218 protein-coding genes, 14 pseudogenes, 3 riboswitches and 1 other annotated feature (2 of these 236 cut by a window edge) are annotated in these 230,686 nt (G+C 52.6%); of the genes and pseudogenes, 189 read left to right on the top strand and 43 right to left on the bottom strand.

What is annotated here, in order from left to right:
* The 4 genes in view from JI735_RS30595 to JI735_RS30585 are tightly spaced (at most 35 nt apart) and all read left to right on the top strand, a layout consistent with a single transcriptional unit that may run on beyond the window.
* Positions 1-565, top strand: the end of a protein-coding gene (locus JI735_RS30595) for a spore germination protein (protein WP_039836146.1). Its footprint begins 995 nt before the window's first position; 565 of the gene's 1,560 nt are visible here — the last part of the coding sequence; its start codon lies off the left edge, out of view; its stop codon occupies positions 563-565.
* Positions 562-1,125 (top strand): Ger(x)C family spore germination protein, encoded by a 564-nt coding sequence (locus tag JI735_RS36520; protein WP_233476129.1) that lies wholly within the window; start codon positions 562-564, stop codon positions 1,123-1,125. The genes JI735_RS30595 and JI735_RS36520 overlap by 4 nt, the downstream gene beginning before the upstream one ends.
* Positions 1,101-1,763: a Ger(x)C family spore germination C-terminal domain-containing protein gene (locus JI735_RS36515; protein WP_233476128.1), complete on the top strand. Its 663-nt coding sequence runs from the start codon at positions 1,101-1,103 to the stop codon at positions 1,761-1,763. The genes JI735_RS36520 and JI735_RS36515 overlap by 25 nt, the downstream gene beginning before the upstream one ends.
* Before the next feature lie 35 nt (positions 1,764-1,798).
* Entirely contained in the window at positions 1,799-2,902 is a 1,104-nt protein-coding gene (locus JI735_RS30585) for a GerAB/ArcD/ProY family transporter (protein ID WP_039836143.1), read from the top strand.
* Here the strand turns inward: JI735_RS30585 and JI735_RS30580 are convergent.
* Positions 2,899-3,126 (bottom strand): YczF family membrane protein, encoded by a 228-nt coding sequence (locus tag JI735_RS30580; RefSeq protein ID WP_039836142.1) that lies wholly within the window; start codon positions 3,124-3,126, stop codon positions 2,899-2,901. The two genes, JI735_RS30585 and JI735_RS30580, sit on opposite strands and share 4 nt — an antisense overlap.
* Positions 3,127-3,349: 223 nt before the next feature.
* On the opposite strand from JI735_RS30580, the gene JI735_RS30575 reads away from it, so the two are divergent.
* From JI735_RS30575 to JI735_RS30560, 4 genes and pseudogenes are all read left to right on the top strand, one after another.
* Positions 3,350-3,709, top strand: coding sequence for a (2Fe-2S) ferredoxin domain-containing protein (locus JI735_RS30575; RefSeq protein WP_020426015.1), 360 nt, complete (start codon positions 3,350-3,352; stop codon positions 3,707-3,709).
* Positions 3,710-3,868: 159 nt separating this feature from the next.
* Positions 3,869-4,678 (top strand): GNAT family N-acetyltransferase, encoded by an 810-nt coding sequence (locus tag JI735_RS30570; protein ID WP_051051900.1) that lies wholly within the window; start codon positions 3,869-3,871, stop codon positions 4,676-4,678.
* A 156-nt stretch (positions 4,679-4,834) separates the two neighbouring features.
* Positions 4,835-5,989: an AI-2E family transporter gene (locus tag JI735_RS30565; protein ID WP_039836141.1), complete on the top strand. Its 1,155-nt coding sequence runs from the start codon at positions 4,835-4,837 to the stop codon at positions 5,987-5,989.
* A 19-nt stretch (positions 5,990-6,008) separates the two neighbouring features.
* Positions 6,009-7,525, top strand: a pseudogene (locus JI735_RS30560) (carboxylesterase/lipase family protein).
* A gap of 204 nt (positions 7,526-7,729) precedes the next feature.
* Here JI735_RS30560 and JI735_RS30555 read toward each other — a convergent pair.
* Both JI735_RS30555 and JI735_RS36510 read right to left on the bottom strand, forming a co-directional pair.
* Positions 7,730-8,614, bottom strand: coding sequence for a PstS family phosphate ABC transporter substrate-binding protein (locus JI735_RS30555; protein ID WP_233476127.1), 885 nt, complete (start codon positions 8,612-8,614; stop codon positions 7,730-7,732).
* A gap of 29 nt (positions 8,615-8,643) precedes the next feature.
* Entirely contained in the window at positions 8,644-8,904 is a 261-nt protein-coding gene (locus JI735_RS36510; RefSeq protein WP_233476126.1) for a hypothetical protein, read from the bottom strand.
* Positions 8,905-9,108: 204 nt separating this feature from the next.
* A riboswitch (FMN riboswitch) is annotated at positions 9,109-9,254 on the top strand.
* Positions 9,255-9,381: 127 nt separating this feature from the next.
* Here JI735_RS36510 and JI735_RS30550 point away from each other — a divergent pair.
* The gene (locus JI735_RS30550) at positions 9,382-10,371 is read left to right on the top strand and encodes a DMT family transporter (protein ID WP_039836138.1); all 990 of its coding nucleotides are present in this window, start codon (positions 9,382-9,384) and stop codon (positions 10,369-10,371) included.
* A 366-nt stretch (positions 10,372-10,737) separates the two neighbouring features.
* Here the strand turns inward: JI735_RS30550 and JI735_RS30545 are convergent, their stop codons facing one another.
* Positions 10,738-10,875: a hypothetical protein gene (locus JI735_RS30545; RefSeq protein ID WP_202676744.1), complete on the bottom strand. Its 138-nt coding sequence runs from the start codon at positions 10,873-10,875 to the stop codon at positions 10,738-10,740.
* Between the two features lie 206 nt (positions 10,876-11,081).
* Between JI735_RS30545 and JI735_RS30540 the strand changes: the two genes are divergently transcribed.
* The 6 genes from JI735_RS30540 (at position 11,082) to JI735_RS30515 (ending at position 18,916) form a co-directional block, all read left to right on the top strand.
* Positions 11,082-13,031, top strand: coding sequence for an ABC1 kinase family protein (locus JI735_RS30540; RefSeq protein ID WP_039836135.1), 1,950 nt, complete (start codon positions 11,082-11,084; stop codon positions 13,029-13,031).
* 296 nt (positions 13,032-13,327) lie between these two features.
* Complete coding sequence (locus JI735_RS30535) at positions 13,328-13,996, top strand: stage V sporulation protein AA (protein ID WP_039836134.1); 669 nt, start codon at positions 13,328-13,330, stop codon at positions 13,994-13,996.
* Positions 13,993-14,418 carry a stage V sporulation protein AB gene (locus tag JI735_RS30530; RefSeq protein WP_039836132.1) on the top strand — a complete coding sequence of 142 codons (426 nt, stop codon included), beginning with the start codon at positions 13,993-13,995 and terminating at the stop codon, positions 14,416-14,418. The genes JI735_RS30535 and JI735_RS30530 overlap by 4 nt, the downstream gene beginning before the upstream one ends.
* 842 nt (positions 14,419-15,260) lie before the next feature.
* Positions 15,261-16,886, top strand: a complete 1,626-nt coding sequence (locus JI735_RS30525) for a spore germination protein (protein ID WP_039836136.1) — start codon at positions 15,261-15,263, stop codon at positions 16,884-16,886.
* A gap of 120 nt (positions 16,887-17,006) precedes the next feature.
* Positions 17,007-18,341: a diaminopimelate decarboxylase gene (lysA, locus tag JI735_RS30520; protein WP_202676743.1), complete on the top strand. Its 1,335-nt coding sequence runs from the start codon at positions 17,007-17,009 to the stop codon at positions 18,339-18,341.
* 143 nt (positions 18,342-18,484) lie between these two features.
* Positions 18,485-18,916, top strand: a complete 432-nt coding sequence (locus tag JI735_RS30515; RefSeq protein WP_020427255.1) for a peptidylprolyl isomerase — start codon at positions 18,485-18,487, stop codon at positions 18,914-18,916.
* Positions 18,917-19,021: 105 nt separating this feature from the next.
* Here JI735_RS30515 and JI735_RS30510 read toward each other — a convergent pair.
* Positions 19,022-19,716 (bottom strand): annotated as a pseudogene (locus tag JI735_RS30510) (YwaF family protein).
* Between the two features lie 340 nt (positions 19,717-20,056).
* On the opposite strand from JI735_RS30510, the gene JI735_RS30505 reads away from it, so the two are divergent.
* From JI735_RS30505 to JI735_RS30495, 3 genes are all read left to right on the top strand, one after another.
* Positions 20,057-21,640, top strand: a complete 1,584-nt coding sequence (locus JI735_RS30505; protein ID WP_202676742.1) for a collagen binding domain-containing protein — start codon at positions 20,057-20,059, stop codon at positions 21,638-21,640.
* Positions 21,579-22,106: a collagen binding domain-containing protein gene (locus JI735_RS30500; RefSeq protein ID WP_202676741.1), complete on the top strand. Its 528-nt coding sequence runs from the start codon at positions 21,579-21,581 to the stop codon at positions 22,104-22,106. Before JI735_RS30505 ends, JI735_RS30500 begins: the two co-directional genes overlap by 62 nt.
* Before the next feature lie 124 nt (positions 22,107-22,230).
* On the top strand, positions 22,231-23,583 hold the full coding sequence (locus JI735_RS30495; protein ID WP_325175644.1) for a SpaA isopeptide-forming pilin-related protein: 1,353 nt from the start codon (positions 22,231-22,233) through the stop codon (positions 23,581-23,583).
* 489 nt (positions 23,584-24,072) lie between these two features.
* Here JI735_RS30495 and JI735_RS30490 read toward each other — a convergent pair whose 3' ends face one another.
* A complete protein-coding gene (locus JI735_RS30490; RefSeq protein ID WP_039836123.1) occupies positions 24,073-25,413 on the bottom strand; it encodes an MFS transporter in 1,341 nt (446 codons plus the stop codon).
* 159 nt (positions 25,414-25,572) lie between these two features.
* Between JI735_RS30490 and JI735_RS30485 the strand changes: the two genes are divergently transcribed.
* From JI735_RS30485 to JI735_RS30445, 9 genes and pseudogenes are all read left to right on the top strand, one after another.
* Positions 25,573-26,778: a helix-turn-helix domain-containing protein gene (locus JI735_RS30485; RefSeq protein ID WP_039836122.1), complete on the top strand. Its 1,206-nt coding sequence runs from the start codon at positions 25,573-25,575 to the stop codon at positions 26,776-26,778.
* A gap of 100 nt (positions 26,779-26,878) precedes the next feature.
* Positions 26,879-27,280, top strand: a complete 402-nt coding sequence (gene mscL / locus JI735_RS30480) for a large conductance mechanosensitive channel protein MscL (protein WP_039836121.1) — start codon at positions 26,879-26,881, stop codon at positions 27,278-27,280.
* A gap of 97 nt (positions 27,281-27,377) precedes the next feature.
* Positions 27,378-27,548: riboswitch (FMN riboswitch) on the top strand.
* A 219-nt stretch (positions 27,549-27,767) separates the two neighbouring features.
* A pseudogene (gene ribD / locus JI735_RS30475) lies at positions 27,768-28,867 on the top strand (bifunctional diaminohydroxyphosphoribosylaminopyrimidine deaminase/5-amino-6-(5-phosphoribosylamino)uracil reductase RibD).
* 24 nt (positions 28,868-28,891) lie between these two features.
* Positions 28,892-29,560 (top strand): riboflavin synthase, encoded by a 669-nt coding sequence (locus tag JI735_RS30470; protein ID WP_020427532.1) that lies wholly within the window; start codon positions 28,892-28,894, stop codon positions 29,558-29,560.
* Between the two features lie 64 nt (positions 29,561-29,624).
* Positions 29,625-30,878, top strand: coding sequence for a bifunctional 3,4-dihydroxy-2-butanone-4-phosphate synthase/GTP cyclohydrolase II (locus JI735_RS30465; RefSeq protein ID WP_051051894.1), 1,254 nt, complete (start codon positions 29,625-29,627; stop codon positions 30,876-30,878).
* Between the two features lie 39 nt (positions 30,879-30,917).
* On the top strand, positions 30,918-31,388 hold the full coding sequence (ribH, locus tag JI735_RS30460; protein WP_020427530.1) for a 6,7-dimethyl-8-ribityllumazine synthase: 471 nt from the start codon (positions 30,918-30,920) through the stop codon (positions 31,386-31,388).
* A gap of 152 nt (positions 31,389-31,540) precedes the next feature.
* The gene (locus JI735_RS30455; protein WP_039836118.1) at positions 31,541-32,332 is read left to right on the top strand and encodes a segregation and condensation protein A; all 792 of its coding nucleotides are present in this window, start codon (positions 31,541-31,543) and stop codon (positions 32,330-32,332) included.
* Positions 32,301-32,906 carry an SMC-Scp complex subunit ScpB gene (gene scpB, locus JI735_RS30450; RefSeq protein ID WP_060861730.1) on the top strand — a complete coding sequence of 202 codons (606 nt, stop codon included), beginning with the start codon at positions 32,301-32,303 and terminating at the stop codon, positions 32,904-32,906. The genes JI735_RS30455 and scpB overlap by 32 nt, the downstream gene beginning before the upstream one ends.
* A 215-nt stretch (positions 32,907-33,121) precedes the next feature.
* Positions 33,122-33,844 (top strand): DUF2953 domain-containing protein, encoded by a 723-nt coding sequence (locus JI735_RS30445; protein WP_039836113.1) that lies wholly within the window; start codon positions 33,122-33,124, stop codon positions 33,842-33,844.
* An 82-nt stretch (positions 33,845-33,926) separates the two neighbouring features.
* Here the strand turns inward: JI735_RS30445 and JI735_RS30440 are convergent, their stop codons facing one another.
* Entirely contained in the window at positions 33,927-34,823 is an 897-nt protein-coding gene (locus JI735_RS30440) for a hypothetical protein (protein WP_039836112.1), read from the bottom strand.
* Positions 34,824-35,052: 229 nt separating this feature from the next.
* Between JI735_RS30440 and ytfJ the strand changes: the two genes are divergently transcribed.
* The 4 genes and pseudogenes from ytfJ (at position 35,053) to JI735_RS30420 (ending at position 38,173) form a co-directional block, all read left to right on the top strand.
* Complete coding sequence (ytfJ, locus tag JI735_RS30435; protein WP_039836111.1) at positions 35,053-35,571, top strand: GerW family sporulation protein; 519 nt, start codon at positions 35,053-35,055, stop codon at positions 35,569-35,571.
* 169 nt (positions 35,572-35,740) lie between these two features.
* A pseudogene (locus tag JI735_RS30430) lies at positions 35,741-36,936 on the top strand (D-alanyl-D-alanine carboxypeptidase family protein).
* Between the two features lie 30 nt (positions 36,937-36,966).
* On the top strand, positions 36,967-37,632 hold the full coding sequence (locus JI735_RS30425) for a nucleoside recognition domain-containing protein (RefSeq protein ID WP_202676739.1): 666 nt from the start codon (positions 36,967-36,969) through the stop codon (positions 37,630-37,632).
* Between the two features lie 52 nt (positions 37,633-37,684).
* The gene (locus tag JI735_RS30420; RefSeq protein ID WP_202677712.1) at positions 37,685-38,173 is read left to right on the top strand and encodes a spore maturation protein; all 489 of its coding nucleotides are present in this window, start codon (positions 37,685-37,687) and stop codon (positions 38,171-38,173) included.
* Positions 38,174-38,192: 19 nt separating this feature from the next.
* On the opposite strand, the gene JI735_RS30415 is transcribed toward JI735_RS30420, so the two are convergent.
* Together JI735_RS30415 and JI735_RS30410 are read right to left on the bottom strand one after the other, a co-directional pair.
* A complete protein-coding gene (locus JI735_RS30415; protein ID WP_202676738.1) occupies positions 38,193-39,386 on the bottom strand; it encodes an erythromycin esterase family protein in 1,194 nt (397 codons plus the stop codon).
* On the bottom strand, positions 39,383-39,556 hold the full coding sequence (locus JI735_RS30410) for a hypothetical protein (RefSeq protein WP_202676737.1): 174 nt from the start codon (positions 39,554-39,556) through the stop codon (positions 39,383-39,385). Before JI735_RS30410 ends, JI735_RS30415 begins: the two co-directional genes overlap by 4 nt.
* A 245-nt stretch (positions 39,557-39,801) precedes the next feature.
* Here JI735_RS30410 and JI735_RS30405 point away from each other — a divergent pair, with 245 nt between their 5' ends.
* The 8 genes and pseudogenes from JI735_RS30405 to glpK all read left to right on the top strand — a co-directional run bounded on the left by JI735_RS30405 (position 39,802) and on the right by glpK (position 48,357).
* Positions 39,802-40,146, top strand: a complete 345-nt coding sequence (locus JI735_RS30405; protein ID WP_039836097.1) for a peptidoglycan recognition protein family protein — start codon at positions 39,802-39,804, stop codon at positions 40,144-40,146.
* Positions 40,147-40,166: 20 nt separating this feature from the next.
* Entirely contained in the window at positions 40,167-40,925 is a 759-nt protein-coding gene (locus tag JI735_RS30400) for a pseudouridine synthase (RefSeq protein WP_020427519.1), read from the top strand.
* A 111-nt stretch (positions 40,926-41,036) separates the two neighbouring features.
* A complete protein-coding gene (resA, locus tag JI735_RS30395) occupies positions 41,037-41,561 on the top strand; it encodes a thiol-disulfide oxidoreductase ResA (RefSeq protein WP_020427518.1) in 525 nt (174 codons plus the stop codon).
* A gap of 14 nt (positions 41,562-41,575) precedes the next feature.
* Positions 41,576-43,246 carry a cytochrome c biogenesis protein ResB gene (resB, locus tag JI735_RS30390; protein ID WP_039836103.1) on the top strand — a complete coding sequence of 557 codons (1,671 nt, stop codon included), beginning with the start codon at positions 41,576-41,578 and terminating at the stop codon, positions 43,244-43,246.
* The gene (gene ccsA / locus JI735_RS30385; protein WP_039836096.1) at positions 43,243-44,505 is read left to right on the top strand and encodes a cytochrome c biogenesis protein CcsA; all 1,263 of its coding nucleotides are present in this window, start codon (positions 43,243-43,245) and stop codon (positions 44,503-44,505) included. Before resB ends, ccsA begins: the two co-directional genes overlap by 4 nt.
* Positions 44,506-44,581: 76 nt before the next feature.
* The gene (locus JI735_RS30380) at positions 44,582-45,298 is read left to right on the top strand and encodes a response regulator transcription factor (protein ID WP_020427515.1); all 717 of its coding nucleotides are present in this window, start codon (positions 44,582-44,584) and stop codon (positions 45,296-45,298) included.
* Positions 45,299-46,736: pseudogene (locus tag JI735_RS30375) on the top strand (HAMP domain-containing sensor histidine kinase).
* 127 nt (positions 46,737-46,863) lie between these two features.
* Positions 46,864-48,357 carry a glycerol kinase GlpK gene (gene glpK, locus JI735_RS30370; RefSeq protein ID WP_039836095.1) on the top strand — a complete coding sequence of 498 codons (1,494 nt, stop codon included), beginning with the start codon at positions 46,864-46,866 and terminating at the stop codon, positions 48,355-48,357.
* Between the two features lie 101 nt (positions 48,358-48,458).
* Here glpK and JI735_RS30365 read toward each other — a convergent pair whose 3' ends face one another.
* From JI735_RS30365 to JI735_RS30340, 8 genes and pseudogenes are all read right to left on the bottom strand, one after another.
* Entirely contained in the window at positions 48,459-49,451 is a 993-nt protein-coding gene (locus tag JI735_RS30365; RefSeq protein ID WP_039836094.1) for a 3-oxoacyl-[acyl-carrier-protein] synthase III C-terminal domain-containing protein, read from the bottom strand.
* Between the two features lie 98 nt (positions 49,452-49,549).
* Entirely contained in the window at positions 49,550-49,900 is a 351-nt protein-coding gene (locus JI735_RS30360; RefSeq protein ID WP_039836093.1) for a hypothetical protein, read from the bottom strand.
* A 181-nt stretch (positions 49,901-50,081) separates the two neighbouring features.
* Positions 50,082-50,450, bottom strand: coding sequence for a carboxymuconolactone decarboxylase family protein (locus tag JI735_RS30355; protein WP_039836092.1), 369 nt, complete (start codon positions 50,448-50,450; stop codon positions 50,082-50,084).
* Positions 50,451-50,523: 73 nt separating this feature from the next.
* On the bottom strand, positions 50,524-51,792 hold the full coding sequence (locus tag JI735_RS37570; RefSeq protein WP_325175554.1) for a thiamine pyrophosphate-binding protein: 1,269 nt from the start codon (positions 51,790-51,792) through the stop codon (positions 50,524-50,526).
* Positions 51,793-51,869: 77 nt separating this feature from the next.
* The gene (locus JI735_RS37565) at positions 51,870-52,136 is read right to left on the bottom strand and encodes a thiamine pyrophosphate-binding protein (protein WP_325175643.1); all 267 of its coding nucleotides are present in this window, start codon (positions 52,134-52,136) and stop codon (positions 51,870-51,872) included.
* 147 nt (positions 52,137-52,283) lie between these two features.
* Positions 52,284-52,377: riboswitch (cyclic di-GMP riboswitch) on the bottom strand.
* Between the two features lie 499 nt (positions 52,378-52,876).
* Positions 52,877-53,410, bottom strand: a pseudogene (locus JI735_RS38020) (methyl-accepting chemotaxis protein); the annotation flags it as partial.
* 14 nt (positions 53,411-53,424) lie between these two features.
* Positions 53,425-54,126 carry a HAMP domain-containing protein gene (locus JI735_RS38015; RefSeq protein ID WP_411830010.1) on the bottom strand — a complete coding sequence of 234 codons (702 nt, stop codon included), beginning with the start codon at positions 54,124-54,126 and terminating at the stop codon, positions 53,425-53,427.
* A gap of 132 nt (positions 54,127-54,258) precedes the next feature.
* Positions 54,259-55,254, bottom strand: coding sequence for a helix-turn-helix transcriptional regulator (locus JI735_RS30340; protein ID WP_063822095.1), 996 nt, complete (start codon positions 55,252-55,254; stop codon positions 54,259-54,261).
* Between the two features lie 151 nt (positions 55,255-55,405).
* Between JI735_RS30340 and JI735_RS30335 the strand changes: the two genes are divergently transcribed.
* Complete coding sequence (locus JI735_RS30335; RefSeq protein ID WP_233476123.1) at positions 55,406-56,254, top strand: SDR family NAD(P)-dependent oxidoreductase; 849 nt, start codon at positions 55,406-55,408, stop codon at positions 56,252-56,254.
* Positions 56,255-56,353: 99 nt separating this feature from the next.
* Here the strand turns inward: JI735_RS30335 and serA are convergent, their stop codons facing one another.
* The gene (serA, locus tag JI735_RS30330; RefSeq protein ID WP_202676736.1) at positions 56,354-57,946 is read right to left on the bottom strand and encodes a phosphoglycerate dehydrogenase; all 1,593 of its coding nucleotides are present in this window, start codon (positions 57,944-57,946) and stop codon (positions 56,354-56,356) included.
* 239 nt (positions 57,947-58,185) lie between these two features.
* Positions 58,186-58,414: a binding site (T-box leader), on the bottom strand.
* Positions 58,415-58,597: 183 nt separating this feature from the next.
* Positions 58,598-59,413 carry a hypothetical protein gene (locus tag JI735_RS30325; protein ID WP_202676735.1) on the bottom strand — a complete coding sequence of 272 codons (816 nt, stop codon included), beginning with the start codon at positions 59,411-59,413 and terminating at the stop codon, positions 58,598-58,600.
* Positions 59,414-59,567: 154 nt separating this feature from the next.
* On the opposite strand from JI735_RS30325, the gene JI735_RS30320 reads away from it, so the two are divergent.
* The 6 genes from JI735_RS30320 (at position 59,568) to JI735_RS30300 (ending at position 63,113) form a co-directional block, all read left to right on the top strand.
* Positions 59,568-60,161 carry a CPBP family intramembrane glutamic endopeptidase gene (locus JI735_RS30320; RefSeq protein WP_039836086.1) on the top strand — a complete coding sequence of 198 codons (594 nt, stop codon included), beginning with the start codon at positions 59,568-59,570 and terminating at the stop codon, positions 60,159-60,161.
* Positions 60,158-60,535 (top strand): hypothetical protein, encoded by a 378-nt coding sequence (locus tag JI735_RS30315; RefSeq protein ID WP_039836085.1) that lies wholly within the window; start codon positions 60,158-60,160, stop codon positions 60,533-60,535. Before JI735_RS30320 ends, JI735_RS30315 begins: the two co-directional genes overlap by 4 nt.
* A complete protein-coding gene (locus tag JI735_RS30310) occupies positions 60,529-60,753 on the top strand; it encodes a hypothetical protein (RefSeq protein ID WP_202676734.1) in 225 nt (74 codons plus the stop codon). The genes JI735_RS30315 and JI735_RS30310 overlap by 7 nt, the downstream gene beginning before the upstream one ends.
* 44 nt (positions 60,754-60,797) lie before the next feature.
* Positions 60,798-61,097, top strand: a complete 300-nt coding sequence (locus JI735_RS38010) for a hypothetical protein (RefSeq protein WP_411830009.1) — start codon at positions 60,798-60,800, stop codon at positions 61,095-61,097.
* A complete protein-coding gene (locus JI735_RS30305) occupies positions 60,986-61,369 on the top strand; it encodes a metallophosphoesterase family protein (protein ID WP_202676733.1) in 384 nt (127 codons plus the stop codon). The genes JI735_RS38010 and JI735_RS30305 overlap by 112 nt, the downstream gene beginning before the upstream one ends.
* A gap of 469 nt (positions 61,370-61,838) precedes the next feature.
* The gene (locus JI735_RS30300) at positions 61,839-63,113 is read left to right on the top strand and encodes an IS4 family transposase (RefSeq protein WP_202676497.1); all 1,275 of its coding nucleotides are present in this window, start codon (positions 61,839-61,841) and stop codon (positions 63,111-63,113) included.
* A gap of 323 nt (positions 63,114-63,436) precedes the next feature.
* Here the strand turns inward: JI735_RS30300 and JI735_RS37100 are convergent, their stop codons facing one another.
* Positions 63,437-63,568: a hypothetical protein gene (locus JI735_RS37100; RefSeq protein ID WP_267919050.1), complete on the bottom strand. Its 132-nt coding sequence runs from the start codon at positions 63,566-63,568 to the stop codon at positions 63,437-63,439.
* Positions 63,569-63,615: 47 nt separating this feature from the next.
* Positions 63,616-64,584: a polysaccharide deacetylase family protein gene (locus JI735_RS30295; protein ID WP_411830008.1), complete on the bottom strand. Its 969-nt coding sequence runs from the start codon at positions 64,582-64,584 to the stop codon at positions 63,616-63,618.
* A gap of 85 nt (positions 64,585-64,669) precedes the next feature.
* Between JI735_RS30295 and JI735_RS30290 the strand changes: the two genes are divergently transcribed.
* From JI735_RS30290 to JI735_RS30090, 41 genes and pseudogenes are all read left to right on the top strand, one after another.
* The gene (locus JI735_RS30290) at positions 64,670-65,041 is read left to right on the top strand and encodes a hypothetical protein (protein WP_039835110.1); all 372 of its coding nucleotides are present in this window, start codon (positions 64,670-64,672) and stop codon (positions 65,039-65,041) included.
* A gap of 220 nt (positions 65,042-65,261) precedes the next feature.
* On the top strand, positions 65,262-65,876 hold the full coding sequence (locus tag JI735_RS30285) for a genetic competence negative regulator (RefSeq protein WP_039835109.1): 615 nt from the start codon (positions 65,262-65,264) through the stop codon (positions 65,874-65,876).
* Between the two features lie 106 nt (positions 65,877-65,982).
* Positions 65,983-66,678, top strand: coding sequence for a glutamic-type intramembrane protease PrsW (gene prsW, locus JI735_RS30280; RefSeq protein ID WP_020427718.1), 696 nt, complete (start codon positions 65,983-65,985; stop codon positions 66,676-66,678).
* 75 nt (positions 66,679-66,753) lie between these two features.
* Positions 66,754-66,900, top strand: a complete 147-nt coding sequence (locus JI735_RS30275) for a hypothetical protein (protein ID WP_020427717.1) — start codon at positions 66,754-66,756, stop codon at positions 66,898-66,900.
* 112 nt (positions 66,901-67,012) lie between these two features.
* Positions 67,013-68,371 (top strand): germination protein YpeB, encoded by a 1,359-nt coding sequence (ypeB, locus tag JI735_RS30270; protein ID WP_039835108.1) that lies wholly within the window; start codon positions 67,013-67,015, stop codon positions 68,369-68,371.
* Positions 68,372-68,536: 165 nt separating this feature from the next.
* Positions 68,537-69,190, top strand: coding sequence for a flagellar brake protein (locus JI735_RS30265; protein ID WP_083886627.1), 654 nt, complete (start codon positions 68,537-68,539; stop codon positions 69,188-69,190).
* 179 nt (positions 69,191-69,369) lie between these two features.
* Complete coding sequence (gene cmk / locus JI735_RS30260; protein ID WP_020427714.1) at positions 69,370-70,080, top strand: (d)CMP kinase; 711 nt, start codon at positions 69,370-69,372, stop codon at positions 70,078-70,080.
* A complete protein-coding gene (locus JI735_RS30255; RefSeq protein WP_202676732.1) occupies positions 70,077-70,664 on the top strand; it encodes a lysophospholipid acyltransferase family protein in 588 nt (195 codons plus the stop codon). Before cmk ends, JI735_RS30255 begins: the two co-directional genes overlap by 4 nt.
* Positions 70,665-70,829: 165 nt before the next feature.
* On the top strand, positions 70,830-72,167 hold the full coding sequence (gene rpsA, locus JI735_RS30250) for a 30S ribosomal protein S1 (protein ID WP_233183889.1): 1,338 nt from the start codon (positions 70,830-70,832) through the stop codon (positions 72,165-72,167).
* Between the two features lie 186 nt (positions 72,168-72,353).
* Complete coding sequence (gene der, locus JI735_RS30245) at positions 72,354-73,679, top strand: ribosome biogenesis GTPase Der (RefSeq protein WP_039835102.1); 1,326 nt, start codon at positions 72,354-72,356, stop codon at positions 73,677-73,679.
* Between the two features lie 11 nt (positions 73,680-73,690).
* Complete coding sequence (gene plsY, locus JI735_RS30240) at positions 73,691-74,308, top strand: glycerol-3-phosphate 1-O-acyltransferase PlsY (RefSeq protein ID WP_039835101.1); 618 nt, start codon at positions 73,691-73,693, stop codon at positions 74,306-74,308.
* Positions 74,301-75,341, top strand: coding sequence for an NAD(P)H-dependent glycerol-3-phosphate dehydrogenase (locus tag JI735_RS30235; RefSeq protein ID WP_039835100.1), 1,041 nt, complete (start codon positions 74,301-74,303; stop codon positions 75,339-75,341). The genes plsY and JI735_RS30235 overlap by 8 nt, the downstream gene beginning before the upstream one ends.
* A 66-nt stretch (positions 75,342-75,407) precedes the next feature.
* Positions 75,408-75,683, top strand: a complete 276-nt coding sequence (locus tag JI735_RS30230) for a stage VI sporulation protein F (RefSeq protein ID WP_020427708.1) — start codon at positions 75,408-75,410, stop codon at positions 75,681-75,683.
* A gap of 220 nt (positions 75,684-75,903) precedes the next feature.
* On the top strand, positions 75,904-76,083 hold the full coding sequence (locus JI735_RS30225) for a DUF2768 family protein (protein ID WP_039835099.1): 180 nt from the start codon (positions 75,904-75,906) through the stop codon (positions 76,081-76,083).
* A gap of 105 nt (positions 76,084-76,188) precedes the next feature.
* Positions 76,189-76,806 (top strand): hypothetical protein, encoded by a 618-nt coding sequence (locus JI735_RS30220; protein ID WP_039835098.1) that lies wholly within the window; start codon positions 76,189-76,191, stop codon positions 76,804-76,806.
* A gap of 27 nt (positions 76,807-76,833) precedes the next feature.
* On the top strand, positions 76,834-77,202 hold the full coding sequence (locus JI735_RS30215; RefSeq protein ID WP_039835097.1) for a 2Fe-2S iron-sulfur cluster-binding protein: 369 nt from the start codon (positions 76,834-76,836) through the stop codon (positions 77,200-77,202).
* Between the two features lie 39 nt (positions 77,203-77,241).
* Positions 77,242-78,000, top strand: a complete 759-nt coding sequence (locus JI735_RS30210; RefSeq protein WP_233476122.1) for a DUF3939 domain-containing protein — start codon at positions 77,242-77,244, stop codon at positions 77,998-78,000.
* Positions 78,001-78,382: 382 nt separating this feature from the next.
* Positions 78,383-79,861, top strand: a complete 1,479-nt coding sequence (gene spoIVA / locus JI735_RS30205; protein WP_020427703.1) for a stage IV sporulation protein A — start codon at positions 78,383-78,385, stop codon at positions 79,859-79,861.
* A 281-nt stretch (positions 79,862-80,142) separates the two neighbouring features.
* Complete coding sequence (locus tag JI735_RS30200; protein ID WP_020427702.1) at positions 80,143-80,415, top strand: HU family DNA-binding protein; 273 nt, start codon at positions 80,143-80,145, stop codon at positions 80,413-80,415.
* A gap of 118 nt (positions 80,416-80,533) precedes the next feature.
* Positions 80,534-80,782 (top strand): trp RNA-binding attenuation protein MtrB, encoded by a 249-nt coding sequence (mtrB, locus tag JI735_RS30195; RefSeq protein WP_020427701.1) that lies wholly within the window; start codon positions 80,534-80,536, stop codon positions 80,780-80,782.
* 109 nt (positions 80,783-80,891) lie between these two features.
* Entirely contained in the window at positions 80,892-81,431 is a 540-nt protein-coding gene (locus JI735_RS30190) for a hypothetical protein (RefSeq protein ID WP_039835096.1), read from the top strand.
* 358 nt (positions 81,432-81,789) lie between these two features.
* The gene (locus tag JI735_RS30185) at positions 81,790-82,413 is read left to right on the top strand and encodes a heptaprenyl diphosphate synthase component 1 (protein ID WP_202676731.1); all 624 of its coding nucleotides are present in this window, start codon (positions 81,790-81,792) and stop codon (positions 82,411-82,413) included.
* A 3-nt stretch (positions 82,414-82,416) separates the two neighbouring features.
* Positions 82,417-83,169 carry a demethylmenaquinone methyltransferase gene (locus tag JI735_RS30180; RefSeq protein ID WP_020427698.1) on the top strand — a complete coding sequence of 251 codons (753 nt, stop codon included), beginning with the start codon at positions 82,417-82,419 and terminating at the stop codon, positions 83,167-83,169.
* Positions 83,162-84,037, top strand: coding sequence for a UbiA-like polyprenyltransferase (locus tag JI735_RS30175; RefSeq protein ID WP_202676730.1), 876 nt, complete (start codon positions 83,162-83,164; stop codon positions 84,035-84,037). The genes JI735_RS30180 and JI735_RS30175 overlap by 8 nt, the downstream gene beginning before the upstream one ends.
* Positions 84,034-84,642 (top strand): UbiX family flavin prenyltransferase, encoded by a 609-nt coding sequence (locus tag JI735_RS30170; RefSeq protein ID WP_202676729.1) that lies wholly within the window; start codon positions 84,034-84,036, stop codon positions 84,640-84,642. The genes JI735_RS30175 and JI735_RS30170 overlap by 4 nt, the downstream gene beginning before the upstream one ends.
* Positions 84,639-85,499, top strand: coding sequence for a menaquinone biosynthesis protein (locus JI735_RS30165; RefSeq protein WP_039835093.1), 861 nt, complete (start codon positions 84,639-84,641; stop codon positions 85,497-85,499). Before JI735_RS30170 ends, JI735_RS30165 begins: the two co-directional genes overlap by 4 nt.
* A complete protein-coding gene (locus JI735_RS30160; RefSeq protein ID WP_202676728.1) occupies positions 85,496-86,464 on the top strand; it encodes a polyprenyl synthetase family protein in 969 nt (322 codons plus the stop codon). Before JI735_RS30165 ends, JI735_RS30160 begins: the two co-directional genes overlap by 4 nt.
* A 107-nt stretch (positions 86,465-86,571) precedes the next feature.
* Entirely contained in the window at positions 86,572-87,015 is a 444-nt protein-coding gene (gene ndk, locus JI735_RS30155) for a nucleoside-diphosphate kinase (protein WP_039835090.1), read from the top strand.
* 25 nt (positions 87,016-87,040) lie between these two features.
* Entirely contained in the window at positions 87,041-87,844 is an 804-nt protein-coding gene (locus tag JI735_RS30150) for a CheR family methyltransferase (protein WP_039835089.1), read from the top strand.
* A gap of 116 nt (positions 87,845-87,960) precedes the next feature.
* Positions 87,961-88,122, top strand: coding sequence for a hypothetical protein (locus JI735_RS30145; RefSeq protein ID WP_167330801.1), 162 nt, complete (start codon positions 87,961-87,963; stop codon positions 88,120-88,122).
* A 197-nt stretch (positions 88,123-88,319) separates the two neighbouring features.
* Positions 88,320-89,489 (top strand): chorismate synthase, encoded by a 1,170-nt coding sequence (gene aroC, locus JI735_RS30140; RefSeq protein WP_020427689.1) that lies wholly within the window; start codon positions 88,320-88,322, stop codon positions 89,487-89,489.
* Positions 89,490-89,491: 2 nt separating this feature from the next.
* The gene (aroB, locus tag JI735_RS30135; RefSeq protein ID WP_039835092.1) at positions 89,492-90,595 is read left to right on the top strand and encodes a 3-dehydroquinate synthase; all 1,104 of its coding nucleotides are present in this window, start codon (positions 89,492-89,494) and stop codon (positions 90,593-90,595) included.
* Positions 90,589-90,960 carry a chorismate mutase gene (aroH, locus tag JI735_RS30130; RefSeq protein ID WP_020427687.1) on the top strand — a complete coding sequence of 124 codons (372 nt, stop codon included), beginning with the start codon at positions 90,589-90,591 and terminating at the stop codon, positions 90,958-90,960. The genes aroB and aroH overlap by 7 nt, the downstream gene beginning before the upstream one ends.
* A gap of 346 nt (positions 90,961-91,306) precedes the next feature.
* Positions 91,307-92,860 (top strand): anthranilate synthase component I, encoded by a 1,554-nt coding sequence (trpE, locus tag JI735_RS30125; RefSeq protein WP_039835088.1) that lies wholly within the window; start codon positions 91,307-91,309, stop codon positions 92,858-92,860.
* Positions 92,861-92,935: 75 nt separating this feature from the next.
* A complete protein-coding gene (gene trpD / locus JI735_RS30120) occupies positions 92,936-93,976 on the top strand; it encodes an anthranilate phosphoribosyltransferase (RefSeq protein ID WP_202676727.1) in 1,041 nt (346 codons plus the stop codon).
* On the top strand, positions 93,966-94,796 hold the full coding sequence (gene trpC, locus JI735_RS30115) for an indole-3-glycerol phosphate synthase TrpC (protein ID WP_039835085.1): 831 nt from the start codon (positions 93,966-93,968) through the stop codon (positions 94,794-94,796). Before trpD ends, trpC begins: the two co-directional genes overlap by 11 nt.
* Positions 94,789-95,469: a phosphoribosylanthranilate isomerase gene (locus tag JI735_RS30110; protein WP_202676726.1), complete on the top strand. Its 681-nt coding sequence runs from the start codon at positions 94,789-94,791 to the stop codon at positions 95,467-95,469. The genes trpC and JI735_RS30110 overlap by 8 nt, the downstream gene beginning before the upstream one ends.
* A complete protein-coding gene (gene trpB / locus JI735_RS30105) occupies positions 95,466-96,662 on the top strand; it encodes a tryptophan synthase subunit beta (protein ID WP_039835083.1) in 1,197 nt (398 codons plus the stop codon). The genes JI735_RS30110 and trpB overlap by 4 nt, the downstream gene beginning before the upstream one ends.
* Positions 96,662-97,483, top strand: a complete 822-nt coding sequence (gene trpA / locus JI735_RS30100) for a tryptophan synthase subunit alpha (protein ID WP_039835082.1) — start codon at positions 96,662-96,664, stop codon at positions 97,481-97,483. The genes trpB and trpA overlap by 1 nt, the downstream gene beginning before the upstream one ends.
* A gap of 58 nt (positions 97,484-97,541) precedes the next feature.
* Positions 97,542-98,639 carry a histidinol-phosphate transaminase gene (gene hisC / locus JI735_RS30095; protein WP_202676725.1) on the top strand — a complete coding sequence of 366 codons (1,098 nt, stop codon included), beginning with the start codon at positions 97,542-97,544 and terminating at the stop codon, positions 98,637-98,639.
* Between the two features lie 48 nt (positions 98,640-98,687).
* Positions 98,688-99,781 (top strand): annotated as a pseudogene (locus JI735_RS30090) (prephenate dehydrogenase).
* A gap of 103 nt (positions 99,782-99,884) precedes the next feature.
* Here JI735_RS30090 and JI735_RS30085 read toward each other — a convergent pair.
* Positions 99,885-100,826, bottom strand: a complete 942-nt coding sequence (locus tag JI735_RS30085; RefSeq protein ID WP_039835076.1) for a ketopantoate reductase family protein — start codon at positions 100,824-100,826, stop codon at positions 99,885-99,887.
* Positions 100,827-101,033: 207 nt separating this feature from the next.
* Between JI735_RS30085 and JI735_RS30080 the strand changes: the two genes are divergently transcribed.
* The 13 genes from JI735_RS30080 (at position 101,034) to JI735_RS30020 (ending at position 110,589) form a co-directional block, all read left to right on the top strand.
* The gene (locus JI735_RS30080) at positions 101,034-101,606 is read left to right on the top strand and encodes a TetR/AcrR family transcriptional regulator (protein ID WP_039835075.1); all 573 of its coding nucleotides are present in this window, start codon (positions 101,034-101,036) and stop codon (positions 101,604-101,606) included.
* Between the two features lie 584 nt (positions 101,607-102,190).
* Complete coding sequence (locus JI735_RS30075; protein ID WP_039835074.1) at positions 102,191-102,784, top strand: RNA polymerase sigma factor; 594 nt, start codon at positions 102,191-102,193, stop codon at positions 102,782-102,784.
* Positions 102,785-103,139: 355 nt separating this feature from the next.
* Positions 103,140-103,382 (top strand): hypothetical protein, encoded by a 243-nt coding sequence (locus JI735_RS30070; protein ID WP_202676724.1) that lies wholly within the window; start codon positions 103,140-103,142, stop codon positions 103,380-103,382.
* Between the two features lie 143 nt (positions 103,383-103,525).
* Positions 103,526-104,113, top strand: a complete 588-nt coding sequence (locus JI735_RS30065; protein WP_039835079.1) for a histidine phosphatase family protein — start codon at positions 103,526-103,528, stop codon at positions 104,111-104,113.
* Between the two features lie 90 nt (positions 104,114-104,203).
* Positions 104,204-105,289, top strand: a complete 1,086-nt coding sequence (locus tag JI735_RS30060; protein WP_039835072.1) for a hypothetical protein — start codon at positions 104,204-104,206, stop codon at positions 105,287-105,289.
* A 14-nt stretch (positions 105,290-105,303) separates the two neighbouring features.
* Positions 105,304-105,810: a gamma carbonic anhydrase family protein gene (locus JI735_RS30055; protein ID WP_039835071.1), complete on the top strand. Its 507-nt coding sequence runs from the start codon at positions 105,304-105,306 to the stop codon at positions 105,808-105,810.
* 18 nt (positions 105,811-105,828) lie between these two features.
* Positions 105,829-106,008 (top strand): IDEAL domain-containing protein, encoded by a 180-nt coding sequence (locus JI735_RS30050; RefSeq protein ID WP_020427670.1) that lies wholly within the window; start codon positions 105,829-105,831, stop codon positions 106,006-106,008.
* An 89-nt stretch (positions 106,009-106,097) separates the two neighbouring features.
* The gene (locus JI735_RS30045) at positions 106,098-106,517 is read left to right on the top strand and encodes a DUF2487 family protein (RefSeq protein ID WP_039835070.1); all 420 of its coding nucleotides are present in this window, start codon (positions 106,098-106,100) and stop codon (positions 106,515-106,517) included.
* Between the two features lie 224 nt (positions 106,518-106,741).
* Complete coding sequence (locus JI735_RS30040; RefSeq protein WP_039835069.1) at positions 106,742-107,296, top strand: Rieske (2Fe-2S) protein; 555 nt, start codon at positions 106,742-106,744, stop codon at positions 107,294-107,296.
* Positions 107,297-107,301: 5 nt separating this feature from the next.
* Complete coding sequence (qcrB, locus tag JI735_RS30035) at positions 107,302-107,973, top strand: menaquinol-cytochrome c reductase cytochrome b subunit (RefSeq protein ID WP_020427667.1); 672 nt, start codon at positions 107,302-107,304, stop codon at positions 107,971-107,973.
* A gap of 30 nt (positions 107,974-108,003) precedes the next feature.
* Positions 108,004-108,876, top strand: coding sequence for a menaquinol-cytochrome c reductase cytochrome b/c subunit (locus tag JI735_RS30030; protein ID WP_020427666.1), 873 nt, complete (start codon positions 108,004-108,006; stop codon positions 108,874-108,876).
* 94 nt (positions 108,877-108,970) lie between these two features.
* Positions 108,971-109,621, top strand: a complete 651-nt coding sequence (locus JI735_RS30025) for a DUF1405 domain-containing protein (protein ID WP_051051731.1) — start codon at positions 108,971-108,973, stop codon at positions 109,619-109,621.
* Positions 109,622-109,677: 56 nt separating this feature from the next.
* Complete coding sequence (locus tag JI735_RS30020; protein ID WP_202676723.1) at positions 109,678-110,589, top strand: sporulation protein YpjB; 912 nt, start codon at positions 109,678-109,680, stop codon at positions 110,587-110,589.
* A gap of 317 nt (positions 110,590-110,906) precedes the next feature.
* Here JI735_RS30020 and JI735_RS30015 read toward each other — a convergent pair whose 3' ends face one another.
* Positions 110,907-111,782 (bottom strand): YitT family protein, encoded by an 876-nt coding sequence (locus JI735_RS30015; RefSeq protein ID WP_039835066.1) that lies wholly within the window; start codon positions 111,780-111,782, stop codon positions 110,907-110,909.
* A 206-nt stretch (positions 111,783-111,988) separates the two neighbouring features.
* Between JI735_RS30015 and JI735_RS30010 the strand changes: the two genes are divergently transcribed.
* From JI735_RS30010 to dinG, 13 genes and pseudogenes are all read left to right on the top strand, one after another.
* On the top strand, positions 111,989-112,318 hold the full coding sequence (locus JI735_RS30010) for a nucleotide pyrophosphohydrolase (protein ID WP_020427662.1): 330 nt from the start codon (positions 111,989-111,991) through the stop codon (positions 112,316-112,318).
* Between the two features lie 59 nt (positions 112,319-112,377).
* On the top strand, positions 112,378-112,899 hold the full coding sequence (locus tag JI735_RS30005; RefSeq protein WP_020427661.1) for a tetratricopeptide repeat protein: 522 nt from the start codon (positions 112,378-112,380) through the stop codon (positions 112,897-112,899).
* Between the two features lie 32 nt (positions 112,900-112,931).
* Positions 112,932-113,735, top strand: a complete 804-nt coding sequence (dapB, locus tag JI735_RS30000; RefSeq protein ID WP_020427660.1) for a 4-hydroxy-tetrahydrodipicolinate reductase — start codon at positions 112,932-112,934, stop codon at positions 113,733-113,735.
* A gap of 15 nt (positions 113,736-113,750) precedes the next feature.
* Positions 113,751-114,173 (top strand): methylglyoxal synthase, encoded by a 423-nt coding sequence (gene mgsA / locus JI735_RS29995; RefSeq protein WP_039835065.1) that lies wholly within the window; start codon positions 113,751-113,753, stop codon positions 114,171-114,173.
* A complete protein-coding gene (gene bshB1, locus JI735_RS29990) occupies positions 114,170-114,883 on the top strand; it encodes a bacillithiol biosynthesis deacetylase BshB1 (protein WP_039835064.1) in 714 nt (237 codons plus the stop codon). The genes mgsA and bshB1 overlap by 4 nt, the downstream gene beginning before the upstream one ends.
* Before the next feature lie 87 nt (positions 114,884-114,970).
* Positions 114,971-116,128 carry an N-acetyl-alpha-D-glucosaminyl L-malate synthase BshA gene (bshA, locus tag JI735_RS29985; protein WP_039835063.1) on the top strand — a complete coding sequence of 386 codons (1,158 nt, stop codon included), beginning with the start codon at positions 114,971-114,973 and terminating at the stop codon, positions 116,126-116,128.
* A 14-nt stretch (positions 116,129-116,142) separates the two neighbouring features.
* A complete protein-coding gene (locus JI735_RS29980; protein WP_202676722.1) occupies positions 116,143-117,540 on the top strand; it encodes a CCA tRNA nucleotidyltransferase in 1,398 nt (465 codons plus the stop codon).
* The gene (locus JI735_RS29975) at positions 117,530-118,327 is read left to right on the top strand and encodes a biotin--[acetyl-CoA-carboxylase] ligase (protein WP_202676721.1); all 798 of its coding nucleotides are present in this window, start codon (positions 117,530-117,532) and stop codon (positions 118,325-118,327) included. Before JI735_RS29980 ends, JI735_RS29975 begins: the two co-directional genes overlap by 11 nt.
* A gap of 319 nt (positions 118,328-118,646) precedes the next feature.
* Positions 118,647-119,513: a 3-methyl-2-oxobutanoate hydroxymethyltransferase gene (gene panB, locus JI735_RS29970; RefSeq protein WP_039837832.1), complete on the top strand. Its 867-nt coding sequence runs from the start codon at positions 118,647-118,649 to the stop codon at positions 119,511-119,513.
* 1 nt (position 119,514) lies between these two features.
* Complete coding sequence (panC, locus tag JI735_RS29965; RefSeq protein ID WP_039837833.1) at positions 119,515-120,405, top strand: pantoate--beta-alanine ligase; 891 nt, start codon at positions 119,515-119,517, stop codon at positions 120,403-120,405.
* On the top strand, positions 120,398-120,781 hold the full coding sequence (panD, locus tag JI735_RS29960) for an aspartate 1-decarboxylase (RefSeq protein ID WP_039837834.1): 384 nt from the start codon (positions 120,398-120,400) through the stop codon (positions 120,779-120,781). The genes panC and panD overlap by 8 nt, the downstream gene beginning before the upstream one ends.
* A 108-nt stretch (positions 120,782-120,889) precedes the next feature.
* Entirely contained in the window at positions 120,890-121,531 is a 642-nt protein-coding gene (locus JI735_RS29955; protein ID WP_039837835.1) for a tetratricopeptide repeat protein, read from the top strand.
* A 113-nt stretch (positions 121,532-121,644) separates the two neighbouring features.
* Positions 121,645-124,505: pseudogene (dinG, locus tag JI735_RS29950) on the top strand (ATP-dependent DNA helicase DinG).
* Positions 124,506-124,532: 27 nt separating this feature from the next.
* Here dinG and JI735_RS36490 read toward each other — a convergent pair.
* Positions 124,533-124,748: a hypothetical protein gene (locus JI735_RS36490; protein ID WP_233476120.1), complete on the bottom strand. Its 216-nt coding sequence runs from the start codon at positions 124,746-124,748 to the stop codon at positions 124,533-124,535.
* Positions 124,749-124,874: 126 nt separating this feature from the next.
* Here JI735_RS36490 and JI735_RS29945 point away from each other — a divergent pair.
* From JI735_RS29945 to JI735_RS29905, 9 genes and pseudogenes are all read left to right on the top strand, one after another.
* Positions 124,875-125,527 (top strand): annotated as a pseudogene (locus JI735_RS29945) (redox-sensing transcriptional repressor Rex).
* Positions 125,514-126,815, top strand: coding sequence for an amidohydrolase (locus JI735_RS29940; RefSeq protein ID WP_039837838.1), 1,302 nt, complete (start codon positions 125,514-125,516; stop codon positions 126,813-126,815). Before JI735_RS29945 ends, JI735_RS29940 begins: the two are co-directional and overlap by 14 nt.
* 45 nt (positions 126,816-126,860) lie before the next feature.
* Positions 126,861-127,379: a cell wall elongation regulator TseB-like domain-containing protein gene (locus JI735_RS29935; RefSeq protein WP_039837839.1), complete on the top strand. Its 519-nt coding sequence runs from the start codon at positions 126,861-126,863 to the stop codon at positions 127,377-127,379.
* A gap of 433 nt (positions 127,380-127,812) precedes the next feature.
* Positions 127,813-128,355, top strand: a complete 543-nt coding sequence (locus JI735_RS29930; protein ID WP_039837840.1) for a hypothetical protein — start codon at positions 127,813-127,815, stop codon at positions 128,353-128,355.
* Positions 128,348-129,850: an AAA family ATPase gene (locus JI735_RS29925; protein ID WP_039837841.1), complete on the top strand. Its 1,503-nt coding sequence runs from the start codon at positions 128,348-128,350 to the stop codon at positions 129,848-129,850. Before JI735_RS29930 ends, JI735_RS29925 begins: the two co-directional genes overlap by 8 nt.
* A 132-nt stretch (positions 129,851-129,982) precedes the next feature.
* Complete coding sequence (locus JI735_RS29920) at positions 129,983-130,855, top strand: 3-hydroxyacyl-CoA dehydrogenase family protein (RefSeq protein WP_039837842.1); 873 nt, start codon at positions 129,983-129,985, stop codon at positions 130,853-130,855.
* Positions 130,852-132,060 (top strand): acetate/propionate family kinase, encoded by a 1,209-nt coding sequence (locus JI735_RS29915; RefSeq protein ID WP_039837843.1) that lies wholly within the window; start codon positions 130,852-130,854, stop codon positions 132,058-132,060. The genes JI735_RS29920 and JI735_RS29915 overlap by 4 nt, the downstream gene beginning before the upstream one ends.
* Positions 132,061-132,082: 22 nt before the next feature.
* Entirely contained in the window at positions 132,083-133,378 is a 1,296-nt protein-coding gene (gene asnS, locus JI735_RS29910; protein ID WP_039837844.1) for an asparagine--tRNA ligase, read from the top strand.
* Positions 133,379-133,398: 20 nt separating this feature from the next.
* Positions 133,399-134,154, top strand: a complete 756-nt coding sequence (locus JI735_RS29905; RefSeq protein WP_039837845.1) for a DnaD domain protein — start codon at positions 133,399-133,401, stop codon at positions 134,152-134,154.
* A 153-nt stretch (positions 134,155-134,307) separates the two neighbouring features.
* Here the strand turns inward: JI735_RS29905 and proC are convergent, their stop codons facing one another.
* From proC to proB, 3 genes and pseudogenes are all read right to left on the bottom strand, one after another.
* Positions 134,308-135,174, bottom strand: a complete 867-nt coding sequence (proC, locus tag JI735_RS29900) for a pyrroline-5-carboxylate reductase (RefSeq protein ID WP_020432808.1) — start codon at positions 135,172-135,174, stop codon at positions 134,308-134,310.
* 114 nt (positions 135,175-135,288) lie between these two features.
* Entirely contained in the window at positions 135,289-136,536 is a 1,248-nt protein-coding gene (locus tag JI735_RS29895) for a glutamate-5-semialdehyde dehydrogenase (protein WP_039837846.1), read from the bottom strand.
* A gap of 22 nt (positions 136,537-136,558) precedes the next feature.
* Positions 136,559-137,661 (bottom strand): annotated as a pseudogene (gene proB / locus JI735_RS29890) (glutamate 5-kinase).
* A gap of 443 nt (positions 137,662-138,104) precedes the next feature.
* On the opposite strand from proB, the gene JI735_RS29885 reads away from it, so the two are divergent.
* Complete coding sequence (locus JI735_RS29885; protein WP_020432805.1) at positions 138,105-138,302, top strand: hypothetical protein; 198 nt, start codon at positions 138,105-138,107, stop codon at positions 138,300-138,302.
* A gap of 662 nt (positions 138,303-138,964) precedes the next feature.
* Here the strand turns inward: JI735_RS29885 and JI735_RS29880 are convergent.
* Together JI735_RS29880 and JI735_RS29875 are read right to left on the bottom strand one after the other, a co-directional pair.
* The gene (locus JI735_RS29880; RefSeq protein WP_039837847.1) at positions 138,965-139,876 is read right to left on the bottom strand and encodes a LysR family transcriptional regulator; all 912 of its coding nucleotides are present in this window, start codon (positions 139,874-139,876) and stop codon (positions 138,965-138,967) included.
* A 127-nt stretch (positions 139,877-140,003) separates the two neighbouring features.
* Positions 140,004-140,171, bottom strand: coding sequence for a hypothetical protein (locus JI735_RS29875; RefSeq protein WP_157771448.1), 168 nt, complete (start codon positions 140,169-140,171; stop codon positions 140,004-140,006).
* 237 nt (positions 140,172-140,408) lie between these two features.
* On the opposite strand from JI735_RS29875, the gene leuC reads away from it, so the two are divergent.
* The 9 genes from leuC (at position 140,409) to JI735_RS29830 (ending at position 150,538) form a co-directional block, all read left to right on the top strand.
* The gene (leuC, locus tag JI735_RS29870; protein ID WP_060866330.1) at positions 140,409-141,833 is read left to right on the top strand and encodes a 3-isopropylmalate dehydratase large subunit; all 1,425 of its coding nucleotides are present in this window, start codon (positions 140,409-140,411) and stop codon (positions 141,831-141,833) included.
* 27 nt (positions 141,834-141,860) lie between these two features.
* Positions 141,861-142,463, top strand: coding sequence for a 3-isopropylmalate dehydratase small subunit (gene leuD / locus JI735_RS29865; protein ID WP_202676720.1), 603 nt, complete (start codon positions 141,861-141,863; stop codon positions 142,461-142,463).
* 177 nt (positions 142,464-142,640) lie between these two features.
* A complete protein-coding gene (locus JI735_RS29860; RefSeq protein ID WP_202676719.1) occupies positions 142,641-144,212 on the top strand; it encodes an N-acetylmuramoyl-L-alanine amidase family protein in 1,572 nt (523 codons plus the stop codon).
* Between the two features lie 161 nt (positions 144,213-144,373).
* Positions 144,374-145,813 carry an N-acetylmuramoyl-L-alanine amidase family protein gene (locus JI735_RS29855; protein WP_039837854.1) on the top strand — a complete coding sequence of 480 codons (1,440 nt, stop codon included), beginning with the start codon at positions 144,374-144,376 and terminating at the stop codon, positions 145,811-145,813.
* A 108-nt stretch (positions 145,814-145,921) separates the two neighbouring features.
* Positions 145,922-146,587, top strand: coding sequence for a GerMN domain-containing protein (locus JI735_RS29850; RefSeq protein ID WP_202676718.1), 666 nt, complete (start codon positions 145,922-145,924; stop codon positions 146,585-146,587).
* An 80-nt stretch (positions 146,588-146,667) separates the two neighbouring features.
* A complete protein-coding gene (locus JI735_RS29845; RefSeq protein ID WP_202676717.1) occupies positions 146,668-148,866 on the top strand; it encodes an S-layer homology domain-containing protein in 2,199 nt (732 codons plus the stop codon).
* A 17-nt stretch (positions 148,867-148,883) separates the two neighbouring features.
* A complete protein-coding gene (locus JI735_RS29840; RefSeq protein ID WP_233476119.1) occupies positions 148,884-149,420 on the top strand; it encodes a hypothetical protein in 537 nt (178 codons plus the stop codon).
* Positions 149,421-149,555: 135 nt separating this feature from the next.
* A complete protein-coding gene (nth, locus tag JI735_RS29835) occupies positions 149,556-150,227 on the top strand; it encodes an endonuclease III (RefSeq protein ID WP_039837859.1) in 672 nt (223 codons plus the stop codon).
* A gap of 44 nt (positions 150,228-150,271) precedes the next feature.
* Positions 150,272-150,538, top strand: coding sequence for a hypothetical protein (locus tag JI735_RS29830; protein WP_020432793.1), 267 nt, complete (start codon positions 150,272-150,274; stop codon positions 150,536-150,538).
* Between the two features lie 471 nt (positions 150,539-151,009).
* Here the strand turns inward: JI735_RS29830 and JI735_RS29825 are convergent, their stop codons facing one another.
* Both JI735_RS29825 and JI735_RS29820 read right to left on the bottom strand, forming a co-directional pair.
* Positions 151,010-151,336, bottom strand: a complete 327-nt coding sequence (locus JI735_RS29825) for an ArsR/SmtB family transcription factor (protein ID WP_039837860.1) — start codon at positions 151,334-151,336, stop codon at positions 151,010-151,012.
* Positions 151,337-151,339: 3 nt separating this feature from the next.
* Positions 151,340-151,764 (bottom strand): annotated as a pseudogene (locus tag JI735_RS29820) (SRPBCC family protein).
* Between the two features lie 372 nt (positions 151,765-152,136).
* Between JI735_RS29820 and JI735_RS29815 the strand changes: the two are divergent.
* From JI735_RS29815 to JI735_RS29725, 19 genes are all read left to right on the top strand, one after another.
* Positions 152,137-153,150, top strand: a complete 1,014-nt coding sequence (locus tag JI735_RS29815; protein WP_202676715.1) for a dynamin family protein — start codon at positions 152,137-152,139, stop codon at positions 153,148-153,150.
* A gap of 14 nt (positions 153,151-153,164) precedes the next feature.
* The gene (locus tag JI735_RS29810) at positions 153,165-155,816 is read left to right on the top strand and encodes a dynamin family protein (RefSeq protein WP_202676714.1); all 2,652 of its coding nucleotides are present in this window, start codon (positions 153,165-153,167) and stop codon (positions 155,814-155,816) included.
* A 146-nt stretch (positions 155,817-155,962) separates the two neighbouring features.
* Positions 155,963-157,153: a formate-dependent phosphoribosylglycinamide formyltransferase gene (gene purT, locus JI735_RS29805; protein ID WP_202677709.1), complete on the top strand. Its 1,191-nt coding sequence runs from the start codon at positions 155,963-155,965 to the stop codon at positions 157,151-157,153.
* Positions 157,143-157,607, top strand: a complete 465-nt coding sequence (locus tag JI735_RS29800; protein ID WP_020431261.1) for a GNAT family N-acetyltransferase — start codon at positions 157,143-157,145, stop codon at positions 157,605-157,607. Before purT ends, JI735_RS29800 begins: the two co-directional genes overlap by 11 nt.
* A 121-nt stretch (positions 157,608-157,728) precedes the next feature.
* Positions 157,729-157,908, top strand: coding sequence for a hypothetical protein (locus tag JI735_RS29795; RefSeq protein ID WP_039836204.1), 180 nt, complete (start codon positions 157,729-157,731; stop codon positions 157,906-157,908).
* A gap of 329 nt (positions 157,909-158,237) precedes the next feature.
* Positions 158,238-159,887 carry a response regulator gene (locus tag JI735_RS29790; RefSeq protein WP_039836205.1) on the top strand — a complete coding sequence of 550 codons (1,650 nt, stop codon included), beginning with the start codon at positions 158,238-158,240 and terminating at the stop codon, positions 159,885-159,887.
* Between the two features lie 3 nt (positions 159,888-159,890).
* Positions 159,891-161,717 carry a sensor histidine kinase gene (locus JI735_RS29785; protein ID WP_083886773.1) on the top strand — a complete coding sequence of 609 codons (1,827 nt, stop codon included), beginning with the start codon at positions 159,891-159,893 and terminating at the stop codon, positions 161,715-161,717.
* A complete protein-coding gene (locus JI735_RS29780; protein WP_039836206.1) occupies positions 161,714-162,733 on the top strand; it encodes a substrate-binding domain-containing protein in 1,020 nt (339 codons plus the stop codon). Before JI735_RS29785 ends, JI735_RS29780 begins: the two co-directional genes overlap by 4 nt.
* A gap of 269 nt (positions 162,734-163,002) precedes the next feature.
* Complete coding sequence (locus tag JI735_RS29775) at positions 163,003-164,082, top strand: galactose ABC transporter substrate-binding protein (protein ID WP_085979294.1); 1,080 nt, start codon at positions 163,003-163,005, stop codon at positions 164,080-164,082.
* A 124-nt stretch (positions 164,083-164,206) separates the two neighbouring features.
* Complete coding sequence (locus JI735_RS29770; RefSeq protein WP_039836211.1) at positions 164,207-165,718, top strand: sugar ABC transporter ATP-binding protein; 1,512 nt, start codon at positions 164,207-164,209, stop codon at positions 165,716-165,718.
* Between the two features lie 14 nt (positions 165,719-165,732).
* Positions 165,733-166,740: a galactose/methyl galactoside ABC transporter permease MglC gene (mglC, locus tag JI735_RS29765; protein ID WP_025708391.1), complete on the top strand. Its 1,008-nt coding sequence runs from the start codon at positions 165,733-165,735 to the stop codon at positions 166,738-166,740.
* 527 nt (positions 166,741-167,267) lie between these two features.
* Entirely contained in the window at positions 167,268-169,229 is a 1,962-nt protein-coding gene (locus JI735_RS29760; RefSeq protein WP_039836212.1) for a WG repeat-containing protein, read from the top strand.
* Between the two features lie 163 nt (positions 169,230-169,392).
* Complete coding sequence (locus JI735_RS29755; RefSeq protein ID WP_202676713.1) at positions 169,393-170,193, top strand: CAP domain-containing protein; 801 nt, start codon at positions 169,393-169,395, stop codon at positions 170,191-170,193.
* A gap of 193 nt (positions 170,194-170,386) precedes the next feature.
* Positions 170,387-171,310: a GDSL-type esterase/lipase family protein gene (locus tag JI735_RS29750; protein WP_039836218.1), complete on the top strand. Its 924-nt coding sequence runs from the start codon at positions 170,387-170,389 to the stop codon at positions 171,308-171,310.
* 55 nt (positions 171,311-171,365) lie between these two features.
* Positions 171,366-172,346: an ABC transporter ATP-binding protein gene (locus tag JI735_RS29745; protein WP_039836221.1), complete on the top strand. Its 981-nt coding sequence runs from the start codon at positions 171,366-171,368 to the stop codon at positions 172,344-172,346.
* Positions 172,339-173,328 carry an ABC transporter permease gene (locus tag JI735_RS29740; RefSeq protein WP_020429130.1) on the top strand — a complete coding sequence of 330 codons (990 nt, stop codon included), beginning with the start codon at positions 172,339-172,341 and terminating at the stop codon, positions 173,326-173,328. Before JI735_RS29745 ends, JI735_RS29740 begins: the two co-directional genes overlap by 8 nt.
* A gap of 65 nt (positions 173,329-173,393) precedes the next feature.
* A complete protein-coding gene (gene parE, locus JI735_RS29735) occupies positions 173,394-175,376 on the top strand; it encodes a DNA topoisomerase IV subunit B (protein ID WP_039836222.1) in 1,983 nt (660 codons plus the stop codon).
* A 347-nt stretch (positions 175,377-175,723) separates the two neighbouring features.
* On the top strand, positions 175,724-178,141 hold the full coding sequence (gene gyrA / locus JI735_RS29730) for a DNA gyrase subunit A (RefSeq protein ID WP_202676712.1): 2,418 nt from the start codon (positions 175,724-175,726) through the stop codon (positions 178,139-178,141).
* Positions 178,142-178,412: 271 nt separating this feature from the next.
* Positions 178,413-178,844 (top strand): MarR family winged helix-turn-helix transcriptional regulator, encoded by a 432-nt coding sequence (locus tag JI735_RS29725; protein WP_020429133.1) that lies wholly within the window; start codon positions 178,413-178,415, stop codon positions 178,842-178,844.
* A 70-nt stretch (positions 178,845-178,914) separates the two neighbouring features.
* Here JI735_RS29725 and JI735_RS29720 read toward each other — a convergent pair whose 3' ends face one another.
* Entirely contained in the window at positions 178,915-179,652 is a 738-nt protein-coding gene (locus tag JI735_RS29720; protein WP_063822096.1) for an RluA family pseudouridine synthase, read from the bottom strand.
* Between the two features lie 12 nt (positions 179,653-179,664).
* A complete protein-coding gene (locus JI735_RS29715; RefSeq protein WP_020429135.1) occupies positions 179,665-180,528 on the bottom strand; it encodes a class I SAM-dependent methyltransferase in 864 nt (287 codons plus the stop codon).
* A 269-nt stretch (positions 180,529-180,797) separates the two neighbouring features.
* On the opposite strand from JI735_RS29715, the gene JI735_RS29710 reads away from it, so the two are divergent.
* The 5 genes from JI735_RS29710 (at position 180,798) to JI735_RS29690 (ending at position 183,602) form a co-directional block, all read left to right on the top strand.
* Complete coding sequence (locus JI735_RS29710) at positions 180,798-181,394, top strand: DUF6597 domain-containing transcriptional factor (protein WP_202676711.1); 597 nt, start codon at positions 180,798-180,800, stop codon at positions 181,392-181,394.
* A complete protein-coding gene (locus tag JI735_RS29705) occupies positions 181,387-181,665 on the top strand; it encodes a helix-turn-helix domain-containing protein (protein WP_202676710.1) in 279 nt (92 codons plus the stop codon). The genes JI735_RS29710 and JI735_RS29705 overlap by 8 nt, the downstream gene beginning before the upstream one ends.
* Positions 181,666-181,764: 99 nt before the next feature.
* Entirely contained in the window at positions 181,765-182,133 is a 369-nt protein-coding gene (locus JI735_RS29700; protein ID WP_039836229.1) for a VOC family protein, read from the top strand.
* Positions 182,134-182,367: 234 nt separating this feature from the next.
* Positions 182,368-182,820 (top strand): flavodoxin, encoded by a 453-nt coding sequence (locus JI735_RS29695; protein ID WP_039836230.1) that lies wholly within the window; start codon positions 182,368-182,370, stop codon positions 182,818-182,820.
* 2 nt (positions 182,821-182,822) lie between these two features.
* Positions 182,823-183,602 (top strand): hypothetical protein, encoded by a 780-nt coding sequence (locus tag JI735_RS29690; RefSeq protein WP_051051913.1) that lies wholly within the window; start codon positions 182,823-182,825, stop codon positions 183,600-183,602.
* A 489-nt stretch (positions 183,603-184,091) separates the two neighbouring features.
* Here the strand turns inward: JI735_RS29690 and JI735_RS29685 are convergent, their stop codons facing one another.
* Complete coding sequence (locus JI735_RS29685) at positions 184,092-184,943, bottom strand: GNAT family N-acetyltransferase (protein ID WP_051051915.1); 852 nt, start codon at positions 184,941-184,943, stop codon at positions 184,092-184,094.
* 12 nt (positions 184,944-184,955) lie between these two features.
* Positions 184,956-185,267: a GNAT family N-acetyltransferase gene (locus JI735_RS29680; RefSeq protein WP_233476118.1), complete on the bottom strand. Its 312-nt coding sequence runs from the start codon at positions 185,265-185,267 to the stop codon at positions 184,956-184,958.
* Between the two features lie 212 nt (positions 185,268-185,479).
* On the opposite strand from JI735_RS29680, the gene JI735_RS29675 reads away from it, so the two are divergent.
* From JI735_RS29675 to JI735_RS29610, 15 genes and pseudogenes are all read left to right on the top strand, one after another.
* Positions 185,480-186,166, top strand: coding sequence for a transcriptional regulator (locus JI735_RS29675; protein WP_233476117.1), 687 nt, complete (start codon positions 185,480-185,482; stop codon positions 186,164-186,166).
* A complete protein-coding gene (locus JI735_RS36485; protein WP_325175642.1) occupies positions 186,163-186,381 on the top strand; it encodes a helix-turn-helix domain-containing protein in 219 nt (72 codons plus the stop codon). Before JI735_RS29675 ends, JI735_RS36485 begins: the two co-directional genes overlap by 4 nt.
* A 231-nt stretch (positions 186,382-186,612) precedes the next feature.
* Positions 186,613-188,367, top strand: a complete 1,755-nt coding sequence (locus JI735_RS29670) for an ABC transporter substrate-binding protein (protein ID WP_039836233.1) — start codon at positions 186,613-186,615, stop codon at positions 188,365-188,367.
* Between the two features lie 60 nt (positions 188,368-188,427).
* Positions 188,428-189,381: an ABC transporter permease gene (locus tag JI735_RS29665; protein WP_039836234.1), complete on the top strand. Its 954-nt coding sequence runs from the start codon at positions 188,428-188,430 to the stop codon at positions 189,379-189,381.
* Positions 189,382-189,396: 15 nt separating this feature from the next.
* Positions 189,397-190,320, top strand: a complete 924-nt coding sequence (gene opp4C, locus JI735_RS29660; RefSeq protein ID WP_039836235.1) for an oligopeptide ABC transporter permease — start codon at positions 189,397-189,399, stop codon at positions 190,318-190,320.
* 14 nt (positions 190,321-190,334) lie between these two features.
* Positions 190,335-191,317 (top strand): annotated as a pseudogene (locus JI735_RS29655) (ABC transporter ATP-binding protein).
* On the top strand, positions 191,310-192,275 hold the full coding sequence (locus JI735_RS29650; protein ID WP_039836237.1) for an ABC transporter ATP-binding protein: 966 nt from the start codon (positions 191,310-191,312) through the stop codon (positions 192,273-192,275). The pseudogene JI735_RS29655 and the gene JI735_RS29650 overlap by 8 nt, the downstream one beginning before the upstream one ends.
* Before the next feature lie 262 nt (positions 192,276-192,537).
* Positions 192,538-193,152 (top strand): 50S ribosomal protein L25, encoded by a 615-nt coding sequence (locus tag JI735_RS29645; protein WP_039836238.1) that lies wholly within the window; start codon positions 192,538-192,540, stop codon positions 193,150-193,152.
* Between the two features lie 394 nt (positions 193,153-193,546).
* A complete protein-coding gene (locus JI735_RS29640) occupies positions 193,547-194,896 on the top strand; it encodes a vWA domain-containing protein (RefSeq protein ID WP_202676708.1) in 1,350 nt (449 codons plus the stop codon).
* Positions 194,897-195,002: 106 nt separating this feature from the next.
* Entirely contained in the window at positions 195,003-196,007 is a 1,005-nt protein-coding gene (locus JI735_RS29635; protein ID WP_202676707.1) for a GNAT family N-acetyltransferase, read from the top strand.
* Entirely contained in the window at positions 196,001-196,165 is a 165-nt protein-coding gene (locus JI735_RS29630; RefSeq protein WP_202676706.1) for a hypothetical protein, read from the top strand. Before JI735_RS29635 ends, JI735_RS29630 begins: the two co-directional genes overlap by 7 nt.
* Before the next feature lie 188 nt (positions 196,166-196,353).
* The gene (locus JI735_RS29625; protein ID WP_039836247.1) at positions 196,354-196,983 is read left to right on the top strand and encodes a YhbD family protein; all 630 of its coding nucleotides are present in this window, start codon (positions 196,354-196,356) and stop codon (positions 196,981-196,983) included.
* Between the two features lie 79 nt (positions 196,984-197,062).
* Positions 197,063-197,749 (top strand): hypothetical protein, encoded by a 687-nt coding sequence (locus tag JI735_RS29620; RefSeq protein ID WP_039836248.1) that lies wholly within the window; start codon positions 197,063-197,065, stop codon positions 197,747-197,749.
* A complete protein-coding gene (locus JI735_RS29615) occupies positions 197,742-198,410 on the top strand; it encodes a polymer-forming cytoskeletal protein (RefSeq protein WP_202676705.1) in 669 nt (222 codons plus the stop codon). The genes JI735_RS29620 and JI735_RS29615 overlap by 8 nt, the downstream gene beginning before the upstream one ends.
* A 120-nt stretch (positions 198,411-198,530) precedes the next feature.
* Positions 198,531-200,066, top strand: a complete 1,536-nt coding sequence (locus JI735_RS29610; RefSeq protein ID WP_202676704.1) for an MDR family MFS transporter — start codon at positions 198,531-198,533, stop codon at positions 200,064-200,066.
* Positions 200,067-200,111: 45 nt separating this feature from the next.
* On the opposite strand, the gene JI735_RS29605 is transcribed toward JI735_RS29610, so the two are convergent.
* Positions 200,112-200,738, bottom strand: a complete 627-nt coding sequence (locus JI735_RS29605) for a GyrI-like domain-containing protein (protein WP_039836263.1) — start codon at positions 200,736-200,738, stop codon at positions 200,112-200,114.
* A 175-nt stretch (positions 200,739-200,913) separates the two neighbouring features.
* Between JI735_RS29605 and JI735_RS29600 the strand changes: the two genes are divergently transcribed.
* Positions 200,914-201,789: an SMP-30/gluconolactonase/LRE family protein gene (locus JI735_RS29600; protein ID WP_233476116.1), complete on the top strand. Its 876-nt coding sequence runs from the start codon at positions 200,914-200,916 to the stop codon at positions 201,787-201,789.
* A gap of 20 nt (positions 201,790-201,809) precedes the next feature.
* Positions 201,810-202,724, top strand: coding sequence for a fumarylacetoacetate hydrolase family protein (locus JI735_RS29595; protein WP_202676703.1), 915 nt, complete (start codon positions 201,810-201,812; stop codon positions 202,722-202,724).
* Between the two features lie 477 nt (positions 202,725-203,201).
* Here the strand turns inward: JI735_RS29595 and JI735_RS29590 are convergent, their stop codons facing one another.
* Positions 203,202-204,392 (bottom strand): IS256 family transposase, encoded by a 1,191-nt coding sequence (locus JI735_RS29590; RefSeq protein ID WP_051051481.1) that lies wholly within the window; start codon positions 204,390-204,392, stop codon positions 203,202-203,204.
* 274 nt (positions 204,393-204,666) lie between these two features.
* Here JI735_RS29590 and JI735_RS29585 point away from each other — a divergent pair, with 274 nt between their 5' ends.
* From JI735_RS29585 to JI735_RS29555, 7 genes are all read left to right on the top strand, one after another.
* A complete protein-coding gene (locus JI735_RS29585) occupies positions 204,667-205,008 on the top strand; it encodes a hypothetical protein (protein WP_202676702.1) in 342 nt (113 codons plus the stop codon).
* A 41-nt stretch (positions 205,009-205,049) separates the two neighbouring features.
* Positions 205,050-206,009 (top strand): ABC transporter permease, encoded by a 960-nt coding sequence (locus JI735_RS29580; protein WP_020427752.1) that lies wholly within the window; start codon positions 205,050-205,052, stop codon positions 206,007-206,009.
* A gap of 5 nt (positions 206,010-206,014) precedes the next feature.
* Positions 206,015-206,917: a carbohydrate ABC transporter permease gene (locus tag JI735_RS29575; protein WP_245236166.1), complete on the top strand. Its 903-nt coding sequence runs from the start codon at positions 206,015-206,017 to the stop codon at positions 206,915-206,917.
* A 101-nt stretch (positions 206,918-207,018) separates the two neighbouring features.
* Positions 207,019-208,878 (top strand): type 2 periplasmic-binding domain-containing protein, encoded by a 1,860-nt coding sequence (locus tag JI735_RS29570; protein WP_202676701.1) that lies wholly within the window; start codon positions 207,019-207,021, stop codon positions 208,876-208,878.
* Between the two features lie 130 nt (positions 208,879-209,008).
* Positions 209,009-210,760, top strand: a complete 1,752-nt coding sequence (locus JI735_RS29565) for a sensor histidine kinase (protein WP_051051828.1) — start codon at positions 209,009-209,011, stop codon at positions 210,758-210,760.
* On the top strand, positions 210,753-212,150 hold the full coding sequence (locus tag JI735_RS29560) for a response regulator transcription factor (protein ID WP_202676700.1): 1,398 nt from the start codon (positions 210,753-210,755) through the stop codon (positions 212,148-212,150). Before JI735_RS29565 ends, JI735_RS29560 begins: the two co-directional genes overlap by 8 nt.
* Entirely contained in the window at positions 212,147-213,844 is a 1,698-nt protein-coding gene (locus JI735_RS29555; protein WP_051051830.1) for an extracellular solute-binding protein, read from the top strand. Before JI735_RS29560 ends, JI735_RS29555 begins: the two co-directional genes overlap by 4 nt.
* Positions 213,845-214,054: 210 nt before the next feature.
* Here JI735_RS29555 and JI735_RS29550 read toward each other — a convergent pair whose 3' ends face one another.
* The 3 genes from JI735_RS29550 to JI735_RS29540 form a co-directional block, all read right to left on the bottom strand.
* Positions 214,055-215,281, bottom strand: coding sequence for an MFS transporter (locus JI735_RS29550; RefSeq protein WP_039835728.1), 1,227 nt, complete (start codon positions 215,279-215,281; stop codon positions 214,055-214,057).
* Between the two features lie 8 nt (positions 215,282-215,289).
* Positions 215,290-215,796 (bottom strand): YbaK/EbsC family protein, encoded by a 507-nt coding sequence (locus JI735_RS29545; protein ID WP_039835725.1) that lies wholly within the window; start codon positions 215,794-215,796, stop codon positions 215,290-215,292.
* A gap of 158 nt (positions 215,797-215,954) precedes the next feature.
* A complete protein-coding gene (locus JI735_RS29540; RefSeq protein WP_039835726.1) occupies positions 215,955-216,389 on the bottom strand; it encodes a MarR family winged helix-turn-helix transcriptional regulator in 435 nt (144 codons plus the stop codon).
* A gap of 164 nt (positions 216,390-216,553) precedes the next feature.
* Here JI735_RS29540 and JI735_RS29535 point away from each other — a divergent pair.
* The 3 genes and pseudogenes from JI735_RS29535 to JI735_RS29525 all read left to right on the top strand — a co-directional run bounded on the left by JI735_RS29535 (position 216,554) and on the right by JI735_RS29525 (position 219,933).
* A pseudogene (locus JI735_RS29535) lies at positions 216,554-218,016 on the top strand (MFS transporter).
* Positions 218,017-218,505: 489 nt separating this feature from the next.
* A complete protein-coding gene (locus JI735_RS29530) occupies positions 218,506-218,952 on the top strand; it encodes a carboxymuconolactone decarboxylase family protein (protein WP_020433158.1) in 447 nt (148 codons plus the stop codon).
* Positions 218,953-218,994: 42 nt separating this feature from the next.
* On the top strand, positions 218,995-219,933 hold the full coding sequence (locus JI735_RS29525) for a sigma-70 family RNA polymerase sigma factor (protein ID WP_202676699.1): 939 nt from the start codon (positions 218,995-218,997) through the stop codon (positions 219,931-219,933).
* 888 nt (positions 219,934-220,821) lie between these two features.
* Here the strand turns inward: JI735_RS29525 and JI735_RS29520 are convergent.
* Together JI735_RS29520 and JI735_RS29515 are read right to left on the bottom strand one after the other, a co-directional pair.
* Positions 220,822-222,177, bottom strand: coding sequence for a PFL family protein (locus JI735_RS29520; protein WP_245236178.1), 1,356 nt, complete (start codon positions 222,175-222,177; stop codon positions 220,822-220,824).
* 52 nt (positions 222,178-222,229) lie between these two features.
* Entirely contained in the window at positions 222,230-222,499 is a 270-nt protein-coding gene (locus tag JI735_RS29515) for an ACT domain-containing protein (protein ID WP_025703370.1), read from the bottom strand.
* 231 nt (positions 222,500-222,730) lie between these two features.
* On the opposite strand from JI735_RS29515, the gene JI735_RS29510 reads away from it, so the two are divergent.
* The 6 genes from JI735_RS29510 to JI735_RS29485 all read left to right on the top strand — a co-directional run bounded on the left by JI735_RS29510 (position 222,731) and on the right by JI735_RS29485 (position 229,718).
* Positions 222,731-223,084, top strand: a complete 354-nt coding sequence (locus tag JI735_RS29510; protein ID WP_202676698.1) for an Hpt domain-containing protein — start codon at positions 222,731-222,733, stop codon at positions 223,082-223,084.
* A complete protein-coding gene (locus JI735_RS29505) occupies positions 222,985-224,370 on the top strand; it encodes a GGDEF domain-containing response regulator (RefSeq protein ID WP_202676697.1) in 1,386 nt (461 codons plus the stop codon). Before JI735_RS29510 ends, JI735_RS29505 begins: the two co-directional genes overlap by 100 nt.
* 49 nt (positions 224,371-224,419) lie before the next feature.
* Entirely contained in the window at positions 224,420-224,800 is a 381-nt protein-coding gene (locus JI735_RS29500; protein WP_039837155.1) for a response regulator, read from the top strand.
* Positions 224,778-228,020, top strand: a complete 3,243-nt coding sequence (locus tag JI735_RS29495; RefSeq protein WP_202676696.1) for an ATP-binding protein — start codon at positions 224,778-224,780, stop codon at positions 228,018-228,020. The genes JI735_RS29500 and JI735_RS29495 overlap by 23 nt, the downstream gene beginning before the upstream one ends.
* A gap of 95 nt (positions 228,021-228,115) precedes the next feature.
* Positions 228,116-229,090, top strand: coding sequence for an aldo/keto reductase (locus JI735_RS29490; RefSeq protein ID WP_020426812.1), 975 nt, complete (start codon positions 228,116-228,118; stop codon positions 229,088-229,090).
* Positions 229,091-229,376: 286 nt separating this feature from the next.
* Positions 229,377-229,718: a hypothetical protein gene (locus tag JI735_RS29485; protein ID WP_233476115.1), complete on the top strand. Its 342-nt coding sequence runs from the start codon at positions 229,377-229,379 to the stop codon at positions 229,716-229,718.
* 394 nt (positions 229,719-230,112) lie between these two features.
* Here JI735_RS29485 and JI735_RS29480 read toward each other — a convergent pair.
* Positions 230,113-230,686, bottom strand: a pseudogene (locus tag JI735_RS29480) (DUF421 domain-containing protein) (it continues 73 nt past the right edge of the window).

Raw genomic sequence — 230,686 nt, 5'->3', positions numbered from 1 at the left:
TCATCAGGAGATGATTCCTACTCCGCTGCTCATCAATTTGGCTTCACAACGGGAAGGGGTGCCTTTTCCCGCCTTTGTCGAAGCGTTGATGATGGAGGTTACCTTTGAAATTATCCGCGAGGCGGGAATCCGCCTGCCTTCGCCAATCGGACAGACCGTCTCGATCATTGGAGGTCTGGTTTTGGGGCAGGCCGCAGTACAGGCGGGCATTGTTTCTCCTGCGATGGTTATTGTGGTTTCCATAACGGGGATCTCCAGCTTTACAACCCCTGCTTTTAATATGGCGCTTTCTGTACGTTTTCTGCGCTTTGTTATAGTGTTTGTTGCCGCGTTTATGGGCCTGTACGGCATAGCGATTCTGGCCTTGATGCTGGTCGCGCATTTATGCAGCCTGCGGTCGCTCGGCGTTCCGTATATGTCTCCTTTAGGTCCCTTTGACCCTCAGGCCCAGAAGGATACCCTGATCCGGTCGCCCATTCATTTTATGAAGATACGGCCGCGTCTGGAACACAAAAGCAATGTGCGCAAGAAAGCGGACAAGGACAGACAGGGGAACCAGGCATGAAGACGAAACGCCTGTCAGTTCTTGTTCTCTTTGTCCTTCTGTCTGTTAACCTGGCCGGATGCTGGAACAGCAGAGAGCTGAACGAGCTTGCGATCGTAAGCGGGATTGGCATTGACCGGGTGAAGGACACGGGGAAACTCCGGGTTACGTTCCAGGTTGTGAATCCTTCGTCCACTACCACTACCCAGGGGGCAAGCACCAACCAGTCGCCCATCTCCATTTATACGGTCAATGACCGGACTGTATTCGGGGCGCTCCGCAGAGCATCTAAGCAGGCGACCCGGCAGCTTTTTTTTGCCCATGCTCAGCTTCTGGTGATAGGAGAATCGCTCGCAGAAGGCGGTATGAATGAGGTATTTGATATTTTTGAAAGATCCCATGAGCTTCGGCTGAATACAACTGTACTGGTGTCAAGAGATACGGATGCCGAGTCCATCCTGAAGGTGCTGCTGCCCCAGGAGAGTGTGCCCTCTGTCGGGTTGGGCAAAAAGGCGGAAAATACCTCAAGGGTCTGGGGGAAACCCCAAAGGTCAGTGTGTTTGAAACGATCAAGGAAATAACGGGCGGCGGAGGGTTTACGATCAGCGGTGTCCGTATGCTTGGCAGCGTGGAGGAAGGACAAAAGAAGACGAGCCTGGAACAAACGAAGGCGGAAACCTCAATACTAATCAGCGGCCAGGCAGTATTCAACAAGGGGAAGCTTCAGAACTGGATTGATGGCCCTGAAGCGAGGGGCACCTTGTGGATACTCGATAAAATTGTCGAAACCAATTTGAATATAAATTCCGGGGACCAAGCTAAGGCGATTGCCGTAAACGTGGTGTTTTCCAAAACCAAGATTAAGGTCGAGATGCGTGACGGGTTGCCTGTATTCCATATCCACATCAACGAGGAAGGGAATCTCAATGAGACGCAGAGCGTTATAAACCTGAGCGAAAACCATGAAATCAGAAAGCTGGAAGCGGAGATGGAGAAATTAACGGAGGAGGAAGTCCGGGAAGCCTTTCAAGCCGCACAAAGGGCAGAGTGCGATTATTTCAACTTTGGCAACGAACTCAAACGCGTGAATCCGGCTGAATGGAAAAAGGTTGAGAAGGATTGGAATCAAATTTTTGCCAAAGGCACGCTGGAGCTTCAGGTTCATGCTTATATCCGGGCGACGGGGATGCGGGTGACACCGCTGAAGGCTCCAGAATAACCGATTCTGATTGAATAGGACAGGGAGACTGCGATATGAAAAAAGAGGTCATCGGCCCCAGTCAAATATTTGCTATGATTGTGCTGTTTGAAATGGGAACCGCTATAGTGATTCCCATTGGACTGGAGAGCGGCCATGCGGTATGGCTGTCGATTCTGATGGCCCTGCCCGGTGGGGTTCTGCTGTATCTGATCTACAATGATCTCTACCGCCAATTTCCGAATTTGATCATCAGCGGCTATACCCGGAAAATACTTGGCAAATATATCGGCTGGCCGCTAAGCCTGCTGTATATTCCGGTGCTGATGTTCAACGGCTCCAGAAATTTGCGGGAGGCGGGAGATCTCCTGATCTCGGCCTCCTACGATAGAACGCCGATCCTGATCATTAATTCGATTATGGTCATTGCTGTTATGTATATTCTGAACAAGGGAATTGAGGTGTTTGCCAGAACCGCAGAGATTTACTTTTGGATGATGATGATCATGGGCCTGGTGTGCAATGGAGTGGTGATTATGGCGGGCCTGGTTGATTTTAAGAATCTGTTCCCCTTGCACTACAAGGATTGGATGGATGCCTTGACTTCCGCGTATCCGAACATCTGGATATTCCCCTTTGGCGAACTGGTATGCTTCACAACGGTTCTACCTTATTTAAAGAAATCCGGAATATCGGGAAAAATGGGCATCACCGCGATTATTCTAAGCGGATTTCTGCTCTGCTTCACCCATGCGATTGAAATCTCCGTTCTCGGAATGGACATTTACAGCAGAGCAGCTTTTCCTATTTATACAACAATAACGCTGGTGAACGTTGCTGATTTTATCCAGCGTCTGGATGCGCTTGTGATTCTGACCCTGATTATCGGGGTGTTCTTTAAAATGTCCATTTATTGTTTTGCGGCGACAGTGATCACAGCGGATCTGTTCAAGGTTAAAGATTACCGAAGGCTGGTTGTGCCTGTAGGAGTCATTGTATTGTTCACCTCGTTTATCAGTGCGGAGAATTACACCAGCCATTTAAATGAGGGGAAAGTGTTTTTGAAGTACTTCCTCTCTGTCCTTTGTGCGGTTGTACCGATTCTGCTGTTTCTTGTCCACCTCATCCGAAAGCGGTTTGGCTGGTACAGGCAGCCTTAGTGGCTGTGCTTCTTCTTCTTTTTGCCAGCCTCCACGGCTACTTGGATCACCGGAAGAACAAGAAATATAATAATCACCACCAGTTCCTGGAAGGTTGTAGTAATAAAGATTTTGGTGAGGAAGTTGAATGACTGGGAGAATGGGGTTCCGGTTAACCAATCTACCGAAATCACCATGGATAAGCCCAGGATGATAAGCATAGCGTAAATCAAAAGGATTTTCATGGGTGTTGTTCTCCTTCTTCTTTCTGATAATCAAGGATAAGCCCTTGCAGATCTGGCGGGTTAACGGTATTATCCCCATCCCTGAGACGGATAACCAACATTCCGGGAGGAGGATTTAAGGCGGAACCCCAAACCACGCGACTTGACGGTCCCCCAAGGAATCACTAGAGTTTAGAATGATCCGTAAACGGGGTATAAGTGTTCAGAAGGGGGCGCGGCAGTCATGACGACCTGGAATTTGCAAGGCACGCTCAGCCATCTGCTGATCTGCGGCGGCAGCAGCTGCAGGAAGAATGCAGGCGAAGAAGTGGCGGAAGCCATTGAGGATGAGATTGAGAAGCAAGGGGCTGCAAGCAAAATACATACCACCGTGACCGAATGCAACGGGAGATGCTCGGATGCCTGTATTGTGATCGCTTATCCGGAAGGCGTCTGGTATAGGGAGATGACGCCCAAGGCAGGTAAAAAACTGGTGCGGAAGATGCTCAAAGGGAAGCAGCTTGAAGATCATATCCTCTATACCTACGATGGCGGGCTGCAGGCACAGACCGGAAAAGGCGCCAAGGGTAAAAAGAAAAAATGAAAAAGGGAGCGGGGGCGGGGAACGATGCATAAATCCCTCCCCCGTATGAACACAGACAGGAACAGCCTGCTGCCGGAAATCCATTGGCGGCGGGCTATTTATTTTTGCAGAAGGGGGGTCTATGATTGAGAGGAACAGGAAAATTAAGGGGGAACCGTGATGTTTGTGAGCTTTGAGACAGGGGATATGGTGCTGCAAAGTGAGGCGTTCAAGCAGGAGGAAGTACGGTATAATCTGATCCACCGGATTACCGAATATCCCGAAGCGATCCGGCTGACCACCGCAGACCGCAAGCTGATTTTTGCGCAATCCCAGGGACATAATCCCTGGCTGTGGGTATCTGGAGAACTTGACGAAGGACAGCAGATCAAACTGGTGCAGCAGCTGGCGGAATGGGTGCGGACTTATGAATTTCCGGGCATTTCTGCACAGCCTGAGACGGCGAAGATGTTTGCGGAGGTTTTTTGCGGAGGCCAGGGCAAGCTCTACCATACGCATATGATGCTGGAGGCCTATCAGTGCCAGATGGTGCGGAAGCCTGCTGAAGTCAGGGGGAGCCTGGAGCAGGCCAAGGCTGAGCATGTTCCGGTGATTGCCGGTTTTATGGCCGGGTTCATGAAGGATGCGTTTGGCGAAAGGCTCCGGGCGGAGGATTTTTGGAAGATTGCAGCGGAGGATGCCGCATCCGGCAATCTGTATTTGTGGACGGAAGATCATACTCCTGTATCGATGGCCAAAATCACTCATCGTTCCGCCAGACATGCACGGATTAATGATGTATATACCCCTTCCGGCCACCGCAAGCAGGGCTATGCCAGCGCATTGGTTGCGGCCCTGTGCGGCCGGCTGCTGGACGAAGGGTTAACACCGGTGCTCTATGCGGACGGCAAAAATCCGGACTCCAACAAGGTCTATCAGTCGATCGGCTTTCAGCACGCGGGCCAAATTGCAGATCTCAAGTTTGACTAAGCGTTTAAGTACTTAAGCAGAGTTTTCGGGCAGTAGGAATTCCTGGTTTCACTGACCTGCCGAAATTTGACTTGCTGCCCCCATGTTGACTATGCTAATACAAAGTGCAAATAATCACACATACAAAGAGGCATTTGTGTTAAGGGGGACGGCATCATGGAGAGGCTGCAGGTATGGCCGGAGAAGTTCAAAAAGTTTTTTCTCAATAACCGATTCGTGGTAACACTGCTGATTGTGCTGCTGATCGGAGTAAACATTCTGGTGTTTGCCAAAATTCCTTTTATCTTCAAGCCGATTTCAGTCCTGCTGCATACCGTGGCCGCACCGCTGCTGCTGTCGGGAATTGCCTACTATCTATTGAATCCGCTGGTTGACCGGATGGAGAAAAGGAGCAAAATCAGACGCCCTTACGGCATCGTCATTCTATTTCTGCTTATCGCTGGTATCATTACGCTGATCCTGCTTACAGTAATACCTATGATCCGCACCCAGCTGGTTGGCCTGATTGATAATTTTCCTAAATACAGTGACCAGATTCAGCAGGAATTTATCGACTTGACCGGCAGTAAGCTGTTCGAACAAATTCAGGAGAATGTTGGGACGGATTTCACTGACATCACAAGCAAAGTAACCGCATGGGGGACCTCTTTTCTGAACAATGCCGTGAGCGGCGTCGGGAATTTTGTGGGGGCGCTGACGGAAATTGTGCTGGCTTTGGTGACTACTCCCTTTATTCTGTTCTACCTGCTGCGCGACGGCAAAAGGCTGCCGGATTATCTGATGAGATTTATCCCGACCGCACTGCGGCCGCAGACCCGCATGGTTATGTCGGAGATGAACAGCCAGGTGGCTTCCTATATCCGCGGGCAGATTATTGTCAGCTGCTGTATCGGCGCCTTGCTCTACATCGGATATTTGATTATCGGACTCGAATATTCGCTGGTGCTGGCGATTGTCGCTGCCTGTACAGCGGTCGTCCCCTATCTGGGTCCGGCAATTGCGATTACTCCGGCCTTGATCGTTGCACTGGTGACTTCTCCGTTCATGCTGCTGAAAATGGTGTGCGTGTGGACCGCAGTCCAACTGATTGAAGGCAAGTTCATTTCCCCGCAAATCATGGGCAAAACGCTGAAAATTCATCCGATTACGATTATATTTGTCATTATATTTGCCGGTAAAATGTTCGGAGTGCTTGGAATCATTCTGGCTGTGCCGGGCTATGCTGTGCTGAAAGTGGTCGTTACCCATGTCTTCCAGTGGTTCCGCTTCCGCTCGGGACTCTATAAACAAATTGAAGAAACCAAGGAATAACGGGAAGAGGTAGATAGATATGACAGCAACACTGGTCACTACTTTATATGGAAAGCTGCAAGGGACGGAGGAGGGGGGCGTAAAGGTGTGGCGCGGGATTCCTTTTGCCGCTCCGCCAGTCGGGAAGCTGCGGTTTCGTGCACCACAGCCGCCGCAGCCGTGGGATTCCGTCAGAGAGGCGCTGGCGTTCAGTCCGGTCAGCCATCAGCCCGTGAGCACCAGCAGCACCCGGTTTGGCGGATTATCTCCGGAATATTCTGAAGACTGTCTATACCTGAATGTCTGGTCGCCTGCCGAAGCCGGGGAGAGCCTGCCGGTGATGGTCTGGATACACGGAGGGACCTTTGTGACCGGCGCTGGAAGCCAGCCGATGTTCGACGGTGCCTGCATGGCCCGTAATGGCAAGGTTGTTCTGGTTACGGTGAATTACCGGCTGGGGCCGTTCGGATTTCTGCACCTGTCCCCATTTGGCGGAGACCTCGCCTCCAATGCAGGCCTCCTGGACCAGATTGCCGCCCTGGAATGGGTACAGGGCAATATTGCCGCCTTTGGGGGGAATCCGCAGCGCGTTACCGTCTTTGGGGAATCCGCAGGCAGCATGAGCATCGCTGCACTGCTGGCGATGCCTGCTGCGGGCGGCCTGTTCGCAGGCGCGATCATGGAGAGCGGTGCCGCCCAGAGCCTGCCGCCGCAGCAGGCTCTGGAGATCGGTGCCGCACTGCTGGCTGAGCTGGGGCTTGCGCCAGGCAGCGGCCTTGCGCTCCTGGACCACCTTCCGGCGGAGCAGATTCTGGCAGCTGCGGCGCGGATGACCTATAAGCTGTCCGGTGAAGCGCTCAGCATGTTTTTTCAGCCGGTCGTGGAGCCTGCCACTTTGCCGGCCGATCCTGCTGAAGCTGTAGCGGGCGGAGCGGCACGCGGGATTCCGCTGCTGATCGGCACCAACCTTCATGAAGGGAACCTGTTCTTCCGGGAAGAACGCCCGGGCGAGAGCTTCGAGCAGTCACTGAAATCGCTGGAGCTGCTGATGGGCATTGACGATCTGGCAGAGCTTGCCGGCGGTTACCCGAAGTCCTGGGAGGGACAGGCAGCGTTTCTGACCGACCTTTTTTCTGGGGCAGCTCAATTGCCTTCGCAGAGAGCCAGTCTGCGGCAGCACCTGTGTGGATGTACCGCTTCGACTGGACGGTTGAAGGCCACCCGCTGCTGGAAAAGGCGGTTCACGGCGCTGAAATTCTGTACGTGTTCGGCAACCTGCATCTGCTGAAGCAATACGGCTTGACGGTTACGCCGGAAATGCAAAGGCTGTCCGAGGTGATGCAGAAGACCTGGACGGCGTTTGCGCATCACGGGAACCCTTCCCTTGCTAACCTGGAATGGCCGCAGTACAGAACGGACTCGCGTGCAACCCTAATCTTTGACGGAGAGACGCGGGTGGTGCAGGACCCGGATGCGGACAAACGCCGGCGTTTGTTTGCTGCGCAGGCCAATTGGCCTAAGGTTTTTTCCGCCGGGACCAGCGATTCACGGGGCTGATTGATTACCATGAGGTCGGAGAGCAGGCGGGTATTTTTGAAGGATTAATTTCCGGTTGATTGCACTTTGTACACCAGTTGATTGCACTTTGTACAATAGAAAGCTGAGAGGTTCTGCGGCGAATCACATTCTGCTGCATTTCGTGCAGCAGATTTCTTGATTTGGAGCCAAAAGCGCCTTTCCTTCTTCATTCCACAAATCAGTCTACTTCAATGAAGTATACCCCGTCTTCTCTACCAGCTCCTGCCCCTCGGCCGACTGCATCCAGTCCAGAAACGGCTGGACATTCGGATTCACGCTTCCTGCGGTTACGGCATAAAATTCGGTGGTCATCGGATATTTTCCGCTGCGTATGCTCTCTTTGTCAGGCTGTACACCATCGATGGCCAGCAGCTTGATGTGATGATTTGCATTCATCTCCGAGGCATAGAACAAAAAGCTGAAGCCCAGCGCATTTTTGAAGTTGCGGTAGTCGGAGGTCTGGCTGATGATGCCGCTCATCAAATCCATCACATCCTCCTGCGGGGGTGACATCAGCGTTCGCCCAGCCATGATTTTCTCCAGCATGGTCTGGCTGCCGCTGCCCTCGTCCCGCTGAAAGGCCCGGATGCGTTCATGTTTACCGCCAACCTCTTTCCAGTTCCTCACTTTGCCGGAATAAATGTCTTTCACCTGATCTGTGCTCAGGGAAGACACCGGGTTGCGTTTGTTGACAAAAAAGACAAACGCTTCGCGTCCGATCGGCGTGAGCTTCAGCTCTTTGCCCGCCCGCTTGGCCTCTTTTTGCTGGACGGGCGAGGGGGCTGCGGCGAAAATAATGTCACTGTCCCCGGCAATCAGCCGTTTGTAAGCGAAGGCGGTGGAGGAGCATATAACGATGTTCTGATCATTAATTTCATAGGGATCGTAATTGTCTTCCGGGTACACCGCCTGCACAAAAGCGGAATAGAGCGGGTAAAGCGCCGTTGCTCCATCCAGACGCGGAAGCTGGTCATGGATATGGTAGGATGCGGGATGCTCCAGAACCGCGGCCTTGGAGAGGGCGTCGAACGGCTTGTACTGCGTAAGGTCAACCTCCCGGTCATCCACTACAGCGAAGCTGTTGACATAGGCTTTGTTCAGCTCGTATCCGGCTGTAGCCAGCAGGCAAAGCCCGGCAAAAACAGCAATGCCCAGATTCCGGGTCCGGGGGAGAGCAGCTGGAAGACCGTCATGACAAAATAAGCAGCCAGCCCGCAGGCGACGACAACGATAAGCGGTGCGTAGAAGGCCAGTCCAAGGGTTAGTGCAGTAATGAAGTATCCGATAAATCCGGCGACAGCAAGGACAATTAGGATCAGGACAGTATACAGCAGATTCAGACCAAAGGATCTTTTCACAGCAGCCTCTCTTTCCTGAAGCAAAAATATAGTTATACATACATTTCTATTATATCTAAACGATTATACTTTCTTCCAATTTCTGAGCGGGGTCAGCCCCTGGAAATGCTATGGCTGATGAAAAAACTGTGAATATTTTCATAAGGGACTGGACGAAAAGCACAAACGGCGTTATTCTGAGGTTGTGAAAAATATAACGGAATACAAGATTCTCGGGGTAAGGTGAAATTCCTGACCGGCGGTGATGTTCAAAGCGAACTAAGCCCGCGACTTCTTTTCTCTTCAGAGAAAAGAACTGATCTGGTGCCATTCCAGAGCCGACGGTAAAGTCCGGATGGGAGAGGATCATAAGACGAAGAGGTCAGGCTTATTTCTGATGTCTTTGCCCTAAACAACCCCCGGTTTACGCCCTTTTCAGGCGATACCCGGGGGTTTTGGTCTCTTATCGAGGGTTTGTATCGACAAGGAGAATGAATTATGAGTCAAGCTACTGCTTCATCTTCAGGAGTCCGCACAGCGCCGCTGCGCAGCGGATTCTGGCTGGTTGTCCTGGGCGCGGCGCTGTGGGGCGTTGACCCGCTGTTCCGCATTATTCTGCTGAAATCACTGACCTCGTCACAGATTGTGCTGCTGGAGCATGTCGTGCTCTTTCTGGCAGCAGCCCCTGTGCTCTGGCGCCACCGCGCCGAACTGAAGGGAGTCCGGCTGCGTCAGGCTGCTGCGCTGCTGATTGTATCGTGGGGCGGCTCTGCCGTGGCTACGATTCTGTTCACCCAGGCCTTGGCGAGCGGAGACTTCAATGCGGTTCTTCTGCTGCAAAAGCTGCAGCCGCTGTTCGCTATCGGCCTGGCCGCTGTCATTCTGAAGGAACGCCTGCCCAAAAACTTCGGGCCGCTGATTATCGTCGCGCTGGCGGGAACCTACCTGCTGACCTTCGGCTGGACCATTCCCTTCGGGCATGTGAACAGCTTCATCAGCATCAGCAGCCTGATGGCGCTGGGAGCAGCCGCGTTATGGGGCGGTTCTACAGTTATGGGACGATACCTGCTGGGTTCCATGAAGTACGAGACGGTGACTTCACTGCGCTTTATCCTGGCGCTGCCGTTGCTGTTCGTGATTACGAGCATGGAGGGAGCTCCTTGGCAGATCCATGGCGGCCTGGGCACATCTGCTGCCATTGGGATCAATCTGCTGCTGCAGGCGCTGCTGCCCGGACTGCTCAGCATGCTGCTCTATTACAAAGGCCTTAACACTACCAAAGCTTCCTATGCAACTCTAGCCGAGCTCAGCTTTCCGATGACGGGCATCCTGATCAACTGGGTTGTCTACCACCAGCTTGTCACCTTGCCGCAAATTATTGGCTTTGCGCTGATCTGGACGGCACTGTTCTTCATTTCAGGCCAGCAGAGCCGGCAGGCTGTCCCGGCTAGCCTGGAATTATCCCAAACGAATCAGCGCAGCGCCTGAGGGGAGTGACCCCAGGGCACTGATGCACCAAGAAGATGCCTCCTTGGCCAAATGGCCGGGAGGCATTTTTTTTAAAGATCAGAATTTATATGTTTTGGGGGAAGCGACTTACCCCGTATAGGAAATTATACAGTGTAAAAAAGTGTGGATATCTTGGAAGCCTCAGAGGATATAAGTGATGCAGGAGGATTGGGCCCCATCCGCAGACTGATGCGGACAGAGGAGCCCTTATTTTGCCAAAAACCTTACTTTTTCAGCAGTTACGGACTCAGGAGCCGTTATATCGTTCGATGGAGCCTGGAATAAAGGGGAAAGGGGACAAATAGAGTCATCTCAGTCCGTTGCCCTGCGGAATAGACGAATCTTCTATCCATAACGGCTGTCCTGTCCGCAACGGCTGGGGATCGATCGTGAAGGAATGGGGCGGTCCGTCTTCAGCATGCCTCCGTTGATTTTGGAGCGGTGGGGAATCCCTGCGGCCGTAAGCTTCGTGTTGCTATTCACCCGCCAGGGTGATTTTGTTCAGCAAAGACCCAGAGATGGCAGCACAGTTGAGCGTAATGGGGGACGCAGGTTATCTATTTGATTTGAATCTAAACCATTGGCCGCTGCTTCTGATACAATGAGGTAAACCTCAGGAGCACTGCTTGTATAACTATAGAGGCAAAGTTAACCTGATATAACCCGACTTACGACAAAGGAGTGGAACAATGGGTTTCCAATTGATTCTCCTGGCCGTCATCATGTCAATGGCTATCAGCCGGTTGACCGGAACAAAAATCAGCCTGAAAAAACAGATTCTGGCCGCTCTCGCCAGCGTCATTGCCACCACGGCCATTTACTGGTTTGGCTACTTGCGCGGCCGTGATCCGGATTCCTTTGGGGCCGATGGCTGGATATGGCTCGTTTCTATGGTTGTGGTGTCCATGCTCTTTTATTTGCTGTTCGAGATGTTCGATCCACTGCCCATTGGCGAACGGAGCAGCGGGATCAGGAATCCGTTCCGCAGGTTCGCGGCCTGGTGGCAAAGGCAGCGCCGGTATATCCAGGTGCTGATCATTGCACTGAGGCATGGCGTAGGCCGCAATCTGTCGGCCAGACGAACGCCGGAGTCGTATGAGCGGCTCGCGGTTTCGCTGCGCAGGACGCTGGAAGACTGCGGCGGCTTCTTCATCAAATTCGGCCAGGTGCTCTCGACCCGCTCGGACCTGCTGCCTGCCGAATTTATCAATGAATTGTCAAAGCTGCAGGAGAATGTCTCCCGTCTGACCACAGCGGAAGTGGAGGCAATTCTGAACAAGGAGCTGCCGCAGCCGAAGGACGAGATGTTCCTCGAATTCGAAATGGAGCCGCTTGCCGCAGCCTCCATCGGGCAGGTTCACCGCGCGGTGCTGCGGGAGAACCGCAAGAAGGTTGTCGTCAAGCTGCTTCGTCCCCGCATTACAGCCGCGCTTCAGCGGGATCTTGATATCCTGGTGCGCTTTGCCGCCTGGACGGCGAACCAATCGGTATGGGCGCGCAAGATTGGCTTTACGGATCTGGCCCGCGGGTTCTCCGAGGCCATGAAGGAGGAGACTGACTTTCGGATCGAAGCGCGCAATTTTGCACAGGTGTCGGCTTCCCTGGCAGACAGCCGGACTAAGGTCAGGATTCCGCATGTCTACAAGGAGGCCAGCAACGCCAAAATCCTTGTAATGGAGTATATGGACGGCATGAGCGTCAAGAGCGGCACTGCCCTTCTGGAAGCACGCGGCATTGACCGCCGTGAAGTTCAACGGCAAATTTTTGATTGCGTGCTGGAGCAGATTTTTTTCAAAGGTATCTTTCATGCCGATCCCCATCCGGGCAATGTCTACATCCTCAATGACGGGACGCCCGCACTGCTCGATTTCGGATCGGTTGGACGGCTAGGCACACTGCAGCAGGATGCGCTGAAACGGCTCTTGATCGGATTCGAGCACCGCAACACCTATGTCGTCATGGAATCGCTGCTGCTGCTGGCTGAGTCGCGGCCCGATGTAGACAAGGAAGGACTGGAGCAAGCGGTCAGCCAACTGCTGGTGCAGACGGCATATGATCCGGCGGGGGGTTCGGAGGCGTTCATTCAAGGCCTGTTCCGGATGATCGCCGAATTTGAGTTTTCGTTCTATCCTAATGTGGCTGGCGCTTTCCGTTCACTGATTACGCTAGAGGGTACATTGCTGCAATTGAATCCCTCGTTCAGCCTGATGAATGAAGCCCGGAGGTTTGTGCAGGAGCATTCGCCGGAATTTATGCCGGCCGGAGGCTCCGCCGATTGGAAGCAGACGGCCGCGAACGAACTGCTGGAGCTGCTGCCTGTCATCCGCAAGCTGCCGCGGCGGCTGGACAATCTGGCTTCCATGCTGGAGAAGGGCGAAGTTTCGGTCAAGGTCGGTTTTTTTGCTGACAAAACCAATGCCTCGTTCATCACCCGCTGGATTTCTCAGCTATTGCTCGCCTTTACCGGAACTGCCTTCGGTGGGATTTCCATCGGTTTGCTGTACCTGGGGGACCGCGGCGGCGGGGAAGGCGCGCAATTTGTTACGCTGTTCGGTTACACCGGTCTGGTGGTTAGTGCAGTGCTGCTCATACGGGTTGCGATCTATGCGGTAAGGAATATAAAGCAGATGAAGGAGTAATTTTTAAGCGAAAATCTTGAATCCCCGGCCGTTGGGACGTGAACTCAGGAAGACTACGGTGAGTGGATCATGCGTGAAGAGAACGGATAGTAAGGCAGCGTAAAGCTGGATGTCTGCCGGGTGAGGGGGCAGGCTGAATCCATTAATAATGCAAAGAGAGGGCAGGCCGGGAATTTTCCTGGTCTGTCTTTTGTGTTGTTCAAGAGTAAAAATAAGCCTTTTCTCCCATACTACCGTTATTCTTGAAAGATAAGACTTTGAAGCTTTTCATTAGATCCTGTAGGAGGTGTCCGCACATGACTGCCCATTCGGCTCCCGCTATTTACATACAGCTCAAAAACCGGGTGACGGTGCCCAAAGGCAAAGGTGTTCTGCTGCGTGATGTGGCCTACCTGATTACTGATCCGGAGTGGAGGGAGCCGCTGTATTCACTGCTGCTGCTGGACCCTGTCCAAAGCGACGGCAACCTGATCCTGATTGATCTGCTGACGGTCATTCCCAAGATCCATGAGCTTGTGCCCGGGGCCGACATTCAGCCGATCGGCGAGGGCCGGACGCTGGTGCAGATAGAAGGGCCGGTGGAAGCACGCAAGCCGTCCATTGCCTTGTTTGTGCTGGTCTGGCTGCTGCTGTTCTTCGGCTCCGCTTTGACGATTATGAATTTCCATGCGGATGTCAGCATGCTGGAGGTGCAGGTCAGGATTGTGGAAATGCTGACGGGCCGCCGGGACGAGCATCCGTATGTCTTTCAAATTGCCTATTCCCTGGGCATCGGATTTGGCATGGTGATTTTTTTCAACCATCTTTTTAAGAAAAAATGGAATGAAGAGCCAACTCCGCTTGAAGTGGAAATGTTTCTTTACCAAAAAAATATTGACCACTATGTAGTCAACGAGGAGTACAGCAAAATGAAAAACAATGGCAATGAATCCTCCAGACGGCCGGAGAGGGGAAAAAGGTCATGACCGCACAGCTGTCGCTGGGGCTGCATCTGGTGCTGGGGATTGCCGGAGGCATTGCGGTGGGGGGCGGGGTAATCGCTCTTTTCATTGTACTGGACATGGTACCACGGCTGGCCCAGCTGACATCCTCCTACGATAAAGTGCATTGGTATGAAGGAGCAATGATCGGGGGCTCCCTGCTCGGCACCATGTCTGATTTCTGGAATTGGCGGATTTCTGCCGGGCCGCTGGTAGAGCTGGGAGTAGGCTTGTTTGACGGGGTATTTGTGGGGATGCTGGCTGCGGCGCTGACCGAGGTGCTGAATGTGCTGCCGATCCTGGCGAAGCGCCTGCGTATGACCCATCTGCTTTTCGGGCTGCTGATGGCGATGGTCTGCGGCAAGGTGGCCGGCTCTTTGTTTGATTGGTTTGTATACCAACAGTAGAAGGAGGTTATGGTGTGGTTAAGTATGTTCACAGCGGATATTCTGTCGAGGCTTCAGAAGATAAAACCCAAACAGCCGGTAAAGACAGTGTGGAGATGATGGAAGAAGGGCCGGAGGCGACAGCTGGTGTGGAAGACAATGCTGCACCCGGTCCAGGGACAGGTACGGAAACTGCCGTGGAGGATACGGGCCGTTCAGAGACAGAGACACAGGATATGGAAGCGGCTGCGGAGCTGGATGCAGTAAATGTGGAGAAGCAGGCGTCGGAGCCAGGCGAAGAGGAGGCCGGTTCAGCAGCCGGGGACACCGCATCTTCTGAGGAAAGCCAGGCATCGGGTGCGGAGGAAGAGAAGGCGTCCGGCACAGAACCGCCCAAGAAGGAGGGGTTCCTGGCTTCGTTGTTCAGAGACGACGAAGCTGAGGAACCGGAGGGGGACGGAGCGGAATCCGGAACCGGCGGTACCGGTCACGGAGCCGGCAATACCGTGGGCAGCGGGGAGGACAGCGGGGAGGCTTCGGGTGCAACCGGATATGGGGATGAAAGCCCATCCGGGACTGCCGCCTCTGAGAACCGGTCCGCAGCAGCAGATTCCGGCCAGGGAGGCCTCAGCTGGGACCGCGGGATGGACCCGGACGTGCAGGATGCAGAAGCTTCGGATGAACTGGGTACTCAGGATGCAGAAGGTTCGGAAGAGCCGGGTGCGCAGGAACCGGAGAGCGGCAAAAAAGGTTTTTTTGCCAGATTGTTCGGGGATGACGAAGAGACTGGCGACGAGTCAGATCAAGGTGAGGATGAAGAAGCTTCCGCTGTACAGCCAAAGGCAGCGGCAGCGGGCAAAACCCTGGAGCAGCCGGAGGAGAACGGAAAAAGTGCAAGGAAAAATGCTGCCGGCGGGGCTGAAGCGAAGAAAGACGAAGATCCGCGCCAAAAGAAACGCGACGCTGAAAGGTCTGATTCTCTGGAGGAATCGATCATTTACTGGCAGGGTAGTGACAACATCCTGACTAGTCTTGAGGATACCAAAAAGACACTCGTCGAGGTCATGGGCCTGAATTCATCCTTTGACGTAGTGTTCCGGGAAATGACCTTTGGCGGACAGAGGGCGGCGCTGCTGTGCATCAGCGGGTTCGCCAAGGATATTATCATCGATGAAATTCTGAAGCGCCTGACCTATCTCACTCCGGAGAATATTTCAGCGGACGTGCTGGCCAGCTTTATGGGCGAATACATTCCCCACATTCAGGTGGAGAAGGGAGACGTCCTCAGCGAGAGTATTACCAAAGTGCTGTCGGGAATGAGTGTTTTCTTCCTGGAAGGTGAAACTGAAGTTATCATCATGGACACCCGCTCCTATCCCTCACGCAATCCGGATGAGCCGAGCATTGAACGGGTAGTGCGGGGTGCGCGCGACGGGTTCACGGAAACGCTGCTGAGCAATATTGCGCTGGTCAGAAGGCGTGTCCGGGACCCTGGGTTGAAATTTGAGATGCATCAGGTGGGCCGCCGGACCCGTACGGATGTCTGTGTGGCCTACATTGACGATATCGTTGACAAGACCCAGGTGAAGGCTGTGACCGATAAAATTAAGGATGTGAACATTGATGGAATCCCGCTTGCGGACAAGCAGCTCGAGGAGGCGATCGTGGGCGGAGGCTGGAATCCTTATCCGCTGGTGCGGTATTCGGAGCGTCCGGATGTTGTGGCTTCCCATCTGCTTGAAGGCCGGGTAGTGATTTTCGTTGATACTTCTCCGAGCGTCATGGTTTTGCCGACCACCTTTTTTGATTTGTGCCAGCATGCGGAAGAGAACCGCCAGACACCATTTATGGGCACCTATCTGCGCTGGGTGCGGTTCATCGGGATTTTTGCTTCCATGTTCCTGCTTCCGCTGTGGATGCTGCTCGTGATCCATCCGGAGCTTAAACCGCCGATGCTTGAATTCATCGGGCCGCAGAAAATGGCTAAAATTCCGCTTCTCGCCCAGTTTCTCCTTGTAGAGCTTGGGGTCGATCTCCTGCGCATGGCCGCCGTGCATACACCGACTCCGTTAGGCTCGGCTATGGGTCTAATTGCCGCCATCCTGGTGGGGGACATTGCTGTTCAGACCGGCCTTTTCGTTAATGAGGTCGTGCTCTACATGGCGGTCGCTTCCATCGGGATGTTCGCCACGCCCAGCTACGAGCTGGGGCTGGCTAACCGGACTGTCAGGCTTGTGCTGCTGCTCGCCGTGGCCGCATTCCAGGTGCAGGGCTTTATGATCGGCACAACACTGCTCGTAATCCTGCTCACGACGAACCGCTCCTACAATTCATCATATATGTGGCCGTTTATACCATTTAATGCAAAGGCGATGGGGGAGATCATTATTCGCCAGCCCGTGCTTAACTCCAAAACTAGGCCTTCCTTCAACAAAACAAGGGACAATACACGGATGCCGCCGGTTCAGGAGAAGAAAAACAAATCGTAGGAAAATACAAATCAACTGCAAATTAGTCCATTCAATGGAGTTCCCACTGTCTGTTATACTGAATACACTAAATAGATAGGGTGGAACAAGAATTTCCACAGAAATTGGAGGACTGCGCAAATGTTTTTACACGGGACGAGCCGAATTAATGATGCCAATCATCTGGAGATCGGCGGATGTGATGTGACTGAATTGAAGGCGGAATATGGTACCCCGCTGTATATAGTGGACGAGCAATTAGTCCGCCGCCGCTGCCGCGAGTACATGGAGGCTTTTACCGCATCCGGTCTCGGGTTCCAGGTTGCCTACGCCAGCAAAGCCTTCTCAGTAATGGCAATGTGCCGTTTGGCTGACGAGGAAGGACTATCGCTGGACGTTGTGTCCGACGGTGAGCTGTACACCGCGCTGCAGGCGGGATTTCCGGCTGAACGCATCCATTTTCACGGCAACAACAAAACGCCGGATGAGATCGAAATGGCGATTGATGCCGGGATCGGCTGCTTCGTAGCCGATAATCTGGTGGAGCTGCACATGCTGCAGGCCATTGCCCTGCGCAAGGAAGTCACAGTGAACATCCTGCTGCGCGTCACTCCGGGTGTAGAGGCGCATGCCCACCATGCGTATGCCTCCACCGGCCAGACCGATTCGAAATTCGGCTTCGATATTGGAAACGGCGCTGCACAGGAAGCGGTAAAACTCGCCTCGGCACAAAGCAATCTGCAGCTGCTGGGCGTTCATTCGCATATCGGCTCACAGATTTTTGAAACCGAGGGTTTTGAGCTGGCGGTTGAGCGTATTGCCGGATTTACCCGCAAAGTGAAGGAAGAACTGGGTGTAGAATTCCCGGTGGTTAATCTCGGCGGAGGCTTTGGTATCCGGTATGTCGAAGGCGATACACCGCTGCAGGTATCCGAATATGTGGCCGCCATCACAGGTGCCGTGAAGACGCATTTTACCGGCATTAGCGAGAAGCTCCCGCAAATCTGGGTAGAGCCGGGCCGCAGCATTGTGGGCGATGCCGGAACTACGCTGTACACCGTGGGCACGAACAAGGAGATTCCCGGCGTGCGCAAATATGTTGCCGTTGACGGCGGGATGACGGATAATCCGCGTCCGGCGCTTTATGAATCCAAATATGAGGCTCTGCTGGCCAACCGTGCATCAGAACCGAATGAAGAAACGGTTTCGATTGCCGGCAAATGCTGCGAGAGCGGCGACATGCTGATCTGGGATGTGGAGCTTCCAAAGGTAGAGAGCGGGGATCTGCTCGCCGTGGCCTGCACAGGGGCATACAACTACTCCATGGCCAGCAACTATAACCGTATCCGCCGTCCGGCGGTGGTGTTCGTACAGAACGGGCAGAGCGACCTTGTGGTCCGCCGCGAAAGCCATCAGGACATTATCGCAAACGATATTGTTCCGGCGCGCATTGCGAAGCAGACGGTAGCGAAGTAAGTCATTTTCTGCGGCAGACGCGGGAGCCAATGTACAAGGATAGGGCAGGCGGAAGGACTTCCGCCTGCTTTGCTTTGTGCGTCATTTCATAGTAAACTAATAAACATGTTCCATATCTGTTATTTCGAAAGGGGTATTTACATATGGCAAAGCAAGCGAAAATTACTCTCGAAAATGGCGGCGTCGTGCTGCTGGATCTGTTCGAAAAGGATGCACCCAACACGGTGGCCAACTTTGAAAAGCTGGCAAAAGAAGGCTTCTACAACGGTCTGGTCTTTCACCGCGTAATCCCGGGTTTTGTAGCACAAGGCGGCTGTCCAAATGGTACAGGCTCCGGCGGCCCAGGCTACACCATCGACTGCGAAATCAACCCGAACAAGCATGAGCGCGGTACCCTGGCTATGGCGCATGCCGGCAAGAACACAGGCGGAAGCCAGTTCTATATCTGCTACGCTCCACAGCCGCATCTTGACGGTGTACACACTGTATTCGGCAAAGTGGTGGAAGGCATGGACAAGGTTGATGCTTTCCAGGGACGCGACAAAATGACTTCGGTGGAAATTATCGAAGCGTAATTGTTAATATATCGGGCTTTTCCCGTTTACTACCCGCAAGCAGACTTCCGGTATGGAGGTCTGCTTTTTGGCGTTTTGCGTTGTTCTGCCGGTCGCAGCGTGTGTTCACGGCTTATTTTTACGGGCATTCAGACGCTGCGGAAGCCAGAAGAACACAAGATACATCAGGAGAAATACCACAAAGGCAAACGCCTCTTCCACCAGCAGATAGTACGGGTAGGGACCGAAATAATCCAATACTGAAAACGTGCCCGGCTTGTGCGCCAGAAACATATAGTTGGCCCCGAGAATCCGGTCTGCCGCATAGACGGCGGCTGCCGCGATATTGAGGCAGAGCATGGTGAAGAACAGCGATTTCCAGGTTGGCTTATACCCCTCTATCCAGGTCATGTACAGCGATGCCAGAATAATCCCGCCGTGGGCGGCGAAAAACAGCAGGAAGCGGAAATGGGGAAAAGGATACACCAGATTGGGTGTAAGCAGCGCAATAAATGCACCGCCGATTCCCGCGAAATAAAGAAAGGAGTACAGCAGACGGCTCCGGGTAAGCAGCATCACAATGGATAAGAGCAGCGTGATCCCGCATAGTTCCAGCGGCAGGGAATTCCCTTTTTCCAGACCTCCTGAGTGATGTACCACAGTTGCAGACCGCCCTCGGAGAACAGCAGCACAGCAACAAGCAGCAGGCGGACAGACTGCTTAAGTCCCGGGTTGGAACGGATGGTCTGGCGCAGGCCAAAGAGTATCACACAGAAACATGCGACTAAAGATACAGCGATCCAATGCGAAACCGAGAACATAATGAAATCGGTATCATGCTGCCGGTCGAAAAAAGTGTTGTGGCTCACAGCTTTCCCCCTTGAAAGACGAGAAATATTTGACAAAAATAAAATTCTGAAATTTTAACAATTTCTGATTCTAATGATCTACACTAAGGTGATATAAGTATATATCGCAGTCTCTGGCCAGAAAAGAAAAAAACTCAGAACATTCACATAAGATGGTCGCAGGATTTTCCGGAATACATAACTGGCTTTCAAGCGGAGTATGTCTTAACCTGGGTGTTCGGCGGTAGTCTTCGGCAGCGGCAAGAGGATTTTGCGAATCCGATAATACAAGGGGAATGGGGGCTTTTTAAGTATGGTGAAAAAAAGAATTAGCGTGGCCTTGGTCGTACTCATGTTGGTTGTGCAGTGTGCGTACAGCATCGGGTTCAGCATGAAGGCTACGGCAGCGGGAATTGAAAATGACCGGGACATTATTACCAGTGTGTCGATGGCTGTGTATGGGCCGGATGGGCAGACGGTAACAGGCAGCGTGTATGACGTTGGTTCCAGTGTGAAGCTGGATTATACGTGGGCGCTTCCTAACGGTCATGGGTATGTTGACGGGGACACTTTTGCGTTCCAGCTGCCCGCGCAATTTGAGCTGTTCAATGACATTAACGGTTCACTGGTATCCGATGATGGGGAGGTAGGCAGTTTTACTGTCAGCCAATCCACACACCAGGTGCTGATGACCTTCAACAGCTACATCGAAACTCATGACAATGTTCAAGGTACGTTAAGTATTAATACCCAATTTGATAAAAAAGTGATCTCGGGCAGCACGGTGCAGGAAATTGTGTTCCCGGTCAACGGCGGCACTCAGACCATTGTTGTGAACTTCAAACCTTCGGTAGGTTCAACGATCGAGAAGAAAGGCGTCTCGGGCGGTTTCAATGCGGACCACATTGATTGGACCGTCGATGTCAACAAAAAGCTGGAGCGGGTAGCGGGTGCTGTCGTTACAGACCCGATTCCTGAAGGCCTGGCCCTGGACAGCACCGTTACGCTTGCAGTCTATGCTCTGGGAGTTCAGCTGGACGGGACGGTCACGGTAGGGGCTTTGCTGGACAGCAGCAAGTATACCGCCGAAGTGACGGACGGAACGCTGAAGGTGCATTTTACGGACCCTGCCATTACAGGCGCTTACCGGATTGCCTATACAACGGCGGTTGTCAGCGATACGCGGAGCAGCTTTACAAATACGGCGTCTTTTGCCGGGGATGGCCGTGAGCCCGTCAGCTCATCTGCCACCGTCACCATCGAACGCGGCGGAAGCCTGAACAAACTGGCTACGAAATATGAATGGGGCAAACAGGTGATTTCCTGGGCCATTGAATACAACTACAACAATAAGGCGATCCCGCAGGGCAGCGGGGTGCTGACCGATTTGTTCAACAACTCGCAGGAGCTGGTTCCGGGTTCGGTGAAGGTCTATCCGGTGACGCTGAACTCCTCGGGGACGGCTGTAAAAGGCACTGCCCTGTCAGAGAACGTGGACTACACGGTGACTGAAGCAACTGGGCAGGGTAAAAAAGGCTTCAAGCTGGAATTTTTGCACGATATCTCTTCTGCGTTCCGCATTGAATACAAAACCAAGTCGGCGGACCGCGTACTCACGGATACAACGATCACCAATACAGTTTCGGACAGCACCTACAGCGTAGAGGCTTCGCAGCTGATCCGGTCGGCAATCATTTATAAAAATCTCTCGGGTGTCGATTACAAGAACCATACAACGGACTGGAAAATTACCCTGAACGGCGACGGCTACCCGATGAATGATGTAGTTGTTACGGATACCTTCCCGCAGGGGGCAGAAGTTTATTCCGGAGAGTGTGGTCGTAAGGAACGCAAGCGGCACGGTGCTTGGTGCCTCTGCCTATACGCTGGAATATAATTCACCAGTGAAACCGAATGCCGGGTTCAAGGTGAAGTTCACCTCACCAGTCTCGGGAACCCATACCATCGCCTACCGTACAGAGTTCAGCAATGACTGGCTGTATGGCAATACGGATAATTTTGTGAACAATGCGCGGATTGACTGGGTGGGCAATGACGGCAAAGCGCAATGGACGGAAGCAAAGGGGCTGTTCATTCCCCGTGCCGAGGTGAAGAACAATGGCTTCAAAGCCGGGGCTTATAATGCCAGATATAAACTGTTTGCCTGGACCCTTGGAATCAATTACAACAGCAAGGTGATTGCCGACCCGGCTATAACGGATATTCTGACTTCCGGCCAGATCATGGCGGACGGCTCGCTCAGGGTTTATAACATGAATATCGATGCCAATGGTGAACCGTCCCGGGATCCGAGATTCCTAAGAATGCTTACACTTATACTGTCGGTACCGGCAATGAGCTGAAGGTTACATTCAAGGATGCCATAAGCTCACCATACTACGTAGTGTTCAATACAACTATGCAAGGACAACTGATTGGTCCTAAGGTCGACAATACGGCAAAGCTGCTGGACGGTACCCGGAAAGTATCCAAGGATTTATTCGCCTCGGTCAACATTCCTTACGGGGTGAATATGTCTACAAAAATGGTGTGCAGAATGGTGATAAACTGGATTGGAAAATTGCAATCAACCGTTCACAGTCCACAATAAAAAATGCGGTACTGACAGATATTCCGAGCCGGAATCAGATTCTGCTGCCGGATTCCTTCCGCCTTTATCCTGCCTATGCGGAAACAAACGGAGAATTGATCAAAGGCGGACCCGAATTGGTCAGGGATTCTGATTACACACTCCGTGTCATCACGGATGAGGGCGGCAAGCAGAGCTTCGTGCTCAGTTTCCTGCATGATATTAGTTACGCCCATATCCTTGAATACAAGTCTCTGATCGTTGCGAATACAGGGGAAAAGCTGGTGAATACCGTCAATCTCACCGGGACTAATGTAGAGCGGGTCACCCAGGAAACAACCAAAGAAATTATCGTCGGTGTTTCCAGCGGTTCGGGAACAGGCAGCGGTGTACGCGGGACTCTGGCGGTTCAGAAGTTAGATGCGGCAGACAGCGGGCTTCCGCTTGCCGGGGCGACCTTTGAGCTGTACCGCCTGAACGGCTCCGAACGGGTGCTTATCAATACCCGGACCACAGATGCCGCAGGCAGCGCGGTGTTCAACAATATATGGCTGGGAAGCTATGTACTGATTGAGACAGCGGCTCCTGCCGGTTACGCTCTGGATACACGTGAATACCCGGTTACCATTGGCTCGTCAGCCACAATCAACTTAACGGTGCTCAATACGAAGCTGGCCCCGGCTACAGCTACGCCGACACCGACACCTACGCCGACTGCAACGCCGTCAACGACCCCAACGGGGTCGCCGGGAGCGACTGCAACGCCGTCAACAACACCTTCGGAGTCTCCGGCAGCGACTGCAACGCCGTCAGAATCACCGGCGGTGACGCCATCACCAGCACCGACATCAGGTCCTACGGCGGCGCCAACGTCAACAGATGTTCCGTTTATTCCAGCACCCACACCTGCAGCGTCCAGTGTGCCGGGAGTAATCATTGATGAGCCGCAGATTCCAGCAGGGCCGGCAGTAACTCCAGCAGCTACTGCGGCGGCTTCTCCGTCCCCTTCTGCTTCACCGGCAGCCGGAGGGAATACGGATGAGGAAACACCTATTGACGATGAAGTTCCGCTGGGCGGAGTGACAGTCGACGAAGAGGAAGTTCCGAAAGGAACCGCTGTTAATCCTGCAACTGACGGCAAGCTCCCTCAGACCGGTGAAAGCAGCCCGATGCCTATATATATGGCAGGTTTGGCTCTGGTCCTTGCCGGGTTTATTCTCAGCAGGGTATTCAGAAACCGCAAGGAGTAGGAACAACCCGATACAGTAAAAGAAGGCACACGGCAGATTCATTGCCGTGTGCTTTTCGTCTTTGCTTTTGATTGTTCCACTCTACAAAAGTGGGTTCTACTGTATAAAAGGGACAGCGAAATCTTAGAAAGGAGGATCGCACGGGTTGCTGCAGGCGAGTGAAGTGGAATTAGGGAACCTAAATCGGCTCAAAAGCCTTCAACAGAAGGTATTAGGTGGAAAAAGTAGACTTATTTGAAACGGATTTACCCAAAACGGCAGGAACGGGCCGGATTAAGTTTACTTTTTCCCACTAACGCTTGCCGGGGGTCAGGAAAGGAAGAATGAAGTGGACTTTTTCCACTTAGCTGCCGTTTGGTGCAAAGAGGAGGGTTGGAGCTGCAGAAGGAGAGGGGAGACATAAGGTTACCCGGGAATGGAACTGAAGCCTCCCCGGACAACCCTAACCCCAACACGGCTACATACAGCATCGTCGTTCTCAGCAGGCTTCTAAGCATGAAGCTCCGGAAGGGGTTCCCGGTTCTGCATGACCTCCAGCGCCCGGCCGTTTTTAAGTCCTCTTCGTCCTAATAGGGCGACCAATACAATCGCAACGCCGGAAGCCAGCAGCAGGAAACCGGACGGGACCCGGTCCAGCAGCATCCCATACAGAATCATCCCTGCCGGCGCGATGGCCCCTGAGGCAGTCTCGACAACAGCAAACACTCTTCCGCGATATTCTTCTTCCACCGTTTGCTGCAGGTACACCTGGATGGGGATATTGATATTCATCACTGTGACACCCACAAGAAACATTAGTATAAGCAGAAAAAAATAAGCGGAAGTGGTACTGAACGTAAACAGCATGGGAAGCGCCATAGCTATGAACAGCAGGCCAAGTGTGGACAGGCCGAGGACCAGCGAGCCGGCGGGGCTGTTTTTTTGGCGGCGGATGGTCAGAAGCAGGGACATAGCCAGTATGCCTGCCGCCATCATGGCATTAATGGTGCCATATTGGCTGGAAGAGAGCGAAAGGGACTTTACAGCGACAAATGGCATTACAACATTGAGCGATACCACAAAAAAGTTGACCCAGAAAACGATGTTGATTACTGCGCGGATGACAGGTTTCTTAAAAACATAGGAAATGCCTCCGGCAAGGCTGCTCCGCAGCTCTGTCAATACTTTGGTTTGTACCCGCCGGGCATCACCTCCCGGGACGGAATCCGGCAGCCCAGTCTGTACTCCCGTGGCCGCGGAGGGTTTGAACCGCAAACCACAGCTCATGAGGGTCGAAACGGCAAAGCCCGCCGCGTTCAGCAGCATGAACAGCTTGAGGGGGACCATGGCGTACAGCATTCCGCCGAGCACTGGCGCGAGCAGGTTGCCGATGGAGCCGGCGATTTGATTGAGCGACCCGGCACGCTGGATTTGTTCTGTCTCCACAAGCTGCAGCAGCGAGGAGGAGACGGCAATTCCATAAAAGGTGGAGCAGACGGACAGCAGAACCAGGGACGCATAGACAGGGAGCAGAGACACACCTCCCAGGGAGACGGTCAGAAAGGCCAGCAGAAGCGTCAGGACGGCGGCAAGATCAGAGCAGATCAGCAGCTTGCGGCGGTTCATCCGGTCAGCGGTTACGCCGGCGAAGGGCGCAAGCAGAATCCGGGGCAGCAGCCCGCAGACCATCGTAACCGCAAAGCTTCCCCCGGAGCCTGTGAGCTTCAGAATATATAATCCTACAACGAAGGTATACATTCCGGAGCCCAGGACAGATGCCAGTTTGCCCGTAAAGAACAGCAGCATGTTCCGGTTGCTTGGAGTCCAAAAAATACGGTCATTAATCTTCATGCGAAACTTCCTTTCATAAAGTTAAATATTATTAAATATATTCTATGCCGGAATGAATTGATATGCAATAAAAAGTTAAATTATATTTAACATTACTTTCTCTGAGTTTTCGTTTACGCTATACTGGAGACAAAATCGACAGAAGGATGGCCCCTTTAAATGACAAGCAAACAAACGATTGGAGATAAAATCAAGTATTTGCGTACAAGCAAACGGCTCACGCAGAGTGATCTGGCGGGTGAGGATATGACCAAAAGTATGCTCAGCCAAATCGAGAACGGCAAAGCGCTGCCTTCCATGCGCAGTCTGCAAATTTTGGCGGCGCGTCTTGGGGTGGACGCAGGTTATTTTCTAGAAGAGGAGCAAAGCGCAGAGCTTACCCGCCTGGTGCACGATATTGAAGCTGAGTTCAAGCACAAAAACTATCAGGCCATTGTATCCGCCGTTAAACCCCTAATGGACGGCAGACTTCCCATGACGGTGGATGCCGCGCGGCTGATGGGGTTCTACGTGAACGCCTGCTACTACACAGGAACAGAGGGAGGAGAAGAGGCGATCCGGCGGGCCGTCGAGATCTATGAACGGTTCAATTTATATGTGGAAAGCGCAAAAGTGCAGTATTTGGCCTATGCTTTGCTTTTCACGCAGAGCCGGTACAGCGAGAGCCTCGAACTGATCCTGCGGGTCAGGGAAGACTATGTAAGCAAAAAAACCGGCAACGATTTTTTATTCGAAATAGACCTTCACTATGCGGAAAGTGTGACTTTATCGGCGCTGGGCCAATATGATGGAAGCCGGAGGGCGGCGCTGGCGGCAATCGCCCTGTCACGGGAGGAAGGTGTGTATTATTTGACAGATCATCTATACCGTGTATTGTCCAAGCTTGCCCTGATGTCCGGGAATCTGGATGAGGCGGGCATGTATCTGGACAAGGCTAAGCTGTTCGTGCAGCTTACAGAGGATGAGCAATCCGTACAGCTTGTTCATCTGGCCGAGATCAGACTGGCTAATGCAGAACGGCGGTATGAAGAGGCCATCAGGCTTGGGCAGAAGTATCAAAGCAAGGGAACCAGGTATGAATCGGGTTGCTACCTGCAAACCGGAATTGCCCTGTATCATTTGGGCCGGGATGAAGAAGCGCTGGCGGCTTTGTCAAAAGTTACCCTGCCGGATGATGCCTACCATCCGCTGGACCGTGCAGCTGTCTTTACTTCTTATGCCTACAAGGCCAAGATTTACGCCAGACAAGGGAAGATGGAGGAAGCACGCCAGCAGTCGGAAATTGCTTACGAAAGGGTAGGGCAGTACCCTCCGTCGGTCTACACCCGATTCATTCAAGCAACTTACCTGGAATTGCATGCATAGGCTCTGCCCCTGGAAAAGCGGCTTTGCCCTCCAGCTGCTTCTTAAACCGTCGACAGAAATGCTATAATAATTTCAAATTCAAGATATTGGGGGAAAACAAATGTGGGAAGAATTTAAAAAATTTGCGCTGAAGGGAAATGTGCTGGATCTGGCGGTTGCGGTTGTCATTGGTGCAGCGTTCGGGAAGATTGTCTCCTCGCTGGTCACGGACATTATCATGCCGCTGGTCGGGATACTTACCGGGGGTATCGATTTGAAGGGACTTTCTTTTGCCTATGGGGATGCTGTCGTGAAATACGGGGTGTTTCTGCAGTCCGTTGTCGATTTCTTTATCATTGCCTTCTCGATCTTCATGGTGGTCAAGCTGGTTAACCGTTTCAAGCGCAAGGAGCCCGTGAAAGTAGAGGTAGTGGAGACTCCCGCACCGGCACCTGAAGTAGCATTGTTGACAGAGATCCGTGATTTATTGCGTAGGGACAAGCAGGCTCAAAAGGATAATTAAGTTACATAAATAAAGTTAATTTCATAAACACACTTGCATTTCCGGTGGCAAAGTGATAATTTTGTTGTAGGCAAAACCTGAAAACTAATTAAATAGATCAATCCTTCAGGGCAGGGTGCAATTCCCTACCGGCGGTGATGCAACTGTGATTGGCTGAACAAGCTGACCGCACTGCTCAGTCCGCTACCCGCTTCGTATATATCATACGGACGGTGGACCCGGTGCAATTCCGGGACCGACAGTATAGTCTGGATGGAAGAAGGAGAGACTTTCGTTTGTGCTTACATGCACAGACGTGCTGCAGTGTATTCAAATATTATGTGCGAACTTTCACATTTGGTCCTTTTTGACTGTGGAAGCCGCAGTTTTATTAGACTGCCTGTAAACTCTCGTATAACCCGTCTTGAACTCCGCCTGGAGATTGAGGCGGGTTTTTATGTTTTGAACTGGACAAAAGATAGAGCAGCTATGTGATGGGAGGCAGGATATGGATACAATGAACGACGAGTTTTATATGTCGCTCGCACTGGATATGGCGGAAAGAGCGCAAGGCCAGACTGGCATTAATCCGGTAGTCGGCTGTGTTGTCGTGAAGGATGGAGCCATGATTGGCCTCGGCACCCATCTGCAGCGGGGGACAGGCCACGCCGAAGTGCACGCGCTGAATATGGCGGCGGGCAAGGCGCAGGGAAGCACGGCTTATGTAACTCTTGAGCCTTGCAGCCACTATGGCAAGACACCCCCTGCAGCCAGAGGCTGATCGATGAAGGGGTTGCCCGCGTGGTTGTGGCCTGTGAGGACCCCAATCCCCAGGTTGCCGGGCGCGGCATCACCATGCTGCGGGAGCAGGGAATTGAGGTTGAGGTGGGGCTGCTCCGAAGCCGGGCTCTGCGGCTGAACGAGAAATTCATCAAGTATATTCTGACCAAGCAGCCTTTTGTCACGCTGAAGAGCGCCAGCACGCTTGACGGGAAGCTGGCCACCCGGACCGGGGACAGCAAATGGATATCCAATGGGCAGGCGCGGGAGATTGTGCACACGCTGCGGCACCGCCACCAAGGAATTATGGTTGGCGTCAACACCGTGATTGCCGACAATCCCTCCTTGACTACAAGGATGGAAGTGCCGGGACTGAATCCGGTCCGGATCGTGATAGACTCTACGCTGCGGATTCCGCTTGATTCTGCTGTCGTCCGTGATGGCCAGGCACCTACCATTGTCGTCACTACCGAATCTGCTGATCCTGTGAAGCGGGCAGCACTGCTCGATGCAGGTGTGCAGATCGTTGTCAGCGGCGCCGGGCCGCGGGTGGATCTCAAGGCAGCAATGACCAGTCTTGGCGGGCTGGAGATCGGTTCGATCCTGCTGGAAGGCGGCGGAACCCTGAACGGTGCCATGCTGGAGAACGGTCTGGTGGACCGTGTGGTCCTGTTCTTCGCCCCAAAGATCGTAGGGGGCGGCTCAGCCGCACCCGGAACCTTCGACTTTCCTGGTGTAGAGCTGATGCAAAGCGCGATTACACTGGAAGGATTGGAAGTGGAAGTGCTCGGAGATAATGTGTGTATCAGCGGCACGCCTATCCGCTAAAGCAAATATCAGGAGGCGAAACACATGTTCACAGGTTTGATTGAAGAGGTCGGAGTGCTGCGCGGGGTGACCAGCGGAGGCGAGATGATGGTGCTGAACATCGGCGCATCCCTCATTATGGATGACTTGAAAATCGGCGACAGCGTATCGGTGAACGGCGTCTGTCTCACGGCGACTTCCATCGGCGATCACTCTTTTACCGTTGATGTCATGCCTCAGACGTACCGGAACAGCACACTGAAGGAGCTGCGCAGCGGAAGCAGAATGAACTTGGAGCGGGCCATGGCTGCCGGCGGCCGTTTCGGCGGACATATTGTGCAAGGCCATGTAGACGGAACCGGTGAAATCCGCAGCGTCAAGCGCGACCAGAACGCGGTCGTCTTCGAGATTGCTCCGGAGCGTACATCGCTGTTCAAATTCATTATTCCCAAAGGCTCCATTACCATTGACGGCATCAGCCTGACCGTCGTCGACACTTCAGCTTCTGCGTTTACCGTATCCATCATTCCCCATACGCTCGGTGAAACGGTCCTGGCCCACAAGCGGACCGGGGACCGGATCAATCTGGAATGCGATGTGCTGGGCAAGTATGTGGACCATCTCCTTAACTACGGTTCACGTGCAGGGAATGCGGAAGAAGCAAACAGCTCCCGGATCAGCCGTGATTTTCTGGCGGCGAACGGGTTTGTATAAATAAAGAGCAGGCTTGCGCCTAAGCCCTGATAAGGGTACGCCAAGCTGTCAGGAGGACTGAAAGATGAGCCAGCCAATCAAGAACGACAGCGTCCTGGACCCGATTGAGGACGCAATTTATGATCTGATGCGCGGCAAGGTCATTATCGTTGTGGATGACGAAGACCGCGAAAATGAAGGGGACTTCATTGCACTGGCCGAACGCTCCACACCGGAAGTGATCAACTTCATGATTACAGAGGGACGCGGGCTGGTCTGTGTGCCGATTACGGCAGAGCGGGCGGCAGAACTGGATCTGCAGCCTATGGTTGCACATAATACCGACAATCATGGCACTGCTTTTACCGTATCCGTCGATCACAAGGATACCACCACAGGTATTTCAGCCGCAGAAAGATCCAAAACCATTCAGGCGCTGATGGACCCGGACGCCAAACCTTCCGACTTCCGCAGACCGGGGCATATGTTCCCGCTGATTGCCAAAAAAGGCGGTGTGCTGCGCCGCTCCGGACATACGGAAGCTGCTGTGGACCTGGCCCGCATGTGCGGCGCTTATCCGGCCAGCGTAATCTGTGAAGTGGTTAAGGAAGACGGGACCATGGCCCGTCTGCCGGATCTGGTGGAGATTGCACTCAAGCATGAGCTCAAGCTGATCAGCATTAAGGATCTCATTCATTACCGCAATGAGAAGGAGCAGCTGGTCACCCGTGAGGTTTCGGTCAAGCTGCCGACGGATTTCGGCGACTTTCAGACGATTGCCTATACGAATGAAGTTGATGACAAAGAACATGTCGCATTGGTCAAAGGCGATATTTCCGGTGAAGAGCCGGTGCTGGTCCGTGTACATTCCGAATGCCTGACCGGCGATGTGTTCCACTCCCACCGCTGCGACTGCGGCCCGCAGTTTGAAGCGGCGCTGCGCCAGATCGAAGCGGCAGGCCGGGGGGTTCTGCTCTATATGCGCCAGGAGGGCAGAGGCATCGGCCTGATCAACAAGCTCCGCGCCTACAAGCTTCAAGAGGAAGGTCTGGATACGGTGGATGCCAACCTGAAGCTGGGCTTCCCGGCAGACCTGCGCGACTATGGCATCGGCGCCCAGATTCTTAAGGATCTGGGGATTCGCCAGATCAAGCTGATGACCAACAATCCGCGCAAGATCAAAGGACTGGAAGGCTACGGTCTTGAGGTTGTGGAACGTGTGCCGATCCAAATGCCGGAGAACAAGGACAATACCAATTATCTCCATACCAAGCAGGCCAAGCTGGGCCATCTGCTGACTTTTGACAACATTGAGCAAAATGAGGATTCCAAGCTGTAACCTCCATAATCACTTACTAATGAAAGGTTGATGAATACAATGCCGAATTATTTAGAAGGACATTTAGTATCCGAGGGACTGAGATACGGGGTAGTAGTAGGGCGTTTTAATGAGTTTATTACCAGCAAGCTGCTGTCCGGTGCGCTGGATGCGTTCAAGCGTCATGGTGTAGCTGATGATGAAGTGGATGTGGCCTGGGTTCCGGGCGTGTTCGAAATTCCGCTGATTGCCCAGAAAATGGCGGAAAGCGGCAGATACGATGCGGTAATCGCACTGGGAACCGTCATTCGCGGATCAACAACCCATTATGATTATGTGTGCAACGAGGTGGCCAAAGGGGTGGCGGCCATCAATCTGAAGACCGGTATTCCAACCATTTTTGGCGTAGTGACTACCGAAAATATCGAGCAGGCGATTGAGCGCTCCGGAACCAAGGCCGGCAATAAAGGCTGGGATGCTGCGGCCTCTGCCATTGAAATGGCGAACCTGAACAAGCTGTTTAAAAAATAAGATGTTTCTGCTTGAATAAGAGACTCTTGACGAATCAGCTAAAATCGTGCTTATTTATATGTATGAGAAGAAAGCATGAACCATAAGATCTTTCTACTTGTGTAGCGCCCGGGCGGCGCTGCACTTTACTTTTTTTGGCGGGAGGAAACCGCGTGACTGTATTGTACAAGCTGGAGACGTTCGAAGGTCCGCTCGATTTGCTCTTGCACTTAATAGACAAGGCGGAAATCGACATCCAGGACATTCCGGTCAGCGAGATCACCGAGCAGTACATGGAATATCTAAGGACGATGCAGGAGCTTGAGCTGGATATCACCAGTGAATTTTTAGTGATGGCTGCAACGCTGCTGTCGATCAAGAGCAAGCTGCTGCTGCCGAAGCCGCCGGTTATTGAAATCGAGGATTTCGAATATTACGAGGACGACGATTATGATCCGCGTGCAGAGCTGGTTCAGCGGCTGATCGAATACCGCAAGTTCAAGAGCATTGCCGTGCAGCTGCTGGATATGGAGAGTGAACGCAGCCTGATCTTCACCAAGGAGCCGGAGGACCTGGGTCCTTTTGTGCCGGCCCAAATCGATAATACGCTAAAGGGCTTGCACACTGCAGACCTGATCGCCGCATTCCGGAAGGCGCTGAGCAAAGCGGCCCGAAGATCCTCCTACCAGCGGATTACCCGGGATGAAATTTCCGTAAAAGACCGGATACGCGATGTCTCGGCAGCGCTCCAGCGCAAGGGCACAGGCGGCAGGATGCGCTTCTCCGCACTGCTGGATGATGAAATGGCCCGGCATGAGATTGTGGTTACCTTTCTTGCTATTTTAGAGCTGATGAAAATGAAGGCCATATTCTGTTACCAGGAGAAATTATTTGATGACATTGTAATGGAGTGGAGAGGAGGAGAAGATCTCAGTGGAATTCAAAACGCTGAAATCAATTATTGAAGGCCTGCTGTTCCTGTCCGGCGATGAAGGCCTGTCTGTCCGCCAGATCGCCGAGATTACGGAGCAGCGGCCGGATATTGCCGGCAAAGCGCTGCAGGAACTGAAAGAGGATTATGTGTCCCAGGAACGCGGCCTGCAGGTCGTGCAGATTGCCGGAAACTACCGTCTGGCTACGCTGCCAGACCATGCGCCTTATTTCGAGAGGCTCGCTTATTCACCTTCACGTGCATCCCTGTCACAGGCAGCGCTGGAGACACTGGCCATCGTCGCTTACCGTCAGCCGATTACCCGTGTAGAGATTGAGGAAATCCGCGGAGTGAAGTCTGAGCGGGCCATTCATACACTGAACAACAAGGATTTAATCCAGGAGGTCGGGCGTGCGGAAGCAGTGGGCCGCCCTATTCTGTATGGAACCACCAAATCGTTCCTTGAGAGTTTCGGGCTGGCCGATCTGAAGGAGCTGCCGGAGCCTTCAAACTTCGACGCCTCCACCGACGACCTGGAAGAGGAGACACAGCTCCTGTTCAGCAAGCTGGACAGCCAGATGACCTTTGAGGATACGGAGCAGACGTGAGCTGCCGGATTTTTAGAAGCTATATAAAGCGAACATGAAAAACAAACAAAAGGGAAGGAGGAGAAGTTATAAAAGCTCTATAGCCATTCATCTACATGCCGCAGGCATCAGGGATGGGCTATGGGGCTTTTTTGCATGAGCGCGGAATTTTTCCAGCCCTGAATGCCATACTAATTCAAAGGCTCCTTATTATTGGTTGCATGGAGGTTACTTTCGTGACGTTATGGCTGGCAATACCCTTGGCGCTGTTGCTGCTAGTGATTGTAGTGCTGCTGGTGATTCTGACTTCATACATACATTTTCATTTCCGGGTGTGCAGGCTGGGCAAAGATGACCGGATAGAGTTAGATCTGAAAGCTCTATTTGGCTTGGTCAAATTTCACTATGAGCTGCCTGCGCTCGTGTTCCAGGGAATGGAGAAGGGGATCAAAGTAAAGCTGGAAGAAAGCGGCATTGCGCCGGTCCGGAAGGATCAAGACCTTGAGGAGCAAATCGACAAGCAGTCGGTTGCGGAATGGCTGAAGAATATCCGCATAGCGATGCAGGCAACGCGCGGTCTGAACAAATGGCTGAAGGATACACTGGCCCATGTCCAGATCACCAAGCTTGACTGGTCTACCGATTTCTCACTGGGCGATGCGGCATATACGGCGACGGCAGCGGGAGCGTTCTGGGGGCTGAAATGGACTCTGGCAGGCTGGCTATCGAGGCAGGTCCGGCTGATCAAAGCTCCGCGGATGTTCGTTGCGCCCGTGTTCTCAGATGAGATGTCCTTCTCCACCGAGACGGTATGCGCGGGTAAGCTTTCAATGGGCTATGCCTTTTATTCAGCGTTTCAGCTTCTGCGGCGGGCCTCCAAGGTACAGGGAGGGCTGCGGCACTGGAAAGAGCTGTTCAGCCGCATCCTCTCGGTGTTCCCGCAGAAGAAGGCGGATTAAGCCGGCTGCGGCGGTTCCGCGCAAGAAGGCAGCGCCGCAGGGAGTCTGCGGGCTGCCGGGGAATTCAATACTGTTCCGGACACTAAGCGTGAACAGGTGTCTTCATTTGAGGGTAGAAGCTTTGCGGATTCTCTTCGCGGTCCCCCGTTTTGTGCATAATGAGATCAAAGGACGTACCGTTAAGCTCCACAGGGATCCGGGTGCGGCCGTCCAGATACGCTACTGTTCCCAGAGCCATCAGCCCTTCCGCACTGATCCCGACAAACAATCCGCTAATATCTGTGGTCAGGGTCTGTTTGTCCCCGTTCTTGTTGGTTTCTTCCAATGTATATTTTATGGTGATAACTTCGGCCAGGCTGCTTTTGCCAGTCTGCCCGGCCTCGGCAAGCTTGATAACAATGTTAGAATCCTCTTTCTGTAGAGTCTCATTAGGCCCCTCATTCAAATGGTAGCTGTACCAGAATTGATGTCCGCCCCATTTGCTGCCCTGTTCGCCAATAAAAACATGCTCAAAAAATGAGGTGCCGTCATTACTGGGCTGGAACCAGATCGATCTAAGCGTCTCCACCCATTCTTCTTTGGAACATCCGGCCTTAATCTGATGGTGATCCTCGGCATACTTGCGGGCCTGGCGTAAAGGTGCCGACACTGCGGCATAAGCCAGAAATTCATGAATTTGCTCATGTTCTGCAGCCGAAACCGCATCTTTTTTGCCGGCCACCGATTTGTAATTATTCTTCAGCTTTCTGAACAGATCATAACTATACCGTTTGCCGTCAGGGATAACGACCTCCTTGAATACGGTGATTTGATTCTTCCCGTTCCCGCCCCCAGCCTCGCTCTCCTCACCGGACAATGGATTCAGATCTACGATCACGTATCCCTTTTGGGGGTCTTTTTGCGTGTCGCTCCCGCCCTTAATCAAAGGCAGCAAGCCGTTGCCTTCCATATCCGCCTGCCAAATTTTCGCGAAATCCATAGCTCAGCCTCCTTAGGCACATTTTTCTGCTTGCCATCATTCTGGCCTCTTAAGCGGATTTTATGTGAGGCGAAATTGCGAAGGTTATATCTGGACAGAGCGCCAGGCGGCAGCTTCGTTTCGCCCGTATTTTTATTAGAGTGCGTACATATCATGCCCGATATATGAGCAGACTGTACAAGAGTAGGTAATTCCCTTATCTTTCAAACAGCAGAGGAGGAGTACTTAGATGTCAGATCACCCGATTCAAGGTCTCATGCAGACCGCTATGGAAAATATTAAAGGCATGGTGGATGTTAATACGATTGTCGGCGACCCGGTAGAAACTCCGGATGGCAGTGTGATTCTGCCGATCAGTAAAGTTGCCTTCGGCTTTGCCGCAGGCGGCAGTGATTACCGCGTCGAAGATGATGCCCCCGGCATCAATGGCGCTGGAAGCGGCGTCAAAATGCTTCCGTTCGGCGGCGGCAGCGGCGGCGGGGTATCCATCCGGCCAATCGCCTTTCTTGTGGTCGGCAGGGAAGGGGTTCACATTGTGCCGCTGGATAACCAGACCCATCTGTTCGAGAAAATTATTGATGCGACTCCGGGTCTCATCGACAAAATTCAGACCATGTTCCCAAGCGGCGGATCGTCCCAGAATGACGCTTCGTCGCAGAATGGCACACCTGTAGGTTCACAAGTAGTAGCTTCGGGTACCGAAAAAGCGGTTAAAACCCCTGTCCCTTCAGATTCCTCGACTCATTAGCGTTATGGGATGTACCTGAAGGATGCAGCGGCAGACAACAGGGATATCGCCTCAACTAGGCGGTGTCCCTTTTTGTGATGATAGAAGCTTGTGGGGAAGAGATGGACATACCATCCCGTTGCCCCGCATACACTTGTACAACACAAGTGAACAGATAAGAAGCCGGAGGATGAACATGAAGACATCTAACCTTAAGGTACTGCTGGTTCTAATATTGTGCGCACTTCTGCTGTGTCTGTCGCCCCAGCCCTTGGTCCGGGCCGAGAACAGCTCCATATCGACCCATGCCAGGGCCGCCGCGCTGATTGATGTAGCGTCCGGAAGGATTCTGTACAGCAGCCGCGGGGACGAGCCTATGCTGATTGCCAGCCTGACCAAGATTATGACTGCGTTAGTTGCCATAGAGAACGGAGATTTGCGGTCCAAGGTCAAGGTCGGTAAAAATGCCTTTGCCAAGGAAGGCTCTTCCCTGTTCCTGAAGCAGGGGAAGAAATGACGCTGGAGGATATGCTCTATGGATTGATGCTGCGTTCAGGCAACGATGCGGCTACAGCCATTGCCGAGCATGTCGGAGGATCGGAAGAAGGTTTTGTGTATCTGATGAATGCCAAGGCGGAGGAACTGGGGCTGCAGCACACCCATTTTGCCAATCCCCATGGACTGGATGCGGAAGGGCATTATTCCAGCGCCAATGACCTGGCTGTGCTTACAGCCTATGCTATGCATAATCCGGTATTCAAGCAGATTGTGAAGACCCAGGTGAAAACGGCAGATAACCCGTATGAGGCATGGGATTATAAGTGGCTGAACAAAAATAAAATGCTGCGCCTGTATGAAGGGGCGGATGGAGTAAAGACCGGTTATACCAAAAAAGCGCTGCGCTGCCTCGTCAGCTCCGCCACCCGGGGCGGCCAGCAGCTGGTCGCCGTTACGCTGAATGACGGGAATGACTGGAATGACCATGCCGCACTGCTGGATTACGGCTTCAATCACTATCCGCTGAAGACGCTTATCGAGCGCGGTGAAGGCATCAGCGGCTACAGCTTTGTCCCTGGCAGAACTTTTGCCTATCCGCTTGGACAGGGAGAGGAAGCGAGGCTTGTCACCAAGCTGGAACTCATACGGGAGACTAGAGGGGCCCGCAGGAGCAGCTTTGGCATCAAGGGAGTCCTGGTGCTGCAGCTCGGCGGGAAGGAGATCGGCCGGGTTCCGGTCTATATGCCGGACCGGCTGCCTCCGGAGCAGTCGTCCTATGAGAAGAGATTCCAACCGGCAGGAGCAGCCGCCTATCCGGCAGACAACTGGCTGCAGGCACTCGGCAGTGCGCTGCGGGCGCTTTTCCGGATAGGCGCCGCCGGGAAATAAACAGAAACGGGAGAATTGGGGGAGAAGCATATGATTAACGGAATCTGGCTGGGGATGATCCTTATCGGCTTTGTGTTTGCGGCCGTGAACGGCCGCATGGATGCATTTACGGCTGCGGTATTCGATGGAGCCAAAAGCGGGGTTACCGTCAGCTTTGGCCTGATCAGTGTACTGGTGTTCTGGATGGGAATGATGCGGGTCGCAGAGGATGCGGGCCTGCTGAAGAAGATTGCCAAAGTGCTGGGGCCGGTTGTATCCTTTCTGTTTCCGGATGTGCCGAAAGGCCATCCGGCTATTGGCTATATCCTTACTAATATGAGCGCCAATCTGCTCGGTCTGGGCAATGCGGCCACACCGATGGGCATCAAGGCGATGCAGGAGCTGCAGACACTCAATCCGGACAAGGAGACGGCAACTCCAGCCATGTGTACCCTGCTGGCGCTGAACACCGCAAGCATTACCCTGATTCCTGCAACGCTGATTGCCATCCGGCTGAACTATGGCTCGTCCGACCCGGCTGCCATCGTCGGCACCACACTGGCGGCCACGGCGGTAGCGACCCTGGCCGCCATCGCAGCCGACCGGCTGTGCCGCCGCCTGGCTATGCTGCGCAGGCCGCCCGGACCGCCGGCCGCCCGGTCCGGGAATGCTGCCAGAGGGAGCACTCCGCGCCCGTATTCTTCTCTGAAAGGGTGAGCCTGCCTTGTTCCAGCTAATCAGCCTTATCTCGGCCTGGGCGATTCCGGTCATGATTACCTTCATTCCCCTATACGCCTTTACACGCAAGGTCCCGGTCTACGAGTCCTTTGTCGAAGGCGCCAAGGACGGCTTTGGTACAGCCATCGCCATTATTCCCCATCTGGTAGGCATGCTTGTTGCCATCAGCGTCTTCCGCGCCTCCGGCGCGCTGGACTTCATGATGGGCTTCATCGCTCCCGCCTTGAAGGGGATAGGCGTGCCGCCGGAAGTGCTGCCGCTTGGCCTCCTGCGTCCGCTCACAGGCACCGGCTCGCTGGCGTATACCACCGATCTGATCAGTGTGCACGGGCCTGATTCCCTGATTGGCATGATTGCCTCTACCATCCAGGGCAGCACGGATACGACTTTGTACGTACTGACCGTTTATTTCGGCGCTGTAGGCATCCGCAACGGCCGTTACGCCCTCAAGGTCGGCCTCTTCTCAGACATCGTAGGCTTCGTGGCCTCGATTGCCGTGTGTCTCCTGGCGTTCAGCTAGCAAGCCATTGAATATCCCCTTAATAGGTACGGGTTGGCGGGGATACTTTATCAATGACAATCAGGCCGTCGAACTGCTCCTTCGGCACGAATTTCATCACCATTGGAACAATAACCTCTCTGGTCAGCCCGTCTTCAGCAGCATATTGCGGCTGAAACATCCAGCTGTTGCCCGGGCCTGCTTTGGTATGCCCTGTGAGGTCTACAAAGGTCCGGGAATACCCGCTTTGCATGATTCTCGCTTCCAGGGTCCCCTTTGGCATCGGGCCGATCGGGAATTCCTTCAAGGTTGAAATGGCTGCCGCTTTGCCCCGGTTCATATACAAGCCGACCACATACATTTTATCCTTCAATTTCTGATGCAGCAGCTCGCCCATGCTAATAAAGCTGTTTTGCCACTTCCCTTGCTCGAGGACACGGATGTCCGAGGTGTTTTTAGCCAAATGGTCATTGTGGGCCCACAGAATGATCTTTTTGCCGGGGTATCTAACCTTCATCAGCCATTCCACATGCTCAGCCATGATTCTGTCCCGGGCTTCGTAAATTTCCCGCACATTCTTTAGCTGAGCCTGCGTGAAAATTGCCACACGGTCCTCCAGCCCTTTCAGGATGGTATCTGCCGTGTGGGGCGCATTGGGGTAAGCTGCGTCTAACGGTTCCCGGTGTTCCTGAATGAACTTAATGTATTCCTTGTATTTTGGAACATACTTTTGGCTGAGCTGGCGTACCTTCTGCTGGTAAACAGGATTGCTTTTGGTCACCAGGCTGTATTGATTCATCAGCTCATTAAATTTCCCGGTGGCTTCGTTATCAAAATCCATAAATTCTTTGCCATAAGCGGCATTGACCTTGGAAATAAAGCTGCGGGCCGCCAGCGTAAGCATGGGGGATGTATATTGCATATCATATCCGGCCAGCTGCAAAGGCTTGTCCGTCCGGCGGGATTGTTTGATGTAGTTGAACAGCTCCAGGGTTTCTGAGGATTGCCAGATATCATAAATGGAATTATCCATCATATCTGCTGAAGTCAATTCATCAGCCACATCGTTGACGACAGAGGCCTCAGCCAGCCCCGACTCAAAAGCGATAACCTCAAACCCCAGCTCCTCATGCAGATATTTTATCAATCTCGTCTTCATGCTGTCGTATTCGCCAACCCGGTGGAAATTTTCGCCAAGGCTGACGACGGTTTTGTCCTTCAGCAGCGGCTTCAAAAAGAAAGATCGCTGTAATCTTCACTTGTCAGCGATTTAATCTCGTGCGCATAAGGCAGCGGATTTGGAGCCGGCTGTGCGGCTGACACGGAACCTGAACCTCCGAGCAGCAGCCCGACGGCAGATACAGCGGTGATGATCCGTTTTTCCCATGTTCTTGCAAGCAGCATTAATTATTCCTCCGTATCAAAAATATAGTGTGATCAGCTGTCGTCTTAAGTGTAAGAACCTCCCGGCTTCCGAACAATCGATTTAGATGACTGCTTCCTTACATCCCGGTAATGTTATGTTCGCGTTTACCGGTGCCGCTATTTATGAACAATGTCTATAGGGTACAAAAACAGCATCCGCATTTCACCCCGTTCCCCCTCCGTACATATGCTATTGCAGCAACACGGAGGGAGGCCGACATACGATGGCGTATAAAGGCTTTATTCTGCATCATTCCCGCTGTCCGTCCATTAATGGCAAGGGCTTTGACTTTTGGGTTGCAACAGATGGTTCAATTTATGCTGCGCCGCTGCTGACGGACCCGGAGTATATTCATGTGTGTCTGGAAGGCAACTTCGGGGAGGAGAACACGCTTCCGCCTCTGTCCAAGCGGAAAAATCAGCTGTTTGCGGCCGGCAAGCTTATCTTGGAATTGGCTGCGCGTTATCAAATTGACCCTCTTGTTGTGGAAACCCATACCAAAACCTGTCCGGGAGCATTTTTTCCATGGAATGAACTTGTGATTTATCCCGCTGATGGTTATCATTAACCTGAGGTGAATAGTCAAAAATGGAAAGATTACAAAAAATATTGGCGCAGGCAGGTGTGGCGTCAAGACGCAAGTGTGAAGAAATGATTTTGGCCGGTAAAGTGGAAGTCAACGGGGAACTCGTAACTACGCTTGGCACGAAGGTGGACCCCGCAACAGATATAATCAAGGTCGCCGGTAGACTGATCCGGGGCGAGAACAAGATCTACATTATGTTCAATAAGCCCAAGGGTGTGATTACAAGCGCTTCCGACGACAAGGGACGCAAGGTAGTAACGGATTACCTCAAAGGCATCAAAGAGCGCGTATACCCTGTGGGCCGTCTGGATTACGATACGGAAGGGCTGCTGCTGCTGACGAATGACGGGGAGTTTGCCAACCTGCTCACGCATCCGAAGCATCATGTGCCCAAGACCTATCTGGCCACGGTCAAGGGTGTACCGCATGGCACCGCGCTGGACAAGCTCAAAGCCGGCATTAAGCTGGAGGATGGGATGACCGCTCCGGCAGAAGTGGAATATAAAGACGTTGATGAAGAGAATAAAGAATCGGTCATCAGCATTACAATCCATGAAGGCCGCAACCGTCAGGTCCGGCGGATGTTCGAAGCCATTTCCCATCCCGTCATCCGCCTGAAACGGATTTCCTTCGGCGATATTCTGCTGCAAAATCTCAAACGCGGCTCCTACCGCCATTTGACCAAGGATGAAATCAATCATCTCCAGCAAATTGCCAAAGCTGGAATGCTGAAAGCGAACCCAACGCGCAAGGACACATAATGTTCACATTTTCCTCTCCTAATTCGGTGACAATATTCGTTATAATGTTCATAGGATGTTCACACCTATCGACTAAAGTAATGAGTTGCGTCACAGAAGGGGGCCTGGCATGTGGGCAAAGCGAGAAAGCCGGTTCAAATCATCATTCTGTTCGTGATTATTTTGCTCGGGGGTTATGCAATCAGTTCCTCGGTGTTCGGAGGGGACGGAAAACCCAGGGAAGGCGGAAAGGCCCCTTCCTTTGAGCTGCTTGGATTAGACGGTCTGACCCATACGCTTGACGAATACAAGGGGAAGTCTGTTGTGCTTAATTTTTGGGGTTCCTGGTGCGCCCCTTGCGTCAAAGAGATGCCTGCCCTGCAGGCCCAGTGGGAGAAGTGGAAGGAGCAGGGCGTAGTGGTCGTCGGCATAAATGTCGGCGAGGACCAGATGACCGTGGAGAATTTTGTCAAGCAAGTCGATATTAATTTTCCGGTTGTCATGGATACCGGCCGCGATGCTGTCCGCAGCTACGGCGTGTCACCGCTTCCAACCACTTTCTTCATTAATACCAAAGGCAGGGTGGACAGCATCCATATCGGACAGCTGGATCTCAGCACGCTTGATGATCAGATCAGGAAGCTGGTGGAGCCGTGAAGGAGCGTACACCGCTGATCAGCAATACCAAATGTGAATGCGGCCACCAGAACCCGGTTGGCACGGTCCTCTGCGAAGCCTGCGGCAAGCCGCTGGACAGGGACGAGCAGCTCTCTTCGGCCAACCTCGAAATGCGGTATGACGGTGTTGCCCGCCGTTCACAGCGGGTGAATCCCGGGGTGATCGACCTGGTGTGGAACTTTTTTTCCTCGGTCAAGATCGCCATTTACCTGATTGTCCTGACGCTGCTCGGTTCCATGCTGGGAACGATATTTCCCCAGGAGAGCACTTTTCTCAATATTGATGCATCCACCTATTATCCAGAAAAGTACGGAAGAGCCGGGGAGATTTATTATAAACTCGGCCTTTCGCACACTTATGAGTCCTGGTGGTTCGTGCTGCTGCTTGTGCTCATTGGAGCCTCGCTGGTGATCTGCAGCCTGGACCGTGTGCTGCCCCTTTACAAGGCGCTCACCCGTCAGAAGATCCGGAAGCACCGCCAGTTCCTGACCCGTCAAAAGGTGGCGCTGGTCGCTGAGCTGAAGGAGGAACCCGAAGCCTGGGTTGCACGTATGGTGGAGCCGCTGCAGAAGAAAGGCTACCGTGTCCGTACCGACGGAGGCGCACTGCTGGCCGAGAAGCACCGCTTTAGCCGCTGGGGCCCCTATGTCATACATATTGGCCTGATTATTTTTTTGCTGGCTGTGCTGGCCCGGGGGCTGCCCGGTCTGAACATGGATCAGCATCTTGCGTTTCCGCAGGGTGAAACGGTCCGGATTCCGGATACTACCTATTATCTAAAAAATGAGAAGTTTACCGTGGAGTTCTATACGGAGGAGGAAATGCCCAAGGAATTCCGCGGGACCAAGATCCTTCCCAAACTGTACGAAACCCGGGCAGTTCTCTATGAATGCACAGCGGATTGCACCGATCCCTCCAGGGAACCGCAGCTGGCCGAGGTGGCCAGGCATGATATTCAGGTGAATTCGCCGCTCAGCTACAACGGATTGAAAGCGTATCAGTTTGATTATGACCTCACCCCGGTGCTGCGCTCGGTGCAGCCGGAACTCATTAATGCGAAGAGTGGCGAGGTATACGGCAAGTTCAAGCTGGATATGAACAATCCGCAGCGGTCGTTTCAGGCAGGCCCCTATACGCTGTCACTGAAAGAAAAATATATGGACTTCGGTTTGAACGAAGAGGGGCAGCCAGTGTCCAAATCTCCTTACCCTAACGCTCCAGCCTTCCTGTTTCTGATCACAGGGCCGGATCTGCCGGCCGGAGGGCAGCAGTATTTTTATTTTCCGAAGCAGGTCGACAAGGAAAAGTTCCAGATGACAGCCATCAACGATAAGCTTGGCGGCAGCGGGCGGTTCTTGGAGCTTGAGGTGGGTGACATGAGTGATGTGGATTTCTCGGAATCCACGACGTATCTGAACATTCGTGTGGACCGTGCGATGCCTTTCGTCTGGATCGGGGCAGGTATCGTCATGCTTGGACTGATTCTCGGGTTCTACTGGCAGCACAGGCGCATATGGCTGGCAGCCAATCATGGCGAGCTGGTACTCGGAGGCCATACGAATAAGAACTGGTTCGGCTTCCGCCGCGAGATCGTTTCGATTCTGGCGAAGACAGATTTGACAGTGGATGAAAAATCTCTGGACAACGGGGGAGGTCTGGCATGAGCTTGCTCGATTTCAGCAGTGACGTCTTTATTGCCGCATTCTTTTTGTACAGCGGGTCGTTCATGTTGTTCACGATTGCTATAATGGGCCGCAAATGGTCCGGTAGGAAGCCGGAGGAGCATACCGCCCGCTGGGGCAGGATCGCTTTTATCGTATCCTCTCTCGGCCTGATCTGCCACCTTGCTTATTTCATCACCCGCTGGGCAGGCTCAGGGCATATTCCAGTGAGCAATATGTATGAGTTCATGACGTTTTTATCCATGATGGTCATGGTGGCTTTTACCGTGATCTTCTCGATTTACCGCAAAATCATTCTCGGTGTCTTCGCGGTGCCGATCTCGATTATCATCATGGCTTATGCGGCGGTATTTCCGCAAGAGGTGCAGCCGCTGATTCCTTCACTAAAATCCATTTATCTGAATATCCATGTCACGCTGGCCGCGCTGGGTGAATCCTTCTTCGCCGTTGGCTTTGCGGCCGGACTGATGTATTTGCTGCGCACTGTGAACTTCGCCGGCAAGGAGAAGAACGACCGCAAGCAGCAGCGTCTGGTCGAATTTACTCTGTTCTCAATCATTGTTATAATTGGGTTTCTTGGATCAGTATTTGCTTTTCGCGGCGCAGGGTACGAAACGGTTTTCGTTAGATCCAACGTAACGATTGACAGCCCTGGGCAGGGAGATAGTACAATAGAGAAAGTGAGCTACAAAATGCCGCCTATTGTGGCACCTTACCATAGCGAAATTGAGAGCTTCCAGCCGTTTCTTGGAATGAAAAAGCCGCTTTTTGAAGCGCCTTCTTGGATGAATGGCGTGAACGCCGGTCGAAAATTCAACACGGTTCTCTGGTCGCTGATTTCCGGTCTGCTTCTATACGGAATTCTGCGTCTGGCTGCCCGCAAACCGCTGGGCAGGGCGATCCATCCCGTACTGGATGGAATTGATGAGAATGACCTTGATGAAATTACGTACAGGGCGATTGCCATCGGCTTCCCGATCTTTACTTTGGGGGCTTTGATTTTTGCAATGATATGGGCACAGGTGGCCTGGGGCCGGTTTTGGGGATGGGACCCCAAGGAAGTCTGGGCTCTGGTCACTTGGCTGTTTTACAGTGCCTACCTGCATTTACGTCTGGCACGCGGCTGGCAGGGACGCAAGTCCGCTTGGCTCGCCGTACTCGGCTTTCTGGTCGTAATGTTTACCCTGGTTGGCGTTAATCTGGTCATCGCCGGGCTTCATTCCTATGCAGGAACGGATTGAGGCTGCGTTTGTGCCGAAGCGGCAATGAAGAGTAAGGGTAACGTTGTACTGTAATTGATGAAGGGGTTGTTGTGAAATGGCAGAGCATTTGAACAGAATACTGGTGGTGGATGACGAGGAGCGCATTCGCCGCCTGCTGAAGATGTATCTTGAAAAAGAAGGCTACGAAATTGACGAAGCAGAAGACGGAGAAATCGCTCTGCGCAAAGCAACGGCCAATGATTACGGCTTGATTCTGCTGGATGTGATGCTGCCGGGAATCGATGGCATTGAAGTGCTGACCCGGCTCAGAGGTGTCAAATCGACGCCGGTTCTGATGCTGACAGCCAAAGGCGAAGAGATCAACCGGGTGCAGGGCTTCGAGATGGGGGCGGATGACTATGTGGTCAAACCCTTCAGCCCGCGCGAAGTGATCTACCGGGTGAAGGCGATTATGCGCCGTTCCTCCGCGACAGCCTTTTTGTCCAAAGAGAGCAACTCCAGCAATAATATCGTGTTTCCGCACCTTATCATTGAACATGATGCACACCGCGTAACCGCAGGGGGCCAGGAAGTCAGCCTGACTCCAAAAGAGTACGAGCTGCTGCATTATTTGGCTATTTCACCGGATAAAGTGTTCTCGCGCGAAGAACTGCTGAAGGATGTGTGGAACTATGAGTTCTTCGGGGATTTGCGCACCGTGGATACACATGTCAAGCGGCTTCGCGAGAAGCTCAACAAAGTATCACCGGAATCGGCAGCGATGATCACCACGGTCTGGGGAGTAGGCTATAAGTTAGAGGTGCCTAAATAAGTGATATTCTGGAGAAGTCTTGTCGGCAAGCTGTGGATCACGATCATCTGTCTGGTTGCTGTCGTGCTGATCACAGTGGGGCTTTTACTGCTGCCCTATATCGACAGCAACTTCGCCAATTCCGGGGCGATTAAACGTTTGTTTATGTATGCCTGTATGCTGGGATTTTCCTTGACTACGTTCTTTGCCTTGTTCTTGTTCACCAAGATTACCCAGCCGATGCAGCAGGTGATTGAAGCGGCGGACAATATCCGCCGGGGAATACGGGACGAGACTGACGCTGGTTACCAGTGACGAGATCGGCCTGCTGGCTACCTCCTTCAATCATATGGCAGAAGAGCTGGAAGAAAACATCCGCAGCCTGAACCACGAGAAGGGCCATCTGTCCAGTGTATTGCGCAGCATGAGCGATGCGGTCCTCACCTTTGACATTATCGGGAAGATCATCTTGACCAACCCGCATGGTCAGGCTCTGCTGGAGAGATGGAATGATCTGGACTGGGAGCTGGAGAATGAATCCGAGCTGTACCCGCAAGGGGCAAGTGACAGTGAGGTTCCGCCCCCTTTGCGGCCCTTGTTCTTCAGCACACTCCGCGAGGGAGGGGATCAGCGCTCTCAAGTGCATGTCCGCCAGGGAGTCTGGTCGGTTCATATGGCTCCGCTGTATTCAGAGGATACCATTCGCGGAGTAGTAGCTGTTCTACGTGATGTTACCGAAGAGGTCAAGCTGGAGAAAATGCGCCGGGACTTCGTGGCCAACGTCTCGCACGAGATCCGCACGCCGCTGTCGATGATGCAGGGCTACAGCGAGGCGCTGCTGGATGGAATGGCCTCCTCGCCCGAAGAGAGCAGTGAGCTGGTTCAGGTTATCCATGACGAGTCGCTGCGGATGGGACGGCTGGTAAAGGATCTGCTGGACCTTGCCCGCATGGAAGCCGGACATACCGATATGATGAAGGTGCCGGTGGATATGGGGGAACTGCTGGAGCGCGTCTACCGCAAATTCTCCGTCCGGGCCAAGGAGCGGGGACTTCAGCTTGAGCTGAAGTCCGGCAGTGATACACTGCTGCTCAAAGCCGCTGACGAAGATAAGCTGGAGCAGGTGCTGACCAATCTGCTGGACAATGCGTTTCGGCATACGCCTGCGGACAAATGCATTACGATTCTGACGTCTACTGCCGTTCTGGAGGGCCGCCGTTACCTGGAGATCGCCATCCGTGATGAAGGGGTAGGCATTCCTCCCGAGGATCTTCCTTTTATCTTCGAGCGCTTCTACAAAGCAGACAAGGCCCGCGTGCGCGGAGAGTCCGGGGGGACCGGACTTGGGCTGGCGATTGTCAAAAATATCGTCGAGGCCCATCACGGTACAATCACTGCTTCCAGCAGGCTGGGGGAAGGCACCGAGTTTCTTCTGCGGCTTCCTGTCGAAAAACAGTAATGCCAAGACAATGTATGACAGCGCCTCTGAACGCAGAGGTGCTTTTTGTTGAAATCACCACATAAATCTTGTTCATCGTGGAACATACCGCCAGGTTTATCAAGCCAGTTCTAGGAGGCACATATAGATGATTCTATCATTAGACCAAGGCACTACCAGCTCGCGGGCGATCTTGTTCGACCAGGAGGCCGGTATGGTCTCGCAGGGGCAATATGAGATCAGACAATCCTTTCCCCGCCCCGGCTGGGTAGAACATGATCCGGATCAGATCTGGGAAACACAGCTCGCAGCGGCCAGAGCGGCTATCAGCGAGAGCGGAAAGCCCGCTGCGGAGATATCGGCTATCGGTATTACCAACCAGCGGGAAACCGCGCTGGTGTGGGATAAGGCCACCGGGAAGCCGATCTATCCGGCCATCGTCTGGCAGGACCGCCGTACAGCCGAACAGTGCGAGCAGCTGAAGGGGCGCGGGCTTGCGGATACCATTGCCGCCAAGACCGGCCTTGTAGTAGATGCCTACTTCTCGGCAACGAAGCTGGCCTGGATTCTGGATCATGTGCCTGGAGCGCGGGCACGTGCGGAACAAGGCGAGCTGCTGGGGGGAACCATCGATGCCTGGCTGATCTGGAAGCTTACCGGAGGAGCTGTGCACGCTACGGATGTTACGAATGCTTCACGGACCATGCTGTATAATCTCCATGAGCGGAGATGGGATGAGGAGCTGCTGGAAGAGCTGAGCATTCCGCGTGCGATTCTGCCGGAAGTCCGGATGTCCGGCGGAGATTTTGGAGCTGCCGGGAGTGAATGGTTCGGAGTGGAAATTCCGATTCGCTCCGTACTGGGAGACCAGCAGGCCGCTTTATTCGGGCATACCTGCCTGGAGGCCGGAAGTGCCAAAAATACATACGGCACCGGCTGCTTTATCCTCATGAATACCGGGACTGAAGCCGTAGCCTCCAGCCATGGGCTGCTGACCACGGTGGCCTGGGGCATGGGCGATGAATTATATTATGCGCTCGAAGGCAGCGTGTTCGTAGCGGGAGCCGCAGTCCAATGGCTTCATGAAGGGCTGGGCGTGATTGAAGGCCCGGCAGACTCGGAGGAAAAGGCCGGGGAGGTGGAGGACAGTGAAGGCGTTGTGGTGGTACCCGCTTTTACAGGACTTGGAGCCCCTTACTGGGATATGTATGCCCGCGGAGCCGTGTTCGGCCTGACCCGCGGTACGACGGCAGGCCATCTGGTGCGGGCGACTCTGGAGTCCCTGGCGTTCCAGTCCAGGGATGTCATCGGCGCCATGGAAAAAGACGCCGGAATGCCGCTGACCGGCCTGCGGGTCGATGGCGGCGCAGTGCGCAACGATCTGCTGATGCAGTTTCAGGCGGATATTCTGGGCAGCGAGGTGACGCGTACCATGTACGCGGAGACGACAGCGCTGGGGGCTGCCCTGCTCGCTGGCCTAACGTCCGGGATCTGGACCAGGGAGCAGCTGGAGAGCTTCAATAAGGCAGAGAAGATCTTCGCCCCGTCTATGGAGGCAGGGGAGCGTGAGCGCCGCTACCATGCCTGGCAGGACGCCGTATCGCGCACCATGGGCTGGGAGAAGCATGAAGGGCGCGTATAAAGGGTATTATAGGGGCTAACAGCAAAGCGGTCCGCAGGCAGATAAACTGCTTGCGGACCGCTTTACTGCGTTACCGAGTAAGTTGAATTAAAGATGAATAACTAGTATTCCATTACAAACGCTACATTCTGCCAGCCCGCGCCAACAGTCCAGAACAGGACTTTATCGCCGCGTTCAATTTTTCCTGTAGTTACTGCTCTATGAAGGGCCACAAAAGGGCTGCTTGTAGAAGTATAGCCGAATTCATCACCGATGTAGACAGCGACATCGTCGCCGATCCCTGTTTTGCCGGAAACGGCCCGGATATTAGGCAGGGACAGCTGCGAGAAGCAAGCGGCTTTGATTGATTCAGGGTCAATGTTATTATTGCTAAGCAGTGTATTGATCGATTCAGAGGCGGCATCCACACATATCGAATCATCAAAAGGAATGAACTTCACATTGAACTCTCCGGCAGCTACACCATTTCTTCCGAGGTTAGCCAAGCCTTCAGCGGGGAACATTGAGTTGCCATAGACACAAGTGTCGGTCTGATAGATGGAATCGATGAAGCCTACGGAATGTTCATCCCTTTCCAGAATAAGAGCTGCTGCAGCGTCGCCGAAGTTGGCGTAGTAGACAGGATCATTTTTGTCGGCATGCGGAGCCACGTGATCGGAGCCAATGACCAGCGCACGGCGGATTCTCGGATTGGCCATCATCTGACGGCTTACCTGCTCTACCGAGGCGGTCATGCCTGCGCAGTTCGCGTTGCTGTCAATGCAAATGGCATGGGACGGGCCGCCGATCAAACGGTGGATCATGAGAGAGTTGGTCGGGAAAATATATTCAGGAGTTTGGCTGGCATATGCAATCAGGTCAATGTCGGCACCGGTAAGTCCCGTCTTGTCCAGCACATTGCTGGCTGCTTCAAAAGCCATAGTCAGAGAGTTTTCTTCGCTGCTGTCGATGCTATACCGGCTTTCACGGCCCAATGCAGCCAGAAGTCCACGGATATCAATACCCTTTTCGTCAAAATGCTGTATGAAAAAATCGTTGCCAATCTTTTTGCTTGGATGATAGATATCAATATCCTTAATTCGTATCCCGGCCATGGTTAATCCCCCTAAAAGTGTTATGTGCGCTTCTTCACAGCCATAGAGTTGTACAAAACCCGCTTCTCGTGCAGATTTGTGATCCGCCGGACAATAACTTAAGCCTGAGCAGTCGAAGTAATCTCCAGATTTTCAAGTCCTGCTTTGCGGCCCAGACGGGCAAGCTGCATTTTGAGGATCGGGTTATTTTCAAGAGTCAGGCTTACTTTTTCGAAGCCATCCGCTTTGAACATGACGAAGCATCCTTCCAGCAATGGCACGACATCAGGAGCAGTCACGTTCAGTTTTCTGCAGTCAATCTGCAGCGCATATTCTGAAGGGGTAATCGGGTTGACGGTTTGCTGATAGGCTTGGATCGATTTGAGGCCGTCCTCATTGGAGAAGGTCCCTTCTAACTCGATATTAATGATTTTTTTGTCGGAATCGGTTTTCAAAATAAATTTACCCATGTGCTCATCTCTCCCAAAATTGAATGTGTTTCAGTATTGAATCTATCCACCAACCTTAGAGTTTTATGCCTTAATTCGACATTTAAAGCTTAGTATTGGGATAAATTCCCTTCCATATAATCATATATTTATCGAATATGCAATAAAAAAGTCGAATCGTGTATAAAAAAGTCGAAAAAAATTATTCGATTTCCTTCAGTGTGGCAAGCAGCACATTAAAAGCTGAAATGACTCTGGGCGCACCGACAACGGGCACCAGATGCAGCAAAATACCTTTGATCTGATCCACAGTCATTCCGACGCTGAGCGCCATCACATAATGGACTCCGAGCTGCTCGAACTGTCCCATGGTAATCAGGGATGAAATAACGGCAATTTCCTTCCAATCCGAACCAATCGTTGTGCGCTGAAAAATGTCGCCATAGGCGTTGCCCATGATATACTCGGCCAGCTCCGGAAAATGCTCCTTGATTGGAGCCAGAGCTTTGGCACCGTAATTGCCAGACAGGTTGGAAAAATGCCTGAGACCGCTGTTAATTGTATCTTCCACAGAGATGCCTCCTGAATTGTGATGAGCGGCAAGGAGCAATCAAGATTGTAGAGGTCCTTGCCGCTGTTGATTCTTAGTTGAGATTCAAGGTTCGATGGGCCGTCGGAGGCACTTCAGTACGGTCGGTCAGCAGTTCAATTACAGCCACGCGGTTAGAGGCTACTGCAGCATGGATAGCAGATGTGAATTGTTCCAGAGTCTCGCATCTGTAGCCTGTGGCCCCCAAGGATTCAGCAAATTTCACGGCATCCATAGGAACTTCGAAGATCGTGCCGTCGATTCTGCCTGTTGTTTTTTCCATGCCCTTTAACGCCATATCGAGCTGCATATTGTTCACAACGATAAAGATCACGGGAATGTCCTTGCACACGGCCGTATTTATTTCTGTGCCAAGCATCATGAAGCAGCCGTCACCGGTAATGCAGAAAATCGTTTCTTCCGGTGAAGCCACCTTAGCGCCGATAGCCATCCCAATGGAATTGCCCATGCAGGCAAAATAGGCATCAAAGACAACGCTGCCGGGCTTTTTGACCTTGTACCATTTCGCGGCATTGAAGCCATGGCTGCCATCATCAACAAAAACGGTGTTGTTGTACGGGATCAGGTCGCTTAATGTGTCCATGACGGATGCAAGCGAAAGCTTGGGCAGAACCGGCAACTCTTCCGCATAATGAACATCGGTTTCTGTTTCGTGCTTTTTAATAGCAGCCGAATCAAAATTCTGAAGATAGAACGCAAGATTATCGCGTAAGTCCCCGCTTACAGCGATTGTCTCTGAGGTTAATATTTTTCCGACGAAGGTAGGGTCGACGTCAAATTGGATCAATGTTTTGGGATGATTCTCTGCTTTAAGATTGCAGATGGTCATATCGCTGAGACGCGAGCCAAGGACGATGAACACATCACTGCGGTTTAACAAATCCTCACCGTGCTTGCAGCCGCCGACACCGATGGGGCCGTGATACAGCGGGTGATCCCAGGCGATGGCACCCTTGCCGCCGGGAGAGGTGACCACCGGAATATTGAAGGTTTCAGCCAGTTGAAGAAGCTCCTCGTGCGCGCCGGAACGATTGACTCCTTTGCCCGCAATGATCAGAGGATGGCTTGATTCATTAATTACAGAAAGTACGCGTTCCAAATTACCGGCACTGACCAGATGTTCGCGCTCAGGGATAACAATCCGGCATTCTTCCAGCATTTCGGTCTGCACATCAAACGGGATACAGAGATGAACCGGTCCCCGTTGTCCGCTCAAGGCAATGGAGACGGCATGATTGAAAATCGTGCCGAAATGATCGCCGCGTTCCACCAGCTTGCTGTAAAGGGTCGCGGGTCTGAACATGTCCGCCAGATCGGCCAGATAAGCTGAAGAATCCTGGCACTGGGGAATCCCCAGCTCCTTGATGGATTGGTGTCCTGTTATAAAAAGTACGGGAAGATTATTCGCCTTGGCATGTGCTGCGGCGGTGAGAAGATTGGTACCCCCGGTCCGGAGGTCCCAAAAGCCACTCCGAGTTTCCCTGTTTTGAGAGCATAGCCGGCGGCTTCGAACCCGGAACTGGATTCGTGTCTCCCTGGAATAAATTCAATGCCGTAATCCACCATTTTCAGGACTACGGGACAAATAGACTTGCCGATTATGCCAAAGGAATGTGTTACACCGAGGTTTCGTAGTGCCTCAGCCATATAATCTGAAACTGTTTTCAAAGGAAATCCACCCCACCCAATGTTTTTTTTATTTATTCAGCAAAATAGAAAACCTGTACTCATGAGAGCACAGGTTGGCTGCGTAAATAACCATAGAGAACGCAGGAAAACCCGGACGTTCGGCTGTTCAGCAACCTGGCTGTCATGGTCCCATAGAAATGAGACTGTAGATCCATGGCTTTGCGTCATTCCCTTTCGGTGAATTTTGCCAATATGTGTTAAAGAAAATAATACCTTTTTTTATTTTACAATATATTTCTGACTCAGCTTTTGTCAATATATTTGTGCTGATAACCTCGGATTTTGGCGAATCCTGCCTGATCGCATCCATGTGAAAAACAGTATCATTTTGTATATATATAAGAATGAATGAGAAAAAAGAGCTAATGAAAAAAAGTCCAAAAATGCAAACTGTGAAGAAATATTGAAATAATCTAAAAATGAGGATTTTGAACTATAAACTCACTTGCAGAAGGGTTGTTCAGCCATAATAAAGGAATGCATTGTAAAATTCACTATGTAAAAAGGACCACTGAATAAAGAGCGGTTCATCTGCAAATATCTGCATTCCAAAAACAGAGGCAGGCAAAAGGAGAGAAGTGCAAAAGAATGGAGGGGCTCTTCTAATGCAAAAAAACTGTAACTGATGAATATAACAGCGAAAATTTTGTGAACAAAAAAACTGCCGCAGGAAGGATACGGCAGTCTCCCCGTAACAGTTAAAATTTGAAAATATGAATCGTTTTTTGCAGCTGGAATACCGCTTGGGTCATTTTCTCAGTCTCCTCGGCAACGGATTGCAAGGCATGGATTTGCTCGTTCATCGCTGCGGAGACCTCTTCCGTTCCCGCCGCCGTTTCTTCGGTAATCGCGGAAATATTTTCGATGGCGCCGGAGATTTTGAGTGCGCTCTCCAGCATGAGGTCGCTTTCGGCAGAGAAAGAAGCAATTTGCTCGGTTATGTATTGGACGCTTTGCACAATCTGTGCGAAAATATTCGCTGTTTCGATGATCATCTCATTCTGTACCTGAACGACTTCCTCGTTAATGGCGATATTCTCGATCGCTTGCTTGATATCGTTCTCTATGCTGCGGACCAGACTGAATACCTCTTTGGTGGAGGCGGTAGATTCCTCGGCCAGCTTGCGTACTTCCTGGGCCACGACAGCAAAACCACGGCCATGTTCGCCAGCCCGGGCTGCTTCAATAGAGGCGTTGAGCGACAAGAGGTTGGTCTGCTCGGCGATTTCTGTGATCGTTTTGGTGATCATTGTAATCCCCGGGCATTTTGGGAAAGTGCTTCAATCGTGTCGGCCACCTTCTGGGTAGCTTGTATATTCTTGCGCATGCCTTCGGCTTGTGTATCCACCGATTGCCGTCCTTTTTCAACCAGTTCCAATGTATGTACAGACCGTCTGTTCATTTCCTTGGTCGAGCTCGTATAGTTGGAGACCTTGGTCTCTATGTCTTTGATGGATTCGGTCATGTCGGCAATGTCCACGGAGATTTCATTTGCGCCAAGAGCCAGTTCATTGGACGAGGAGGCGACCTGGGCCATTACTATCTTCAGATTCTGGTTCTTGTCTTCAATGCCGCGGCTGGCATCCATAACCTGGCGGGTAATCTGCGAAGCATCAGTAAGGATCTTTTTCAGCTTATCGATCATGGTATTGAAGGACCGGCTGATATCCCCCATAGAGCCGTTCTCGTCGGCCCGGCTGGTAAAGTCGCCTTTTGCAATGGTGTGTGTAACATTAGAAATGTCGTCAAACGAAGATGTAAGCGTTCTCTCAATGAAGCGTGAAAGAGGGAAGGTAAGAGCTGCCAATACCGCTACCAGTATTATTCCGATAACAACCTTGCCCATGATCAATAAAGTGATCAGTACAGGAACTGCAAATAATGCGGCGATCAGATAACATCCGGCAACAATTCTCTGTTTTAGCGGAAGCTTGTTCATCCAGTCCATAATAACTATTCCCCCTAATAAATATGTTGAGTATTGTAATATTATAGGCGATTTCAGGACGTTAGGTCTATTGTAAGAATTGACATAATTTATTACGGGAAACAGCTATCTTTTCCTGGGCGGACCAAGTGCCTATTCTTGCTGCGGACGGGAATTTCCCGGAAGGGAACGTCTTACCCTGCGGCCCAGCAGGACTGTTTTTAAGGCAGCCTTATATACTCTGACACGCAATTCCTCCGGTTCCCCGATGATCACATTAGGACCTAAGGACAACATCACCCGGCAAGCTGCTTCTATAGTGTTGAACTCTGCTTCAACCTTTAGCCACACAGAACCTGGGGAATCCTCCATGGATAGCACTGTAACATAACGTTCCTGGCTTAATACTGGCAGGGAAGAAGATTGCAATGAAAATTTGGCCTTATAGCTGGGGAGGGCCGATTTGAAGGATACTTTGGATGACTCCCAATAGCTTGTAAGCTCAAAATCGTCAGGCCGAATATAAGCTTCATCTATCATTTGACAGGCAATGATTCTTGAGACCCGGTAGGTTCTGAATTGCCCGTCATGCTCCCCGATAACATACCAGACCCCTTGTTTAGCCACCAAACCCAGCAGTCCGATCTTTCTGTTCTTTACTTCCCCGCTGCGGAGATAGGAGATATTTACCTTCCGGTCTTCCCAGAGGGCCGTCTGCAATACGGAGAGAAAGGGGAAACTCTCTTTGGAGGGAACCCATCCTTCACTGTCTATATGAATACGCTGGTTAAAATAGTTGGCGGAAGGGAATGTATTCGCAGTGGCAGCAGCCTCCAGCTTGCGTGTGGCAAGCGTGTAATCCTCATGAATACCAAGATCCTGTAAAATGGCCGGATCGGCTGAGAGCAGCAGTGCGCCTATTTCTTTGGGCTTCATGCCGGTAAGCGAGGTCCTGTAGCCCTCTGTGAGCATCCAGCCTCCTTCCCGGCCTCTTTCAGCCAATACGGGGATTCCAGAGGCGCTCAGCGCCTCCATATCGCGAAATATCGTTCGTTCAGACACCTCCAGGGTGCCGGCAAGCTCACGGGAGGTGACTTTGCCGCGGTTCTGCAGCAGAAGCAGGATGGATAATAAACGGTCGGCTCTCATAACGTCCTCCTCACAGGGGTACCTTAATTTCAATCTTTTTCAGTTTATCATATATATATGTCAATTGATGTCATATATAGAGTTTATGATAACACTATAGCAAGCACAAGAACACATAAATCCAGGATCAAGAATGATGAGGGGAGCGGTAATGATGACTAATCTGCAAGGGAAAGTGGCGCTGGTTACCGGAGGAAGCCGGGGAGCCGGCCGGGGAATTGCTTTGGAGCTGGCAAAAGCGGGAGCATACGTGTATATTACAGGCAGAAGCAGGGGACTTTCACAAGAGGACCGGCGTAAAGGAACCATTGACAGTGTGCTGGACGAGATCAGGGCGGCTGGAGGAGAAGGGGAAGCGGTCCGCTGCGACCATACCCGGGATAGTGAGACAGAAGCAGTCATCCGGCGGATATCGTCGGAGCAGGGCAGGCTGGATATCCTGGTCAACAATGTGTGGGGCGGCAACGAGCGGTCCATCGCGAGCAAACCCTTCTGGGAGCTGCCTACAGACCATTGGAGCCATATGTTCGATGCGGGAGTGAGGGCGCAGCTTATGACGAATTATTACGCCATTCCGCTGATGCGCAGCAACCGGGAAGGCGGTGGAATCATTATTCATACAACGTATTGGGACCACTACAAATACATTGACAACTTTTATTATGACTTGGCCAAAAATGCGCTGGTACGCATGGCTTTTGGATTGTCTGTAGAACTTGCGGCAGACAGAATAGCCGTGATTCCGCTTTCGCCCGGCTGGATGCGGACCGAACTGGTTCTGGAGAGCCTGAATACGGATGAAGAGCACTGGCAGGACGTGGCTGAGCTGCACAGCAGTGAGTCCACTGCCTATATCGGGCGGGCCGTGGTTCGGCTGGCTGCTGACCCGGAGGTATTGGCCATGACGGGAATCCCGCAGCAGGTAGGCAGCCTTGCGGAAAAATACGGTTTCACTGATGTGGATGGACGGCTTGTCCCGGTGTTTAAAGTACCGGAATAAATAAAATCGCTCTTTTGAAATGGCGCCGGAAGGCTTCCATTTTCGAAAGAGCGATTTTTTTGCTAACTTGCCAGAGCTATAGATGAAGTGAAATGGTTTCTACAGCAGAACAATCTCTTCGGCAGTGTTAATTTCCGGCAGGCCGGCGAGCTTCACCAGCACCTGCTGAGGCACCGCTTTATCCACGGTCAAAAGCATGATGGCTGCACCGCCGACAATTTTGCGTCCCACCTGCATCGAAGCGATGTTAACATCGTTCTGTCCCAGCAGCGTGCCGACGAGACCGATAATGCCCGGCTTGTCGTTGTGGGAGATCACAATCTGATGGCCTTCCGGAGCGATATCGACCGGGAATTTATTGACCTGAACAATGCGTTCCCCGTAACCCTGGAGCAATGTTCCGGCAACCAGGCGCTCTTCATCCGGCTCGGCTTTCAGTGTAACCGTGATAAGGTTGGTGAAGCCTTTGGTCTTGGAGGCTTTGGTCACGACAACATTGACATCGCGCGTTTTGGCCAGATGCATGGAGTTGACGATGTTGACATCGCCGCCGAAATGGCGGGTGAACACGCCTTTCACGATATAGCGGGTTAGCGGCTGTGTATCCACATCCGAAAGGTCCCCGGCATATTCAACATGTATTTCACGGATAGCGCCGCCGGTCAGCTGTGATGCAAAGCTGCCAAGCTTCTCTCCCAGCGTGAAGTATGGCTGAAGCTTGTTCATAACGCTTGGTGCAACCGGAGGAATGTTAACAGCGTTGATGAACGGCTCGTTGCGCAGAATATGCAGCACCTGCTCCGATACATCGATCGCTACATTCTCCTGGGCTTCTACAGTCGAAGCGCCCAGATGCGGAGTCACGATAATTTTCGGATGGGAGAGGAATGGATGATCCGCTTGAGGCGGCTCTTTTTCAAATACGTCGAACGCAGCTCCGGCAACGATGCCGCTGTCGATGGCTTCAACCAGCGCCATTTCGTCGATTACGCCGCCGCGGGCACAGTTGACGATGCGCATGCCTTTTTTCATGACTTCAAATTGCGGCCGGGAGATCATATGGCGGGTTTCCGGGGTGAGCGGGGTATGCACAGTGATGAAATCCGCGCCGCGGACAATATCATCCACCGAAGCCAGCTTCACCTCAAGTTTTTCCGCACGGTCAGCGGTCAGGAACGGGTCATAGGCAAGAATGTTCATGCCGAAGGCTTTGGCCCGTTTGGCCACCTCGCTGCCGATCCGGCCCATACCGAGTACGCCCAGTGTTTTGCCGCGAAGCTCTACGCCCAGGAATGTTTTTCTATCCCAGACACCGGAGATGGTTTTGGCATAGGCTTGAGGAATATGCCGGGCCAATGCCATCATCATGGCAAATGCGTGCTCACAGGTCGTGATTGTATTTCCGTCAGGAGCGTTGATGACAACAACACCGTGCTGTGTAGCTGCTTCCAGCTTAATATTGTCGACGCCTACGCCGGCGCGGCCGATCACCTTCAGCTTAGTACCCGCTGCAATAATCTTCTCCGTCACCGTAGTCTGGCTGCGGACGAGCAAGCCATCGTATTCCCCGATGATAGCGATAAGTTCGTCTTCACTGAGCCCGGTTTTTTTGTCTACAGTCACATCACTTGCGTCCATTAATTGCTGAATGCCCAAATCGCTGATCGGATCCGATACTAATACTTTAAACATGGTTTCTTGTCCTCCTTAAATTTGGAAAGCTATATATGCCCAAGGATGCCCTGAAAAGGCAGTCCACAGTACCAGAAGCAGATAAAAATGCATGAGAAATATGTCGAAATAACGGGGCAACGCGCTGTCGCATAAAAGAAAATATGTGCAGCAGACCGGCAACCCCTGGAACATAGGCCTTATGGCCGTTTCCGGAATTTGGATAACAAAAAAACTCCCAACCCCATACTACTGCCGTAGTAAGGGACGAGAGTTGTCGTGGTACCACCCTAATTCACTGCAACTGTTGAAGAAGCAGCCTCATTGGCCTGCAAAGGCCACACTGGTAACGGAGATGATCCGATTGTGCCTACTGTAAGGTTCGACACAATATCTCAGGAGCGCTAAAGAGTTCTGTCCGCCACCGGTTTGCACCAACCACCGGCTCTCTGAAGACTTGCAGAATCTTTGTTCCATCATCGGTTTTGCTTGATTAATTTTTCATAATGTAACATGAGGGTGCCAGATGTGTCAATAGGCTTATTGCAGAGCCGCTGTCTTGAAGTGGACCTCATTTTTCGTTATGATGCAATAGCTGGTTCTAACTTGCAATTACAGTGTCTTCTTTTGAAATCTCACCGCCTGAGTGCCGCTTATGAGCGGCATGGATAGCTACTCATAAAAAAACGGAAGCTGAGGCATCGTTTCTTTGCCATAATATTGCTCGCGCCACTTCATGAAATCCTGTTCCTGCACTGCTCCCGTGGAGATTAGAAGGGAAACGGAGGATTGAATGTCCTTAAGTTTCAGCGAGCTGGCCGTGCCGGAATAGATCATATCGTCAATTTTGGCCGTAATATCCTGCGGATCATACGCTGCATAGATGGCGCGGTTCAGCATAATGTCGGCAATGGATGCGTTTTTGAGCAGCAGGGGCATCTTTTTCCATTGCACGAAAGAGAGGGTTTTCAGCTCTCCGGCCTCCGCAGGAATTTTACTGCTGCTCTTGGCCCCCCATTTGAGCATGGAGTCATAGAAATTTTTCTGCGCCAGCAGGCCGAATTTGACCGCGTTGGCTGTGAAATTGTCGTTTTTCAGTACTTTTGCCGTTTCAGCCCCGGATGCGCCTGCGGTTACTTTGCTGGAGGCCTGGGAGAACAAGGTCAGACTCTTCAGGATATTCAACTGGGATTCGTAAAGCAAAGGCGAACTTGTAAAAATGGAATCCTGTGTCACCTTGTCATACTGCTTGTCTGCCAGAATGCTGAGATTCTTCAGTGCTGCAGCGTTTTCGCGTGCATCTGTGCTGCGGGCCAGGTTGTCCAGCCCATCGTTCCAATTGCGCTTGAATTCCCGGTAGGGCAAAAATACGTTATGATAGAAGGTAACAAGATCCTGCTGCTGATAGGAGCCGGAGAATTCCTCGACAGCTTCTTTATTATCGAGGTGTGCGTATTTAGCCTCTGTCTTGTCGGCCCCGACCTTCACTCCCGTAAAAAAGCGGCGAATGCGGAAATCAGAAAAAACAGAAAACCTAGTGTGTATAACATTTGAGTGCGGGAGGTACGGCTGTTCATAATTAATGCTCCTTCGTCTAGGGAAATTATCTTATGTAAAAACAATATAGAACAGGCAGGTTACAATGAAAAAATTCAAATTTGGCGATATCAAGATCAAAAAAGCTGATCCCCAGCAGTTAACTGACAAGCTCCTTATACTTAATCTGTATATAACGCAGGGTCTTACTTTATTTATCGGCTTGATATGGATATTATTGCAGAAAAGAAATCCCATTCACATATTAAATTTTCCGGACAACGCACAATTTGTGTATTGGGCCCTTGGGCTCGCTGCAATTATGCTGGTTGTGGACTTCCTGCTGACACATATTGTTCCTGAAGACAGCATGGATGACGGAGGGATTAACGAGCTGTTATTCGGCAAAAGGCCATTGTGGCATATTCTTGTCATTGCTGCCATCGTGTCCGTCTGCGAGGAGCTGTTGTTCCGGGGAGCAGTTCAACATACATTTGGACCTTATTGGACCAGCATATTGTTTGCCGTGATCCATGTCCGATATCTGCGCCACTGGATTCCAACGGGGTGGGTGTTCCTCAGCAGCTACGGCCTGGGTTACATTTACATCCATTCAGGAACGCTTTGGGCACCGATTCTGTGCCATTTTATTATTGATGTGTTTTCGGGTCTAGTGATCCGTTACCGGAGGGCGTCATGAGCGAAGAACTCAGCCGGGTAAAGTCCCGCAAGAAACCGAATAAAGCTGAACAACCTTCTGCGGCCAAAAGAAAAAATCGGTCGCGCGTTTCATCAGCATCCCAAACAGCCGCTGAAACGCCCTTCGCGGGATCAGGTACCCTGTCGAGAAAAAGCCGTTATTCCACAGCACCGTCCAGGAAAGCGGCCAAACGGGATGAAATGTCTGCGGACGGAGAAACAGCCACACCTTCCCGGACCGAAACCTACCCCTCCGAACGGCTGCGTTTCAGCAAAATGTTCATTAATTCATTAATAATTATTTTTATACTGCTGCTCGGCTTCCTGTTGTGGTGGGGACTCAACGGGGCGCCGGACCTGAATACCTTATGGTAGCTGTCTGGCTGCTGGGTATTGCGGGAATCTGCGTGCTCTTGCTGGTATTATTTGGATTTTTGATGCTGGCGGCTGCCTTCAGGAACCATATTATTGCCGAGGAAATATTTCTTGAGGCTCTCCCCAAGGAATTTGACGGCTTCCGCATCCTGTTTATTTCAGACATTCACCGGCGCTGCCTTCCAGTCAAGCGGCTGAGCCCGATGAAGGGGAAATAGATGCCGTTTTCCTTGGAGGAGACCTGACGGAAAAGGGCGCTTCCATGAAACGCCTGTACGATAATATGACCCTGGCAGCAGCACTCGCACCTGCCTATGCTGTACATGGAAATCATGATTACCGGGCGAATATAACGCTTGTGGACAATATCATACGCGGCAGTGGAGTAAAGCTGCTGCAGGATGAGAGCATTACGATACAAAAAAAGGGAGCAGGTTGCTGCTTACCGGGGTGGATTTTCCGCGCACGGGAGGCAAGAGAGCATATAGGCCGCTTCCGCCGTTGTCCAGCGCAGAGGCCCCGCTCTGCCGGATCATTCTTGTCCATGACCCGCTCTGGCTGACCCGGCAATCCGAAGTCCCGGCTGACCTTGTACTTGCCGGCCACACCCACGGAGGCCAGGTGGTTTTGCCTTTTGTCGGCCACAGGCATGTAGATCCTTTCTACCGCCAGTATAACGCCGGCCACTATGTTATCCCAAGAAATGACGGCACAGGAAAGAAAGCCGGATTGCTGATCAGCCGCGGCTTCGGCACCGCACATCTTCCGCTGCGCTGGGGGAGCCGCGCGGAAATGCACGTTCTGACGCTCCGCCGGGGAGCAGGGCAACGCTAATACATTACATGCCGATGCAAAAAGAATGCTGGAAAACGGTATACCCTTTGACCAGAAATCGGCGGCTGGGTGAAATGAGTTCCCCTACTTCCACTTGGAGACGCCGTAGGATTTAATTGGAGTCGTTCTATAAGTAACCCTAGACTGAAATCAAAAACGGCTACACTGTCCGGTAAAGGATAGCGCAGCCGTTTTGTTCTTGTATAGGAAATTATACAGTGTAAAAAAAATGTGGATATCTTGGAAGACTCACAGGATATAAGCGATGCAGAAGGATGGGGCTCCATCCGCAGACTGAAGCGGACAGAGGAGCACTAGCGTTGCATAAAAGCTCCCACAACATTTGATTTAGATAAATTAACTATATTTGTGAAATTTTATTTTATTTTCATGGGCATAAACTGAAAAATCCCCTATTGTAAAGATGTAGGTCGTTATCCAACCCCAACTTTACAAAAGGAGACTCACCATGGATAACATACCTAAAATGACCGTCATTCGTCAATGCCTTTCTTTATTGCCTACCTTGTCCCCCACTTGCGTCCCTTTGGACTATGGGGTAAAAAAGCTGCGTACCCTCGCACTATTGCAGCTTTCGGTAACCGCTCATCTTTTGCGCTGGGAATCCTACCGCGAGTATGCGTGGCAGCTCGACGCTTCCCCTGATCTGCAGGAACTCCTAGGGCTTCCAAGCATTAGTGCTTCACAGGTCAGCCGGCGGATGAATCAGTTGCCTACGGCCTTGCTGGAACATCTGTTTTATGCCCTAACCCATCTTATCAAAAACCTGTCCCGTCCTGCCTCGAGCGGGCTGCTTCAGCGAGTCGGGCGGTTACTTCTTGTGGATGCCAGTTGCTTGAAACTTCCTGCCTTTTTGTCTGACTGGGCCCGGGTGACGCGGGACCGCTGCGGCGTTAAAATTCATGTCTCGTACGCGGTGACTTCCCCGGAACATACCTTCGTTCAGCACATGGTGCCTTCCACGGGGAATGTGAGTGACTACGAAGGATCGGATCTGTTGCTGCACGAGGAAGAGGTCACCTATGTCCTGGATCGCGGGTACGTATGCTACGAGCGGATGGACCGCTGGATTGAAGGTGGGCTGAATTTTGTGATGCGCATCGCCGACCACCATCAAGCCAATGTGCTCCACGAGCACCCCGTTCCGGAAGGAAGCCGCATCCTGCGGGACGCCACCGTCCAAATGGGGAGCGGATATACGGCGATGGAGCAACGCGTTCGTCTCGTCGAATTTACGGATGAAAAGGGACGATTGTACCGAATTGTGACCACGCAATGGGAGGCCTCCGCCGAAGATATCGCAGAGATATACAAGCACCGGTGGCTGATCGAACTCTTTTTTAAGTGGCTGAAGCAGCATCTGCGGTTGGTTCGCTTGCAAAGTACCCAGCCGCAGGGAATCTGGAATCATTTGTACCTCTCTCTGATTGCCCATGCGCTGACACTGTACATTCGTTACACGCAAGCGCCGGAGAAAACAGAATGGGAAGTCCTCAAACGATTACGAATTCATGCGGCCAAAGAGCACACGTGGGAAGAATTCATCCAGGAGCTCAATCGAAGGCCGACCCGAACGTCCAAAGGACGAAGAAAGACCGGGGCGAAGCGCAGAACACCGACACTCGACCATCCAGTAGCCTACACCAAAGCAGTCAACGAAAAACGGATCGTGGATCGGAAGCAGAAAAAAGCGGGTATCGAGCAGAACAAGAACAACAAATAAAGAGTGTTATGGAATAATATGGATGACAATGACCTACGCTTAAGAAAGGTCGTTCATTTTCTTCTTGACTGAATATATTGTGAAAATAATCACTAAATTCAATTGTCATTGCGGTTAATGTCAGTGTTTATGCAACGCTAGTGACAGAGGAGCCCTTATTTTGCCAAAAATCTTACTTTTTCAGCAGTTACGGACTCAGGAGCCGTTAAATCGTTCGATGGAGCCTGGAATAATGGGGAAAGGGACAAATAAAGGCAGCTCAGTCCGTTAGCCTGCGAAATAGACGAATCTTCCTTCAATAACGGCTCTCCTGTCCGTAACGGCTACGGATAGATCGCAGGAATACAACGATCCGTCTTCAGCATGCCCCCGTTGATTTGGGAGCGGTGGGGAGTCCCTGCGGCCGTAAGCCCCATGTTATTATTCACCCGCCAGGGTGATTTTGTCCATTGCACTTGTAACAGCACTCCCAGCTGTTTGCAACTGCAAGTACTGCCGCAGCTTAGCGCATTTTCAGTTCGATGCTTCGGGGATCGGCAAAGCTGTAGCCCTTGCCTTCCAGAGTGGTCAGCAGCGTATCCAGGGCTTCTACGGTCCACGGAAGCTCATGCATCAGGATGTTGCTGCCTGAATGAAGCTGATCCGTGACGTTGGTGATCAGCTTTGCTGTTTTGTTGGTGTCCTTCTCCTTCATTTCCCAGTCCAGAGAGCCGACCGACCAGGTCATATAGAGCAGGCCGTTCTCGGCAGCAATCTTCTTGCCTACATCTCCGCCTGCGCCATGGGGCGGACGGAAGAAGTGCGGAGCTTCACCGGTGACTTCCTTGACAATTTTCTGCACATCCTCAATTTGCTTCTTCACTTCAGCGTATGGCTTGTCCTTCAGTACGATATGATCCCAGCTGTGATTACCGATAATGCCGCCGCGGTCTTTGATGAGCTTCAGCAGCTCAGGGTGTTCCTTCACCCGGTAGCCGTTTACGAAGAAAATCGCCTTGGCATGATGCTTATCGAGTGTATCGATCAGTGAATTGATCATATCCGCTTCCTTGGGTCCATCATCGAAGGTGAGCAGGACGACCTTTTTGTTAGTGCCTTCCGCATTGGGTACAATGTCGTAATTTTTGTTCATGTGGTAAAGCAGGGGAACTTCTGCGGCGGGGGTACCGCCAACTGGCTGCTCACCGGACACCGCGCTGTTGTCTCCCGCCGGCTGCGGTGCTGAGCTTGAGGCGGCACCCGCTGCGCCCGCTGCGGCCGGTGCAGCTGATGGCTCCGCTTCAGGGGCTGAGCTTGCTTCCGGACTTGCGGCGGCCTGGGCCGATGGCTCCGGAGCTGCCTGCGCAGCAGACGCTGCAGGCTGCACCGTGGCTTCAGCGGCTGTATTCCCGCTGCTGCCGCCATTGCTGCAGGCTGACAGCAAAAGAGCGGACAGCAGCAGTATTGCTGTTGTTTTACCCACTTTTTTCATCTCGCTTTCTTGTTGTTAGGCTGTATGAGCGGCAATCTTTCCGCGAACACTAAGCATGATTTTACCATACAAGGAGGTTAGAGATATGAATACTTCGTCATTTTTATGCGGTGTGGTGCTGGGTGCAGCCGTCAGTACGATGATGTCCAAAAAACGGGGAGCCCTGATGTCCGGCCTGCTTCAGCAGAACGGTTCAATGCGCGGCGCCGGTGATAAAGCGAAGGATAAAATCATGGAGATGGCCATGACCAGCTTTGGAAGCACAGCATCCGGCGGCAAGCATGACAGCGGGGCGCACAGTGCCCACAGCAGCGGCGAAAATAAGGGGGAATCCAATTCCCAATACAGGGAAACCAATCTCAAAATGCTGAAGGATTTCATCCGCAGCAACCCTGATGTGAAGCATGAAGTCGAGCAAATTCTCAAGGATGCACATACCGCCGTACCGGGATTGTAACACAGGTAAGCTGCAGCAGAATCATTTTGGGGATCAAGTGTCGTCAAAATGATTCTTTTTTAACAAACCGCTTTCTCGGAGGGATGGAGAAATAATTTTTTATTTACGTGCATTTGCCGTTGCAAAATGATAACATACATACATAGTAACTATTTTTGGCTCATTACTCGGGACTCATCATACATTATAATAAATGAGCTTGCAAAAGGAGGATCCTGTCATGAGAATAGAGCGATTAAGTCAAGATAAGATACGGATTTTCCTCACTTTTGACGACCTGAGCGAGCGGGGCATCCAGAAGGAAGATATGTGGCAGGAAGTTCCCAAGGTGCATGACTTGTTTACGGAGATGATGGATCAGGCGTACAGTGAACTTGGTTTCGACGCTACAGGTCCGCTTGCCGTGGAAGTGTTCGCATTGCCCGCGCAAGGCATGGTCGTTATAGTGACTAGGGGAAAATATGATCACCATCAGTACGGTGCGTCCGGTGAAGAAGAATTGCCCGAAGAAATTTACGAAATGGAAGTTACACTGGAACAAAGCGACTCCATTGTATATGCATTCCGTGATTTTGAAGCTTTAGTTGAAGCAGCACATGTGCTCATCGGCAATATTACTTCTCAAGGAAAACTGTATTCTTATAATGATATATGGTATCTCTACTTTGATCCGAAGGAATTTGAGGAAGCCGCATTATCCGGTCTTGTCGGTGTGCTCTCCGAGTTCGGCGATTCATCGCCGGTAACCGAAGCCATGCTGGCTGAGTACGGCAAGGCGGTTATGCCGGAGAATGCGATTGAACTGATCTGCACTCATTTCAAACGCCAGCAATAACGGTGGAAGGGCTTGGAAGAGCAATCCTTAGGGTCCTTCTCCGTTTATCTTAGGGCAGCATGCACAGATGATTAGCTAGATGGACAGAACGTGGGGAGGGGAATCGGTGCTTTTGTTATCGGTCATTTCGTCAGCAGTGGCACCGGGACTTGCCCTGCTGACTTTTTTCTATCTCAAGGATAAGTACGATCAGGAGCCGCTTCACATGGTTCTGAAGGTGTTTCTGCTGGGTCTTTTGATTGTGTTTCCCATTATGATTATTCAAAGAGGGCTTGTGCTTGGGCTGGACGGCGGACCTTACGTCGATTCATTCCTCATCTCCTCCGGCGTGGAAGAATGCTTGAAGTGGTTTGTGCTGTACCATATGATCTACAATCATACCGAGTTTGACGAGCCATATGATGGAATACTATATGCTGTAGCGATATCGCTGGGCTTTGCAACAATAGAAAATATAATGTATGCCTGGTACAGCCACGCTTCAATCGGCTCCATGTTCATGCGCGCGCTGCTTCCGGTATCGGGGCATGCTATGTTTGGCGTCATTATGGGATATCATATGGGCAGGGCCAAGTTCTCAGGCGGAGTCCGGACAAGAGGAATTCTATTTATGTCCTTGCTGCTGCCTTGGCTGTGGCATGGAATCTATGATTTCATCCTCAGTACGATGACCAATACCTGGATTTGGTTCATCGTGCCTCTGATGGCTGTATTATGGTATGGAGGCATGGGCAAGGTGGCCCGTGCCAACAGCCGCTCCCCATTCCGGTTCCTGAAGCGAGAAGAAGAGATTAACCTATAGTAGAGGTGGACACACTTAATCTTATCGGATAGTTCCGTATGCAAGGAATTCCAGAGAGGAGCGAGGTGTCTTTTTTTGCGTGTAAAAGTTCGGATCATCTGCAAACAGTGCGGCGAAAGCTACATATTAAGAGGGAGCAAGGAGCAGGGTGTGATCCAGACCGGCTTCAAGCAATGTCTCTGCAACAGCAGCAGCGGCTTTGAGATTGAAGAACGGGCTTAGCCGGTGTTTTGGAAGGTATTCTCTTTAAGTTGCGGGCCGTTCGGGTGCATAAGACTTCTCAGTTATTGTCAAACTAACGGCAATAAGCTATTGAAAGGAGTCTTGCGGTCCTATGTACAAAAGATTAAGTGCCTTAATGTTCCCGATTACCGCGCTCTTGTTGGTTGGAGCGCTTGTGTGGGGGTACCAGGAAAACCAGGAAAAGAACTCGATTCTGATCAAAGCGGAAAACCAGTATCAACGGGCTTTTCATGACCTCTCCTATCATGTGGAGCAGCTGCATGGAGAACTCGGGAATACCCTGGCTGTTAACAGTACCTCGAGTAATATGCACCGCAAAGGGCTTGTGAATGTCTGGCGGCTGACCAGTGAAGCGCAGAATGAGATCAACCAGCTGCCGCTAACCCTGCTGCCATTCAGCAAAACAGAGGAGTTTTTATCAAAAATCTCCAACTTCTCTTACAAGGCTGCGGTGCGCGATTTCACCAAGAAACCGCTGACTGACAATGAAATAGGCAATTTAAAAGCGCTCTATAAGAACTCGGGTGAAATCTCCAAGGATCTGCAGGACGTACAGCACAAAGTCATTACCAACCGGCTTCGCTGGATGGACGTAGAATCTGCACTGGCAACAGAGGACAAAGCGGAAGACAACACGATTATCGACGGCTTCAAAACGGTGGACAAACGGGTGGCCGCTTATCCTGAACTGGATTATGGACCTTCTGTAGCCAGCATTTATGATAAACGCTCTGTGAAGAAGCTGGGAGGCAAGCCAGTTACTGCCGAAGATGTGAAACGAAAAGCGCTCAAATTTGCGGAACTCGGCGGCAATGCAAATGTAGAAGTTAAGGAGAACGGCAAGGGAACCGAGTGGGCCTCCTATACCGCTACGGTCACAAGCCAGAAGCATCAACAGCCGATCAGTATGGATTTTACTGTGGAGGGTGGACTGCTGATCTCCTATAATGACAACCGCAGCGTCGGTCCGGCTCAAGTGCCGATGAAGCAGGCCGTTGCCAATGCAGGGACGTTCCTGCAGCAAAAAGGGTATCCGGACATGACGGCTGTCAGCGCAGACAGATACGATAATTTGGGGAACCTGACCTTTGTAACGAGCCGTGACGGCGTGCTGATCTATCCGGAGAAAATCACTGTCCGCGTCGGACTGGATAACGGGGAGGCCACAGGTTTTCAGGCCAGCGATTATGTCCGTGAACGGCAGGAGAAACGGCAGATTCCCAAACCGGGGATGACCCTGGCCGCTGCCCGGAAAATGCTGCATCCGGAATTTAAAGAGATGTACAACCGGCTGGCCCTGATTGAAAATGAGGATGCCGAAGAGGTGCTGACCTATGAGTTCGGAGGCAGAATCAACGGCTCGCAGTACCGGATTTACTTAAATGCGGCAGACGGGCATGAGGAAACGGTGGAAGAGATCAGAACATCCTCAGGGGCCCAGGACAAATAATGGATTCCGCTTAATACAGGGTTCACTCATGAAGGTGCAGTTCCGTTATGGAATGCGCCTTTTTGGTTTGATTCACAACCGGAATAATATTTCTCACCAGGCAATTAACCTCCATGCTATAATCAGCTGTAGAATTAATAACTTAATCATGTGGCGGTGACAGGCTTGTATCCCAAAATCAATGAATATCTATATATACAGGTTGCTTCAAGCGATGCTGCTGAGGCAGAAGTGGAATATAGATCGAGAATTGCAGAAATGGAAGAAGAGGCTTTTCTGATTGAAATCCCGATGCAGGAGAAAAACGGAAAGCTGAAAAAGCTGTTTATCGGGGATGAGCTCTCCGTGTATTTCCTTACAGAGGGCGGTATCAAAAATTTTTTTAATACACATGTCATTGGCTTCAAAGAAGATGTGATCCGTATGGTCAAAATAAGAAAACCGGCGGCAGATTCCATCTTCAAAATTCAGCGCCGCAGCTTCTTCCGGGTGAATGCCGAGCTTGAACTGGCGGTAAAGGATGCCCTCGGCAGCCGTTTTCTGGTGCGTACTGAAGATATCGGCGGCGGCGGAACCTCATTTCTGAGCGATGCCAAGGTACAGCTTGAGGTGGGAGGAAAGCTTTTCTGCTGGCTAATGATTCCCTACAGGAACGGCAGTACGGAGCATGTGAATTTCGAAGGTGAGATTGTGCGGATCAAGACTTTGGAAACCGGCCGCAATCTGGTGATGCTGAAATTCGCTTCCATTACAGATTCGGAGCGGCAAAAAATTATCCGGTACTGTTTTGAGCGCCAGTTCGATTTCCGCAACCGGTGAGCGGGACAAAAAAAGGCATAAACAGACACTTTTTTCTGCATAAACCCCTCTGTGCCATTTTGCACTGAGTTATAAACTGTGGTATAATTTTATAAGTCGCAGGCAATGCCTGCTTTTTTCTTGATAACAACAGCAAGCTTTTTTTCGAACTGAAAGAGTGTTTGAGGAGGAATGCCCCGTTGGATAGGCAGGGTGCACATACTTACGACAGAATTAACGTCGCCATCGACGGACCTGCCGGGGCAGGCAAGAGTACTGTAGCCCGATTGGTAGCCCGGAAGCTGTCCTACATTTATGTTGATACGGGTGCTATGTACCGGGCGGTTACCTGGTATATGATCCGTGAAGGCATTCCGGCTGAAGAAGATCAGCAGGTGGATCTAAGGGTCCGCGACATGGTGATCGAACTGATCCCGGAGCAGGATGTGCAGAAAGTGCTGATTAATGGGGAAGACGTGACGCCGCATATCCGCAGTCTTCAGGTCAGCGGCCAGGTGTCGCAGTATTCGAAGATCGAGGGTGTAAGATCCAGGCTGAGCCATTTGCAGCGCCAGATGGCGCTTCGCAAGGGTGTGGTGATGGATGGCCGCGATATCGGGACAACCGTGCTGCCGGATGCCGAAGTGAAGATTTTCATGACGGCGAGTGTGGAAGAACGGGCTCTTCGCCGTTACAAGGAACTGAAAGATGCGGAAACAGTGACGCTCCAGCAGCTTGAACATGATATCGCCATGCGGGACCGTCTGGATGAAGGACGGGAGATTTCACCGCTGCGCCGGGCAGAGGATGCTATTCTTCTGGATACGACGCATATGGATATCCATCAAGCCGTGGAAGCGATTGTCTCCCACTGCAGATCTTATGTAGACGGGGAGAGAAATCATTTATGATTTATGTAATATGCCGTGGATTGCTCCGCTTCATTTACGCCATTTTGTTTCCGCTTAAAATTATAGGGAAAGAGAATGTGCCGGAGGAGGGCGGGGTGCTGCTGTGCGCCAACCACATCAGTCTGCTCGATCCGATGACCATCGGAATCAAGCTGAGACGCCAGGTGAAGTACATGGCCAAGGCGGAGCTGTTCAAGGTTCCGGTTCTGGGCTGGCTTATTGACAAGCTGGGTGCATTTCCGGTCAAGCGTGGCGGCGTTAGCAAAGAATCCATCAAAACGGCCCTTAATACGCTTCGCAGCGGACATATTATGGGCATCTTTCCGGAAGGAACACGCAACGCAGACTCCGGTGCGGCAAAGAAAGGCGCAGCAAGTTTTGCGCTTCGCAGCGGTGCAGCAGTTGTTCCTGCCGCTATTGTCGGGTCTTACAAGCCTTTTCGCCGGATGACCGTTATTTATGGGGCTCCCATAGATCTCAGTTCATTTGCAGGCGCAGGCAGCGAATCTCTGGAAGAAGTCACCGATGTCATTATGGGACGCATTCGTGAGATGGCGAAGACCGGAAAGCCTACTGTGAACTAAGCAGTGGCAGGCAAGCGGATGTTCCGCTGATTAGAATAATGGCATAACCGCTATTTTTTGGAACATACTAACGTGAAAGTGTAAGTGTATTATGCATTGCTTGTTTTGAACTCTGCTCTACGCGGGTTTAAATAAATGGGGTTTTGAATCGAGGAGGGTAATCACATGTCTGAAGAAACTAGAAATCAGGAAACTGCGGCAAACGTTGAGAACAACGAAGCCGTGGAAGCAACGGAAACTGTGGAAACCGCAGCAGAAGAGACTAACGGTGCTACAGAAGCAGTTGCTGGCAACGAAGAAGAAGTGACTAGCCAAGAAGGTTTGGAAATCATTTCTCTGAAAAAAGGCGATACCGTGAAAGGAACAATCGTCAAAATCGAAGATAACCAAGCTTATGTAAGCATTGGATATAAATACGACGGCGTAATTCCGATTCGCGAATTGTCTTCCGTACAACTGGACAACGCTGCTGCAGCGGTTGAAGTTGGACAAGAAGTGGAATGCAAGGTTGTCAGCATCAACGACAACAAAGAAAGCCTCGTGCTTTCCAAACGTGCTGTGGACAGCGAAAAATCATGGGAAGATCTCGAAAAGTATTTTGCTTCCCAGGAAGCATTCGAAGTCACTGTGGCTGATGTTGTCAAAGGCGGCCTCGTGGCTGATGTCGGCGCGCGCGGATTTATTCCGGCTTCCATGGTTGAACGTCATTTCGTAGAAGATTTCAGCGACTATAAAGGCCGTACACTTCGTGTAAAAGTGAAAGAATTGGACCGCGAGAACAGCAAGGTTATTCTTTCTGCCAAAGAAGTCCTGGAAGAAGAATTCGAAGCCAACAAGCAGAAGATTATGTCCGAGCTGTCCGAAGGACAAATCATTGAAGGTACAGTGCAACGCCTGACTCAATTCGGCGCATTTGTTGATGTAGGCGGCGTTGATGGTCTGGTTCACGTATCCGAAATCGCTTGGAATCATGTAGAGAAACCTTCTGATGTGGTTTCTGAAGGCGAAAAAGTTAAGGTAAAAGTACTTAAGGTTGACCCTGAAAAAGGCAAAATCAGCCTCAGCATCAAAGCTGCCGCTCCAGGTCCTTGGGATTCGGCTGCAGGCAAAATCAACATTGGCGATGTAGTAACAGGCGAAGTTAAACGCCTTGTGAACTTCGGAGCATTCGTTGAGCTGCTTCCAGGCGTGGAAGGCCTTGTGCACATCTCCCAGATCTCCCACAAGCACATCGGAACTCCGCATGAAGTGCTGAAAGAAGGACAAGAGGTACAGGTTAAGGTTCTGGACTTCAATCCATCCGAGAAGCGCGTAAGCTTGAGCATCAAGGAAACCGAAGAAGCTCCGGCACAAGCGCCTAGACCAGAACGCAGCAACAACAGAGACAGAGCACCAAAAGAAGTGCTGAACAACCCTAACGTCTCGCTCAGCAATGAAGGACTCAGCTTTACGCTGGCTGAACGTTTCGGCGACAAGCTGGACAAATTCAAGGGCAATAACTAATCCCTTCGTATTTCCGCTCATATACGGGTATAGTAATCGGCGAACCCTCGATACGGGGGTTCGCCGATTGTATTTTACGGACCCGCTACGCGCGGGAACAGCGGGATGGACCAAGCGTAAGGGCGTTAGCCAATTGAATCGTTTTTTGCTATGATGAGTAGCGTAAGGAAGACAGGAGGAATGAACATGGCAAGACCCGTTGTGGCCATCGTCGGGAGGCCTAACGTCGGTAAATCGACGATATTTAACAGGCTGATTGGCGACAGATTGGCCATCGTAGAAGATAAACCGGGGATTACACGTGACCGGATTTATGGCGTTTCCGATTGGAACGGCAAATCCTTCAGTGTCATCGATACCGGAGGAATTGAAATTGACGGTGAAGATGCTATCCTGAAGTCAATCCGCGTTCAGGCGGAGCTGGCGATTGAAGAAGCGGATGTCATCGTCTTTATGTGCGAGGCAAAAAGCGGGCTGACCAATGCGGATGAAGAGGTGGCACAAATTCTGTTCCGCTCCGGCAAGCCGGTTGTTCTTGCGATCAATAAAGTCGACAACATGAAGCGTACAGAGGATATTTATGAATTCTACAGCCTTGGCATTGGCGATCCCATCGGGATATCCGGCAGTCATGGCACAGGGATTGGCGATCTGCTGGATGCGGTTACCGAGCGTCTGCCGGAGCCTGTGGAAGAGGAATATGATGACGATATCATTCGCGTGGCATTGATCGGCCGTCCGAATGTAGGCAAATCCTCCCTGGTCAATGCCATTTTGGGCGAGGAACGTGTAATCGTCAGCGATGTCGCCGGTACTACCCGGGACGCTATTGATACGCCTTTTGAACGGGATGGGCAGAGATATGTGCTGATCGATACTGCCGGAATGCGCAAACGCGGTAAGGTATATGAGACTACAGAGAAATACAGCGTGATGCGGGCTATGCGTGCGATTGAGAGAGCTGATGTTGTACTTGTCGTCATCAACGGCGAGGAAGGCATCATCGACCAGGACAAGCATATCGCCGGTTATGCCCATGATGCGGGCAAGGCTTCCATATTTGTGGTCAACAAATGGGATGCTGTCGAGAAGGATGACAAAACCATGCAGAACTTCGAGAATACGATCCGCGACCACTTCCTGTTTATGTCTTATGCGCCGGTTGTCTTCTTGTCCGCACTCACCAAGCAGCGTCTGCAGAAGCTGCTGCCGGTAGTTCAGCATGTAGCCCAGCAGCATGCGCTGCGGATTACGACGCATCTGGTGAATGATGTGGTCTCCGATGCCGTCGCCATCAATCCTCCGCCAACGGATAAAGGCCGGCGCCTGCGCATCAACTACGTGACACAGGTAGCCGTGAAACCGCCGACGATTGTGGTGTTTGTCAATGATCCTTCGCTGATGCACTTCTCCTATGAACGGTATCTGGAGAATAAGATCCGCGCAGCGTTCAATTTTGAAGGCACACCGATCCGTCTCTTTACACGGCGCAAATCCGAGAACGAAGGTTAGGGGAGAAGACTGTGGCGTTTGAATTTCTGGTTATCGTTGTAAGCTATCTGCTTGGTTCCGTCAGCTTCAGTGTGCTGCTGGTACGGATGCTCAAGGGTGTTGATATCCGGCAGTATGGAAGCGGAAATGCGGGAGCTACCAACACCCTGCGTGTCATGGGGAAAGGCCCGGCGATTCTGGTGCTGGTTCTGGATGTGCTGAAGGGAATTGCTGCGGTGTGGCTTGGCACCTGGGCCGGCGGCTGGGGAACGTGGGTTGCTGTTGCCTGCGGGATTGCCGCCATTATCGGGCACAATTGGCCGCTTTACTTCCACTTTCGCGGCGGAAAAGGAATCGCAACCACCATTGGCGTTATGGCTACGCTTGTGTTTTGGCCTGCGCTGATCGCTGGCATTATTGCCATCGCGTCCATTTTCATCACCAAGTATGTATCCCTGGGCTCACTGCTGTTCGTGGCGCTGACCCCGGTGTTTTTAATCTTCACCGGGTTTACAGCTCCAGAGCTGTGGGGCAGTCTAATTATTGCTATCTTCGCTTTCTGGCGGCACCGGAGCAATATCGTGAAGATCAGCCAGGGCCGGGAGAATAAAATCGGCTCCAAAGTCAAGGAGGGGAACCGTGTTGTCTGATAAAGTAACCGTGCTGGTCGCGGGCAGTTGGGGAACCGCACTGGCATCTGTGCTGGCGGCTAACCACCCGGAAGTTTATCTGTGGACACGGAAACCCGAACAAGCGGACGAGATCAACAACTTCCATACGAATCAGCATTTTCTGCCCGGCATCACGCTGCCGCCGAATATTATTGCAACTACGGATATGGAGACTGCCGTCAAGGATTCCAAGGCGGTTGTTATTGTTGCGCCTTCCTCGGCCATGCGGCAGGTTGCCAGTGCTTTGAAGCCATTTTGGAAGGAAGGGATGCTCTGCATTCATGCCACTAAAGGGTTCGAGACCGAAACAGTGAAACGGATGTCGACAGTGATTTCTGAGGAGCTGGGCTGCACTGAAGGGGAAATTGTGGTGCTGTCCGGACCAAGCCATGCGGAAGAAGTAGTCCGTTTATGTCCGACTACAGTGGTGGTGGCGTCGGCAGATGAACAGCGCGCAGCCGCTGCGCAGGAGCTGTTCATCAACAATGACTTCCGTGTATATACGAACCGCGACCAGGTAGGCGTTGAGCTCGCCGGAGCGCTCAAGAATATCATTGCACTGGGTGCAGGGCTGTCGGATGGCCTGGGTTTCGGAGACAACGCCAAGGCAGCGCTGCTTACCCGTGGGCTTGCCGAAATCTCACGCGTTGGCGTGGAGCTTGGCGCCAATCCGCTTACCTTCTCCGGCCTAGCCGGACTGGGTGACCTGGTAGTCACGGCTACCAGCAAGCACAGCCGGAACTGGCGGGCTGGCTCGATGCTGGGCCAGGGCAAACCTTTGGCTGAGGTGCTGGAATCGATGGGAATGGTGGTTGAAGGCATCCGGACCACGAAAGCAGCTTATGCGATTTCGCTTAATCTCAATGTGCAGATGCCGATTACTGATCAGATTTATCATGTGCTGTTCCAAGGCAGGACTCCGCGCAGCGCGGTAGAGGCCTTGATGGGACGGGACCGCAAGACCGAGATGGAGGCCATTTCCCAGGAGACCTGGGAGCAATGGCATTCCTGATAAACGTTCACCTTTTGCCGGAAATTCTCATATGTTGTAAGGGGATTGACGGAGGAGGGATGAATAGTGAGCAGAGATTTTTCCAAGGATGCATTGAACGCCATTAACAAAAAGGCGGGCAAAAACATTACCGAAGGCGCCGTCAAGAAGCTGGCCAGTACGGTTAAGCCGGGAACCACGCAGAATGAAGCCCAGCTCCGCCAGTTGATCAAGCAGGTATCAGCAATGGCTAAGGTGCCAGTTAGTGAAGCTACTGTGCAGGAAATAGTTAACGCAGTCAAAAAAGGCGGCGCAAATTCAGGCACAATGGAGTCTTTAATGAAAATGATGATGAAAAAATAAGTCAGAACCTCGAGCAGTGAAGAGCAGAAATCCGGAATCCACCCAGATTCCGTGAATTTCTGCTCTTTTTTTAAATACTGGTCTGTGAACGCACTGGCACATACAAACCGTTCGTTGGCCTCCCCAAAACAACTTCCAAACATTTCTACTTGCAGAAATGGATAGAGTTTCATGTTATAATATTCGCAGTCCGATATTAGCCGAATAGGGGGCGCAGCGCATGGACCCGATGACAAAGATGTGGTTATCCCTGGTCGCAATCCTGATTATGGGATTATCCGTGTTTCTGATTACCTTTGCCCGCAGTAAAACCAAAGGCCTGGTAAGGGGCATATTGTCTGTGATCGCTTTTGTGATTATGCTAATCGGCTTGCTGGGCGGAGCTGCTTCGATTATGTAAGCATTTACATTCATTCATTTATTTCTTTATTCATTCAGTCAGCCAGTCAGTCAGAAGATTTCTGGAAGAAGCGCGGGACTTTTTCAGGAATGGAGCGTGTGGGGTATGGCTGTAGCCGGGGTACCGGAACCACTGGTTACTGTACTTGGGGAATTGACGGAAAAGTTAAGCATGCCATGGCTGGAGCGGCCGCCGGCATGGCTGCTGGGAGGGAGCTGCGGGCTGCTGCTTCATGGAATCACGTTGAATGCAGCTCCACATGACATTGACCTGTATGCGGATCTTCAGGATGCGGGGCGACTCCATGACATGCTTAGCGGGTATGCCGTCAGCGGGCCAGAGGAGGATTACAGCGGAGGCTGCTTCTCGCTGCGCAGCTGCTATTCTTTGGGCAATACCAGTATTGAATTGATAGGCGGGTTTGAGATTGGGCACGGCTCCTGGCAGTACTCTGTGAACATCCAGCGGCTGCTGGCTTATGCTCCTGTGCAGGATTTTACGGGAATCGGCCTGCTGCGGCTGATGCCTGCGGCTCATGAGCTGATATTCAACATTCTTCGCGGCAGAGCTGAACGCTGTGACAGCATCGCAGCTTACCTGAGACATGATCTGTCCGCCCATCTGCCATTGCTGCAATGTCTGATTCTGGATAACGGATTGGATTTGTCCTTCCAGATGGAGCTGAATCAACTGCTTGGAGTTCCCCCATTAATTGAAACCTAACGGAATGTGAAGGAAGGAAGCTGCATCATGAAACGGCAAAAGGGATGGGTTGTCACTTTTCGGCCGGATGGCCGTACAACCGAAGTTGTGCATGGCACCCCGCTGCTTGAGGCCGCCCGCAAAGCGGGGGTTGCCCTCACTACCCGCTGCGGCGGAAAGGCGGGTTGCCTGATGTGTAAGGTAAAGGTTGAGGATCAGTTCGCTGCGGGTCTACAGCCGCCGGGCGATACGGAACGGCGCAAACTGGGCAGTCTGCTGGATGAAGGTGTCCGTTTGGCTTGTCAAGCAGCCGTATGGAGCAATGTAACCGTACATATCCCGGAAGACCCTCTAAAAGCAGCCGTGCGGCGCAGGCTAGAGGCTGCACGGCGCGGGGATGAAGACGAGCTGTGGTAGTTCTGAAATAAACAACCTTACGAAGTGGAGGGATTCAGCGTGGTGAGCGGCATAAGGCGGATGAAGAAGCAGAATTTCACAGGTGCAGTACTTCTATTGTTGGTGTTCATTCTCTTGGCCGGCTTACTCTCAGGCTGCATGTACCCCGGTAAGGAGCAGCAGACGGGCAGCAGCTACCGGGAAAGTGTAAAGCGGGTACAGGAGGCTGTGGATGATTACCAGCAGCAGGAGGGGCTGCTGCCGATTTTGAATGCGGACGAAGCCACGCCCAGATATGAGAAATTTGTGATCGATTTGGGGAAGCTGCACGAAATGGGGTATCTGGATGAAATTCCGGCGGCAGCTTTTGAAAAAGGCGGCAGCGCGTATTTTCTCATCCTGGATGAAGAAACCCGTCCCTCTGTCCGGCTGATGGATATTGTTACCGTGCAAAAGGTGAATGATGTCCAGCGCCAGATCAACCGGTACAAGTCCGGGCATGGAGGGAACCTTCCAGCCGGGGATGAAATTTATCCCGGACTTTTTACAATAGACGCCCGGCAGGCGGGAACCGGCTCCATTACCTTGAAAAGTATATATTCCGGCCAGCCGCTGCAATTTATTATGGATAAGAACGGCACCGTATACGCTGATTACGGTCCGGATATCAGGTCCGTGATCGATAAGAATGGTGTTTCCCCTGAAGCAAACCGCGATCTCCGTCTCCAGCTGGAGCAGGCCTCATATTATGTGCCTGTGAAATCCTTGCCTTATTACTGGGTGGAGGGCCAGCCGGTCCCCCAGTCTCCTCAACCCTAAAGATATCATCCCGTTCCACTGCCAAAAGGCAGTTCTATTCCTCTATTCATTCTCATATAGTAGCTGAGAAGGCTTCCGGGCGTCGTGACGCTCTGCGGCGCGCATCAGCTGGTTTTTTGGAAATTCCCTATTAATTTGCGCGGGTAGCGGGTCATAAATCCGTTCTGGATACATATGATGATACTAGTCCAAATGCATGTCCGAGCATTCGGGGTTTAGCGTGGGGCAATGATTGCTCCGCCCTGAAGTCAGCAGCTAGGCTCCCTGGCGGACAATGTCAAGTCCGGTGGATGTCCTGCAAGGGTCAGAAAAGCCGGCGGAACGCGAAGTCGATGCTCTTCAGGCATTTTTTCTTCGGAGTAATATGAGGAGGGGATCTCTTTTGGAAAAAGTGGATATTTTCAAGGACATTGCCGAGCGTACCGGCGGAGACATTTATCTAGGCGTCGTCGGCGCGGTTCGCACAGGGAAATCAACATTCATCAAACGCTTCATGGAAACGATCGTCTTGCCGAACATTACGAGCGAGGCTGACCGGGTAAGAGCGATTGATGAGCTTCCGCAAAGCGCGGCAGGTAAAACGATCATGACAACTGAGCCGAAGTTTGTGCCGAACAATGCGGTACAGATCAAGGTGACGGAAGGGCTGGAGGTCAATGTCCGGCTGGTCGACTGTGTGGGGTACGCAGTTGAAGGTGCCAAAGGCTATGAGGACGAAAATGGTCCCCGCATGATTTCCACCCCTTGGTTCGAGGAGCCGATTCCTTTCCAGGAAGCGGCGGAGATTGGCACCCGCAAGGTTATTCAAGAGCATTCCACACTGGGTGTGGTAGTAACTACGGATGGAACGATCGCTGAAATTCCGCGGCACTCTTATGTGGATTCCGAAGAGCGCGTAATCGCCGAGCTGAAGGAAGTTGGCAAGCCATTTGTGCTTGTGATTAACTCGACCCGGCCGCGCAGCGAGGAAGCCCAGCAGCTCCGCAGCGAGCTGGCCGCCAAATATGACATTCCGGTCATGACGCTCAGCGCGGCCAATATGTCTGAGGACGACGTTACCGGCGTGCTGCGCGAAGTGCTCTATGAGTTCCCGGTTCATGAGGTGAATGTGAACCTGCCGAGCTGGGTAATGGTACTGGGAGAAAATCACTGGCTCCGCAGCAGTTATGAAAATTCGGTCCGTGATACGGTGAAGGATATCCGCCGTTTGCGTGATGTCGACCGGCTGGTGTCCCAGTTCACGGAATACGATTTCATTGAACGGGCCGGCCTCAGCGGCATGAATATGGGCCAGGGTGTGGCAGAGATCGATCTGTATGCGCCTGAAGAGCTCTACGACCAGGTTCTGATGGAGATTGTGGGTGTTGAGATCCGCGGCAAGGATCACCTGCTGCAGCTGATGCAGGATTTCTCACATGCCAAACGTGAATACGACCGCTTCTCCGAAGCCCTCGAAATGGTAAAAACAACCGGCTACGGTATAGCCGCACCATCGCTTGCTGAAATGGCGCTGGATGAACCGGAGCTGATCCGGCAGGGGTCGCGTTTTGGAGTCCGGCTGAAGGCTACTGCACCGTCCATTCATATGATCCGGGTGGATGTTGAATCCGAGTTCTCGCCGATCATTGGTACAGAGAAGCAGAGTGAAGAGCTGGTAAGGTACTTAATGCAGGATTTCGAAAACGATCCGATCAAGATATGGGAGTCCGATATTTTTGGCCGTTCGCTGCATTCAATCGTGAGGGAAGGTATCCAGGGCAAAATCGCCATGATGCCGGATAACGCCCGCTACAAGCTGCAGGAAACGCTGGGCCGGATTATCAATGAGGGCTCAGGCGGGCTGATTGCTATTATCCTGTAAACAAATCATAGGGCAGTGAGAGAACAGAGCGGAGGAATTTCCGCTCTGTTTTTGGTATGATTGGATACGGCATTGCACATTTTGAGGGCAAAAGTGCTACTTTCTGCTCCTTTTTTGAGGAACGCCTTGAAATTATGGGTGGGCTGTATTACTATAAGTTTGTTGCGCTTCTAGGTAGAAGGGCGCCAGTATCTAGTAAAAAACGGGATTATCACGTATATTTTGCGTTTAAACGGAAACAGTGTATGATACCGGAAATTTGCCCAGGGAGGTGAGAAGACATGAATAAATCAGATTTGATCAACGTGGTGACAGAAGCAACTGAACTTCCCAAGAAAGATGCTACTAAAGCGGTAGATGCCGTTTTCGAAGCGATCACAGGTGCTCTGCAAAACGGAGATAAAGTTCAGCTGGTAGGATTCGGAAACTTTGAAGTGCGTGAACGTTCCGCACGCAAAGGCCGCAACCCGCAGACTGGTGAAGAAATCGAAATTCCTTCGAGCAAGGTACCGGCGTTCAAACCGGGTAAAGCTCTGAAAGACGGAATCAAATAGAGATTTCTACATATCTATCCCATAGTCTTTCTGAGTAACAATGATGCCGCCCTCCAAGGCGGCATTTGTTGTTGAGAGGGCTGGCTTAATCTCACAATCATTATTAGGAGGGTTCGGCATGACTGAGAAGAATAATGGCGTTAATCCCGCACCGGCTGGCAGCGACTACATCGTAATCAAAGCCAAGGAGAACGGTGTTCAGGTAATCGGGCTTACCCGGGGGCTGGACACACGGTTTCATCATACAGAGAAGCTGGACAAGGGCGAGGTGCTCATCGCCCAATTCACAGATCATACCTCAGCCATGAAAATCCGCGGCAGGGCCGAAATTTGGAGCAAACACGGACAATTGGAAAGTGAAAGCTGAAAAGCAGGCATAGCCTGCTTTTTTCAAAATATAACTAAGGATAGCCATGTCTCGTTTTCCGTATATTCGTTCAAAGAGGCGGCAACTATGAATGATAAGGAGGCTGGTCATGAACAGGAGCTGGCTGATTGGAACGGCAGTGCTCGTTACCGCAGCTTCCGCGCTGCTTCTGCCGCAGCTGGCTGCGCTTGAGCCTTCCCTGCACCGGCAGGACGGGGTGGTGGAAACCTTAAGCGGAGGCGGTGCGGTTCTGGAGAGCGGCAATCTTGTGGATATGCTGGAGAAGCTCCCGCTTACGCTGGCCATTGACAGGGCCGGGTGGAAGGGAAATGTTCTCTCTCTGGATTTGAAGGTGACCGGCAATGATCCGGAGCCGCAGGAGCTGTATCAGAACATGGCCCGGGTCATTTCCTTTGCTTTTCAGGAGACGGTTAACGTCGACCAGCTGCTGCTGCGGATTGTTGCCGAGGACAAATGGCTGGACAGCAGGCGTCTGCTGCTTGCCGGGGATATCCGGCGCAGCGAATGGTCGCCCCGGCTTCAGAAGGCGCTGGAGACGGCGCCAAGCCGCCCGCTGCCCGAATCCGTGAAGAGCGGACTGCGCATCAGTGAGAGCGAGCTATGGAAGAAGCAGTTCATTTATCCCTGATCTGGGTAAAAGAAACTAGAACGGCCTACAGTGCGTGACCAAAAAACATGTGATATAATAGACAAGATTGTGAACAAAGATATTGTCATAACGTCAATGGCTCCGGAGGCTGAAATGAAACCGTACCGCATACCGCAACTGGCTAAACCTTATACCGACTACGACATGATTCAGCGGCATACGGAATTGCCGCCGTTCTCAGAAGGGCGTGGTCATTTGTTATATATTTTTTAAGTCATGGCTCCCCGGCCGGCATCAAGGGCGGAGAGCTATTTACACTGGTGACCGGTCTCGTGCAGCTGGGGCTGGATACCCATGAGTGCATCGACCGTGTCCAGGAGGAGCCGGGGAAGATCCTATGCGCTCCCGCCAGCTTAAAGTTCTGGCCGGCGATTATTTCAGCAGCTGGTTTTATCATTTGCTGGCCAAACGGGAGCAGATTGAGATGGTCGGTATACTAAGCACCGCCATTGCCGATCTTAATGTGATGAAGGCTCATCTGTACAGCAAGATGAAGGGCATGTTCCTGTCTGCTGAACAATATTTGCGTCACACGGTACAGCTCAATATGAGGCTGTTCCTTTCTTTTACACCGATGATTGAGGAATCGCTTGCCGAGCTGTGGGAGAAGCTGCTCGCCGAATTCAGCCAGTATGAGACCGTCCTTCTGGAGCTCCGCCGAGGAGGCGACCCGGTAAATGCGATGGAAGGTTATTGCTACTGGAAAGTGCTGGAGTCGGCTACTGAGGATGAACGGCGGCTGCTTCAGGAGCAGGAGCTCGATCTCAAGGATTGGAAGAAGCTGAAGATGAAATACAAATGCGATTCTTTGCTGACAGACAAGCTCCATGGATCGCTCGGGTCCATTCAGGGACTGCTGCAGGGTGTGAAGGAGGAGAACCTGTTCGCCGAGCTGAATGCTGCGCTTGACCGCCTGCTTCAGCACATGAAAATTTCCGGACAAGCAGCCGTGGAGGGTTAGGACATGACTATAGAGAAAACTACTACAATCGGTGATCAAGGCACTAAACCCAAGGAGCAATTTGTCCATTCTGTGTTTGAGAGCATTGCCGGCAAATATGATCTGATGAATGACATCCTGAGCTTCCGCAGGCATAAGGCCTGGCGCAAATTCACCATGCGCAAGATGGGGATGAAGCGGGGCGACTCTGCGGTTGATCTGTGCTGCGGCACCTGTGACTGGAGCATTGCGCTCGCTGAAGCCAGCAAGACAGGCTGTGTCATGGGCCTGGACTTCAGTGCAGGTATGCTGGAGGTAGGCCGCCGGAAGGTGGAGGCACGCAATCTCCAGGACCGGATTTCCCTGGTACAGGGCAACGCCATGGAGCTGCCTTTCGGGGACAATTCCTTCGACTATGCGACCATAGGCTTCGGGCTCCGCAACGTGCCTGATCCCGTCCGGGTATTGAACGAAATGAAACGTGTGGTGAAGCCGGGAGGCATGGTAGTCTGCCTGGAATTATCCAAACCGATGAAGCAGCCGTTCAAAGGCATTTATTATTTCTATTTCCAGCGGGTGCTGCCGCTCCTTGGCAAACTTTTCGCGAAAAGATATGAGCAGTACAAGTGGCTTCCGGAGTCATTAGCCTTGTTCCCGGACAGAAAACAGCTAGAAGTAATTTTCCGTGAAACCGGACTGCAAAAAGTGGAATCCTTTCCCTTGACCGGAGGCATCGCGGCACTACATATTGGGCTCAAGGAGAATTGTAATGCTTAAGAAAATCGGCATTTTTTTGCAAATGATCAAGTTTGAACACACCGTTTTTGCTTTGCCTTTCGCTTTTATGGGTGCCCTGCTGGGTTCGGTCGTGATGTTTGGGGCCTTGCCCTCCTGGAGCCAGATCGGCTGGATTGTAGTAGCCATGTTCGGCGCACGCAGCGCGGCTATGGGGCTGAACCGGCTGATTGACCGGTTCAGCGACGCCAAGAACCCCCGTACAGCCGGCAGAGCCATCCCGGCCGGGCTGCTCAAGGTTGGAGAGGTGTCCCTGTTTATCGCCTTTTCTTTCTTTTTGCTGTTCTGGGCCGCATTCAAGCTGAACCCTTTATCGGCCAAACTGCTGCCGATCGCAGTTTTTCTTCTTGTTTTTTACTCATTCACGAAACGCTTCACCTGGGCCTGCCACCTGATCCTTGGTCTGACGATTGCGCTCGCCCCTCTCGGGGGCTGGGTTGGCGTCACCGGAACCGTGGACTGGACTTCCATGGTATTCTATTTCACGATTGTATTCTGGACAGCGGGCTTTGATATTATCTATTCCTGCCAGGACGTTGAATTCGACAAGAAGGAAGGCCTTTATTCTATTCCTGTCCGCTTTGGCGTGGCCCGTGCATTGACCATTGCCAAGGTGTTCCACATGCTGACGGGCATCGGTTTTGTTTCACTGCTGTTTATTACCGATCTTAGCTGGTGGTATGTGGCAGGGATGCTGATCGCCTACATTATTCTTTTTTATGAACACCATATTGTTTCTCCAAGCGACCTTAGCCGGCTGCAGACCGCATTCTTCACTATGAACGGTGTGCTGAGCATTGTAGTATTTTCCTTTACCCTGATTGACTTGGTGGTGCAGTTCTACAAATGAATGAGCTTAAGCCGAAAAACTATGTCGTGGGCATCACGGGAGCCAGCGGCGGCATTTATGGCGTCCGGCTGGCCAGAACGCTGCTTGCGCTGGGACACTCGGTCCATCTCGTGGTAAGCAACGCCGGCTGGCGCGTATTTAAGGAAGAGCTGGGCTTTGCCGCCTCAGACCGGGAGGGCTTTCTGAACGAACAGTTCGGGAGCTATCCCGGTTCTCTGCATTATCACCCGGTTGCCGACATCGGGGCTTCTATTGCCAGCGGCTCCTTCCGAACAGAGGCCATGATTATTATGCCTTGCTCCATGGGAACTCTGTCAGCCGTGGCCCACGGCAGCTCGGATAACTTGATGACCCGGGCTGCGGATGTCATGCTGAAGGAAGGACGTCCGCTTGTGCTCGTACCCCGGGAGACACCGCTTCATGCGATTCACTTGGAAAATATGCTGAAGCTGTCCCGGCTCGGGGTGAAAATGATTCCGGCGATGCCCGCATTTTATTACGGCCCGACAACCGTGGATGACCTGGTTGACTTTATGGTGGGCAAGGTGCTGGACAGCCTGAACATTGAGCATTCATTATTTCGCAGATGGGGGAATGAAGGATGAATGATCCTGAACCTACCGTTATCGGTAAAATCAGCTATACCAATTCCTGGCCGGTATTTCACAATTTCCACCCCTCTTCCTTAAGCTTTCCCGCAGAGATGGTGAGCGAGGTGCCAGCCGTTCTTAATCAAGGTATGACCAGCGGAAGTATACATGTGGGAGCCTTGTCCTCTTTTGCCTATGCGGCTGCAAGCGAACGGCTGCTGCTGCTGCCGGATTTGTCGGTTAGCTCCGATGGACCGGTGAAGTCCATTCTGATGTTTTCACGTGTGCCGCTGGCACAGGTCGCCTCAGGAACGATTGCTGTAACCAACACTTCGGCCACATCGGTCAATTTGCTGAAGATCCTGATGGCAAAAGCATTGAACGGCAAACCTGAATATATCAGCGCCGCTCCTGATCTGGACCAGATGATGGCCGGGGCGGATGCCTGCCTGCTGATCGGTGATCATGCGATCCGGGCTTCGTGGCAGAATCAGGGCTATATTGTTACCGATCTTGGCGGGCTGTGGAAGGAATGGACCGGATTCGGGATGACTTTTGCCGTCTGGGCCGTGAACCGGGAGGCTGCCCGAATGAGACCGGAGGCAGTGGCTGAAATCGCCGACGCCTTTGTGGAGAGCAAGAGACGCGGCCGGCAGAATCTGGCACCCATTATCCGGGAGGCCTGCTCAGCTATCGGGGGTTCAGCAGCCTATTGGGACACGTACTTCCGTAATTTATGTTATGACTTTGGGGAAAGGCAACAGGAAGGGCTGAACCTCTATTTCCGCTACGCCTACGAGCTGGGTTTGCTGCAGCGTGAAGTGAAGATGGAGATGTGGAGCCATAATCTGCTGACACGGGTGAACGAATGAAACGAATGCAAATGTTTGGCTTGCTGAACAAGGATATGGATCAGATCGAAAAAGAGCTCTACCGCAGCGTACAGGGGGACGATGATCTGCTGACAGAGACATCCCTGCACCTGCTGAAGGCAGGCGGCAAAAGGCTGCGGCCGGTCTTTGTGCTGATGGGCGGCAAATTCGGGCAATATGATCTGGAGAAGCTGAAGCGTGTTGCCATACCGCTGGAGCTGATCCACAGCGCCTCGCTGGTTCACGACGATGTCATTGACGATGCAGAGCTGCGGCGCGGGGAGCTGACGGTCAAAGCGAAATGGGGCGATAAAATCGCCATGTATACCGGGGACTATATATATGCCAAGGCGCTGGTAATGACCTCGGAGCTGGGCAATCCGCGAATACACCAGATCCTCTCCAAGGCGATGGTGGAAATGTCCATCGGAGAGATGGAGCAGATCCGTGACTTCTTCAACAGCGAGCAGAGCGTGCGCCATTATCTGCGGCGCATCCGCCGCAAGACGGCACTGCTGATTGCCATCAGCTGCCAGCTCGGTGCGCTGGCAGCTGATGCAGAGCCGAATACGGCCAGGCTGCTCTATGATTACGGATATAACGTCGGCATGGCGTTCCAGATCCGTGACGATCTGCTCGATCTTTCCGGGACGGAGAAGCAAATCGGCAAACCTCCGGGCAGCGACATGCGGCAGGGCAATATTACACTTCCGGTGATATACAGCTTGGAAGACCAGCGGCTGCGGAGTGCGCTGCTTACAGAGCTGGCTTCCATCCGTGAAGGAAATAGCGGCGTGGGGCGCGCCATTGATCTGATTCTGTCGGGTGAAGGCATTTCCAGGGCAGAAGAGCTGGCATCCCGCTACATTGCCAAGGCGCTTGAGGCGCTGGACCAGCTTCCGAGCAACCGGACGAAGCGCAATTTGAAGGATATTGCTTTTTTTGTGACAGGGCGGTCTTATTAATCTGCAGAAATCAAAATATTAAGCGTTCACAGATGGCAAGGTTTCTGATACTATCAGAAAAACAGCTTATTATTCATTCGGAATAATAGAAAATGGAGAGTGACTCTATGGAGCAAACGTATCTGATGATAAAACCGGATGGGGTGCAGCGCGGATTGATTGGGCGGATTGTGGCCCGTCTGGAGGACAAAGGATTCAAGCTGGTTGCCGCGAAGCTGATCATCATTACAGAAGAGCAGGCGAAGAAGCATTACGCTGAACATGAAGGGAAGGATTTCTTTCCTGAATTAGTACGCTTTATTACCTCTGGACCTGTATTTGCCATGGTCTGGGAAGGGGATGATGTAATCGCGCTGTCCCGGTTGATGATCGGCAAAACCAAGGTGGGAGAAGCTCTGCCGGGTACAATCCGCGGTGATTATGCCAGCCACACCCCTCTGAATTTGATTCATGGTTCGGATTCCCCAGAAAGTGCGGCACGTGAAATCGCCAATTTCTTTGCTCCGGATGAACTGGCGGATTACAACAAAGACATCGCGGCCTGGATGTAGTTCAGGCGGGAGGCAGGGAAAAGAAATGGCTGAACGAGAAGAAGCAGCAACAGCTCCAGACCCGGATTACACCGGATTTATCCATAACGTTAAGCAAAGCACCGGAATTGACCTGGCGCAGTATAAGGAAGCGCAGATGAAGCGGCGTCTGACCACGCTGCGGATGAAGAACGGCTATCAGTCCTTCAGCGATTTTTTCGCCGCAATGATGAAGGACAAAGCCTTGTTCTATGAATTCCTGGACCGCATGACCATCAATGTCTCGGAATTCTGGCGCAACCCGAACCGCTGGGAGGTCCTGCGGGATGTCATTCTGCCTGAACTGCAGCGTTCGGGCCGCAGGCTGAAGCTGTGGAGCGCTGCCTGCTCCACCGGCGAAGAGCCGTACACCTTGGCGATGATCCTCTCCGACAAAAACATTCTGGCCGAGACCGGCATTCTGGCGACAGACATAGATGACGGGGCGCTGGCCAAAGCGAAGCAGGGCATCTACCTGGAGCGGTCGCTGAAGGATGTGCCGAAGGATGTCGCCGGCCGCTATTTTACACCGGAAGGGCCGGTGTTCAAGGTCAGTGAAGGACTCAAAAAAAATATCGATTTCCGCAAGCAGAACCTGCTGCTGGATAAGTTTGATGAAGGCTTCGATTTGATCATCTGCCGTAATGTCATGATCTATTTTACGGAAGAAGCCAAAAACAAGCTGTACCACAAGTTTTCAGCCAGCCTGCGGCCGGGCGGATATCTGTTCGTGGGCAGCACGGAGCAGATTTTCACGCCGGCGCAGTACGGATTCGAATCGACGGAAACGTTCTTCTACCGCAAGAAATAAAGCAGCAGTGCCCGCGAATACGACATTCCTTAAGATACGTATACTTTCGCTCTTTTTCAGTGATACTGGACAGTAGAGGTAGATTACGTGTGTCATGCGAAAGGTCGTACATTCCGATGGATAAAAGCAAGGTCATAGATGCCTACAGACGCGGCTTTCTGACCGTCCGTGAATGCGGGCAAATTCTCGGTGTTGAAGAGCGGCAGCTGCAAAGTCTGCTCGCGCTTGAAGATGACAAGACGTCTTGCCTGCCGCCAAGCCGGAGAATCGGCAGTTGAGGACCGGATTCTCCCGGGTACACTGCAGCGTCGTCTTTACTCGCAAGAGTAGAGGCGGCGCTGTTCTTTTTCGTGCCGGATACGGGCAAGCCGGGTGTATCCCTTTCTTGTCAAAGCGGATTCCCTATACTATAATGAGCAAAGACATTTAACATTTTAGCGGTTTACAGTTTAAAAGTGTGAAGGGGGAACGCAGCATGAGTTTACGCTACTTAACAGCGGGGGAAACGCACGGCCCCCAGCTTACAGCTATTATTGAAGGACTGCCCAGCAATTTGACACTTGATTTTGAAGAGCTTAACTTTCAACTGCAGCGGCGGCAAAAAGGGTACGGGCGGGGACGCCGGATGCAGATCGAAAAGGATTCGGCAGAAATCGTCGGCGGAGTCCGTCATGGTTACACCACGGGTGCTCCTGTAGCTCTGGTTGTGGAGAATAAGGATTGGACCCACTGGAAAAATATTATGAACATCGAGCCTATTCCCGGCAGCGATGAAGAGAAGCGGCGTGTGAACCGTCCCCGTCCCGGACATGCGGACCTGAACGGCGGACTGAAATATAATCTGACAGACCTCCGGAATGTGCTTGAGCGCTCCAGCGCCCGCGAAACGGCGGCTAGAGTGGCTGTAGGTGCAGTAGCCCGGCAGCTTTTGGCTGCGTTTGGCGTGAAGATTGCCGGACAGGTGATCCGTATCGGTGAAATTGAAGCGCCTGCAAATGATCTGCCGGTTGACGAGCTGATCGAGCAGACAGAAGCTTCTTCGGTGAGAGTTGTGGATAAAGAAACTGAGAAGAAGATGGAAGCTTACATAGATAAGATCAAGGAGGAAGGCGACTCCATCGGCGGCATCGTGGAATGTATCGTTGAAGGCCTGCCGGTCGGCCTGGGAAGCCATGTACAGTCCGACCGCAAGCTGGATGGTGCCATCGCCGGTGCAGTAATGTCCATCAACGCCTTCAAGGGTGTGGAAATCGGCATTGGTTTTGAGGCAGGCAAGCTGCGGGGCTCGCAGGTCCATGATGAGATCATGTATGAGGCATCCCGGGGGTACTACCGGGCGAGCAACCGTCTGGGCGGCTTTGAAGGCGGAATGACCAACGGGATGCCGGTTGTGGTCCGCGGAGTGATGAAGCCGATTCCGACGCTGTACAAACCGCTGCAAAGTGTCGATATCGACACGAAAGAACCTTTTACCGCCCAGGTGGAACGTTCAGACGCCTGTGCTGTGCCGGCTGCATGTGTGGTGCTTGAGAATGTGGTGGCCTGGGAGATCGCCAAAGCCTTTATGGACAAGTTCGGCGGCGATTCCATCGAGGAGATCAGAGCCAACTACAACAATTACCAGGCACAGCTGGAGAGCTACTAATGATGCGCAGCATTACGGTAGAACTCGGTGAACGTTCCTATCCGATCCACATCGGAAGCGGACTCTTGCGTGACATTGGCCAGCATTGCGTGAAGGCCGGGTTCCCGCTCCGCAGTCCGCTGCTGATCGTCAGTGACAGCGAAGTGGCCCCGCGGTATCTTCCCATGGTTGAGGCCGCCCTGCGCGGAGAAGGATATGCTGTAGTCAGTCATGTGATTCCGGCCGGAGAGGCCTCCAAATCACTGGCTGTGTACGAAGAAGTCATCACAACGGCAATCCAGGCCGGCCTGGACCGCAGTTCAGCCGTACTGGCGCTGGGCGGCGGTGTGGTAGGGGATCTGGCGGGATTTGTAGCCGCAACTTACATGCGCGGAATAGGCTTCATTCAGATTCCTACTACCATATTGGCTCATGACAGCAGTGTAGGCGGCAAGGTGGCGGTTAATCATCCGCTGGCGAAGAATATGATTGGCGCTTTCTATCAGCCGTCGCTGGTGCTGTATGATTTGGATACCCTGAGCACGCTTCCGCCGCGCCAGATCTCTTCGGGACTGGCTGAAGTGGTAAAGCACGGTCTGATTCTGGACCGTGACTTTGCTTACTGGTGCCGTGAACATGCTTCTGAACTGCTCTCCCTGAATACAGAGGCATTGGGATATGCGCTGGAGCGGGGCTGTGCGATCAAGGCTCAGGTCGTCAGCAATGACGAGCGGGAGCATGGGCAAAGAGCGTTCCTGAACCTTGGGCATACGATCGGACACGCGATTGAAGCCGTGGGCGGATATGGTGTATTCCTGCACGGCGAAGCCATTGCCATCGGAATGGCAGGTTCTGCCCTGCTCGCTGCCAAGCTTGGCCGGGAACGGGCGATTTATGAGGATACCATTGCCATGCTGTCAGCACTCTCGCTTCCCGTGAAATTGCCTGCAGAGTACAGCGAGGATGAGCTGATGGAAGCGATGATGCATGACAAGAAATTCAAGGAAGGCAAGATGACCTTTATCGTGCCGGATTCAATCGGCGCTGTCAGCATCGTGAATGATGTGCAGCCGAGCGCCGTCCGCGAGGTTCTCGCGCAGCTTAAGAAGGAGGGAAGCCCGTGGTAAACCGGGGAATACGCGGTGCAACAACCGTAACCAACAATGAGGAAAACGAGATCTTGCGCGAAACGGTTGTACTGCTGCGCGAGATTGTGGAGCGAAATGATGTCATTGCGGAAGATATCTGCAGTGTGTGGATTACGGTGACCGGAGATCTGGACGCTACCTTTCCGGCGCGGGCCATCCGGGAAATTGAAGGCTGGGACCTGGTGCCGCTGATGTGCTCCGTGGAGATTCCCGTCAAAGGCGGCCTGCCGAAGTGCATCCGGCTTATGGTGCAGGTCAACACCGATAAATCGCAGCGGGATATCCGCCACGTCTATTTGAATGAAGCCCGGAAGCTCCGTCCGGATCTCTCACAGCAGAAGTAACAAATTTCTTGTGCAGGGTTGCCATGGACCAAAGCCATCATGTATAGTGTAGTTAGCCGAGTGAAGCAGAGTTTAGTTAAGCTGAGTTGAGTATAGTTGAGCAGAGTGCAGAATTTTAGTTGAGTTCAGGCATCATACCGTTTGGTTTGCAGTTCTCTTTGAGGTACGCTTTAGTGCTGATTTGCGCTATCGCCGGATTTTTCTGTGGGAGAAGTGCATCCTTTACGATCGTGATATGCCGCTCCTTTGCGCTTTTTCATATACTTACTTACACAAACCTCTACTCCGGTAGAGGTTTTTCTGTATTTCGGACAATATAAACCAACAACCTAAGGAGGCATCCCAAGTGACGAATCCAAGAGTAGAAGAAGTGCTGTCGCTGTCGCGGGAATATAATCTGATCCCTGTAGTTACGCGGCTGCTCGCCGATATGGAGACACCCATCCGGTTATTCCAGCGGTTTGCCGGGCAGGACCGGGCCTTTTTGCTGGAGAGTGTAGAGGGCGGGATACAGTGGGCCCGTTATTCTTTTATCGGCAGTGACCCCTTCCTGATGGTCTCCGGCAAAAAAGGCGAAGTCCATGTAGAGGTCGGCGGCGAGAAGAGACGGCTGTCCGGCAAACCCGTCGAGGAGCTGAAAGCACTGCTCCGCTCATACCGCAGCCCCAAGCTGGACGGGATGCCTCCTTTTACAGGCGGGGCCATCGGATTCTTCGGCTATGATCTGCTGCAGTATTATGAGAAGCTCTCCGCCCACGCAGTCGATGATTTGAATATGGATGATATCCGCTTCATGTTCTGCGACCGCATTATCGTATTCGATCATGTGAAACAGCAGATTCTCCTGGTAGGCAACCTGCATATCAAGGACGGGGATACGGATTCCGATATCCGGGCCGGATATGAGGAACTGAGCCGCCGGCTTGAGAATATGGCTGAAGAGCTTCAGAAGGAAGGACCGAAGGAAAACGTCAACCGGCGCAGCATTCCCCAGGACATAGAACTGGGCGAGATCCATTCGAACCTTACCAGGGAACAGTACATCAGCAATGTGGAGCAGGCGAAGGAATATATCCGGGCGGGGGATATTTTTCAGGTGGTGCTGTCCCAGCGGCTGCACATTGAAACAGAAGTGTCTCCGCTGCATGTCTACCGGATGCTTCGTACGCTGAATCCTTCACCCTATATGTATTATCTGAAAATGGATGAGGAAATCATCGTCGGCACTTCACCCGAGGCGCTGGTCAAGGTGGACGGAGGCCGTGTGGAGACCCGCCCCATCGCCGGGACCCGTCCCCGTGGCGAGAACGAAGCGCAGGACCGGGCGCTGGCCGCTGAACTGCTGGAGGACGAGAAGGAACGGGCAGAGCATCTGATGCTGGTGGATCTGGGCCGCAATGACCTGGGCAGAGTATCCAAATTCGGTACAGTAAAATGCGACTCCTTCATGGAAATTGAGAGGTACTCGCATGTGATGCATATCGTCTCGAATGTGTCAGGGACACTGGACGAGGGCAAGGATTTCTTCGATGCCTTCCTCTCCTGTCTTCCGGCAGGAACCGTATCGGGTGCGCCGAAGCTGCGGGCGATGGAAATCATCGCCGAACTGGAACGGGAAGCGAGAGGCGCTTACGCCGGAGCCATCGGCTATCTCGGGTTTTCCGGAAATATGGATTCCTGCATTACAATCCGCACCATCATTTTCCGCAAAGGCCGGGCTTATGTGCAGGCTGGGGCAGGGATCGTGTGGGATTCGGTTCCCGAGAAGGAATATGAAGAGACCGTCAACAAGGCCAAAGCGATGCTGAAGGCGATCCGGATGGCAGAAGCCATGTTCCCGGCTGAAGTCCAAGAAAAACAGGTAATCAACCAGGATTACATGTATGAATATACCCCTTGATCCCGGCGGGTCAAGCGGAACCGCTGTATGAATTCCAGAAGCCTGAGATGGCTCAATGAACAGGAGGAAACCAGGATGGACGCAAGCCAAAGGATACAATCAGGGATTGCCAGTATAATCGAGGGCCGGGATCTCAGCCGGCTGCAGGCGCGGGAGATTATGGGGTCAATTATGGAAGGGGCGGCCTCAGCGGCGCAGATTGGCTCACTGCTGACGGCACTCCGGATTAAGGGAGAAACCGTTGAAGAAATCACCGGGTTCGCGGAAGCGATGCGGGGGTTCAGCACACATGTGGCTACGGAACGGTCCCAGCTGCTGGATACCTGCGGGACCGGCGGCTCGGGCATCCATAAGTTCAATATTTCCACAGCCTCGGCCATTATATCATCTGCAGCTTCCGTCAGAGTTGCCAAACACGGCAACCGTTCCGCCTCCGGCAGAGCGGGCAGTGCCGACGTGCTTGAGGCGCTTGGAGTCAATATTCATCTGAATGCGGAGCAGGCCCGGCAGTGCCTGGACAGCATCGGCATCTGCTTTCTGTTCGCGCAAATCTACCATCCGTCGATGAAGCACGCTGCAGCGCCGCGGAAGGAGCTGGGGTTCCGCACTGTATTCAATATGCTGGGACCGCTGACCAACCCGGCAGGCGCGGACCGTCAGCTGATGGGGATCTACGACAGGGACAAAACACAGACTATAGCCCACGTGCTGAAAGAGCTTGGTTCCAAGCGTGCGATGATTGTAAGCAGTCTGGACGGCCTGGATGAGATCAGCATTTCCGCTCCCACACAGGTGTCTGAACTGAAGAACGGTGTGGTGACGACCTATGAGATCACCCCGCAGGAATTGGGACTAAGCACACATCCGCTGGAGAATGTGCTTGGCGGTGATGCGGCCGAGAATGCGGCCATCATCACCGGAGTGCTGCAAGGAGATGTGAATCCTTACCGTGATATTGTCCTCGCCAATGCGGGCGCCTGCATTTATGTGGCTGGACTTGCGGATACCTTGCAAGAGGGCGTGGAACAAGCAAAGGCTGTAGTAGATTCCGGCGCTGCGCTGCTGAAGCTGGAGCAGCTCAAAGCCATGACGAAGGAGCTTGATTATGTATCTTGAGCGGATTGTTGCCACCAAAATCAAAGAAGTAGAAGCCCTAAGCACAACGTTCTCTCTGGAGGAGGCCAAACGTCAGATTGCAGCCTTGCCCCCTACAAGGGGATTTCGAACAGCGCTTACGAAGTCACGGAACAGATCCATGGGGCTGATTGCCGAAGTAAAGAAGGCCTCTCCGTCCAAAGGCCTGATCCGGGCGGATTTCGATCCGGTGTCTATCGCCAAGGGGTATGAAGCGGGAGGGGCGGATTGTTTATCCGTCCTTACGGATAAAGATTATTTTCAGGGCAGCGGCGCTTACCTGCAGCAGGTTAGGGAGGCGGTAGATCTTCCGCTGCTGCGCAAGGATTTCATTATCGATGAACGCCAGATTTACGAAGCCCGGCTGCTGGGTGCCGACGCGGTGCTGCTGATCGCCGCCATTCTGACGCCTGAACAGCTGATTTCGTTCACGGATACAGCTGCCTCGCTGGGACTCGATATCCTGATTGAGATTCATGACCGGAGCGAGCTGGAGACCGTTCAGGCTACCGGGAAACTGGAGCACCCTGGGGTGCTGCTGGGGATTAACAACCGCAATCTGCGCACGTTTGAGACGGCACTGTCTACCACAGCCGAGCTTGCTGCGCTGCTTCCCGGCTCAGTTCCCGTGATCAGCGAGAGCGGAATAGCCGGCCCCCGGGATATTGATTATCTTAGAACCACCGGAGCCAGCGGCGTGCTGGTCGGAGAATATCTGATGCGCCAGCCGGATGTGGAACAGGCAGTGAACGGGCTGCTTGGTGCGCTGCCGGAAGGAAAGGAACGTGCCGCCCGTGGCTGAGACGCTGGTAAAAATCTGTGGACTTCAGGACGTTGAAGTGCTAAAATCTATGAAGCGATTACCTGTGGATTATATCGGGTTTGTGTTTGCAGAGAGCCGCCGCAGGGTGAGCCCCGGACAAGCGGCAGAGCTTATTGCCGGGCTTGCGGAATGGGAGAACGGAAACCCTCCGCTCGCTGCCGGAGTGTTTGTGAATCCTACACTTGCTGAGCTTGCAGCGCTGCTCTCCACCGTGCCGCTGAAGGTCATTCAGCTGCATGGCCGGGAGAGTGCGGAATTGTGCCGGGCCGTCAAGGCGGCTTTTCCCCAGGTGCAGGTATGGAAGGCTCTTTCAGTAGCCAAAAGCAAGGCCGAGTCTGATGCGGACGGTCCGCATGCTCTTCAGCAATATGCCGGTGCTGTTGATGCTCTGCTGCTGGATACCTATGACCCGGCCGGCAGCGGCGGCTCCGGGCAGACCTTTGATTGGGGGAAGATTCCTTCGTATCAACAGGCGGCTTCTGAATATGGCCTGCCACTATTTGTCGCTGGCGGATTGCACCCGGATAATGTGCGTGAACTGCTGGACGGCTATGCTCCCTATGGTGTTGATGTTTCAAGCGGCGTAGAGAGCGGCGGGGTTAAGGATCTCATCAAAATGACAGCTTTTGTGGAAAGGGTGAAGCAATCATGATACAAGTACCGGACAAGAATGGGCGTTTTGGTTCTTTTGGAGGCCGCTTCGTTCCTGAAACGTTGATGAATGCGCTGATTGAGCTGGAGGAAGCCTACAACAGGTTTTCCGCCGATCCGGCTTTTCAGAAGGAAGTGGATTATCTGCTCAAGCAATATTCCGGACGCGAGACTCCGCTCTATTATGCGGAACGTCTCAGCAAACATCTGGGAGAAGCAAAAATTTACTTGAAACGCGAGGATCTCAACCATACAGGCGCCCACAAAATCAACAATGCGATCGGCCAGGGCATACTCGCCAAGATGATGGGCAAAACCAAAGTCATCGCCGAAACCGGCGCAGGCCAGCATGGTGTGGCCACAGCTACGGTAGCAGCGCTGCTCGGAATGGAGTGCAAGGTGTTCATGGGCGAAGAAGACACACGACGCCAGGCGCTGAACGTCTTCCGCATGAAGCTGCTGGGGGCTGAAGTCATTCCGGTGACTTCCGGTTCGCGGACACTGAAGGACGCAGGGAATGAGGCGCTCCGCTACTGGGTCAGCAACGTGGAGGACACCTTCTACGTGCTGGGTTCTGCTGTAGGCCCGCATCCGTATCCGATGATGGTCCGCAATTTCCAGCGGATTATCGGGGATGAGACACGGCGCCAGATTCTGGAAGCCGAAGGCAGGCTGCCGGATTTGCTGGTCGCAGCAGTGGGCGGCGGCAGCAATGCGATCGGCATGTTCTATCCGTTCATGGAGGATGAGCAGGTCGGGATGATCGGGGTGGAAGCAGCCGGCAAAGGCGTGGAGACTCCCTTCCATGCGGCAACGATGAGCAAAGGGACCCGGGGAGTCTTTCAGGGCTCGCTAAGCTACCTGCTGCAGGATGAGTATGGACAAGTACAGGAGGCGCATTCCATTTCCGCCGGTCTGGACTATCCCGGAGTAGGACCTGAACATTCCTACCTCAAAGATGTCCACCGTGCCCAGTATGTACCGGTTACGGATGATGAAGCACTGGAAGCCCTGAAGCTGCTCTGCGTAACTGAAGGGATTATTCCGGCGCTTGAATCCGCCCACGCCCTTGCGCATGTTGTGAAGCTTGGACCGGCATTGTCCAAGGATGATCTCGTGGTGATCTGTTTGTCGGGACGCGGGGACAAGGATGTTGAGTCGATTATGGCCTACACGGAAGGGGCGGGTAAGTGATGACAACCGAAACGACGAACCGGATGGATGTGGCCTTCCGCAGGCTGAAGGAGGAGGGCCGGACAGCGCTGATTCCGTTCCTGACTGTAGGCGATCCTGATCTGGAGACTACGCTTGAGATTATCGCCGAGCTGGAGGCGGCAGGGGCGGATATTCTGGAGCTGGGCGTGCCTTATTCCGATCCGCTGGCGGACGGTCCTGTAATTCAGCGCGCATCTTCCCGGGCCTTGCGCGGCAATATCAATCTGCGCACCTGCATGGAAACAGCGCTGAAGGCCCGGCAGGCGGGCAGCAAGCTGCCTTTTATTCTGTTCACCTACTACAATCCGGTCATGCAGATGGGGCTGGACAACTTTTTCTCCCTGCTGGATGCCCATGAGATCAGCGGGCTGATCATACCTGATCTTCCGGTGGAAGAGTCAGAGGATATGCGCCAGCGCAGCCGTGCCGCAGGGGTAAATCTGATTCCGCTTGTAGCGCCTACGTCCAGCGAGCGGATTGCGCGTATTGTCGCCGGGGCGAGCGGTTTCGTGTACTGCGTATCTTCGCTTGGAGTTACAGGAGAACGCTCTTCCTTTCATTCCGGAGTGGATGACTTCATTGCTTCTGTCCGCCAGGCCACGGACCTTCCGGTAGCGGTGGGCTTTGGGATCTCGACCGGTGAGCAGGTAGCACGGTTTGCCCGTATCTGCGACGGTGTAGTGGTAGGCAGCGCTATCGTCCGCAAGGTCGAGGATGTTATACCGCTTCTGGACAATCCTGCTACCCGAAGTGAAGGACTGTTGCAAATTCGTGAATTTGTGGCACAATTAAGACCATAACAGTCTGCTGGCAGGCCCTGAAACAGCTGGAGATATTGATGGAGAGCGAGGACCGTTCATGAACCCGAAACCGAATATTGTTAACCTCCCTGTATATAAGCCGGGGAAACCTATTGAGGAAGTGAAAAAGGAGCTGGGCTTAAACGATGTCATTAAGCTGGCCTCCAATGAGAACCCGTACGGGTCTTCGCCAAGTGCAAAAGCCGCCATCCTGGCAGAGCTCGACAACTTGTATCTGTACCCTGACGGTTCGGCTGCTGAATTGACGTCAGCGCTGGCGGGGCATCTCGGAGTGAAGAGCGGCAACATTATCTTTGGCTGCGGCTCGGATGAGATTATCGCCTTGATTGCCCGGGCATTTTTCCTGCCGGGAGACGAGACGATTATGGCAGACCAGACCTTTTCCGTATATAAAAGCAATGCCGATATCGAAGGAGCAGTCTCCATCGAAGTGCCTCTGGCGGACGGTACGCATGATCTGGATGCGATGCTGGCCCGGGTTACAGAGCGGACCAAGGTCATCTGGATCTGTAATCCGAATAACCCTACCGGGACGATCGTGCCCGAGGAAGCCTTAATTACATTCCTGAATGCGGTGCCGTCCGGGGTGATGGTTGTCCTGGATGAAGCGTATTGCGAATATGTGACTGATCTTTCGTACTCGAATGGAATCAAGCTGCTGGAATCCTATCCGAACCTCGTTGTACTGCGCACCTTCTCCAAGATTTACGGCTTGGCTGCACTGCGCATCGGGTACGGGGTGGCAAGTCCGCAGATTATCTCCTTGATCAACAAGGTGCGTGAACCGTTTAATACCTCGCGTCTGGCACAGGCCGGAGCACTTGCTGCGCTTGCTGACCAGGAATACGTACAGGAGTGCCGCCGTCTGAACAGTGCGGGCATTCTCCAGCTTCAGGCTGAATTCAAGCGGCTGGACCTTGCATTCTTCCCGGCGCACGGCAATTTCATTATGGTGGATGTGCGGAAGCCGGCAGCCGATATTTTTGATGCATTGCTGCGGCGGGGGATTATAGTGAGAGCAGGGCATAAGCTGTACCCGACCTATATTCGTGTCACCGTCGGTTCGGCGGAGCAGAACAAGGCTTTTATCACTGCGCTGGAGCAGGTGCTTCAGGAACAGGGCGTACAAGTCTAACGGGCAGCGTATAAGACGAATCTACAGAAGGCAGGTAGTTCAAAGAACATGACGACAAAAATAGCAATTTTCGGTGTCGGTCTGATCGGAGGCTCTCTGGCCCTTTGCTTCAAAGGCAAGGAGGGCCTGACCGTTGTAGGCCATGCCCACCGTCCTGAATCGGCACAAAAATATGTCAGCAGAGGTGTGGTCGATCAGGCCACACTTTCACTTGAGGAAGCGGCATTGGATGCCGATTTCATTTTTTATGCGTGCCTGTAGGCATGCTGGAGGATTATTTGCAGCGCCTTAGCAAACTTCCCTTGAAGCCGGGCTGTATTATCACGGATGTGGGCAGCACCAAGGCGACGATTGCCGCCTGCGCGCTGTCGCTGGACCTTCCCGGGGTACATTTTATCGGTGGACATCCCATGGCAGGATCGGAGCGTTCCGGCGTGGAGGCAGCTTCTTCTCTGCTGTTCGAGAATGCCTATTATGTGCTGACACCCCCTCCGGGAGTCCCAGAGGAGGCTTATCAGACGCTTGAGGCTTTGCTTTTACATACCAGAGCGCAGATTGTCCGGCTTGATCCGGAGCGCCACGATGAGATTGTCGGAGCCATCAGCCATTTGCCCCATATCATTGCGGTTGCGCTGGTGAATCAGGTCCGGGCGTATGACGACACGGACTCCCTGTACAGTACCTTGGCGGCCGGGGGCTTCCGTGACATCACACGGATCGCATCCAGCGACCCGATCATCTGGAGAGATATTCTTCTCAACAACCGCTCGGTCATGCTTCGTCTGCTGAAGGATTGGAATGATGAGGTTTCCTCATTTGTGCAATTGCTGGAGAATGCGGACGGGGAGGGGATTGAGGAAGCGTTCCTTGAAGCGGGCGGCTTCCGCAGCCAGCTGCCGGAGCGGCGCAAGGGAATGATTACCCCGCTGTTCGATCTGCATATCGATGTTCCCGATCATCCAGGGATTATCGGACGGATTGCCACAGAACTGGGGGACCAGGGCATCAACCTCAGCAATGTGCAGATTATCGAAAGCCGCGAGGATGTGCCGGGCATAATGCGCCTGTCCTTCCGCCAGGAGAACGATATGGAACGGGCCAAAATTCTGCTGCAGCACCAAGATTATACTGTGTACGTGTAAGGCCGGTAAGGCTGGATAATATCCCCTTCAAGCAGTCACTCCTACAAACCCGTTCATCAGTATTGGGGAAGTGAGCTTGAAGGGGATTTTGTTGCGGAAGGGTTTACCTCTGCGGGAGCGGAGAATAATTTTCGAGCGCATCCCAATGGGGTGTGGGAATGTTGGCTCTGCTCTTTAAATCATGAAAGGCTTGATATAGTGCAAACATCTCGTCAGCAGACACCGCTTTATCGCCCAGGAGAATTTTGCCGACAGGGGTGGACAGCATTATCTTCAGCATGATATAGAATATTTTCCTTTGCTTCCGGGCTAATTTCAGTTGACTTGCAGGCGTAACCGTATATCCGAGCTTCTCCAAGACTTGATGGCCCTCATCTACAGCAGCAATGACCTGATGAAGCAGCTTATTGTCTTTTACAGCCTTGCGCAAATCACCGTTGTAGGCAGGCGCAATGAAATTCAAAGGCAGGATCATCATAAAGTGGCTTTTCAGCCATTCATCCATGTTCTGTTGATAGACCAATTTATATTTGGTGTTCACAAAAGCCTGGTCAATCACCGTCCGCCAAGGCAAATCTTCACCCAGGCCGCCGATGGTCATTTGCACCTGGGGTCCACGCACGCAGAACATCCGGCCGGGCTCCCTCCATCCGCCACTCACTTGGAATCCAAAGGCAACCTGCTTTTCAACCGGACTGTTGGCCTGCAAATAATCCTTCATCTCTGTGGGGTTGGCATTATTCCCTACGAGTACCACCCGGCTGCTGTGGTTCGCTGCAAGTGCAGGCAGTACCGAATGGAAATCGGGATATTTCATCACGACAAAAACAAGGTCATAAATATCCTCCGGCTGCAGTTCACTGATCACATGTACTTTATCGGCCGTGGTACGGAACTGAAAATAATGCCGGATCACATTGCCGTTCTTTTGCAATTCATCCAGCCGCGCTCCCCTGGCCAGCATGGTCACATTGTTGCCTCCCCGCACCAGCACATGGGCTAAGTAGCTTCCCAACACTCCGGCCCCGTACACCAATATTTTCATTGAATCGCTCCTCCATATTCTATTGCATATTTTGAATAAAGTTTTTAAATATTGAGTTATATATTTAAAAATTATCACAGCTCGATTCTATTCCTGACACAAACCGTCTGTCAATAGGTTTTTAAATTAAGGAGTCATTATTTCAAAACTTCGGAATTCATGTTATAGTAAACTTTATTAAAAAATGCGGGATGTGGGTAAAGCGATATGAACAAATTTGAAATAAGAACACAAACCAAGAAGGATGCAATTGTTGCAGCAGCCCTAAGGCTTTTCCATGAAAAAGGCTTCATCCACGTCAGTATAAAAGACATTGCCGCTGAATCCGGCGTATCCTCTGTGTCACTATATAATTATTTTGGCAGCAAAGAAGGAGTGGTCAGGGAATGTGCCAATGTCCTGATGCAGAATACCGTCCATAAGGCCAAGGAACTCCTGGGCCAAAATATCGAATTCAAAGATAAAATGCTCCGGGCATTGGAGATCTGTGCCGATCAGGATTATCAATTGCTTTGTTCCCCGGGGGCAGTAGAGGATCAGGTGTTATCAAGTCTCTATAATGAAAATACAAACCGGATCAGAGTCGAGATCATTCAGGAGTTCATCAGGCAGGGGAAAAGTGAAGGGGTTATAGATGCTTCTGTTTCTCTGCAAACCATATTGGAATTATTGAATGCGATTGGGACGGTCCAATCATCGTGGGCGGGTACAGAAAATTACAAAGCAAAAATGGCAGAGCTTAACCGGCTGCTCTTGTACGGATTAATAGGAAGGCCATAAATTCAGGCTTTAATCTTTTAAAAAAGTGTTGACATCATGTAAACGGATACATATAATAAAGGTACAGTATGGTTTCTCTCCACTCCTATCCAAATACTACACGGTTCCAAGAAATTGTGAACTGTAACCGCTTATAATGTAAGCGGTCTTTTTTTTGCCTATTTTTAGCATCATTTGGAGGAATGTAATAAATATTGCAAAATTCCGAATTCATGCCCCGCGTTCCTTCATTCGACCCCACACGACCCCACGCTTGAAAATCCGACGCATTCTGCTGCAATGAGTCTATTAATGTCATCCTGTAAGAATATGTGCTATACTAGACTAGGTATGTTTATAGTTTCCAGAGATATAACAAGCGATCCGGTATTTGGATTGCCGATCCATCCATGAACTTGTGTTTTTCTTTCTGTATTTACTTACAGAGTGCCTTATTTGTCGGGTGACTGAATATACATAGGAAGTAATGCCTTTAAATGTGTGCAAATTTGTAGGAAAACCGCAACTTTTTAAGCCCCGGCCGGTATAAGAATTATGGACCGGACGGGATTACACGTGCTAGGGCGAGGAGGGCCGAACTCACCATGACGGATTCCCAGTTGATCCAGCTAATCAAACAAGGTAACACAGAGATATATTCAGAATTAATGCGGCGGTACCAACGTAAAATACTGGCTTTTGTCTACCATATGCTCAAGAATTCCCACATGGAGCTTCTTGCGGAGGATTTATGCTCGGAGACCTTTTACAAGGCGTTCCGGAGCCTGCATTCTTTCCGGGAAGTAGATGCATCATTCTCAACATGGCTGTATACGATTGCCCGGAATACAGTGCTTAGCGAGCTTCGCAAGAACCGTGCCGGAAATGTGTCACTTGAGGAAAGCGGGTATACGCCGGTAGCCCCGATTGAGGTGGCTCCAGAACAGGCTGCGCTCCGCAAAGAGCGGATGAACCTGGTCCGTGAAGCGATTAATAATCTGCCGGAGAAACAGCGTTCCGCGCTGATACTACGGGAATACGATCAAATGGACTATCAGGAAATTGCAGAGATTCTGGACCAGAGTGTCAGCTCCGTGAAATCATTATTGTTCCGTGCCAGGAGCAGTGTGAAGCTCCAACTCGAGTCCTATTTTTATGAGCCTGAAATAGAGGAAGATGAGCAGGCTGAGAGGGTGTAAGGCCTATGAATTGCAGGGAAGCGCAGGATTCCATTCCGCTTTTGTGGGACGCTCCCCCCACGGACCCTAGGCGGATTTTGCTTGAAAGGCATATTGTGAATTGTCCCTACTGTTCCGCTGAATGGGCGTTGTGGCAGGAGAGCAGTGAGCTTATGCGGGAAACACAGATTGAAATCAGCGAAGAACGTGCGGAGGCTGTGAATCTTCGGGTGATGGAGCGGATTTATCTGGAAAGTCCCTGGCTTATGCCGGGGATGGTAAATCTGCCGGGAATTCTACAGCCTTCCGTCGCCGGCTCAGTCTCTGGATTGCCTGTTTTCTGGCTGTTTTTATATCCAGCTTTCTGTATTTTACGATGTTCAAAACACCCGCCAATACTACTGTGGCGCAGAGCGGAATTGTGGAGACCGGTGTAGCCGGCTTGTCTATGGATTGGTCCTCCTCGTATCCTGACTCTGAATCGGGCGGAGGGATCATTGAACCGCTCGTGGTGAGCATGGGTCCAACCCATCCGCAATATTGGATGATGCTGTCCATGCTCGGAGTAGGCCTGTCGGTATTTTTGCTGTACCGGCTGAACCGTTACCGCAGACATTAAGAAGCCCTCTTTACTCCCAAGTAAAGCGGGTTTTTTGTTGTGATCTTACAGGACAAGCCTAATTAACATTTCAAAAAGAAGACATTTGTTTTCATTCGTGTTACATTATTAAGCAAACATAAGGGAAGGGCAAGGTGATTGTGATGCTGATTGGCTTAATCCGCCATGGGCTGACGGACTGGAATGCGGAAGGCAGGATACAAGGACAAAGCGACATTCCGCTCAACGATGAAGGCCGGAGTCAGGCTGAGATGCTGGGGGAACGGCTTCTGCAGGAAACTTACCGTTGGGACTACTGTATCACCAGCAGTCTTTCCCGTGCTGCGGAGACAGGCAAAATTATCGCGGCCAAGCTGGGCATTCCATTGCTTGAACCGGATGAGCGCATCCGTGAGCGGGCCTATGGGCAGGTTGAGGGGATGACTGCTGCACAGCGTGAAGAGAAATGGGGCAAGGACTGGAATCTGCTGCCGCTTGGACAGGAGTCGGATGAGCAGCTTCAAGCGCGGGCCTTGGCTTTTATGGAGGAAATTGCAGCGCTTTACCCGGATAAGAACCTACTTGTTATCTCGCATGGAGGCTTTCTGGCCCAGCTCTACATCGCCTTATATAAGGATAAATACTCAGAGCGTCTCGGCAATCTCTCGCTTACAATACTGGAGAAGAAAGAAAAGGAATGGAATCCGCTGCTGTACAATTGTACACGCCATATTCTGCAACAACAGCATTAACCCGACCCTTCGGGTTATTTTTTTTGAGCGATAAGGAATAAAAAGGGCAGTATTTCCCATAATGGTAGTAAAACGGTGAGGCGATAAATGATGAATCTGGCGGATATGCTTAACTTTGCAGACATTAGTCAGCTTACCGCCATTGCGGGACGCTACCAGTGTGATTGCAAACGGAATTCCAAACATGATTTGATTCAGAGTATATTGATCACACTGGGGAGCCGCCAGTTTATGGAATCCCATATCCGGGAATGCGCTCCTGAAGACCTGCGGTTTCTCAATACGCTGTTGTTCGACGAACGCAGCCAGTTCAGTCTTGAGGATTTGCTGGCTGCGGCGAGGCAGGCTTCCTTCGATACAGTTCCCGGCAAAAGCGGGGGGTACCGGGAGATGGTGGCAAGGTTCAAAAACAGCGGTTGGCTCTTTAGCGGCGCTTCTCAGCAGAGCAGGTATTTGTTCCGGGTTCCGCAGGATCTGAAAACCCGCTTCCGCGAACGGATGGGCGAATATCTGAGGGAACAAATCCCTCCCGGCGGAGAGCCTGCGATTTACCGGAGTGAAGGCGAGATGCTTGCGGGTGACCTGCTGCTCTTTCTTCGCTATATCCAAGAGAATGAGCCTGAGCTGAACCAGGAAGGTGCGCTGCACAAAAGGTATCAGCAAGGGGTCATGAACGCGATCCAAATTCCTGAACCTCTTCTCGGCAAAGGCGGCTGGAGATTCGGCTATGGAAGAGCCTGTGAGCATTACCCGCCCAGACTGGCTCTGATCGTGGATTACGCCCGCCACCGCCGCTGGACTACCGAGGCAGGCTACCGTCTGAAGCTGACTTTGGCCGGAGAAACGCTGCTCGAACAGGGGAAATCTGAAAAGCTGATACAGTTATACTCCTTTTGGTTAAAACTGTATAAAGGCGCTATACCAAATCTGCCGTCCCTCGTATACTGGATAAGTGTAAGTGCGGGGAAGTGGGTTGCCGTGGCCTCACTTGTAGAGAGTCTGGGCTGGCTGGTCAAGCCGTTTTATTACGATGATGCCGCTTCGATTCTGGAACAGCGCATCATCCGGATGATGCTGCATCTGGGAATGCTCCGCCTCGGTGAAACACCGGAGGGGCCGGTGGTTATGATGACGCCGTGGGGGCTGGAGGCGGCTGTGCCGAAGCAGCTGAAGTAGGCAGGGGGAGAAGAATGCGGATTGGTTATGGGAACTACATACCGCAGCTTGACGAGTCTGTATACGTGGCGGAGGGTGCGAAGCTGGTAGGTGACGTAAGAATTGGACGACAGTCCAGTGTCTGGTTCAACGCCGTACTCCGGGGGGATTTGGCTCCGGTAATGATCGGCGACCGCTGCAATATCCAGGATGGTACCGTGGGGCATGTGGCTGAAGGACTGCCGCTGGTATTGGGGGATGACATATCGGTCGGCCATTCTGCAATCATCCATGGCTGCAGGATAGGCAAAGGCACATTAATCGGAATGGGTGCAATTGTATTGAACGGTGCAGAGATTGGTGAATATGCTTTAATAGGAGCCGGTTCTATTGTAACCGAAAACAAAATCATTCCGCCCTATACCCTATCACTCGGTTCACCTGCCAGAGTGATTCGTGAATTAACGGAGCAGGATCTTCAGAGGATGGCCCGCACATGCGAGAGCTATGTACTTAAAGCAAGTGAATATGGAAGGATCTAAACAGCGGAGGTGTATCGAATGGACAAAATGAAGGCTACCTATGAAGTGATGCTAGGACTTGCGGCAGAAATGGTGTGGGATGAAGCGCTGCGAAAGCGTCGTACCGACATCTTGTACCGGGAGATCGACACGGCGCTGGCTGCCGGCGATAAGACGGCGTTCCGCAATCTGACGGAGGAATTGAAAAGTCTGGCCTAAGAATAATACGGGAAATGCGCCTGGCGCATTTCTTTTTTGTTACAATGAAATCTCATAAGGAACTTATATCATAAAAAAGGGTGAGTGTGATGAAATTCAGTGATTTTACTGCCGAGAGCTGGCTGGAGAACCGGAAGTACTATGATACCTGCCTGCTCCCGTATACCGGACTTAGCGGCATGGAGAGTCCGCCTGAAGCCGCGGAGGCATTGGAGAGATTGCGGGACTTTTTGGATCTCGTGGAAAAACCATATCAGGGCCGTATCGTGACCTACCCGGCTTTACAGTACAATGGGGCCGAAAGCGCAGCTTATATAAATGAGATTTGCCGAAAAGTCAAATCCAGCGGTTTCCAGTCTGTGATTGTGCTGTCAGCGGACATCTCTCTGGCCGGGAGCGGGATTGCTGAAAGCGATTTAGTTCTCTCCCTGCCTGACATTGAGGCTTCTCGGCAAAAGCCGGTGAGAAGCTGCATCAGAGATGAAATCGAGGCGTTATGGAACAAATGAAACAGATCTAAATGTGACAAAAAATCAACAATTTATAAAGAAAATTTAAAATGGGGTCGTCACAATTTAGACAATATTCTTGACGGGTTTTGGAGGCTAAGCTATGATTAGATTGAACTTGTGACATGTGATAATTATCATTGTAAACGGATTATTTACAGAAAATTGCATTGTTTTTACACTGCAGGTGCCTTCTCAAAAGTGAAAAGGGGGTTACACACCGTATGAGCAGCCATAATAACGAGCACGAGTCAATTCCACAAGGACCTCCCAGCCTGAAAGAGATGTCCAGGCGGCAGTTTTTAACGTATACACTGGGAGGGGCAACGGCATTTATGGGAGCAGGTGCTATTCTGCCCATGGTCCGTTTCGCGGTGGACCCGGTATTACATAAGAAAGGTGCGGGGGAATTCATCAAGGTAGCCGAGACTGCCAAGATTACCGATGTCCCTCAAGAGTTCACCTTCGAACTTCCCCAACAGGACGGATGGTATGCCAGTACAGCTACGCTGACGGCGTGGATCCGCAAAGACGAGAACGGAGAAATTTATGCGCTTTCACCAATCTGCAAGCATCTGGGCTGTACGGTGGGCTGGAACAATGACAAGGCGTATCCGGATGAATATCACTGCCCATGCCATGGAGCCAGGTATACGAAGCTCGGCAAAAATCTGGCTGTAGCCCCCAAGCCCCTGGACCAGTACAAAACCAAAATTGATGGAGACTGGGTCTATCTGGGTGAGATCATCCCCAATACAGAGGTTAAAAAGGAGGCGTAGATCTGATGTTTAAAAATGTCTACAACTGGATTGATGAACGTCTGGATATTACGCCGATCTGGAGGGATGTCGCCGACCATGAAGTTCCTGAGCATGTCAATCCGGCCCATCACTTTTCGGCATTTGTGTATTGCTTCGGCGGCCTTACTTTTTTTATTACCGTCATTCAAATCTTATCCGGCATGTTCCTCACGATGTATTATGTCCCGGATATTATCAACGCTTATGCCAGTGTGGAGTATCTGCAGACCAAGGTAGCTTTCGGGCAAATTGTCCGCGGCATGCATCACTGGGGAGCGAGCCTCGTCATTGTCATGATGTTCCTGCATACCATGCGGGTATTCTTTACCGGATCGTATAAAGCTCCGCGTGAGATGAACTGGGTAGTGGGCATGCTGATTTTTTTCGTCATGCTGGGCCTCGGCCTCACCGGTTATCTGCTGCCTTGGGACAATAAAGCCTATTTTGCCACCAAGGTAACACTTGAGATTGCAAATTCCGTGCCGGTCATGGGTCCGGTGCTGAAGGAGCTGATGCAGGGCGGCACGATTGTCGGAGCGGAAACGCTGACCCGGTTTTTTGCACTCCATGTATTCTTTCTCCCGGCGGTCCTGCTTATTCTGCTCGTCGGACACTTTATTATGATCCGCAGACAGGGGATTTCTGGCCCGCTCTGAGTTCCGGCCACAGCTAAAGGAGGAAATGCAATGGCTCACGGAGACAACTCCAAGGAAAAGATTGTATATGTGGGGGATTCACGGGTGCGCAGGGGCAGCGGCTTCATTACGCCGCCGGATTACACAGCCTATCCCGGAAAATCGGAAGCGTTTATCCCTAACTTTCTGTTAAAGGAATGGATGGTCGGAGTGGTCGTGCTGGTGGGCATACTCGTTCTGACGATTTCTGAACCGGCCCCGCTGGGGTTCCCTGCAAATGCCAACGCCACGGTCATTCCGATTCCCGACTGGTATTTCCTCTTTCTGTACCAGTATTTGAAGCTGCCTTATGCATCCGGCGATTATATCGTGCTGGGAACACTTGGCGTGACCGGTGTAGCTTTTGGCTCGCTGCTGCTGGCTCCGTTCCTCGACACGGGCCGGGAGCGCCGCTTCTACCGCCGGCCGATTGCTTCCTCGCTGATGTTCCTGTCCCTGATCGCAATCGTCTATCTGACCAACACGGCCTGGACGGAATACAAGCATGAAATGGCCGAAACCGGCCAGATACCTGAAGATGTGCAGCGTGAGGAAAAAGCGGCTGAGAACAAGGCAAAGGGTTTGCCGACCACCAGTGCGGTGCAGGCCAAAGAAATTGCTATTGTGGACAAGGATGATCCGGCAATGGGGCTGTTCAAGCAAGCCACCTGCGTAACTTGCCATGCGGTGGATATGAAAGGTGCCGGAGGGCCGTCTCTGCGCGGTGTGGGCGACACCCATGATAAGGAAGCGATCCTCGCGATCATCAAAAATGGCCAGGGCCAGATGCCCCCGATGCATGATACTGCTATAGCAGCAGGGCTTAGCGAGCAGGATATTGACAGTCTGGCTGCCTGGCTTGCCAAACAAAAAAGCGAACAGTAAAATAATAATAACGCACCAACCTGATCGTACCTGCGGTCGGGTTTTTGTATGTAATCCTAAGAAGCTGCCACATTCGGGAGGTTAAAGATTGTATATGCCGGTTCACTGGTTTGAGAGACTGTTTAGGCATCGGGGAGTCATGTGGCTGCTCTTTATTGTGAATTTCCTCGGAACGATTTACGGGTACATATGGTATGGCAATCAACTGGAATTTACAGCGGATAATTATCCCGCATGGCTGCTTCCCTTTGTTCCGGACAGCCCGACAGCGAGCCTGTTTTTTACGCTTGCCTTACTGCTGCTGCTCTATCCTCCAAAAGGGATCAAAGGAACACTCGTACGCGAGCTGATTGAGGCGCTGGCGGTGGTTACATCCGTGAAATACGGCATTTGGGCGGTCGGCATCATTTTTGCCGGCGGATACCAGGGAGATACAGTGAGCTGGAAGGACTGGATGCTGGTGGTTTCGCACACCGGAATGGCGGTTGAGGCACTGATCTACGCGCGTTTTTTTTCCTTCCGCAGAATGCTTCCCTTGGCATTGTTCTGGGCATTTGCCAATGACATGGTGGATTACTCGAAGGGTGTTTATCCCTGGCTGCCGGATGTGCTGGAGGACAATGTAAACGAAGTTCAATATTTCACCATTGGCTTAACCTTCTTTAGCACTGCAGCAGCTTGGCTGTTCGGGGGAAGGTCCAGAAGGGTTGAGCCGCTGGACAAGCCCACTGTGGGACGACGCTGACAGGCTGTTCTAACTCTTGTCCTCCTGCCATACATTTAAGGTAGGAGGGATGTCTCATGCCGCGCAGGAGATATGTTGTGCTGACAGGATTGATGTTGTGCTGGCTGCTGGCCGGCATGAATGCAGGTGTAGTTCACGCGGATGCCAAGGCGGTTGTGCAAGGGGCAGGCGGGGAAGTCACTGTCCGGGCTGGGAACTCCGCAGCCGGTTCCGCTGCCAGTCTTGCACCGGCGCTTACCGGCAGAAATGCTGCCCAGCGGCTGGATGAAGCGGCTGAGGCACTGTATGGTTATGTGCTTGAGGGTGATGTGATGAAGGCGAGACAGGAGAGTGAGAAGGTTTCACAGATTTTTCTCTCCTCTTCATTTGAAGGCCTGACTTCTGTGGAAGGAATAAATGCGATGTCTGATGTCATTATTGACTTGAAGGCAACGCTGGCCGCTGCGCAGATTCATCCGGAGCAATGGGAAGCTGCCGCCGCCAAGCTGCGGCTTGCGGCCAACAGTCTCAGCCATCCGCGCCAGCCAATGTGGCTGCAATATTACAAGCTGATCCGCGAGGATCTGAACGATATGGAGCAGAACGCTGCCGCAAATGATCTCAAAGGCTGGCAGAGCACGCTGGAACGTCTGCAGAGCCGGTACGACAACATCCGGCCTGCGATTATCATTTCCCGGCCGCCGGAAACAGTCAACGCCTTTGATTCCTGGCTGTCCTATGCTGCAGGAATCCCGGCATCCTCACAGCCGGTGAGCCGCGCCCGTCTCCTGGAGATTGTCTCCTACGGACAGGATGCGGCCCGGGTGATGTTCGGCAAAGAACGGGAGGAGCCGGCCTTGACCCTCCCGCTGGCCCAGCAGGGATATGGAGCCTGGGGCCTGCTGGCCGGAGGATTCATCATTGCCGCACTGGCCTACGCTGCGTTCCGCAAGTACCGTGGAGAGAATGAGGATTGGAAGCCGGTATAGAGCTGATGTAAGGTGCCGAATGTCCCGTCCACGGTGAAATCAAAGGTACTCATACCTTGCATTCCTTCGAATGGCCCTGTTTACCGCTCACTGCGACAGAGAGCGGAACTCCAGAACATCGAGTTTTGACAAGGCAGAACCGCAAATTGACGGCCTAGCCGGGAATGCATTTGTGCAATGGGACGCTGGGGGGACAACGTGCAACGGGAGGAATAAGAGTACACCAAACCCAAAAACAAAGAAGACTGTCATACCAGCAGAGGATTCTGCAAGGTAAGGCAGTCTTTTTTGCCGTATGCCTGAGCGCCTATCAATGGTCAAGTCTGCCGGAAGCCCTCGCCGTGGACATCGTGAACGTCACTGATGATGACGAACGCTTTGGCATCTACCGACTTGACCAACTGGCTGAGCCGGCGGATTTCCTGCCTGGAGACTACGCAGTATACCATATACTTGGCTTGCTTGGAGTAAGCGCCGATGGCTGGAATCAGAGTTACGCCCCGGTCCATTTCTGCTGTAATGAGATCAGCGATCTGCGGGGCGTCGTCACTGATAATCGTAAAGGCTTTGGCGGCATAGGCGCCCTCTTGAATGAAATCGATGACACGGGAAGAAATAAAGACGGCCACCAGAGTGTAAAGGATCTTTTCACGGGGAATATAGAGCAGTGATGCGCCTATAATGATAACGTCGACGGCCAGAATAATCTGCCCCATGCTCCAACCGAACTTGCGGCCGAGAATTCGGGCTACAATATCTACACCGCCTGTAGTGCCTCCGAAACGGAACACGATGCCCAGTCCCAAACCGAGCGTAACCCCTGCATATAATGAAGCGAGAATAAAATCATGCTCGGTACTGAAGGTTACGATCCAGCCGGCATCGATCATCCGCTCGAACAGCCAGAGGAAAAGGGACAACGCGCCGATCCCGACACCGGTGTAGGCGATTTGCCGTCCGCCCAGTACTTTCCAGCCCAGTAAAAAGAGCGGGAGGTTGAGAAGCAAAGTGGTCAAAAAGACAGGGATGTTGAAAGCATAGTTAAGCAGGATGGTGATCCCGGTTACGCCGCCTTCCATCAACTGGTTAGGTATGATGAAATAGAGCAGGCCAAAAGCGTATACGGCGGCTCCCAGCATGATCGGTGCTGCCGTTTTGACAATAGTGGAAGCTACTTTGGAAGATGAATTCATGTAATCCCTCGCCTGGCCCGTTTAGGGCATAGTGTATTAGTATCCCTTTTTATAGGTTGCTTTTTGTCAGATTATTGCATTTACCGGTTTGTCCGGGACCTGGAGAAATTCCTTATATTCTAAAAAAGATTTGTCTTCAAAACGTCTTTACGATAACATAGGGGCAAACAGAAGGCAAGATCATACAGGGGGCTGAGAAACAAATTATGGATAAAAGTCTTGGTGACATACAGCGTGAAGTTGATGCTTATATCTCACAATTTAAAGAAGGTTACTTCAGCCCGCTTTCCATGCTGGCCCGGATGTCGGAGGAGGTAGGCGAGCTTGCCCGGGAAGTTAACCATCAGTTTGGCGAAAAGCCCAAAAAAGTGGATGAAGCAGAAAATTCGATTGAGCTTGAACTGGGTGATATTTTGTTTATTACAGTTTGCTTTGCCAATTCACTGGGAATTGATCTAACTGAAGCTCACAATAAAGTGATGCATAAGTTCAATACCCGCGATGCCGGTCGATGGACTCCTAAAAACACCGATTAGGTATCTATAACATATGCTGTACCAAACGAACGGGATTTAGCCGTGAGGATGGTGGGCAAATGGATCATAACGACTATATCAAAGCGGCATACCGCTCTATACTCCGCAGTGACTTCGCCGAAGCGATCACATTGTTCGAAAAAGCAATTGCGGCCAGTCCGGACGATGCCGAAGTAAGGTACCGCTGCTCTATAACGTATGCCCGAAGCGGTATGCTGGTCAAAGCGCTGGAGCATGTCCGGGCGGCAGTGAAGCTGGACGGAGAGAAACCGGAGTATCGGCTCCACCTGCAGCATTTGCAGGCGCTGCAGTTCGTGCAGGAGGCCAAAAAGCTCCTGGAGGATGAAGTTACGGAGACCCATAACCCGTATCATCCGGTTACCTTATTGAAAGAAGCAATAGCTCTTGACCCCTTGTACGGGGATGCCTATGTTTGGCTTGCCATTGCACACAGCCGGATGAATGAGCATGTGCAGGCAATAGCCGCGCTAAAAGAAGTGATGTCGCTGCATCCTGATGATAACGGGCTGCGGCAGCTTATGAAGGACCTTCAGAAATCGTTGCAAAAATATATTCAGTAATTTGGAACCAGTGAAAGCGAGGAGGAATAAGGGTGAAGGCCAAGATCAGAGTTATCGTCTCCGGTGCGGGAGGCAGAATGGGCAAAGAAGTTGTGAAGCTGGTACTGCAGGATGAAGAACTGGAGCTGGCTGCTGCTGTAGACCGTTCGTCAAGCGGCAGCGATGCCGGCCGTCTGGTTGGATTGGAAGAGAGCGGCATTGTGGTTGTATCTGATTTGGAAACTGCCCTGGCAGAGAGCGGCGGAGAGGTTCTCGTGGATTTCACCACCCCGCAGTCGGCCTATCCCAATACACTGCTTGCCATAAAATATGGAGTCCGTCCGGTAATCGGTACTACCGGGTTCTCTCCGGAGCAGATTACTGAGTTGGACAAGCAATGCCGGGAACGGGGGATCGGAGGGCTCATTGCCCCCAACTTCTCGATCGGAGCCATTCTGATGATGAAATTTGCGGCTCAGGCGGCGAAATATTTTCCGCATCTGGAAATTATCGAATACCATGGGGACCAGAAGCTGGATGCTCCTTCAGGTACGGCAATTAAAACGGCAGAGATGATTTCAGAGGTAAGGCAGGAGCTGCGGCAGGGCAATCCGAAGGAAGAGGAAGTGATTGAGGGTGCGCGCGGAGGCTATTATAACGGGTTCCGCATTCACAGCGTCCGGCTTCCGGGTGTTTTTGCCCAGGAAGAAGTGGTTTTTGGCGGGTATGGGCAATCCCTGAAAATCCGTCATGATTCCTATGAGCGGGCAGGCTACATGCCCGGTGTCAAAATGGGAGTCCAGAAGGTGATGGGCTACACCGGATTAATTTATGGTTTTGAGCATTTTATTGAATAGACGGGGGAATACACCATGTTGAAAATCGCATTTATCGCGCATGACCGGAAAAAAGATGAAATGGTTAATTTTGTAACTGCTTATGAGCATGTATTTGTCGGGCATCAGCTGTATTCAACGGGAACTACGGGTCAACGCATTATGGAAGTGACAAATCTCTCTATCCACCGCTATATGTCCGGGCCGCTTGGCGGCGATCAGCAGATCGGTTCTATGGTGGCGATGGACGAGCTGGACCTGATTATTTTTCTGCGCGACCCGCTTATGGCACAGCCTCATGAACCGGATATTACAGCATTGCTTCGTCTTTGTGACGTATACGGTATCCCGGTGGCAACCAATATTGCCACAGCTGAGATTCTGGTCAAAGCCATCGACCGCGGCGACTTCGCCTGGCGTGAGCTTGTACATAAGTATAAGCCGGGTGTGGATGAATGAAGCTGGACATTCTTGTATTCGGTGCGCATGCTGACGATGCCGAAATCGGCATGGCCGGAACTATTGCCAAACATACGGCTGCAGGATTCAAGGTAGGCTTGTGTGATTTGACGGCAGCGGAAATGTCCTCGAACGGAACTGTGGAGCGCCGTAGAATGGAAGCCCAACAGGCTGCCGATCTCCTCGGTGCATCCGTTCGTACGAATCTGGGGTTGCCGGACCGGGGACTATATATGACTGAGGAGCATCTGGCGGCAGTGACGCTGGAGATCCGCCGGTTTGCTCCGGATATCGTATTTGCCCCTTATTGGGAAGACCGGCATCCGGATCATATCGCCTGCAGCAAGCTGGTGGAAGAAGCGGTTTTTAATGCGAAGCTGCGCAAATATATGCCGGACAAGCCTGCTGTCCCTGCGCCACAGCTGTATTTTTATTTCATTAATGATTTGGGGCGTACTGACCTTATTGTTGATGTGACCGGGCAATACAGCCTTAAGGAGCAGGCGCTGTCCTGCTACCGCTCACAATTTGAGAAAAGTCCGGGGGAAGACGTAGTATCCACTCCTTTAAATGAAGGATATATCGAACGTGTCCGCTCCAGAGATATGCTGCTTGGACAGCGGCGGCTTATTCCTTACGCTGAGGGCTTCGCGAGCAAAGTGCCTCACACCGTTGATCTGTTCACTAACCCGATTAATCAAGTCCGATAATCTTTATTAAATGGTTATGAACCACTATAATATATTCATATCATTACACTAAGTAATGAACTTAAGTCTTACAAAGGGGACGGAGCAATGGACCGTTTAAAAATAGGCATCACCTGTTATCCGTCTCTTGGCGGCTCGGGTGTTGTGGCGACGGAACTGGGCAAGCTTTTGGCCGAGAAGGGCCATGAGGTCCATTTTATTACACATAGTATCCCGTTCCGCTTGGGAACGTTTCAGAAGAATATTTTTTATCATGAGGTTGAGGTCAACGATTATTACGTCTTCCGTTACCCGCCTTATGACCTGGCACTGGCGACCAAAATGGCTCAAGTAGCCAAAATGGTGGGACTGGACCTGTTCCATGTCCATTATGCGGTGCCGCATGCAGTATGCGCTTATCTCGCCAAACAGATGCTGGGCAATGATATCAAGGTAGTAACTACTCTGCACGGGACCGACATTACGGTTCTTGGACAGGATGAATCACTGAAGGACCTGATCCGGCTCGGCATCAACGAGAGCGATGCGGTGACAGCGGTTTCGCAGGATCTGATCAAAGAGACCCGCAAAGTGCTGGATATCACCCGGGAAATTGACCTGACTTATAATTTTGTCGACAAACGTGTGTATTATCCCCGGGATGTGACGGATCTGCGCGGGGACTTCGCGGAGCCTCATGAGAAAATTCTAATGCATATCAGCAACTTCCGGCCGGTTAAGCGGGTATCGGATGTGGTCGATATTTTTGCAAAAGTGAGCCAGGAGCTTCCTTCACGGCTGCTGCTGGTGGGGGAGGGCCCGGAACTGCCCAAAATCCAGGCGAAGATCTGTGAAATGGGGCTGGAAGGCAAGGTTCGTTTCCTCGGCAAGCAGGATGAGATCGCCCAGGTGATTTCCCTGGCGGATCTGCTGCTGCTGCCGTCGGAGAAGGAGAGCTTTGGTCTGGTGGCGCTGGAAGCGATGGCTTGCGGGGTTCCGACCATCGGCTCTGAGGCCGGAGGCATTCCGGAACTGATCCAGCATGGCAAAACCGGGTTTCTGGCCCCGATCGGGGATACGGCTACCATGGCGAAGTATGCTGTAAAGCTGTTGTCTGATCCCCTGATGGAGGAGCAGTTCAGAGCAGCATGTCTGAAACGTTCCTGTAATGATTTCAGCAGAGATGTGATCACCAACCAATATGAAGATATCTATTACCGGGTGCTTGGATGCAAGGTGCATGGTCTGGATACAATCCAGAGGTAGGGAGTGCTTGAACTATGGACTGGACAATGGCCCCTTCCGGAATGGTTGCAGCGGGTAACCTGGTATTAGCGGGTCTCTTGGAGCAGGGATATGAGGCATATTTTGTTGGAGGCTGCGTCCGTGATGAGCTGCTGGGCCGGCCGGTGCATGATATGGACCTGACGACTTCGGCTCGGCCTGAAGAGGTCATGGGTATTTTTCCGCGCTGTGTCCCAACCGGACTTGCGCATGGCACCATCACTGTTCTACAGGATGGCTGGAGCTTTGAAGTGACGACGTACCGGACGGAGAGCGGTTATGCGGACCACCGCCGTCCGGAGCAAGTTTTATTTGTAAGTGATGTGAAGGAGGACCTGCGCCGCCGCGATTTCACGATCAATGCGATGTGCCGCGGATTGGATGGGGTTGTCGTTGATCCCTATGGCGGACAAGAGGACTCGGAGCGCCGGCTGATCCGCTGTGTGGGCGATGCCGAGGCCCGATTCGGGGAGGATGCGCTGCGCATGCTGCGGTGTGTGCGCTTCGCCTCCGTTCTTGATTTCAGCATCGCCAAGAATACTTGGCGGGGACTCCTGCGCCAGCGGGACAAGCTGGCGCATATTGCCGTAGAACGCGTTCGCGCGGAGCTTGAACGCATCGTCCTCGGCCCGCACCCGCAGCGCGGCCTCGGTCTCGTGGCGCGCAGCGGGCTGCTGCCGCGCGGCAAGGCGCCGTTCCCCTGGACCGGCAGCGACATGGCGGCAGCCGCCGCCCTGACGGCCGGGATCGGGGACCTGCAGGACGCCCACCTGCGGTGGGCGCTCCTGCTGCATGCCCTGAAGCAGACGGCCCCGGAGGCCGGCGAGCTGCTGCGGGCATGGACCTTCCCGGGGGCGACGCGCAGCGCTGTCGCCGGGGTGCTGCGCGTCCGCGAAGCGTGGGACGCGGCGCTGGCCTCTGAGCCGCCGGGCTCCCCGGGCGGCACAGAGGCCCTGCGGCGGCGCTGGATCGCCGCCGTGCTGGCCTGCGGCCAGTCAGCCGCCGAAGGGTGGCTGACGCTGCTTGCGGCGCTGCCGCAGGCCGCCGCGCCTTGCGCGGCAGGCGTTGCGCAGCCGCCTGCGCCTGCATTGGGGGCGCCGGATACAGGCGCCCCCGCCGTACGGCGGCCTAACGCGCCGGATATAGGCGCCCCCGCCGCGCAGCGGCCCACCCCAGCCCTCCTGCGGTCCTGGACCGCGGAGATGCCGCTGCACACACTGGCGGAGCTTGCCGTGACAGGGAATGAGCTGGCCGGGGCGCTGAATAAGCGTCCGGGTCCGTGGCTGGGCGAGCGGCTGCAGCAGCTGCTGCTGGCTGCCGCTGCGGGTGACATTCCCAATGACAATCAATCATTGCTGCAGGAAGCAAAAAGGATGGATCATAATGAACCGTAATGAGAGGCTCCGGCTGGCGGGTGGGCGGGATTCATTTGTACCCGGCTGGCTGGACCGTGTGCAACTGCTGGAAACCGTAGTGTCCACGCAGGAAGAGGCCAAAAAGCTTGCGGAAAGCGGCGCTCCCCAAGGCACCACCGTCCGGGCGGAAGAACAGACCGGCGGAAGGGGGCGGATGGGCCGGAAATGGCATTCTCCGCGCGGCAAAGGCATCTGGATGAGCGTGGTGCTGCGCCCGGAGCTTCCCTTGTCATTGACTCCGCAGCTTACCTTGCTGGCCGGGGTTGCCGTCTGCTTAGCCATCCGGGAGGTCACGGGTGTCCAGGCAGGAATCAAGTGGCCGAATGACCTGCTGGCGGGCGGGCGCAAAATATGCGGCATCCTGCTGGAATCCTCCCTGCGTGAAGGCAGGCTTCATTATGCAATCGCCGGGATTGGGATTGCGGCCAATCTGACGGAAGAAGATTACCCGCCGGATTTGCAGGGCATCGGCACCTCGCTGCTGATCGAAGGCGGCGGCATTCCTGTTGACCGTTCAGCGCTTACAGCGGCTGTCCTGACCGAACTGGAGTACTTATATCTGGTATATAGGGAACAGGGATTTGCACCGATCCGTGAACTGTGGGAGTCTATGTCAGTCACACTGGGGCGCCAAGTGGGCTTTAATACCCCGCAGGGACGCTGTGAGGGGACCGCTGTGGGGCTGGACGATAATGGAGGTCTGCTGCTTAAGGACGGTACGGGGAGCGTCATCAGTGTGCTCTCTGGAGAAATAGAGATGATCTAAGATGGCAAGGTTCCATTCCTTGTCATCTTTTTTAGTGTACATACTTGCAGATTTTGTTATAATAAGGGCAGAGACGGCATCGGAATCGAGCTGTACTCGGCAAGAAACCTTTTAAATCAGGGAATTTGCTTTTGGATTCACCTTCTTAACTGTATTTCACGGTTACGTTGGATTCTGCTCTGAGCCGTAAGGACCGAGACAGAAGGGACGATCGCGAGTGACTCTTTTTTGCCCTTCGGACCTTTTTAGCGGACTATGCTAAAAGGTTTTTTTGTTTGCGCGTTTACGCGTAATAACTGCGAAAAGGGGAATAGAGCCTATGGCTGACAAACATGCACTGAATATTGTGAAAATGAAAAAAATGAAAGCGGACGGCGTGCCGCTGAGCATGCTGACGGCTTATGATTATCCTTCGGCGCTCCTGGCTGAGGAAGCGGGGATTGACCTGATTCTGGTCGGTGATTCGCTGGGGAATGTGGTGCTTGGCTATGATACCACCCTGCCGGTAACCATAGAAGATATGGTTTATCACACCCGCTCAGTCACCCGTGGAGCCCGGAATACGTTTATCGTGGCCGACATGCCTTTTATGACGTACCACGGCGGTATTGACGAAACTCTGCGCAGCGTGCGCAGACTGATGCAGGAAGGACGCGCACATGCCGTCAAAATGGAAGGCGGACTGGAAATTTGCAGCACGGTGTCTGCCGTTGTGTCTGCCGGGGTGCCTGTCCTTGGCCATATCGGCCTCACCCCGCAGTCCGTTAATATGATCGGCGGCTACCGCATTCAAGGCAAAGACGCCAAGGATGCACAGCGGCTGATGGATGAAGCGAAGGCGCTTGAAGCTGCCGGAGTGTTCGGAATTGTGCTGGAACTGGTGACCGAAGAAGTGGCGGAGGCCATCTCCAAGGCTGTCAGCATCCCGACCATCGGGATTGGCGCAGGCCGTTTCTGCGATGGCCAGGTGCTGGTCTTCCATGATTTGCTGCGCTATGCCTCCCCTTACCGGGAGAAACGGTTTGTCAAAACCTACGCTGATGTGGGCACTCTAATCCGTGAGGGAATCAGCAGCTATGTCCATGAAGTGAAGGACCGCTCCTTCCCGGCGGAGAGTCATGTTTTTAAGGCAGATGAGCATGTGCTGGATTCGTTATACGGCGCGGCCGGAAAAGGAGAGGAATAAGATGAGAGTAGTCAGAACGGTTCTGGAATTGCGCGAAGCGCTGGATTATATGCGTATGGGGGGACACACCCCGATTGGTTTTGTGCCGACTATGGGTTATCTTCATGAAGGGCATGCCAGCCTGATCCGCAAAGCGGGAGAAATAGCCAACACAGTGGTGATGAGCATTTTTGTCAATCCGCTGCAATTCGGGCCGAACGAGGATTTCTCTTCCTATCCGCGCGACGAGCGCCGGGATCTGGAGCTGGCAGAGCGGGAAGGGGCAGATATCGTTTTTATTCCCGGCGTTGAAGAGATGTACCCTGAGCCCATTCACACCAAAGTTAGCGTAAGCTCCCTGACCACACAGCTGTGCGGAGCTTCCCGCCCCGGCCATTTTGACGGCGTGACTACGGTTGTCAGCAAGCTGTTCAATATGGTTCAGCCGGATTATGCTTTCTTCGGACTGAAGGATGCGCAGCAGGTAGCCGTTTTGCGGCGGATGGTGTCCGATCTTAACATGAATGTGGAAATTATCGCTTGTCCGATTGTCCGGGAAGAGGATGGACTGGCATTAAGCTCGCGGAATGTGTATCTGGGCGGTGAAGAGCGTACCCAAGCGCTGGTGCTGTCCCGTTCGCTCCGCGAAACCCGCAAGGCGATTGAAGAAGGGACTGTCAGAACGGTGGAAGAAGCGCGCAAGCTGCTGGAATCCGTTATTTCGTCCTCGCCGCTCGCAGTCATCGATTATGCGGAAATTCTCTCTTTTCCGGGCCTGGAAACGTTAGAGGGTGGTTCACTGTTAAGCGATGCTGACGGAGAAGTGATCATGGCGCTGGCTGTGAAGTTCGGCCGGACCCGGCTGATCGACAATAATGTTTTTATCCCCAAGGAGGTACATGCCCTTGTTTAGACATATGATGAAATCCAAAATCCACCGCGCCACCGTAACGGAAGCCAACCTGAATTACGTGGGCAGCATTACCATTGACGAGAATCTGATGGAAGCCGCTGACCTGCTGGAAAATGAAAAAGTGCAGATTGTCGACAACAACAACGGTTCCCGCCTGGAAACCTATGTCATTCCCGGACCGCGCGGCAGCGGCGTTATCTGTCTGAACGGCGCTGCCGCCCGGCTGGTTCAGCCTGGGGATACAGTGATCATCATCTCCTATGCCATGTTGTCCTCCGAGGAGCTGGCTGCCCATAAGCCGACGGTTGTATTCGTGGACGCTGACAACAAACCGGTCAAGCTGGCGGATCATGAGCTGCATGCCACGATTGCCTGAAGCTTAAGCCATGCAATGAATGGCAGGGATGAAGAGACCCGTACTTGTGAAAAATGAAGGCAGGCAAGCTTAAGCTGATTTCATTTTCAGTAAGGGTGGGGGTGTCCCGTGTTTCAACATTTATTTGCTGAGATGAACAAGATGCTTCAGGAAATCGCCGAAGACTTTCCAACTGCGGAGGGCGCCCGCCGGAATGATCTTTTATGCAAGTACAACATGCTGCACAGGCTTAGCGATGAAGTGATGGATGAGTGGCTGGTCTTTGCCGAGAAGCTGAGTGAATTCCGCCAAAATGCGGATTTTTCACCACCTTCCGAGGAAGAAATGCCACAGATTGAGGCACCCGAGCTGGCCATGGATTCCTTTGTCCGCGGCCAGGGCTACTACAAGCTGCTGATGTACCGCAAATGCATCGAGCAATTCAAGCAAGTCATCACCCGTTATCCGGACAGTCTGGCGGCACACCTGTATTTAGCCATGGCCTATCTGCAGGAAGGGGAGCTGGACGTCTCCTGGGGGCATCTGCATCACATGCTGGCCCTGATCCGTGAGAGGAAGCTGAAGGCCATGATCTACAATGCGCTAGGCTGTATCCGGGCCTCCCAGGAGCGTTACCCTGAAGCCCAGGAGCTATTTCGCCTCTCTTTGCAGCATGATCCCCTGCTTCCTGAACCCAGCGTGAATTTGGAGGTCTGCCGCAGGAGAGGCGGGAAGCTTCAATTTGGACATCAGCTGGTTTCGCTTTTATAATTCTTCATCCATTTAAGCGATGCATCCTGCTTGCCAAGGGGTGTGCATCGCCTTTTTTCGTAACTTCTGTTATGCTGATAAGGAGTCTCAAGTGAAAGGATTTAGAACTTATAATGAAATTTGCCGTGCTTGATTTTGAAACAACAGGAACCCAATCCGTGGGTGAGATCATCCAGGTTGGCCTTGCCATTATAGAAGAAGACCGGTCCATCTCCAGGGTGTATGGTTCCTACGTCAAGCCCGGAACGCCGATTCCCCCCTTTATTACGGGATTGACCGGAATCACGGACAGTGATGTGCAGGACGCCCCTGAACTGGATGAGATGATGATGGAGCTGGTTCCGCTGCTCGACGATGTTGTGCTGGTCGGCCACAATGTGGCTTTTGACTTTCATTTTCTGCAGAATGCGCTTGACCGGTGCGGTTATTTGCCGTTCCAGGGCCGGATTCTGGATACGATTGATTTCCTCAAGATATGTTTTCCGTCACTGACCACCTATCAGCTCGGAGCTGTAAGCGCCCATTTCGGCCTCACGCATGAGCGTCCGCACCAGGCGGACAGCGATGCCCTTGCAACTGCGCTGGTGCTCCTGAAATGCCTGGAGGAGCTGTACAGCCTGCCCCTGCTGACCATCCAGCGCCTCAATGAACTGTTTGCGGACGAGGACAGCGATCTTGCCTGGTATTTTGACGGGCTGCTGCATGAGCGGGAAATGGAGACCTTCCAGCCTGAGGGTGAGCTGACCTTTTACCGCCAGCTGGCGCTGGCTGTAGGAGACTGGACAGAGCTGATGCCTCCCAGAGAGGAAGGAACCGGCAATCCTGTGCAGAATATTACCTTTGAGGAATATATGGAAGAGGTGACCCTGCGGCTTAAGGAGACCTTGCCCCAATACGAAAGCCGTGAAGCCCAGGAAATTATGATCCATGAGGTGATGACTGCACTGGAAACTGACAAGCATCTCTTAATTGAGGCGGGAACGGGCACCGGCAAATCGCTGGGCTATCTGCTTCCGGCCATCTACCACAGTGTGCGCTCGGGACAGAAGGTCATGGTGAGTACGCATACCATCAACCTGCAGGACCAGCTGCGTGAGCGCGACATCCCGCTTTTGACGAATGTTGTGCCATTCCCGTTTAAGGCTGCGGTCTTCAAGGGCAGAGGACACTATTTGTGTCTGCGCAAGTTTGAACATAAAATAAATAAAAAGGACTTCGCGAGTCCCGGGAAGAAGCGCTTACTGCAGCGCAAATGATTGTATGGCTGACACAGACCCAGTCAGGGGATGACGAGGAGCTGAATCTGAACGGACGCGGCGGTGATTTCTGGGAGACCGTGGCCAGTGACACGGATTCTTGTCTCGGACGTTCCTGCCCATGGTTCCGCAAATGCTATTACCACCGGGCCAAACACGAAGCCGGAATAGCTGATGTTGTAGTAACCAATCACTCCAAGCTGTTCGCAGACGTCAAGGCCGGCCATCAGCTGCTTCCTGCGTATGAGCACCTTGTTATTGATGAAGCCCATCATCTGGAGGACATTGCCGGCAAGCATCTGGGCATGCAGATGAAATACTTCACGGTAGCCCATACGCTTACACGCCTCTATAAGGACAGCAAAAGCGGACAGCTGCCCGTTCTGCGCCAGACCCTGCAGTCCTCAGGCAGCGAGCAGGCGGCTGAATGGAGCGGGGTGATCGACAGGATCTACCCGGATCTGCTTACGGTTAAGGAATCTTGGGATGCGCTTAGCGACAAGCTGTTTGCCTTGCTGCCTGAGCGCAGCGATGCCGCAGCAGGTGAAGCGGGACAGCTGGTTACGCGTCTTCTGCCGGGCGCTCAGCCCAAGGGCTGGGAAGAAATAGCCGCACTGGAGAACACCCTGAACCTGAGCCTGGGCGAAATTATCCGCAGGGGCGACAAGATGCTCAGCGAAATGCGCGAATCGGAGAGCCAGTCGTCCTCGGACAGTCTGGTGACCGATATCGGCGGGCTTTTCAAGGATTTGGCTTCGATCCGCGAGCAGGTAAGGTTTTTTATGAATCTGAACGACGAGAATATTGTCTACTGGATGGAGGGCAGCGGGAATTACCGCGGGAAATCGCTGCAGCTGTATGCTGTTCCGGTGGATGTCAGTGCCCAGCTCAAGGATCTGTTTTTCGATAAAAAGAAAAGCATTGTCCTGACCTCGGCCACATTGTCCGTGGATAAGTCCTTTCAGTTCATGATTGACAATCTCGGCCTGGGCGAGTCCGCAGAACAGGGGCGTCTGATGACAGCGCTGCTGCCGTCGCCGTTTAAGTATCGTGAACAGGCACTCCTCGTTATCCCGCGCGATTTTCCCAGTGTCAAAGGCAGCGTGGGGGATGCCCGGTTTGTCGATAAGCTGGTGCATTCGCTGGCGGAGGCTGCAGTGGCGACACAGGGCCGGATGCTGGTGCTGTTCACATCTTATAAAATGCTGCGCCAGGTCTATGATCCTCTGAAGGAGGCGCTTGCCTCCCGGGACATCGCTGTTCTGGGTCAGGGTGTAGAGGGCGGAAGCCGCAGCAAGCTGATCCGGCGTTTTCAGGACAGTGCCGCCTCCGTGCTGCTGGGGACAAGCAGTTTCTGGGAAGGGGTAGATATTCCCGGTGAGGCGCTGACCTGTCTGGCTATTGTCAGGCTGCCCTTTCAACCGCCTAACCATCCGCTTGCAGAGGCGAAGGCTGAGCTGCTGCAGGCGCAGAAAAAGAACCCGTTTATGAAGCTGTCGGTTCCCCAGGCGGTCATCCGGTTCAAACAGGGCTTCGGCAGACTGGTTCGCACTGCACAGGACCGGGGGATTGTTATTGTATATGATACCAGGGTTATCGAATCTTATTATGGAAAGTACTTCCTGTACTCGCTCCCTGGACCCAAAATGGAGCATATGCTCACCGATCAGATGGTCCCGCGTATTGCCGAATGGCTTGAAGACGGCAGTGTGTCCTGATTCCGCTATACGTTCAAATTTTATTATTTAGAAATTATGATTTTTCTGCTGCGGAGAAGAAATGCACCGCAGGCCGGCTAGTCCAGAAATAACGGCAGAAATGCCGTTGTTGGAGCGTTGAAGGATGGTTTCTCCAGAAATAACGGCAGAAATGCTGTTGTTGGAGCGTTGAAGGCTGGTTTCTCCAGGAATAACGGCAGAAATGCCGTTGTTAGAGCACCGCAGGCCGGCTAGTTTGTTCATGGATGTTGCACAGAGGATCATTCCTTAGGCGCCTTCTGTTTTGTAGGGGTGCCGGGAATGATTACTAATTAGCTGCAGCTCTTTAAATTTAAGGTTACGCTAACAATACTTTTAGGAGGAGAAAATATGAAATCGGATAAAATATCAGAGGCCGTGGTGCGCAGGCTGCCTGTGTACCTGCGTTTCCTGAACGATCTCCAGAAGCGTGAAATCTCCACCGTGTCTTCGCAGGAGCTGGGACAGAAGCTGGATCTGAATCCGGCGCAAATCCGCAAGGATTTGGCCTATTTCGGCGATTTCGGCAGAAAAGGCATCGGGTACGATGTATCGTATCTGATTGAGAAAATCCGCCATATCCTGAAGCTTGACCAGCAGATCAATGTGGCACTCGTGGGCGCAGGTAATCTTGGACACGCTTTATCCAATTACAATGCCTATTTGAAGGACACAATGAAAATCACCGCGGTTTTTGATTCCTATCCCCCAAGATCGGGCAGAAAATCAACTCGCTGACGGTTCAGCCTATGGAAGAGCTGGGGAGCACAATCCGCGAGCAGGGCATCCGCATCGGCATTATTACTGTACCGGACAGCGAAGCGCAGAACGTTGCAGATATCCTGGTGGATTCAGGCATCGAGGCCATCCTTAATTTTGCACCGGTGATTCTGAAAACGCCTGCCAACATCCGGATTCATGCCGCTGATTTTACCACTGATTTGCAGAGCTTGGCTTATTATTTGCATGATGGAAAGGACGAGGCGGAAGATGAGCAGCAATAAAACTGTAATTGTAAATGGGCGTTTTCTGGTGCCGGGAACGGCGCAGCCTGTCCTTAGCGGTTATATGACTATAGAAAAGGATCTCATCACATACATAGGAGAAGTCAAGCCTGTCATAGAAGAAGGTACTCAGACCATTGACGGCAGCCGTCTGCTGTTCATGCCGGGTCTGGTCAATACCCATGGTCATACGGCGATGTCCCTGCTGCGCGGCTACGGGGATGACATGGTGCTGCAGAATTGGCTGCAGGAAAAAATGTGGCCTATGGAAGAAAAATTCACCGGAGACGATGTCTATTGGGGCACCGCCTTGTCTGTACTGGAAATGCTGAAAGGCGGCACAACCACCTTCCTGGATATGTATGACCACATGGACCGTGTGGCCGAGGTTTCCGAGCAATCGGGCATCCGTGCGGTGCTGATGCGCGGGGTGATCGGGCTCTGTCCGGAGGACGTGCAGAACCATAAGCTGGCGGAAGCGGTTGCTTTTGCGCGGAACTGGCACGGAAAAGCGGACGGAAGAATCACAACGATGATTTCACCGCATGCCCCGTACACTTGTCCGCCGGAGTTTTTCATGAAGTTTGTGCAAGCCGCCCATGATCTGGATCTGCCTATGCATACCCACATGTCGGAAACCCGGCGGGAAGTTGAGCAGAATGCGGCCGATTACGGCTTGCGTCCGGTTGCGCATCTAGAGAAGCTGGGAATGTTCACCCGCCCGTCCCTGGTCGCTCATGGTGTTCATTTAAACGATGAAGAGATTGAGATTCTGGCCCGTTACCATGTAGGGGTATCCCATAACCCGGGCAGCAATCTGAAGCTGGCGAGCGGAGTAGCCCGGGTTCCGGAGCTGCTGCGTGCAGGAGTCACGGTATCGCTTGGCACCGATGGCGCGGCGAGCAATAATAATCTCGATATGTTTGAGGAGATGCGTCTTGCCGCCTTGATCCACAAAGGCGTGAGCGGTGACCCGACGGCGGTTCCGGCACCGGAAGCGCTGCTGATGGCGACTGAATACGGCGCACAGTCAATTTTTCTGGAAGGAGTCGGACGGCTTGCTCCGGGAATGAAGGCTGATTTCATTGCCCTGGATATCGACCAGCCGCATTTCCTGCCGCATACGGATCATCTGTCCCATGCCGTATACTCGGCAAGCGCCAAGGATGTTGCGCATGTCTGGGTGGACGGCAAGCAGGTTGTGAAGCATGGGCAGTGCCTGACGCTGGATGAGGAACAAATCCGCCGCAAGGCGCAGGAGACCTTTGAGGGCCTGCTGAAGCGGTAAATGAACATGATCGATGAGGCATTTTGAAAGAAAGGGAGCTGTACTTTGAAGAAAAGAAGAAAATGGCTTCTGCTGGGGATACTCCTGGTTCTTCTCCTTCTGTTCGGACTAAGCCAGTTCTATGCTTATGTGATGAAAGACCAGTGGAGCGAACGCAGCGCAGCCACAGAGATTGCTGAAGCCAGAGCAGGACTGACAGAGGTGACCCGGGCCCAGAAGTCCGTTTGGGATGAAAATTCGATTTACTGGGTACTTACAGGCCGTAACGCAGCCGGGACGGAGCTGATGGTCTGGGTCCGCTTTACACGGGACGGCAAGCCTGCAGGGGGAGACAATGGTGTGTACGCTGAAGAAGTGGCCAAAGGCATGTCGGAGCAGAAGATCCGTTCCATCATTGCCTCAGACTTACCAGGGAGCACCATTAAGCGCCTGCTGCCGGGTGTGTACAACGGAGAATATGCGTGGCAGCTGTTTTACAAGCTGGAGGGACGCTATTATTACAAGTTTTACCGTTTTGCGGACGGAAGTGCAATTGGCGACGGCTACAGCCTGCCGAAAAAATAATAAGCGCATGACTAATTTAGAGCGGGTGGACAAGTATTTGTCTGCCTGCTTTTTTTACATACAGGAAATTAGCGGACTAAGTAGAGAGCTGAATATATCTTCGGGTATATACCTTTGGTGCAGAATCAGCAGCATCTGGTGATAAAGATGTGAATCTCTTAAGCATCGCCAAAACGGCCGCAGCGCTAATCGTTGCGGTCGTTGCTGTCGATATAAGGGGAAACGGGCTGTCATTTTGCCCAAAAATTAGTACTGAAAATTTTAAATATATTCACACTTTTCTTCGAATTCGTATATACACCTGTGATATACTACTATTTGTACTACGGCATGCTTAAGAGCATGCTAGTCTCGGAAGAGCGCTAGGCACGCTATTTTATAAAATTTATTATATTTTTTCACATTTTTCTTATCATTGAGAGGAGGACGTTTCTTGAAACTACGTCTTATGCCAGTACTGCTAACGTCTCTGCTGTCGGCTGCGCTTTTGTTTGGCGGCTGGTATTCCTATCGGGAGTTCGTGGTGCAGGAGCCGCTGCAGAAAATTGTATCTGCTTATGAGGGAGTGAATGATTCCCATATCTCTATTAAACGCAATGAGGTTACTTTGAAACTTGATTTGCAGCCGGGCACTAAATTGCGCGAGCTGGTGCAGTATGTGAATACGGAAGGCAGATCGGCGATTGACGGCCGTACCCTGAAACTGGATGTGGAGCAGCATTCCAGCGAACTGCTGGATGAATATTGGGACCAGGCGATGTTCTCCGTTGCTGAAGCCATGGAGAGCCGTAAATATACATTAATTCCTGCGAAGCTGGATGAACTGAAAGCCCAGAATTCCAAATACAGCAGTGTAACTGCAGCAACCGAAATTGATGATAATAACGTATATGTGAGCCTGAGCGACGGTAAGAAAAGCAAATTTATGATTTTGCCACGCGCTGCGGCAACGATGGGAGTGTGGAATAATGCCTAAGTTCTGGAAAGAGGTATTAATCGGGTTTGTTCCTGTGCTGGTGATATTTATGGCTTTTGTCGGGATTAATATTTTCCCGGTAATCATCGCGGCAGGGATGGTTGGCGCACTTCTGCTCATTGCCCATCTGCGCGGGGGGCTGACCGTGAATGCCGGAGGAGACAAGAAACGTAAAAAGAACGGCCCGTCGAAGCTGACCTTTGAAGAAATCGGAGGACAGGACAATGCCAAGCAGGAGCTGCGCGAAGCGCTGGATTTCCTGATCCGCCACGAAGAAATCAGCAAGTTCGGCATCCGCCCGCTGAAGGGGATTCTGCTTACAGGCCCTCCGGGAACCGGGAAGACCCTGATGGCCAAAGCGGCAGCCCATTATACCAACTCCGTATTCGTAGCCGCATCAGGCAGCGAGTTCGTTGAGATGTATGTGGGTGTCGGCGCCGGACGTGTCCGCGATCTGTTCAAAGATGCGCGTGCGCGTGCCCTCAAGGAAAATAAACAAAGCGCGATTATTTTTATCGATGAAATTGACGTCATCGGCGGCAAACGCGAAGGCGGACAGCAGCGTGAATATGATCAGACGCTCAATCAGCTGCTGACGGAGATGGACGGGATTTACAACAATGATACGCCGCGCATCCTGCTGGTTGCGGCAACGAACCGCAAGGAGATGCTGGATTCTGCGCTGCTGCGCCCCGGCCGCTTCGACCGTCATATCCAGGTGGACATGCCGGACAAGAAGGGCCGCCGGTCCATCCTCGATCTGCATGCCCAGAACAAGCCGCTGCATGAGGAGGTCGACCTGGACAAGATCGCGGAAGAGGCATATGGCTTCTCCGGTGCCCAGCTTGAGAGCGTGATGAACGAAGCGGCGATCTACATGATGCGCGAGAACCTGACCCAAGTGGAGCAGCGCCATCTCTCGCTCGCGATCGACAAGGTCATGATGGGCGAGAAGACAGACCGGGAAACCAACCACGAAGAGAAGAAGCGGGTAGCTATCCATGAGCTGGGACATGCCATTATGGCGGAGCTGCTGCGTCCGGGAAGCGTTAGCCAGGTTACGCTTACACCCCGTGGACAAGCGCTAGGTTACGTGCGGCATAATCCGCAGACCGAACAGTATCTGTACACTAAGGATTACCTGGAAAATCAGATCATGATTGCCCTGGGCGGCGCTGTGGCGGAAGAAATGTATTACGGCGGCCGAAGCACAGGATCACGCGGGGATTTTGACCAGGCGCTCAATATCGTGGAGACGATGATGAAGTCAGGGCTAACCTCTCTGGGTATCGCAAATCTGCAAATGGTTACCACAGAAGAATTAATGAAGGAAAACAGTAAAATTCTGGACGAGTTAATGGAACGCACGCATGAGCTGCTCGGCAAGCAGCGGAATGTATTTGATTACTCTCTTGACATTTTAATGAAAGAAGAAGTTCTCTCCGGAGAGCAATTTCGTTGTCAATTTCGTGACAGTGTCCTTTTACCGGCATAATTCTTTATGCCGGTTATTTTTTTTTACTTTTCAGACATGCTAAGATATTATTATATGTCGGGCTACTTATTTTTTACGACAGACAAGGTACAATACAAAAGTATAGATACCTGAAAGGATGGAGACTTCTAGATGAATTTTAAGAAAATTGGTGTCATCGGTGGTGGCACAATGGGTCAAGGGATTGCTGAAATGCTGGCAGCCAAGGGCCTGGATGTAATGCTGGTGGAGAAAACCGCTGAAAGACTGGACTATTCTTATGGAATGATCGAGACAAGTCTCGACAAGCAGCTGGAGAAATGGGCAATTACCCAAGCCGAAAAGAAGCTTATTCTCAGCCGTATTCAAAAAGTGACACATTTCGCAGAACTCAGCTCCTGTGATATGGTTATTGAGACCATTACCGAGGACCTGGAAGCGAAGCAAAAGGTATTCAATCAGCTCGATCAGGTGTGTCCGAGCCACATTATTCTGGCCAGCAACACGTCTACACTCAGCTTGACTGAGCTTGCCAGTTCTACAATGTACCCGGAACGCGTCATCGGCATGCATTTCATACATCCGGTAGCGAAGGTGGATCTCGTTGAGATTGTGCGCGGACTGAAAACTTCCGACAGCACTTTTGAAGATACCAAAGCCTTTGTAGATGAAATTGTTGAGAAAAAAGGCGTTATGATTTACGAATCCCCGGGGTTTGTATCTTCACGCCTCATTTGCCTGTTCATTAACGAAGCTATGCATGTCCTGCAAGAGGGTGTGGCTTCTCCTGAAGATATCGACGATGCTATGCGCATCGGCTACCAGTTCCAGCATGGGCCGCTTGAAATGGCTGACCGTTTTGGTCTGGATTCCGTTCTGGCCGCACTGGAAAATATGTTCCGTGAGTACGGTGAGCTGAAATACCGTCCTTCCACGATTCTTAAGAAAATGGTCCGCGCGGGACAACTGGGCATGAAATCAGGCGAAGGCTTCTTCAAGTATGACAAGGATGGTGACCGTGTATGAATATTCTAGTGATTAACTCAGGCAGTTCTTCTTTAAAATACCAGCTTTACAATATGACCGATGAATCCGTGCTTGCCAAGGGTCTGGTAGAGCGCATCGGGATGGATTCCTCCATTCTGAACCACAAGCCGACCGGCAAACAGGAAGTTACCGAAGTCAGCGAAATTCTTGAACACAATACAGCGATCCGCAAAGTGCTTGCCTGTCTGACCGACAAGGAGCACGGCGTAATCTCTTCGATCGACGAGATCAATGCTGTGGGTCACCGCGTAGTTCACGGGGGCGAATTCTTCAAGGCTTCCGCACTGGTTGATGCCGATGCCAAGACCAAGATCCGCCAGCTGTTCGACCTTGCACCGCTGCACAATCCGGCTGCAGTAATGGGGATTTCAGCAACTGAAGTGAACATGCCCGGTGTGCCGCAGGTTGTTGTTTTTGACACTGCATTCCATCAGACGATGCCTGAGAAGGCTTATATGTATGCCATTCCTAGAGTGCTGTACAACAAATACAAGGTCCGCCGCTATGGCGCACACGGCACCTCCCATGATTTCGTCAGCAAGGCTGCTGCCGAATTCCTGGATCGCCCGCTTGAAGACCTTAAGATCATTACTTGCCACATCGGTAACGGTGCGAGCGTGACTGCCGTTGACGGCGGCCTGTCGGTTGACACTTCGATGGGGATGACACCGCTTGAAGGTCTGATGATGGGTACCCGCAGCGGTGACCTGGACCCGGCTGTCGTTCCTTACGTAATGAATAAGGAAGAGCTGTCCGTGGGTGAAGTCAATTCGATGCTGAACAAGCACAGCGGCCTTTTGGCTATTTCTGGCGTCAGCAGCGACATGCGTGATATTATTGATGGTGCGGAAAAAGGCGAGCCTAACTCTACGCTTGCTTTTGATATGTATGAGTACCGTCTGCGGAAGTATATCGGTTCTTACGCTGCAGCGATGAACGGGGTAGATGTAATCGTATTTACTGCCGGTGTTGGCGAGAATGCCGCCGTGCTGCGTGCCAAAGTGCTGAATAACCTTACGTTCCTTGGAATTGAACTGGATGCTGAAGCCAATAAGGTCCGCTCCGGTGATCCGCGCCGTATCTCTACGGCAGAGTCCAAGGTGCAGGTGCTCGTGGTTCCGACAAACGAAGAGCTTGTCATTGCACGCGATACATATCGCATTGTGCAAGGAATTAACGGCTAAATCAGAGGAGAGATCAGTAGGCATGGCTAACAAGAGTGTAATCAAGAACGTGAATGAGCATGTTGGAGAGGCTGTTGTGATTGGATGTTGGGTCAATAACAAGCGCTCCAGCGGTAAAATTCAGTTCCTGCAGCTCCGGGATGGTACAGGCTATATCCAGGGCGTCGTGGTGAAATCGGAAGTACCGGAGCAAGTATGGGATGATGCCAAAAGCCTTACCCAGGAAAGCTCACTGTATGTGACCGGAATCATCCGCGAGGAGCCGCGCAGTCAATCCGGCTATGAAATGACTGTAACGGGTATCGAAGTATTGCATCTTACAGAGAATTATCCGATTACCCCGAAGGAGCATGGCGTGGATTTCCTGATGGATCACCGTCATCTCTGGCTTCGTTCCGCGAAGCAGCGGGCAGTGCTCGTGATTCGTGCGGAGATCATCCGCGCGGTCCAGCAATTTTTCAACGAGAACGGGTTTACAAAAGTAGACCCGCCAATCCTGACGCCAACCTCGGCAGAAGGAACTACCAATCTGTTCCACACCAAGTATTTTGAAGAAGATGCCTACCTGACGCAAAGCGGACAGCTGTACATGGAAGCTGCGGCAATGGCGCTCGGCCGTGTCTATTCCTTCGGTCCGACCTTCCGTGCCGAGAAGTCCAAAACCCGCCGTCATCTGATCGAGTTCTGGATGATTGAGCCGGAGATGGCCTTCACGGACCATGAAGAAAGCTTGCGTGTGCAGGAGGAATTCATCAGCTTTGTAGTGCAGTCCGTGCTGAAGAACTGCCGTGCAGAGCTGGAAGCGGTTGGCCGCGATGTCTCCAAGCTTGAGAATATCAAAGCGCCGTTCCCGCGGATCACCTATGATGATGCGATCAAGTTCCTGAATGAAAAAGGATATGAGATTGCCTGGGGTGAAGACTTCGGGGCACCGCATGAAACGGCGATTGCAGAAGCCAATGACAAACCGGTTTTCATTACGCATTATCCGGCCTCGTTCAAGGCATTCTATATGAAGCCGCATCCTGAACGCCCTGAGGTTGTGCTCTGCGCGGATATGATTGCTCCTGAAGGCTATGGGGAGATCATTGGCGGATCCCAGCGTATCGACGATCCGGCATTGCTCGAAGAGCGCTTCAAGGAACATAATCTTTCAATGGATGCCTACAAATGGTACATGGATCTGCGCACATATGGTTCTGTGCCGCACTCCGGTTTCGGCCTTGGACTTGAACGGACGGTGGCCTGGATTTGCGGTTTGGACCATGTGCGGGAAACGATTCCGTTCCCTCGTACGTTGTACCGTCTGTATCCATAGGCTGGCAAAGGGGGCTGCGCATGGACGGCAAAGAATGGAATGCCTGGGGCGAAGGCGTGTCTTTTGGCCTCCAGAACGGGATGGCCGTCATTCCTTACGCGCTCTTGAAGTATTACCGGAAGCTGAATTTGACCGGCAGTGAAGCGATGCTGCTGATTCATCTGCTCTCTTTCCGCCAAGTGGAGGGAATGGAGTTTCCTTCCCTGGAGGAACTGCAGACGGTGACGGGGCGGAGTATTGCAGCAATAGCAGGAGAACTGCAGAAGCTTATGAAGGAAGGCTTCATCAGCATTGATGAAGACATCGATGAGCTGAGAGATATCCACTATGAACGCTATAATTTCTCCGGATTGTACGGCAAGCTTGGCGCATTTTTGGCAGGGGCTGTTCAAGGCCCGGCCCAGGACAGCAGCAAGCCTGCTGGCACTGTGCCAAGCCTGCATACCGGAGCTCCTGCTCCGGATGGCGGATACGGCAGAGCATTCACTTCTGCAGCGGGTAAGGACGCTGAAGAGAACCGCAGCCTGTTCACCATTTTTGAGAAGGAATTCGGACGCCCGCTGTCCCCGATGGAATGTGAAACCATCTCCGGCTGGGTAGACCAGGACAATTACCCGGAAGAATTGATTCTGCTGGCTCTAAAAGAGTCCGTATTCGCCGGAAAGATTCATTTCCGCTATATTGACCGCATCCTCCTGGAGTGGGCCCGCAACCGGGTGAAAAATGCCCAGGATGTCAAAACCTATACCCAGAAGTTCCGCGGTGGCGGGAGATAAAAGGAAACCCGGAAAGACATTATTGCGCACAGCGAATTAGTCTTATATTTAATAAAAAACACCCGTACTTTACCTGGCTGCCTCAGCCTGGAAGTACGGGTGTTTTCGATTTAAGATTTATAGACTCGCTTATTGTTATACATGATCCATCATTTATGAGAGCTCTTTTTCCAGGGCCAGACCCATTTCACGGGAGCGTTCGGCACAGCGGTTCACAGCGGAAATTACCGTCTCGAAGAAATCGCCCTTCTCAAGCACTTCAAGAGCTGCTTGTGTGGAGCCGTTCGGCGAGGTCACTTTTTTGCGCAGGGCGGCTGGTTCTTCACCGGTCTGCTGCACCATTCGGGCCGCGCCAAGGACAGTCTGAACCGTAAGCTCTCTGCTCTGTTCTGCCGGCAGGCCTCCACGGATTCCAGCGGCGATCATCGCTTCCATCATGTAATAGATGTACGCTGGACCGCTGCCCGAAATTCCGGTCAGGGTTTCCATACGTTCTTCATCAATGACCGAGGTTAGTCCGACAGCCTCAAAGATATTGAGCGCCGTCCGGCGGCTCTGCTCGTCCACCTCTTTGGAATAAGCGATGCCGGTTGCCCCCAGCCCAATGGAACTGGATGTATTAGGCATGGTGCGGACTACCGGCTGGGACTTGCCGAGCAAGCCCTGCATCGTGCGGATGGTCATCCCGGCGATCATGGAAATCACCAGCTGATCCGGAGAGAGCAGGGGGCCCAGGCTGCGGAGAGCCTCGGCAGCATCCTTGGGTTTCATGGCAAGCACGATGACCGGGGCGGTGCGGAGATATTCATTTTTTTGTTCAGGATCGTTACTGCCGAGGACTCCGTACCGGCTGCGCAGCTCGCTCAGGCGTTCACTGCTGCTGCGGTTCAGCATCACGATATTGCCGGACTCCACGACATTGCGGGCAATCATCCCGCGCACAATCGCTTCCGCCATCGAACCCGCCCCGTAAAAAACAATCTGGTGATTAAGTAATGGAATTGCAGGCTGCTGACACATGGTTTGTCCCCCTAAAATTTTGTGAGCGATATAATTTGAACTTGAATCATTACCCAAAAAGAAGACTATTCAGATTTCAAGTTCAATCTATATAGGCTTCACAGTAATTATTGCTTATCCCCGGATTTGTCCAGAGCCGTGAATTTTGTATTTGGATGATGTCAGCGCCGGCAGTCCCATTGGGCCGCGGGCATGCAGCTTCTGGGTGCTGATGCCGATCTCTGCCCCGAATCCGAACTCGAAGCCGTCGGTGAAACGCGTTGAGGCGTTATGATAGACAGCAGCGGCATCCACTTCCTGCAGGAAACGCTCGGCGTTTCCGACATCCCTGGTTACAATGCATTCGGAATGCTTGGTGCTGAATTCGGCAATGTGCTGCAATGCCTCGTCCAAGCCACCGACAATTTTGATGTTAAGAATATAGTCATTGTATTCGGTGGCAAAATCTTCTCTGGCCGCGGGTAATGCCCAGGGAATCAGGGCTGTGGTCTCCGGGCAGCCGCGAAATTCCACAGGGATCTTGCGGAAGGCTTCTGCTAAAGGAAGAAGATGCTTCGCAGCGTAGTCCCTGTGGACCAGCAGCGTTTCCATGGAGTTGCAGACAGAAGGGCGTTGGGCCTTGGCGTTCAAGCTGATGGATAATGCCATCTCCGGGTCAGCGCCGGCATCAAGGTAGGTATGGCATATGCCTGCTCCCGTTTCGATGACGGGTACTGTAGCGTTAAGTACGACGTTCTGGATCAGCGCGCTCCCGCCGCGTGGAATTATGACATCAAGCAGTCCGTTCAGCTTCAGCATTTCATCCACGGAGGAGCGGTTCGGATCTTCGATCAGCTGCAGCGCCTGGCTTGGAATAGCCGTTTCGGCAAGTGCCCCGTGCAGCACTTCGATAATTTTGCGGTTGGATGACAGAGCGGAGGAGCCGCCGCGCAGGACAACAGCATTTCCGGTTTTCAGACATAAGCCGGCGGCATCCACGGTTACGTTGGGCCGCGCCTCATAGATAATGCCGATGACTCCCAGTGGAACGCGGATCTTTTCGATATACAGCCCATTCGGACGTTCGAAGGTTTCCAAGCGGTCGCCAATAGGATCTGGAAGCTCGGCTATTTGCTGAAGCCCTTCCGCGATGCCTGTGATCCGGCTGACATCCAGCGCCAGACGGTCCAGCATCGATTCAGGAGTGCCGCCCAGCCGTCCACGCTCCAAATCTTCAGCATTGGCGGCGATGATGGCTGGGGCTTCACGGATCAGGGCTTCCGCCATGATTCGCAAGGCCTCATTTTTGTCTGCGGTGCTCAGACTGGCCAGCACACCGGCAGTTTCCTTAGCTAATGCTGCCTTGTTAACAACCTCACTCATATTAACCCTCCTAAAAGATTTGTTAGCGCAACGTAATCCATTCATCACGGTGGATGACCTCCAGCCGGTGAACCTCGCCCAGCTTCGGCACAATCTGACTGCTGGGCAGCCCCTGGATCGTGCGCAGCTGGGAGTCGTCGTAATTCACAATTCCCCGCCCGAGCAGCCTGGCGTCGGGACCAAGGACCTCTACCACATCACCGGAATGAAAGCTGCCTTCGATCCGCTTAACCCCAACCGGCAGCAGGCTGTGCCCGCCATGGAGCAGCGCTTCTACTGCACCTTCATCTACATACAGGGAGCCCAGCGGGGTGGACATGAAGCCGAGCCACTGTTTCTTAACCGGCAGGGAAGAGAGCGTGGTGTCAAAATAGGTACCTTTGCCGGTGCCTGCCGCTGCCAGCTGCAAATCGCCGGGTTCGGTTGCTCTGCCTACAAAGACGGGGACTCCGCCGCGTGTGGCGATTTTGGCCGCATCGATCTTGGAGCGCATGCCGCCAGTGCCTACACTGGAGCCTGCTCCCCGGCAATGGCATAAATCTCCGGGGTAATCTCCTCAACACGCTCATACCGCGTGGCTTCCCGATGCTTGCGCGGATCTCCGCTGTACAAGCCGTCCATATCCGTCAGAACGAGAAGATGGGAAGCTTTCAGAAGATTGGCCACCAGCGCGGACAAGGTGTCGTTATCACCGAATTTCAGCTCATCTACCGAAACGGTATCATTTTCGTTGAATATGGGCACAGCTCCCTGCCGGAGCAGCTCTTCTACCGTCATTACAGCATTATTCATGGCCCGTCGGCTGCAAAAGTCGGTCCTTGTCAGCAGGATCTGCGCGGTAGGAATGCCATATTCCGCAAAAGCCTCCTGATAAGCCTGCATCAGCATCACCTGGCCCACCGCTGCCGCCGCCTGCTTCTCATGCAGCAGCTTGGGACGTGCGGGATATCCGATGCCCCGGAATCCGGCAGCTACAGCTCCGGAGGTAACCAGCAGCACTTCACATCCGTCCTTCTGCAGCCCGGCGATTTCAGCGGCAAAGAAAGCAACCGCTTCACGGTTCAGCCCGCCTTCAGGTCCGGTAAGCGAGCTGCTGCCGATTTTGACCACGATTCTTGTCGTCAATGTCATTCACTTCCTTCTTGATTTTACAATATTTCACGCTGAAAATGACAAAAAGCCCCCATCCTTAGACTTAGCAAAGGACGAAAGCTTGTTAACTTCCGCGGTACCACCTTCATTGATGAGGGTTCATCCGACTTCATTCTCATAACGGGAGTTTCCGTCCTGCCGGGGCAGGCCGCTCGGGGGTAGGAATTCCGAATGGACAACCGCGGTGAATTCTTCCAGCCTGCCGGAATTCACTCTCTGAGCGCGGATAATCGTCTATTCGTACTGGTCCCGTCTGCACGTTTCACTGTTTGACATTTAGAATACCATGGAGTAGTCAGGTTTGCAAAGAGTCCCGGCGGTAATATTTTTTCCAGGAGCGCGGCGGTGAATCTGATGTTTATCCTTTGGGGGATGGGGTAAAATACTTATAATCTGTTACCAGGAGGTGGATAGACTTGGGTAAGAACAACAACGTCCAGCAGGAACAGAAGCGAAATTCCATAGAAGCGGCCGAGGTTCAAAACAAGGCGATGCGGGAATTTGTTGAGGAGAACACCGTGGATTCACGCACAAAAGGTCTGGTCGACGAGAGCACAGCCCGGTTGTCCGATGATCAGAACCGCCTGATCACACAGCATAATCTGCGTAAATAAGCAGCAGGCCGAAACGGCTGCGGAGCTCTCGGCAAGAGGCGTTCCGTTTCAATGAGAAACAGTAAGAACCGTTATAGCTCCCGGTATGTAAAGCTTCATTTATTTGAAAAGCCCTTCCAGCCACATAGGTGAGCCGGAAGGGCTTTACTTATAACAGGAAATTATTCAATACCAAAAATGTGGACAACCTGGAAGTTTAGCAGTGTAAATAAGAAGCCTGGGTTCCCCTTAGGGGTTAACCCTCGAAAATCTTGCACGGAATACAACAAAGTGTGTCCTAAGCAGACCGAATGGATGAACATCTTGTACGTTATACAACAATCCTTGTCCTAAGCACGCTAAATGGACAAAAATCGTGCGAATGATACAACAATGTGGGCCTGACTTTACCTAATGGCCGAAAATCCTGTATGTTGTACAACAAATGCGGATCTCATAACCTCCAAATACCTTTGGACGAATTTATAGCGGAACAACGGCAAAATTACCGTTGTTGGAGCGGCGAAGGCCGGTTTACCTGAAAACAACGGCAGAAATACCGTTGTTGGAGCGTCGAGGCTGTCCTTATAAGGACGGCACAGCCCCTTCTACTTGTAGAGAAGGCGTTTTGGCGAAAACACAACCTTATCGGGCTGTTTCGGACTCGATCATAAAATCACATGCTACTCTACGGAAAGACCTTTGACCGTCGTTCTGAACGTTTCCATAAAAGCCTCCGCTGCGTGGGATAAATAGCGGCCCCTCCGGTAGGCCACAACCAGTGTACGGCTGGGCACCGGATCGGCCAGCGGCAGGTATACAGGAACAAATTCACTGCGCGGCGCCCGGGCGATAAAATGGGGAACCAGCGTCACACCCATTCCGGTAGCAACGAGCGATTGAACCGTCTCCATATTATTGCTCTCAAAGACAATACGCGGCTCAAATCCGGCTGCACGGCATAATTCCACGGTCATTTTACGGAAGCCCTGGCCTTCCTTAAGGACAATAAACGGTTCATCGCTTAATTCCTCCAAGGCAGTGCGAATCCCTGAGGCGCTTCGCGAAGCGAGGGGATGCTCTGGAGGGACGGCAAGGTCAATCCGCTCTTCTCCCAGCACCTCGTAAGCAAGTGTAGGGATCTCCAGCGGCAGAGAAAGCAGGCTCAGGTCGGTCTGGCCGCTGGCGGTGAGCTTTTCCAGGTTCATGGAGGAATCCTCCAGCAGGGTAATTTCAACCTCGGCATATTTACTTTTGAATACGGGAAGTACATGCGGGAGCAGATGGGCACCGGTGATGGGCATGCTTCCTACAACTACACGCCCTGTCCGCAGCTGGGAAATATCCGACATCTCCTGGCGCAGCAGCTCCACGGCATCAATAATCGTCTGGGCCTGCTCCACAAACTTCTCCCCGGCGTGCGTAAGTTCTACTGAGCTGGTGTTGCGCTGGAACAGGAGGACACCCAGCTCTTTTTCCAGTTTTGAAAGCTGCTGGCTGAGTGAAGGCTGGGCGATATGCAGTTTGTCCGCTGCCCGGGAAAAATTCCGCTCTGCCGCAATTTGCAGGGCATATTGCAACTGTCTGAGTTCCATAAACAGATTCCTCACCTTTAAATAGTATGTCGCTTATAAGTATAACCTATAAATATTGTTATTAATATAGGTGGTATTACCAAGAAGGATGAGCCAGAAACACGACAGCCGATGCTCAAGCCAAAGGTTATCCATTGCCTGCAACTGCAATTCCGGAAAAGCTTCTGGCTCCTAAAGTGACGCCATAATTTGTAGTAACGCTAATGATATAGCGGATTTGGCCTGCGAGCACATCGGCAGCGGGAGGGAAATCAACGGCCGTAATACCGGCCATCTCATACGTCAGCTCTGTCATCGCCTGAGATGCAGGCTTTTGATAGACAGTAGTAAAGATCTGGGTTGAATTTCGGAAGATTGCTTGGACCATTTTTAATAAAAAATGAAGGACAGGCTTGCTGCTTATAGGCCAAACCTATGACTTTTATAGAAATCATATCTTGGAATTATAAACACCGCGATGTTATATTTAGATCATTCAAGAGAGACTCCACTTTCTCTTCCAATGAACGATTCTACTTTATGAGGTGAAGACATGGGCAACAAGACAATGTTTGAAAAGATTTGGGACAATCACGTAATCCATCAGGAGGAAGGCAAGCCAAGCATCATTTACATCGATCTGCATCTGGTGCATGAGGTCACATCCCCGCAGGCTTTTGAAGGACTTCGCCTCAGCGGCCGCAAGGTGCGCCGTCCGGGCCTTACTTTTGCAACTATGGATCATAACGTTCCCACCAAGGACCGTTACAATATTACCGATCCTATCTCCAAGCAGCAGATTGATACATTGTCGCAGAACTGCCGCGATTTTGGCGTGAAATTGTTCGATCTGAACGATATTGACCAAGGTGTAGTCCATGTTATGGGTCCGGAAATCGGCTTGACTCATCCCGGCAAAACCATCGTCTGCGGCGACAGCCATACATCTACACATGGCGCATTCGGCGCGCTGGCATTCGGGATCGGCACCAGTGAGGTTGAGCATGTGCTGGCGACCCAGTGTCTGCAGCAGTCCAAGGCCAAAACGATGGAAGTCCGTTTCACGGGCAAACGCAATCCCGGCGTAACAGCCAAGGATATGATTCTTGGTGTTATCGCCAAGTATGGCACCGATTTTGCAACAGGTTATGTTATTGAATATACCGGCGAAGCCATCCGTGAGCTGTCGATGGAAGAACGCATGACGGTCTGCAACATGTCGATTGAAGGCGGGGCAAGAGCAGGGCTGATCGCTCCGGATGAGACTACCTTCAACTATCTGCGCGGACGCCAGTATGTGCCGCAGGGCGCAGCCTATGAAGCTGCGGTTGAAACCTGGAAGGAGCTTGTCAGCGACGAAGGCGCCCAGTATGATACCGTTGTTGAATTTGATGTGGAAACGTTGATTCCGCAGGTAACCTGGGGAACCAGCCCGGGTATGGGTACGGATATTACCTCCACTGTGCCGAACCCGGCGGATTTCACGACGGAGAACGAACGCAAGGCGGCTGAAAAAGCGCTTGAATATATGGACCTGGTACCGGGAACGCCGATTTCCGAAATCGGTATTGACTATGTCTTCATCGGCTCCTGCACGAATGGACGCATTGAAGATCTCCGTGCTGCGGCTGAGGTAGCCAAGGGCCATAAGGTATCGGATAAGGTTACGGCAATTGTGGTTCCGGGCTCGGGACGCGTGAAGCTGCAGGCCGAGAAGGAAGGGCTTGACAAAGTATTTACTGAAGCAGGTTTTGAATGGCGCGAAGCGGGCTGCAGCATGTGCCTGGCCATGAACCCGGATGTCCTGCAGCCTGGACAGCGCTGCGCATCCACCTCGAACCGGAACTTTGAAGGACGTCAGGGGCGCGGCGGACGCACGCATCTGGTATCTCCTGCCATGGCGGCTGCGGCTGCGATCAAAGGCCATTTTACCGATGTCCGCGACTGGAACTACAAGGCGGAAGCCGTCAACGCATAGAACTTGAGAGAGCAGGAGGAACTAATCATGGAAGCATTCAAAAAATTAACCGGAATCGTTGCCCCGGTAGACCGGGTAAATGTAGATACGGACGCTATTATCCCTAAGCAATTTTTGAAACGGATTGAACGCACGGGCTTTGGACAATTTTTGTTCTACGAATGGCGTTTTGACGAAGCCGGAAATGACAATGCTGCGTTTGAAATGAACAAACCCCGCTATAAAGGGGCTTCGATTCTGATCTCGCGGGCCAATTTCGGCTGTGGCTCCTCACGTGAGCACGCGCCTTGGGCCATTATGGATTACGGCTTCCGGGTCGTCATTGCCCCTTCGTATGCCGATATTTTCTACAATAACTGCTTCAAAAACGGGATTTTGCCGATTAAACTGTCGGAATCCCAGGTAGATGAGCTGTTCAAACGCACAGCAGAGCACGATGGCTACAAATTGACAGTGGATCTGGAAAATAACCTGCTGAGCGATGATCATGGACTCAGTATTACCTTTGAGCTGGATGAGCACCGCCGCCAATTCCTGCTGCAGGGTCTGGATGATATCGGGCTGACGCTTCAGCATGCGGACGAAATCGCCGCCTACGAGGAACGCCACGCTGCCAAGCTGTTTGGGTAAGAAAAGTCAACATAAAAACTTTACAAGATTTACACAAAACTTCTATTTCCGGGTGTCGGAAATAGAAGTTTTTTTGCTATAATCGATATATTCATTGCCCGAGAAGGCAACTTTTGGAGATTTCTGTCGTCTTAATCTTATCTAAGCATCTAACATTTGCCAGAAGGAGAGGAAAGGATGAGAAGAGCCGGACAACGAGTGCTATTTCTATTGCTGCTGCCACTGCTACTGCTATCATTCGCCGGCCATGAAGCCGCAGCTGCCGGGAACAGCGCGGGCAGAATTGTTATGGACAACAGGGAGCTGGAAATCCCCAAGGGAATCACATTAGAGAATGTAAATGGAAGCGTTATGATTCCCATCCGGGTAGTTGTTGAGAATCTGGGATTTGAGGTGCTCTGGGAGCAGAAGTCCCGCAAAGTAACGGTCCAGCAGGACGGCAAGAGTGTACAACTGGCTGTAGGCAGCAAAACGGCCGATGCCGATGGAGTTACACTGGCACTGAATGCGGCACCGAAGCAGACGGGCGGAACGGTATTGGTGCCTATCCGTTTTGTCAGTGAGCAGTTCGGGCTGAAGGTGGGCTGGGACAACAGTGACAAGACCGTCTACCTGAGCGGCGGGGCCGCCGACAGCACAGCAGCTCCAAGCAGTCCCCAGCCTTCTGCTGCACCGGACCCGACAGCTGTACCGGAGCCAACCTCTGTTCCGGCAGACAGCCAAGGGACAGATGGAGATATTGTAACCGGAGTGACAGCACCTACTCCTACGCCGATTCCTGGCAGTGCAGGTACGGCTGCCGGTTCGCCGCAGGTCATGGGTGCGGTGTTCAGCGAGAACCGGCTGATCATCTCTGTGGCAGGGGCAGCTAAGCCTAATGTGACCCAAATGGGCAGCCCGGACCGGATTGTCATTGATTTTCCTGGCGCTGTCTTTGCCCCCGATTTTGCTGGCAGCTTTCCGGGAGTGTCCACCAGCGGAAGCCCTCAGGGCAAGCTCGATGTCAGCGGATATCCGCTGGTTACCGAAGTGCGTTACGCGCTCTTCAGTGTGAGTCCGCCCACCGCCAGATTTGTAATCCAGACCGTTGGCAGCCAGCCTTACCAGGTGAGTAAGGATGATAGTACAGGACTGGTAACCGTTGACTTGAACGTTGTAAGCAGCGGAACACCTCCCACAGGGGGGACAGGACTCAGCGGCAAACCGGTAGTCGTACTTGACGCCGGTCATGGCGGCACACAATCCGGAGCCGTCAGTCTTACAGGCAAGCTCGAAAAAAACTTCAACCTCGCTGTGATTCAAAAGACGGGCGCACTGCTGATGCAGGCAGGACTGGTTGACGTAGTATTCACCCGCACAGAGGACGTTACACTTGGACTTCAGGAGCGTGTAAACATTGCGGAAAGGGCGAAGGCCAATCTGTTTGTATCCGTCCATGGCAACTCTTTGCCTGCAGATTACCCGAACAGGAATAAAGTTAATGGGAGCGAGACTTATTATTCACGGGCGGAAAGCCTGCCGCTTGCCCAGATCATGCACAAACACCTGGTAGCGGCGACGGGGTTCAAGGACAACGGAATAAGAAGTAAAAGTCTGCATGTCACGAGAGAAACCAGCATGCCGGCAGTGCTTCTGGAGGTAGGTTACCTTACTAATCCGGGAAATGAATCGGCTATGTACAGTGAACAGCTTCAGGACAGTCTGGCCCGGGAAATTGTTGCCGGAATTATGGAATATCTCGGCTTGTAACGGGGCTCTACCGGATGATGCAAGAGAGGAAATAGGTTTGGATATGGTATATATTCGCAACTTTTAAGGAAACCCGGCGTCTAATCATTGTCGAAGGCTGTCAGGCAGACTGGCATCATGAACGCTTTTTTGGGCGGAATACTAGATTCTTGAGGTGAAGAATGAAGAAATTTGCTTTTATGCTGTTGCTGCTGCTCTTTGTAGTTGTTCTGCCGGGGCAAGGACATGCCGCTGGCGTGAGCAACAAGATTTTTCTCGATGGCAAGGAGCTGACGGCAGGACTAGACGTTCCAGTTGAAAATGTGAACAACTCCATTATGGTGCCGCTAAGAATGATTGCCGAGAACCTGGGTTACCAGGTGAATTGGGATCAGAAGAGCAAGACGGTTACAATTGAACAGCAAGGCAAGACCATCAAGCTGATTGTCGATCAGACTGCGGCTTCCGTCGACGACAAGACTGTAGTACTTACGACAGCGCCGCTGCTTAGGAGCGACACGACGTTAGTACCGATCCGGTTTATCGGTGAACAGTTTGGCCTGAAGGTTACCTGGGACAACACAACCAAGGTTGTAAATCTTATTACCCCGGAAATTCCCGACAGCACCAGCAATACGGGAGAAAGTTCCGGAGACGGCGGGACAAGCGTAGTCGTGCCTCCGGTGGATACAACGGCAAATCTAACCATGGTCAATGGCGTCAGCTTTAGTGAAAACCGGCTGACCATTGCAATGGATGGGAATTCGCAGCCAGTGGTATCCAAAGTAACCGGGCCGGACCGCATTGTCATTGATCTTCCGAATGCCACGTTCTCAGATGTATTCGGAACGGGGCAGGTGCTGAGTCCGGATCTGAACGGCTCGCTTGCCGTAACAGATTATCCGGATGTTTCAGGAGTGCGCTACTCGCTTTACAGCACTAATCCGTACACCGTTCGGTTTGTGATTGATTTGAATTATGCCAAGAATTATAGTGTTAATGTATCGGGAGATGTCTCCAAGCTTGTCGTCGTGGATTTGAATGCGGCAAGCACTGACGACCCTGCCACCTTGCCCGGGAACAACGGACGTAAGCTTGTGGTGCTGGATGCGGGGCATGGCGCCAAGGATTCCGGGGCAGTCGGGGTTACAGGCAAATACGAGAAAAACTTCAATCTGGCCGTTGTCCTTAAGGCGGCTGCACTGCTGAAGCAGGAAAACAAGGTTGACGTCGTGCTTACCCGCAGCGATGATACTTTCCTGGAATTGAAGGAACGGGCAGGAATGGCCAATAATCTCAAAGCCGACCTGTTTATATCCGTTCATGCGAACAGTGGATCATCATCTGCGGCCAGCGGCTCGGAAACCTATTATCAGCGGGCGGCAAGCAAGGCTCTGGCGAATGTAATGCATAAGTATCTGGTCCAAGCTACCGGATTAAGCGACAGGGGAGTTCGTTACGGCAACTTTCATGTGATTCGGGAGACTACGATGCCTGCCGTGTTGCTGGAGGTCGGCTATCTGAGCAATAAGGGAGACGAAGCCCTGTTGTTCTCAGAAGATCTGCAGAACAAGGTAGCCGCTGGCATGGTCGCCGGCATTAAGGAATATCTCAAATTATAGCAGCAGCCAAGCGGCACAGCAGGGCCGCAAAGTCAGCTTGGGCCTCAGCAGGTCAAAAAGGCTTTGCGGCCCTGTCTGCCCATATTCATCCAGAGGGGGTAATTGTTGATGAACAAGAAATTGACATATGCAGGTATTGCAGCTTTGCTTCTGCTTGTGATATCCGGCTGCGGAGATAAACCTACAGCAGCTCCAGCCAATGAACAAGGTCAGGATTCCACAACGGTTGTCAATGGCGCAGGCAGCAATGAAGGAGGAGAGGACGCTACGGCTACCGCTACTGCAACGGCATCCCCATCTGCATCCGCCCAGCCGACAGCAGAACCTACTGCCTCCCCTGCAGCTACAGAGCAGCCGACAGCACCAGCCAAAAAGAGCCAGAGCATTTCTGTGTATTATACGGATCCTCAGCAAATGGAGCTGGTTTCTGCCAAGACCGATATAAGCTATGCAGATGCTGTGGAGAAATACAGTGAGGCATATAAATCGCTGCAGAGCAGCAGCAATCCTGATCAAGTGCCTTTATGGGGAAAAATTGAGCTTAAATCGCTTAAATTCACTGACGGGCAGATTATTATGGATATCCATAAGCCGGATGAGGCACAGCTTGGGGCAGGCGGCGAAGCTTTTGCCATCAGCGCGCTGGCCCAAACCCTCTTTCAATTCGATGAAGTGAAGAGTGTTGAGGTTCTACTGGACGGTGAGCAGGTGGAAAGTCTCATGGGCCATGTGGATCTGGAACATCCGCTTACCAGAGAGAACAGCGGTTTGTAAGGGAAATGCAGGAATAGGCTTGCTGACTGGCGAAGTACTACAGTCTATCTAAATTGATCCATAGAGAGGGGAATAACCTATTGTCCGGGCAAAAAAGGTCAAAACGTTTAATTCATACTTACTCCAGCAAAGCGGCAGCCGCAATTCTGGCCGGCACGATGGTGCTCGGCGGAGCAGGTGCGGCTTTTGCTGCAACTGCTGCACCGGCAGCAACCTCTGGAGCAAATAATGGTTCTGCTCCAACAGCCGCGTCAGGAATTTTTACCGATGTAAAAAATGGCTTCTGGGCCGAAAAACATATCTATAAGCTGGCTTCTCAAGGAATTGTTGTAGGTAATAACGGTCTGTTCCGTCCTGGGGATTCCGTTACCCAGCAGGAAGCAGTGCTGATGGCGCTGCGTTTCATGAAGCTGCAAGGCAATGTCCAAAGCGATTCCGATGTAGTCTTTCCAACGGATTTCAAAGTAACCAACTATTATAAGCCTTATGTCGTGCTTGCTTTCCAGCAGGGGTTGCTGGACAAAGCGGCAGAAATGGCGCCTGATAACCTCAAAACCTCCTGGGGAGAACGTAAAGCCAGCCGTGAATGGGTAGCAGAGCTCCTGATCCGGGCACTCGGCAAAACTACGGAAGCCGCTGTTGTATCGGGCAAACCTACCGGGTTCGCAGATGATGCGAAGGTTGCCGCCAATAAACGGGGATATATTAATGCTGCAGTAGGTCTGGGGCTGGCCAACGGTCTGGACGGCAACCGCTTTGATCCGCAGGGTGCTGTAACCCGGGCGCAATTGGCCACCTTCTTCAGCCGGGCAGAAGCACACAATACGCTGGATTATGACAACACTGTCAAAGGGACCATCAGCGCAATGCAGGACGGGAAATTAACGCTGTTCAACAATGGCAGCACATCTGTATTCAATGTAACCTACAGCACCGCCTACTTTACCAGTACGGTTGATACCAGAATTAATTTTAGCGATCTTAAGCCATATACCAAAGTGACTGTGATTGGAGCTACCTATAATGCCGCTTATGTAGAAGTGACAGATCCGGTCCAGCAGGTACAAACTATTGAAGGTGTATTTGCCAAAGTTACTCCAGGAACAATCTGGCTGGATTCTCCAACCGGATATGACCAGTACAGCTATGATGGAAGCACAGCCTTTGTGGATGTGAACGGTGCTGCCATTTCCGCCTCCTCGATTACCGCTGCCAGCAAGATTGCTCTGCTTCGGGAAACGTTCAGCGGTACGGGCAAGATCGTGAAAGTACAGGTGACCTCGGGAATTGTCAATAAAACGGCAAATGGAACCATTCAAAGTGTAGATAATGCAGCAAAGAGTATTACGTTCAAAACAGCAGAGGGTGCAACTGAAACCTTCAAATGGGAGGATGGCACGACCCTGTTCAGTTCGCAAAATGCAGTGCTGCTGCCGGCTGATCTGAAGGCGGGGGCTGCCGTCAAGTATACAGTCAAAGATAATCTGATCCGGACAGTGGAAGTAACATCCGGTGTGGAACGTACTGTCCAGGGAGCGATTACTGAACTGACAAACTCAACGATTGTTTACAAAAAGGCTGATGGTACACGTGAAGTGAATCTGCTTGGCACCTCGCCAGCCGTCATCATTCCCGGCGTTGCCTCACCGGGCATCGGAGATCTGGTCGCTGATGCAACGGCAGGAGACAATGTACAGCTCACCTTGAACAGCAGTGACCAGGTGACCAAAATTGAAGTTTTAAGCCGGCAGATCAGCCAGTTCACCGGTGCAACAGTGGTTGATTACAGTGCAAAAACCCAGCTTCTGACTGTTACGGACAGCAGCGGCAAAGCACAATTGGTAAAGATCGATGCGAATACGAAGCTTGCTTATGATGGAGCTACGACCACTTCTCTGGCTAATATGGGTTACAGACTTGCGGAAGGCCGCAAAGTGGATGTAGTAGCTGCAGGCCAGCGCGCATTATCTGTGGAAACAAGCACCAAATATGACGGCACTTTGACCGCTGTTAATGTGGCGAACAGAACGATCACACTGAAGCTTGCCAATGCACAGCAGGTTACATTGCCTTATCCGCAGTCGGTGGAAATCTTCGGTCGTACTTCTTCGACCATTACAGATGTAGCACTTGACAGTGCAGTAACTGCGGTTCTTGCGGATAATCAGAGCGGGGTATCGGTTCTCCGTGTAAACTCATCCATGCAATTGGAGATTGCTACTCTGGATGCAACAGCAAATAAGCTGGGAGTGAAATGGACGGGGGAACCACAGTACTGAATACTTACACACTGCCTATGACAGATGAAAGCGGAAAAAGCATCAAGATCGGTGATTTGAAGGTGGGGGATTTTGTGAATATCACCTTTAATGGAAGTGCGCCGCTTGCTCTCCGGGCGGTAAAACTTAATTCAGGCCAACTGACCGCAGTAGATGCGGCTGCCGGAACATTTACCTTGAAGGATTACAAAGGCGGTGCACAGACGTTCTCAGCGGCTGGCGGGGTCAAAATTATCCGTGACGGTTCTACAACCACATCACTGGGTTCACTGACCACAGCTGACCGTGTGGAAGTACGCAAGGATTCGGACGGGTCGACAATTATCCGTGTACTCAGCCAGCAGAGCCGTGTATTCTGGCGTTACGAGAGTGGAACAAATGAGATTCTGGTAAAACGCGCAAGTGCTTCCGATAGTAATTACCGCTTTGTTCCGGGTCCGAATGTATATATTCATCAAGGCGACACGACTTTACCCGTGCAATCTCTCAAAGAAAATGATAAAATTATAATGTATTTCAATAATAATATTCTTGTTGAGATTGCGAAACAATAAGAGCTTGGTGATTTTCCGCGTGAAACACCGTCTTGATTCAGGCGTTTGTCCTGCTTCAAGACGTTTTTTTTGAAATATTTACAATCGAGAAGTTGCACCCGTGCTGGCGGGGTAACAATCCGTGGAGGGGACACTATGAAAGCTGCAGAGGTCCGCCACATCCTGGATACCATCGGTGAGCTATTTCCTGATGCGCATTGTGAGCTGAACCACAGCAACGCTTTTGAATTGACGATCGCCGTGCTGCTCTCAGCCCAGTGTACGGACGCAACAGTGAACAAAGTCACCGAGGACCTGTTTCAAAAGTACAAAACTCCGCTCGATTACATTTCTGTACCCATCGAGGAACTGGAGAGTGACATCCGGCGTATCGGATTATACCGCAATAAGGCGAAGCATATTCAAAGTCTGTGCTCCATCCTGATAGAGCAGTATGGCGGCGAGGTGCCGCAGGCCCACGACTTGCTGGTAACCCTGCCGGGTGTCGGGCGAAAGACCGCCAATGTGGTTGTTTCCAACGCTTTTGGAGTTCCGGCTATTGCAGTGGATACCCATGTCGAGCGGGTAGCCAAAAGGCTGGCCCTTGCGGGCTGGAAGGATTCCGTGCTGGAAGTGGAAAAGAAGCTGATGAAGGCGGTGCCGCGTGACGAGTGGACACTCACGCACCACCGGCTGATCTTTTTCGGACGTTATCACTGCAAAGCCCAGAATCCCAAGTGTCAGGTATGCCCGCTGCTGGATGTCTGCCGGGAAGGCAAGAAACGTATGAAAACTGCTGTAATCAGGAAAGCTAAGAGTCATACGTGAACAATTAGTTAAGAGTTAGAGATGAAGAAGAGGATGGGATAGAGATGAAGTGCATTTCTGTATATACCGATAATTTTGAAGCTTTTTCCGATATTTTTGAACGTGTAGTTGAAAGTCCGCTGGAGGAAAATGAAGAGCAGGAAGTGGAAGGCATCACAATCAGCCACTCCGGCGATGTGCCTGAGCACTATCTGGAACGTATGTCTCAAAAACCTGAAGTTGTAGTGATGAGAGACAAATCCCGTGGCCTGACGATTCTTCAGCATGGCAAAGTATTCGAAATTTTGCTGCCTGTTCTGGAAACTGCCTGATTAGTCAGCTTGGTGGACAATAGAGATAGCGATATGTGATGTGAAAAAGCCGGCCCTTGGGCCGGCTTTTTCTGAAAAGAATTTATTTGTTTTGGGGGAAGCGAAGCTTACCCCTAATTTAATTGTATTAGAAAATTATACAGTGTAAAAAATATGGATATCTTGGGTCCGTTAGTCCTGCGGAATAGCCGAATCTTCTATCCATAACGGCTGCGAATCGATCGCGAAGGAATAGGGCGATCCGTCTTTACCGTCTTCTTCGCAGGCGCTAGTTGGAAAAAGGGAACTTATTTTTCCGGAAATTAAGAAATTCTGAGAGTGAAGTGGAAAAAGTATATCTAATTGGGCCACATTTCTGCTCCAATGGCAAAATGGGCTGAATTAGTGTCCCTTTTCCACTTCATCTGCCCGAGGGTAGGGTACTTCGGCAAATTAGTTAACCTTTTTCCACTTAAAAAGTTGCCGTAGGATTCATGGGGAATCGTTCTCCACAAATTCCTTCAGCAGTGACAATCTGTCGTCCCAATATGTTTCAAAAAATGCAAGCCAGTCTTTTAGCTCAATAAGCCGCTCTGGTTGAAGCCTGTACCTTGTCTCCCTGCCTACCCGCCGTGAGCTGACAAGACCTGCATCAGACAAGATATGCAGATGTTTGTTAATAGCGGTCCGCGAAAGCGGGAAGTTCTCCGAGATGGCCACAATGGGCATATCGTTGCGGGCGAGCAGCTGTAATACAGTGCGGCGGGTAGGATCGGCAATCGCCTGAAACACATCATGCTTGAGGGCTGGGGCAGACACTGCTTAAGCCTCTATATAGCTGACAAGACTTTGATTGACGATTTTTTCCCAGCCCCCGTTCATGATGCCGCGGATAACCGAATGGGGTTGTCCAAATTCAGTGACCTTTGCTTCATCCCAGCCGGAATGAATCAGAGTGAATTCTGTCTGTTGGTTCTCCAGCTCTTTCAACTTAAAAGCGAGATGCCAGTCTTTCCCCAATCGAAGCCTAGCCGGTAAGGCGGCTCAAGTTCGGTGACTTTGCAAGGCGAATCGCCGAATTGTCCGGACCGGAGAATAAACTCCTGGCCTAAGACGGGCTCAAAGGTATTGTCCATCCACCAGGCGGCAAGGCCCCCGGAAGTGGCAACAGCCTTCCATACTTTATCAATAGGAGCGTTAAGGACTATAGTTTTGCGGATTTCGGGCAATGTTTCTTCAGTGTGCATGATGTACCTCCTGTTTTTTATAACACCTTTTGGTTTCATGTTTATAGTAACACCATAAGGTGTTATATTGCAATTGGTATTACATATCCATCACATTTATTGCTTATCGTTCCGCGCAAAGACCCAAATTATAAATAGGCTCGAACTATTGCTCTGCTAAACGTTAGTTCATACTCTCCCTATGTCTGAAGAAATAAGGGAGGTAATCCGCAGTTTTGTAAAGCGTATCAACCGGACCGGCGTGATTCGTAGAGGATTATAGGGGATTTTGTAAATTGTTCTGATTTGAAATGTGGCAGACTGGTGATAAAATGTAATTATTCTATTCTTGATAACCGTACGATACTGGAGGCAGCGAAGGTGGGAGTTAATGTGGGAACGGGTCGGGCTGAAATGCCGAATGAGATCTTGAAAGAGCAGTCTTACCTTGGGCTTAGAAAGCTATTGGAACAGTGGGAAGACCCTGCTGCAGTGCAAATTATCACAGATTTGGAGACAAAAGCAGCTGCCGGTGAGTTGACGTTTGCTTTTTGCGGCCATTTCTCGGCAGGAAAGTCGAGTATGATTAATCAGCTGTGCGGCAAACAGGTCCTGCCGTCAGGTCCGGTGCCAACCAGTGCCAATATCGTATCCATCCGTAGCGGGTCCCCCCGCGTTCTACTATATCCGCATGCCCTTGAGACTGGAGTCCAACCGTCACCATGGGAGACAACGCCGGAGCAGCTCCAGGATTTTTGCCGCAAGGGCGGGGAATATGCAGCGATTTCCGTGTGGGAGGATGTCCCGCTGCTGGGGAGCCACGGGGTTCTGATGGACACTCCCGGCGTGGATTCCACTGATAACGGACATCAGGCAGCAACGCATTCGGCGCTCCATCTGGCTGATGTCGTTTTTTATGTCATGGATTACAATCATGTGCAGTCCGAGAATAATCTCGCCTTTGCGAAAGCTCTCAGTGAATGGGGCAAACCGCTGTATCTCATCATCAATCAGATTGACAAACACCGTGAACAGGAGATCACCATCGAGTTGTACCGCCGGCAACTGGAAAGCGCTTTCGGCCAATGGGGGATTCACCCGGCAGGTATTCTTTTTACTTCCCTTAAGGTCCAGGAGCATCCGCTGAATCAATGGGAGCATCTGCTGAGCCTGATTGACAGCCTTCTGAAGCAGCGGGAAGAGCTGCTGCAATACAGCCTGTCCCGCTCTCTCTATCACACCGCTGACGCAGCTCTGGGAGCGTACAGGGAAGAAGAGCAGCGGGAGGAAAGAGAACGCCTGCTGGAGGAAGCAGGAGGGGAGGGTCCGGATTCCGTAGAGCAGGAGCTTCAGAAATGCGCGGAGGAACGGGTAAGACTTGACGGGCTGGGGAGGAGGCGCGCCTGAATCTGCGCACCGGTGTGGATGCGCTGCTGGGGAACAGCAGCCTGATGCCGGCAGAGGTCCGGGAAGCGGCTGGAGCCTACGCCGAAAGTGTCAGTCCCGGCTTCCGCAAGGGGCTGCTCTTCACGGCTGCGAAGCGGGAGAAGGAGCAGCAGAAGCGGCTGGCCGCGTGGCATACGCTGCAGACCCGGGAGATTGCCGCCCAGCTGGAGTGGCATCTGCTTCAGCTCGTGCGGCAATGGGGAGAAGGACTCGGCGTCTGGGATGAGGCGGCAGAGACGCAGCTTAAGCAGGCGTTCCCGGCGGTCAGCCCCGAGGGACTGGCGGCTGCCGTCAAGCCGGGAACCGGCTTCAGCGGGGAGGCGCTGCTTAATTTCTGCCGCACGCTTGCGGCTGATATTGAGACGCAGTTCCGCCGTGCCGCGCTGGGTGCAGGCGATGAGCTGCTGGCGAAGCTTCCGCCGCTTCTTGACGGGCAGCGCGCGGAGCTGGCGCGCCGCGAGGCCGCCTTGCAGCGGCAGGCGCGCGCCTTGGCCGCGCTGGCTGCCCTTGACCGCGCGGCGGACGCCCGCGCGGCAGAGCTCGCGGCGCAGCTGCCGCCGCGCCGCACCCTCACCCCCGGCACCCTGCCGGAGGTGAGGGTCACCCCGCAGGCCGGCGCGCTCCGCGCCGCGCCGGTCAAGCCCCAGCCGCTGCGCCAGGCTGCGGCTGGAAGCCCCGCCGCCGGCCTGGCGGCGGGCACGGCTTCGCCGGCGGGCGGGCGCCGCCGGCTCGGGGAGGCCGCAGCGGTGCTGGACGCTGCGGCGGAGCTGCTGCGCCGCGAGCCGGCCATGGCCTCGGCTGCGCGCAGCCTGGCGGCGCGGGCGGCGGATCTCGCCGGCGGCCGCTTCACCCTGGCGCTGTTCGGAGCGTTCAGCGCCGGAAAGTCCTCCTTCGCCAATGCCCTGCTGGGCGAAGAAGTGCTGCCTGTGTCGCCGCATCCCGCCACAGCGGCGGTCAACCGCATATTGGCGCCGGAAGGGGACTTCCGTCACGCCAGCGCGGTTGTCACCATGAAGAGCAGAGAGGATTTCTGGGAGGATATCCTCCATTCCTTCAGCGTGCTGCAGCTGGCCGCTCCGCAGCCGGAGACCTGGACCGCTGCGGCCGCGGAGCTGCAGGTTGGCGGACTCCACCCTTCGGCACTCCCGCATGCCGGTTTTCTGCGGGCGGCAGCCGCAGGCTGGCAGGAAGCCGAAGCGCTGCTTGGCACGGTGCGTACCGTCGATCTGCAGGAATACCGGACCCTGGTCGCCGAAGAGACACGGGCTTGCTTCATTCAGGGGATTGACCTTTACTATGACTGTCCGCTGACAGCCAGCGGGATTGTACTGGTGGATACCCCCGGCGCGGATTCTCTTCATGCACGTCATACCGGAGTGACCTTTGGTTACATGAAAAATGCGGATGCGATATGTTTTGTAACCTATTACAATCATGCCTTCTCCAAGGCGGACCGGGGCCTGCTGGCCCAATTGGGACGGATCAAAGACAGCTTCGCGCTGGATAAAATGTTTTTTATCATCAATGCCTCCGATCTGGCCTCGGATGAAGAGGAGCTGCAGGAGGTTCAGCAGCATGTTGCGCAGAATCTGCGGGCCGGCGGCCTGATGAAGCCGCAAATGTATTCCCTCTCCAGCCTGCTTGCACTGGAAGGCAAAACGGCTGGCAGCCGGGAGCTGTACGAGGCTTCCCGGTTCAGCAGCTTTGAGCAGGCGCTGGCGGATTTTGCCGGAGGAGAGCTGCCGCGGCTGTCTCTGGCCGCAGCCAAAGACAGCCTCAGCACAGTCCGCCGCCGGACAGAGGAGTGGCAGGAGAAGGCCCGCCAGGCGGCCGGGCAGCGTGAAGCGCAAATGCGGGAGCTGGAGGACCAGCGCCGCATAGCTGAGCAGCGGCTGCGTCTGCTGGCCGGAGAGGAGCGGCCGGGCCGGGATTTGCGCCGGGAAGGCGAAGAATTGCTGTATCATGTCCGCCAGCGGATTTCCTTTGCTTTCGGCCGTTTCTTCCAGGAGTCTTTCCATCCTTCGCTGCTCCGTGAGGATGGCGGGAATCTGAAAGAGATCTTCACAGCCTGCGGAAGAGAGCTGGAACGGACGGTCCAGCGTGAGCTGGAGCAGGAGCTGTGGGCAACCACACTGCGGCTGGAGGCGGCCGGACGGCGGCTTGCGCACGCGGCAGCGGCCGCTGCGGCAGAAGAACTGTCCATACCCGCAGAGGACCTGCAGTTCCTGCAGAATGACAAGGACCCCTGGCCTTCTCCGGCCAAGCTGGAATGCAGGCTGAACCCGCTGGACTGGCCGGCGCTCTGGAGCCGGTTCAAATCGCCGCGCCACTTCTTCGAAGGGGCAGGGCGGAATGAGGTCAGGGCAGCGGCAGAGCCCTGGATGAAGGAATCTGTAGCAGGAGCAGCCGAAGAGCTGGAATCCTTCCTTCTCGATTTCTATGCAGGCAGCGTGGAAGCCGCATTGTCACGTGCAGGGGATGCACTGCGCGAGAGCCTGACTGAACGGGAAGCGGCGATCACAGAACTCCTGAAAGGGGGTGATTCAGCAGAGCACTGGCACAGACTCAGCGGAGAATTGCTGCGCCTGGAAGAAGCTTTCGACAATATCGTGGACAATGATCTGTGAAGGTTGTAGGAAAATGTCGGAGAACACTTGCATTCTGACGGATGATGGAAGAAAATAAAGGAGCCTGAAAATTTACAATTAGAACTGCTTTTTTTACAGAAAAAAGAACAAAGCAGTCAAATTGCTGAAAGAGGTTGGAATCGACAATGTGGGGAGCTCCTTTTTCATCCCAGAGCCGTAAGCTGCTGCTCTTGGGCAGCGGGGAATTGGGCAAGGAAGTCATTATCGAAGCTCAGCGCCTTGGCGTAGAGACCGTAGCTGTTGACCGTTACGAAGCTGCACCGGCGATGGGGGTGGCCCATCGTTCGCATGTGATTGATATGCTCGATGCGGAAGCGCTGAAGAAGCTTATTCGTGCCGAGAAGCCGGATCTGATCGTGCCGGAGATTGAGGCCATCGCCACACATGCGCTGCAGGAGCTGGAGGAAGAAGGATTCCTGGTGGTTCCCACCGCCCGTGCGGCCCGGCTGACCATGGACCGGGAAGGCATCCGCCGGCTGGCTGCCGAGGAACTCGGCTTGCCGACGGCCGGCTACCGCTTTGCGGACAGTCTGGATGAGCTGCGTCAGGCCGTAGAGATCTTGGGCACCCCTTGCGTGATTAAGCCGATCATGAGCTCTTCCGGCAAAGGGCAGAGCATCTGCAGGAAGCTGGAGGATGCGGAGAGCTGCTGGAACACAGCGCTTGAAGGTGCACGCGCCAAAGGAACAAGGGTGATCGTAGAAGCTTTTGTCACCTTCGAGAGTGAAATCACACTCTTGACCGTCCGTTCGGTCAGCGGAACGGTATTCTGTCCTCCCATCGGCCATATCCAGAAGGACGGCGATTATGTGGAATCCTGGCAGCCCCATCACATGAGCGCAGCCCAGCTGGCTGAGGCTGAAGACATAGCCAGGGCAGTAACGGACCAGCTTGGCGGATTTGGGATTTTTGGAGTGGAACTGTTTCTTACGGATCATGGGGTGTTGTTCAGCGAAGTTTCGCCGAGACCGCATGATACCGGCATGGTTACCATGATTACACAGGATTTATCGGAATTTGCTCTGCATGTCAGAGCCATTCTTGGGTTTCCGCTCGACCCGGTGCATTTGCTGTCACCGGGCGCATCAGCAACATTGAAGGCAGAAACAGCCGGACAAGCTTTTCGGGTGACCGGTATTGGCGAAGCGCTGGCGCTTCCCCGTACGCAGGTCAGAGTGTTCGGCAAACCGGAGATCCGTCCCGGGCGGCGGATGGCCGTAGCATTAAGTGCAGCGGAAGATGTGGAGATCGCGCGGACAGCAGCCAAGCAGGCGGCGTCTATGCTAAAAGTGGAGGTTATTGAGGATGAACAGTAGTACTCAGGAGCAGGTACTGCAAATTCGCAAATGCGGCTTAAATGATCTGGAGAGAGTCACAGCCCTTTTGCGGGAATTCGGCTATCCGACAACGCTTAGCGTGATGAAAGAAAGAATGGAAGACATGGAGACAGATCCGTTCCATTGTACACTGGTTGCAGAATTGGATAATGAAGTTGTGGGAATGGTTGGACTACGCAAGGTAAGATCGTATTACAAACAAGCAGATTGTATTACGGAAATTACCGCACTGATTGTAGCAGAGGAGCTCAGAGGCAACGGCCTTGGTAAAAGACTCGTAGCCGCAGCAGAGGAATGGGCCCGCCAGAAGGGCTGCTGCGAACTTTTCCTGAGAAGCGGCAACCGCGTGGAGCGTGCGCCGGCACATGCTTTTTACCGCCATATCGGGTTCGAAAAAACCGCCGGTTACCGTTTCAACAAATCATTGCTATAGGCCTATATGCACCAATCATCCCCATCCCGGGTCAAGCGGGATGGTTTTTTTAATTTAAGCAGTATTATATGCTCCACGCAATAAAGGAAATAGTACACCTCACAGCTGATTCTTCTAGTGTATGATTTTAAATTTAGCCGGAGCTGTAATCTATGCTGCATATTCAATGAATGCTTATACTTCCATCCTCTGGGTGCCGCCTGGCGGCATGGATCAATTGCACTTTCTGCAATTGTTCGTCTCTAAATCCGCCGAAAAATTCAATCTGCTGTATTCTGTGCAGCAGATTATGCGGGAATAGCGGTTTGGACCGGAAATTCCAGAAATCAATTGTACGAATTACAGCAGAATGGGATTTGAGGGCACTTTTATTGAAATTCTGCTGCACAAAGTGCAATTAGGCTGAGAATTCCTTACTGCTGCTTCGTCAAAAACGCAGCCTGCGCAAGGGTACTAACGATTCCTTCCCCGCAAAAACACTGCAACACCGCCCTTAGTATGCGGACCTGCCTGTAATTTTATGTATTTCCTTATCCCTGCCACTTCCTCAACTTACCCATAGATTGAGCCGTTCGAATCAGCTAGAATGGTTGTAGTATGACCTAAACCTGATTCAAAGAGGGATGAAGGATGTATAAATTGATACTTGCCGAGGACGAAGAAGATGTAAGAGAAGGGATTATCGCGCAGATCGACTGGGAACATTACGGGTTTGAGGTTGTGGATCAGGCCGAGAACGGACGGGAAGCCGCGGACTCCATTGACCGGCTGCTGCCGGATGTGGTCGTTACCGATATTCAGATGCCATTTATGAACGGGCTGCAGCTGGCTGAGTGGATTCGCAGCCGTCATCCTAATACGAAGATCATTATACTGACCGGCTACGATGAATTCGAATATGCCCAAAAGGCCATCAAGCTGCAAATTGATGAATATATTTTGAAACCGTTTTCTGCACAGGAGCTGATCGACGTACTGCTTAAGGTAAGGTCGGCGATTGAGGCGGAGATTGCCGAGAAGGAGAATGTGTTCGTACTCAGTGAGCATTACCGCAAAAGCCTGCCAGTGCTCCGTGAACAGTTCCTTTCCTCCCTGGTTTCCCGCAGGCTCCGGCTGGAAGAAATTGCCGAGAAAAGCGCGGAATACGGAATCCATCTTAACGGAGAGCTGTTTCAGGCTTCCGTAATCAGTGTCGATTATATCCGTGAAGGCGGCGGAACGGGCGCTGTTGGCAGCAGACCGGTATCGCTCAGGGATACCGGAGACCGCAATCTGCAGCTCTTCGCTGTGCTGAATATTGCTGAAGAAATATGCCAGAAGCACAGCTTCGGCAAAGTATTTATCCACCGGGATAATGTGGTGCTGCTCTCGGTAAGCGAAGAGAAGGAAGAGGCATCCATTACCGGCAGGACGTATGCCATCCTCGAAGAAATCCGCCAGAATGTCCAGCGTTTTCTTAAACTGACGGTAACTGCGGGTTCCGGTACGGCATGCCATTCGCCGTCTCTTTTGTCCCAATCTTTCAATGATGCGCTGCAGGCGCTGGATTACCGGCTGATCCTTGGCAACAACCGGGTCATCTGGATTGAAGATGTGGAATCCCGGGTTGGACGCATGCTCGCCTATGACGAGCTGACCCAGCAGTCGCTGATCCGCACCATTAAGCTGGGCACCCTCCAGGAACTGAAGGAGGTCGTGGACGAGCTGTTTGGCGGATTGGATGCGGCACAGGTAAGCACACAGGAATACCAGATTTTCCTGCTGGAGATCATCACCACGATTCTGCGGGTGGCCAAGGAGTCGGGCAGTGAGCTGAACGATTATCCGGACTTAGGGTTTTCTTCACTGTCAGAGATTCATAAGTTCAACAATATGGGTGAAGCCAGAGAATGGATTATCGGGGTATGCAGCCGGCTGATGGATTCGATTGCTATGGAACGCCAGTCCAGCTACAAGCAGCTTATCGATCAGGCCAAGGACTATATCCGCAGCCATTATGAGGAATCCGATATTTCCATCGGCAGAGTCTGTCAGCATTTGCACATCAGTACAGGCTATTTCAGCAGCATTTTCAAAAAAGAAATGAAGATGACCTTTGTCAGCTACCTGCTGCAGATCCGTCTTGAGGCCGCCAAAGAGCTGTTGCGTTCGACAGAACTAAAGGCGTTTGAAATCGCCGAACGAATCGGCTTTGCCGACCCGAACTATTTCAGCTTCTGCTTCCGCAAGAAATATGGACAATCGCCAAAAGAGTACAAAAACAGCTCCCGGGGAGGATAAGCCATGAACAAGCCGAAGGCTTATTTTTTTCCGCACCGCCCGCAGCCGCGCAGAAAAGGCAAGCTCCGATTGCCCTCTAAGCTGCGGAGTATTCAGCTCATCATAACCTTAACCTTTACGGCGGTCACAGTGCTTGTTGCGGTGATCGTCAGTTTTATGCTGTACAACAAGTTTGCCGCAACGGCCGAAGCGAATGCCAATATGAACATGCAGCAGATCATTGAGCAGGTGAATTACAACCTGGAGCTTTATGTCAAAGGGATGGGGAACATTTTTGAAACGGCAGAGGAGCATATTACCTCCAGCCCTTCCATTGATTCACCCCTGCTTAGCGAACGGATGGATATGCTGATGAGCAGCCGTGAGGACCTGGTTTCAGTAGCGGTATTCACTCCCCAGGGAAAATATGTTGTCGGCACCCCCGGGCAGAGCATGCGGATCAACACCCAACTGCAGAGTCAGAGCTGGTTCACCTCGGCGGTCAAAAATCCTGAAATCTCCTATTCCGCTCCCCACATACAGAATTTATTCAAAGGACGCTACACCTGGGTGGTCTCGATCAGCAAAATGATTGAATACAAAGAGAACGGGCAAATCAGGAAAGGGATTCTGCTGATCGATTTCAACTTCCGTACCATTGATGAGCTCAGCAGACAGGTTAAGCTGGGGAATAGGGGCTACGCTTACATCCTTGACCCGTTAGGGAACATTGTCTATCATCCGCAGCAGCAGCTGATCTATGCCGGGCTGAAGTATGAGAATGTGGAGCCTGTGCTTGAGTATAAATTCCGCAGCTATCTGGACGAATCGACAGGAGAGAAACGTTTTATTACGGTGCGCACCCTGGATTTGACAGGATGGAAGATTGTGGGCGTGGCATATTACGATGAGATTGTGACCACCAAACGTGACCTGAACCATTTTTTGGCCTGGTTTCTGGGTGTCGTGATTGTAGGTGTGATCGTGTTATCCATCCTCCTCTCCTGGCTGATTGCCAGTCCCATCCGCAAGCTGGAGCGTACCGTCAAGCTGGTAGGGGAGGGGGATCTCAATACGCCGATCCATGTCAGCGGTGCCTACGAGGTGGAGCAGCTGTCGCGGCGTTTCAACATGATGCTGCAGCGGATCAGGCAGCTGATGGACCAGATTATCTACGAGCAGGAAACCAAGCGCAAGGGTGAGCTTGAAGTTCTTCAGTCACAGATCAACCCCCATTTTCTGTACAACACGCTGAATTCGGTCATCCGGCTGGCAGAACGCGGCAAAACGGATGAGGTGGTGACGATGATTCAATCGCTGTCGAAATTTTTCCGCATCAGTCTGAGCAAAGGGAAGAATATGATCACTATGCAGGAGGAGCTGGATCATATCCGGCATTATCTGGTCATTCAGAGCTTCCGCTTCAAAAATAAATTCCGTTATGAGATTCGGGCTGAGGACGAAGTGCTGGCCTGCCAGACGATTAAGCTGATTCTGCAGCCGATTGTGGAGAATGCCCTCTACCATGGCATCGAAATGCTCCCGGATGAGGGTCTGATTACTATTACCGCCGGGCTGCAGGAGGGTCTGATTGTCATCCGGGTCAGCGATAACGGGCTTGGCATGAGCAAGGAGACGCTGGGTACCCTGCTCAGCGGTGGCGGCAAGAGCAGCAGCGGTTCAGGTGTAGGCGTGCGGAATGTGAATGAACGGATTGGATTGGTCTACGGGCGGGAATACGGACTTGCTTTTGAGAGTGAGCTTGAAGAGGGAACGACAGTGACCATTTGCTTTCCTGCGGTCAAATCCGGAGAAGGGCCGGAAGAAGGAAGGGAGGAATCCGTACAATGAAAAGCTTGCGCTTAGGGCTTGTGCTGCTGCTGTGCGCGGTATTGGCGCTTGCGGTTACTTCCTGTCTGGGCACCTCTCCGGCATACATCAGCACAAATAAAACACACAAAGTCCATATGATTGTAAAAATGAACCGGGGCGATTACTGGAATACGGTGAAGCTGGGTGCAGAAGCGGCCGCCAGGGAGTTCAATGTGAAGCTGACGTTCAAGGCGCCGGATTCGGAAAGCGACATTGATGAGCAGATCACCATGGTGGAAGAGTCCATCAAGCAAAAGGCCGATGTAATCATCCTTGCAGCCAGCAGCTATATGGGGCTTGCACAGGTTGTGGATCAGGCGGAATACTACAGGATTCCGGTGATTTCAGTCGATGCGGAGGTGGGCTCGGCCAAGGTGAAAACCTATGTGGGCTCCAACGGCTATGAGGCGGGGCAAAAATCCGCGGAAAGACTGATTGATCTGTTGAACGGATATGGGGAGATCGGAATCATTAATTTCACCAACTCCACAAGCGGACAGACCAGTTCAACGGGGACGATTGATTACGGCGCACGGGATGCGGATGAACGGGAAAAAGGGTTTCTCAACTATGCTGCCCGTTTTCCCAATGTTGAAGTGGTGCAGATTTCTTATACTTCCTCCAACACTGCCGATGCGGAACAGCTGACCCGGGACATGCTTCGCAACCATCCCCGTCTTCGCGGGATCGCCACATTGAATGAAACAGCTTCCCAGGGTGCAGGCAAAGTAATTCAGGAATTGGGCCCCGGTCCGCTGAAGATGGTGGCTTTTGACAGTTCGCCTTCCATGCTGGAGATGCTGCAGGACGGTACGGTTCAGGCCACAGTGATCCAGAATCCCTTCAATAACGGATATTTAGCGGTCAAATACGCGGTAGAGGCCACAGAAGGCATGGATGTGCCGGAGCGCGTAGATACCGGAACGAAGCTGATTGACCTGGACAATATGCTGTGGCCGGAGAATCAAAAGCTGCTGTTTCCGTTTGTAAGGTAGCAGAGCTTCAAATATCAGACCGGAGCAAGAGGCCCGTATTTCCACTGCAATTGGAGAGCGGGCCTGTTTGCGTGCACATTATTTTTTCTAAAGGCTGCGGTTATGCCAAAATCGGGAAGCTTTTTTGGTGCTTTCAGCATATGAGAATTTTCATACAACAGATGAGGATTTTATATTCGCAATCGTTTTCACGTCGGGCATAATAAAGACGTACCCGGTACATAAACGGATACAACTAAAAAGAAATATGATCAGGAGGTCAAATAATTATGAAAAAAATCACTTCCGTTTTACTCGCCAGTGCTTTGCTGGGTGCGGCTCTGGCAGGCTGCGGCGGCAACAATAATGCCGATACAGGAAATAAAGGCAATGCTGCCAAAGCCACCAACAGTGCAAACTCCGGTGCTGCCGGGGGTGAAACTCCAAAGGTCGGCGTAGCCATCTACAAATTTGACGACACGTTCATGACCGGTGTCCGCAACGCGATTGACACGGCGGCTAAAGGCATTGCTACCGTGGATATCGTAGACAGCCAAAACTCTCAGCCTACGCAGAACGACAAGGTTGACCTCTTCATCACGAAAAAATACGACGGCATGCTGATCAACCCGGTTGACCGCACAGCAGCAGGCGTAATTATCGATAAAGCCAAAACCGCGGACATTCCGGTGGTGTTCCTGAACCGTGAACCGCTTCCGGAAGATATGAAGAAATGGGACAAAGTATACTATGTCGGCGCTAAAGCAGAAGAGTCCGGCACCATGTCCGGCCAGCTGATTGTGGATTACTGGAAGGCCCACCCTGAAGCGGACAAAAACAAAGACGGCGTGCTCCAATATGTAATGCTGAAAGGTGAACCGGGACATCAGGATGCAGAGCTGCGCACCACATACTCCATCCAGGCAATCGAAGATGCCGGCATCAAGGTGGAAAAGTTAGCTGAAGATACAGCATTGTGGGACCGTGTCAAAGGGCAGGAAAAAATGGCAGCCTTCCTCGGCTCCCATGGCGACAAGATTGAAGCCGTCCTTGCGAACAACGATGACATGGCCCTCGGTGCGATCGAAGCTCTGAAGGCTGCCGGATATTTTACTGGCGACAAGTACATGCCGGTTGTAGGGGTGGACGCCACAGCTCCGGCGGTTCAAGCGCTGCAGGATGGAACCATGCTCGGTACGGTGCTGAACGATGCCAACAACCAAGGTAAAGCGGCGATTACACTGGCTGCGCTGCTGGCCAAAGGCGAAGCTCCAACCAAGGAAAATGTGGGCTTTGACATCACTGACAACCAATATGTCTGGATTTCCTACAAAAAGATCACCAAAGATAATGTAGCTGACGCTAAATAAGCTCTAACTGAATCATACCGGGGAGCGGAACATCCGTTTCCCGGAATTCCTTACGGGTAGGGACCAGGATAGAACCGCTGTGCCTCTCATGGAAAAAGAAAAAAGCGTAGGGGGCGAAACAATAATGGCAAAAACTGAATTTTTGCTGGAAATGAACAATATCACCAAAGAATTTCCCGGCGTGAAGGCGCTGGACGGCGTAAGCCTCAAGGTTAGGCCGGGTTCAGTCCATGCACTTATGGGCGAAAACGGTGCAGGCAAGTCCACACTGATGAAATGTCTGTTTGGAATCTATTCACCGGATGCCGGTGAGATTTATCTGGAAGGTGAAAAGGCTAGTATTACGAATTCCAATGATGCTTTGGGCCACGGAATCTCCATGATACACCAGGAGCTGCATCCCGTTCCGTTCCGCAATGTGATGGAGAATATCTGGCTGGGGCGTTTTCCGACAAAAGGCTTCGGACCGCTTCAGTTCATTGACCACAAGAAAATGTTTACTGACACTGAAAACCTTTTCAAGGATCTGGACATTGATCTTCATCCCGAAACCCTGGTAGGCAAGCTGTCTGTATCCAAAATCCAATCGATCGAAATCGCCAAAGCTGTCTCTTTTCATTCACGGGTTATTGTCATGGATGAACCGACTTCATCGCTGACCAGCGTGGAGGTTGAGCATTTGTTCCGGATTATCCGGGATCTGCAAAAAAGAGGCGTAGCCATTATTTATATATCGCACAAAATGGAAGAAATTCTTGAAATCTCTGACGAAGTGACGATCATGCGTGACGGTAAAAAAATCGGCACCTGGCCTTCGGCGGAGCTGACCACAGATCTGATTATCTCCAGAATGGTCGGCCGTGACCTCACCAACCGGTTCCCGGAACGCCAGAACGTTCCAGGTGAAGTTTTTCTTAAAGTGGAAGGGCTTACATCGACTGAACCCCGCTCGTTCAAGGATGTGTCCTTTGAGCTCAGACGCGGTGAAATTCTCGGTGTTGGCGGTCTGGTCGGCGCACAGCGGACAGAGGTTATCGAAGCCCTGTTCGGTCTGCGGTCCATTAAATCCGGAAGCATCTCCATCGGGGGCAAAAAGGTCAGCATTCAATCGCCGCAGGATGCCAAAAGGCACGGGCTGGCCCTGCTCACCGAAGAGCGCCGTGTAACCGGTATTTTCCCGGTGTTGTCGGTTCATGAGAACGGGGCGATTGCCAATCTGGATCATTACAAAACTCCGTACTTCCTGCTTGACGGCAAGAAGAAGAAGGCAGAAGTCGATAAAATGATCGAAAAGCTGCGCACCAAGACACCAACCACCAAAACGCAGATTATGAATCTGTCAGGGGGCAATCAGCAAAAGGTGCTGCTGGCCAGATGGCTGCTCACCGAGCCGGAGGTTCTGCTGCTGGATGAACCCACCCGCGGAATAGATGTCGGCGCCAAATTCGAGATTTATTCGATCATCGCCGACCTGGCGAAGCAGGGCAAAAGCATTATCATGATCTCTTCTGAAATGCCGGAGCTGCTTGGAATGTCCGACCGCGTGATGGTCATGTCGGAAGGCAGGCTTACTGGAATATTAGAAGGCGACCAGGCTACGGAAACCGAAGTTATGCGTCTCGCTGCACAGCATTAAGGGGGAAACTACTAATGAACGTAAAAAAAGCTCAATCCTTTGTCACTCAGAATGCGATTTATATCGTATTGGTCCTGCTAATTCTAGGAATTATCATTTATGAGCCAAGCTTTATGTCCATCAACACCCTGCGCGACGTGCTGATTCAGTCGTCAACCCGCGTCATCATCGCCCTTGGTGTGGCTTTTATTCTGATCACGGCCGGTACGGACTTGTCAGCGGGGCGTGTCGTAGGCTTCACAGCGGTGATCTCGGCTTCCATGCTGCAAATCCCGGATTATTCCCGCCGATTCTTCCCGGATATGCCGCAGGTGCAGGTATGGCTGCCCATTCTTATCGCCATCGTTGCCGGTCTTCTCTGCGGTCTGATCAATGGTATCATTGTTTCCAAGCTTAATGTTCCGCCATTTATCGCCACACTGGGCACGATGCTGATCGTATACGGTCTGAACTCCCTGTACTTTGATATGGACCCGAACCAATCGCAGCCGATTGGCGGCCTGCGTCCTGACTTCACCAAAATCGGCTCCGGTTTTATTGGCAGTGGCCAATATTCTATCCCGTACATCGTCATCATCGCCCTAGTAGTCGCCGCCATTGTCTGGGTGCTGTTCAACAAAACCAAGCTGGGCAAAAACATGTACGCCATCGGCGGCAATATGCAGGCTGCCAAGGTGTCCGGGATCAATGTATCCAAGAACCTGATCTACATCTATGCTATCGCCGGCGCCCTTTATGGTCTGGCTGGTGTGCTTGAGGCGGCCAGAACAGGCGGCGCTACGAACAACTATGGCAACATGTACGAGCTGGACGCCATCGCAGCCTGCGTAGTCGGGGGCGTATCCACTACAGGCGGTATCGGTACGGTACCAGGTGTTCTCGTCGGTGTTATTATTTTCACCCTGATCAACTACGGCCTGACCTTTATTGGCATCAGCCCGTATTACCAATTGATTATCAAGGGTCTGATCATCATTGCTGCGGTATCGTTTGATATGCGGAAATATTCGTCGAAGAAGTAAGCGAAGTGATGAGGGAAAGAGTCGAGGGAGAGTGTTGAGGGAAAAGTGCTTGAGGTGATAAGGGCGTGGCTGCGGGTAGTGTTTGGGCTTCCGGCCGCTGTTGTCAGCAGATTTCTTGATTGAACCGCTATTCTCGGTTGAAATCCGCTGACAAAGGCAAACGCTATCGCTCCTACAGCTCCAAACCTCCCCTCCGCCACTTGCATCACCTAAGGTAGCTCCCTCCCCGCTTCGCGAGGGAGGGCAGTATAAAGAGCGTTTGCGTAGTATCCGCAAACGCTTTTTAGTTGTACATAATTTCCTCCATGATTGAGGTTAGAATTTGTTAAGACAAGATACTTGAAAATTAGTGATTGGAGAATGAGTATATGCGGTAGGAATAGTAGCTGGAAGGTCGGCACCCAAATATTGGCTGGAGCACTGAACGCCCCATCGGTCCGGTGAATAGAACGTGCCTGGCCACGCACATAAATCCGCCCTTGCCCATATCCTGTAGGCATAAGGCTATGGCAAAGGGGAGCGAATGAATGCTGAGGATCATATTAAATGAGCTGATCAAAGGCTGGGATAACGGCCTCGTGCAGACAGAGGTGTGGCGTTGGGACGGAATCGGCTGGAACGAGTGCATTCCCCAGCAGGAAGAGGATTTTATCCGGGCGGATGAAGAGATGTTCGTAACGATCCCTGCTGTGGCGGGCTTATACCGGGTGGATTATTCCCGGAAACCGCTCGAACCGCTGTTTGTTCTCCCGGAGGTGGAGGAGAGTGCGCTGAGGGCTGAACTGCTGCACCCGGCGCCTTTTAAGCTGAAAGAGGGCACACTCTGGGGTTATATCAACAATGAGGGCAAGACAGCCATTGAGCCACGGTACGATTATGCCGAGGAATTTCAGGCGAAAGGGCTGGCTGTTGTGCAGCGTAAGGACAAAAGCGGACTGATTGACAGCACCGGCAGGGAAAAAGTGAAACCGGTGTATTCCTTTATTGCCCCGTTTTCTGAAGGCAGGGCTGTGGTCTCGGATGCAAAAGGCTATACCCTGATTGATGAGAAGGGCATAGAGGTCACTCCGGCGCGGGCGGATTATTTGAATTCGCTGCATGAAGGGCGGGCACTATTCTCCAAACAGGGCAACACCGGCAAATCCCTTTACGGCTATTGGGATGCGCAGGGGAAAGAGGTGCTGCCAGCCGTTTATGAGGATGCCGGTGATTTCGCCGCCGGGTCTGCCCTGGTTAAGATCAAAGACGGCGAGTATGCCCTGATCGACCCGCAGGGGGCTGTATTGCATACGTACCATTATCCTTTTGTCGGCTACCCGGGTGACGGGCTGCTCGCCTTTCAGGCGGAGGAGAACGGCAAATACGGCTATCTTCGTACAGACGGCACAATAGCGGTACAACCGCAGTTTACGGCAGCGCTGCCTTTCTCCGGAGGAAGAGCGGTGGTCAATACAGCATCAGACTATGGCAATGCCTACGGTCTTATTGACACGCAGGGCAAACAGATCATCCCGGCCACCTATTATGAAGTGCTGCAGCTTGGCGAAGACCGGGTCGCACTTGGAACCCCGCTGGTTGCCTCCCAGCCTTACCGGGGATCGCGGTACGCTATTGCAGACGCAGTGACAGGGAGAATCCTCAGCAGCCATCCTCTGCTCGGCGTGAACAATTATCAGAACGGCCTGGCGTCCGTATACGATACCCAGAATACTTATTTTATCGATAAAAGCGGCAAAAAGGCTGCCCAGCCTCCGGTCATCCCCGGCTCCGGGACACTCTCCTTCAGCGGCAGTCTGATCCGGGCAGATGTAGACCTGCGGACGTCTTATTATGACCGGAAAGGCAAACAGGTATGGAGGCAAAACGGTGTGATACCGCTCCGGCCGCCCTATTCCGTGCTGGAGAAGAAATACAAGCCGAACAGAGACTATCTGGTGTACTATCCGGTGGTGGAAGGCATCGCCATTACGGATGTGTCCAGAGAAGTGAATGATAAGCTGCGGAGTCTTTCTCTGGCCGAAGGTGCGGGAACGGGAGGGGGAGCGCAAGACTTCAGTTATACAGGCGATTTCGCCGTATCCTTCTTCCGGAAGGTTTTGCTGGTGTTGGAGCTAAGCGGATACCGTTATCCGTTTGGAGCGGCCCATGGCATGCCTACGCGGATCTATACGCACATCAATCTGAAGAACGGCAGGTTTTACCGGCTCGGTGACTTGTTCAAGCCAGGCAGCAAATATGTGCAGAAGCTGAGTGATATCGTCGGCAAGCAGATTGCGAACGATCCGCAGTATGATTATGTATTTCCGGATACTTATAAAGGCATTTCCGCTGATCAGCCGTTTTATGTGGATGAAGAGGCGCTTTACCTGTATTTTGCCCCGTATGAAATCGCGCCGTATGCCGCCGGGTTTCCGACCTTCCGTATTCCATATGCGGAGATTATGGGCCTGATCTCAACCGAAGGTGAATTCTGGCAGTCCTTTCATTAAAAAAGCTCTATACGGTTTTGTTGTTCTATTAATCTCCAGAATTTAGAAGGGCACTGCTGATAGATTTGTGTTACAATGACTGAGGAACAAATTACAACTTTGTAATATTTGATTCAGCAGCTCTTGGCAGCCCACAATACAACACGAATAAGGAGATGGCAGAATGAAGAGCAAGACTTTAAGAGCGATGTTAGGGGGAAGTGTAGCAGCTGTTATGGCGCTTAGCATTTCTCTACCATTACAGGCAAATGCAGCATCCGAAATTCAGACCGTGACCCTGAAGACTGACAGCTTCGCAAAATTCATGGAATATCTGCAACAATATAGCGATAATGGATTTTCGTTTGACGGTTCCACGGTAACCATTACCAAGCCTCAGCCAGTTGTCACTACCAAACCGGCACCTGCCGTGCCAACAGCTCCAGCCAAACCGGCGGCAACACCAGCGCCAACAGCCAAGCCAGTGGCTACACCAGCGCCAACAGCCAAGCCAGTGGCTACACCGGCGCCAACAGCTCAACCTGCAGCGCCAGCAGCAACAGCTAAACCTGCTGCAACTCCTGCAGCTCCGGCAGTAGCGGATACTACAGGAACCGCTGCCTTTACCCGGCAGATTGTAACGCTGGTCAACAAGGAACGCGCCGCAGCCGGACTTTCGCCAGTCTCCGCTTTGGCCAGTCTGAACAAAGTTGCCGCAGCCAAAGCCACAGACATGCGCACAAATAATTATTTCTCCCATACCTCTCCTACGTACGGATCACCGTTTGACATGATGTCTGCATTTGGAGTTACTTACCAGTACGCCGGCGAGAACATCGCCATGGGGCAGCGGACGCCTCAGGAAGTTATGACCGCCTGGATGAACAGTGCAGGACACCGCGCCAACATTTTAAGTGCCAATTTCAATTATATCGGCGTCGGTTTTGATAACAATTACTGGGTTCAGGAATTCATCGGCAAGTAAAAATAGTAAGCTGCAGGCAGACCCTGGCTGCTTCAGCATATATAACCGTCCTCCGGCACAGCCGGGGGCGGTTTTTTTGCTATGAGAGTATTTGCAAATTGCACATAGAAGAATTATGTTTATCTACATAGTTAAGAAGTTTGTAAATTGTGGAACAATGCAGAATAGAACGGCATATACGGGGGGATAGCTTTTGAACGATTCCAAATGGACCTGGCGGGCAGTCAGCCTGATTTCCATCGCGGCTACAATTCTTTTGCTGGGCGGGTTTGTTTATGCAGTAAAGGATATCTTGTATCCCAGAGGGGAAGCCTTGCTGACCACTTTACCGCAGGAAACAGCAGTTCCAGCCGCTGCCGCTGACGGAGTGATCAAAATAGTGGCATTAGGGGACTCTCTGGCTAAAGGAACGGGCGATAACGAGGGAAGCGGCTTCGTAAAACGCACAATAGACGGCCTGACAGCAAAAGGAAACAAGGCGAATCTGGTCGGCAATCTGGGGATCAACGGCATGACCACAGCAGGACTGCAGAGCAGGCTCCAGCAGGAAGGCGTGAAATATGCGCTGCGCCAGTCCAACGTAATCCTGGTCTCCATCGGCGGGAATGATCTGTTCAGGGGCTCCGATCTTTTGGGGAGCAGCAGTAAAGGCCAGCAAATAGCGACACCGGAAACGGAAAGCACAGGCAGTGGAAGCGCAGGTGCCAGTGCAGGAACGGGATCAGGTCCCGGCGGGGAGATGATGACTGGAGGCGCTGAGGGTGCGGAGGACCTAACCCCCGAATCGCTGCTTGCCGCTCTTCCGGAAGCGGCTAAACGGCTGAATACGATACTGGAGCGCATTGCGGAGATTAATCCTGAGGCACAGATTTTTTATATGGGACTCTATAACCCCTTCGGAGATATTCCTGAGCTGCTTGTACCGGGCAATCAGGCGGTAACTGCCTGGAATAATGCGGCGATGGATATTATTAATAAGCACAGCAATATGACGCTTGTCCCAACCTTTGATTTGTTCAACCGCCATCTGGACAAGTATCTATCGAGCGACCATTTTCATCCGAATGGCGATGGATACCAGCGGATGAGTGAGCGGATCGTACAGGCAGTGCAGTAAGCCGCATGAACAGTGAACAGGACACAGAAATGGAGAACAGGGGGCTGTGAGAAAGATGACAAAAGATCAAAGCGGCGGCTCCGGAACCGTAGTGCTGTCAGTAGAGGGTGTCCGCAAAAAGATAGGCCGCAAATGGATTATTGACGATGTAACCTTTGATGTGCGGGAGGGCGAAGTTTTTGGGTTTCTCGGCCCGAATGGAGCCGGTAAAACGACCACGATCCGCATGCTTGTGGATCTGATCCGTCCCAGCGAGGGGGAAATTACCGTATGCGGCTATAATGTGAACCGGCAGCCCGAAAAAGCGCTGCAATATGTCGGCTCCATTGTGGAGAACCCGGAGGTATACACCTACCTGACCGGGTGGGAGAACCTGCAGCATTTTGCCCGGATGCAGCCGGGAGTGGACAAGGCCCGCATTAATGAGGTCGTGGATATTGTCCGGCTGGATCAGCGGATTCACGATAAGGTGAGCACGTATTCGCTCGGTATGCGCCAGCGTCTGGGGATTGCCCAAGCTCTTCTCGGACGGCCCCGGCTGCTGATTCTGGATGAACCGACGAACGGACTTGACCCCAAAGGAATCAAGGAACTGCGGGAATTCATCCGCCAGCTTGCCGCTGAAGGGCTTGCCGTATTTGTCTCCAGCCATCTGCTGAGCGAAATTCAGCTGCTGTGTGACCGGGTGGCAATCATCAGCAAAGGACGGGTGCTGGCTGTAGGCGGGGTTGAGGATCTGGTCGCCCGTAATTCTCCTTATGTACTCTGGGAGCTGGAACCGCTAAGCAGGGCAAAGAAGATCCTCGGCAGCCGCCCGGATATTTCACTGATGGAGCTGGATGAGGTGACGCTGGACGATTCCATTATTGCCGGAATGGGGGCGAATTCACTGGTTACGGTGATGGAGGAGGATTTGATCCCAGAAATTGTAGCCGTTCTGGTTACAGCTGAGGTGGAAGTAAGAGCCGTGCATAAAATCAATCCCACACTGGAACAGCTATTCTTGAAGCTAACGGAAGGTGAAACTATTGACTAGCCTGATACCGCTCATCCGCAATGAGTGCCTGAAGATAATAAAAAAGAAGCGTTTCTACATCATTTTGCTCATTCTGGTTGTTCTCGTGCCTATGTTCACCTATGCACAGATGCGGATTGCCGACCGCAACAAGGATAAATTCAATTCGGACTGGAGGCTGGAGATCCAGCAGCAGATTACGGATAATCAGAATTCGCTGGGCAGCGACCGGATTCCGGAGGAATGGAAGTCGTACCGGAAAATATTTGTTCAGCAGCTGCAATATTATCTGGATCATGATGTGAACCCCAATGAGCCCAGCGGGGTAACCTTCACCCGGGAGTTCCTGGACAATTCGGTATCCCTGTTCATTCCGCTTCTGATTATGGCTGTGGCTTCCGATCTGGTCTCTGGGGAGCGGACCACCGGTACCATCAAAATGCTATTGACCCGCCCGGTGAAACGCTGGAAAGTGCTGTTCAGCAAAATGGCAGCGCTGTTGATGTTTGTTTCGCTCATTGTGCTCGCAGCCTTTGTGATCAGCTACCTTATCTCGGGTCTTGCTTTTGGCTATAAGGGATTTAACGTGCCTGTCTTTACGGGTTTTCAGCTGAATGGAGATACCGTAGACATGTCTGCCGTGCATGCGGTGCCGCAGTGGAAATATCTGCTGATGCAAGGCGGCCTGATTTGGTTCGTGAGCGTAGTTGTAGCGCTCCTGGCTTTTATGGTGTCCGTGCTTGTCCGCAGCACAGCCGCAAGTATTGTCGTAATGATGGCGGCGCTGATTGCCGGCACCATTCTGACCAATATGGCTTCGGCGTGGACGACAGCCAAATATTTATTTATGGTCAACCTGGGTCTGACCGGGTATTTGGCCGGGTCCCCCGCCCCGATTGAGGGGATGACGCTGTCTTTTTCCATGGGTGTGCTGGCCGTTTGGGGAATTCTTTCGGTGATCATTTCATTCGCCGTCTTTACGAAACGGGATATTTTGAATTAGAATGTACAAAGTGAACCAAAACGTTTGTTTGCATTTCGCAGATAGAGAAAGAAGGAGGAGCATGAATGCTCGAACAGATCGATATGTTTGCAAAAGTCTCCAAGAACGGCGGCACAGCCGGAACTGGATACGATGCTGACGACATTCAGGTGCTCGAAGGTCTGGTTGCAGTACGCAAACGGCCCGGCATGTATATCGGCAGTACGAGTTCTTCGGGACTGCACCATCTGGTATGGGAAATCGTAGATAACGCCGTAGATGAGCATTTGGCTAAATTTTGCTCGAAGATTGATATTACACTCCGCAAGGATGGCTCGGTGACCGTGCTCGACAACGGACGCGGAATTCCAACAGGAATGCACAAGACCGGAGTGCCTACACCGCAGGTGGTGTTTACGATTCTGCACGCAGGCGGCAAATTCGGAGGCTCCGGCTATAAGAAATCCGGCGGTCTGCACGGCGTAGGGGCTTCGGTCACGAACGCCTTGTCCGAGTGGCTGGAAGTTGAAATATACCGGGACGGCAAAATCCACCGCCAGCGCTTTGAATATTGGGTTGACAAAAGCGGCAAGGAGCATGTCGGTGAGCCCGTAACGGGACTCGAAATTCTGGGGAATACGAATAAGACCGGATCGAAGATTACGTTCAAGCCGGATATCCGTGTCTTTCCAAACGGCATTGCCCTGAATTATGATACGCTGGCGGAACGGGTGCAGGAGATTGCATTTCTGAATTCCGGGCTGCGCATCATACTGACGGATGAGCGCAGCGGCCGCCAGGATGAATACTTTTATGAAGGCGGGGCCAGCCAGTTCGTGCAGTTCCTTAATGAGGGCAAGGACGTGCTGCATGATGTGATTCATTTCAGCTCCGAGAAGGATGATATTGAAGTTGAGGTTGCCCTGCAGTACAATGCCGGATATACCGAAACGCTGGCATCCTTCGTGAACTCAATTCCGACCCGCAGCGGCGGCACGCATGAGACGGGCTTCAAGACTGCCTATACCCGTGTGCTGAATGAATATGCCCGCCGGACCCAGCTGCTCAAGGAAAAGGACAAGAATCTGGAGGGCAATGATCTGCGCGAGGGCATGATGGCAGTCATCAGCGTCAAGATGGCCGAGGTGGAGTTCGTCGGACAGACCAAGGACCAGCTGGGCAGCGCCTCCGCGCGCAGTGCCGTGGATTATATCGTGTCCGAGAATATGGCCCGTTTTCTGGAAGAGAATCCGCAGGTGGCACAGAGCCTGCTGAAGAAGTCGATTCAGGCCTCGAAGGCGCGGGAAGCCGCGCGCAAGGCCCGCGATGAGATCCGCAGCGGCAAAAAGCGCAGCGAAAGCTCGAACCTTGGCGGCAAGCTGTCGCCTGCACAGTCCAAGGACGTGACACGCACAGAGCTGTTCATTGTCGAAGGCGATTCTGCCGGAGGCTCAGCCAAGCAGGGCCGGGATTCCAAGATTCAGGCCATCCTTCCTTTGAAGGGCAAGCCAATGAATTCGGAGAAGGCGAAGCTGCTGGATGTGCTCAAGAACGACGAATTCAAGGCGATTATTGCCACCATCGGTGCGGGGATCGGACCGGATTTTGCCGTAGAAGACAGCAATTATTCCAAGATCATCATCATGACCGATGCCGATACGGACGGGGCGCATATCCAGGTACTGCTGCTGACCTTTTTCTACCGTTATATGAAGCCGCTGATCGATGCCGGCAAAGTCTATATCGCCCAGCCGCCGCTCTATAAGCTGACGCGCAAATCAGGCAAGCTGGAGACGGTTCGCTACGCCTGGAGCGACGAGGAGCTGGCGAACTACCTGAAGGAATTCGGGAAAAATTTCGAGCTGCAGCGCTACAAGGGACTGGGTGAAATGAACCCGGAACAGCTGTGGGAGACCACGATGAATCCGGAATCGCGCAATCTGCTGCAGGTGCAGATCGAGGACGCCGCCAAGGCCGAACGCCGTGTATCTACGCTGATGGGCGACAAGGTGGACCCGCGTAAACGCTGGATTGTCGAGAATGTCGACTTTACGGAGATTGAGGAGTAGTCCGCGTAGGCAAAATTTGACTGTCCCCGTGATTCGCTCGTACCGCTGGTCAAGCGGAATTATTTCTTAGAATCGCTGCGGCTATAGCGCGGCATAGGTTATGAATAGCGGAAAGTGACGATAATCCCGAGGTTGGAATAGCTTGGTGATGAAAGGAGCGAAGGGGAAGTTTGGAACTGTAGGAGCGGAAGCGTCCGCCTTTGTCTCCGGATTTCAACCGCGAACGCGGTATAAATTGAAGAAATCTGGAGACAACAGCGGCCGAAAGTCCAAACATTCCCCGCAGCGACGAGGATATCACCACACTATTTTTGAGTCGGACAGATTGAGGAACAGAAGGTGAGCGAATGAGCAGTTTATCAGAACAGTTTTTGCCGGCTTTTCTGGAAGAGGTCGTCGGTGACCGCTTTGGCCGGTATTCCAAATATATTATTCAGGACCGGGCGATTCCGGATGTCCGCGACGGGCTGAAGCCCGTGCAGCGCCGGATTCTCTATGCGATGTACGATTCGGGCAATACCCCGGACAAACCATACCGCAAGTCCGCCAAGACGGTCGGGGATGTAATGGGGAATTATCACCCGCACGGAGACTCCTCCATCTATGAGGGTATGGTGCGGATGGCACAGCCCTGGAAGATGGGCCACGTGCTTATAGACGGTCACGGGAACTGGGGTTCCATGGATGATGACCCGGCAGCAGCGATGCGTTACACGGAAGCGCGGCTGTCCCCGATCGCGATGGAGATGATGCGCGATATCGAGAAGCGCACCGTACTGTTCAAGGACAACTTTGACAATACGGCCAAAGAGCCGGTGGTGGTTCCTTCACGGTACCCGAATCTGCTGGTCAACGGGACCAGCGGCATCTCGGCCGGGTTTGCGACGGAAATTCCTCCGCATAATCTGCGTGAGGTTATTGACGCATGTATCGCCGTCATGCAGAAGCCGGATATTGCGCTGGAGGACATCATGACCTTTATCAAAGGTCCGGATTTTCCGACAGGCGGAACCATTATGGGCGGCGAGGGCATCATGGATGCTTACCGCACCGGCAAAGGGCGCATCTACTTGCGCTCCAAAACGGAAATCGAGAATCTGCGCGGCGGGAAGCAGCAGATTGTGATTACCGAGGTGCCGTTCCAGATCGTGAAATCGCGGCTGGTCACCTCCATGGAGAATATCCGTCTGGAGAAAAAGATCGAAGGCATCGCTGAAGTCCGCGACGAGAGCGGACGCGATGGCCTCCGGATCGTAGTCGAGCTTAAAAAAGAGGCGGATGCCCAGGGCATCCTGGCTTACCTGCTCAAAAAAACCGACCTGCAGGTTACTTATAATTTCAACATGGTGGCAATCGTCAACAAATCCCCACAGCAGCTTGGCCTCAAGGCCATCCTGGAGGCTTACATAGCCCACCAACGCGAGGTGGTAACCCACCGCACCCAATTCGATCTGGAAAAAGCGGAGGACCGCGCCCACGTCCTGGAAGGGCTGGTCAAAGCGCTGAACATTCTGGATGAGGTCATCGCCGCCATCAAAGCGTCGAAGAACCGCCAGGATGCCCAGAACAATCTGGTCTGGATGTTCGGCTTCAGTGAACGCCAGGCGGATTCGATCCTCACCTTGCAGCTGTACAGATTAACCAATCTGGAAATTCATTCGCTCCAGAAGGAGCTGGACGAAATGAATGCCCGCATTGCCGTGCTGAAGGGAATTCTGGAGAGTGACAAGAAATTGATCGCCGTAATCCGGAAAGAGCTGATTGAAATCCGCGACAAATACGGCATCGACCGCCGCTCGCTCATCCAGGGCGAAGTGGAGGAGCTTAAAGTCAGCCTTGAAGTGCTCGTCAACGCCGAGGATGTTCTTGTAGCTCTTTCGGCGGACGGTTACATCAAACGGACCGGCATGCTGTCCTTTACCCGGTCAGGCGGTGAACGCCATGCCTCAGGTGTGAAGGAAGGCGACCATATCATCAGGCTGATGGACCTGAATACCCGGGACAGCCTGCTGGTGTTCACCCGCAAGGGCCAATATTTCCTGCTTCCGGTCCATCAGATACCGGAATTTAAATGGAAAGAGCCGGGTACGGCGATCGTCAACGTGATTGGCCTCGCCAAGGGGGACGGGATTGCCAGTATCCTGCCGGTGGGCAATATGGATGATCCTGGAGCCAGCCTGGTCTTCGTCACGCGCAAGGGTCAGGTGAAGCGTACAGAGCTCAAGGAATACTCTACCAGCCGCTCAGGGGCCGTTGCAGCCTGCAAGGTGGCTGAAGGGGATGAGGTCCTTACAGTGGCGCTCAGCAGCGGTGACAAGGAGATTGTGCTGGTGACCCGTGAAGGCATGAGCATCCGATTCCGTGAGAACGAAGTGAACCCTATGGGTCGTGTGGCCAGCGGGGTGAGGGGAATACAATTGCGTGAAGGAGACGAGGTGGTCTCCTGCTTCTGGGTCAATGAAGATGAAGGCGAAATTCTGGCTGTAACCGAAATCGGCTATGCCAAACGCACGCTCCTGCTGGATTATCCTGCACAGAGCCGGGGCGGCAAAGGCATGCCAACCTTCGAATTCAAGGAAGGCAAACGTGTCCGCCCGAACGGCAGCAGAATTTCCGGTGCCTTCTATTGCCGGGAACCGCTGGAACTGGTGGCGATTACCCGCGAGGGGGCAACGCATTCCTTCTCCTCCGAATCGGCGCCGCTCAGCGAACGCCGTTCGATAGGCAAGCAGCTTGTGTCCGTAGAGAAAAGGACGAGATTATAAGCCTGTTCCCGGCGATCAAATAACCTGTGATTCGTTATTCCAGCAATGGGTGAAGAAATGAACGGTGTCCGGAACCTCCCTGCGGAGAAGACGGGCACCGTTTTGAGGTATACCCGCAGTACCAGAATCATAGTCCAAAGGATTCATTTTTAGTTGGCAGCGGGCTATTTATTTTTTTCTTTTGCAGGAAATGGAAGTTATCTCGCGAAAATGTAGTTATAGCGTCCCGACAGGATACCATCCCTATTGATCTAGAAAGGAAGGAATAAGTGTGCACTCCACTGAATTCAGTAAGATCTGGCATAAATTATTGAAGGATTACAAGTTACATATGGATAGCAACCTTGCCCCTACACTTACAGATGCCCAACTCACCGTACTGGAATTACTGCAGGAACGTGACGCGATGAAGCCTTCCGATCTGGCTCCGCATCTGGCGACCAGCCCGGCAGCGGTAACGATGCTGCTGGACCGGATGGAGAAGCATGGCCTGATTGTCCGGGAGCGTGATGCTGCCGACCGGCGGATTGTATGGGTAAGCATCACGGAAACGGGCAAGAGGGAGACTGAGCGCGGGCTTCAGATCCGCAGTGATTTTTTTGCCGAGGCACTGGACCCGATTTCCTCCCATAACCAGCAGCTCCTGCTCTATCTGATGGGAAAGATGGTCGTCGCTCCAACACCGGAGGGCTCAACCCCCTAAGATGTGTGGTCGAACAAGATGAATCTGATCTATTTGAACAAAAGAAACTATATACAAAAGCAGGCCTCCGTTAAAGGATGGCCTGCTTTTGTATATGCTGTGACCACAGGCTCCACGGATGAGTCTGCGGGGGCAGAGAGATCAGTTCAATTTCCTCTTTGGTCACGGGATGCGGAAAGCCGACGACTGCAGACCACAGAGCAATCTGCTGGCCCGGCTTATTGACAGCGGCCCCGTATTTCTGGTCACCATACAGGGGGCACCGGATGCCGCTCAGCTGTACGCGGATCTGGTGGGAACGTCCGGTAAGGAGGTCAATCTTCAGCAGACTGTAACCTTCGGCGCTGCCGATCACCGTATAATCCAGAATGGCCTCCTTGCCGCCGGGTGTGCCTTTGCGGACAATCGTGACCGTGTTGGTCTTGGCATCCTTCAGCAGCGTGTGGACCAGACGGCCCTGCGCGGCCGGAGGTTTGCCATGAACCACAGTCAAATATACTTTGTGGAAGCTATGGGAACGGACGCTCTCGGACAGCCGGGAAGCGGCTTTGGAGGTCTTGGCAAAAATCATCGCCCCGCCAACCGGCCGGTCCAGCCGATGGACCAGACCCATGTAGACATTGCCCGGTTTATGGAAGCGTTCCTTCACATCTTCCTTCAGCAGGCTGAGCAGGTCGGGATCTCCAGTAGCGTCCTCCTGCACAGGAATATTAACGGGCTTCACAATGCCGAGCAAATGGTTGTCTTCGTACAGGATTTCGAACCGGGAGCTTCCGCTGCCGGAATCCCCGGCTGCACCGGGTATCATTCCTGACATGGCTTACGCCTCCCAGCGGCCCAAAATTCCGCAGGGCAGATTCATCCCGGAGGCGGTAATCGGCAGGCCGATTTCACCGGAGGTGAGCTTGCCGCCATAACGCTTGCCCATCGTCATCGAGAGCATGTTGCGGAGCACTGTTGGCGAAATGCCGGTGGTGTAGGAGTTGATGAGCATGAACAGCGGCCGGTCGCTCATAATTTCCAGGCAGCTCTCCAGGAACGGATACAGGCTCGCTTCCAATTTCCACATTTCACCGCCGGGTCCTCTGCCGTAGGAAGGCGGGTCCATGATGATTGCGTCATACTTGCTGCCGCGGCGCTGCTCACGCTGTACGAATTTGAAAACATCGTCGGTAATGAAGCGGACCGGACGTTCAGCCAGACCGGAGAGCTGCACATTTTCCTTCGCCCATTGAACCATGCCTTTGGCGGCATCCACGTGAACAACAGAAGCTCCTGCGCTGGCTGCTGCGACAGTAGCGCCGCCCGTATAAGCAAAAAGATTGAGCACGGAAACCGGACGTCCCGCTTCAGCGATCTTGTCCATCATCCAGCGCCAGTTGGCCGCCTGCTCGGGGAATAGGCCGGTATGCTTGAAGTTGGTCGGGCGCAGATGGAATTTCAGCTTGCCATAGCTGATTTTCCAGTTGTCGGGAATGGTTTTCTTCATTTCCCATTGCCCGCCTCCGGCGGAGCTGCGGTGGTAGTGTCCATGCACATCGCGCCATTTTGCCGTCTCATGGGCCAGCGGCCAGATGATTTGCGGGTCAGGCCGGCGGAGAATAATGTCTCCCCAGCGCTCCAGCTTTTCTCCGCCTCCGGTATCGATGACCTCGTAGTCCTTCCAATCACTTGCTATATACATCTTTTATCCATCCTTCAAAAAGTCATTTAGCCTTTATTGTACAACATTTAGCCTTGCGGCTACAAACAAAATGGTTGCAAAGCTGCGACTATTCACATTTTGCCCCATTACCCCGGAGTGTATAATATTACCACCCTAAACGGGGAAGCCAAGAGAATTAGACAGCAATAAAAAGAAGCCGGAAAAGAATTTGCAGCCGTTGTAATTCTGGCGCTTCCGGCGGTGATTGTGTATGATCGGATTAGATTCGTAAATGGAGGCGGAAGGTGATGTATGACCTCTCGGAGCTGTATTATCCGATTACGGCCAACCCGGCGGGGGCCAGTGAGTTTCTGCCTTGCCGGGCCTTGCGGCCCTATATCCGCTGCTTCTGGGGCAGTGCGGCGTTGCAGCAGGCAGGTGCATTCGAACCCATGACGCCCCTTGTTGGGCAAGTCTCCCTGACTCAGGAGCCGGAAGTGATTATACCGGATACATGTATGGATATTATATGGGAATGGGATGCGGCTGCAGGGGAAGCCGGAGGGGTATTTTGCGGAATCAATGATGCCCCGTTTGAAACGGGACAAGCTGGTCAGCCCACCGGCAAGCTGTATTTTGCCATCCGGTTTCATTTCTGGGCGGTGCATCTGTTCGCGGACGAGCATCTCAGGGATGTGCTTAATGTACATGTTCCGGTGGAGCACTACTTTGGCTCATTCCGCAAAGAATTGGGCCACAGGCTTCAAGCTTCCCGTACATTCACAGATTGCATCGCTGCTGCAGAAAATTACCTGCTGAGTCGTCTGGACCGGAGGACCCGGGGCGGCCCTGACAGCATGATGAATGCCGTCTACAGTATTCTTCAGGCAGAGAGGCGTGGTTAACGCCAGAGAGCTTGAGAACAGCGCAGGGGTGAGCAGCAGGCAGCTGGAGAGGCTTTTCAGTGAATATATCGGCCTTACGCCCAAAAAGACTGCGGATCTGGTCCGGTTTCAAAATGTATGGCTGGACTTGTATCTGTCGCCCCCGCCCCGCAAGGCAATGCTGGATATGGTTTACGAGTACCGTTACACCCACCAGTCGCATATGATCAACAGCTTCAAGAAATTTGCCGGAAAAACGCCGCTGGAGGCTTTGGCCTATGCGCGGAGGTAGATGTCGTTTTTTTGCAATACAATAACTCCAAAAGTAAGTACACTATGTTCAGCGGGCCAATGTGCAGCTAAGAAAATAATCTTGAAGGAGTGCGAACAGATGATTTCTTCTTTTGAAGGCATTAACCTGTATACTAAGGATACGGCTGCTTTGGCAAAATTTTATGCGGAGCTGCTCGGGGTTCCGGTTCCGTTTGAGGGGTTTGGCAATTATGACGGGGCCAAGATCGGTTTTGACAAGGGACAGCCGGGACTGATTATCTGGGATGAGAACAAATGGGGCAAGCACACCACTGGTGTTGTGAATCTGGTATTCTCCTGCAGCAGCCTGGATGAAACCTATGAGCAGCTTAAGGCGAGAGGGCTGGACTGCCACCCGCCGGCCACCATGGAGTATGGGGGCAAGGAAATGAATTTCCGTGACCCGGACGGCAATGGGATTACTCTGCTGGAAGGCGCATATTGTTGAACCCATAACTACGCCAGCAAATGATCATACTGAAGCGGTAAATGCGGGCTCTATCCGGTTGGTGAACCGGGGACCGTGTTTACTGCTTTTTGTATTGACAATGAGAATCATTATCAAATAGAATGAGGTTAGCAATACATGGGATTGATTTCAGCTTGAATTCCACCTCACATTTCGGAGTTCCGGCTTGCATTTTTGGACAAATTAAATGTTAACTTTGGGAGGAACCTATACATGGCTAAGGTACTTGTGGCATATGCCAGCTTGACTGGCAACACGGAAGAAATCGCTGAACTGATTGTGGAAGGCATTCGCCAGGCAGGCGGTGAAGCTGTGCTGAAATCGGTCACGGACTGCAATGCGGATGAGATCAAAGCCTATGAGGGTGTGCTGCTGGGCGCATATACCTGGGGAGACGGCGAGCTGCCGGATGAATTCCTGGATTTCTACGAAGAGATGGATGAGCTGGATCTGACAGCCTGCAAGGCAGCAGCCTTCGGCAGTGGAGATACCGGCTATGAAATATACTGCGGCGCCGTGAATCAGATCGAAGAGAAGCTGCGGGAGCGCGGGGCGGAGATTGTCCAGGAAAGTCTGAAGATTGAATACGGGCCCAATGCTGCGGAAAAAGAAACCTGCCGCAGCTTTGGCCGCCAATTCATCGAAACCTGCGCGGCGGTATCCTGAGAATGGGCGGCGCGGCGGGAAGCAGGACAGCAGAAAGAAGCGAAGCGCCGGCCGTACAATACAGCCGGCTGAATGATTTCCGCGTGGAGCATATTATGCTGGGCGGAGCGGAGTCTTCCGGCAGCGGGACGGCGGCCACCGGGCTTCCGCGCTGGAGGCAGCAGGTGCAGTATGCGGTAGGGCATACGCTGAATGATTTCTATAGTCTCCAGCCGGAGGTGCGGAGGGAGACGCCAATCCAGTTCCTCTTGGAGCGCCGCTGGCCTCCCAAAGGGGATGCTTTTCCCTCGCTCATGCACTATTGGGAGGTCAAGACAGCGGTCACCGATGAGCTGATGCGAAGAGCCAGTGTCAATCACCTGCAGGAGATTCCGGTACTGCTCTATGAGCAGTGGCATGTGCCGGTGCCGGAGCTGGGCATTGAGCTGGCGATGATTTTTCAGCTGGCCTGGAATTCTGCAGTCCCGGGCCGCTGTCTCAGCATCCAGAAATTTATGGTGAGCGGAAATGAAGAAGTGATCACCGGATTCCTGCACATGGCGAATGTGTTTTGTCATCAGGCGTATGGAATGCCGGCCGATAAGGTGGAGGTCTATTCTCTGCTGGACGGCCGCCAGCATATTTTTGACGGTGCAGGGATTCCGCTCCCGGAATCCCTTGATTATGTGCGGCTGCTGTCCGTGTTCATGAAGCAGGAGGAGTCGGCCGCACGGATGCTGAAATACGGAGAACGCAGGGGTGAGCAGGATGAGCTGGTTCACCGGGGGTACGGCCTGATGTAAGTCTTAGGGTCCACTTGAGCTTGCCAGCAGGCTGCCGGAGCGCTGCCCATATTGAGCGGGGATCAAGCGGTGATGCTGGCCCAGCCGCAAACGAAAGTCTATAGAAGCCAGGACCTGTAGAAGGGCTTGGCTTTTCCCGTTGTAAAGGCGGTCGCAGACGTCCTTAGTGGGAAAAAGTACCACTAAATTGAACTCGTTTGGCGTATGAAAGTCACTATGTTGGAAAAAGTACCACTAATTCGGCTGAAAGCGGCCGGATGGGCAGAATAGGCATGAATTAGGTGTACAAAATCCAACTAAAACCTTCTGCAGCCCGGATTTCAGCGAATTAGTTTTACTTTTTCCACTTAGCTTTAGTCCCTTAGGCTCTTTGACCCATACTGAAGCCCAAACTAGCCATACTGTAGCCCATTGAGGACAAATCAAAAAGCACCCTTCCCTAAGGCGCGGACGCCAAAAGAAAGAGTGCTGGACAGATTGTAATATTCCTCAGCCGATATAGCGGTAGTAATCCTGCTTGTTCAAAATAACAAAGCCGCAGCTTTCATACAGTCTCAGCGCATTCGGATTGTCGAGTGCTACTTCCAGGTTGACGCCATTGTAATTGCGCCGCTCCCGTTCAATGGTCTGCAAAAGCGCGCTCCGGCCGATGCCCAGGCCGCGCAGTTTCTTATCTACCGTAAACCCGTAGATCCAGGTTTCGTTGTCTTCCGTCCACAGCCGCATCTTGCCGGCGGGCTGGCCGTTCATTTCGATGATGATCTGTTCCTGCTGATTCTCGTTCATCTGCTGAGTGTACATTTCAGCGGCATCTTCTTTGGACATGTCAAATCCTGAGCAGTCCAGCTCAACAAGAAGATCCGCTTCATCCTGGCGCGCAGGCCGCAGAACTACGGCACCTGCGGCTGAACTGGCTTCCGGCGAACCTTGCGGGACAGCAGACCCGTCCCATTTCATCTGATACTCCGCATGGTTGAAGGCCAGCGGCAGAGTCTTCAGAAAACCTGCCGCCGAGGCCGAGCTGGCCGGGGCATTCAGCAGCAGCGTCCTGATCTGGTTGCGCTTGATGATGCTCTGCGCCTGCTCCCAGAGCGAGGTGAAAATCCCTCTGCGCCGGAACCCCGGCCGGACCATGCCACAGACTTCCATTTCACCGCCAATCCCATACAGTCCTATAAAACCTGCCAGGACATCTTCCTCATAGGTTACCAGCCATTCCGCTCCGCCGGCTCCGGGTGACAAGCGCAGCATGTCCCAATTCAGCTTCAGGCTGATGCCTTCGTATTGCTCGCAGCGCTGCTGCAGTTCCTCTATATCCTTTAACATTTCAGCTGTATTCAAACGCATAGCCTCCTAAAAGTTACTATGGCCCAATGGACCCTGCTCAGCTCCTGCTGAGCACATCCCGTATTCCTCATGCTTCTTGAACTGATGGGCAGCATAAGGGCACTGGGGTACGATCTTAACCTGCTCTGCCCGGGCTTTATCCACAACCGCCCGCACGAGCTTCTCACCGGCACCTTGGCCGCGCAGATCTTCTGAGACAAAGGTATGGTCAATAACCCAATTTCCCGTTGCTTCATCCGTTCTGTATGTAATCTCGGCAAGGTCCTTACCGTCACCAGCTATATAAAATCTTCCTTCTCCCTGTTCAATCGATGCCATATTCTTCACTCCAATCTGATATAGTGACTATATTTTACTACCCTGATCTGGAAAAAGCGAGAAGGCCGGCAGCGGCTGATGGTGAATCAGGCCGCACCTGTATAACCCGATGAGCAGGGTGATTTATAATAACTTGCGTATGCTCCGTAAAATACCATAAGATTAAGACACTAACGCTGTGATGAATAGAAGTTGCATCAGGGGGAATGGCCGTGGAATACGAGGTTGAGGTTCAGTTTGAGCCGGTATACGAATTAGTGAGCAGCATACATACGTTTATATGCAAAAAATCCAATAAGAAGATGGACCTGGGCACCTCCTGGTCTGCTGAAGTAGCGGGCAAGCTTAGCCCGGAGCTGTTGTCCGCTCTGGAGGAAACAGAGCTCGGCAATGACTGGAAGCTGCTGAATCTGCTGATCTATCAGTGTCCTGTGAAGGACAGCGTAGACACTGCCCTGGAATGGCTGGAGCGCTTGCCGGTAGGGGAGATGTATGAGACGCTTGCGGAATACGTCAGCGTGTTCCCGGTGCAGATGGATCAATTCCGCAGCCGCATGCACTTTTTGCTGTCCGAGTGGAACCGGCAGTATTTCAGGGGCACCAGCCCAGAGATCATCGGCAAACTGCGGCTGCATACGGAAGAACAGAGACTGGAAGCGGATAAGAGGGCTGTATCCGATTTTGTAAACCGGACAACGAACGGATTCTATTTCCTGCCGGGAGACGGACTGCGCAAGCTGGTGCTGATTCCGCAGTTTCATTTTCAGCCTGCGAATATTATTTACAGCTTCGGTCCGCTGACGATTTGCCATTATGCGGCGAGAATCTCAGTAGCGGATGAAGAAATTTCGCCTTCGATGTACAGGACTCTGCGCAGCCTGGGGAGAAAAGCCGTCTGAAGATCCTTCAATCGCTTGGCGGCGGGCGCAAAACCTTTACCGAAATCGCCAGGCAGGCCGGAATCTCCAAGGGTATTGTCCATGACCATATTTTCAGCCTCCGCTGTGCGGGCCTGCTGCATGCCTACATCGAAGGGGAGAACGTTATCGCCTACAGTCTGCGTCTGGAAGGAATCCGCCGGATGAATGAGCAGCTGTTCGAATATTTGCAATAACATCCGGCCCTCCGGCATCGCAACAAGTCAAAGTAATCTCTGCTGAAGAGAAAGCTTTGGCTTTTTATGTTGCGGATTTTCCCGGTGAATTCTGTTCAAGGAGAAATTAAATAAAGTTCTCTCTTTACAGAACCACAATCTTTTCCTATAATGTGAACTATCGGTCTTAAACATACTTAGTGGGTAGGAATTATGAGTTTTATTCATTTTGGAGAGAAGAGAGATGATTTCATGAGAAAAAGTACGCTTGTTTTGTCCACACTGCTGATTGCCGGTTCCCTGCTGCTCGCAGCCTGCTCGGACAACAGCAGCAATTCTGCATCCGGCAACACTCCGGCGTCTGCAACTTCTGATCCGGGTACAGCCGGAACTGAAGCGCCGGCCTCTCCGGCACCAGTGCCTGCGGGTGCGCTGAGCGAGCCTTTTACAGCAGCGGATTTATCCAAGCTACCGGCTGTCGCCCAGAACCGCAATGATACGATCATTGTCGGCCTGACCGATCCCAGCGGCGCATTTACGCCTTATTTTCAAGAGAGCGGCTATGACGGCAACGTATCTTCCCTGCTGTATGCCTCCCTCGTAACTGTGGATGACAAAGGTGTTCCTACACCGGAGCTTGCCGAGAGCTGGGATGTATCGGATGATCAGCTTACATACACCTTCCACTTGCGGAAGGACCTGAAGTTCAGCGACGGCTCGCCGCTTACAGCGGATGATGTGGCTTTTACCTGGACCATTCAATATGACAAAGCCTATGACGGCGGCTCTTCTGTGCCTTCCATGAACGTAAAAGGCGGCAAAGCCTATAAAGAAGGCACGGCCAAAACAATCGAAGGGATCAAAGTTATCGACCCGCAGACGATCTCGGTAACATTGGAGAAACCAAATGCTACAGCGCTGGTGACACTCGGCTCCAATGTGCTCTCCAAAGCTTATTACGGCAAGGACTATACATTCGGCCATCTGGAATACATCAAAAAGCTGCACGAGCATCCGCTCGGCGACGGCCCCTACAAGCTGGAGAAATTCCTGCCCGGACAGGAAGTGCGCTTTACAGCCAACGAAAATTATTTCAAAGGCAAACCCAAAACAGAGCATTTCATCTATAAAACCTCCGAAGGCGATGTGTGGCAGTTCCTGGAGACGGGGGAGGTCGATTACGCTTCCTTCAGCGCCACGGATGAAAATATTGAGAAGCTGAAAGCACTCGGATTTGTGAACATCCTTCCTTATACACCCAGCACCTACGGCTACATGCAGGTCAATCTGAAGCATGAGCAGCTAAAGGATAAAGAGGTCAGACAAGCGATTATGTACGGGCTGGACCGGCAGAGCATTTATGTAGATGCTGCGCAGGGAGCGGGCTCCATTGCCAATATTCCGGCATCACCGATCTCATGGGCCTATACCGAGGAAGGCATCAATCCTTACAAATATGATCCGGAAAAAGCCAAGCAGCTGCTGGATCAAGCCGGCTGGACTGTTGGCGCAAACGGAATACGCGAAAAAGCCGGCAAACCGCTGACGATCCATTATCTCGGCTCCAAAAGCAAAAACACCGATATTTTCATCGCTGTAGCCAAGGAGAACTTTGAAGCGCTGGGTATTGAATTCCAGCCGGAGGTTTTTGCCGACTTTAACTCGCTGGTGTCCAAGGTCGAAGGCGGAGACTACGATCTGGTATCCTTTTCAACCAGTATGCTGACTGATCCGGCGGACGGGTTCATGCAGTTCTTTGACGGAGAGATCACTGACTATGACAATCCGAAGTTCCTGGAGCTGTACAACAAAGCTTTGGCTACTACGGATATTGAGCAGCGCAAAGCCGTCTATAAGGAGCTGTACCAGCTATTCAATGAAGAGCTGCCGATCCTGTTCACCAGCTACAAAAAAACGGTCTATGCCTACAATGGGCGCATACAGAATCTGACGGTCAGCCCGTTCATCGGACTTGCCGGAAGCCTGCCGGAGTGGACGTTGAAATAACTACACATTCGTCCCCTGCTTGGATGTAACGGGCAGGGGACGACTCATAAGGAGCGGGTCATGAGTACCTATCTGACAAAAAGACTGCTGTACATGCTCATCATTCTGTTTGCGGCTTCACTTCTTATCTTCATCCTGTATGCATCGACGCCCGGCGATTTCATTACAGGCAATATTAAGCTGACTGCGGAGCGCAAAGCCGAGCTGCGGGAAATTTACGGCTTGAACAAGCCGGTGCTGGAGCGCTACGGCATCTGGATGAACAATGCATTTCATGGGGATTTCGGGTATTCGCTTGCCCAGCAGAAGCCGGTGCTTCAGTTGTTCAACGATTATATCTGGAATTCTTTTTTGCTGGCCGCCGTGTCCACCTTTCTAACCTGGGTGATTGCGGTTATTGTCGGCGTGATCTCGGCCTATAAGCAATACTCCTGGTTTGACACGCTGGTGATGGTGGCTATTTTTGCCGCAATGTCGCTGCCGTCCTTTTTTATCGGCTTGTTCCTGATCAAGATTCTGGCGGTTGATCTGAAGTGGCTTCCGCCTGGCGGGATGATTACTACGGGCAGCCATGCCACGGGGCTGGCCTATCTCAAGGAAGTGGTACGGCATATGGCGCTTCCCGTCGTGGTGATGACTCTGCTTGGCCTGGGTTCATTAACCCGTTATTTCCGCAGCAATATGATTGACGTGCTGAAGCAGGACTATATCCGCACCGCGCGGGCCAAAGGACTGAAGGAGCGGAAGGTGCTGTTCCGCCATGCGCTGCGCAATGCCCTGCTGCCGGCCATTACGCTGGTCGGCTTCGAGCTTCCGGCACTGTTCGGCGGTTCGCTGATTATCGAGCAGATTTTCAACTGGCCGGGGATCGGCCAGCTGTATATGAAATCCTTCGGGCTCCGGGACTACCCGCTGCTCATGGGCTTTACGATGTTTATTGCCATTCTGACCGTCATCGGAACGCTGCTCTCGGATATTCTGTACCGGGTGGCCGATCCGCGCGTCCGGTTATAGGGGGAAGATGCCGTTTTGACAGTTAACAGCAGATTGGCCGGGCTGCGCGAGCTGCAGGTGCAGAGGCAAAAGTCCTCGCTGTTCAGACAGTCTTTGAAAAGGCTGATGAAGAACAGGCTCGCTGTAGCCGGTTTTGGAGTGGTTGTGTTTATGTTTGCTTTATGTTTTATCGGCCCGCTCTTTTCGCCTTATGCGGACAACAAAATCAATATGGCGATGATGAACAAGGCGCCAAGCTTGCAGCATTTGCTGGGGACTGATGCCTTGGGCCGGGACATCCTGACCCGGGTGATGCAGGCCGGACGGATATCACTGACTGTAGGTCTGGCTTCCATGGTGCTGTCCGTGTTCATTGGCGCCCTGCTGGGGGCGGTTGCCGGTTATTACCGCGGCATAGCGGATCAGATCATTATGCGGATCGCCGATCTGCTGATGACAATACCCGGCCTGCCGCTGCTTTTTATCTTCGGGGCGCTCCTCTCGGAATGGAAGGTTCCGACAGACTACCGGATGTATATCGTCATGCTGATGCTCAGCATTGTGAATTGGCCGGGACTTGCCCGGATGGTCCGGGGACAGATGCTCAGCCTGCGGGAGCGGGAATTTATGCAGGCTGCTGTTGTACTGGGCCTGCGCGACAGCCGGAAGCTGTTCCATCATCTGCTCCCGAACGTGGTCCCGCTGCTGATTGTCATGGCTACACTGAACATCGGCGGAGCGATTCTCAGCGAATCGGTGCTCAGCTTTTTCGGGCTGGGCGTGATGCCGCCTACGCCGACCTGGGGCAACATGATTGACGCGGCGAACAATATGATTGATTTTCAGGATCATCCATGGCTGTGGATTCCTCCGGGCTTGTCCATTTTTGCCACAGTGATTGCCATAAATATATTCGGTGACGGCCTCAGAGACGTGCTTGATCCCAAACAGAAGAGGTAGGTGGCCAGCAGCTGATGAAGCATTTAATGAAAATTGAAGGACTAAGCACCGTTTTTCATACAGAAGAAGGAAAAGTGACCGCCGTGGATAAAGTGAGCTTCCAGGTCCGCGAAGGTGAGACGGTCTGTATTGTCGGTGAATCCGGCTGCGGAAAAAGTGTAACTGCCATGTCCATTATGGGGCTGGTGGAAGCGCCAGGCGGACAGGTGAACGGAGGGCGGATTGATTTTGCGGGGAAGATTTGCTGCAGCTTGACAAGAATACACTGCGGGCTATCCGCGGCAATGAAATCGCCATGATTTTTCAGGAGCCGATGTCATCGCTCAATCCGGTAATGAAGATCGGGGAGCAGATCATGGAGCCGCTGATGGTGCATTTGAAGCTGAGCAAAAAGCAGGCGCGGATCCGGGCCGTCGAGCTGATCACGCAGGTGGGCATTGCGCGTCCTGAGCAGATTTTTGGCAGCTATCCTCATGAATTAAGCGGCGGCATGCTTCAGCGGATCATGATTGCCATTGCCGTTTCCTGCAATCCGAAGCTGCTGATTGCCGACGAGCCGACCACTGCGCTCGATGTGACCATCCAGGCGCAGATTCTCGATATGCTGCGGGAATTCAAAGAAAGCGGCGGGATGTCCATTCTGCTGATTACCCATGATCTGGGAGTTGTCGCTGAAATGGCCGATTACGTGATTGTGATGTATTCGGGCCAAATCGTTGAAGAGGGCGGGGTCGTGGAGCTGTTCAATCACCCCAAGCATCCGTATACCAGGGGGCTGCTGAAATCCAAGCCGGTGGTGGGCCAGCGTCTGGAGGAGCTGTATTCCATTCCGGGTCAGGTGCCGAATCCGCTGACGCTTGAGCAATCCTGTTATTTCCATGACCGCTGCGAGCATTGTATGCCAGTCTGCCGCAGCCGCCAGCCCCGCCTGAAGGAGCTGGACGGCGGACAAAAGACAGCCTGCTGGCTGTATGAGGAGGCGGAAGTCCATGTCTGAAGCACTGCTTGAGGTTAGCCATCTGAAGAAGTATTTTCCGGTCACCGAGGGGCTGCTGAACCGCACCGTTGGACATGTGAAGGCCGTCGATGACATCAGCCTCACCCTTCAGCCGGGCGAAACCTTCGGGCTGGTCGGAGAATCCGGCAGCGGCAAAAGCACGGTAGGCCGGACGATTCTGCGCCTGACCGAGAAAACGGCCGGCGAGGTAAAGTTCAAAGGAATAGACATTCACAGCCTCTCTCCTGCAGAGCTTCGGCTGCTGCGGCCGCGGATGCAGCTGATCTTTCAGGACCCGTACAGCGCACTCAATCCGCGTGTGCGGGTGGGCGATGCGATCGGCGAAGCCCTGCTGGACCATGGTTTATGCACCAAGGATGAGGTGCGGGAGCTGGTTCTGGAATCGCTCGCAGCCTGCGGGTTATCCTCCTACCACATCGACCGCTTCCCGCATGAATTCTCCGGCGGACAGCGCCAGCGGATCGGAATCGCCCGGGCGCTGATCCTGAACCCGGATCTCATCATTGCCGATGAACCGGTATCGGCGCTGGATGTGTCGATTCAAGCCCAGATTATCAATCTGTTCAGCAAGCTGCAGCAAAGCAAGGGCCTCGCCTATTTATTCATCTCCCATGATCTAAGTGTGGTCGAGCATTTATGCTCCCGGATCGGGGTCATGTATCTCGGTTCCATGGTCGAGACGGCTGCCCGGGACGAGCTGTTTCACAACCCGCTGCATCCCTATACCAAGGCTCTGCTCTCTGCGGTGCCCGTGCCGGTTCCCAGGCTGAAAAGGGAACGGATCGTCCTGAAAGGCGACATCCCCAGCCCGGCGAATCCGCCCTCCGGCTGCAAATTTCATACCCGCTGCCCGTTTGCTGTTGAGGTGTGCAAAGCAGAGAACCCCGTTTTCCGTGATGCCGGAGGCGGACATTTTGTCGCTTGCCATTTGGCTTGATTCGAATAAATCTGGCCCAAAATTGAAAATTTCCTTTTTTGACTTGCCATATCCGCAGTGCTATACTGATTCCAATGTAGGTAAATACGTTTAATAAGAGACTAATTAGACCTGCAGCTCTAATTGGTCTTGTTTTTTGTTTTGCGCAATGAACCATTCAATGCAGCTATCGCTCAAAAACTGGGCGTATGCTTCCGAAGCAGTTTTTTTTCGAAGCTGTTCAAAGAAGCGTATGCTCAAAAAACTTTTAGGAGGAAATATCATGAATACCACAGTACGTTTGACTGAAAGATCCGGCTCGACCTCTTCACAGCGGAGCAAAGGCTTTGTACCGGTTGTCGTCTACGGTGCAGGTTCAGATAGCCAGTCCTTTACAGCGGATGCGAAGACATTGAACGAGATTCTGGGCAAAAACCCGCGGGCCATCCTCAAGGTGGAACTGCCCGGCTCCGGCTCCAAAAACGTAGTGATTCAGGAAGTGCAGCGCCAGCCGTTGTCCCGGAAGCTGCTGCATGTGGACCTTCACCAGATTGACATGAAGGCCGAACTGGACACCAAGGTTGCATTCCACTTCACCGGAGATCCTGTCGGCGTGAAGAGCGGCGGCATTCAGCAGGTTGAGCTGTATGAGCTGGATATCCGCACCCTGCCGGACAAGCTGACCGCCACCTTTGAAGTGGATATCAGCGGACTCGACGTTGGCGACCAGCTGCTGGTTTCGGATCTGCCGAAGCATGAAGGCTGGGAAGTGCTGACCCCGGAAGATACGCTGATTGTGCGGATTGCACCGCCTGTTGCACTGGAAGAGCCAGCGGATGCTGAAGCGGACGAGCCTGCTGCTGCCGGGGCTGCCGAAGAACAGAAGACTGAGGAATAAATCGGATCGAGAGATAAATAAAACGAACTTAAAAAACGAACAAAAGGGAAAAGGGATGGAGGGGAAGTTTGGAACTGTAGGAGCGAATGCGTCCGCCTGAAAGCTTTCCGTAGGAAAGCTCGCATCGAAAGCATAGGCAGTCTGCGGATTTCCACTGCGAACAGCGGTATAAATCAAGAAATCTGCAGATGGGCAGCGGCTGGAAGTCCAAACATTCTCCGTAGTCCCTAATGTAAATATCTTAAGTTCACTCTATATAATAAATAGGCGTACTAAATATACGCAGCTAACAGGAGCAGACGCATCCTTGCCGGGGAGCTGTCTGCTCCTTTTGCTGCACAGGAACGGAATATGGGTCATCACTTTTAACCAAGGAGCAAAAGGAGAACTGAATATGGACGGGACAATCATTAATCTGGTCAGCGGCTCGAATGCCAAACTGGATGAGGCTTCAATGAATGCAAGAGTAAAAATATCCTGCAGCAGCTCCCCGGCGGAGCTGGATCTCAGCTGCTTTATGGTGGGGCCGGACGGAAGGGTGCCTGCGGACGATTATTTTATTTTTTATAACCAGCCCGCAGATCCGCAGCGGGCCGTGCGGTTTGAGCCGATTGATAAATACAGCGGCGAATTTGTAATCGATCTGCGTGCCTTGCAGAGCTCCGGTGTTGAAAAATGCGTATTCGCCGCGACGCTCGATGGGCCGGGAACCTTTGCCGAAGTCAGAGGCTGCAAGATCAGCGCGGCGGCAGGGAATACGGAGCTAGTATTCGCCATTACCGAAGGCAAGGCCGAAACCTCGCTGGTCCTCGCCGAGCTGTACCGCCACGGGCAGGGTTTCAAGCTGCGGGCCGTTGGCCGCGGTTTTCACGGCGGGCTGAAACCGCTGGCGGAAGCCCATGGTGTGGAGGTGGAGGATGAATCGGCAGCGGAAGCTGCCAGTCCAGGCGAACCGGGTCATACGGCTGCGGCTGCTGTTGAGCTGTCAGCGTCCATCGCCGAAGCGGCAGCAGCCACGGCGGCATCGCCGCCAGGACAGCCGGCGCCCCCGCTGAAGCTCAATCTGACCAAGATTGACCTGCACAAGCAGCAGGTTGCCCTCTCCCTGCGCAAAAAGAATATTGAGCAGGAAAAAGCACGCGTCGCCGTAGTTTTTGACGCGTCCGGTTCGATGTCAGCGCTTTATCAGAAGGGTGTGGTCCAGCGGGCCTTTGAACGGATACTCGCTGTTGCTGCCAGCATGGACGATGACGGAATGCTGGATGTCTGGTTTTTTGCAACCAAAAGCAAGCGGATGCCCAGTGTGGGTGAAACCGGGTATGAGGACTATGTGAAACGCACTTATCCGGGGCCGCGTATGTTCGGGGGCCTTGGCATCGGCAATAATGAGCCGGTCGTCATGGCAGATATCCTCAAGAAATATACCAAGGAAGATCCGGGCACCCTGCCGGTGTACGTCGTATTCTTCAGTGATGGCGGGATTTACGAAACGCGCAAAATCTCCAAGCTGCTGATTGACAGCTCCAAGCATAATATTTTCTGGCAATTTGTCGGTCTGGGCCAGGCGGATTACGGTGTGCTGCGGGAGCTGGATGATCTGCAGGGGCGTTATGTGGATAATGCGGATTTTTTTGCGCTGGATGACCTGGACGAAGTCAGCGACGAAGAACTGTACGACCGCTTGTTTAATGAGTTTCCCAAGTGGCTGCGTGAAGCCAGGGAGAAAGGCGTGATCAGAAGCTGATTCATGCTTAGGCCTGATAACTGTTATTCGATTTTGAGGTGCAAAACGTTGTATACTGCTGATATATCCGGTACGCACTATGTGCTGCGAATGAATGTAATGTGATATGAGTGTAAGAAGAGAGGAATGGAGCATGGGCGATATTCGTTTTGTCTCGCGCGAAGAATTGAAGAAGGCGGCAGAGCTATCGGATCTGGTCTTCCGGGATGAGGAACAGACATCAATGGCAGTCAAATTTCCGGGAATTTTCTCCGGCAGCTACTTGAGTTCACCCGGTGTATTTGAGGACGGGCAGCTTGTTGCTTTTGCCGGACTTGTTCCGGGTTTTATACAGATGGGAACTGTGTCTGTGCCGGTATTCTCCCTTGGTTCAGTATGCACGCACCCTGAATACCGGGGAAAAGGTTATGCCAATGCCTTACTGCAGCGCGTGTTTGACCATATCGACAGAGCAGGCGCTTCGCTGCTGCTTGTGTCGGGTACACGGGATCTCTACATCCGGCAAGGCTGCCATACCTTCCGGTCGGTGCGCAGCTACTTGCTGTCTCCAGAGAATGAGGTTGTCAGGAGGGCAGCAGCAGGCCCTGCCATCGTCCGTGAGGCAGAGGAACGTGACTGGTTCGGGCTGCAAAGGCTCGCGGAGAACCGTGAAGTGCGGTATGGTCGCAGTCTATATGAGCTGGCCACGCTTGTAAGGGCGGAAGCCATTGCAGACATTTATAAGCTGAAGCAAAAGATCTATGTTGCGGAATCCGATGGCCGCTTGCTGGCTTATGCGGTTATCGCTGTAAGAGACAAGCTGAAGACGGAGGCCGTGCCGCTTGTTATCGAATGGGGCGGAGCGCCGGAGGCCGCCCTTCAAGCGGTCTCTCAGGTGATTGCGGCGAAGGGGATCTCTGAGCTTCAGTTCCAGGTTCCATGGCATGAGACGGAGATGATACGCGCCTTGGGAAGCAGCACTTATCTGGAAGAGCCAAATCCTGGAACGGTGAAAATCGTCAACCCCGTCCGGCTATGGCAGCAAATTCATCCATATCTGCAGCAAAAGTCCCCCGAAGCCCTCAGCGGCGTGGAGCTTCACAGCGCTGTTCCAGGGGAGAGATTGTGCTGACCGTAAATGGAACGGCAGTTCAACTGAGTGACAAAGAGCTGATTTCGCTGTTTTTTGACACCCAGCCGCAGCTTGAACTGCCGGTTGCCATCCGGGAACAGCTGAAGGAGCTGTTTCCGGTTCCGCTTCCCTATGCGTCGGGGCTGAATTTTGTATAATTCAATAGAATAGGCTTGAAGAATGAGCGGAAATCCTCCTCAGGGCGGAGGTCCGCTTTTTTGACATGGAATACAATCGGAAGTGCGGCAAGGCAAGTTAAAGGGTGTACGGAAATGGATTGATGCAGATGTTCTATCGTTTACAACGTAACAGTGTTATGTTACGATGATTGCAGGAGGTGATCATCATGGAAGAAGATTTGATCTCCAAGAAGGAGCTGCTGGACTTGACCGGAATTTCTTACGGTCAGCTGTACCGCTGGAAACGTAAGCAGCTGATCCCGGAGAGTTGGTTCATCCGCAAGTCCACGTATACCGGACAGGAAACCTTTTTTCCGAAAGAAAGAATGCTGGGGCGCATCCAGCATATTCTGAGCAAGAAAGATGACCTTTCTTTGGATGAGCTGGCAGGCAAGCTGTCGGATATGTCCTCTGTACATAAGCAATTGCTGACTATCAAAGAGGTTAGAGAACGTAACATTGTTTCGTCTGTAACTCTGGAGCGGTATGGGCAGTGTGACAAGGACGAACATAAATATTCATTCGAGCAGCTGATTCATCTGGTTGCTGTTGACCTCCTGCTGGGCAAGGGGGAATTGAGTCTGGAGGAGGCAGATCTGCTCCACCGGACGCTGAGTGTGAACCGGACGCAGTTTGAGGGCAAACGCTGGGAGTTGTTTTTTGCACGTAAAATGGGTGTCAGCTTCTTCCTCCAGGCTCCGGCACCGTCAGAGCTTGTCTTTGACGAGGGAGTACGGCTAATCAGCAGGATTACGCTCGAGGATCTGACAGAGCAGCTGCAGGGTAAGCTGGGCTGAAGGACTGGAAGCAGGCCGCAGCCAGATAGTGAGTGAGTCAACCGTTCACGGCGAGTTGGCATAATTGGGAGGTTAGATGATGGATAAAGGTGCAGCGGCAGATTTATTGGTTGCAGGAATAGGAGGGGCAGCAGGCGGGACCTATAATCATGTCAGTCTGGAGGGGGTAAGCCGGATCAACGGCCCGGTAACAGCCATGACATTTACAGGAAACGGCCGGATGAAGGTGGGCGGAAGTCTCACGGTAGAGCAGATGGAAACGAACGGGGATCTCAAAATAGGCGGCGGCCTGCGGATCGGCACGATGAAGCATGACGGGCTGTTGAAGGTTGACGGCGGTCTGCTCGGAGAAAGCTTCACGCTGAACGGGGTAGCTGACATTAAGGGCGATTGTGAGCTGGAGAAGTTTACCGCTGAAGGCGTTGTTACGATCGGCGGCTTCCTCAGCGCCGGATGTGTCGAGTTGGTTTTGCAGGGTCAGGCGAAGGTGAAAGAGCTGGGTGTGGAGAGTCTGGTCATCCGCAAAGGCGGATCGGGAGTCTGGAACAAGCTGGCTGGCGGCATTATTCCGAAATTGCGGCCAGAATTGCAGGCAAAGGTTATTGAGGGTGATTTTCTTGACCTGGAATATACGACAGCAGAGGTTGTGAGGGGTGCTGTGATTATCATTGGAGAGGGCTGCAGCATTGGCCGGGTGGAATACCGTGACAGGCTGACCGTGCATCCCGGAGCCAGTGTGGGAATGGAGGAGAAGACCGGTGAATGAGACAGCAAACCGGACAAATCTGAAAATACTCGGGAATTCAACCTCGGCGGGCGGACGTTTCCTTGACGTTAAGGTGACCGGGGAATGCACATTCCATGGAGATGTGGATTGCCGGAAATTGACGCTGATGGGTGAAACCAAGGTCAGTGGCAGTCTGGTCATGGAAAATATGAAGCTTACAGGAGAATGCTCCGTGAAGGGCGGCATCGAGGGTGAGTCTCTGCGCGGACAAGGGGAGATCAGGGCGGAGAGCATACATGTAGAAGGTATCAAATTCACCGGGAATCTGAGCATATCCGGCAATTGTGATGCTGAAGACATGCAGATTAGCGGTGCGGTCCAGATAGACGGGCTGCTCAGTGCGGAGACGCTGGAATTATCGCTGTTTGGTCCAAGCCGGGCAGCCGAGGTCGGAGGCGGAAGCATCAAGATCAAACGCAGCCTTGGCGGGGCGCTGATCAGACCCGGGCATCCCGGACAACTGCGTTTTGCTGCGGGCCTGATTGAAGGGGATCACGTGGATCTGCAGAATACGGCAGCCGATACGGTCAGGGGCGGGAGAGTAGTCATAGGCTCCGGCTGCGAAATTGGCACAGTGGAGTACCGTGATTTTCTGGATATCCATCCGAATGCGGTTGTAAGGAATCAGGTGAAAGTGTAGTTTCAAGCTAATTCCTCCTTTACAGCGGATTTCAACCGAAATTAGGGAACTTTTTTCACCTGAAATGCCCCTGGAGCTGAAAGAATGGGATGAATATTAAAAAAATGAGGAGTGGGTCCTATGAGCTCAGCTCAAAAATCGCCGAAACTCGGCATTGTGATTGCAGGTCTGCTGCTGGGCATCCTGATGGCCTCCATGGACAGCACGATTGTGGCCACAGCAATGGGCAACATTGTTGGTGAACTGGGTGGAATGGACAAATTCGTCTGGGTTACTTCGGCGTATCTGGTTGCCGAGATGGCGGGGATGCCGATCTTCGGCAAGCTGTCGGATATGTACGGCCGCAAAAAATTCTTCATTTTCGGGATCATTGTATTTATGGCCGGCTCAGCCCTGTGCGGAACGGCAGATACCATTACCCAGCTGGCCGCTTACCGGGCCCTTCAGGGAGTCGGGGGCGGCGCGCTGGTGCCGATTGCCTTTGCCATCATGTTCGACGCTGTTCCGCTGGAGACACGCGGCAAGCTGGGCGGCGCTTTTGGCGCGGTGTTCGGGCTGTCCAGCATTTTCGGGCCTCTGCTTGGAGCCTACATTACGGATCACATCGCCTGGCAGTGGGTTTTCTACATCAACCTTCCGCTGGGAGTGATCGCACTGGTTATGGTGGTGAGCTTCTACCGGGAATCGGTGGAGCATTCCAAGCATCCCATTGACTGGCTGGGTGCGGGAACATTGCTGGGCGCTGTAATCAGCTTAATGTTCGCGCTCGAACTGGGCGGTAAAGAGTATGCTTGGGACTCCGCGCTGATTCTGGGCTTGTTCGCGGCGTTTGCCGTGCTGGCGGGGCTGTTCCTGTTCGCGGAGACGAAGGCGAAGGAGCCGATAATCTCATTTGCATTGTTCAGACAGAGACTTTATGCCTCCAGCATTTTATGTGCCTTGTTTAGCGGTGCGGCATTTATCGCCGCCTCGGTGTATATTCCGATTTTTATCCAGGGCGTGCTGGGCGGCTCGGCGACGAATTCCGGGCTGGTGCTGCTGCCGATGATGGTCGCCTCGGTCGTTACTGCCTCCACCGGGGGCTTCCTGATGGTTAAGACCAGCTACCGCAGCCTGATGGTGCCTACGCTGATCCTGCTTGTACTGGGGACGGGTCTTGTAGCGACGCTGGCACCGGATGCCTCGCGCCTTCTCGTTACATTCTATATGATCCTCATCGGACTCGGAGTGGGAGCCTCCTTCTCGGTGCTGAGTACGGCTGCAATCCATGGCCTGACACCCCAGCAGCGCGGCTCGGCCAGCGCAACGCTGAACTTCATCCGCTCGCTCGGGATGACCATCGGAATCACGGCCTTCGGGATCATTCAGAGCCATTATCTCAGCTCGAAGCTGAACGAAGTATTCTCTGGGACTGCCGGAGCCGCACCTGGCGGCGCGCTGGATTTCAAGGACCCGCATGCGCTGCTCTCCCCGGAGACGCGGGCACAGATTCCGCCGGAAATTCTGAGTAAAATTACCGATGGGCTGTCCTTCTCCATTACCAGCACCTTCGCCTGGGCTGCTGTACCTGCGCTTCTGGCGCTTCTGGCCGCCTGCTTTATGGGCCGCCAGAAGATGGATGCTTCCGCTGAAGGGCAGATGCCGTCTAGACACTGATGCTGCGTGCGGGACAGAGTAGTCCGTTGGAACACCGGCGGCGGACTACGTCTCATCTGCGACCAGGAAACGCAGCACGGTTTTCAGCTTCTCCGGCTGCGTACGGCGAGCATCCGTGAGATAAATTTCCCGGTGGGTCTTGGAGAGCCGCCGCAGTCCATGCTCCGCGCAATATTGTTCCATCTTCCTGAAGCTTGCCGGTTCCTCATCATAGGGACCTGTATGCAGCATTTGGACAGACATGCCGTCTTCGGAACTGCCGAAGACGGCTTTTTGCAGCAATGGATGCGGCTTCGTGTGCTGCACCTTCTCCATAATACTGCCGGCAAGGTCCGGGGTGACGAACTCCGGCTGCCGGATCATTATGGTGTATACCAGCTCGTTTTTGTCGAGGGCGGCCTGTCTGCGGCCTTTTTCGCTAAGATCCCATACCCCCTCCAGCGGGAAAATGCTGTATTCATGGTAGCCTTCCGGTGCCGGGCCTTTTTTGGGCAGCATTTTGATGGCATAAGTGAGGGAGTAGAGCACACCCACCGCCTGGGCAAATTCTTCACTGTTCGGGTTGCCTGTACCCTGCAGCATGAAGTAGTTGTAAGCGGGAACGGTAATCAGCACAGGTTCAGCTGGCGGGAAATAGATTGCCTTGTCCTGTTTTTTCCATTCGTATTTCATTAATATTCCTCCGCATTTCATAGTGGCTATCCTTTGGATTCATGCTTGTTTTCAGATTATCATGTGAAACTGGACAGGTGTCTGTCATGTTAGCCGATAGTGGATAATTATACTCTGCGAAGGTAAAATGAAGAGAATGGTGTCATATTCTGGAGTGGATTCAGGGGGGTTATCATTGATTATACAGGCTGAAATGCTATTGGATGCACAGGCAGAGCTTGGCGAGGGGGCGCATTGGGACTCAGAGGCCGGGCTGCTGTATTGGGTGAATATTGAAGGCAGGCAGCTGCGGATTGTCGATCCCGTGACACTCAGCGAGCAGACTCATATCTTTGGACAAATGATCAGTGCGGCTGTACCCGCAGTTAGCGGCGGCTGGGTAGTGGCTTTGCAGGATGGGATTTACAAATTTCAGGAAGATCGGCCTTTGGAATTGTTGGCTCATGTAGAGAAAGATCTTCCCGGCAACCGGCTGAACGATGCGAAATGCGACAGCAAAGGGAGATTATGGTTCGGCACCATGAGCATGGAGGACAAGCGGGATGCGGGAAGCTTATATGTGATGGAGCCGGGAGGCGAAGTGCGGAAGGTGCTGTCCGGCATCGGCATCTCTAACGGCCTGGCGTGGGATGACAGCCGGGGACTGATGTATTACATTGATACATTGACCCGCGGCGTGGACGTAATGGATTATGATCTGCAGAACGGCACGGTCAGCGGACGCAGAACAGTGGTGCGGTTCCCGGAAGGTGCGGGCGGACCGGATGGAATGACCATCGACAGCGAGGGAATGATCTGGGTCGCCCATTGGAACGGCGGCTGTGTCTCGCGCTGGAATCCGCACACCGGCGAACAGATTGGAAAAATTGAAGTACCTGCACCGTTTGTAACTTCATGCGCTTTTGGAGGCGGGCACCTGAATGAGCTGTATATTACTTCAGCACGCGGCGGTATGAGTCCTGAGGAATTACAGCGGTGGCCGCTTGCAGGCGGGCTGTTCAAGGCAAAAACGGGCATCAGGGGAGTCCCGGCGAACCGTTTTGCCGGGTAAACCAGAGGAGGGGGACACATATGAAGCTAATGAATTTTTGGGAGTCAGGGAATTTGCGGCTGGGTGTGAAAAGAGAAGAGGGCATTCTGGATGTGGCGGCAGCGCTGAATGCGCTCCCTCAGCGGGCGGCGGGAGCTGTTCCGGCAACGCTGAGAGAAGTGCTCGATGGAGGGGAAGCGGCGCTCGCCTGCCTGCGTAAATTTGCCGATAGCCTGCCTTATCATGATGAAGGTGCACAGGCTTTTTACAGAGATGAAACCTTGCTTGAATTCGCGCCGTGTACAGCCGATCCCGGCAAAATCATCTGCATCGGGCTGAATTACCGCAGACATGCTGAAGAAACCGGAATGCCGCTCCCGGAATACCCGATTCTGTTCAGCAAGTTTTCAAACAGCCTGTCCGGCCACGGAATGGAAGTGCCGCTTCCATACTCGACGCAGAAGGTCGATTATGAAGCGGAACTGGGCATTATGATCGGCCGGACGGTCAAAAACGTTAGCGAGGAAGAGGCGCTGGCTGCGGTGTTCGGTTATTTTACCGCCAATGATTTGTCCGCCCGTGATCTGCAGACGCGGACCAGCCAGTGGCTGGCGGGCAAATCCTGCGACCGGTTTGCGCCGGTCGGGCCTTATGTGGTAACGGAAGATGAGGTTGGCGATCCCGGATTGCTGCGCATCAGCTGCTCGGTGAACGGAGAAGTTCGGCAGGACTCCAACACCTCGGACATGATTTTCGACTGCAGGCAGATCATCAGCTACATCTCCAGCTGCATGACGCTCTCGCCGGGTGACATCATCCTTACCGGTACTCCGGAGGGTGTCATGATGGGGTATCCGCCGGAGAAGCAGGTCTATCTGCAGCCGGGTGACGAGGTTACTGTGGAGATTGAAAAGCTGGGAAGGCTGACGAACCGGATGGTTGCGGAAGAGGCTTGAGCCGGGCAGTATAGCATTGCCTGGACCGGCCGCCGTAATTAGTAAGATGGATTTAAAGAGCTGTTCATTTGCGGAGCTTGCAGATGAGCGGCTCTTTTTTTATCAGAAAGTAGATATCGGGGTCACCGCAAAGTACCGGAATCAGCTTCCGAACAAAGGCTCCACTTTGTGGGGATATATTAGTTACTTAAGGAAATTATGATGATCTTCTGTGGGGGAGAAACAACGGCAGAACAGCCGTTGTTGGGTGCTGTGGTGGCAGGTTAAGTGGAAAAAGGGAACTTAAATTCCTCAGAAATCAAGAATCGCGAGGTTTTAGTGGAAAAAGGTAACTTAATTTAGCGATATTCCCTTGTTTGGGGGTAGCGTCAAGAAGTTTGTGTAAGAAGCGTAGAGTATCTTCTCGAGTATTCGTTTTAGGTGGTAGGGATGTTCTTGGGGTGGGGGAATCCCCACCCCAAGAACAAGAGAAATGGGCTACTTTTCCTGCAATTCCTGGGCAGGATATCGTGCCTCAAACATCTCATTCAGTTTCTTCTTTACCTCTAGATCCCCAAAACCGCGAATCACTCGTTCGCCAAAGCGCTCGTTATACTCCACGACATCCAGATAGACAATCTTCTCTGCCGCATCCATATTGGTGAGGCTGTTCATGGGTTTGAGGCGCTTCCGAATTTCCTTATTCATTCGTTCAATGGGATTGGACGTGTAGATGGCTTCCTTAATGAGCGCTGGATACTTGTAGAACGTCAGTAAGGTCGCTAATTGCTCTTCCCATGACTGCATCTCTTTCGGGTAGAGCTTGCCCCATTTGGCCTTCACGGTATCGAATGCAGCCCGGGCCACATCCTCATCGGCTGAGGTGTAGATCGTCTTTAGATCTTCAATGACTTCGGTTTTGTGCTGCACCCGTATTTTGGGAAAGGTCGACCGAATCTTGTGAACCACACAGTGCTGTACGTCTGCCTTCGGATACGTTTCGCGGAACGCTCCATCCAGGCCGGGGAGTCCGTCAAACACGCCGAGCAAGACCTCCTGCGCTCCGCGGTCGTAAAGATCCTTCAGGACCTCCCGCCAGCCATTGGCGCTTTCTTGGCCCCCCACATAAAACCCGAGGATTTGTCGGTGGCCTTCCTCGTCAATGCCCATCGCGAAATAAACCACTTCTCCGCCGACGGTGCCACGTTTGAGTTTGACGTATAATCCGTCCAGATAGATGACGGAATAACGCTTTTGCAGAGGGCGCTTCTGCCACTGGTGAATGTCTTCGAGGACGGTTGCCGTAATGTTGCTGACCGTCGTGGGAGAATAGTGACTGCCGAACATACTTTCAATGAACCGGGCCACATCCCGTGTCCCCATTCCGCTTTTGTACATCTGAATGACGGCCTCTTCTAACCAACCGTCCCGCCGTTGGTAGGGCTCAAACAGTTGCGTCTGGAACAGAGCCTGACGGTCACGAGGAACCTTAAGATTCTCCACATTTCCGTATTTCGTGTGCAGATTGCGCGGGTAATATCCATTGCGACTGTTGCTTGGACCGGACTCTTCCGTAGCCATGAATTCTTGGATTTCTGCTCGCATGATGGACTCTAAGTTCTCTTTCACAAATTGAGTAACAAGATTTTCAAATAGATTATTCAGCATATTTTCGGGTACAATAGTCATTGAGTAGGGTTCCTTTCTTGGTGGTGTCGTAATCCCGAGAATACCCTACTTTTTTGTTGCCTACTAGGCCCCAAATCTTGGTACACAACTTATTTTACGCCATCTGTTTGGGACGAAACAGGCTGGATTAATGTACCTTTTTCCACTTAGTCTGCCGGGTTGCTCGATGCTCAGGCAAATTAGTGATACTTTTTCCACTTAACCAGCAAACGAAACGCCAGGAAGATACGTGTTCTCCTTCGCAAACTTTTTGATTGGAGCACCGCAGGCGGGAATGTGCAGAAACAACGGCAGAAATGCCGTTGTTGGAGCGCCGCAGGCGGGAATGTACAGAAACAACGGCAAAACTGCCGTTGTTGGAGCACCGCAGGCGGGGATGTGCAGAAATAACGGCAAAACTGCCGTTGTTGGAGCACCGCAGGCGGGGATGTGCAGAAACAACGGCAGAACTGCCGTTGTTGGAGCATCGCAGATGAGGGGGCCCTCACTGGAAGGACCGGAAAGCCAGCGGCGGGAAATTCGTCCGCTGGCCTGTGAAAATCGTCCGAAACTGTCTTACCGCTCTCCCAGAAGGCCATTCCGGCCTCTCTCCCGGGAGAAAGGTTTTTTATCCTAAAATGAAAGCGCAAACAAAAATCTGGATAGAGGAGATTCAATATGGGGGTACCTTCAGGCGAGCTGCTCCGCGGTGTGGAACCGGTCCGTCCATCCCGCAGGAAGCTGCAGAACAAATACAAGCTGTTTCTTCTGGCGCTTCCTTTTCTTGCCGTGACCTTTGTGTTCTATTATTTGCCGGTCAGCGGGTGGATCTACGCCTTCTATGATTTCATCCCCGGCATTCCGCTGTCGGAAACACCGTATGTCGGACTGAAGTGGTTCCGCACTCTCGTAGCTAATCCCACGCAGACCGGGGAGGTGCTGCGCGTGCTGAAGAACACGGTGGCGATGAGTTCACTGGGGCTGGCCACTTCGGTTTTTCCGGTCATTTTTGCCATTCTGCTGACAGAGATAAGGGCGGGCTGGTACCGGAAATTTGTGCAGACCCTGACGACGATTCCGAATTTTATCAGCTGGATTCTCGTCTACGCGCTGGCCTTTTCGCTGTTCTCCGTGGATAACGGGGTTGTGAACCATATTCTGGTGCAGCTCGGGGTCGTGAGTGAGGAATTCAATTTTCTGGCTTCCAGCTCGCATGTCTGGTTGACCATGATTGCCTGGTACTGGTGGAAATCCCTTGGCTGGGGCGCGATCCTGTACCTGGCGGCGATTGCCGGCATAGACCAGGAGCTGTATGAAGCGGCGGAAGTGGATGGGGCCAGCCGGTTCCGTAAAATCTGGCATATCACTGTTCCCGGCATCATCCCGACCTTCTTCGTGCTGCTGCTGCTCTCCATCGGCAACTTTGTCAACAACGGCATGGAGCAGTATTTTGCCTTCCAGAATGCGATGAACAAGGATGCGATAGAAGTGCTGGACCTGTATGTGTATAACATCGCTTTTGCCAACAATTTTCCGTTCGCCACGGCGGTTAGTATGTTGAAGTCGGTCGTCAGCGTCATTCTGCTGTTTGCGGCCAACACGCTGTCCAAGGTGGTGCGCGATGAGTCGATCATTTAAGGAAGGTGATCCATTTGCGTAAAAAGCTGAAGCCCGGCGATGCCCTGTTCCAGGGAATCATCTATGTGCTCTTCGGTCTGTTCACCCTGAGCTGCATCTATCCGTTCTATTACCTGTTCATCAATACCATCAGCTCGAATGATCTCAGTGCAGCGGGAGATATCAAGTTTTACCCGCAGCAGATCCATTTTGACAACTACTCAAAGGTGCTGCGGATCAGCGGGCTCAGCCATGCGGCGCTGGTATCTGTATACCGGACCGTAGCGGGTACCTTTCTCACCGTGGGTGCTTCAGCTTTTCTCGGCTATCTGTTCACGAAGAAGGAGATGTGGGGGCGGCAGATCTGGTACCGCAGCGTCGTCGTCACCATGTATTTCAGCGCAGGGCTGATTCCCTGGTATATCACCATGCACAATCTGCATTTGACCAACAATTATCTGGCCTATATTTTGCCGACGATCATTACTCCATTCAACATCATCTTGGTCAAAACCTTTGTGGAGGCTATTCCGCCTTCACTGGAGGAGTCAGCAGCCATGGACGGCGCGGGTGTTCTGCGGTCCTTCTGGAGCATTGTCGTTCCGCTGACCACTCCGATTCTGGCGACGATTACGATTTTTTCGGCAGTCAACCAGTGGAACTCCTTCATCGACACGGCATTCCTGATGACGGATACCAAATACTACACGCTGCAGTTCCTGCTCTGGCGGTATCTGAATGAGTCCAGCTCGCTGGCTGCGCTCATCCGCAGCTCCCCGGATATGGCGGCCAGTGTGCAGAACATGCAGACACCGACCTCTGTGCGGATGACTGTAACGATGATCGTCGTGCTGCCGATTCTGATCGTGTATCCGTTTTTCCAGCGTTTTTTTGTCAAGGGCATTATGATCGGTGCCGTCAAAGGCTGACCGGTGTGTCCACCAGCCTTAAGTCAATGCTTTCGAAGCGGGTTTTGTACGAAGGAATTCAAGCATGCAACGCTCACAAAACTTTCAGGAGGTATGAAGCCATGAAATTTAAAAAGCTGCCGCTCATTCTGCTGGGCATGGTGCTGGTGCTGGTGCTGGTGCTGGCATCCTGCGGCGGAGGTAACGGAAACTCAGGCAACTCAGTCAACTCCGGCAAAACCAACACGGACGAGAGCACCGGCAAGCCGGCGGCTGAAGCGACGGATGCTGCGGCTCAATCTACGGCGCCAAGTGACGGGGCGCCCGACCATTCGAAGCCGCTGAAGCTGACAGTATTCTCTACCACAGCCAACTATGCAGGGCCGCAGACCGGCTGGTTCGCCAAAATCATCAAAGACAAGTTCAATATCGAATTGGACATTGTCGCTTCCAATTTAACCGGCGGGGACACCAAAATCTCCGCCATGATGGCCTCCGGCAATCTCGGCGACATTATCGTCTTCGGGGACGATAAGAACCACTATCCGAATGCGATCAAAGGCAAGCTGCTGCTGGACTGGACCCAGGACGGGCTGCTGGATAAATACGGCGCGGATCTGACGAAGCAGTTCCCGAAGGCCGTGGAGAAGGCAAAGGTTGCTTTTGGCGGCGGCAGCGCGGTATACGGCATCGGGAACGGTGTGGCCACGAATCCCTCTGGACCTTCCGAAGGGAAGGATATGACTTGGGGACCGGATCTGCGCTGGGATCTGTACCAGCAAATCGGTGCTCCGGAAATCGGCACCATTGAGGATTATCTGCCGGTGCTGAAGAAGATGCAGGAGCTTGAGCCCAAGAATGAGCAAGGCAAAAAAACCTATGCCTTCTCGCTCTGGTCCGACTGGGACGGCAACTACAAAATGACGCTGGCAAAGCAGTTCGCCAATATGATGGGCTATGACGAAATCCCCGACACTGCGCTTTATGTCAAAGCAGATGAAGAGAAATATTATGATTTCATCTCCGAGGACAGCTGGTACATGAAATCGCTCAAGCTGTATTACGAGGCGAATCAGATGGGATTGCTGGACCCCGACTCGCTGACGCAGAAATTTGATGATGTGGTGGCGAAGTATAAGGATGGACGTCTGCTTTTCTCCTGGTTCCCGTGGCTGGGGGCGGCCAACTACAATACGCCGGAAAGAACGGCCGAAGGCAAGGGCTTCGCACTTGTACCGTTCAAGAATGAGCTGATGTATTCCACAGGCTTCAACGTTTACGGCGGCAATGGCATCATCGCGATCGGCGCGAAAGCCAAGGAGCCTGCGCGTATTATGGAGTTCCTTAACTGGATGTATACGCCTGAAGGCGCGATGATCTCAGCGGGCAGCGGAACGGCAGTGCCGAACGGACCGCAGGGGCTGACCTGGGATATTGACAGCAGCGGCAAGCCGGTGGTTACCGATTTTGGCTGGAAGGCGTACACGGATCAGCAGAACACGAAGGTTCCCGACGAATACGGCGGCGGCGACTATTACTATGGCTCGAATCAGATGAACTTTTCTTTTGTTGTGCCCGCAATGGTGAACCCGCAGACCAGCGAGCCCTATGACCATAACTTGTGGACAACATCACTGGAGCGCAACCCTACGAAGCTCGATAGCGACTGGAGAGCGAAGATGGGCGTGCTGACGGCGAAGGAGTATTTTGAGAAAAATAATCTGCTTGCCGTTGCGCCTCAGGGCTTTACCGGTAAAGAACCGCTGACGATGGACAAAACGCTGGAGCAGAAAAATAAGCAAATCGGAACCGTGATTCAGCAGATTTCGTGGAAGATGGTTTTTGCCAAAAATCAGGCGGAATACGACAAGCTTAACAAAGAAATGCATGACAAAGTGAATGGACTCGGCTATGCCGATGTGATGGACTTCTCGGTCAAAAAAGCAGCAGAGCTGTTCGAAGCCCGCAAAAGTGTGAAGTAAGCCACTCCGGCAAATAGAAGCAAGGCAGGGCGGTGAGGAAGCTGCTCTGCCTTATTCTGTTCGAAGCAAGATAAATCTGGTATTCTTGGAGTACTTAGTAAAACGCTTTCATTGGGGGTAGAAGAAACTAGTGCGGATACTCAAAAGGAAAGCGCGCCGGCAGGCTCCGGCAGGCCAGTCGCTGCGGACGACACTGGTGATTTATCTGCTCGTCGGGACGCTGCTGCCGCTGCTTATAGTCGGAATAGTATCCTATACTTCGATTTATTCCATTCTTTCCGGCAAAATCGGCAGCGGCATCAGTGCAGGCCTGCAGCAAGAGGCGCTGATCCTGGAGAATACCATCGATAATCTGGATTTTGCCTCCAAGCAGTTTGCGCTGGATGGTCAAATCGTGGAAGAGATGTCTTCTTTTCTGGAGGAGAAACAGATTTACCGCAAATCCCAGATCATGAATTCCATCAACCAGAAGATCAATCTCGTCAACTTCACCAATCCTTACATCGGCTTGACGGCTTATATTATGCCAGGCAGCGATGACCCTGTTCTGTTCACCAATATGAGTACCCGGCGGGATTTCGATCCCGGCAGACTCCCGTCCTTTATGCGCTACAACGGGGCTGATTATTACGGGCCGCACGGGACGATGTACGCGGTTGGCGACAATGTTGTTTTTTCGGAGCGGCGGATCGTCCGTGTGAACGGCCGGCATGAGCTGTACATCTATCTGGAGACGAATTACAGCCTGCTGCGCAAAATCTTCAATCCGCAGGCTTACGGGATGCAGGTAAATCATCTGCTGGTCAACCAGAATAACACGGATATTCATGTGATCGACGGCGAATTGCCTGCATCTGTTGTCGAAGCAGCCCGGGCAAGCACGGGCCCTGCCCATGAGGTGCTGGATGGCTATCATCTGTTCCGCTACGAGAGTCCGCAGGGCTGGAAGCTTGTGGCCGCAGTGAAGAAATCGGTATTTAGCAGTGAAATCTCTTCCTGGTTCTACAAAATGATTTTGCTCGCCCTCTCGACCCTGCTGTTTGCCGGAGTGCTGGCCTGGCTGATCTGGAAAAGGATCTACGGCCCCTTGCGCAAGGTGAACCTCGAAATTATCCGGATGGCGGAGAATGTAACGGCTCCGGTAGCTTTTACGAACGTTGCAGAGTTCGACTTCGTGCTGATGAACTTTCAGCAGATGAAGGATCAGGTCAATGAGCTGATTCTGGCTGTAGCCCGCAATGAGAAGCAGAAAAGCCAGTTCGAAATCGAGAAGCTGCTCAGTCAGATCAACCCCCATTTTCTGCATAACACACTGAATACGGTACAATGGCTGGCCCGGCTGAACGGCCAGAAGGAAATCGACAAGCTGGTCACGCTGCTGGTGAAGGTGCTCCATTATAACCTCGGCAAGCAGAGCATTATTGTTACGATTGGCGAGGAAATTGAAGCGATACGCAATTATATGGAGCTGCAGCGCATCCGCTATGACTATGAATTTGAGTTCAACGTGCAGGCGGATGAGACGGTGCTGGACGCAGCTGTTCCCCGGTTCCTGCTGCAGCCGCTGGTGGAAAACTCGATTTATCATGGTCTTAGCGACAACGGCAGGGTGGATGTGATTATTACGGCTTATGGCCCCGGGGAAGTGCAGCTATGTGTGAGGGATACCGGAACCGGCATGGATGAGGTCCAAATCGCGGAACTGCTCGCAGATGACGGGGTAGCGGGGCGCGGGCTTGGGATCGGATTCTCGTATGTCATGCGTATGCTGAGGACGTATTACGGAGAGCAGATGACGCTGCAAATCCATAGCGCTGCCAATGAAGGAACTACTGTATCCATTATCATCCCTATAAAAGGCAAGGAGGACTTCGATGATTAAAGCTGTTGTAGTCGATGACGAGCGTCTGGTGCGCAAAGGCTTCATCTCGCTGATTGACTGGTCGTCCTTCGGAGTGGTTATCGTCGGCGAGGCGGGTGACGGCAACGCGGCGCTTACGCTCCTCCGGGAGCAGGAAGCAGACCTGCTGTTTGTGGATCTGACGATGCCCGGCATGTCCGGTTTCGAGCTAATCCGGCAGGTCCGCCAGCGATATCCGGCCGTCCGCTGCGTCGTGCTGACCTGCCATCATGAGTTTGATTATGTGCAGGAGGCGCTGCGTCTGGGAGCGGTTGATTATATTGTCAAAACACTGCTGGAGGTGGAGAACGCCGATGAGACCATCCGCCGCCTGGTCGAGCGGGTAAAATGGGAAGACAGCACCCGGGAATTGCTGGCGCGGGGAGAAGGCAGGGTGATGGCTGCTGATGCGGCGCTGCTCTATCTTCCGCAGCTGCCGGACAGCCATGAAGAAGAGTTGTTCCGGCTATCGGTAACGAAAAATAATCCGCTGCTCGCGTTTCAGAACATGTGGATGTCTCCGCTGCTCAGCCGGGTTCCGGACAAAGAAACCTGCCGGGAACTCAAAACGGTGCTGGGCGCAGGCTGGCAGGCGGCGCTGGTGAGCGGACTGAAGAATCAGTTGCTTCAGGAGGTAGAGGAAGTGCTGGGCAAGGCTGTCCGGCATGCGCTGTTTTATTACTGCGGGGCGGAGGACCCGGCCAGGCTGGAGTTTGGCGAGCTGAAACGAATAGCCGGAGAGCGGCTTTCCGCAGGAGAAGATATGCTGTCAGAGGCGCAGAATCTGCGATGGACACTGGACCGGGAGGCTTGGGAAGGTTTTGCCTCCGGGGTGCAGCAGCGGCAGCCTGCGCAGGAACAGATTTCGGCCTTCAGCCATTTGCTGCTCCATGACTGGAGCGGGCTTCTCTTGAAGGCTGAAGAAGCGGCGCAGCTGGAAGCCTCCGCTGCCGGGAACCTGAACTGGTGCCATTGGAAAAGCTGGCTGCGGCAGTTCTCCGGGTGTGTCCAGCAGCGGATGCTTGAGCTGGGGCTAAGCAAGGAGGTGGTATTCTGCCTGATCCGTGCGGTCCGCTTCATGAAGGCCCATGCCGGAGACAAGATCAACCAGGGCGATGTCGCCGCCGAGATCAACATGAGCCGCGGCTACTTCAGCCAGTGCTTCGCCCGTTTTGCCGGTGAAACCTTCGGCGAGCGCCTGAGGGGGATGCGGCTGGAGCTGGCCAAGACACTGCTGCTGGAAACTTATTATCCGATAGGCGAAATCGCCGGCAGATCAGGCTTTGAGGATGACCGCTATTTCAGCAGGCTGTTCCGTGAACATGTCGGCAAGCTGCCAAGCGAATACCGTGCAGAGGGGATGAAGCGGTGAACAGAACCGTCAGATATGTTCTTCCTGCTGTGGCGCTGCTCTGCCTTGCGGCCTGCCGGGAGGGCAATGCCCCGGCAGCAGGCTCAGGGAGTGCAGACATTCGGGCAATTATGGCGGAATCTGCTGCTTACGGGAGATATGAAGAGCCGGTAGTGATGCGGATCGGCTTCAAAGTGCCCGATTCCCGGCTCAATACGGGAGACAGCAATGACAATAATCCCATTTCCCGCTATTTGGAGAGTCTGACGAATATCAAGGTCATTCATTCCTGGGAAGCGAAAGGGGAAGAACCGTTTACGCAAAAAGCGCAGCTGGCGATTGACAGCAACGATCTCCCGGATGCGATGGTTGTGGACAGGGACCAGCTTCAAAAATTGATCGACAGCGACATGATTACCGATCTCACCGAAACCTACAAGGATTACGGGTCTGAGCTAATCAAAGATATGTATGATTCGACCCAAGGCGAAGCGCTTGGGGATGCAATGCGGAACGGCAGGCTCTACGGCCTGCCCAACGTGGCGATCCATGCGGATTCGCCGTCCCTGCTGTGGGTCCGCCAGGATTGGCTGGACCGGGTGGAGCTTCCGGCTCCGCGCAGCTTCGAGGATATTGAAGCTATCGCCAAGGCGTTTATCGAGCAAGACCCGGATGGCAACGGGAAGCGGGATACCGTTGGCCTTAGCGCATACAACAATATCGTGTACGGCACAAAGCCTCATGTCAACGGCTTGGACACCTTGTTCAGCGCATTACATGCGTTCCCTACCAATTGGATCAGGGACAGCCGGGGCAATGTTGTCTATGGCTCAATCACCCCGGAGACCAAAGAGGCGCTGGGCAAGCTGGCCGACTGGTATAAGCGGGGGTTGATTGATCCGGACTTTGCCCTGTATAAGGAAACGCAGGAGCCGATTATTTCCGGCAAAGCGGGGATGTTCTTCGGCCCGTGGTGGATGCCCTATTATCCGCTGTCAGAGGCGGTTGCTCTGGACACCAGGGCGGAATGGAGGGCCTATGCCGCCCCGCTTGATGCTTCAGGCAAATTCGTAACTCATATGGCTCCGGTCACCGACCGCTATCTTGTCGTCCGCAAAGGCTATGAGCATCCCGAAGCTGTGGTGAAGCTGCTGAATGTGTTCACCCGGCTGGAACGGCGAAGAGATCCGAACCTGGAGGCGGTCCGAAGCCTGGATGATTTTTCGGCGCAGACCGGCATCCAGCCGAGGGCGTATTATCCCTTTGATCTGCTGATTGATTATGCAGATGCGATTGAGAAGCATTATGCGGATATGCAGCAGGCGCTCCACGGCAAGATCGACCCCGATTCTCTGGACCCGGACACTCATTTGCTGTATGATCTCTGGCTTGCCGATGAGGAGCAGCCCAAAAAAAATCTGGAGGGCTGGAAAGCGGCCAATGCCTACAAATACGGGGTTTCTGTGTTATCCACAACAGCTATAGAAAGAGTGCGCAGTGTTTTTTACGGAAGCACACTGCATATGCGGAGCAATTGGCCCGAGCTGCAGAAGCTGGAGAGCGAGACCTTCCTGAACATTATTGTCGGCGATTCACCGCTCAGCGATTTTGACGTCTTTGCAGCCAAGTGGAGGAGCCTGGGCGGAGATGCCATCACCCAAGAGGTAGCGAAGGCTGTGAACATCAGGGACGAGGATAAGCAGGGAGGTGAATAAGCGGGAACTTGGAGATGCAGGGGCGTTGCGCAGCCGCACTTCCTGCACTGAACACGCACACAGGCCGGAGTCCTCATTTGAGGGGACTCCGGCCTGTGTTTTGGAACAGCACCAGCGACATTTGTGATGCAAGGGCAGCGTTGGCATCGCTAGCGCCAATGTACCTTTAAGAAGAAGGGTGATGCTGACGCAGCTATCGGCCAAGGCACTCTATGAAGAAGAGGTGGCGCTGACATCGCCAGCGGTCAGGGCGGCTTGCCTGCTGCGGGTTGACAGGTAGCTGAGCCAGGCACCGGCCAAACCCAAGGCAGCCAGGCTGGCGGCTAGCCAGGGAATGGAGGAAAGGCCCCATTGGGTGATGGCCGCTCCGCCGAGGTAAGCTCCGGCAGCATTGCCCAGGTTCAGCGCAGAATGGCTGGATGTGGTGGCCAGAAGCGGAGCTTTATGCGCGAGATTCATGATGCGCAATTGAATGCCGGGCATGATGCCAAACGCGGCAATACCCCACAGGAAGACGTTAATTATAGTAAGCACAGGGTTGTCCAGCGTCCAAGAGAACAGGGAGATCATAATAGCCAGGATGGCAAAGTTGACCATAAGCGAGGGCATCAGCTTCCAGTCGGCCAGTTTGCCGCCGATCAGATTGCCAAAGGTTACCCCCGCTCCAAAGAGCACCAGAATCCAAGTCACGTTGTGTTCGGCAAACCCCGTGATCTCCTCCAGCATCGGGGTGATATAGGTAAATAAGGAGAACAGGCTTGCGCAGCCCAAGGCCCCCGTCAGAAGTATCAGCAGCACCTTCGGATTAAGCAGTCCGCGTACCTGTTCCGTGAGATTGGCTGTTTGTTCCTGAACAATGACCGGTATGAACCGGATGATTCCGAACAAGGACACGACGCCAAGCACAGTGATTGCTCCAAATGAAGCTCTCCAACCAAGCTGCTGGCCAATAAAGGTCCCGAAGGGCACACCGATAATATTGGCGACAGTAAGGCCGGCAAGCACGATGGATACAGCGCCTGCCCGCTTCTCGGGCCGCACCAGCCGGGCTGCGATAATCGTCCCCACTCCGAGGAAAGTTCCGTGTGCAAAGGCCGTAAGGATTCGGGCCAGAATCAGCAGCGTATAGGTAGGCGCAATCACCGACACAGCGTTCCCGAAGATGAAAATGCACATGAGGATCATGAGCAGTTTTTTCTGGGGCAGGCGGTGAGTGAAGATCGTAAGCACAGGCGCACCGATGGCAACACCGAGGGCGTAGCTCGTAATGAGCTGTCCGGCCTGCGGAATACTCACCCCTAGATCTCTGGCAACGTTGGGCAAAAGCCCCATGATGATGAACTCGGTCATGCCGATTGCAAAAGCGCCCAAAGTCAGGCAGAGCAAGGACAGCGGGAAACGCTCTTTATGCGGCGGCGGCGGTTGGCTTTTGTCCACAGTAGGCTTCAATGGGCTGATCCTTCCCCGGGTTCCGGTCGCTCATTCCAGCCTTTGCAGACATCGACCCAATCCTGGGCACCCGAGTAGACGGCCAGTTCATCACAGTTCAGCTCGATCGCGGAATTGGTGCTGCCGCAGGCTGGAAACAGAGTCTCGAATCTTTTCATGGACACATCCAGATAGACCTCCAAATCACGGGCGAGTCCAAAAGGGCACACCCCTCCGATTTCGTGTCCGGTCTGTTCCAGAACCTCTTCCGGGCTGAGCATTCTTGCTTTGAGGCCAAAGCTCTCCCTGAATTTCTTGTTATCCACCTTGGCATCTCCGGCGGCTACAACGAGAATGGCAGACTCTTCCGTTCCCCGGAAGGAGAGCGTTTTGGCAATCCGGGCCGGAATGACCCCAATGGTTGCGGCTGCCATCTCTACAGTAGCGCTTGATGCGGCAAATTCCAGGATGTCCTGCTCCCGCCCCACACGCCGGAAATGTTCTTTTACATTTGCAATGGACAAGATCAAGTCTCCTTTCTGAAAGCCTTTCATATTGTCTTACATTTTAACCTGTTTTGGGATATTGGGCAAAGCAAATCTCATCAGTAGCCGGGCACCCAGCCGGGGCCATTTGCTTATGATACAGCTGTGCTTGAGCAGCCCGCTTCACAGTGACCTATTCATAGATTTGCCGAATTTTTGTTGACCTTATGAAGCAAAGCAATGAGCTGGTCAACCTCTTCCTCGCCTAAATCGAGGGTAAGCTTGCGGTCCAAATCTGTCAGGATCGACTGGAGGACAGGAGCGAACGTAACCGCCTTGGGGGTCGGATACAGCAGGGAAGAGCGGCGGTCCTTGGGATCGGTTCTCCGCTCAATATAACCGGCTTCCTCCAGCTTTTTCACGGAGCGGGCGGTGGTGGCTTTATCGAATTTCATTTCGTTGGTCATTTGATCCTGCGTAATGCCGGGATGGTTCACAATCAGCTTCAAAAAGATGTGCTGTCCGCCGCTGCCGATACCGTAGGGCAACAGTTCTTTGACCAGATACTTTTGATTCTGGCGATGGAGCTGGGAGACCAGCTTCCCGATGGGTTCTCTATTTGAATTCAACATGTACACCTCTTTGGTTAAAATCCTGCGGCCAGCAGGCTGCTTTCTTATAATTTAAAATAGTACAGTAAAATAGTTGCGTGCGCAACTGAATTGCGATACACTAGGGAAGCTAAGTTTGTTGCGGACGCAACTATATCTGAAGGTATAAGAGGTGTTATTTAATTATGAGTACGATGACTGCAACTTATCAGGAGGACGCGGCCGTTCAGAAGAAACGCTGGCTGATTCTGATTGTGCTGAACCTGTTCACGTTTATGTCCACGCTCGACGGAAGCATTGTGAATATTGCCTTGCCGGTGCTGGTGAAGCAGCTCCATTTACCGATGGCGCAGGTGGAGTGGGTCACGACAGGCTATTTGATGGCGATTTGCTCTGCCGTGCTGTTCTTTGGAAAACTTGGGGATATCGCCGGCAAGATCCGGATTTTTAAAATCGGCACGGTGATCTTCATCCTCGGCTCCCTGCTCTGCGGTTTGAGTGCAAGCCTGCCGCTGCTGATTGCTTCGCGGGTGATTCAGGCGATCGGCGCTTCGATGACCATGGCCAACAGCCAGGGAATTGTCACGGATATTTTTCCGGCCACTGAACGGGGCAAGGCACTGGGGCTGATCGGTACCTTCGTATCTCTTGGAAGTATAGCCGGACCCAGCCTGGGGGAATCATCGTTTCGACATTGGGGTGGGAATATATATTCTGGGTGAACGTTCCGATAGGTCTGATCGCCATCGTGCTGGGGTGGAAGGTACTGCCCAAGGATCTGATCCGGGTAAAAGCCAAGATTGACCTTCCCGGCAGCCTGCTGTTCGCAATATTTATCGTCACCTTGTTTGCCGGCATGCTCCTCGGACAGCAGGTGGGGTATGGGGATAGCCGGATTATCTCGGCGCTGGCCGCCGCAGCCGCAGCTTTTATTGTCTTTCTTATTGTAGAGCTGCGCCGGAGCCAGCCGCTATTGCAGCTGTCCCTATTCAAGAACCCGTTATTTTCGCTCAGCATACTATGCGCATTTCTGGTATTCGTAGCGAATTTCTGCTTTAACATTATCGCTCCGTTTTATGCGCAGAACATGCTGAACCTGTCACCGTTCTATGCAGGCTTTTTGCTTATGCTGTTCCCGATTTCCATGGTCATTGTCGCTCCGCTGAGCGGGGCATTGTCCGATAAAATCGGCTCGGAATTCCTTACCTTCGCCGGGTTGATTGTCATGGTAATCGCACAATTTGGTTTGGCCCGTCTGCATGATGGAAGTGCCGTCGCACTGGTGGGCGTCTGGATTGCCATGCTGGGGATCGGCAGCGGGCTGTTCCAGTCGCCGAATAACTCGCTGATAATGTCTACCGTCCCGCGGACCCAGCTGGGCTCAGCGGGCAGCGTCAACTCGCTGGTCCGCAATGTGGGGATGGTTGTCGGCATCACGATTGCCACCTCCATTCTGTTCAATGTAATGAGCAGCAAGGCCGGCTACCGGGTAACCGATCTGATCCCCGGCCGTCCGGATGTTTTCCTCTCCGGCATGCATGTCGTGTTCATGACCTCATCGGCCATTTGCCTTGTATCGGCGCTGCTGACAGGCTGGCGGCTGTTTTCGATCAAAAAGACAAAGCGGGCCAAAAGAGCATCGGCCTGAGAATCACTCGGCCTGAGATTCCTGCCGCCTTCGACTTCTGCGCTTGTCGCTCTATTGCCACCTTCTCAACAGCCCGGTGCTGCTCAAAGCTGCTCACATCGTAAGCTCTATTCAAACTGGAAGCCTTCCAGCCTGACTCAGGCCGGGTGGCTTTTTTGTGGCATCCAGCAGGGGCGGCATCTCCAGGGGAAATGTCCCCGGGATTATTAAAAGCACCTCAGGCGCATTATTTGGCGGCTGAGTGTTAAACTTCCGCTAGCTTCGGAGCCAAGGGGAGAAGCTTAATCATCTATATCCATCCACATTAGGTACAGGCGCAAGAGTAAGTTTTCTATTGCACGAAATACAGCAGAAAGTGATTCGCGCACAGAGGCATAAATTTTCAATTGCAAGAAAATGCAATCAGGAGGTAAATCTTCTATTGTTACTGTCACAAATCCGCAAGGTACATTGTCTACAGTATGTACACACATTATGGAGGCGATGAGAATGAGTTTAAGATTTAATTACAGAGCGGTAAATGAGCAGGCTTTCCGGGCAATGATGACGCTGGAGCAGTATGGAGGCGGACGGATCAAAGATAAGGTATTATATGAGTTAGTGAAAATACGCGTTTCCCAGATCAACGGCTGCGCCTTCTGCCTGGATATGCATGCGAAGGACCTGATGAAGCTGGGCGATTATGCGGACCATATTTTGCTGCTCAGTGTATGGCGAGAGGTGCCGTTGTTTACAGATAAGGAAAAAGCGCTGCTTGAACTTGCCGAAACGGTAACCCTTATTAGTCAAGCCGGTGTTCCTGCGGCGCTGTATGACAAGGTAATGGAGCATATCAGCCAGGAGGAGTTTGTAGACTGGATTATGGTCATCAATACAATCAACAGCTGGAACCGTATCGCAATCTCTACCGGAATGTATCCGGGTTGTTTTAACTGAACCACAGCAAAAAGTTAGGCTGGAAGCACAGGGGGGACAGCAGTGAAGGACCGGGACAGTAAGGCTGGCAACACGGCTCCGCAGATAGCGGGAGAGCTTAGCGTGGAGGAAATCTACCGCAGCTATAATCGTTATGCCTTTTCAATTGCATACCGAATGCTGGGAACTGTGGCCGATGCGGAGGATGCCGTGCAGGATTGTTTTGCCGGGCTGCAGCAGAAGGAACTCAGCGGTGTGCTCAATATGAAGGCTTACCTGGCTAAGGGGATTACCAACCGCTGCCTGAATATCCTCAGCTCTGCGCGCAGCCGCAGGGAAACCTATATCGGAGAGTGGCTGCCCGAGCCTGTCAGCGAGGCTTACGACGGGCCGGAAGCGTCAGTGGAGCGTAAAGATACGCTGTCTTATGCTTTTCTGGTCCTGCTGGAACGGCTGTCGCCTACAGAAAGAGCGGTGTTTGTGCTGAGGGAGGCTTTTCAGTACGAATATGATGCTATAGCGGAGATGGTTGGCAAGTCCGGGAGCAACTGCCGGCAAATCTTCAGCCGGGCCAAGCGCACGCTTCAATCGAAGCAGTTGCCGCCAGCGGCAGCAGGGGAGGGGAACCCCGCTTCAAGAGAAAAGCTGCTGCGCCGGTTCACCGCCGCTTTTGCCGCTTATGATGTTGGCGGCATGCTGGCGCTGCTGGCTGAACAGCCTGTGCTTATCGGTGACGGGGGCGGACAGGAAGTGCATACGATTCTTAGACCTATGGCCGGACGCAAAGGCGTGCTGGCGCTGCTGACTTCGCGGAGGGTACTTCAGCGGATGCGTGAGTGGGAGGTCGCGGTCGGCAGCATCAACGGCGAGCCGAATCTTGTGTTCAAGCAGCAAGGAGAGGTCCGGGCGGTGCTTTGCCTGACACTGGACAGGAGCGGGGAGCAGATTCAGGAGCTGTACCTGGTTATGGCTCCCGGCAAGCTGAAGCATGTGTCGGCCTAAAGCCTTGCGGCCCTGCTTTGGAACGTACAGGTCCTGTTCAAAAGCCAGGTCTCCGGCATCTATAATTCCACAATAAAAAAGCGCCGCCTGCCCGGACAACGGGCAGGCGGCGCTTTTTTAAAAGATAGAATTTATATGTTTTGGGGCCCCTTATTTATTGTATAGGAAACTTCCGCAAGTGGATAATATTATGCTTAAAGTTGTAGAATAAATACTTTGGACGAATTTGTAACGAGTAACGGCAGAAATACCGTTGTTGGAGCGGCGAAGGCCGAGTTCTGAGGGGGAGTCGGTCTAAATATCCTAATTCCAACTAGCATTACTAACTGGTTTCTCCGCAGGTGCTATATAAGTTGAACTTTAGTTTTACATTGTGGGGTATGGTCGTAACTGCGGGGAATGTTTGGACTTCCAGCCGCTGTTGTCGTAAGAATTTCTTGATTGGAATCGCCTTTTGCGGTTGAAATCCGGTGACTGATTATGCTTCCGAAGCGAGCTTTCCTACGGAAAGCTTTCAGGCGGACGCTACCGCTCTTCCATTTCCAAACTTCCCCTCCGCACTTCTACCCTTTTTATGAATTCTTTAAGTTCAACTTATATAGTTGGAAAAAGGGAACTTATTTTTCCGGAAATTAAGAAATCCTGAGAGTTAAATGGAAAAAGTAAACTTAATTGGGCCAATTTTCTTGAACAATGGCGAAATGAGCTGAATTAGTGTCCCTTTTCCACTTCATCTGCCCGAGGATAGGGTACTCCGGCAAATTAGTTAACCTTTTTCCACTTAAAAAGTTGCCGTAGGATTCATGGGGAATCGTTCTCTAGGTAACGCTAGAACCAAGACGGCTGCGCAGCCCGTGGAGGACGGCACAGCCGTTTTTGTTTATGGGTCTAGTTCTTAAAGCTGTGGATCGGAGCCGGAATACGTCCGCCCCGGTTAACAAATCCCGAGCAGTCGAACGGGTTCACAGCCATGACCGGCGCATAGCCGAGCAGACCGCCGAATTCAACCATTTCGCCCACTTCTTTGCCGATGACCGGGATTACTCGGACTGCTGTGGTCTTGTTGTTGACCATGCCGATAGCCGCTTCGTCGGCAATGATGCCTGCGATGGTTTCTTTGCTGGTGCTGCCGGGAATAGCAATCATATCAAGGCCGACCGAGCAGACACAAGTCATCGCTTCCAGCTTCTCCAGTGTCAGCGCGCCGCGCTGCACGGCCTGAATCATGCCATGGTCTTCGCTGACCGGGATAAAAGCGCCGCTGAGTCCGCCGACGTAGGATGAAGCCATAACGCCGCCTTTTTTGACATTGTCGTTAAGAATAGCGAGTGCAGCAGTCGTGCCGGGTGCGCCCGCTTCCTCCAGCCCCATCACCTGAAAAATCTCGGCGATGGAATCACCGATCAGCGGGGTTGGTGCCAGCGACAGATCGATAATGCCAAAAGGGACGCCCAGCCGTTTGGAGGCTTCCTGGGCAACCAGCTGGCCCACGCGGGTAACCTTGAAGGCAGTCCGCTTGATCGTCTCGCACAGCGTCTCGAAGTCATGGCCTTTTACTTCCTCCAGCGCCCGCTTGATTACGCCGGGACCGCTGACGCCCACGTTGATTACACATTCGCGCTCCCCGACTCCGTGAAACGCACCGGCCATGAACGGGTTGTCCTCCACCGCATTGCAGAACACCACCAGCTTGGCGCAGCCGATGGAATCGCGCTCCTTGGTGCGCTCTGCAGTCTGAAGGATAATGTCGCCCATCAGCTTCACAGCGTCCATGTTGATTCCGCTGCGCGAGGAGCCGACATTAACGGAAGAACACACTCTTTCTGTTACCGCCAGCGCTTCAGGAATGCTGTCGATCAGAATCCGGTCGCCTTTGGTACAGCCCTTCTGCACCAGCGCCGAAAAGCCGCCGATAAAGTTCACGCCAACCTCTTTGGCCGCCTTGTCCAGAGCTTCGGCAACCGGGACATAGGTATCGGTGTGCACCGCTCCGGCGGCAATGGAGACAGGGGTAACCGATATCCGCTTGTTGACGATCGGCACACCGAATTGCCGCTCCAGATCCTCGCCGGTTTTGACCAGCTTCTCGGCGGAGCGGGTGATTTTGTCATACACATTCTGATTGAACACGCGCATATCGGTGTGGGCACAATCCATCAGGCTGATTCCCATCGTAATGGTACGGACATCGAGGTTCATTTCCCGGATCATTTTATTCGTTTCCTGTACTTCCACAATTGAAATCATAGGTTAAACTCCTTCATTTATTTAGTGCTAAATCTCAATTTTCAGCGGTTTAAATCCGATGCATAATATTGAAGATATCCTCATGCTGAAGCTTGATTTCCACGCCGATCTCTTCACCCACCTGCTGCAGATCCTCCACAATCTCTTCAAAGGATTTGCTGGGTGCGGAAATATCCACGATCATCATCATGTTGAAGTAATCCTGTATGATGGTCTGTGAAATGTCCAGAATGTTCAAATTGTGGCCTGCGAGATAGGTGCAGACCTTGGCAATAATACCGACTTTGTCTTTTCCCAGTACTGTGATAATCCCCTTCAATGTAAAGCCTCCTATTAATATATTTATCTGGTGCTTTGTCCATCCGCCGCTTTAACGGAATGAACCATTTCAATTATTATGGCAAAGGAACGGCAACTCTACAACCGAAGTTTTTTTGTCCATATCTTCATAGATTTGATCTTAGGCCCCAATTTTCATAGAATACAGTTGACAGGGCTGAGAAGCTATGATTAAGTAACTTGTTTATATTAGCGGCTTGAAGGAGAAATAATGACAACGAGAAAATACAAAGAGCTGGTCGCGCAACGTACCAGACAAACACTCCACAATTGGTCTTCACAGGAATTCGTCAGCGAAAAAGATATTTACCGTTTCCTGCATAATTTGAAGGGTACCGCCGGAACGGTGGGACTCGTCAAGGTCGAGCAGCAGGCGGGCAGCATCATGCTGTATTTCTCGGAAGATGTTCATCGCAGCTGGACGGAAGCGGAATGGGGGATTACCTATACCCGCTTTTGGAGCTTTTGGACGATGAGCAAGATGAAGCGCATCCGATGCTGCAGGGGTCCAGTCCGCCGGGGACAGAACCGTTTCATGGCATACACCACCAGCATGAGATTCTGATCATTGATGATGATGTTGAACTGGTGGCTTTTTTACGCGAATCCCTTGAAAAGCAGTCCTATTATGTCAGCATTGCCTTGTCCGCCGAGCGCGGACTGAAAATATTTTACGAAAGCAAGCCGGATCTGATCCTGCTGGATATTCTGCTCCCGGACCAGAGTGGAATTGATGTGCTGCGGCAAATCATCGGCAAGGCCAAAAAAGAACGGATTCCCATCATCATCGTCAGCGGCGAGCATTCCAAGGATATTCAAATGTACGCCTATTCGCTGGGGGTGATGGACTATCTGCCGAAGCCGCTGGACATCGATCTGTTCCTGGTGCTGATCAAAAACCGGTTTGAGCTGAAGCGGGAGTGGCAGGAATCGGTGATTGTGGATGAGCTGACCGGTGCGTTCAACCGCAAGTACTTCAATCAGACGATGAAGCGGCTTGTCTCCGATTTCCGGCGGACCGGCCGGATTTTTTCGGTGGCGCTGATGGATCTGGATCATTTCAAGCATGTGAATGACACCTATGGCCATCTGGTCGGCGATGAAGTGCTGCAGACTTTTTCCGAGGCGGTGCGGCGTTCCATACGTGTAGAAGATACCTTTTGCCGGTTCGGCGGAGAAGAATTTGCCTTGTTCATGCCGAATACGGATTCGGCTTCAGCCCTCCTGGTGGTGCAGCGGATTCAGCGGGAGTTTGCCGCAAGAAGCTTTACCGCCAAAAAGGAGCAGTTTCATGTTACCTTTTCAGCCGGCATTACGGAGGTCCGCGAGGCCCTTCATGAACCGGACCGGCTGATCGGGGAAGCAGACCAGGCGCTATATGCCAGCAAGGCTGAAGGAAGAAACCGGACCACCCTGTATACCAAGCAGCTCGGCACCGGCCAGGAAGAATCGCTGCTGAATGTGATTGTCGTCGATGACGACGCTCTGATCCGCCGGATTGTGACCCAGCATTTCGCCGTCTGGGAACCGGCGGGCATTGGCCATGTGAAGGTCAGCAGCTATGCAGGCGGCCCGCAGTTTCTGAAATCGGACTGGTATGTGCAAGGCGGTAAATATATTATTTTGCTTGATGGCATCATGCCGGAGCTGGACGGACTGGAGGTCCTGGAGCGGATTCGCAGCAGCTACCCGGAAGTGAATATTCTCGTAATCATGCTGACCGGACGGAATAACCAGCGCGATATCATCCATGCCTTGCAAATGGGTGCCGATGATTACGTGGTAAAGCCGTTTCATTTGCCGGAATTGCTGAGCAGAATAGAGCGGCTGGCACACAGATTTCTGTTCTGATACAGAAACTTGCACAACATCAAGAGGAGCAGAAAGGTGAGAAGCAGAGATGCAAAAAGTACTTATAGTGGATGATGAAGAGGTTCTGCGGATGCTGATTGAAGACACGCTGGAGGATCTGGAGAATGTGGAGATTCATACGGCCGAGAACGGCGCCGAGGCATTAACTAGGCTGTCCGGGCAGCTGTACGATCTGGTTATTCTGGATTATATGATGCCCGAGATGACCGGAATTGAAGTGCTGGAGGCGCTGGACATCGAACAAAAAAACGCCATGCCCATCCTGATGCTGACCGCCAAGGCGCAGGAGAACGACCGCAGTAAGGCCCGGGATGCCGGAGCGCGCTTTTTCATGCCCAAGCCGTTCAGCCCTATGGAACTCCTGCAAATTGTGGAGGGCATTCTACATGAGAACAGCGAAACTCTCTAACCACAGCATCAAAACAAAATATTACCGGATCATTACCTTGTTATTTCTGCTCCTGGTTGTGACAGTGACCGTCCTCTTCTTCTATATCAACTCGCAGCAAAGCAAGCTGAAGGCAGAACGGGAGGTCTTGCAGACCAAAGCCCATACCATAGACGGGCTGGCTGGTGCGCTGAACGAGGTGTTTTTCCGGGCCAGGGGTTATGTTGCCCTGAAGAACAGCAATGAGCTGAGCCTGCTGAATACAGCGCTTGAGAATCTGGACGGCATCCTGGATCAATACTCCACGCTGAATTTGTCGGCAGAAGAGGCGCAATACCGGGATGCGCTGTCGGCTTTTTACACCAACTATAAAAGCAAGACGCTGCCGAAGGCGATTCAATTGGTTGAGAGCGATGATTATGAGGGAATCCGGACCCTTTCGCAGAGCGGCAGCACACAGGCTTTGAATGATTTTCTCGCCTATACCAAGGCTTTCAAGGATAACTCTGATAAGCAATTAAGTGAGATGGCGGACCGTTCGATCCGGAAGGCCGACGGCTATACCGTTGCCGCTTTTGGCATCAGCGCCTTTCTGCTCCTCTTTTTCACACTGATGATCTGGCGGATGCTGAAGGTGCTGATTGATCCGATTGTCCGGCTGGAGGAGGCTACCCATTCGCTTGCGGCAGGTGAGGCGGTTTGGCTCGGCAGACTGCATAAGCAGGATGAGATCGGCCGCTTGTATGAGGCATTTCTGAATATGGCCCATAGCATCCAGGACAAGGAAGAAGAGCTGACGATGCAGAACGAAGAGCTGCAGGCCCAGCAGGATGAGCTTCAGGATCAGCAGTTCAAGCTGGAGCGCTCTCTGATTGAAATTGAAAGCATCATGAAGGCGCTCGATCAGACCTCAGCCGTCGGCATTTTGTCGGATAAGGGGCTGTTCACGTACGCCAATGACAATCTGAGCAAGTATACAGGCTACAGCCATTCCGAAATGATAGGCTATCCTTTCCGGTTATTGGAACTGCTTAATATTACGGATTCCCAGCTTGAACAGATCTTCTTCAAACTGTCGACCGGCGGGATCTGGAGCGGAGAAGTGGAGGCTCTGGTGAAGGATGGTTCGGCGTCTGTGTGGCTCCATATGACGGTAATGCCTTATTTGAATGATGAGGGCAAGGTCTACCAGTATATCCTGATCGCGAACAATATCACTTCCCTCAAAAGTGCGCAGCAGCAGCTGGCGGTTACCCTCCGGAATACGGAGCAGACCACAGTGATGCTTGAGCGCTATAACCAGTTGAACCATGAGCTTACCTATACATTGGACAAGCAGGAATTTGCCGGGAAATTCAGCAGGTTCATGAACCAGATTTATGCGTTTGATTCCAGCCTCTTTTTCCTCGTCAAAGATAAGATCGCCGTGGTCAAAGGCGTGCCGCAGGAAAAAGTGGAGCAGTATCTCGATCATCATCATCTCGACATGCTGCACCGCCTGAAAGAAGAGAAGTCCTATATTGTCAAAAGAACAGGCTCACCGCGGGAGCAGGGCATTTCACCGGATGAAGTGTTGTGCTACGATTTCTATACTTCTGTTGTGGGCGGGAATGATGAGATTCTGGCAGTATTCTGCGGCAGCCGGATCGGCCATGCCTTCACCGAAGAGGAGATCAGCGAAATTCAGGGCCTCGCGAGCCGGGTGGCGCTGGCGATTGAGCGGATCATGATGTACGAAGAAATTGAACACGGGCGCAAGCTGAACCAGGATATCGTCAACAATGTCAATGAGGGAATCCAGTTCGTCAATACCGAAGGCGTCATGCAGCATATCAACAAGGCGCTTAGCCAGTTGTTTCACTACGAATGGACCGAAGGTTCGCTTATTCCTGCGGAGGATTGGCTGGATGCGTTCACCGGCAAGTCCAATGAATCGGCAGAACTGCGGAGCTTCTACGAGAATGCGATGGCTGAATCAGCGATGGATTCCAGTACAATGAAATATTCGCTGGGCAAGGAAGAGATTCAGCATGTGGACGTCTATGCCATTCCTGTGCTGCGGCGTGAAGACCGGATCGGCACGTTGTTCGTGCACCGCGATATTACCCGTGAATATGAGCTTGATGTGATGAAATCCGAGCTGGTCAGCACGGTCAGCCATGAGCTGCGGACACCGCTGTCCAGTGTACTTGGCTTCACGGAGCTGCTGCTGTCCAAAACCATGAAGCCGGAGAAGCAGCTGAAATACCTGGAGACGATTCACAAGGAAGCCAAACGCCTGACGGAGCTGATCAATGATTTTCTGGATCTGCAAAGAATGGAGTCGGGCACACAGCAGTACAATGTGGAACCGGCCCATCTCAGCGAAATTGTGCTCGGCGTGATTGACCAGTATAAGCTCAGCAGCACCCATCATATTCTTTTTGAAGATGAAGCGGTGCATGATGAAGTGGCAGTCGATAAGGACAAAATCGTCCAGGTGCTCACCAATCTGCTCAGCAATGCCATCAAATTCTCACCGGGAAGCCACGAAGTTAAGGTGATGCTCCATAATGAGCCGGGCCGGATACGGGTACGGATTCAGGATCATGGGCTGGGGATTCCCAAAAATCAGATCGGCCAGCTGTTCCAGAAATTCAGAAGAGTGGACAACAGTGCATCCAAGCGGATCGGGGGAACCGGACTGGGGCTTGCCATCTGCAAGGAGATTATTGAAAAACATAAAGGGTCCATTGGCATTGATTCGGTAGAGGGTGAAGGATCTACTGTATGGTTCAGCCTCCCTGTACAGGTTGCGGATGACAGCAGGCCTGTGGAGGAAATGTCCAAGTGGGGTGCCGACAAGGATCAGAAGCCGAGTGTGATGATTGTGGAGGATGATTACAGCCTGTCGCTGCTGCTCTCGGAAGAGCTGAAGGGCAAAGGCTTCCGGGTCACCCATCATTACCATCCGCAAAAAGCATTCGACCAGGCGCTGAAATCGCCTTTTGTGGCTATTGTCGTAGATCTGATGCTGGGCGTGGAGCTGGACGGGTGGGATCTGATCCGTATGCTCAAAAATGATCCCCGGACGGAGAAGGTTCCGATTGTGATCTCCTCGGCACTGGACCAAACGGATAAAAGCCTGCTTGAAAACGTGAAGACTTATCTGACCAAACCTTATCCTCCGGGTGAGCTGTCGAAAACACTGCAGGAAATTGTAGAAATCAAGCTGAAGTCGGGGAAGTCCTTTTCCCGGTAATGACTGCTAATCAGGGCTTGCCTTACAGTGGACTCTAAGGTATATAGTGGAATCGAAGCAAACAACCACTCAGGAATGAAAGGGAGGAATTGCGGATGAAGTACAGCTATTTGGGAAAATCAGGTTTGAAGGTCAGCCAATTATGCTTGGGGACGATGAATTTCGGTCCGGAGACTGAGGAAAAAGAAGCGTTCCGGATTATGGATGCCGCTTTGGATGCGGGAATCAACTTTTTTGATACCGCCAACGTGTATGGCGGTAATGACCGGCGCGGCTGGACAGAAGAAATTATCGGCCGCTGGTTTCAGCAGGGCGGCGGCCGGCGTGAGAAGGTCGTGCTGGCGACCAAGGTATATAATGATATGTTCGACGAGCAGGACGGCCCCAATTCAGGCGCCGGTTTGTCCGCATACAAGATCAGACGGCATTTCGAAGGCTCGCTGAAACGCCTGCAGACAGACCATATTGAGCTGTACCAGATGCATCATATTGACCGCAATGTTTCCTGGGATGAGCTGTGGGGCGCTTTTGAAATTCTGGTCTCCCAGGGCAAAGCCGATTACATCGGGTCCAGCAATTTTGCGGGCTGGCATATTGCTGCCGCCCAGGCTAAGGCCAAGGAACGCCATTTCCTCGGACTTGTCTCCGAGCAGCATCTGTACAACCTGCTGGAACGGACACCGGAACTGGAGGTCCTTCCGGCTTCGCAGGAGCTGGGCCTGGGAGTCATTCCTTGGAGTCCGCTGGCCGGCGGCCTGCTGGGACGCAACGCACTGTCCAAGACCGGCGTGCGCAGCGCCCGTTCGGCCAAGTTGGAGCAGCACCGCAGCCAGCTGGAGCAGTTCTCCGCGCTCTGCAAGGAGCTTGGAGAGCATGAAGACCAGGTGGCGCTGGCCTGGGTGCTGGCGAACCCGGCGGTGACTGCGCCGATCATCGGGCCGCGGACGCTCGAACAGTTCGAGGACTCGCTGAGAGTGACCGAGATCGTGCTCGAAGCGGATGTGCTGAAGAAGCTGGACGAGATTTTCCCGGGACCGGGCCGCCCGGCACCGGAGGCTTACGCCTGGTAAGCGTCCGGCGGAAGCAGGGCAAGAGGCCGGGGGTAAGCGTCCGGCGGAAGCAGGGCAGGAGGCCGGGTGGTAAGCGTCCGGCGGAAGCTAGGGAAGAAGCCGGTTGGTAAGCGTCCGGCGGAAACAGGGCAGGAAGCCGGTTGGTAAGCGTTACGGCGGAAGCAGGGCAGGAGGCCGGGGGTAAGCGTTCCGGCGAAATAAGGAAGACGCCTGGTAAACGTTCCGGCTTGACAATGAATGCAAGGCAACGCCTGCCGCAGAAACATGCGGCAGGCGGACTGCGCGAGTGTATCCTGCGGGAGACACTCGCGTTTTTTTGTTTGATTTGTCCATCGGACAAATGTGGACCGTAAACAACGGCAGAAATGCCGTTGTTGAGGCGCCGGCGGCTGATATGCCTGGAAACAACAGCAGAAATGCCGTTGTTGAAGCGTCAGCGGCTGATATGCCTGGAAACAACGGCAGAAATGCCGTTGTTGAGGCGCCAGCGGCAGGTATGCCCCGAAACAACGGCAGAAATACCGTTGTTGAGGCGCCAGCGGCAGGTATGCCCCGAAACAACGGCAGAAATACCGTTGTTGAAGCGCCGGCGGCAGGTATGTTTTTGTGTAGGAAATTTTCGTTGTGAGATAAGGCGGGGAGAGCTAGGGAGTGCAACTGGTAAAACCGGAAAGAAAACCAATCTACTGCACTTTCTACAGCAGATTACTCCTAAATAAGCTTAAAAACAAAATCTACTGTATTCTGTGCAGCAGATTTCAGACAAATGGTCCTTAGGATCACATTTCTTGGATTTCAATGGTATGAAATACAATAGATTGCCTTTTTCCGCAGCACTTTGAGCAATCTATCCTGAAATAACGATGTCCGATTCTTACGACATGGTTATGGAAGCCTCGAATTTGGCGAAGCCGAATTGAGGGCCTTCTCTGAGATTGCATCGTCTGAAGTGCCGCCAATGGGCGGCATGGATGTCTGTTGCACAAAATGCAATCAGACTGTAAGACCTTTTGTTCCCGGGCTTAATATTCGCCGGGTTTCGCGTGCTGCGACGTTGAAGGGATAACTGCCAGCTCCCCCTCCTCGTTGATTTCCGCATACGCTACCGAATCAAGATTCGGGTAGCCCTCCTCCTGGAGCTTCCGGCGCAGCCAGGTTTCGTCATGCCCCAGGCTGGCCAGCGTGGCCCGCTGGACCTCACCGGATTCCACCAGACTGCGGGCAGCCTGGTGTGCTGCGGTTTGATGTCCAGCTCCTCCCGCGTGGCGGGCTCGAACTGCGGCTTCTTCAGGATGCTCAGGGATCCGTTGGTTTCATAGATGGCATAGGCCACCTCATTCATCGAGAACGTATCCTTCGCACGCAGCATCATCCGCAGCTGCTCGAAGTCGAGATTATTTTTGCGCAGCTTGGCGAGGTCGAGCTTCCCGTCCCGGATAAGGATCTCCGGCTCCCCCTCCAGCGGTTTGCGCAGCTTGCGCACCCGCTGGGTAATTTTTTCAAATATAATGGAAAGCACCGTCCAGACAGCCAGCGCAAACAGCAGCAGCAGTACAGATTTATCCGGCTCATAAATGGTATTCCCTACCAAATCGC

It is taken from the genome of Paenibacillus sonchi (assembly GCF_016772475.1).
GTDB classification, from domain to species: Bacteria; Bacillota; Bacilli; order Paenibacillales; family Paenibacillaceae; genus Paenibacillus_AQ; species Paenibacillus_AQ sonchi.
Note: the sequence above shows the minus strand (reverse complement) of the source record. Positions and strands in the feature narration are given on the sequence as shown.

What these genes read in the sequence shown, in the direction of transcription:
- JI735_RS29880 (WP_039837847.1), bottom strand. Translation starts at nt 139,876, where the DNA reads ATGGAACTCAGACAGTTGCAATATGCCCTGCAAATTGCGGCAGAGCGG.
- JI735_RS30505 (WP_202676742.1), top strand. Translation starts at nt 20,057, where the DNA reads ATGGTGAAAAAAAGAATTAGCGTGGCCTTGGTCGTACTCATGTTGGTT.
- JI735_RS29495 (WP_202676696.1), top strand. Translation starts at nt 224,778, where the DNA reads ATGAGAACAGCGAAACTCTCTAACCACAGCATCAAAACAAAATATTAC.
- glpK (WP_039836095.1), top strand. Translation starts at nt 46,864, where the DNA reads ATGATTCTATCATTAGACCAAGGCACTACCAGCTCGCGGGCGATCTTG.
- JI735_RS30420 (WP_202677712.1), top strand. Translation starts at nt 37,685, where the DNA reads ATGATTACCTTCATTCCCCTATACGCCTTTACACGCAAGGTCCCGGTC.
- JI735_RS29925 (WP_039837841.1), top strand. Translation starts at nt 128,348, where the DNA reads ATGCCTAAGTTCTGGAAAGAGGTATTAATCGGGTTTGTTCCTGTGCTG.
- JI735_RS29490 (WP_020426812.1), top strand. Translation starts at nt 228,116, where the DNA reads ATGAAGTACAGCTATTTGGGAAAATCAGGTTTGAAGGTCAGCCAATTA.
- JI735_RS30360 (WP_039836093.1), bottom strand. Translation starts at nt 49,900, where the DNA reads ATGGGTAAATTTATTTTGAAAACCGATTCCGACAAAAAAATCATTAAT.
- trpA (WP_039835082.1), top strand. Translation starts at nt 96,662, where the DNA reads ATGACAACCGAAACGACGAACCGGATGGATGTGGCCTTCCGCAGGCTG.
- JI735_RS29795 (WP_039836204.1), top strand. Translation starts at nt 157,729, where the DNA reads ATGATTTTAAATTTAGCCGGAGCTGTAATCTATGCTGCATATTCAATG.
- ccsA (WP_039836096.1), top strand. Translation starts at nt 43,243, where the DNA reads ATGAGCTTGCTCGATTTCAGCAGTGACGTCTTTATTGCCGCATTCTTT.
- JI735_RS29850 (WP_202676718.1), top strand. Translation starts at nt 145,922, where the DNA reads ATGAACAAGAAATTGACATATGCAGGTATTGCAGCTTTGCTTCTGCTT.
- JI735_RS29775 (WP_085979294.1), top strand. Translation starts at nt 163,003, where the DNA reads ATGAAAAAAATCACTTCCGTTTTACTCGCCAGTGCTTTGCTGGGTGCG.
- JI735_RS29800 (WP_020431261.1), top strand. Translation starts at nt 157,143, where the DNA reads ATGAACAGTAGTACTCAGGAGCAGGTACTGCAAATTCGCAAATGCGGC.
- JI735_RS29570 (WP_202676701.1), top strand. Translation starts at nt 207,019, where the DNA reads ATGAAATTTAAAAAGCTGCCGCTCATTCTGCTGGGCATGGTGCTGGTG.
- JI735_RS29745 (WP_039836221.1), top strand. Translation starts at nt 171,366, where the DNA reads ATGACAAAAGATCAAAGCGGCGGCTCCGGAACCGTAGTGCTGTCAGTA.
- JI735_RS29715 (WP_020429135.1), bottom strand. Translation starts at nt 180,528, where the DNA reads ATGTATATAGCAAGTGATTGGAAGGACTACGAGGTCATCGATACCGGA.
- trpD (WP_202676727.1), top strand. Translation starts at nt 92,936, where the DNA reads ATGGACGCAAGCCAAAGGATACAATCAGGGATTGCCAGTATAATCGAG.
- JI735_RS30320 (WP_039836086.1), top strand. Translation starts at nt 59,568, where the DNA reads ATGAAAAAATTCAAATTTGGCGATATCAAGATCAAAAAAGCTGATCCC.
- JI735_RS30285 (WP_039835109.1), top strand. Translation starts at nt 65,262, where the DNA reads ATGAGAATAGAGCGATTAAGTCAAGATAAGATACGGATTTTCCTCACT.
- JI735_RS29640 (WP_202676708.1), top strand. Translation starts at nt 193,547, where the DNA reads ATGGACGGGACAATCATTAATCTGGTCAGCGGCTCGAATGCCAAACTG.
- JI735_RS30005 (WP_020427661.1), top strand. Translation starts at nt 112,378, where the DNA reads ATGGATCATAACGACTATATCAAAGCGGCATACCGCTCTATACTCCGC.
- JI735_RS29760 (WP_039836212.1), top strand. Translation starts at nt 167,268, where the DNA reads ATGCTGAGGATCATATTAAATGAGCTGATCAAAGGCTGGGATAACGGC.
- lysA (WP_202676743.1), top strand. Translation starts at nt 17,007, where the DNA reads ATGTTTTTACACGGGACGAGCCGAATTAATGATGCCAATCATCTGGAG.
- JI735_RS30550 (WP_039836138.1), top strand. Translation starts at nt 9,382, where the DNA reads ATGAGTCAAGCTACTGCTTCATCTTCAGGAGTCCGCACAGCGCCGCTG.
- JI735_RS30060 (WP_039835072.1), top strand. Translation starts at nt 104,204, where the DNA reads ATGAATCTGGCGGATATGCTTAACTTTGCAGACATTAGTCAGCTTACC.
- proC (WP_020432808.1), bottom strand. Translation starts at nt 135,174, where the DNA reads ATGTGTCAGCAGCCTGCAATTCCATTACTTAATCACCAGATTGTTTTT.
- ytfJ (WP_039836111.1), top strand. Translation starts at nt 35,053, where the DNA reads ATGTCAGATCACCCGATTCAAGGTCTCATGCAGACCGCTATGGAAAAT.
- JI735_RS29840 (WP_233476119.1), top strand. Translation starts at nt 148,884, where the DNA reads ATGACAGATGAAAGCGGAAAAAGCATCAAGATCGGTGATTTGAAGGTG.
- JI735_RS30585 (WP_039836143.1), top strand. Translation starts at nt 1,799, where the DNA reads ATGAAAAAAGAGGTCATCGGCCCCAGTCAAATATTTGCTATGATTGTG.
- JI735_RS30215 (WP_039835097.1), top strand. Translation starts at nt 76,834, where the DNA reads ATGAAACGGCAAAAGGGATGGGTTGTCACTTTTCGGCCGGATGGCCGT.
- JI735_RS36490 (WP_233476120.1), bottom strand. Translation starts at nt 124,748, where the DNA reads ATGAACAAACTAGCCGGCCTGCGGTGCTCTAACAACGGCATTTCTGCC.
- JI735_RS30165 (WP_039835093.1), top strand. Translation starts at nt 84,639, where the DNA reads ATGAATGATCCTGAACCTACCGTTATCGGTAAAATCAGCTATACCAAT.
- JI735_RS29665 (WP_039836234.1), top strand. Translation starts at nt 188,428, where the DNA reads ATGAGTACCTATCTGACAAAAAGACTGCTGTACATGCTCATCATTCTG.
- aroB (WP_039835092.1), top strand. Translation starts at nt 89,492, where the DNA reads ATGCGCAGCATTACGGTAGAACTCGGTGAACGTTCCTATCCGATCCAC.
- JI735_RS29755 (WP_202676713.1), top strand. Translation starts at nt 169,393, where the DNA reads ATGAAGAGCAAGACTTTAAGAGCGATGTTAGGGGGAAGTGTAGCAGCT.
- qcrB (WP_020427667.1), top strand. Translation starts at nt 107,302, where the DNA reads ATGTTTAAAAATGTCTACAACTGGATTGATGAACGTCTGGATATTACG.
- JI735_RS29720 (WP_063822096.1), bottom strand. Translation starts at nt 179,652, where the DNA reads ATGATACCCGGTGCAGCCGGGGATTCCGGCAGCGGAAGCTCCCGGTTC.
- mglC (WP_025708391.1), top strand. Translation starts at nt 165,733, where the DNA reads ATGAACGTAAAAAAAGCTCAATCCTTTGTCACTCAGAATGCGATTTAT.
- JI735_RS30570 (WP_051051900.1), top strand. Translation starts at nt 3,869, where the DNA reads ATGTTTGTGAGCTTTGAGACAGGGGATATGGTGCTGCAAAGTGAGGCG.
- JI735_RS29510 (WP_202676698.1), top strand. Translation starts at nt 222,731, where the DNA reads ATGACAACGAGAAAATACAAAGAGCTGGTCGCGCAACGTACCAGACAA.
- JI735_RS29940 (WP_039837838.1), top strand. Translation starts at nt 125,514, where the DNA reads ATGAGCAGCAATAAAACTGTAATTGTAAATGGGCGTTTTCTGGTGCCG.
- JI735_RS30565 (WP_039836141.1), top strand. Translation starts at nt 4,835, where the DNA reads ATGGAGAGGCTGCAGGTATGGCCGGAGAAGTTCAAAAAGTTTTTTCTC.
- nth (WP_039837859.1), top strand. Translation starts at nt 149,556, where the DNA reads ATGAAAGCTGCAGAGGTCCGCCACATCCTGGATACCATCGGTGAGCTA.
- serA (WP_202676736.1), bottom strand. Translation starts at nt 57,946, where the DNA reads ATGTTTAAAGTATTAGTATCGGATCCGATCAGCGATTTGGGCATTCAG.
- JI735_RS37565 (WP_325175643.1), bottom strand. Translation starts at nt 52,136, where the DNA reads ATGGCTGAGGCACTACGAAACCTCGGTGTAACACATTCCTTTGGCATA.
- JI735_RS29860 (WP_202676719.1), top strand. Translation starts at nt 142,641, where the DNA reads ATGAGAAGAGCCGGACAACGAGTGCTATTTCTATTGCTGCTGCCACTG.
- JI735_RS30470 (WP_020427532.1), top strand. Translation starts at nt 28,892, where the DNA reads ATGTTCACAGGTTTGATTGAAGAGGTCGGAGTGCTGCGCGGGGTGACC.
- JI735_RS29915 (WP_039837843.1), top strand. Translation starts at nt 130,852, where the DNA reads ATGAATATTCTAGTGATTAACTCAGGCAGTTCTTCTTTAAAATACCAG.
- gyrA (WP_202676712.1), top strand. Translation starts at nt 175,724, where the DNA reads ATGAGCAGTTTATCAGAACAGTTTTTGCCGGCTTTTCTGGAAGAGGTC.
- JI735_RS29530 (WP_020433158.1), top strand. Translation starts at nt 218,506, where the DNA reads ATGAGTTTAAGATTTAATTACAGAGCGGTAAATGAGCAGGCTTTCCGG.
- JI735_RS29980 (WP_202676722.1), top strand. Translation starts at nt 116,143, where the DNA reads ATGGACTGGACAATGGCCCCTTCCGGAATGGTTGCAGCGGGTAACCTG.
- JI735_RS36520 (WP_233476129.1), top strand. Translation starts at nt 562, where the DNA reads ATGAAGACGAAACGCCTGTCAGTTCTTGTTCTCTTTGTCCTTCTGTCT.
- JI735_RS30485 (WP_039836122.1), top strand. Translation starts at nt 25,573, where the DNA reads ATGACAAGCAAACAAACGATTGGAGATAAAATCAAGTATTTGCGTACA.
- JI735_RS30300 (WP_202676497.1), top strand. Translation starts at nt 61,839, where the DNA reads ATGGATAACATACCTAAAATGACCGTCATTCGTCAATGCCTTTCTTTA.
- JI735_RS29620 (WP_039836248.1), top strand. Translation starts at nt 197,063, where the DNA reads ATGGATAAAGGTGCAGCGGCAGATTTATTGGTTGCAGGAATAGGAGGG.
- asnS (WP_039837844.1), top strand. Translation starts at nt 132,083, where the DNA reads ATGGCTAACAAGAGTGTAATCAAGAACGTGAATGAGCATGTTGGAGAG.
- JI735_RS30220 (WP_039835098.1), top strand. Translation starts at nt 76,189, where the DNA reads ATGGCTGTAGCCGGGGTACCGGAACCACTGGTTACTGTACTTGGGGAA.
- JI735_RS30380 (WP_020427515.1), top strand. Translation starts at nt 44,582, where the DNA reads ATGGCAGAGCATTTGAACAGAATACTGGTGGTGGATGACGAGGAGCGC.
- JI735_RS30020 (WP_202676723.1), top strand. Translation starts at nt 109,678, where the DNA reads ATGCCGCGCAGGAGATATGTTGTGCTGACAGGATTGATGTTGTGCTGG.
- JI735_RS30075 (WP_039835074.1), top strand. Translation starts at nt 102,191, where the DNA reads ATGACGGATTCCCAGTTGATCCAGCTAATCAAACAAGGTAACACAGAG.
- JI735_RS29590 (WP_051051481.1), bottom strand. Translation starts at nt 204,392, where the DNA reads ATGACTATTGTACCCGAAAATATGCTGAATAATCTATTTGAAAATCTT.
- JI735_RS29895 (WP_039837846.1), bottom strand. Translation starts at nt 136,536, where the DNA reads ATGAGTGAGGTTGTTAACAAGGCAGCATTAGCTAAGGAAACTGCCGGT.
- trpB (WP_039835083.1), top strand. Translation starts at nt 95,466, where the DNA reads ATGATACAAGTACCGGACAAGAATGGGCGTTTTGGTTCTTTTGGAGGC.
- JI735_RS29625 (WP_039836247.1), top strand. Translation starts at nt 196,354, where the DNA reads ATGGAAGAAGATTTGATCTCCAAGAAGGAGCTGCTGGACTTGACCGGA.
- JI735_RS30045 (WP_039835070.1), top strand. Translation starts at nt 106,098, where the DNA reads ATGAAATTCAGTGATTTTACTGCCGAGAGCTGGCTGGAGAACCGGAAG.
- ndk (WP_039835090.1), top strand. Translation starts at nt 86,572, where the DNA reads ATGGAGCAAACGTATCTGATGATAAAACCGGATGGGGTGCAGCGCGGA.
- JI735_RS30315 (WP_039836085.1), top strand. Translation starts at nt 60,158, where the DNA reads ATGAGCGAAGAACTCAGCCGGGTAAAGTCCCGCAAGAAACCGAATAAA.
- JI735_RS29905 (WP_039837845.1), top strand. Translation starts at nt 133,399, where the DNA reads ATGGACGGCAAAGAATGGAATGCCTGGGGCGAAGGCGTGTCTTTTGGC.
- JI735_RS29875 (WP_157771448.1), bottom strand. Translation starts at nt 140,171, where the DNA reads ATGACAGAGCTGACGTATGAGATGGCCGGTATTACGGCCGTTGATTTC.
- bshB1 (WP_039835064.1), top strand. Translation starts at nt 114,170, where the DNA reads ATGAAGCTGGACATTCTTGTATTCGGTGCGCATGCTGACGATGCCGAA.
- parE (WP_039836222.1), top strand. Translation starts at nt 173,394, where the DNA reads ATGCTCGAACAGATCGATATGTTTGCAAAAGTCTCCAAGAACGGCGGC.
- bshA (WP_039835063.1), top strand. Translation starts at nt 114,971, where the DNA reads ATGGACCGTTTAAAAATAGGCATCACCTGTTATCCGTCTCTTGGCGGC.
- JI735_RS29695 (WP_039836230.1), top strand. Translation starts at nt 182,368, where the DNA reads ATGGCTAAGGTACTTGTGGCATATGCCAGCTTGACTGGCAACACGGAA.
- JI735_RS30190 (WP_039835096.1), top strand. Translation starts at nt 80,892, where the DNA reads ATGAACAGGAGCTGGCTGATTGGAACGGCAGTGCTCGTTACCGCAGCT.
- rpsA (WP_233183889.1), top strand. Translation starts at nt 70,830, where the DNA reads ATGTCTGAAGAAACTAGAAATCAGGAAACTGCGGCAAACGTTGAGAAC.
- JI735_RS29790 (WP_039836205.1), top strand. Translation starts at nt 158,238, where the DNA reads ATGTATAAATTGATACTTGCCGAGGACGAAGAAGATGTAAGAGAAGGG.
- JI735_RS30540 (WP_039836135.1), top strand. Translation starts at nt 11,082, where the DNA reads ATGGGTTTCCAATTGATTCTCCTGGCCGTCATCATGTCAATGGCTATC.
- JI735_RS30040 (WP_039835069.1), top strand. Translation starts at nt 106,742, where the DNA reads ATGAGCAGCCATAATAACGAGCACGAGTCAATTCCACAAGGACCTCCC.
- JI735_RS29500 (WP_039837155.1), top strand. Translation starts at nt 224,420, where the DNA reads ATGCAAAAAGTACTTATAGTGGATGATGAAGAGGTTCTGCGGATGCTG.
- JI735_RS30530 (WP_039836132.1), top strand. Translation starts at nt 13,993, where the DNA reads ATGACCGCACAGCTGTCGCTGGGGCTGCATCTGGTGCTGGGGATTGCC.
- JI735_RS29975 (WP_202676721.1), top strand. Translation starts at nt 117,530, where the DNA reads ATGAACCGTAATGAGAGGCTCCGGCTGGCGGGTGGGCGGGATTCATTT.
- JI735_RS30065 (WP_039835079.1), top strand. Translation starts at nt 103,526, where the DNA reads ATGCTGATTGGCTTAATCCGCCATGGGCTGACGGACTGGAATGCGGAA.
- JI735_RS30170 (WP_202676729.1), top strand. Translation starts at nt 84,034, where the DNA reads ATGAATGAGCTTAAGCCGAAAAACTATGTCGTGGGCATCACGGGAGCC.
- JI735_RS30200 (WP_020427702.1), top strand. Translation starts at nt 80,143, where the DNA reads ATGAATAAATCAGATTTGATCAACGTGGTGACAGAAGCAACTGAACTT.
- JI735_RS30335 (WP_233476123.1), top strand. Translation starts at nt 55,406, where the DNA reads ATGATGACTAATCTGCAAGGGAAAGTGGCGCTGGTTACCGGAGGAAGC.
- JI735_RS29680 (WP_233476118.1), bottom strand. Translation starts at nt 185,267, where the DNA reads ATGGCATCGATTGAACAGGGAGAAGGAAGATTTTATATAGCTGGTGAC.
- JI735_RS30405 (WP_039836097.1), top strand. Translation starts at nt 39,802, where the DNA reads ATGGCGTATAAAGGCTTTATTCTGCATCATTCCCGCTGTCCGTCCATT.
- JI735_RS29560 (WP_202676700.1), top strand. Translation starts at nt 210,753, where the DNA reads ATGATTAAAGCTGTTGTAGTCGATGACGAGCGTCTGGTGCGCAAAGGC.
- JI735_RS30490 (WP_039836123.1), bottom strand. Translation starts at nt 25,413, where the DNA reads ATGAAGATTAATGACCGTATTTTTTGGACTCCAAGCAACCGGAACATG.
- JI735_RS37570 (WP_325175554.1), bottom strand. Translation starts at nt 51,792, where the DNA reads ATGTTCAGACCCGCGACCCTTTACAGCAAGCTGGTGGAACGCGGCGAT.
- JI735_RS30255 (WP_202676732.1), top strand. Translation starts at nt 70,077, where the DNA reads ATGATTTATGTAATATGCCGTGGATTGCTCCGCTTCATTTACGCCATT.
- JI735_RS30085 (WP_039835076.1), bottom strand. Translation starts at nt 100,826, where the DNA reads ATGAAAATATTGGTGTACGGGGCCGGAGTGTTGGGAAGCTACTTAGCC.
- JI735_RS30535 (WP_039836134.1), top strand. Translation starts at nt 13,328, where the DNA reads ATGACTGCCCATTCGGCTCCCGCTATTTACATACAGCTCAAAAACCGG.
- JI735_RS29595 (WP_202676703.1), top strand. Translation starts at nt 201,810, where the DNA reads ATGAAGCTAATGAATTTTTGGGAGTCAGGGAATTTGCGGCTGGGTGTG.
- JI735_RS29855 (WP_039837854.1), top strand. Translation starts at nt 144,374, where the DNA reads ATGAAGAAATTTGCTTTTATGCTGTTGCTGCTGCTCTTTGTAGTTGTT.
- ypeB (WP_039835108.1), top strand. Translation starts at nt 67,013, where the DNA reads ATGTACAAAAGATTAAGTGCCTTAATGTTCCCGATTACCGCGCTCTTG.
- JI735_RS30010 (WP_020427662.1), top strand. Translation starts at nt 111,989, where the DNA reads ATGGATAAAAGTCTTGGTGACATACAGCGTGAAGTTGATGCTTATATC.
- JI735_RS29830 (WP_020432793.1), top strand. Translation starts at nt 150,272, where the DNA reads ATGAAGTGCATTTCTGTATATACCGATAATTTTGAAGCTTTTTCCGAT.
- trpC (WP_039835085.1), top strand. Translation starts at nt 93,966, where the DNA reads ATGTATCTTGAGCGGATTGTTGCCACCAAAATCAAAGAAGTAGAAGCC.
- JI735_RS29635 (WP_202676707.1), top strand. Translation starts at nt 195,003, where the DNA reads ATGAGTGTAAGAAGAGAGGAATGGAGCATGGGCGATATTCGTTTTGTC.
- JI735_RS30365 (WP_039836094.1), bottom strand. Translation starts at nt 49,451, where the DNA reads ATGGCCGGGATACGAATTAAGGATATTGATATCTATCATCCAAGCAAA.
- JI735_RS30295 (WP_411830008.1), bottom strand. Translation starts at nt 64,584, where the DNA reads ATGAAAAAAGTGGGTAAAACAACAGCAATACTGCTGCTGTCCGCTCTT.
- JI735_RS30410 (WP_202676737.1), bottom strand. Translation starts at nt 39,556, where the DNA reads ATGCTGCTTGCAAGAACATGGGAAAAACGGATCATCACCGCTGTATCT.
- JI735_RS30150 (WP_039835089.1), top strand. Translation starts at nt 87,041, where the DNA reads ATGGCTGAACGAGAAGAAGCAGCAACAGCTCCAGACCCGGATTACACC.
- JI735_RS30310 (WP_202676734.1), top strand. Translation starts at nt 60,529, where the DNA reads ATGGTAGCTGTCTGGCTGCTGGGTATTGCGGGAATCTGCGTGCTCTTG.
- JI735_RS30340 (WP_063822095.1), bottom strand. Translation starts at nt 55,254, where the DNA reads ATGAGAGCCGACCGTTTATTATCCATCCTGCTTCTGCTGCAGAACCGC.
- JI735_RS29605 (WP_039836263.1), bottom strand. Translation starts at nt 200,738, where the DNA reads ATGAAATACGAATGGAAAAAACAGGACAAGGCAATCTATTTCCCGCCA.
- JI735_RS29645 (WP_039836238.1), top strand. Translation starts at nt 192,538, where the DNA reads ATGAATACCACAGTACGTTTGACTGAAAGATCCGGCTCGACCTCTTCA.
- JI735_RS29670 (WP_039836233.1), top strand. Translation starts at nt 186,613, where the DNA reads ATGAGAAAAAGTACGCTTGTTTTGTCCACACTGCTGATTGCCGGTTCC.
- JI735_RS30015 (WP_039835066.1), bottom strand. Translation starts at nt 111,782, where the DNA reads ATGAATTCATCTTCCAAAGTAGCTTCCACTATTGTCAAAACGGCAGCA.
- JI735_RS30400 (WP_020427519.1), top strand. Translation starts at nt 40,167, where the DNA reads ATGGAAAGATTACAAAAAATATTGGCGCAGGCAGGTGTGGCGTCAAGA.
- mtrB (WP_020427701.1), top strand. Translation starts at nt 80,534, where the DNA reads ATGACTGAGAAGAATAATGGCGTTAATCCCGCACCGGCTGGCAGCGAC.
- JI735_RS30175 (WP_202676730.1), top strand. Translation starts at nt 83,162, where the DNA reads ATGCTTAAGAAAATCGGCATTTTTTTGCAAATGATCAAGTTTGAACAC.
- JI735_RS30575 (WP_020426015.1), top strand. Translation starts at nt 3,350, where the DNA reads ATGACGACCTGGAATTTGCAAGGCACGCTCAGCCATCTGCTGATCTGC.
- JI735_RS30580 (WP_039836142.1), bottom strand. Translation starts at nt 3,126, where the DNA reads ATGAAAATCCTTTTGATTTACGCTATGCTTATCATCCTGGGCTTATCC.
- JI735_RS29780 (WP_039836206.1), top strand. Translation starts at nt 161,714, where the DNA reads ATGAAAAGCTTGCGCTTAGGGCTTGTGCTGCTGCTGTGCGCGGTATTG.
- JI735_RS29785 (WP_083886773.1), top strand. Translation starts at nt 159,891, where the DNA reads ATGAACAAGCCGAAGGCTTATTTTTTTCCGCACCGCCCGCAGCCGCGC.
- JI735_RS30145 (WP_167330801.1), top strand. Translation starts at nt 87,961, where the DNA reads ATGGATAAAAGCAAGGTCATAGATGCCTACAGACGCGGCTTTCTGACC.
- JI735_RS38015 (WP_411830010.1), bottom strand. Translation starts at nt 54,126, where the DNA reads ATGGACTGGATGAACAAGCTTCCGCTAAAACAGAGAATTGTTGCCGGA.
- JI735_RS30425 (WP_202676739.1), top strand. Translation starts at nt 36,967, where the DNA reads ATGATTAACGGAATCTGGCTGGGGATGATCCTTATCGGCTTTGTGTTT.
- JI735_RS29610 (WP_202676704.1), top strand. Translation starts at nt 198,531, where the DNA reads ATGAGCTCAGCTCAAAAATCGCCGAAACTCGGCATTGTGATTGCAGGT.
- JI735_RS29690 (WP_051051913.1), top strand. Translation starts at nt 182,823, where the DNA reads ATGGGCGGCGCGGCGGGAAGCAGGACAGCAGAAAGAAGCGAAGCGCCG.
- JI735_RS29580 (WP_020427752.1), top strand. Translation starts at nt 205,050, where the DNA reads ATGGGGGTACCTTCAGGCGAGCTGCTCCGCGGTGTGGAACCGGTCCGT.
- JI735_RS30440 (WP_039836112.1), bottom strand. Translation starts at nt 34,823, where the DNA reads ATGGATTTCGCGAAAATTTGGCAGGCGGATATGGAAGGCAACGGCTTG.
- mscL (WP_039836121.1), top strand. Translation starts at nt 26,879, where the DNA reads ATGTGGGAAGAATTTAAAAAATTTGCGCTGAAGGGAAATGTGCTGGAT.
- JI735_RS38010 (WP_411830009.1), top strand. Translation starts at nt 60,798, where the DNA reads ATGAAACGCCTGTACGATAATATGACCCTGGCAGCAGCACTCGCACCT.
- der (WP_039835102.1), top strand. Translation starts at nt 72,354, where the DNA reads ATGGCAAGACCCGTTGTGGCCATCGTCGGGAGGCCTAACGTCGGTAAA.
- JI735_RS29920 (WP_039837842.1), top strand. Translation starts at nt 129,983, where the DNA reads ATGAATTTTAAGAAAATTGGTGTCATCGGTGGTGGCACAATGGGTCAA.
- JI735_RS30290 (WP_039835110.1), top strand. Translation starts at nt 64,670, where the DNA reads ATGAATACTTCGTCATTTTTATGCGGTGTGGTGCTGGGTGCAGCCGTC.
- JI735_RS30055 (WP_039835071.1), top strand. Translation starts at nt 105,304, where the DNA reads ATGCGGATTGGTTATGGGAACTACATACCGCAGCTTGACGAGTCTGTA.
- hisC (WP_202676725.1), top strand. Translation starts at nt 97,542, where the DNA reads ATGAACCCGAAACCGAATATTGTTAACCTCCCTGTATATAAGCCGGGG.
- ribH (WP_020427530.1), top strand. Translation starts at nt 30,918, where the DNA reads ATGCCGAATTATTTAGAAGGACATTTAGTATCCGAGGGACTGAGATAC.
- JI735_RS30465 (WP_051051894.1), top strand. Translation starts at nt 29,625, where the DNA reads ATGAGCCAGCCAATCAAGAACGACAGCGTCCTGGACCCGATTGAGGAC.
- JI735_RS30025 (WP_051051731.1), top strand. Translation starts at nt 108,971, where the DNA reads ATGCCGGTTCACTGGTTTGAGAGACTGTTTAGGCATCGGGGAGTCATG.
- JI735_RS29585 (WP_202676702.1), top strand. Translation starts at nt 204,667, where the DNA reads ATGTGCAGAAACAACGGCAGAAATGCCGTTGTTGGAGCGCCGCAGGCG.
- leuC (WP_060866330.1), top strand. Translation starts at nt 140,409, where the DNA reads ATGGGCAACAAGACAATGTTTGAAAAGATTTGGGACAATCACGTAATC.
- purT (WP_202677709.1), top strand. Translation starts at nt 155,963, where the DNA reads ATGTGGGGAGCTCCTTTTTCATCCCAGAGCCGTAAGCTGCTGCTCTTG.
- JI735_RS30185 (WP_202676731.1), top strand. Translation starts at nt 81,790, where the DNA reads ATGCGCTCCCGCCAGCTTAAAGTTCTGGCCGGCGATTATTTCAGCAGC.
- JI735_RS29770 (WP_039836211.1), top strand. Translation starts at nt 164,207, where the DNA reads ATGGCAAAAACTGAATTTTTGCTGGAAATGAACAATATCACCAAAGAA.
- JI735_RS29540 (WP_039835726.1), bottom strand. Translation starts at nt 216,389, where the DNA reads ATGTTGAATTCAAATAGAGAACCCATCGGGAAGCTGGTCTCCCAGCTC.
- aroC (WP_020427689.1), top strand. Translation starts at nt 88,320, where the DNA reads ATGAGTTTACGCTACTTAACAGCGGGGGAAACGCACGGCCCCCAGCTT.
- JI735_RS29700 (WP_039836229.1), top strand. Translation starts at nt 181,765, where the DNA reads ATGATTTCTTCTTTTGAAGGCATTAACCTGTATACTAAGGATACGGCT.
- panC (WP_039837833.1), top strand. Translation starts at nt 119,515, where the DNA reads ATGAGAGTAGTCAGAACGGTTCTGGAATTGCGCGAAGCGCTGGATTAT.
- leuD (WP_202676720.1), top strand. Translation starts at nt 141,861, where the DNA reads ATGGAAGCATTCAAAAAATTAACCGGAATCGTTGCCCCGGTAGACCGG.
- JI735_RS29710 (WP_202676711.1), top strand. Translation starts at nt 180,798, where the DNA reads ATGTATGACCTCTCGGAGCTGTATTATCCGATTACGGCCAACCCGGCG.
- JI735_RS30070 (WP_202676724.1), top strand. Translation starts at nt 103,140, where the DNA reads ATGTTCAAAACACCCGCCAATACTACTGTGGCGCAGAGCGGAATTGTG.
- JI735_RS30180 (WP_020427698.1), top strand. Translation starts at nt 82,417, where the DNA reads ATGACTATAGAGAAAACTACTACAATCGGTGATCAAGGCACTAAACCC.
- mgsA (WP_039835065.1), top strand. Translation starts at nt 113,751, where the DNA reads ATGTTGAAAATCGCATTTATCGCGCATGACCGGAAAAAAGATGAAATG.
- JI735_RS30050 (WP_020427670.1), top strand. Translation starts at nt 105,829, where the DNA reads ATGGACAAAATGAAGGCTACCTATGAAGTGATGCTAGGACTTGCGGCA.
- JI735_RS30160 (WP_202676728.1), top strand. Translation starts at nt 85,496, where the DNA reads ATGAAACGAATGCAAATGTTTGGCTTGCTGAACAAGGATATGGATCAG.
- JI735_RS29650 (WP_039836237.1), top strand. Translation starts at nt 191,310, where the DNA reads ATGTCTGAAGCACTGCTTGAGGTTAGCCATCTGAAGAAGTATTTTCCG.
- panB (WP_039837832.1), top strand. Translation starts at nt 118,647, where the DNA reads ATGGCTGACAAACATGCACTGAATATTGTGAAAATGAAAAAAATGAAA.
- JI735_RS30515 (WP_020427255.1), top strand. Translation starts at nt 18,485, where the DNA reads ATGGCAAAGCAAGCGAAAATTACTCTCGAAAATGGCGGCGTCGTGCTG.
- JI735_RS30030 (WP_020427666.1), top strand. Translation starts at nt 108,004, where the DNA reads ATGGCTCACGGAGACAACTCCAAGGAAAAGATTGTATATGTGGGGGAT.
- JI735_RS30080 (WP_039835075.1), top strand. Translation starts at nt 101,034, where the DNA reads ATGAACAAATTTGAAATAAGAACACAAACCAAGAAGGATGCAATTGTT.
- JI735_RS30225 (WP_039835099.1), top strand. Translation starts at nt 75,904, where the DNA reads ATGGACCCGATGACAAAGATGTGGTTATCCCTGGTCGCAATCCTGATT.